227 protein-coding genes, 1 tRNA gene and 2 pseudogenes (2 of these 230 cut by a window edge) are annotated in these 230,686 nt (G+C 62.3%); 109 read left to right on the top strand and 121 right to left on the bottom strand.

Annotated features, from left to right (window positions below):
- Window positions 1-42: the 5' portion of a hypothetical protein gene (locus V4529_02985; GenBank protein MES2357287.1), read on the bottom strand. The gene continues 183 nt to the left of window position 1, outside the view; 42 of the gene's 225 nt are visible here — the first part of the coding sequence; its start codon is at window positions 40-42; its stop codon lies off the left edge, out of view.
- A 159-nt stretch (window positions 43-201) separates the two neighbouring features.
- Here V4529_02985 and V4529_02980 point away from each other — a divergent pair, with 159 nt between their 5' ends.
- The 25 genes and pseudogenes from V4529_02980 to V4529_02860 all read left to right on the top strand — a co-directional run bounded on the left by V4529_02980 (window position 202) and on the right by V4529_02860 (window position 20,895).
- Complete coding sequence (locus V4529_02980; protein ID MES2357286.1) at window positions 202-612, top strand: phosphoribosyltransferase family protein; 411 nt, start codon at window positions 202-204, stop codon at window positions 610-612.
- A gap of 13 nt (window positions 613-625) precedes the next feature.
- A complete protein-coding gene (gene gap / locus V4529_02975; protein MES2357285.1) occupies window positions 626-1,639 on the top strand; it encodes a type I glyceraldehyde-3-phosphate dehydrogenase in 1,014 nt (337 codons plus the stop codon).
- Between the two features lie 10 nt (window positions 1,640-1,649).
- Window positions 1,650-2,846, top strand: coding sequence for a phosphoglycerate kinase (locus tag V4529_02970; protein MES2357284.1), 1,197 nt, complete (start codon window positions 1,650-1,652; stop codon window positions 2,844-2,846).
- On the top strand, window positions 2,843-3,589 hold the full coding sequence (gene tpiA, locus V4529_02965) for a triose-phosphate isomerase (protein ID MES2357283.1): 747 nt from the start codon (window positions 2,843-2,845) through the stop codon (window positions 3,587-3,589). Before V4529_02970 ends, tpiA begins: the two co-directional genes overlap by 4 nt.
- An 18-nt stretch (window positions 3,590-3,607) precedes the next feature.
- Window positions 3,608-4,006 carry a preprotein translocase subunit SecG gene (gene secG, locus V4529_02960; GenBank protein ID MES2357282.1) on the top strand — a complete coding sequence of 133 codons (399 nt, stop codon included), beginning with the start codon at window positions 3,608-3,610 and terminating at the stop codon, window positions 4,004-4,006.
- Window positions 4,007-4,013: 7 nt separating this feature from the next.
- Window positions 4,014-5,135, top strand: coding sequence for a glutamine-hydrolyzing carbamoyl-phosphate synthase small subunit (gene carA / locus V4529_02955; GenBank protein MES2357281.1), 1,122 nt, complete (start codon window positions 4,014-4,016; stop codon window positions 5,133-5,135).
- A 217-nt stretch (window positions 5,136-5,352) separates the two neighbouring features.
- On the top strand, window positions 5,353-5,673 hold the full coding sequence (locus tag V4529_02950; protein ID MES2357280.1) for an HU family DNA-binding protein: 321 nt from the start codon (window positions 5,353-5,355) through the stop codon (window positions 5,671-5,673).
- 27 nt (window positions 5,674-5,700) lie between these two features.
- The gene (locus tag V4529_02945; GenBank protein MES2357279.1) at window positions 5,701-5,937 is read left to right on the top strand and encodes a MoaD/ThiS family protein; all 237 of its coding nucleotides are present in this window, start codon (window positions 5,701-5,703) and stop codon (window positions 5,935-5,937) included.
- Window positions 5,934-6,398 (top strand): molybdenum cofactor biosynthesis protein MoaE, encoded by a 465-nt coding sequence (locus V4529_02940; GenBank protein ID MES2357278.1) that lies wholly within the window; start codon window positions 5,934-5,936, stop codon window positions 6,396-6,398. Before V4529_02945 ends, V4529_02940 begins: the two co-directional genes overlap by 4 nt.
- Window positions 6,395-7,369: a GTP 3',8-cyclase MoaA gene (gene moaA, locus V4529_02935; protein MES2357277.1), complete on the top strand. Its 975-nt coding sequence runs from the start codon at window positions 6,395-6,397 to the stop codon at window positions 7,367-7,369. Before V4529_02940 ends, moaA begins: the two co-directional genes overlap by 4 nt.
- Window positions 7,370-7,437: 68 nt before the next feature.
- Entirely contained in the window at window positions 7,438-8,367 is a 930-nt protein-coding gene (mdh, locus tag V4529_02930) for a malate dehydrogenase (GenBank protein MES2357276.1), read from the top strand.
- Between the two features lie 6 nt (window positions 8,368-8,373).
- A complete protein-coding gene (locus tag V4529_02925; GenBank protein ID MES2357275.1) occupies window positions 8,374-9,039 on the top strand; it encodes a succinate dehydrogenase cytochrome b subunit in 666 nt (221 codons plus the stop codon).
- A 3-nt stretch (window positions 9,040-9,042) separates the two neighbouring features.
- On the top strand, window positions 9,043-10,956 hold the full coding sequence (locus V4529_02920) for a fumarate reductase/succinate dehydrogenase flavoprotein subunit (GenBank protein MES2357274.1): 1,914 nt from the start codon (window positions 9,043-9,045) through the stop codon (window positions 10,954-10,956).
- Entirely contained in the window at window positions 10,956-11,711 is a 756-nt protein-coding gene (locus V4529_02915) for a succinate dehydrogenase/fumarate reductase iron-sulfur subunit (protein ID MES2357273.1), read from the top strand. The genes V4529_02920 and V4529_02915 overlap by 1 nt, the downstream gene beginning before the upstream one ends.
- Before the next feature lie 14 nt (window positions 11,712-11,725).
- The gene (locus V4529_02910; protein MES2357272.1) at window positions 11,726-11,974 is read left to right on the top strand and encodes a hypothetical protein; all 249 of its coding nucleotides are present in this window, start codon (window positions 11,726-11,728) and stop codon (window positions 11,972-11,974) included.
- 122 nt (window positions 11,975-12,096) lie between these two features.
- A complete protein-coding gene (locus tag V4529_02905) occupies window positions 12,097-13,953 on the top strand; it encodes a methanol/ethanol family PQQ-dependent dehydrogenase (GenBank protein ID MES2357271.1) in 1,857 nt (618 codons plus the stop codon).
- Window positions 13,954-14,055: 102 nt separating this feature from the next.
- Complete coding sequence (locus tag V4529_02900; GenBank protein ID MES2357270.1) at window positions 14,056-14,601, top strand: c-type cytochrome; 546 nt, start codon at window positions 14,056-14,058, stop codon at window positions 14,599-14,601.
- Window positions 14,601-15,578, top strand: a complete 978-nt coding sequence (gene coxB, locus V4529_02895; GenBank protein ID MES2357269.1) for a cytochrome c oxidase subunit II — start codon at window positions 14,601-14,603, stop codon at window positions 15,576-15,578. Before V4529_02900 ends, coxB begins: the two co-directional genes overlap by 1 nt.
- Window positions 15,579-15,637: 59 nt before the next feature.
- Window positions 15,638-17,509, top strand: a complete 1,872-nt coding sequence (gene ctaD, locus V4529_02890) for a cytochrome c oxidase subunit I (protein MES2357268.1) — start codon at window positions 15,638-15,640, stop codon at window positions 17,507-17,509.
- On the top strand, window positions 17,506-18,114 hold the full coding sequence (locus V4529_02885) for a cytochrome C oxidase subunit III (GenBank protein MES2357267.1): 609 nt from the start codon (window positions 17,506-17,508) through the stop codon (window positions 18,112-18,114). Before ctaD ends, V4529_02885 begins: the two co-directional genes overlap by 4 nt.
- Window positions 18,114-18,515, top strand: coding sequence for a hypothetical protein (locus V4529_02880; GenBank protein ID MES2357266.1), 402 nt, complete (start codon window positions 18,114-18,116; stop codon window positions 18,513-18,515). Before V4529_02885 ends, V4529_02880 begins: the two co-directional genes overlap by 1 nt.
- A gap of 67 nt (window positions 18,516-18,582) precedes the next feature.
- Window positions 18,583-18,979, top strand: a pseudogene (locus V4529_02875) (4Fe-4S dicluster domain-containing protein).
- A gap of 37 nt (window positions 18,980-19,016) precedes the next feature.
- Complete coding sequence (locus tag V4529_02870; protein MES2357265.1) at window positions 19,017-19,385, top strand: hypothetical protein; 369 nt, start codon at window positions 19,017-19,019, stop codon at window positions 19,383-19,385.
- A 128-nt stretch (window positions 19,386-19,513) separates the two neighbouring features.
- Window positions 19,514-20,392, top strand: coding sequence for a S8 family serine peptidase (locus tag V4529_02865; GenBank protein MES2357264.1), 879 nt, complete (start codon window positions 19,514-19,516; stop codon window positions 20,390-20,392).
- A gap of 44 nt (window positions 20,393-20,436) precedes the next feature.
- A complete protein-coding gene (locus tag V4529_02860) occupies window positions 20,437-20,895 on the top strand; it encodes a hypothetical protein (GenBank protein ID MES2357263.1) in 459 nt (152 codons plus the stop codon).
- A gap of 133 nt (window positions 20,896-21,028) precedes the next feature.
- Here the strand turns inward: V4529_02860 and dcd are convergent, their stop codons facing one another.
- On the bottom strand, window positions 21,029-21,580 hold the full coding sequence (dcd, locus tag V4529_02855) for a dCTP deaminase (protein ID MES2357262.1): 552 nt from the start codon (window positions 21,578-21,580) through the stop codon (window positions 21,029-21,031).
- A 124-nt stretch (window positions 21,581-21,704) separates the two neighbouring features.
- Between dcd and V4529_02850 the strand changes: the two genes are divergently transcribed.
- From V4529_02850 to dapF, 52 genes are all read left to right on the top strand, one after another.
- Window positions 21,705-22,109, top strand: a complete 405-nt coding sequence (locus V4529_02850; protein ID MES2357261.1) for an NADH-quinone oxidoreductase subunit A — start codon at window positions 21,705-21,707, stop codon at window positions 22,107-22,109.
- Window positions 22,100-22,732, top strand: a complete 633-nt coding sequence (gene nuoB / locus V4529_02845; protein ID MES2357260.1) for an NADH-quinone oxidoreductase subunit NuoB — start codon at window positions 22,100-22,102, stop codon at window positions 22,730-22,732. The genes V4529_02850 and nuoB overlap by 10 nt, the downstream gene beginning before the upstream one ends.
- Window positions 22,729-23,448, top strand: a complete 720-nt coding sequence (locus tag V4529_02840) for an NADH-quinone oxidoreductase subunit C (GenBank protein ID MES2357259.1) — start codon at window positions 22,729-22,731, stop codon at window positions 23,446-23,448. The genes nuoB and V4529_02840 overlap by 4 nt, the downstream gene beginning before the upstream one ends.
- Before the next feature lie 164 nt (window positions 23,449-23,612).
- A complete protein-coding gene (gene nuoD, locus V4529_02835; GenBank protein ID MES2357258.1) occupies window positions 23,613-24,767 on the top strand; it encodes an NADH dehydrogenase (quinone) subunit D in 1,155 nt (384 codons plus the stop codon).
- Window positions 24,764-25,273: an NADH-quinone oxidoreductase subunit NuoE gene (nuoE, locus tag V4529_02830; GenBank protein MES2357257.1), complete on the top strand. Its 510-nt coding sequence runs from the start codon at window positions 24,764-24,766 to the stop codon at window positions 25,271-25,273. Before nuoD ends, nuoE begins: the two co-directional genes overlap by 4 nt.
- Window positions 25,273-26,586, top strand: a complete 1,314-nt coding sequence (gene nuoF, locus V4529_02825) for an NADH-quinone oxidoreductase subunit NuoF (GenBank protein MES2357256.1) — start codon at window positions 25,273-25,275, stop codon at window positions 26,584-26,586. Before nuoE ends, nuoF begins: the two co-directional genes overlap by 1 nt.
- Window positions 26,587-28,170, top strand: a complete 1,584-nt coding sequence (locus V4529_02820) for a 2Fe-2S iron-sulfur cluster-binding protein (GenBank protein ID MES2357255.1) — start codon at window positions 26,587-26,589, stop codon at window positions 28,168-28,170.
- Window positions 28,167-29,450, top strand: a complete 1,284-nt coding sequence (gene nuoH, locus V4529_02815) for an NADH-quinone oxidoreductase subunit NuoH (protein MES2357254.1) — start codon at window positions 28,167-28,169, stop codon at window positions 29,448-29,450. Before V4529_02820 ends, nuoH begins: the two co-directional genes overlap by 4 nt.
- Window positions 29,450-29,944 carry an NADH-quinone oxidoreductase subunit I gene (locus tag V4529_02810; GenBank protein ID MES2357253.1) on the top strand — a complete coding sequence of 165 codons (495 nt, stop codon included), beginning with the start codon at window positions 29,450-29,452 and terminating at the stop codon, window positions 29,942-29,944. The genes nuoH and V4529_02810 overlap by 1 nt, the downstream gene beginning before the upstream one ends.
- Window positions 29,941-30,498: an NADH-quinone oxidoreductase subunit J gene (locus V4529_02805; GenBank protein MES2357252.1), complete on the top strand. Its 558-nt coding sequence runs from the start codon at window positions 29,941-29,943 to the stop codon at window positions 30,496-30,498. Before V4529_02810 ends, V4529_02805 begins: the two co-directional genes overlap by 4 nt.
- Entirely contained in the window at window positions 30,488-30,781 is a 294-nt protein-coding gene (gene nuoK / locus V4529_02800; GenBank protein ID MES2357251.1) for an NADH-quinone oxidoreductase subunit NuoK, read from the top strand. Before V4529_02805 ends, nuoK begins: the two co-directional genes overlap by 11 nt.
- 14 nt (window positions 30,782-30,795) lie before the next feature.
- Complete coding sequence (gene nuoL / locus V4529_02795; GenBank protein MES2357250.1) at window positions 30,796-32,973, top strand: NADH-quinone oxidoreductase subunit L; 2,178 nt, start codon at window positions 30,796-30,798, stop codon at window positions 32,971-32,973.
- Between the two features lie 9 nt (window positions 32,974-32,982).
- Complete coding sequence (locus tag V4529_02790; protein MES2357249.1) at window positions 32,983-34,572, top strand: NADH-quinone oxidoreductase subunit M; 1,590 nt, start codon at window positions 32,983-32,985, stop codon at window positions 34,570-34,572.
- Between the two features lie 3 nt (window positions 34,573-34,575).
- A complete protein-coding gene (locus tag V4529_02785) occupies window positions 34,576-36,099 on the top strand; it encodes an NADH-quinone oxidoreductase subunit N (GenBank protein ID MES2357248.1) in 1,524 nt (507 codons plus the stop codon).
- Window positions 36,096-37,460: a phosphomannomutase/phosphoglucomutase gene (locus V4529_02780; GenBank protein MES2357247.1), complete on the top strand. Its 1,365-nt coding sequence runs from the start codon at window positions 36,096-36,098 to the stop codon at window positions 37,458-37,460. The genes V4529_02785 and V4529_02780 overlap by 4 nt, the downstream gene beginning before the upstream one ends.
- Before the next feature lies 1 nt (window position 37,461).
- On the top strand, window positions 37,462-39,180 hold the full coding sequence (locus tag V4529_02775) for a UPF0182 family protein (protein MES2357246.1): 1,719 nt from the start codon (window positions 37,462-37,464) through the stop codon (window positions 39,178-39,180).
- On the top strand, window positions 39,180-40,130 hold the full coding sequence (locus V4529_02770; GenBank protein ID MES2357245.1) for a carbamate kinase: 951 nt from the start codon (window positions 39,180-39,182) through the stop codon (window positions 40,128-40,130). The genes V4529_02775 and V4529_02770 overlap by 1 nt, the downstream gene beginning before the upstream one ends.
- 22 nt (window positions 40,131-40,152) lie before the next feature.
- Complete coding sequence (gene sucC, locus V4529_02765) at window positions 40,153-41,295, top strand: ADP-forming succinate--CoA ligase subunit beta (protein ID MES2357244.1); 1,143 nt, start codon at window positions 40,153-40,155, stop codon at window positions 41,293-41,295.
- The gene (gene sucD, locus V4529_02760; protein ID MES2357243.1) at window positions 41,292-42,164 is read left to right on the top strand and encodes a succinate--CoA ligase subunit alpha; all 873 of its coding nucleotides are present in this window, start codon (window positions 41,292-41,294) and stop codon (window positions 42,162-42,164) included. The genes sucC and sucD overlap by 4 nt, the downstream gene beginning before the upstream one ends.
- Window positions 42,165-42,593 carry a nucleoside-diphosphate kinase gene (gene ndk / locus V4529_02755; GenBank protein MES2357242.1) on the top strand — a complete coding sequence of 143 codons (429 nt, stop codon included), beginning with the start codon at window positions 42,165-42,167 and terminating at the stop codon, window positions 42,591-42,593. It abuts the gene before it with no gap.
- 98 nt (window positions 42,594-42,691) lie between these two features.
- A complete protein-coding gene (locus tag V4529_02750) occupies window positions 42,692-43,675 on the top strand; it encodes a hypothetical protein (protein MES2357241.1) in 984 nt (327 codons plus the stop codon).
- Between the two features lie 143 nt (window positions 43,676-43,818).
- Window positions 43,819-44,094, top strand: a complete 276-nt coding sequence (locus V4529_02745; GenBank protein MES2357240.1) for a BrnT family toxin — start codon at window positions 43,819-43,821, stop codon at window positions 44,092-44,094.
- Window positions 44,051-44,416 (top strand): BrnA antitoxin family protein, encoded by a 366-nt coding sequence (locus V4529_02740; GenBank protein ID MES2357239.1) that lies wholly within the window; start codon window positions 44,051-44,053, stop codon window positions 44,414-44,416. The genes V4529_02745 and V4529_02740 overlap by 44 nt, the downstream gene beginning before the upstream one ends.
- Before the next feature lie 87 nt (window positions 44,417-44,503).
- Window positions 44,504-45,031, top strand: a complete 528-nt coding sequence (locus tag V4529_02735; GenBank protein MES2357238.1) for a DUF177 domain-containing protein — start codon at window positions 44,504-44,506, stop codon at window positions 45,029-45,031.
- 23 nt (window positions 45,032-45,054) lie between these two features.
- Window positions 45,055-45,237, top strand: coding sequence for a 50S ribosomal protein L32 (gene rpmF, locus V4529_02730; protein MES2357237.1), 183 nt, complete (start codon window positions 45,055-45,057; stop codon window positions 45,235-45,237).
- Complete coding sequence (plsX, locus tag V4529_02725) at window positions 45,238-46,275, top strand: phosphate acyltransferase PlsX (protein MES2357236.1); 1,038 nt, start codon at window positions 45,238-45,240, stop codon at window positions 46,273-46,275.
- Window positions 46,272-47,267 carry a beta-ketoacyl-ACP synthase III gene (locus V4529_02720; GenBank protein ID MES2357235.1) on the top strand — a complete coding sequence of 332 codons (996 nt, stop codon included), beginning with the start codon at window positions 46,272-46,274 and terminating at the stop codon, window positions 47,265-47,267. Before plsX ends, V4529_02720 begins: the two co-directional genes overlap by 4 nt.
- A gap of 24 nt (window positions 47,268-47,291) precedes the next feature.
- A complete protein-coding gene (gene fabD / locus V4529_02715) occupies window positions 47,292-48,230 on the top strand; it encodes an ACP S-malonyltransferase (GenBank protein MES2357234.1) in 939 nt (312 codons plus the stop codon).
- Entirely contained in the window at window positions 48,227-48,967 is a 741-nt protein-coding gene (gene fabG, locus V4529_02710; GenBank protein MES2357233.1) for a 3-oxoacyl-[acyl-carrier-protein] reductase, read from the top strand. Before fabD ends, fabG begins: the two co-directional genes overlap by 4 nt.
- 80 nt (window positions 48,968-49,047) lie before the next feature.
- Complete coding sequence (locus V4529_02705; protein ID MES2357232.1) at window positions 49,048-49,287, top strand: acyl carrier protein; 240 nt, start codon at window positions 49,048-49,050, stop codon at window positions 49,285-49,287.
- A complete protein-coding gene (fabF, locus tag V4529_02700; protein ID MES2357231.1) occupies window positions 49,287-50,537 on the top strand; it encodes a beta-ketoacyl-ACP synthase II in 1,251 nt (416 codons plus the stop codon). The genes V4529_02705 and fabF overlap by 1 nt, the downstream gene beginning before the upstream one ends.
- Window positions 50,538-50,545: 8 nt before the next feature.
- A complete protein-coding gene (mqnE, locus tag V4529_02695) occupies window positions 50,546-51,706 on the top strand; it encodes an aminofutalosine synthase MqnE (GenBank protein MES2357230.1) in 1,161 nt (386 codons plus the stop codon).
- 15 nt (window positions 51,707-51,721) lie between these two features.
- Window positions 51,722-52,537: a menaquinone biosynthesis protein gene (locus V4529_02690; protein MES2357229.1), complete on the top strand. Its 816-nt coding sequence runs from the start codon at window positions 51,722-51,724 to the stop codon at window positions 52,535-52,537.
- A gap of 3 nt (window positions 52,538-52,540) precedes the next feature.
- Window positions 52,541-53,563 carry a cyclic dehypoxanthinyl futalosine synthase gene (gene mqnC, locus V4529_02685; protein ID MES2357228.1) on the top strand — a complete coding sequence of 341 codons (1,023 nt, stop codon included), beginning with the start codon at window positions 52,541-52,543 and terminating at the stop codon, window positions 53,561-53,563.
- Window positions 53,564-53,565: 2 nt separating this feature from the next.
- Window positions 53,566-54,054 (top strand): 2-C-methyl-D-erythritol 2,4-cyclodiphosphate synthase, encoded by a 489-nt coding sequence (gene ispF, locus V4529_02680; protein MES2357227.1) that lies wholly within the window; start codon window positions 53,566-53,568, stop codon window positions 54,052-54,054.
- Entirely contained in the window at window positions 54,044-54,988 is a 945-nt protein-coding gene (gene xerD, locus V4529_02675; GenBank protein ID MES2357226.1) for a site-specific tyrosine recombinase XerD, read from the top strand. The genes ispF and xerD overlap by 11 nt, the downstream gene beginning before the upstream one ends.
- Window positions 54,985-55,560, top strand: a complete 576-nt coding sequence (locus tag V4529_02670; protein ID MES2357225.1) for an aminodeoxychorismate/anthranilate synthase component II — start codon at window positions 54,985-54,987, stop codon at window positions 55,558-55,560. Before xerD ends, V4529_02670 begins: the two co-directional genes overlap by 4 nt.
- A complete protein-coding gene (locus tag V4529_02665) occupies window positions 55,557-56,687 on the top strand; it encodes a hypothetical protein (GenBank protein ID MES2357224.1) in 1,131 nt (376 codons plus the stop codon). Before V4529_02670 ends, V4529_02665 begins: the two co-directional genes overlap by 4 nt.
- Before the next feature lie 131 nt (window positions 56,688-56,818).
- Entirely contained in the window at window positions 56,819-57,580 is a 762-nt protein-coding gene (kdsB, locus tag V4529_02660; protein ID MES2357223.1) for a 3-deoxy-manno-octulosonate cytidylyltransferase, read from the top strand.
- Window positions 57,581-57,585: 5 nt separating this feature from the next.
- Window positions 57,586-59,259: a CTP synthase gene (locus tag V4529_02655; GenBank protein MES2357222.1), complete on the top strand. Its 1,674-nt coding sequence runs from the start codon at window positions 57,586-57,588 to the stop codon at window positions 59,257-59,259.
- Window positions 59,256-60,059 (top strand): 3-deoxy-8-phosphooctulonate synthase, encoded by an 804-nt coding sequence (gene kdsA, locus V4529_02650; GenBank protein MES2357221.1) that lies wholly within the window; start codon window positions 59,256-59,258, stop codon window positions 60,057-60,059. Before V4529_02655 ends, kdsA begins: the two co-directional genes overlap by 4 nt.
- Complete coding sequence (locus V4529_02645) at window positions 60,038-61,018, top strand: KpsF/GutQ family sugar-phosphate isomerase (protein MES2357220.1); 981 nt, start codon at window positions 60,038-60,040, stop codon at window positions 61,016-61,018. The genes kdsA and V4529_02645 overlap by 22 nt, the downstream gene beginning before the upstream one ends.
- 20 nt (window positions 61,019-61,038) lie before the next feature.
- Window positions 61,039-61,581 (top strand): LPS export ABC transporter periplasmic protein LptC, encoded by a 543-nt coding sequence (gene lptC, locus V4529_02640; protein ID MES2357219.1) that lies wholly within the window; start codon window positions 61,039-61,041, stop codon window positions 61,579-61,581.
- Window positions 61,581-62,966, top strand: a complete 1,386-nt coding sequence (locus V4529_02635; protein MES2357218.1) for a hypothetical protein — start codon at window positions 61,581-61,583, stop codon at window positions 62,964-62,966. Before lptC ends, V4529_02635 begins: the two co-directional genes overlap by 1 nt.
- Before the next feature lie 422 nt (window positions 62,967-63,388).
- Window positions 63,389-64,183, top strand: a complete 795-nt coding sequence (gene lptB, locus V4529_02630) for an LPS export ABC transporter ATP-binding protein (GenBank protein ID MES2357217.1) — start codon at window positions 63,389-63,391, stop codon at window positions 64,181-64,183.
- A complete protein-coding gene (gene rpoN, locus V4529_02625; protein MES2357216.1) occupies window positions 64,180-65,643 on the top strand; it encodes an RNA polymerase factor sigma-54 in 1,464 nt (487 codons plus the stop codon). Before lptB ends, rpoN begins: the two co-directional genes overlap by 4 nt.
- Complete coding sequence (locus V4529_02620) at window positions 65,640-66,605, top strand: glycosyltransferase (protein MES2357215.1); 966 nt, start codon at window positions 65,640-65,642, stop codon at window positions 66,603-66,605. The genes rpoN and V4529_02620 overlap by 4 nt, the downstream gene beginning before the upstream one ends.
- 3 nt (window positions 66,606-66,608) lie before the next feature.
- Window positions 66,609-67,772, top strand: coding sequence for a glycosyltransferase (locus tag V4529_02615; GenBank protein ID MES2357214.1), 1,164 nt, complete (start codon window positions 66,609-66,611; stop codon window positions 67,770-67,772).
- A gap of 4 nt (window positions 67,773-67,776) precedes the next feature.
- Window positions 67,777-68,691 (top strand): lysylphosphatidylglycerol synthase domain-containing protein, encoded by a 915-nt coding sequence (locus tag V4529_02610; protein ID MES2357213.1) that lies wholly within the window; start codon window positions 67,777-67,779, stop codon window positions 68,689-68,691.
- Complete coding sequence (locus tag V4529_02605; protein ID MES2357212.1) at window positions 68,688-71,132, top strand: YfhO family protein; 2,445 nt, start codon at window positions 68,688-68,690, stop codon at window positions 71,130-71,132. Before V4529_02610 ends, V4529_02605 begins: the two co-directional genes overlap by 4 nt.
- Window positions 71,125-71,865 (top strand): polyprenol monophosphomannose synthase, encoded by a 741-nt coding sequence (locus V4529_02600; protein MES2357211.1) that lies wholly within the window; start codon window positions 71,125-71,127, stop codon window positions 71,863-71,865. The genes V4529_02605 and V4529_02600 overlap by 8 nt, the downstream gene beginning before the upstream one ends.
- Window positions 71,838-72,692 (top strand): diaminopimelate epimerase, encoded by an 855-nt coding sequence (gene dapF / locus V4529_02595; GenBank protein ID MES2357210.1) that lies wholly within the window; start codon window positions 71,838-71,840, stop codon window positions 72,690-72,692. The genes V4529_02600 and dapF overlap by 28 nt, the downstream gene beginning before the upstream one ends.
- A gap of 459 nt (window positions 72,693-73,151) precedes the next feature.
- Here the strand turns inward: dapF and V4529_02590 are convergent, their stop codons facing one another.
- A complete protein-coding gene (locus V4529_02590; protein MES2357209.1) occupies window positions 73,152-73,811 on the bottom strand; it encodes a hypothetical protein in 660 nt (219 codons plus the stop codon).
- A gap of 201 nt (window positions 73,812-74,012) precedes the next feature.
- Here V4529_02590 and V4529_02585 point away from each other — a divergent pair, with 201 nt between their 5' ends.
- Window positions 74,013-74,234, top strand: a complete 222-nt coding sequence (locus V4529_02585; GenBank protein MES2357208.1) for a DUF2945 domain-containing protein — start codon at window positions 74,013-74,015, stop codon at window positions 74,232-74,234.
- Here the strand turns inward: V4529_02585 and V4529_02580 are convergent.
- A complete protein-coding gene (locus tag V4529_02580) occupies window positions 74,215-74,658 on the bottom strand; it encodes a DUF488 family protein (GenBank protein MES2357207.1) in 444 nt (147 codons plus the stop codon). The genes V4529_02585 and V4529_02580 overlap by 20 nt on opposite strands.
- Before the next feature lie 55 nt (window positions 74,659-74,713).
- On the opposite strand from V4529_02580, the gene V4529_02575 reads away from it, so the two are divergent.
- From V4529_02575 to V4529_02565, 3 genes are read left to right on the top strand one after another with little or no spacing between them, the layout of a single operon-like run.
- Complete coding sequence (locus V4529_02575; protein MES2357206.1) at window positions 74,714-75,235, top strand: ferritin-like domain-containing protein; 522 nt, start codon at window positions 74,714-74,716, stop codon at window positions 75,233-75,235.
- Window positions 75,235-76,104 carry a formate/nitrite transporter family protein gene (locus V4529_02570; protein ID MES2357205.1) on the top strand — a complete coding sequence of 290 codons (870 nt, stop codon included), beginning with the start codon at window positions 75,235-75,237 and terminating at the stop codon, window positions 76,102-76,104. The genes V4529_02575 and V4529_02570 overlap by 1 nt, the downstream gene beginning before the upstream one ends.
- A gap of 19 nt (window positions 76,105-76,123) precedes the next feature.
- The gene (locus V4529_02565; GenBank protein ID MES2357204.1) at window positions 76,124-77,194 is read left to right on the top strand and encodes an alkene reductase; all 1,071 of its coding nucleotides are present in this window, start codon (window positions 76,124-76,126) and stop codon (window positions 77,192-77,194) included.
- A 51-nt stretch (window positions 77,195-77,245) separates the two neighbouring features.
- Here V4529_02565 and V4529_02560 read toward each other — a convergent pair whose 3' ends face one another.
- From V4529_02560 to V4529_02550, 3 genes are all read right to left on the bottom strand, one after another.
- Complete coding sequence (locus V4529_02560) at window positions 77,246-77,887, bottom strand: DUF4142 domain-containing protein (protein ID MES2357203.1); 642 nt, start codon at window positions 77,885-77,887, stop codon at window positions 77,246-77,248.
- 108 nt (window positions 77,888-77,995) lie between these two features.
- A complete protein-coding gene (locus tag V4529_02555) occupies window positions 77,996-79,189 on the bottom strand; it encodes an FAD-dependent oxidoreductase (protein MES2357202.1) in 1,194 nt (397 codons plus the stop codon).
- A gap of 6 nt (window positions 79,190-79,195) precedes the next feature.
- The gene (locus V4529_02550) at window positions 79,196-81,073 is read right to left on the bottom strand and encodes a transketolase (protein ID MES2357201.1); all 1,878 of its coding nucleotides are present in this window, start codon (window positions 81,071-81,073) and stop codon (window positions 79,196-79,198) included.
- A gap of 224 nt (window positions 81,074-81,297) precedes the next feature.
- On the opposite strand from V4529_02550, the gene V4529_02545 reads away from it, so the two are divergent.
- The 6 genes from V4529_02545 (at window position 81,298) to V4529_02520 (ending at window position 87,405) form a co-directional block, all read left to right on the top strand.
- Window positions 81,298-82,779, top strand: coding sequence for a molybdopterin-dependent oxidoreductase (locus V4529_02545; GenBank protein ID MES2357200.1), 1,482 nt, complete (start codon window positions 81,298-81,300; stop codon window positions 82,777-82,779).
- Window positions 82,780-82,824: 45 nt separating this feature from the next.
- Window positions 82,825-84,168: a glucoamylase family protein gene (locus V4529_02540; GenBank protein MES2357199.1), complete on the top strand. Its 1,344-nt coding sequence runs from the start codon at window positions 82,825-82,827 to the stop codon at window positions 84,166-84,168.
- Window positions 84,090-85,673, top strand: a complete 1,584-nt coding sequence (locus V4529_02535; GenBank protein MES2357198.1) for a mercuric reductase — start codon at window positions 84,090-84,092, stop codon at window positions 85,671-85,673. The genes V4529_02540 and V4529_02535 overlap by 79 nt, the downstream gene beginning before the upstream one ends.
- A 291-nt stretch (window positions 85,674-85,964) precedes the next feature.
- On the top strand, window positions 85,965-86,315 hold the full coding sequence (locus V4529_02530) for a hypothetical protein (protein ID MES2357197.1): 351 nt from the start codon (window positions 85,965-85,967) through the stop codon (window positions 86,313-86,315).
- 89 nt (window positions 86,316-86,404) lie between these two features.
- A complete protein-coding gene (locus V4529_02525; GenBank protein ID MES2357196.1) occupies window positions 86,405-87,046 on the top strand; it encodes a hypothetical protein in 642 nt (213 codons plus the stop codon).
- Between the two features lie 146 nt (window positions 87,047-87,192).
- Entirely contained in the window at window positions 87,193-87,405 is a 213-nt protein-coding gene (locus V4529_02520; GenBank protein MES2357195.1) for a hypothetical protein, read from the top strand.
- Between the two features lie 217 nt (window positions 87,406-87,622).
- On the opposite strand, the gene V4529_02515 is transcribed toward V4529_02520, so the two are convergent.
- The 10 genes from V4529_02515 to V4529_02470 form a co-directional block, all read right to left on the bottom strand.
- A tRNA-Arg gene (locus tag V4529_02515) sits at window positions 87,623-87,696 on the bottom strand.
- Window positions 87,697-88,164: 468 nt separating this feature from the next.
- Window positions 88,165-88,959, bottom strand: coding sequence for a hypothetical protein (locus tag V4529_02510; protein MES2357194.1), 795 nt, complete (start codon window positions 88,957-88,959; stop codon window positions 88,165-88,167).
- A 10-nt stretch (window positions 88,960-88,969) separates the two neighbouring features.
- Window positions 88,970-89,629 carry a protein-L-isoaspartate(D-aspartate) O-methyltransferase gene (locus V4529_02505; GenBank protein ID MES2357193.1) on the bottom strand — a complete coding sequence of 220 codons (660 nt, stop codon included), beginning with the start codon at window positions 89,627-89,629 and terminating at the stop codon, window positions 88,970-88,972.
- Complete coding sequence (surE, locus tag V4529_02500; protein ID MES2357192.1) at window positions 89,614-90,369, bottom strand: 5'/3'-nucleotidase SurE; 756 nt, start codon at window positions 90,367-90,369, stop codon at window positions 89,614-89,616. Before surE ends, V4529_02505 begins: the two co-directional genes overlap by 16 nt.
- A 24-nt stretch (window positions 90,370-90,393) precedes the next feature.
- Window positions 90,394-91,101 (bottom strand): glycosyltransferase family 2 protein, encoded by a 708-nt coding sequence (locus V4529_02495; protein ID MES2357191.1) that lies wholly within the window; start codon window positions 91,099-91,101, stop codon window positions 90,394-90,396.
- Complete coding sequence (locus V4529_02490; GenBank protein MES2357190.1) at window positions 91,098-91,493, bottom strand: MerR family transcriptional regulator; 396 nt, start codon at window positions 91,491-91,493, stop codon at window positions 91,098-91,100. Before V4529_02490 ends, V4529_02495 begins: the two co-directional genes overlap by 4 nt.
- Before the next feature lie 11 nt (window positions 91,494-91,504).
- Entirely contained in the window at window positions 91,505-92,497 is a 993-nt protein-coding gene (locus tag V4529_02485) for an NAD(P)H-dependent glycerol-3-phosphate dehydrogenase (GenBank protein MES2357189.1), read from the bottom strand.
- 41 nt (window positions 92,498-92,538) lie between these two features.
- Window positions 92,539-93,195 carry a glycerol-3-phosphate 1-O-acyltransferase PlsY gene (plsY, locus tag V4529_02480; protein ID MES2357188.1) on the bottom strand — a complete coding sequence of 219 codons (657 nt, stop codon included), beginning with the start codon at window positions 93,193-93,195 and terminating at the stop codon, window positions 92,539-92,541.
- Window positions 93,196-94,506 (bottom strand): ribosome biogenesis GTPase Der, encoded by a 1,311-nt coding sequence (gene der, locus V4529_02475; GenBank protein ID MES2357187.1) that lies wholly within the window; start codon window positions 94,504-94,506, stop codon window positions 93,196-93,198.
- Complete coding sequence (locus tag V4529_02470; GenBank protein ID MES2357186.1) at window positions 94,503-95,789, bottom strand: DUF512 domain-containing protein; 1,287 nt, start codon at window positions 95,787-95,789, stop codon at window positions 94,503-94,505. Before V4529_02470 ends, der begins: the two co-directional genes overlap by 4 nt.
- A 235-nt stretch (window positions 95,790-96,024) precedes the next feature.
- Here V4529_02470 and V4529_02465 point away from each other — a divergent pair, with 235 nt between their 5' ends.
- Window positions 96,025-98,466, top strand: a complete 2,442-nt coding sequence (locus V4529_02465; GenBank protein ID MES2357185.1) for a thiamine pyrophosphate-dependent enzyme — start codon at window positions 96,025-96,027, stop codon at window positions 98,464-98,466.
- 329 nt (window positions 98,467-98,795) lie between these two features.
- Window positions 98,796-99,299 (top strand): transposase, encoded by a 504-nt coding sequence (locus V4529_02460; GenBank protein MES2357184.1) that lies wholly within the window; start codon window positions 98,796-98,798, stop codon window positions 99,297-99,299.
- 113 nt (window positions 99,300-99,412) lie between these two features.
- Here the strand turns inward: V4529_02460 and rodA are convergent, their stop codons facing one another.
- From rodA to rplM, 19 genes and pseudogenes are all read right to left on the bottom strand, one after another.
- Complete coding sequence (gene rodA / locus V4529_02455) at window positions 99,413-100,660, bottom strand: rod shape-determining protein RodA (protein MES2357183.1); 1,248 nt, start codon at window positions 100,658-100,660, stop codon at window positions 99,413-99,415.
- On the bottom strand, window positions 100,660-102,438 hold the full coding sequence (gene mrdA, locus V4529_02450; GenBank protein MES2357182.1) for a penicillin-binding protein 2: 1,779 nt from the start codon (window positions 102,436-102,438) through the stop codon (window positions 100,660-100,662). The genes rodA and mrdA overlap by 1 nt, the downstream gene beginning before the upstream one ends.
- Complete coding sequence (gene mreD, locus V4529_02445; GenBank protein MES2357181.1) at window positions 102,435-102,923, bottom strand: rod shape-determining protein MreD; 489 nt, start codon at window positions 102,921-102,923, stop codon at window positions 102,435-102,437. Before mreD ends, mrdA begins: the two co-directional genes overlap by 4 nt.
- 34 nt (window positions 102,924-102,957) lie before the next feature.
- Window positions 102,958-104,082 carry a rod shape-determining protein MreC gene (gene mreC / locus V4529_02440; protein ID MES2357180.1) on the bottom strand — a complete coding sequence of 375 codons (1,125 nt, stop codon included), beginning with the start codon at window positions 104,080-104,082 and terminating at the stop codon, window positions 102,958-102,960.
- Between the two features lie 8 nt (window positions 104,083-104,090).
- A complete protein-coding gene (locus V4529_02435; GenBank protein ID MES2357179.1) occupies window positions 104,091-105,128 on the bottom strand; it encodes a rod shape-determining protein in 1,038 nt (345 codons plus the stop codon).
- A gap of 36 nt (window positions 105,129-105,164) precedes the next feature.
- The gene (gene ald, locus V4529_02430; GenBank protein ID MES2357178.1) at window positions 105,165-106,280 is read right to left on the bottom strand and encodes an alanine dehydrogenase; all 1,116 of its coding nucleotides are present in this window, start codon (window positions 106,278-106,280) and stop codon (window positions 105,165-105,167) included.
- Between the two features lie 7 nt (window positions 106,281-106,287).
- A complete protein-coding gene (locus V4529_02425) occupies window positions 106,288-107,493 on the bottom strand; it encodes a pitrilysin family protein (protein ID MES2357177.1) in 1,206 nt (401 codons plus the stop codon).
- A 49-nt stretch (window positions 107,494-107,542) separates the two neighbouring features.
- Window positions 107,543-109,759, bottom strand: coding sequence for a polyribonucleotide nucleotidyltransferase (locus tag V4529_02420; protein MES2357176.1), 2,217 nt, complete (start codon window positions 109,757-109,759; stop codon window positions 107,543-107,545).
- Between the two features lie 125 nt (window positions 109,760-109,884).
- Window positions 109,885-110,145 (bottom strand): 30S ribosomal protein S15, encoded by a 261-nt coding sequence (gene rpsO, locus V4529_02415; GenBank protein ID MES2357175.1) that lies wholly within the window; start codon window positions 110,143-110,145, stop codon window positions 109,885-109,887.
- A gap of 105 nt (window positions 110,146-110,250) precedes the next feature.
- Complete coding sequence (gene rseP, locus V4529_02410) at window positions 110,251-111,405, bottom strand: RIP metalloprotease RseP (protein MES2357174.1); 1,155 nt, start codon at window positions 111,403-111,405, stop codon at window positions 110,251-110,253.
- Between the two features lie 146 nt (window positions 111,406-111,551).
- The gene (locus V4529_02405; protein ID MES2357173.1) at window positions 111,552-112,757 is read right to left on the bottom strand and encodes a sensor histidine kinase; all 1,206 of its coding nucleotides are present in this window, start codon (window positions 112,755-112,757) and stop codon (window positions 111,552-111,554) included.
- 95 nt (window positions 112,758-112,852) lie between these two features.
- On the bottom strand, window positions 112,853-113,989 hold the full coding sequence (dxr, locus tag V4529_02400; protein ID MES2357172.1) for a 1-deoxy-D-xylulose-5-phosphate reductoisomerase: 1,137 nt from the start codon (window positions 113,987-113,989) through the stop codon (window positions 112,853-112,855).
- Window positions 113,986-114,840, bottom strand: coding sequence for a phosphatidate cytidylyltransferase (locus V4529_02395; GenBank protein MES2357171.1), 855 nt, complete (start codon window positions 114,838-114,840; stop codon window positions 113,986-113,988). Before V4529_02395 ends, dxr begins: the two co-directional genes overlap by 4 nt.
- Before the next feature lie 8 nt (window positions 114,841-114,848).
- Window positions 114,849-115,403, bottom strand: a complete 555-nt coding sequence (gene frr, locus V4529_02390) for a ribosome recycling factor (GenBank protein MES2357170.1) — start codon at window positions 115,401-115,403, stop codon at window positions 114,849-114,851.
- Window positions 115,400-116,113 carry a UMP kinase gene (pyrH, locus tag V4529_02385; protein ID MES2357169.1) on the bottom strand — a complete coding sequence of 238 codons (714 nt, stop codon included), beginning with the start codon at window positions 116,111-116,113 and terminating at the stop codon, window positions 115,400-115,402. Before pyrH ends, frr begins: the two co-directional genes overlap by 4 nt.
- 6 nt (window positions 116,114-116,119) lie before the next feature.
- Window positions 116,120-116,713 (bottom strand): translation elongation factor Ts, encoded by a 594-nt coding sequence (tsf, locus tag V4529_02380; protein MES2357168.1) that lies wholly within the window; start codon window positions 116,711-116,713, stop codon window positions 116,120-116,122.
- Between the two features lie 290 nt (window positions 116,714-117,003).
- Window positions 117,004-117,741 (bottom strand): annotated as a pseudogene (gene rpsB, locus V4529_02375) (30S ribosomal protein S2).
- A gap of 236 nt (window positions 117,742-117,977) precedes the next feature.
- Complete coding sequence (gene rpsI / locus V4529_02370; protein ID MES2357167.1) at window positions 117,978-118,373, bottom strand: 30S ribosomal protein S9; 396 nt, start codon at window positions 118,371-118,373, stop codon at window positions 117,978-117,980.
- Window positions 118,374-118,375: 2 nt separating this feature from the next.
- Complete coding sequence (gene rplM, locus V4529_02365) at window positions 118,376-118,816, bottom strand: 50S ribosomal protein L13 (protein MES2357166.1); 441 nt, start codon at window positions 118,814-118,816, stop codon at window positions 118,376-118,378.
- 282 nt (window positions 118,817-119,098) lie between these two features.
- On the opposite strand from rplM, the gene V4529_02360 reads away from it, so the two are divergent.
- Genes V4529_02360 through V4529_02350 form a run of 3 tightly spaced genes read left to right on the top strand, consistent with a single transcriptional unit; the run spans window position 119,099 to window position 122,564 of the window.
- Window positions 119,099-120,454 (top strand): outer membrane protein transport protein, encoded by a 1,356-nt coding sequence (locus tag V4529_02360; protein MES2357165.1) that lies wholly within the window; start codon window positions 119,099-119,101, stop codon window positions 120,452-120,454.
- Window positions 120,455-120,468: 14 nt separating this feature from the next.
- Window positions 120,469-121,710, top strand: coding sequence for an SGNH/GDSL hydrolase family protein (locus V4529_02355; protein ID MES2357164.1), 1,242 nt, complete (start codon window positions 120,469-120,471; stop codon window positions 121,708-121,710).
- A gap of 26 nt (window positions 121,711-121,736) precedes the next feature.
- Complete coding sequence (locus tag V4529_02350; protein ID MES2357163.1) at window positions 121,737-122,564, top strand: carboxypeptidase-like regulatory domain-containing protein; 828 nt, start codon at window positions 121,737-121,739, stop codon at window positions 122,562-122,564.
- Window positions 122,565-122,572: 8 nt separating this feature from the next.
- On the opposite strand, the gene V4529_02345 is transcribed toward V4529_02350, so the two are convergent.
- Genes V4529_02345 through murA form a run of 7 tightly spaced genes read right to left on the bottom strand, consistent with a single transcriptional unit; the run spans window position 122,573 to window position 131,261 of the window.
- Entirely contained in the window at window positions 122,573-123,073 is a 501-nt protein-coding gene (locus V4529_02345; GenBank protein ID MES2357162.1) for a biotin/lipoyl-containing protein, read from the bottom strand.
- Complete coding sequence (locus tag V4529_02340) at window positions 123,070-124,317, bottom strand: TRAM domain-containing protein (GenBank protein MES2357161.1); 1,248 nt, start codon at window positions 124,315-124,317, stop codon at window positions 123,070-123,072. The genes V4529_02345 and V4529_02340 overlap by 4 nt, the downstream gene beginning before the upstream one ends.
- Window positions 124,317-125,819, bottom strand: a complete 1,503-nt coding sequence (locus V4529_02335) for an acetyl-CoA carboxylase biotin carboxylase subunit (protein ID MES2357160.1) — start codon at window positions 125,817-125,819, stop codon at window positions 124,317-124,319. The genes V4529_02340 and V4529_02335 overlap by 1 nt, the downstream gene beginning before the upstream one ends.
- A complete protein-coding gene (locus tag V4529_02330; protein ID MES2357159.1) occupies window positions 125,819-127,363 on the bottom strand; it encodes an acyl-CoA carboxylase subunit beta in 1,545 nt (514 codons plus the stop codon). The genes V4529_02335 and V4529_02330 overlap by 1 nt, the downstream gene beginning before the upstream one ends.
- Window positions 127,364-127,372: 9 nt before the next feature.
- Entirely contained in the window at window positions 127,373-129,196 is a 1,824-nt protein-coding gene (locus tag V4529_02325) for a 30S ribosomal protein S1 (GenBank protein ID MES2357158.1), read from the bottom strand.
- Window positions 129,197-129,255: 59 nt separating this feature from the next.
- Window positions 129,256-129,951, bottom strand: coding sequence for a polyphenol oxidase family protein (locus tag V4529_02320; protein MES2357157.1), 696 nt, complete (start codon window positions 129,949-129,951; stop codon window positions 129,256-129,258).
- Window positions 129,952-129,959: 8 nt separating this feature from the next.
- Window positions 129,960-131,261 carry a UDP-N-acetylglucosamine 1-carboxyvinyltransferase gene (gene murA, locus V4529_02315; protein ID MES2357156.1) on the bottom strand — a complete coding sequence of 434 codons (1,302 nt, stop codon included), beginning with the start codon at window positions 131,259-131,261 and terminating at the stop codon, window positions 129,960-129,962.
- A gap of 110 nt (window positions 131,262-131,371) precedes the next feature.
- Between murA and V4529_02310 the strand changes: the two genes are divergently transcribed.
- The 3 genes from V4529_02310 to V4529_02300 are packed head-to-tail and all read left to right on the top strand — an operon-like array spanning window position 131,372 to window position 133,260.
- The gene (locus V4529_02310) at window positions 131,372-131,983 is read left to right on the top strand and encodes a DUF948 domain-containing protein (GenBank protein ID MES2357155.1); all 612 of its coding nucleotides are present in this window, start codon (window positions 131,372-131,374) and stop codon (window positions 131,981-131,983) included.
- A complete protein-coding gene (locus V4529_02305; protein ID MES2357154.1) occupies window positions 131,886-132,356 on the top strand; it encodes a hypothetical protein in 471 nt (156 codons plus the stop codon). The genes V4529_02310 and V4529_02305 overlap by 98 nt, the downstream gene beginning before the upstream one ends.
- Window positions 132,357-132,381: 25 nt before the next feature.
- On the top strand, window positions 132,382-133,260 hold the full coding sequence (locus V4529_02300) for a zinc dependent phospholipase C family protein (protein ID MES2357153.1): 879 nt from the start codon (window positions 132,382-132,384) through the stop codon (window positions 133,258-133,260).
- Between the two features lie 19 nt (window positions 133,261-133,279).
- Here V4529_02300 and gatB read toward each other — a convergent pair whose 3' ends face one another.
- Genes gatB through V4529_02265 form a run of 7 tightly spaced genes read right to left on the bottom strand, consistent with a single transcriptional unit; the run spans window position 133,280 to window position 141,736 of the window.
- Window positions 133,280-134,728: an Asp-tRNA(Asn)/Glu-tRNA(Gln) amidotransferase subunit GatB gene (gatB, locus tag V4529_02295; protein ID MES2357152.1), complete on the bottom strand. Its 1,449-nt coding sequence runs from the start codon at window positions 134,726-134,728 to the stop codon at window positions 133,280-133,282.
- Window positions 134,725-136,137 carry an Asp-tRNA(Asn)/Glu-tRNA(Gln) amidotransferase subunit GatA gene (gene gatA / locus V4529_02290; GenBank protein ID MES2357151.1) on the bottom strand — a complete coding sequence of 471 codons (1,413 nt, stop codon included), beginning with the start codon at window positions 136,135-136,137 and terminating at the stop codon, window positions 134,725-134,727. The genes gatB and gatA overlap by 4 nt, the downstream gene beginning before the upstream one ends.
- On the bottom strand, window positions 136,137-136,472 hold the full coding sequence (gene gatC, locus V4529_02285; protein MES2357150.1) for an Asp-tRNA(Asn)/Glu-tRNA(Gln) amidotransferase subunit GatC: 336 nt from the start codon (window positions 136,470-136,472) through the stop codon (window positions 136,137-136,139). The genes gatA and gatC overlap by 1 nt, the downstream gene beginning before the upstream one ends.
- Before the next feature lie 4 nt (window positions 136,473-136,476).
- On the bottom strand, window positions 136,477-138,717 hold the full coding sequence (locus tag V4529_02280; GenBank protein MES2357149.1) for a UvrD-helicase domain-containing protein: 2,241 nt from the start codon (window positions 138,715-138,717) through the stop codon (window positions 136,477-136,479).
- A complete protein-coding gene (locus tag V4529_02275) occupies window positions 138,701-139,858 on the bottom strand; it encodes a HAMP domain-containing sensor histidine kinase (protein ID MES2357148.1) in 1,158 nt (385 codons plus the stop codon). The genes V4529_02280 and V4529_02275 overlap by 17 nt, the downstream gene beginning before the upstream one ends.
- Window positions 139,859-139,861: 3 nt before the next feature.
- The gene (serS, locus tag V4529_02270) at window positions 139,862-141,136 is read right to left on the bottom strand and encodes a serine--tRNA ligase (protein ID MES2357147.1); all 1,275 of its coding nucleotides are present in this window, start codon (window positions 141,134-141,136) and stop codon (window positions 139,862-139,864) included.
- A 6-nt stretch (window positions 141,137-141,142) separates the two neighbouring features.
- The gene (locus V4529_02265; protein MES2357146.1) at window positions 141,143-141,736 is read right to left on the bottom strand and encodes a hypothetical protein; all 594 of its coding nucleotides are present in this window, start codon (window positions 141,734-141,736) and stop codon (window positions 141,143-141,145) included.
- 102 nt (window positions 141,737-141,838) lie between these two features.
- On the opposite strand from V4529_02265, the gene V4529_02260 reads away from it, so the two are divergent.
- From V4529_02260 to V4529_02225, 8 genes are all read left to right on the top strand, one after another.
- Window positions 141,839-142,192, top strand: a complete 354-nt coding sequence (locus V4529_02260; GenBank protein MES2357145.1) for a roadblock/LC7 domain-containing protein — start codon at window positions 141,839-141,841, stop codon at window positions 142,190-142,192.
- 10 nt (window positions 142,193-142,202) lie between these two features.
- On the top strand, window positions 142,203-142,613 hold the full coding sequence (locus tag V4529_02255) for a response regulator transcription factor (protein MES2357144.1): 411 nt from the start codon (window positions 142,203-142,205) through the stop codon (window positions 142,611-142,613).
- Window positions 142,610-143,662: a sugar phosphate nucleotidyltransferase gene (locus V4529_02250; GenBank protein MES2357143.1), complete on the top strand. Its 1,053-nt coding sequence runs from the start codon at window positions 142,610-142,612 to the stop codon at window positions 143,660-143,662. Before V4529_02255 ends, V4529_02250 begins: the two co-directional genes overlap by 4 nt.
- On the top strand, window positions 143,659-144,861 hold the full coding sequence (locus tag V4529_02245; GenBank protein MES2357142.1) for a putative sugar nucleotidyl transferase: 1,203 nt from the start codon (window positions 143,659-143,661) through the stop codon (window positions 144,859-144,861). Before V4529_02250 ends, V4529_02245 begins: the two co-directional genes overlap by 4 nt.
- A 60-nt stretch (window positions 144,862-144,921) precedes the next feature.
- A complete protein-coding gene (locus V4529_02240) occupies window positions 144,922-145,734 on the top strand; it encodes an MBL fold metallo-hydrolase (GenBank protein MES2357141.1) in 813 nt (270 codons plus the stop codon).
- Window positions 145,735-145,857: 123 nt separating this feature from the next.
- Complete coding sequence (locus tag V4529_02235; protein MES2357140.1) at window positions 145,858-146,202, top strand: PadR family transcriptional regulator; 345 nt, start codon at window positions 145,858-145,860, stop codon at window positions 146,200-146,202.
- 9 nt (window positions 146,203-146,211) lie between these two features.
- Window positions 146,212-148,905, top strand: a complete 2,694-nt coding sequence (locus V4529_02230; protein ID MES2357139.1) for an ABC transporter permease — start codon at window positions 146,212-146,214, stop codon at window positions 148,903-148,905.
- An 87-nt stretch (window positions 148,906-148,992) separates the two neighbouring features.
- On the top strand, window positions 148,993-149,547 hold the full coding sequence (locus V4529_02225) for a Uma2 family endonuclease (protein ID MES2357138.1): 555 nt from the start codon (window positions 148,993-148,995) through the stop codon (window positions 149,545-149,547).
- Between the two features lie 90 nt (window positions 149,548-149,637).
- Here the strand turns inward: V4529_02225 and groL are convergent, their stop codons facing one another.
- The 18 genes from groL to V4529_02135 all read right to left on the bottom strand — a co-directional run bounded on the left by groL (window position 149,638) and on the right by V4529_02135 (window position 166,743).
- A complete protein-coding gene (gene groL, locus V4529_02220; GenBank protein MES2357137.1) occupies window positions 149,638-151,272 on the bottom strand; it encodes a chaperonin GroEL in 1,635 nt (544 codons plus the stop codon).
- 16 nt (window positions 151,273-151,288) lie between these two features.
- Entirely contained in the window at window positions 151,289-151,591 is a 303-nt protein-coding gene (locus V4529_02215; GenBank protein MES2357136.1) for a co-chaperone GroES, read from the bottom strand.
- A 120-nt stretch (window positions 151,592-151,711) separates the two neighbouring features.
- On the bottom strand, window positions 151,712-152,488 hold the full coding sequence (locus tag V4529_02210) for a type III pantothenate kinase (protein ID MES2357135.1): 777 nt from the start codon (window positions 152,486-152,488) through the stop codon (window positions 151,712-151,714).
- Window positions 152,489-152,508: 20 nt separating this feature from the next.
- Entirely contained in the window at window positions 152,509-153,270 is a 762-nt protein-coding gene (locus V4529_02205; protein MES2357134.1) for a biotin--[acetyl-CoA-carboxylase] ligase, read from the bottom strand.
- Window positions 153,263-154,072, bottom strand: a complete 810-nt coding sequence (gene uppP, locus V4529_02200) for an undecaprenyl-diphosphatase UppP (GenBank protein ID MES2357133.1) — start codon at window positions 154,070-154,072, stop codon at window positions 153,263-153,265. Before uppP ends, V4529_02205 begins: the two co-directional genes overlap by 8 nt.
- Before the next feature lie 10 nt (window positions 154,073-154,082).
- On the bottom strand, window positions 154,083-155,228 hold the full coding sequence (gene bshA, locus V4529_02195; protein MES2357132.1) for an N-acetyl-alpha-D-glucosaminyl L-malate synthase BshA: 1,146 nt from the start codon (window positions 155,226-155,228) through the stop codon (window positions 154,083-154,085).
- Window positions 155,225-155,854 carry a tRNA (adenosine(37)-N6)-dimethylallyltransferase MiaA gene (locus V4529_02190; GenBank protein MES2357131.1) on the bottom strand — a complete coding sequence of 210 codons (630 nt, stop codon included), beginning with the start codon at window positions 155,852-155,854 and terminating at the stop codon, window positions 155,225-155,227. The genes bshA and V4529_02190 overlap by 4 nt, the downstream gene beginning before the upstream one ends.
- A gap of 7 nt (window positions 155,855-155,861) precedes the next feature.
- Window positions 155,862-157,628 carry a DNA mismatch repair endonuclease MutL gene (mutL, locus tag V4529_02185; GenBank protein MES2357130.1) on the bottom strand — a complete coding sequence of 589 codons (1,767 nt, stop codon included), beginning with the start codon at window positions 157,626-157,628 and terminating at the stop codon, window positions 155,862-155,864.
- Between the two features lie 58 nt (window positions 157,629-157,686).
- Complete coding sequence (locus V4529_02180) at window positions 157,687-158,670, bottom strand: BatD family protein (protein MES2357129.1); 984 nt, start codon at window positions 158,668-158,670, stop codon at window positions 157,687-157,689.
- Window positions 158,667-160,226 (bottom strand): VWA domain-containing protein, encoded by a 1,560-nt coding sequence (locus V4529_02175; protein MES2357128.1) that lies wholly within the window; start codon window positions 160,224-160,226, stop codon window positions 158,667-158,669. Before V4529_02175 ends, V4529_02180 begins: the two co-directional genes overlap by 4 nt.
- The gene (locus V4529_02170; GenBank protein ID MES2357127.1) at window positions 160,223-161,212 is read right to left on the bottom strand and encodes a VWA domain-containing protein; all 990 of its coding nucleotides are present in this window, start codon (window positions 161,210-161,212) and stop codon (window positions 160,223-160,225) included. The genes V4529_02175 and V4529_02170 overlap by 4 nt, the downstream gene beginning before the upstream one ends.
- Window positions 161,212-162,135, bottom strand: a complete 924-nt coding sequence (locus tag V4529_02165; GenBank protein MES2357126.1) for a hypothetical protein — start codon at window positions 162,133-162,135, stop codon at window positions 161,212-161,214. Before V4529_02165 ends, V4529_02170 begins: the two co-directional genes overlap by 1 nt.
- Window positions 162,132-163,079 (bottom strand): DUF58 domain-containing protein, encoded by a 948-nt coding sequence (locus V4529_02160; protein MES2357125.1) that lies wholly within the window; start codon window positions 163,077-163,079, stop codon window positions 162,132-162,134. Before V4529_02160 ends, V4529_02165 begins: the two co-directional genes overlap by 4 nt.
- 4 nt (window positions 163,080-163,083) lie before the next feature.
- Window positions 163,084-164,037 (bottom strand): MoxR family ATPase, encoded by a 954-nt coding sequence (locus V4529_02155; protein ID MES2357124.1) that lies wholly within the window; start codon window positions 164,035-164,037, stop codon window positions 163,084-163,086.
- Window positions 164,000-164,764, bottom strand: a complete 765-nt coding sequence (locus tag V4529_02150; protein MES2357123.1) for a pseudouridine synthase — start codon at window positions 164,762-164,764, stop codon at window positions 164,000-164,002. The genes V4529_02155 and V4529_02150 overlap by 38 nt, the downstream gene beginning before the upstream one ends.
- On the bottom strand, window positions 164,764-165,309 hold the full coding sequence (gene scpB / locus V4529_02145; GenBank protein MES2357122.1) for an SMC-Scp complex subunit ScpB: 546 nt from the start codon (window positions 165,307-165,309) through the stop codon (window positions 164,764-164,766). Before scpB ends, V4529_02150 begins: the two co-directional genes overlap by 1 nt.
- Window positions 165,293-166,060: a segregation/condensation protein A gene (locus V4529_02140; GenBank protein MES2357121.1), complete on the bottom strand. Its 768-nt coding sequence runs from the start codon at window positions 166,058-166,060 to the stop codon at window positions 165,293-165,295. Before V4529_02140 ends, scpB begins: the two co-directional genes overlap by 17 nt.
- A complete protein-coding gene (locus V4529_02135) occupies window positions 166,060-166,743 on the bottom strand; it encodes a site-2 protease family protein (protein ID MES2357120.1) in 684 nt (227 codons plus the stop codon). The genes V4529_02140 and V4529_02135 overlap by 1 nt, the downstream gene beginning before the upstream one ends.
- Window positions 166,744-166,830: 87 nt before the next feature.
- Here V4529_02135 and rpsT point away from each other — a divergent pair, with 87 nt between their 5' ends.
- Window positions 166,831-167,079, top strand: coding sequence for a 30S ribosomal protein S20 (gene rpsT / locus V4529_02130; protein ID MES2357119.1), 249 nt, complete (start codon window positions 166,831-166,833; stop codon window positions 167,077-167,079).
- A gap of 95 nt (window positions 167,080-167,174) precedes the next feature.
- On the top strand, window positions 167,175-167,957 hold the full coding sequence (locus V4529_02125) for a class I SAM-dependent methyltransferase (GenBank protein MES2357118.1): 783 nt from the start codon (window positions 167,175-167,177) through the stop codon (window positions 167,955-167,957).
- A gap of 75 nt (window positions 167,958-168,032) precedes the next feature.
- Here V4529_02125 and V4529_02120 read toward each other — a convergent pair whose 3' ends face one another.
- From V4529_02120 to V4529_02075, 10 genes are all read right to left on the bottom strand, one after another.
- On the bottom strand, window positions 168,033-168,977 hold the full coding sequence (locus V4529_02120) for a hypothetical protein (GenBank protein ID MES2357117.1): 945 nt from the start codon (window positions 168,975-168,977) through the stop codon (window positions 168,033-168,035).
- A 14-nt stretch (window positions 168,978-168,991) separates the two neighbouring features.
- A complete protein-coding gene (locus tag V4529_02115; protein ID MES2357116.1) occupies window positions 168,992-170,278 on the bottom strand; it encodes a dihydroorotase in 1,287 nt (428 codons plus the stop codon).
- The gene (locus V4529_02110; protein MES2357115.1) at window positions 170,275-171,246 is read right to left on the bottom strand and encodes an aspartate carbamoyltransferase catalytic subunit; all 972 of its coding nucleotides are present in this window, start codon (window positions 171,244-171,246) and stop codon (window positions 170,275-170,277) included. Before V4529_02110 ends, V4529_02115 begins: the two co-directional genes overlap by 4 nt.
- Window positions 171,243-171,791, bottom strand: a complete 549-nt coding sequence (gene pyrR / locus V4529_02105; protein ID MES2357114.1) for a bifunctional pyr operon transcriptional regulator/uracil phosphoribosyltransferase PyrR — start codon at window positions 171,789-171,791, stop codon at window positions 171,243-171,245. The genes V4529_02110 and pyrR overlap by 4 nt, the downstream gene beginning before the upstream one ends.
- A gap of 25 nt (window positions 171,792-171,816) precedes the next feature.
- Window positions 171,817-172,740: an NAD(P)-dependent oxidoreductase gene (locus tag V4529_02100; protein ID MES2357113.1), complete on the bottom strand. Its 924-nt coding sequence runs from the start codon at window positions 172,738-172,740 to the stop codon at window positions 171,817-171,819.
- Window positions 172,737-173,546, bottom strand: a complete 810-nt coding sequence (locus V4529_02095; GenBank protein MES2357112.1) for a PPK2 family polyphosphate kinase — start codon at window positions 173,544-173,546, stop codon at window positions 172,737-172,739. Before V4529_02095 ends, V4529_02100 begins: the two co-directional genes overlap by 4 nt.
- 224 nt (window positions 173,547-173,770) lie before the next feature.
- On the bottom strand, window positions 173,771-174,550 hold the full coding sequence (locus V4529_02090) for a matrixin family metalloprotease (GenBank protein ID MES2357111.1): 780 nt from the start codon (window positions 174,548-174,550) through the stop codon (window positions 173,771-173,773).
- 121 nt (window positions 174,551-174,671) lie between these two features.
- Window positions 174,672-176,255, bottom strand: coding sequence for a M28 family peptidase (locus tag V4529_02085; GenBank protein MES2357110.1), 1,584 nt, complete (start codon window positions 176,253-176,255; stop codon window positions 174,672-174,674).
- Window positions 176,256-176,400: 145 nt separating this feature from the next.
- Window positions 176,401-177,690, bottom strand: coding sequence for a GTPase HflX (hflX, locus tag V4529_02080; protein MES2357109.1), 1,290 nt, complete (start codon window positions 177,688-177,690; stop codon window positions 176,401-176,403).
- 3 nt (window positions 177,691-177,693) lie between these two features.
- Window positions 177,694-178,158, bottom strand: a complete 465-nt coding sequence (locus V4529_02075; protein MES2357108.1) for an LEA type 2 family protein — start codon at window positions 178,156-178,158, stop codon at window positions 177,694-177,696.
- 90 nt (window positions 178,159-178,248) lie between these two features.
- On the opposite strand from V4529_02075, the gene wecB reads away from it, so the two are divergent.
- Window positions 178,249-179,373, top strand: a complete 1,125-nt coding sequence (wecB, locus tag V4529_02070; protein ID MES2357107.1) for a UDP-N-acetylglucosamine 2-epimerase (non-hydrolyzing) — start codon at window positions 178,249-178,251, stop codon at window positions 179,371-179,373.
- On the opposite strand, the gene V4529_02065 is transcribed toward wecB, so the two are convergent.
- The 10 genes from V4529_02065 to V4529_02020 form a co-directional block, all read right to left on the bottom strand.
- Window positions 179,358-180,701, bottom strand: a complete 1,344-nt coding sequence (locus V4529_02065) for a replication-associated recombination protein A (GenBank protein MES2357106.1) — start codon at window positions 180,699-180,701, stop codon at window positions 179,358-179,360. The genes wecB and V4529_02065 overlap by 16 nt on opposite strands.
- Before the next feature lie 11 nt (window positions 180,702-180,712).
- Window positions 180,713-181,432: a ZIP family metal transporter gene (locus V4529_02060; GenBank protein ID MES2357105.1), complete on the bottom strand. Its 720-nt coding sequence runs from the start codon at window positions 181,430-181,432 to the stop codon at window positions 180,713-180,715.
- Window positions 181,429-181,962, bottom strand: a complete 534-nt coding sequence (locus V4529_02055) for a hypothetical protein (GenBank protein MES2357104.1) — start codon at window positions 181,960-181,962, stop codon at window positions 181,429-181,431. Before V4529_02055 ends, V4529_02060 begins: the two co-directional genes overlap by 4 nt.
- Entirely contained in the window at window positions 181,959-183,242 is a 1,284-nt protein-coding gene (locus tag V4529_02050) for a CCA tRNA nucleotidyltransferase (GenBank protein MES2357103.1), read from the bottom strand. The genes V4529_02055 and V4529_02050 overlap by 4 nt, the downstream gene beginning before the upstream one ends.
- 6 nt (window positions 183,243-183,248) lie before the next feature.
- Window positions 183,249-184,217, bottom strand: coding sequence for an asparaginase (locus tag V4529_02045; protein MES2357102.1), 969 nt, complete (start codon window positions 184,215-184,217; stop codon window positions 183,249-183,251).
- Window positions 184,214-184,561, bottom strand: coding sequence for a hypothetical protein (locus tag V4529_02040; protein MES2357101.1), 348 nt, complete (start codon window positions 184,559-184,561; stop codon window positions 184,214-184,216). Before V4529_02040 ends, V4529_02045 begins: the two co-directional genes overlap by 4 nt.
- The gene (gene alaS, locus V4529_02035) at window positions 184,558-187,275 is read right to left on the bottom strand and encodes an alanine--tRNA ligase (GenBank protein ID MES2357100.1); all 2,718 of its coding nucleotides are present in this window, start codon (window positions 187,273-187,275) and stop codon (window positions 184,558-184,560) included. The genes V4529_02040 and alaS overlap by 4 nt, the downstream gene beginning before the upstream one ends.
- 41 nt (window positions 187,276-187,316) lie before the next feature.
- The gene (locus tag V4529_02030; GenBank protein ID MES2357099.1) at window positions 187,317-187,781 is read right to left on the bottom strand and encodes a regulatory protein RecX; all 465 of its coding nucleotides are present in this window, start codon (window positions 187,779-187,781) and stop codon (window positions 187,317-187,319) included.
- 122 nt (window positions 187,782-187,903) lie between these two features.
- Entirely contained in the window at window positions 187,904-188,956 is a 1,053-nt protein-coding gene (recA, locus tag V4529_02025; GenBank protein MES2357098.1) for a recombinase RecA, read from the bottom strand.
- Window positions 188,957-189,098: 142 nt separating this feature from the next.
- Entirely contained in the window at window positions 189,099-189,491 is a 393-nt protein-coding gene (locus V4529_02020) for a YraN family protein (GenBank protein ID MES2357097.1), read from the bottom strand.
- A 138-nt stretch (window positions 189,492-189,629) separates the two neighbouring features.
- On the opposite strand from V4529_02020, the gene V4529_02015 reads away from it, so the two are divergent.
- The gene (locus tag V4529_02015) at window positions 189,630-189,839 is read left to right on the top strand and encodes a hypothetical protein (protein ID MES2357096.1); all 210 of its coding nucleotides are present in this window, start codon (window positions 189,630-189,632) and stop codon (window positions 189,837-189,839) included.
- A gap of 48 nt (window positions 189,840-189,887) precedes the next feature.
- On the opposite strand, the gene V4529_02010 is transcribed toward V4529_02015, so the two are convergent.
- From V4529_02010 to V4529_01975, 8 genes are read right to left on the bottom strand one after another with little or no spacing between them, the layout of a single operon-like run.
- Window positions 189,888-192,197, bottom strand: coding sequence for a DNA translocase FtsK (locus V4529_02010; protein MES2357095.1), 2,310 nt, complete (start codon window positions 192,195-192,197; stop codon window positions 189,888-189,890).
- A gap of 1 nt (window position 192,198) precedes the next feature.
- Window positions 192,199-192,945 carry a 2-phosphosulfolactate phosphatase gene (locus V4529_02005; GenBank protein ID MES2357094.1) on the bottom strand — a complete coding sequence of 249 codons (747 nt, stop codon included), beginning with the start codon at window positions 192,943-192,945 and terminating at the stop codon, window positions 192,199-192,201.
- Between the two features lie 11 nt (window positions 192,946-192,956).
- Entirely contained in the window at window positions 192,957-194,315 is a 1,359-nt protein-coding gene (gene accC, locus V4529_02000; protein ID MES2357093.1) for an acetyl-CoA carboxylase biotin carboxylase subunit, read from the bottom strand.
- A gap of 2 nt (window positions 194,316-194,317) precedes the next feature.
- On the bottom strand, window positions 194,318-195,475 hold the full coding sequence (locus V4529_01995) for a PilT/PilU family type 4a pilus ATPase (protein ID MES2357092.1): 1,158 nt from the start codon (window positions 195,473-195,475) through the stop codon (window positions 194,318-194,320).
- A gap of 8 nt (window positions 195,476-195,483) precedes the next feature.
- Complete coding sequence (gene accB, locus V4529_01990; GenBank protein ID MES2357091.1) at window positions 195,484-195,978, bottom strand: acetyl-CoA carboxylase biotin carboxyl carrier protein; 495 nt, start codon at window positions 195,976-195,978, stop codon at window positions 195,484-195,486.
- Window positions 195,975-197,072 carry an aminopeptidase P family protein gene (locus V4529_01985; GenBank protein MES2357090.1) on the bottom strand — a complete coding sequence of 366 codons (1,098 nt, stop codon included), beginning with the start codon at window positions 197,070-197,072 and terminating at the stop codon, window positions 195,975-195,977. The genes accB and V4529_01985 overlap by 4 nt, the downstream gene beginning before the upstream one ends.
- Window positions 197,072-197,512 carry a type II 3-dehydroquinate dehydratase gene (aroQ, locus tag V4529_01980; GenBank protein ID MES2357089.1) on the bottom strand — a complete coding sequence of 147 codons (441 nt, stop codon included), beginning with the start codon at window positions 197,510-197,512 and terminating at the stop codon, window positions 197,072-197,074. The genes V4529_01985 and aroQ overlap by 1 nt, the downstream gene beginning before the upstream one ends.
- Before the next feature lie 16 nt (window positions 197,513-197,528).
- Window positions 197,529-198,929 (bottom strand): tetratricopeptide repeat protein, encoded by a 1,401-nt coding sequence (locus V4529_01975; protein MES2357088.1) that lies wholly within the window; start codon window positions 198,927-198,929, stop codon window positions 197,529-197,531.
- A 121-nt stretch (window positions 198,930-199,050) separates the two neighbouring features.
- Between V4529_01975 and V4529_01970 the strand changes: the two genes are divergently transcribed.
- On the top strand, window positions 199,051-200,871 hold the full coding sequence (locus V4529_01970; protein MES2357087.1) for a peptidyl-prolyl cis-trans isomerase: 1,821 nt from the start codon (window positions 199,051-199,053) through the stop codon (window positions 200,869-200,871).
- A gap of 120 nt (window positions 200,872-200,991) precedes the next feature.
- Here V4529_01970 and V4529_01965 read toward each other — a convergent pair whose 3' ends face one another.
- From V4529_01965 to V4529_01875, 19 genes are all read right to left on the bottom strand, one after another.
- The gene (locus V4529_01965; protein MES2357086.1) at window positions 200,992-201,255 is read right to left on the bottom strand and encodes a twin-arginine translocase TatA/TatE family subunit; all 264 of its coding nucleotides are present in this window, start codon (window positions 201,253-201,255) and stop codon (window positions 200,992-200,994) included.
- Between the two features lie 59 nt (window positions 201,256-201,314).
- A complete protein-coding gene (locus V4529_01960; protein ID MES2357085.1) occupies window positions 201,315-201,596 on the bottom strand; it encodes a DUF4321 domain-containing protein in 282 nt (93 codons plus the stop codon).
- Window positions 201,596-202,615 carry a polyprenyl synthetase family protein gene (locus tag V4529_01955; GenBank protein MES2357084.1) on the bottom strand — a complete coding sequence of 340 codons (1,020 nt, stop codon included), beginning with the start codon at window positions 202,613-202,615 and terminating at the stop codon, window positions 201,596-201,598. The genes V4529_01960 and V4529_01955 overlap by 1 nt, the downstream gene beginning before the upstream one ends.
- Window positions 202,612-204,387, bottom strand: a complete 1,776-nt coding sequence (locus tag V4529_01950) for a tetratricopeptide repeat protein (GenBank protein ID MES2357083.1) — start codon at window positions 204,385-204,387, stop codon at window positions 202,612-202,614. Before V4529_01950 ends, V4529_01955 begins: the two co-directional genes overlap by 4 nt.
- Before the next feature lie 52 nt (window positions 204,388-204,439).
- Window positions 204,440-205,435 (bottom strand): radical SAM protein, encoded by a 996-nt coding sequence (locus tag V4529_01945; GenBank protein ID MES2357082.1) that lies wholly within the window; start codon window positions 205,433-205,435, stop codon window positions 204,440-204,442.
- 3 nt (window positions 205,436-205,438) lie between these two features.
- Window positions 205,439-208,453, bottom strand: a complete 3,015-nt coding sequence (locus tag V4529_01940) for a putative LPS assembly protein LptD (GenBank protein ID MES2357081.1) — start codon at window positions 208,451-208,453, stop codon at window positions 205,439-205,441.
- Window positions 208,450-209,298 carry a twin-arginine translocase subunit TatC gene (tatC, locus tag V4529_01935; protein MES2357080.1) on the bottom strand — a complete coding sequence of 283 codons (849 nt, stop codon included), beginning with the start codon at window positions 209,296-209,298 and terminating at the stop codon, window positions 208,450-208,452. Before tatC ends, V4529_01940 begins: the two co-directional genes overlap by 4 nt.
- 15 nt (window positions 209,299-209,313) lie before the next feature.
- A complete protein-coding gene (locus V4529_01930) occupies window positions 209,314-210,060 on the bottom strand; it encodes a tetratricopeptide repeat protein (GenBank protein MES2357079.1) in 747 nt (248 codons plus the stop codon).
- A 5-nt stretch (window positions 210,061-210,065) separates the two neighbouring features.
- Window positions 210,066-210,668: an OmpA family protein gene (locus tag V4529_01925; protein MES2357078.1), complete on the bottom strand. Its 603-nt coding sequence runs from the start codon at window positions 210,666-210,668 to the stop codon at window positions 210,066-210,068.
- A gap of 12 nt (window positions 210,669-210,680) precedes the next feature.
- Window positions 210,681-211,997, bottom strand: coding sequence for a hypothetical protein (locus V4529_01920; protein MES2357077.1), 1,317 nt, complete (start codon window positions 211,995-211,997; stop codon window positions 210,681-210,683).
- The gene (locus V4529_01915) at window positions 211,997-212,698 is read right to left on the bottom strand and encodes a TonB C-terminal domain-containing protein (protein ID MES2357076.1); all 702 of its coding nucleotides are present in this window, start codon (window positions 212,696-212,698) and stop codon (window positions 211,997-211,999) included. The genes V4529_01920 and V4529_01915 overlap by 1 nt, the downstream gene beginning before the upstream one ends.
- Window positions 212,695-213,117: a biopolymer transporter ExbD gene (locus V4529_01910; GenBank protein MES2357075.1), complete on the bottom strand. Its 423-nt coding sequence runs from the start codon at window positions 213,115-213,117 to the stop codon at window positions 212,695-212,697. The genes V4529_01915 and V4529_01910 overlap by 4 nt, the downstream gene beginning before the upstream one ends.
- On the bottom strand, window positions 213,118-213,837 hold the full coding sequence (locus V4529_01905; protein MES2357074.1) for a MotA/TolQ/ExbB proton channel family protein: 720 nt from the start codon (window positions 213,835-213,837) through the stop codon (window positions 213,118-213,120).
- Between the two features lie 72 nt (window positions 213,838-213,909).
- Window positions 213,910-215,037 (bottom strand): LysM peptidoglycan-binding domain-containing protein, encoded by a 1,128-nt coding sequence (locus tag V4529_01900; protein ID MES2357073.1) that lies wholly within the window; start codon window positions 215,035-215,037, stop codon window positions 213,910-213,912.
- A gap of 115 nt (window positions 215,038-215,152) precedes the next feature.
- Complete coding sequence (locus V4529_01895; GenBank protein MES2357072.1) at window positions 215,153-215,497, bottom strand: hypothetical protein; 345 nt, start codon at window positions 215,495-215,497, stop codon at window positions 215,153-215,155.
- 64 nt (window positions 215,498-215,561) lie between these two features.
- On the bottom strand, window positions 215,562-218,303 hold the full coding sequence (locus tag V4529_01890) for a DUF5916 domain-containing protein (GenBank protein MES2357071.1): 2,742 nt from the start codon (window positions 218,301-218,303) through the stop codon (window positions 215,562-215,564).
- A 90-nt stretch (window positions 218,304-218,393) separates the two neighbouring features.
- Entirely contained in the window at window positions 218,394-219,761 is a 1,368-nt protein-coding gene (locus V4529_01885) for a HEAT repeat domain-containing protein (GenBank protein ID MES2357070.1), read from the bottom strand.
- 124 nt (window positions 219,762-219,885) lie between these two features.
- Window positions 219,886-222,060 carry a M56 family metallopeptidase gene (locus V4529_01880; protein ID MES2357069.1) on the bottom strand — a complete coding sequence of 725 codons (2,175 nt, stop codon included), beginning with the start codon at window positions 222,058-222,060 and terminating at the stop codon, window positions 219,886-219,888.
- A gap of 2 nt (window positions 222,061-222,062) precedes the next feature.
- The gene (locus tag V4529_01875) at window positions 222,063-222,470 is read right to left on the bottom strand and encodes a BlaI/MecI/CopY family transcriptional regulator (protein MES2357068.1); all 408 of its coding nucleotides are present in this window, start codon (window positions 222,468-222,470) and stop codon (window positions 222,063-222,065) included.
- A gap of 254 nt (window positions 222,471-222,724) precedes the next feature.
- On the opposite strand from V4529_01875, the gene V4529_01870 reads away from it, so the two are divergent.
- The gene (locus tag V4529_01870; GenBank protein ID MES2357067.1) at window positions 222,725-224,875 is read left to right on the top strand and encodes a prolyl oligopeptidase family serine peptidase; all 2,151 of its coding nucleotides are present in this window, start codon (window positions 222,725-222,727) and stop codon (window positions 224,873-224,875) included.
- A gap of 106 nt (window positions 224,876-224,981) precedes the next feature.
- On the opposite strand, the gene ssb is transcribed toward V4529_01870, so the two are convergent.
- The 6 genes from ssb to V4529_01840 form a co-directional block, all read right to left on the bottom strand.
- Window positions 224,982-225,488, bottom strand: a complete 507-nt coding sequence (ssb, locus tag V4529_01865; protein MES2357066.1) for a single-stranded DNA-binding protein — start codon at window positions 225,486-225,488, stop codon at window positions 224,982-224,984.
- Window positions 225,485-226,039, bottom strand: a complete 555-nt coding sequence (gene rimI, locus V4529_01860) for a ribosomal protein S18-alanine N-acetyltransferase (protein ID MES2357065.1) — start codon at window positions 226,037-226,039, stop codon at window positions 225,485-225,487. The genes ssb and rimI overlap by 4 nt, the downstream gene beginning before the upstream one ends.
- Window positions 226,036-226,701, bottom strand: a complete 666-nt coding sequence (tsaB, locus tag V4529_01855; protein ID MES2357064.1) for a tRNA (adenosine(37)-N6)-threonylcarbamoyltransferase complex dimerization subunit type 1 TsaB — start codon at window positions 226,699-226,701, stop codon at window positions 226,036-226,038. Before tsaB ends, rimI begins: the two co-directional genes overlap by 4 nt.
- Window positions 226,701-227,156, bottom strand: a complete 456-nt coding sequence (gene tsaE / locus V4529_01850) for a tRNA (adenosine(37)-N6)-threonylcarbamoyltransferase complex ATPase subunit type 1 TsaE (protein MES2357063.1) — start codon at window positions 227,154-227,156, stop codon at window positions 226,701-226,703. Before tsaE ends, tsaB begins: the two co-directional genes overlap by 1 nt.
- Window positions 227,156-229,213 carry an excinuclease ABC subunit UvrB gene (gene uvrB / locus V4529_01845; GenBank protein MES2357062.1) on the bottom strand — a complete coding sequence of 686 codons (2,058 nt, stop codon included), beginning with the start codon at window positions 229,211-229,213 and terminating at the stop codon, window positions 227,156-227,158. The genes tsaE and uvrB overlap by 1 nt, the downstream gene beginning before the upstream one ends.
- A gap of 93 nt (window positions 229,214-229,306) precedes the next feature.
- Window positions 229,307-230,686, bottom strand: the 3' portion of a protein-coding gene (locus V4529_01840; protein ID MES2357061.1) for a glycoside hydrolase family 15 protein. 528 nt of this gene lie beyond the right edge of the window; only the last 1,380 of its 1,908 coding nucleotides appear in the window; the start codon falls outside the window, past its right edge; its stop codon occupies window positions 229,307-229,309.

Raw genomic sequence — 230,686 nt, 5'->3', positions numbered from 1 at the left:
CTGGCCCGGCTGCCCGCGCCGCAATGCCCACGCTGCGGACACCCGCGTTCGCCCGGCTCCTGCCGCTGGTGTGAGGCCCTCCCGGCATTCGTCAGGGCCGTAAGATCCGTCTGCTGGGTCCCGGGCGGCCCGGCGGGCGAAATAGTCCACAAGCTCAAGTATTCCGGCTGGACGGCGCTCGCCGAGCCAATGGCAGAACAGATGGCGCGGCTTAATTTTCCTCTGGACGTCACCGAGGAGCGCGACCTGCTCGTTCCCGTGCCGCTGGCCCCAGCGCGGGCTCGCGAGCGCGGCTACAACCAGAGCGAGCTCCTGGCGCGCCTTCTGGGCGAGCGATGGGGCGTCTCCGTGCAGGAAGCACTCGTAAGGCGCCGAGCCACCGAGACCCAGACGCGCCTGACTCCCGGCGATCGTCTGCGCAATGTGGCCGGCGCATTCGCTACTGTTCTTGATAGCAGGGAATTAGCCGGACGACACGTGGTCCTGGTGGACGACGTCGTAACCACCGCGGCCACACTGAACGCTTGCGCGACGGCGCTTCACACCGGCGGCGCACGCATCATCTCTTACGTCACATTCGGGCGAGCCCGCGCAGCGGGCGACATGCCTTAGCGAGGATAGAAACATGGCAATTCGTGTTGGCATCAACGGCTTTGGACGAATCGGACGGCAGGTAATTCGCGCCGCCTTCGAACAGGGAGTGGCAGACGTCGACTTCGTCGCTGTCAATGACCTCACTGACACGAAGACGCTGGCGCACCTCTTCAAGTACGATTCCATCCACGGCACGTTCGATGGCGACGTCTCCCACGGCGAGGGAACACTCGACATCGACGGACACGATGTGAAGGTTCTCTCCGAGCGCGACCCCTCAGCGCTGCCATGGCGCCAGCTTGGTGTCGATATCGTGCTCGAATCGACCGGCCGCTTCACCAACGCGGCCGACGCACACAAGCACATCGACGGCGGCGCCCGCAAGGTCATCATCTCGGCGCCAGGAAAGGGCGAGGACATCACGCTCGTCATGGGCGTCAACTCCGACAAGTACGATAACAACAAGCATCACGTGATTTCGAACGCGTCGTGCACGACCAACTGCCTCGTGCCGATGGTCAAGGTCGTACGCGATGCATTCGGTTTCAGGCACGCGTCGATGGTGACGATCCACAGCTACACCAACGATCAGCACCTGCTGGATTCACCGCACAAGGACCTGCGCCGCGCGCGCTCTGCGGCGATGTCGATGATCCCCACGACCACAGGAGCCGCGAAGGCGACCAGCCTCGTGATCCCCGAAGTGAAGGGCAAGATCGACGGAATCTCGATCCGCGTTCCAACTCCGGATGTGTCGCTCACCGAGCTGACTGTCGAAGTCGAGAAGCCAACCAGCATCGAAGCAGTGAACACTGCCTTCCGTGAAGCCGCCGATGGCCCGCTCAACGGAATCCTCCGCTACACCGACGAGCCGCTTGTTTCCTGCGACTTCATCGGTGATCCGGCTTCCTGCATACTGGATTCTCTGAGCACCAACGTCATCGATGGCACGCTGGTGAAGGTCTCCGGCTGGTACGACAACGAGTGGGGCTACGCCTCGCGCTGCGTCGATCTCATCAGGTTCGTCGGCGCGCGCCTCGGTTGAGGAGTCGCCCGTGAAAAAGAAGACGCTGCAGGATCTTCCGGATTCGCTGCTCTGCTCGCGCCGCATACTCGTGCGGCTCGATCTCAACGTTCCACTGGATGACAAGTGTAACGTGACAGATGACACGCGGATCCGTGCGTCGCTGCCTACGCTGGATTACATCCTCAAGCGCGGTGGCCGTCCCGTTGTGCTCTCGCACCTCGGACGGCCCAAGGGCAAGCCCGACGAGCGCTATTCGCTGCAGCCGGTCGCCGACGTGCTCGAGCGGCTGAGCGGTCATCACGTTGTGTTCTGCGAGATGACCGATACCGACGAGGCCATCAAGGCCACGCACGAAATGGTCGACGGCGAGATTCTCCTGCTGGAGAACACGCGCTTCCTCGCCGGCGAGGAGACGGACGACGACGGTCTCGCGCGCACGCTCGCAGAGCTCGGCGACGTGTTCGTGAACGATGCGTTCGGCGCGGCGCATCGCGCCCATGCATCCACTGCCGGTGTCGCGAAGTATCTGCATCCCGCCGTTGCCGGATTGCTCATGCAGAAGGAGCTGGACTACCTCGGCGGCGCACTTGCCGATCCCAAGCGCCCGTTCGTCGCCATACTCGGCGGTTCCAAGATCTCAGGCAAGATCGACGTCATACGCGAGCTGCTTCCGAAAGTCGACGCGCTGCTGATCGGTGGCGCGATGGCGTGCACGTTCTACAAGGCCATGGGCTATGAAGTCGGCAAGTCGCTCGTCGAGCCGGATAAGGTCGATCTCGCGCACGAGCTGATCGAGACGTCAGGCACACGATTGATTCTGCCGCACGACGCGATGGTTGCGCCCAGCTTGGATGACACGGGCAAGGCGCACGCGGTAAAGCGTGACGCGATCCCGGCCGGCGAAGCCATGTATGATATCGGGCCAGCGTCTGCGGAGTCGTATGCACGTGCGGTCGCGTCGGCAAAGACCGTTTTGTGGAACGGGCCGATGGGCGTTTTCGAGAAACCGCCGTTCGACGCTGGTACTATCGCAATCGCGCGCGCGATGGCCGACGCGACCGCAAAAGGCGCGACAACGATAGTCGGCGGTGGCGACTCCGCCGCTGCGGTTGCCGAAGCCGGACTTCAATCGAAGATGAGTCACGTCTCCACCGGCGGAGGCGCGTCGCTCGAGTTTCTGGAAGGCAAGCAATTGCCCGGCGTAACGTCGCTCGACGACGCATGAGACAGCAGATATTCGCAGCGAACTGGAAGATGAACCACGGCCCGACAGCGGCCGCTGGAATCGTCTCGGAATTACGGCATCGCTGGCGTCGTTTCGACGTCGAGATGATCATCTTCCCACCAGCGCTCTCGTTTGCATCCGCTCGCGCTGCGGCTGGCGATCCGTCGCCGTTCAAGTTCGGTGTTCAGAACGTGTACTACGCCGAACGTGGTGCGTTCACCGGCGAAAACTCCGCGCCGATGGCGAAGGACGCCGGCGCCGATTACGTGCTGGTCGGACATTCGGAGCGCAGGCACGTTTTCGGCGAGAGCGATGAGGACACGGCGAAGAAGTGTGCAATGGTCGAGCGCTCGGGAATGACACCGCTGCTTTGTGTGGGTGAGACACTGCATGAACGCAATCGCGGCGAGACGGCCGCCGTCGTGACGCGCCAGCTCCGCGCTGGCCTTGCGCAGCTGGACCAGGTCGAGCTCACGACGTCCGTAATCGCGTATGAGCCCGTCTGGGCCATCGGCACCGGCAAGAACGCGACTCCCGAGGACGCGGCCGAGACGCACGGCGTCCTCCGGAACGTCCTGCGCGATCTGGTCGGCGACCGCGCCGCAGAAGTCCGGATCCTTTACGGAGGCAGCGTCACGCCCGCCAATGTCGAGCAGATTCTGGCTGCGGACGACGTGGACGGCGTTCTCGTGGGCGGAGCCAGCCTGGAGCCGGATAGCTGGTTGTCGATATGCTCCGCATAGTCTAGATTTAAGGGCTACATGTACACATTTCTCCTATTCCTCCTGATCCTGGTCAGCATCATCCTGATCGTGGCGATTCTGCTGCAAAGCGGGACCGGTCAGGGTCTATCCGCCAGCTTCGGCGGTGCCAGCTCTTCGCCTGACTCCTTCATCGGAGTACGACAGGCCGGCAATCTGCTCACCAAGATCTCCTGGTGGGGCGGCGGTCTCTTCCTCGCGCTCGCCTTCATCCTTCAGCTGATGTCGACGCAGCAGCGCGCACCCAAGTCGGTCCTCGAGGGCAAGCTGGGCGCACCGGCTCCGTTGACAGTACCATCGCCAAGCTCTGCTGCTCCGGCGATACCGCTCACGCCGGCGAATCCGGCACAGGCGAATCCTGCCAGTCCGGCGCCTGCCACAACGCCGCCCAAGAAGTAGGAACTCAGTGACAGCTGTCTCAGTTGGTCCAGGGTTCCTTCTTCTCGAAGACGGAACCCTTTTTCACGGTCGCCTGCATGGCGAGCCGCCTCTCGAGGGGGCCGAGGTCGTGTTCACAACGAACATGACCGGCTATCAGGAAGTCTTTTCCGATCCGTCGTATCGCGGCCAGATCGTGGTGATGACCGCGCCGCAGATCGGCAACTACGGTGTCAATCTGGAAGACCCGGAATCCGCGCGCGCACAGGTCGCGGGCGTGGTCGTGCGCGAGCTGTCCGCGACGTATTCCAACTGGCGGGCGGACGGCGATCTGCTTTCGTGGCTGACCGCAGCTGGCGTTCCGATTCTGGAAGACATCGACACGCGCCGCCTTACAAAGCACTTGAGGTCGGCCGGCGTCATGCGAGGCATACTCGGGCGCGGAGAGACTCCGTCACCTGAAGTTGTCGCGCAGCTGGAGTCCTGTCCCTCGATGGAAGGTCTCGATCTCGCGACCGTAGTGAGCACGGGCGAGAGCTACGAATGGGGCGACGCGAACGCGCCGCATCACATCGTGGCGTACGATTTCGGTATCAAGCGCAATATCCTTCGGCTCTTCGAGAAGACCAATTGCCGAGTGACGATCGTGCCTGCGGAGACGCCCGCGAAGGACGTGCTCGCGATGCATCCGGACGGGGTCTTTCTATCCAACGGCCCCGGCGATCCCGACGCGGTTACTTACGCACCGGAGACGGTACGCGAGCTCGCCAATTCGGGTATTCCGATGTTCGGCATCTGCCTTGGCCATCAGCTGATCGGTCTCGCATTTGGCGGCGCGACGACCAAGATGCCGTACGGCCATCGCGGCGGAAACCATCCAGTGCTCGATGTCGCGACGGGGCGAGTTCTGATCACGTCGCAGAATCATGGCTTCTCGGTGAAGGGAGATGACACCGGAATTCCGGGCGCCCCCGAGCTCGAGGTGACGCACGTGAACCTGAATGACAAATCGGTAGAGGGCCTACGCCATCGCACGCTGCCGGTGTTCGCCGTTCAATATCATCCCGAGGCTGCGCCAGGACCGCACGACGCCCAACCGCTGTTCAGGCAATTCCTGGAAAGCGTCGAAGCCGGCGTAAAGGGACGGTAGCGCGCGCGCGTAGGGCGCGGATGCATCCGCGCCTGGCCCCTTTACGCGCGATGGGATTCGGATGACCACGCCGATCGTCAAACCGCCGTCACACAGCCCAAGCCGGAGTTGGCCGAGCGGCGTCATCCCAAACGCCGGGCTGTTGATTCAGTGCTTGCGCGCTTCGTAGTAAACCCATACATTCCAACGACTTAGCCAATTCCATTGGGGTGTTGGGATGACAAAGGCGGACCTCGTCGAGCTGGTAACCGCGCAGATTGCGCAGACCGCCGGCCCCACGATCTCGAAGAAAGACTGCGCTCGCGTCGTCGACACCTTCCTCGACGCGATAAAGGACGCGCTGCGCGAGCAGCAGAACATCGAGGTGCGCGGCTTCGGCACCTTCAAGATCCGGCAGCGCAAGACTCGCATGGCCCGGAACCCTCGCACGGGGTCCCCGGTCGAGGTTGCGGCGCGCCCGGTTCCGGTGTTCAAGCCGTCCAAGGAGCTGCGGGCGCTCATCGCGGACATCGATATTACCGAGCTCTCGGAAGCCTGATGGGCGCAGCGTACCGATGAACGTCACGTGAACGTCACGGTACGCGTCTTCGCGTCATACGCCGACGCTCTGGGCGCCGACCGGGCCACGGTCACGGTGCCTGATCCGGCTACCGTCGGCGCTGTGCGCTCGGCGATCGCGGCCCTGTCGCCCAGGCTGCCGCCACGACCGATCATCGCCGTCAACGAGGAGTATGCGACCGACGACGTCGCAATCTCTGCCGGTGATGAAGTCGCCGTGATCCCACCGGTGGCCGGCGGATGAGCAGGTCGGGAATAGTCGGCGCCGCCATCGACGTGGCGGCCATCACCGACGAGGTCCGGGATCCCCATACCGGCGCGGTCGCGACGTTCCTCGGCACGGTTCGCGACAGCTCCGACTCGCGCACCGTCACGGGGCTCGAATATTCCGCGTACACGGGGATGGCGGAGCGGGAGATGCAGGCGATCGTGCGCGAGGCGATCGCGATCGCACCGGGCGTCCGAATCGTAGCGGTCCATCGCGTCGGCAATCTCGCCGTCGGCGAGGTCTGCGTCATGATCGCAGCTGCGCATGCGCATCGCGGTCCCGCGTTCGACGCGTGCAGATACGCCATAGAGGAGATCAAGAAGCGCGTGCCGATCTGGAAGCGCGAGCACTACTCCGACGGATCATCCGAATGGGTGAACGCGTGCGCACCGGACGCCCACGCGCGCTCGCCGTACCCGGAGGACACCCACGCATGATCGATCAGTTCGGGCGCAGCATCGAGTATCTCCGCATCTCCGTCACCGACCGGTGCAACTTCCGCTGCGTCTACTGCATGCCGGAGCGCGGACTGGACTGGATTCCGCGCGACGACATCCTCTCTGCGTCGGAGATCCACGAAGTCGTATCGCAGCTCGCCCCGCTCGGCCTGCGTCGCATCCGGATCACCGGCGGCGAGCCGACGCTGCGCAGAGACGTCTGCGACATAGTGTCGCGCATCGCGAGTGTCGATGGTGTCACTGACATCGCACTCTCGACCAACGGCGTGCGTCTCGAGGCGATGGGCGCGGAGCTCCGCGCAGCGGGCATCACGCGTGTCAATATCAGCGTCGATTCGCTCCGCCCTGACCGCATCGCTGCGATCGCTCGGCGAGATCTCAAGTTCGACCCCGTTCGTGTGCTGCGTGCAGCGATCGATGCTCGCTTCGATCCCATAAAGGTCAACACGGTCGTCGTGCGGGGTGTGAACGACGACGAGATAGCGTCCCTCGCGCGACTCACACTCGCTCTTCCGGTTCACGTGCGCTTCATCGAGCTGATGCCGGTGGGCGACATGAGTGACACGGGATTGGAGCGCGTCGTCCCCTCGGACGAGGTGCTCGCGACGGCTGACGCTGCGCTTGGCGGCATTCTGCCCGACATCGGGCCGGCACTGGGCAACGGGCCGGCGCGGTACTATCGCGCGCCAGGCGGGCTGGGAACGATAGGTGTTATAACACCTATTTCGCATACGTATTGTGCCTCGTGCAACAGGGTGCGCCTTACCGCGGACGGCCGGCTCCGGACCTGTCTTTTCGGCGACCACGAGGTCGATCTCCGGACTCCGCTCCGTGCCGGGATTCCGCTCGCCGCGTTCGTGGCGCGCGCGCTGGAAGAGAAGCCGCGCGAGCATGCGCTCCTACAACTGCGCACGGGCGGCCTTCGCGCCCTCTCGCAAACGGGGGGCTAGCCGCCTAAGTTAGAAGTATGGCATGTAGTAGTTGGCAAATCGGACTCACTCAAGACTCGAACACTTAAATGGTCAATAAAATCACGGTCGTCGGGGCTGGTAACGTTGGTGCTACCACCGCTCAACGCCTCGCCGAGAAGGAGCTTGCACGCCACGTAGTGATGGTGGACGTCGCTGAGGGGATTCCGCAGGGCAAGGGGTTGGATCAGTGGGAATCCGCTCCCATCGAAGGGTTCGATTCGCGAATCATCGGAACGAACAGCTACGATGAGACTGAAGGCTCCGACATCGTCGTCATAACTGCGGGAATCGCGCGCAAGCCCGGAATGTCGCGCGACGATCTGCTCAACACCAATGCCGGTATCGTCAAGCAGGTTTCCGAGCAGGTGAAGAAAACGTCGCCCAAGGCGATCCTGATCATCGTCTCCAATCCGCTGGATGTGATGTCCTACGTCGCGATGAAGACCACGGGCTTCCCGCGCGAGCGCGTGCTCGGCATGGCTGGCGTGCTCGACACTGCACGGTATCGCAGCTTCCTCGCCGAAGCAGCCGACGTTTCGGTTCGCGACATCCAGGCGATGGTGCTCGGCGGACACGGCGACACGATGGTGCCGTTGATCTCCTACACCAGCGTGAGCGGCATCCCGATCACGCAGCTCATCTCGAAGGAAAAGCTGGACGCAATAGTCGCGCGCACGCGTACTGGCGGCGGCGAGATCGTCAAGCATCTCAAGACCGGATCGGCGTACTACGCGCCGTCGGCTGCCGCAGTGCAGATGTGCGAGGCGATCGCGAAGGATCAAAAGCGCATCCTTCCTTGCGCCGCGTGGCTGCAGGGCGAGTACGGGCTGCGCGATCTCTTCCTCGGTGTGCCGTGCAAGCTCGGTCGCACGGGACTGGAGAAGATCTACGAGGTCGAGCTTACGGCTGACGAACGCAAGGCGCTCGAGGCGAGCGCGGAAGCGGTTCGCGAGCCGATGCGCGCTGTCAAGCTTTAGTCAGGGATGAACCAGGTCACCAGATTCTGGCGGTCGACGATCGGCAGGAAGGTCGTCATGGCCGTCACCGGCATCATCGGCATCGGCTTTCTGCTGGCGCACATCACTGGCAACCTGCTCGCGTTCAAGGGGCCGGACGCGATCAACTCATACAGCCACTTTCTGCACGGGCCCGGGGCGGAGCTGCTCTGGGCCGCACGTGTCGTATTGATAGTGGCGTTGATCCTTCACGTCGCCGCCGCCTACTCGCTCACCCAGCAGAGTCACGCTGCGCGGCCTGATGGATATACCAAGCGTGTGCCGCAGGCATCGACGCTCGCGTCGCGCTTCATGCGATGGGGCGGGGTGCTGCTGCTCGTCTTCATCGTGTATCACATTCTCCACTTCACCACCGGCACGTTCCATCCCGGCGGTGAGTACGTGGAAGGCGACGTGTATCACAATGTCGTACAGGCATTCCACGTCTGGTGGGTTGCGGCATTCTACATGGTGTCGATGGTCTTTCTGGGCCTTCATCTGTATCACGGAGCATGGAGCTCCGCACGTACACTCTCGATCACCGGTGATTCACCACATCCGCTCAAGCACCAGCTATCCGTCGCGATCGCGGTGGTGGTGTGGCTCGGATTCACTCTCGTGCCACTCGGCGTCCTGCTAGGCTGGATTGGATAGGTAATGGAACTGAACTCGAAGATTCCGCCGGGACCTCTCGCGGAAAAATGGGACCAGCACAAGTTCGACATCAAGCTTGTGAACCCGGCGAACAAGCGAAAGTACAGCGTCATCGTCGTCGGCTCGGGACTGGCGGGTGCGTCCGCGGCTGCGACATTGAGCGAGCTCGGCTACGCGGTAAAGTGCTTCTGTTTCCAGGATTCGCCACGCCGCGCGCACAGCATCGCTGCTCAGGGCGGAATCAACGCGGCGAAGAACTACCAGAACGACGGGGACAGCGTCTTCAGGTTGTTCTACGATACCCTCAAGGGAGGCGACTTCCGGTCGCGTGAGGCGAACAGCTATCGTCTCGCGCAGCTTTCCGTGAACATCATAGATCAGTGCGTCGCGCAGGGGGTGCCGTTCGCGCGCGAGTACGGTGGCCATCTCGCCAACCGCTCGTTTGGCGGAGCGCAGGTGTCGCGCACCTTCTACGCGCGCGGCCAGACCGGCCAGCAACTCCTGCTCGGTGCATACCAGGCGCTGGAAAAGCAGATCGCCAAGGGCCTCGTGACGATGTACCCGCGCACCGAGATGCTCGACCTCGTCATGGTCGACGGTAGAGCGCGCGGTATCGTGGTACGCAACCTCATCACCGGCAAGATCGAATCGCACGCCGCGGACGCCGTGGTGCTCGCTACCGGCGGCTACAGCAACGTCTTTTATCTGTCGACCAACGCACGCGGCTGCAACGCAACTGCAATCTGGCGCGCGTACAAGCGCGGGGCGGCATTCGCGAATCCGTGCTATACGCAGATCCATCCGACGTGCATTCCTGTGAGTGGCGACTATCAGTCCAAGCTCACGTTGATGAGCGAGTCGCTGCGCAACGACGGCCGCGTGTGGGTGCCCAAGGCGAAGGGCGACAAACGACCGCCCAACGAGATTCCGCCCGCCGAGCGCGATTACTACCTCGAGCGCAAGTATCCGGCGTTCGGCAACCTGGGCCCCCGCGATATCACCTCGCGCGCCGCGAAGGAAGTGTGCGACGAGGGCCGCGGCGTTGGCGAGACGGGCCGCGGCGTGTATCTCGACTTCGCGGACGCCATCAAGAGGCTCGGTGCGCAGACAATTACCGAGCGGTACGGCAACCTGTTCGAGATGTACGAGCGCATCACCGACGAGAACCCGTACAAGGTTCCGATGCGCATCTACCCCGCGCCGCATTACACGATGGGCGGCTTGTGGGTTGACTACAATCTGATGACGACCGTTCCCGGGCTGTACGCGCTGGGCGAGGCGAACTTCTCCGATCACGGCGCCAACAGACTCGGCGCCAGCGCGCTCATGCAGGGCCTGGCTGACGGCTATTTCGTGATCCCGTACACGATCGGCGATTATCTGGCGCGTGGCGGCATAAATGCCGTCAACACCGACATGCCGGAGTTCAGGAATACGGAGCGCGAGATCGCCGAGCGAACGTCGAAGCTGCTCTCCATCGACGGCAAGCGCACTGTCGACTCGATCCACCGCGAGCTTGGCCACATCATGTGGGATTATTGCGGCATGTCGCGCAACGACGCGGGGCTGCGCAAGGCGCTGGAGCTGATCCCGCAACTGCGCGAGGAGTTCTGGAAGGATGTCAACGTTCCAGGTTCTGATGCGGAATTGAATCAGGCGCTGGAGAAGGCAGGACGCGTTTCAGACTTCCTGGAGCTCGGCGAGCTGATGGTTCGTGATGCACTCAACCGTACCGAGTCATGCGGCGCGCACTTCCGCGAGGAAAGTCAGACTCCTGATGGCGAAGCGTTGCGTGACGATGAGCATTTCGCATACGTGGCCGCCTGGGAATACGCGGGCGCGAACGCTGCACCGATCCTCAACAAGGAACCGCTCGAGTTCGAGAGCATCCATCTCTCTCAGCGGAATTACAAATAATGAACCTCAAGCTTCACGTCTGGCGCCAACCATCGGCAAAGGACACGGGCAGGATCGAGACATACGAAGCGCGAGACGTTTCGCCGGACATGTCGTTCCTGGAGATGCTGGACGTCGTGAACGAGGAACTGATCGTCGCCGGCAAGCGACCCATCGCATTCGATCATGATTGCAGGGAAGGGATCTGCGGATCGTGCGGCATGATGATCAACGGCGTCGCGCATGGTCCGCAGCGGGCCACTGCCGCGTGTCAGCTGCACATGCGCACGTTCAAGGATGGTGACGAGATCATAATCGAGCCGTGGCGGGCGCGTGCGTTCCCGATCATCAAGGATCTGGTGGTGGATCGCAGCGCTTTCGACCGCATCATCCAGCGCGGTGGTTACGTGAGCGTGAACACTGGTGGCGCGCCGGACGGCAACGACATTCTGGTTGGCAAGTCGAGCGCCGACCATGCGATGGATGCTGCAGCCTGCATCGGCTGCGGTGCGTGCGTGGCTGCGTGTCCCAATGCATCGTCGTCGCTGTTCACGGGAGCCAAGATCACGCATCTCGGCAAGCTGCCCCAGGGTCAGCCGGAGCGCGACCGTCGCGTGATCGGCATGGTCGAGCAGATGGATATCGAAGGGTTCGGAAATTGCTCGTGGTTCGGTGAGTGTCAGGAAGCGTGCCCCAAGGAGATCAGCCTCGACGTGATCAAGCAGATGAACCGCGATTACGTCGCCGCGTCGGCACGCGCCTCCAGCAACGAGTAAACCGGAGCGGCCCAATGGCGAGAGAGTCCACGAACGATCATCCCGATCCGAAATTCCTGGACTCGGAGACGGCGTTGGGCGGCGCCGATGCGGTCGAGAAGACGACGTACGTCGTCGGTGACGGGACCAGCCCGGAAGCGCTCACACCGCGCGACAGGCCGCCGAGCGTTGGGCGCTCGGGGCCGAGTGTCATTGCCTGGGTCGCGATAGCTGCGGCGCTGCTGATCGCAATCGCCTACGTATTCGGCGTAGTGCGCGCGTAGTGCGCGCGTAGCCGCGCCCGAGAGTACTCTCGCGTACTGACAACGCACGAGCACGCTCCCCGGACCGCATGGGAACGGTTTGTGCAAACATGCGAACCACACTACGAGAGTGAGCGTGGAGCGTGCGACGAGCGTCCTGGGTTCGCGTTATAACGGGTTCTGGAACTGTGATCGTTGTGGCGCTTGCCGCACTCGCGTGCAGCGCGCCGGAACGGGGTGAGCGGCAGCCGGCTCGCGCAGCCGGCGTTGTAACCCCGCCAACCACGGACACACGGGCCAACCCTCTGCCCGAGACCGGCGACTGGACGCAACCCGCAAAGGATTACGCCAACACGCGGTACAGCGGACTCGACAGCATCAACGCGTCGAACGTCTCCCGGTTGGCTCTCGTGTCGACGTTCTCGACTTCTGTCTTGCGCGGACACGAGGCTGCGCCTCTGGTCGTGAACAACACGCTGTACGTCGTAACACCATTCCCGGACATCCTGTACGCCATCGACCTCACCAAGGCTGGCTGGCCGGTGAAGTGGACCTACAAACCAAACCCCGCATCCGCCGCTCAGGGGGTGGCGTGCTGCGACGTTGTAAATCGCGGCGCGACATACTATGACGGCGCGCTCTACTACAACACGCTCGACGACCACGTCGTCGCCGTCGACGCCAACACAGGCGCCGAGCGGTGGAACGTCAAGGTCGGTGATATCAACACCGGGGAAACGCTGACGATGGCGCCCCTCGTTGCGAAGGGAAAGGTCATCGTCGGCAACAGCGGCGGCGAGCTTGGAGTGCGCGGCTGGATTCAGGCGCTCGATGCAAAAACGGGTCGCACGATCTGGAAGGCGTACGCTACCGGCCCCGACAAGGACGTGCTCATCGGTCCTCGTTTCAAGCCGTTCTACGCTAGCGATCGCGGGACCGACCTCGGCGTCAACACGTGGAAGGGCGATCAGTGGAAGACTGGCGGCGGTGGCGCGTGGGGCTGGGTGTCGTTCGATCCGTCGCTCAATCTCATCTATTACGGTACCGCCAACCCTGGTCCGTGGAATTCGAATCAGCGTCCCGGCGACAACAAGTGGACGTCGACGATCTTTGCGCGGGATATCGACACAGGTGAGGCGGTATGGGCCTACCAGGTGAGCCCGCACGACCTGCACGACTACGACGCCGTAAACGAGAACGTGTTGTTGAATCTTCCGATCGACGGCACGACGCGAAAGGTGCTCGTGCATCCGGATCGCGACGGCTACATGTACGTGATCGATCGAACCAACGGAGAGGTTCTATCGACCGCGGCCTTTGCACCGGTGAACGCGGTGGACAGCATCAACATGAAGACCGGCCGGCCGGCCAACAATCCGCAGAAGCACCCGGATCTCAACGTAACCGTGCGCGACATCTGTCCTGCGCCACCCGGCGGGAAGGACTGGCAGCCTTCCGCGTATTCACCGCGTACCGGTCTGCTGTACGTGCCGCACAACAATCTATGCTACGACGCGGAGGCGGTTCCTGCGAGCTACATCGAGGGAACTCCGTACGTCGGGATGAACGAGAAGATCTACGCTGGTGCGGGTGGGAACGGCGGTGTGTTCTCCGCCTGGGATCCCGTTCATGCGCGCGAGGTCTGGTCGCTTCCTGAACGTTTCCCCGTTTGGAGCGGAGCGCTCGTTACAGCAGGGGATGTCGTCTTCTACGGCACGATGGATGGCTGGTTCAAGGCGGTGGATGCACGGAACGGCAGACTTCTCTGGAAGGCCAAGACCGCATCCGGCATCGTCGGGCAACCGACGACGTTCGTGGGGCCCGATCACAAGCAATACGTCGCAATTCTGATCGGCGTCGGTGGCTGGGCGGGGGCGATTGTGGCGGGCGACCTCGATCCAAAGGATTCAACCGCCGGCGGCGGCCTCGCCAACGCGATGAAGGATCTCCCGAAATACACGACCAAGGGCGGCGCGCTCTATGTCTTCGGGATCAAGTAGCATCAGGCCGCCGCTCGGCTGCGCGATCGTCGCGCTGACACTCGCGCCATGCGCACGTTGCGCAGACGCTCCAACTGTCCAGTAGCAATGGAGGTCACGGCGATGTGGCGAATCGCAACCGTTGGTCTTTTCACACTGGTCGGTATGATCGCGTGCGAGCGAGAGCATCGCACATTTCACGGAACGCCGGCGTCCAACGCGACACCGGCGGTTCGCGTGACTTCACTCGAGCCCGGACCGGTGGTGGTGACCGACAGTGCACCGGGGCCCTACGGTGGAAACGCGTACGGAATGTCGCAGGGCAAACAGCTCTTCACGCAGATGAATTGCGTGGGATGTCACGCGCACGGTGGCGGGGCGATGGGGCCGGCGCTCATGGACATGACCTGGATCTACGGCAGCAATCCGGACCAGGTATTCGCGACGATTCAGGAAGGACGCCCCAACGGCATGCCATCATTCCGCGGCAAGCTCACCAACGATCAGATCTGGCAGCTTGTCGCGTACGTGCGGTCGATGAGTGGCATCGGCAGGCGCGACGTTCGAAGCGGACGCGCGGATGAGATGTACGGGCGGTCGTCGGAGCAAAACACCAAAACAGGAAAACCGAAAACGACGGGCCCGGCGTCCGCGTCCGAGATGCCGTGATGCAGCTGCAGATTCCGCCGGCATGGGCAGGCCACGAGTCGGTCTTTCGGCCGTCGAGCGAGCCGGCACATGCGGTGTTCGGTCTCTTTACCTTCATGATGACCGTCTCGGTCATCGTCTACGTCGTCGTAATCGTTGCGACGTTCACTGCGGTCCGGCGCTCGCGTGGCTCCGGAGCCGCCCCCGCGACGCAGGATCGCGAGCGGTCGTTGCATCGCGCTGTCACCGCCGCGACCGCGGCAACCGTACTGATACTCTTCGCGTATCTCCTCTACGACTTCGGTGTCGGCCGCGCGGTCGCCGCACCGCGCGATGCAGCGAATGCGCTGCAGATCGACGTCGTGGGCCACCAGTGGTGGTGGGAAGTCCAGTATCAGGACACTGCGCCGCAGCGACTTCTTGCGACGGCAAACGAGATTCACGTCCCGATTCACCGTCCAGTGCTGATCGACCTTTCGTCGAACGACGTGATCCACAGCTTCTGGATTCCGAACCTCAACGGCAAGAAGGACCTCATTCCCGGCCATCACAACGATGCATGGTTCGAGGCCGACACTGCAGGGGTGTATCGCGGTCAGTGCGCCGAGTTCTGCGGGTTGGAGCATGCGAAGATGGCGATCGTCATCGTGGCTGAAACTCCGGAACAGTACAGCGCGTGGTACAACGCCCAACTCCAGCCACCACAGCTGCCCACCGATTCGCTTCGATTGGCGGGTCAGAAAGTCTTTCTGTCAGCGCCGTGCGTCATGTGCCACGCCATTGGCGGGACGCCTGCGGGAGCGACTATGGGCCCGAACCTCACACATGTGGGAAGCCGAATGACGCTGGCGGCGGGGGTCCTTCCCAACACTCCCTCCAACCTGGAGTCGTGGATCGCGGACCCGCAGCGCGTCAAGCCCGGCGCGAACATGCCGGCGACCCATCTCTCTCGCGCTGATCTTCGCGCAGTGACAGCCTACCTGGAGGGCCTCAAGTGAGCGCCGCGCCGCTACCGGTTTCAGCTCCGCTCACGCCATTGAGCGCGGACCCCGACGCGATGGCTGAACTCGAACGAACCTGGCGCAGCAGTCACACAGGCCTGTGGGGCTGGCTGACCACGACCGACAACAAGAGTATCGCGAAGCGCTACATCATCACCGCGTTCATGATGTTCCTGCTCGGCGGGATCGACGCCGCAATGATGCGGCTTCAGCTCTCGCGGCCGGAAAACCACATACTCGGCCCCGATCTGTACAATCAGTTCTTTTCCACGCACGGAACGACGATGATGTTTCTCTTCGCCGTTCCGATGATGACCGCTATGGGACTTTATTTCGTCCCATTGATGGTAGGATCTCGCGAGGTCGCGTTTCCGCGGTTGAACGCGTTCGGATATTACACATATCTGATCGGTTGCGTGTTTCTGTACGTCGAGTTCCTGATGAACACCGGAATCGACGTCGGCTGGTTCGCATATGTACCGCTTGCCGGTCCGCAATTCTCCGCGGGCAAACGCGCCGACGTGTGGGCGCAGACCGTGACGTTCACTGAGATCGCCGGCATCATCGCCGCCATCCAGATCATCGTGACCGCGTTCAAGCAGCGCGCACCTGGAATGTCGCTCAATCGTATTCCGCTGTTCGTCTGGTCGATGGTCGTCGTGTCATTCATGATCGTGTTCGCGATGCCCTGGGTCGCTGTCGCGAGCCAGTTTCTCGCGATGGACCGCGCGATCGACACGCACCTCTTCAATCCCGCGGAAGGCGGCGACGCGATACTGTGGCAGCACCTTTTCTGGTTCTTCGGGCATCCGGAGGTGTACATCATCTTCATCCCCGGACTCGGGATGATCTCCAGCATCATCACGACCTTCACGCGACGACAGATATTCGGATATCCCGCGATGGTGCTGTCGCTCGTGGCGACCGCGGTGCTCGCGTTCGGACTCTGGGTGCATCACATGTTCGCAACCCCGCTACCGCAACTCGGCGAGAGTTTCTTCACGGCGGCAAGCGTCACTATCGCCATTCCGACCGGTGTGCAGATATTCTGCTGGATCGCGACGCTGTGGTCCGGCCGCGTGCGACTTGCTACGCCGATGCTATTCGTGCTCGGTTTCTTCATCGTATTCATTATCGGCGGCCTCACGGGAGTGATGGTCGCGTCGGTGCCGTTCGATCTGCAGGTACACGACACGTATTTCGTCGTCGCCCACTTCCACTACGTACTGCTCGGCGGAGCGGTGTTCCCTCTCTTCGGCGCATTCTACTACTGGTTTCCCAAAGTCACCGGGCGAATGCTCAGCGAGACGCTCGGCAAATGGCAATTCTGGCTCTTCCTGATCGGAGTGAACGTGACGTTCTTTCCGATGCATATCCTGGGACTCGAAGGGATGACGCGACGCGTTTACACGTATCTCGCGGCGACTGGATGGGGTACTCTCAACCTGCTCGCGAGCATCGGCGCGGTCATAATCGCGAGCAGCGTGATAGTGTTTCTCGTCAACGTCGTCAGGTCGCTGCGTGCAGGCGCGATCGCTGGCAACAATCCGTGGGATTCCGACACACTCGAGTGGGCGACGACGTCACCGCCAGGCCCGTGCAGCTTTCCGGACATTCCCGTTGTCACGAGCCGCGACGGTCTGTGGGAACAACGCGATGACGTACCTGTGATGACCGGGCTTCGGACCGACCGTCGCGAAGTGCTCGTAACGACGATTCACAACGCGGAGCCGGAGAGCAGGCACGAAATGCCCGGCGATACCATCTGGCCGTTGCTGCTCGCACTTGCGGTAGGTGGTGCGTTCATCGGCGCCGTGTACGCCCCGATCGGTCTTGTCATCGGCACGATCGTCGCGCTTCCCATTGCGCTCGGCTGGGCCTGGCCCGACCCGCCGAAAGGGCCCGCAATGGTGGACGACGTACGATGAAGCCGATACGTGTCGTCGCCGACGTCTCTCAGCTGCCCGACGTGACGTTCGGGCCGCGCAGCACTACGTGGTGGGGTACGGTCGGCTTCATGGTCACCGAAGGACTCACACTCGTCATCTGCGCGTTTGCGTATCTCTATCTGCGCAAGAACTTCTACCACTATCCGCCGGAGGGAACGCGGCTGCCGAGTCTCGGCATTCCGGTCATTCAACTGATCGTGATGCTGCTCAGCATCATTCCGATGTTCTTCGCGGCGCGGTACGCCCGGCGGCTCGACGTGAACGGTACGCGCATCGCGCTTCTGATCGCTCTGGTGATCAAGCTGGCGATTCTCGTGCTTCGCTGGTACGAATTTCCTGCTCTCAACACGCAATGGAACAGTGACGCGTACGGGTCGGCCGCGTGGATCGTGATGGGATTTCACACGACTCTGCTGATTCTCGACGTCGCCGAGGATGCAGGGTTCGCGCTGATATTGTGGACGGGGCGCGCACGAGCGCGGACGATGTCCGACGTCGTCGATGACGTGCTGTACTGGTACTTCACCGTTGCGGCGTGGGTGCCGCTGTTCGTGCTGTTGTTCCTGTATCCGCGGTGGACGTGATGGAGATCATCCGCGCATCGTCGCGTTCGTTGCAGGACCATCCCGTACGTGCGGGCGCACTCTGGTTCGGCTTTCTCTGCGGTCCGCTCGCGGCGCTGACCAACGAGGCCGTCGAGTACGTGCTCGTTTCGTGGTCGTGCGGCCGGTTCGACAGTGTATCGCGAATCCTGTTGCACGCCGTACCCGCGGCGCTGATCGTTCTCTGCATCGTCGCGGCGCTGGTGGGCTGGCGTGCAGCGAGGCTAGGGAGCCTCGCGGGGGACGGTCACCGGATGGACGCCGCCCGCAGCAATCGCGCATTCATCGGACTCGTCGCCGTCGGACTCAGCGCGCTGGGCGCGCTGGTCATCCTGTCCCAGTGGATTCCAGTGCTGTACGTGAATTCGTGCGTGATGACGTGATGGGGGACGGGATAGGGACGGAGTAGGGACGGACTCCTTATCGGTCCAATGCGTGCGGCTCCAACGCGACCGCATCATCCAGCGCGGTGGTTACGTGAGCCTGAGCACCGGTGGTGCGCCGGATGGCAACGACATCCCGATCGGCAAGTCCAGCGCCGACCATGCAATGGATGCCGCGGCCTGCGTAGGTTGTGGGGCATGCGTCGCGGCCTGCTCCAACGCGTCATCGTCGTTGTCCACGGGAGCCAAAATCACCCATCTTGGCAAGCTGCCGCAGGGTCAGCCCGAGAGCGACCGTCGCGTGATCGACATGGTCGAGCAGATGGATGTCGAAGGGTTCGGAAATTGCTCGTGGTTCGGTGAGTGTCAGGAAGCGTGCCCCCAAGGAGATCAGCCTCGACGTGATCAAGCAGATCGACCGCGATTACGTCGCCGCGTCGGCACGCACTTCGGGTATCGACTGAGCATGAGAACACCCTAGCCTCCACACGGGGCGGCAAGATGGCAACAGGGTCCACGAACGATCATCCCGATCCGAAATTCGTGGACTCGGAGACGGCGTTGGGCGGCGCCGATGCGGTCGAGAAGACGACGTACGTCGTGGGAGAGGGCACAGATCCCAACGCGCTCTCGCCCTCGCGCCACCAGGATGATGTACATAAGCGTCTGTCGAGTCCGGCGGCCTGGCTCATAGCCGGGATAATCGTGTTACTCGTTGTTGTGTACGCGCTTGGCGGCAAGCTAGGCCGATTCGACGATTTCTGGCACACCGCCAAGGAAAGGGAATTTCGTTCGATACTGGCGGAGATACTTTTTTTTCACGCACGCAGCTCTGGAATAATTGACTCCTCTCGCCAAACGGCACGCTGACCGTATGTTTACCACTTCTGCAACGACCCGAGGTCGTAAATCCAGCAGGCAACGAAGTTTCGTTTTTCGGCGGCGTCATCGTTCTGGCTACAGCGTGTACGGACCCGTCATCGCCTTTAGCTCCGCCAGTGCCTTCTGCGTCGATCCAGGCCGCTCGCGGCGATACGATCCCGGGGAGCTACATCATTGTGTTCCGGTCAGACTCGGCGCCCAGCGCCGCGGCGACGACGCGACACGTGAGTCATTTACTGGCGATAGGCGGCGGTCGATTACACTTCGTCTATGACGCACTGCACGGCTACGCCGTGGACGGTCTAACGGCGGCAGGGGTAGGTAAGGTTAGAGCGGATCCCGCCGTGGCGTACGTCGAACCGGATATGATTGTGCGTCCTGATAACGCGCAGTACAATCCAGGAGTCGGCCTCGATCGGATCGACCAACAGTATTTGCCGCTCGATTCGACCTTTACATTTGCGGGTTCGTTTGACGGTTACGGTGTTAACGTTTACATCATCGACTCTGGAGTGCGGCCAGCAGTAGCGAACATGAGCTTCGGAGGTATACCGAGCGCATTCGCAGTTCGCGACGCAATCAATAACGTAACCGGAGCTGGCATCCCATTCGTCAAGTCGGCGGGCAACGATTCAGCCAATGCCTATTTGGATCGCGGTAACCGTGCCAACCTCGAGTTGGTTGTCGGCGCGACCGATCCAACCAACGACACGTATGCGTCGTTTTCCGACTCTGGATCAACGATCAACATCTGGGCACCGGGCGTGCGGGTATCGGTGGCCGATCAGCTCAATCCCGGTTACGGGAAACAAGCTAATGGTACATCATTCAGCGCGCCCTATGTATCCGGATTTATAGCGGCGTTGCTCTCGAAATACCCTACGATGTCATCGTCTGCGGTGTATAGCCAAACGTTGAACGGCAGCACTCAGAACGTCATCATCGGTTTGCCGAGTGGTAATAACAATCGGCTCCTATACGCCGTTGTTCCCTAAGGAAGGTCTTTAGTACGAAGTCGTTTCCTTGCATGGGGGTCTCAATGAACAAAGCGTATCATACGACGACTGCGCTGCCGGTCTGTTGCCGTGCCGCGCTTGTGGTGGCGGGTCTTGTTGCATGCTCGGGAATAACAGATCCACATTCGCCAACGATTTCATTTACGCCGCAACCATCATCATCAAGTTTCACGCCCAGTGCTCCTGTTGTCCAATTGACTCGATCAACGGTGACCGTATCGAGCACACTGATGACACCAACGCCGTGCTATGAAATTGGGGCAACCGATGCAGTCGCCGCCGATACGTTAACGATTAGCCTGGTCGCTCAGTCTGCGGTTCCTAAAGGCGCTTCCTGTGAGCAGGCTTTGGCAACCTTTGCCTTCACAGTCAAATCTCTTGGCGTGCCTCCGACGGTGTCGTACCTTCGCGTGGTGCAGGCTGGTGCCGTTGCTGGATTCCCGCATGTCATCGCCGATCAGGCGATCACACTGCCGCGCTAACGCGACACACGGGCTTGAATTCCAGGAGTGGTTGGCAATCTGAAGCTAGGCACACGCTCAGCGCGAAATCTTGAATTGCGGCAGACGGGGTGTGGCTTGGCAGAAGAAACGCTCCCAAGCCGCACCTCACCGCCTACAGCCTCGGCAGCGTCACCCCCGACTGCCCCTGGTACTTGCCCTTCTTGTCCTTGTAGGACGTGATGGGCGGCTCGTCGCCCTTGAAGAACATCACCTGCGCAATCCCCTCGTTGGCGTAGATCCGGGCCGGAAGCGGGGTAGTGTTGGAGATCTCGAGCGTGACGAAGCCTTCCCATTCGGGCTCAAACGGTGTCACATTTGTGATAATTCCGCAGCGCGCGTAGGTCGATTTGCCGACGCAGAGCGTTACCACGTCGCGCGGGATGCGGAAGTACTCGACCGAGCACGCCAGCGCGAAGGAGTTGGCCGGGACGATGCAGACATCACCCTCGAACTCCACGAACGACTTGGGATCGAACTGCTTGGGATCCACGATCGAGTTGAGAACGTTGGTGAAGATCTTGAACTGGTTCGACACGCGCATGTCGTAACCGTAGGAGCTCACGCCGTAGGAGATGACCCCTGAGCGAACCTGGCTGTTCTCGAATGGTTCGATCATCCCCTTCGCGGCTTGCTCGATGATCCAGCGATCAGACTGAATGGACATTCAATTCCGAGTAAATCGTTTCCGTTGAAAAGAGACTTAACATACGCTAAAATCTCCCAAGACGCATTAGTGAAATTTTTCACATGCGGGTTGGCCTAGAACGGCCGCCTGCTCTCAATTCGGCATGGCGCGAGAATACTTTCCAGTCCTGCTGTTGCTCGGCTTCGTAGTCATGAACGCCGTCCTCATTATCGGAGTTTCAGCCCTTACGATTCGCAAGCGGCCGACCCCGGTAAAGCGTGCCGTATACGAATCCGGAATCCCGGCAATCGGAGACGCGCGAGAGCGCTTCTCGGTCGCGTTCTACATGATCGCGATGCTGTTCATCATATTCGACATCGAAACCGTCTTCATGATTCCCTGGGCGGCCGCATTCCGCCAGCTGTCATGCAGCGCGGAGCTCGTGGGCGGCATGTGCCCCGCGGGCTCGACGTCGTTCTTTGGCCTCGGCGAGATGCTCATATTCATGGCAATCCTCGTCGTCGGCTTCGTGTACGTGTGGAAGAAAGGAGCACTCAGATGGGATTGACCGCTCGCCCGGATTCGGCGCTCAAGCGCGTCGAGTACGATCCCCAGTCGCAGGACGGCTGGGTCACAACGCGGCTCGATTTCCTCGTCAATTGGGGCCGGGCAAACTCTCTCTGGCCCATGCCGTTCGGGACCGCATGCTGCGCTATCGAGTTCATGGCGACAGCAGCCGCCGACTTCGACCTTGCACGATTCGGCATGGAGCGAATGTCGTTCTCGCCGCGCCAGTCCGACGTGCTGATCTGCGCCGGACGAGTGCCGTTCAAGCTGGCGCCGATCATCCGCCGCATCTGGCAGCAGATGGCCCAGCCCAAGTGGGCGATCGCGATGGGCGCGTGCGCATCCACCGGCAACATGTTCGACAATTACGCAGTGGTGCAGGGAATCGACACGATCATTCCAGTCGATGTCTACGTACCCGGTTGCCCGCCGCGTCCCGAAGGTTTGCTGTACGGGATCCAGATGCTCCAGAAGAAAGTCATGAGCGAGCGCATGTCCGACCGCGTGCTGCGGGACGAGATGGAACCCGATCCCACCACCCAGCTGTACATCCCACCGCCGGCGATCGACGAGATTTCGGAGCCGTTCGGCAACTCGATCAATCAGACGCGTTCAACGCCGTGACCGGACTAACCGAACCAACTGAATCGTTTGACGTCGTATCCGTTGGCAGCGCGCTCACGAATGCCAAGCCGGCAACAACGCCAAGGAATTTGCCGCACCGCGGCGGAGACGAGAATCCGTCAGCCCAGGCGTTGAAGCAACAGTTCGGAGACGCAATCCTGCGCGTGTCGGTCGGCTGGGGCGAGACGACAGTCTTCGTCGCACATGACCGGGCCGGTGAGATCATTCGCTGGTTGCACGACGATCCGTCACAGCAGTACGACTACCTCGCGGACGTCACGGCTGTCGAATACAGAGAGACCGAAGTTCCGATGGAAGTGGTCTGGCATCTCCGCTCGCTTCCGTATCGCCGCTTTCTCCGCATCAAGACAGAGCTGCCGAAGGACGCACCGCTCGAAGTCGACAGCGTCTGGAGTATCTACCGCTGCGCCGACTGGCTCGAGCGCGAATGTTACGACATGTTCGGCATAAAGTTCATCGGGCACCCGGATCTGCGTCGGCTGCTGATGTGGGAGCAGTACAAGGAAGGCTATCCGCTGCGCAAGGATTTCCCGCTCCGTGGTCGCTTCAGCCGGTCCGAGCAGCTGCGTCAGGCCCTGGCAGCGAACCCCGAATCACGTTATTCGATGGAAGAGCTGACTGTCGCCGAGGCATTCAGCGAGATCCCGGACGACATGCGGCGCCGGCTCGCGTCGGGTGAAAGGACGGGAGAGTAAGAATCATGGCGACCAAGACAAGAACAATAGAAGTAGAACTCTCGACCAGCGGCCTCGATCGATCGGGTAAGCCACAGCGCGTTCCGCTCGTGACCAACGACGGCGGCGTATCGATTGGAATCCCCGAGCCTCTCGCGCTCGAGCCGGCTCTCGACGGTGAGCACATGCTCATCAACCTGGGTCCACAGCATCCGGCGACCCACGGTGTGCTCCGGTTGGTGCTCGAGCTGGACGGCGAGACTGTCGTGCGCTGCATTCCACACATCGGCTACCTGCACTGCGGCTTCGAGAAGACGGGCGAATATCGTCAGTACAATCAGATAATCCCGTGGACCGATCGCGAGGACTACCTCAATGCGCCGGGCAACAACGTTGCAATGGCGCTCGGTGCGGAGCGGCTGTTCGGCATCACGATAACTGAGCGCTGCAAGGTGCTTCGCGTGATCGCATGCGAGCTGTCGCGCATCATGTCGCATCTCGTGTGGCTCGGCACAACGTCGATCGATATCGGCGCGTACACACCGTTCCTCTGGTCATTCCATCAGCGCGAGCTGATCTATCAGCTGCTCGAAGCGTGGACCGGTGCGCGTCTCACGACGTCGCTCACACGCGTCGGCGGCTTGATGGCGGACATTCCGGACGGCTGGACCGACAATGCCAGAAGCTTTCTTGCCGGCTTCGACAAGGTGCTGGATGACGTTGAGAAGCTTCTCACGAACAACGGCATCTGGGTCGGACGCACGGTCGGGCTCGGTGTGATGAGCCCGGAAGAGGCGATCAACTGGGGACTGTCCGGGTCGATGGTGCGTGCATCCGGCGTCTCGTACGACGTGCGCAAGGACTTTCCGTATCTCGACTACGAGACCTACGATTTCGAAGTGCCCGTCGGTGTCAACGGTGACGTGTACGATCGCTATCTCGTCCGCGTCGAGGAGATGCGCCAGTCCGCGCGCATCGTGCGCCAGGCGCTCGACCGTCTTCCGGACGGACCGATCAACGTCGACGATCCGCGCGTGATTCTCCCGTCCAAGACCAAGTCGACGAGTGGAATGGAATCCATGATCCACCACTTCAAGCAGGTGATGGAAGGCCCGCGGCCGCCGGTTGGCGAGGCTTACGTCGCGGTGGAAAGTCCGCGCGGCGAGAAGGGCTACTACATGGTTTCCGACGGCACTGCCAAACCGGTGCGGTGGCGCATTCGTCCGCCGTCATTCCTCAATCTTTCGGCGATCCCGAAGATGGTCGAAGGCCATCTTCTTTCAGATGTCATCGCCATCAACGCAAGCATCGACGTAGTGCTGGGAGAGATCGACCGATGACGGCCGTGACGCACGACCACGACGCTCCATATCAGCCGGTGTTCGTCGGCGAGCGACGCAAGGAGCTGGACGCGCTGTTCCCGCTCTATCCAACCAAGATGGCCTGCATACTTCCGGCGTTGTGGATGGTGCAGGAAGATCGCGGCTGGATAAGCGACGAGGGAATGGCCGAGGTCGCCGAAGTGCTGGAACTCACCCCCGCATACGTGAAGGGTGTGGTGACGTTCTACACGATGTACAACACGCATCCGGTCGGCAAATACCTGATTCAGGTCTGCACCACGACGCCATGCAACATCTGCGGCGCAGAGGACGTGGTCGGCGCATTCCTCGAGCACACCGGTTGTGGCGAGCTCGGAATCACGTCAGCGGATGGGAAATTCACGGTGATCGAGGTCGAATGCCTCGGTGCGTGCGGCTTTGCGACGCCGGTGATGATCAACGAGGGATTCGTCGAATCGGTTACGGCCGCTCGCGTTCCCGAGATTCTGGCAGGGCTCGAGTAATGGGATATCCGCATCCGTCCCACGCTGGCGAGACTCCCGTGCTGTCGCAGTACTTCGGCGATCAGGACGGGATCGGGCTCGACGGCTGGCGCAAGCGCGGTGGTTACAACGGACTTCAGAAGGCGCTTTCGATGTCGCCGGCGGAAATCGTCGACGTGGTCAAGGCATCGGGGCTGCGCGGACGTGGCGGCGCGGGCTTCCCGACGGGAATCAAGTGGTCCTTCATGAAGCCCGGCGACGGCAAGCCGCACTATCTGTGCTGCAACGCCGACGAGTCGGAGCCCGGCACGTTCAAGGATCGCGAGATCATGCGCTGGACTCCGCACGCGCTCGTCGAAGGTTGCGCGATCGGTGCCTACGCGATCGGCGCCGAGACTGCGTACATCTACATTCGCGGTGAGTTCACGGAGCCGCTGATTCGCATGCGCCAGGCAGTTCGCGAGGCGTACGACGCGGGCATCATCGGCAAGAACGCGATGGGAAGCGGAAAGCGCATCGACATCGTGATTCACAAGGGTGCTGGCGCGTACATCTGCGGTGAAGAGACCGCGATGATGAACTCCATCGAAGGCAGGCGCGGCAATCCGCGCATCAAGCCTCCGTTCCCAGCGGTGTCCGGCGTCTTTGGGCAGCCGACGACGATCAACAACGTCGAGACGCTCGCAGCCGTTCCGCACATCATCGTACGCGGCGCCGAATGGTACAAGGGCCTGTCGCTCTCCAGTCCCAAGAGTACCGGATCCAAGCTCTTCTCCGTATGCGGCAACATCGCGAAGCCCGGCAACTACGAAGTGACGCTTGGCTTCCCGTTCAAGGATTTCCTCTACGACCTGTGCGGCGGTCCGCTTCCGGGTCGCACGTTCAAGGCTGTCGTTCCGGGCGGAATCTCGGTTCCGATCCAGACGATGGAAGAAGCCGAAGCCACCAAAATGGATTACGAGGGCTTCATCGAGCAGGGCTCGATGCTGGGCTCCGGCGGTGTAATCGTCTTCGACGATCAGCAGAACATGGTGAAGCAGATCGCGCGCGCAGCAAGATTCTTCGCGCACGAGAGCTGCGCCCAGTGCACGCAGTGTCGTGAAGGCACCGCGTGGACCACGAAGATCATGGAGCGGATTCGGGATGGCGAGGGCACCCACGAAGATCTCGATACGCTATTCAGCATCGCCGACAACATGACTGGCAAGACGATCTGCGTGCTCAGCGATTCCTGTGCTGTTCCAGTTGTATCCGGCATCAACAAGTTCCGTTCGGAGTTCGAAGCCTTGATCAAGAAGCCGAAGTTCCACCCCGTTACCGCGGCGGTGGCGTAGATGGCTACAACCGCGGAGCCGACCACGGCGGTAACGCAGCCGAAGATGGTGAATCTCACCATCGAGGGGCGTCCGGTTTCGGTTCCCGAAGGGACATCGATTCTCGAGGCTGGCAAGCGCGCGGGTGTTCTCATCCCGCACTATTGCTATCACCCGGCTCTTTCGATCGCCGGCAACTGCCGCATGTGCCTGGTGGACGTCGAGAAGGCACCCAAGCTAGCGCCTGCCTGTGCGACCGCTGCAGCCGAAGGTCAGGTGGTGCACATCTATACGGAGAAGGCGCTCGAAGCGCGCAAGGGCGTGCTCGAGATGCTGCTCATAAATCATCCGCTCGACTGCCCGATCTGTGACAAGTCCGGCGAGTGCGAGCTGCAGGACTTCACGTACCAGGAAGGACCCGCGGAGTCGCGCCTGCGCGACCCCAAGCGGTTCAATCCTGTCGAGGATTTCGGCGGTGACGTTCTCTACACCACCAGTCGTTGCATCCTCTGCACGCGCTGCGTCCGCTTCATGGACGAGATGGCACAGGACACTGTGCTCAATGTCACCGAGCGCGGCGATCGCGCGCTGATCGGAAAGTTCGAGGGCAAGGACCTGACGCATGAATGGGCCGGAAATGTCATCGACCTGTGCCCGGTCGGCGCGCTCCTCTCCAAGGATTCGCTCAACAAGGCGCGCTCGTGGGAGCTCGATCACGCACCGTCCATCTGCACCGGTTGCAGCCAGGGTTGCAACATCTCGATCGACACGCGCGACAACATGGTAATTCGGTTCCGTCCGCGCCCCAACGAGCACGTCAACAAGTACTTCATGTGCGACACCGGACGGCTCGACTATCGCTGGATCAACCGGCAGGATCGCGTCGAGGTTCCGCTCGTGCGGCGTGGCGAGTCGCTCGCTGCAGCTGACTGGGACGTCGCCATTCCTGCAACAGCGGCTTTGCTGGATGGACATCGCGTCTTCGTCGCCGCATCGCCCAATCTCTCCAACGAAACGCTGTATCTGCTGTCGCAGCTCATTCGCGCCAATGGCGGCACGGGTGCGTTCACGGTTCCAACGGGACCCGAAGCACCGCTTCCGGGAGTTCCCGATCTCTCGCTCCGTGCGGATCGCGCGGCAAACGGTGATGGCGCCACGCTGCTCGGCTTCAAACGCACCGCTTCGTTGCTCGACGGTCTCGCCGCTGGTGACGTGCTGATCGTTGCCGACGCTGATGCTGCGAATATCACTCCGGCGCAGCTCGCGCTTGCGGCTGCGGTGATCGTCATCGGCACGACGCTTCCCGAAAATCTGCGCACCGCAGCCATCGTTCTTCCCATTGCGAATCATGCGGAAGAGGACGGCACCTTCACCAACCTGCGCGGACGTGTACAGCGGTTCTTCCAGGCCAAGGCAGCGCCCGGAATGGCGCGCCCCAGCTGGTGGGTCGTCGGCGACGTGCTCGCCGCCTTGGGCAAGGGCAACGCCTACTATCTCGCCAGCGAAGTGTTCGCGGCGATGGCGTCCGACGTATCGGCGTTCGCCGGCATGACGTACGACGCACTTGGCATGCGCGGTCTGGTTGTTTCCGGAGGCGCAAAGTGATTCCAGTGCACGCGCTGCTCCAGGTGGTAGATCGGCAGGCGCCGATCACGGGCTACACCACGTACATCGTGTTCTCGATCATCAAGCTGATCATCGTCTTCACGATCTACATGCTGTCGGCGGCACTGCTCACGCTCGCGGAACGAAAGATCTCCGCCTGGATTCAGGGCCGCCATGGCCCGAATCGCGTCGGCGGACGGGGCGGCTGGCTCCAGCCCGCTGCGGACGGCGTAAAGAATTTCATGAAGGAGGAGACTGAGCCGGGGAATGCGTCGCATCCCCTGTTCAGCATTGCGCCGGCCCTTTCGTTTGTCCCCGCAATGCTGGTCTGGTGCGTCATCCCGTTTGGATCGCCGCTCCCGACGCCGTGGGGACGGGTCGATCTGGTAGTTGCGGATCTCCCCGTCGGTTTCCTGTTCATTCTCGCAATCGCGTCGCTTGGTGTGTACGGCATCGTGCTCGCCGGCTGGGCTTCGAATAACAAGTATTCTTTCCTCGGCGGGCTCCGATCGAGCGCGCAGATGGTCTCGTACGAAGTCGCGCTCGGAATGTCCACGATTCCGATCATTCTGCTCGCCGGCAACGTCACGATGAGTGAGATCATCCGACAGCAGGCGCACAGCATGTGGAACGTGCTGAATCTCACGACCGCGTTCGTCGTATTCTTCGTCGCTGCGCTTGCCGAGAACAATCGCGTGCCGTTCGACCTGCCCGAAGCTGAATCGGAGTTGATCGCCGGTTACCACACCGAGTACAGCGCGATGAAGTTCTCGTTGTTCTTCATCGCAGAGTACGCGAACATGGTGACCGCGGGCGCTCTGATGGCGACGCTGTTCCTCGGCGGCTGGGATATACCGTTCACCGGCTGGGACAACGCTGCGCCGTTTACAGTTCTCAAGACGATTCTCACGCTCGGCTGCTTCCTCACCAAGACGGGCTTCTTCGTATTCGTCTTCATCTGGATCCGCTGGACTCTGCCCCGGTTCCGTTACGACCAGCTCATGTCACTTGGGTGGCGCGTGATGCTGCCGGTGGCGCTGGGATACATCGCGCTGCTCGCGACGACACTGCTCGTTCTGCAGGCAATCGGCATCAATCCCGGACCCGTGCACAGCTTCATTCTATTGATGGAGAACATCTGCATCCTGCTGGTGCTCTTCGTCATGGTGGACGAAGGCCGTATCGTGAGTCCTGCATATGGGCGCGCGCAGCAGGCCCGCATAGTCCGGCTACGTGCACGCAGCGCACGCCGGGCAGTTACCGAAGGAGCAGGGAAATAATGGCGATAACCGTCAAGCGGGTCAGCCGGCACGTCGAACAGACGAGCTACGTCAAGGCAACGCTTCAGGGCATGGCGTTGACGCTGAAGCAGATGTTCGAGCCGAAGGTGACCATTCAGTATCCCGAGCAAAGGTGGGAGTTGTCGCCCCGCTGGCGGGGGACGCACAGAATGCTCACCAAGGAGGATGGCAAGGCGCGCTGCGTCGCATGCGGCCTGTGTCCGAGCGTCTGCCCGTCCAATTGCATCAAGCTGGTGCCAGGCGAGGACGAGAACGGAAACCGTTATCCGCTCGTGTTCGAGATCGACGAATTTCGTTGCATATTCTGCGGATACTGTCAGGAAGTGTGCCCCGAAGACGCGATCCACGTGGGGCAGCACTACGAAAATTCGGAGTACAGCAGAGAGGGGCACGTCTACGATCTGGAAAGATTGATGGCGCAGACGCATCCCGTCTCCACGCTCTGGGACGCCACCGATCCCAAGGGCGAATGAGCATGGATAACTTCGGTCTCTTCTACCAGTTCCACTTCTACCTTTTCGGAATAATCGCGATCGTGTCAGCGGTGACATTCGTGACGCGGCGGAGTCCCGTTGCCGCGGCGATGTGGCTGATCGTCACGATGTTCTGTCTTGCAGCGGAATACGTGATGCTCGACGCGCAGTTCATCGCCGCGATGCAGGTGTTGCTGTATGCCGGCGCGATAATGGTGATCTTCCTCTTCGTGATAATGCTGCTCAATCTCGGCGAGGCTTCCGACATCACCGACGTTCGCGGCATCGGGGGCAAGCTTCTCGCCGGCTTCGTCGGACTGATCCTGATCGCCGAAGTCGGCGTCCTCTCGCGAACGGGTATCCCGTCGGGGAAGTATGTAGTAGCGCGTGACTTCCTGAGCCAGCAGCTTGCTACGTACGGCGCCGTGGGCGCCGTGGCGCGGCCGTTGTATCGCGACTATTCGCTCGCATTCGAGTTGACCAGCGTTCTGCTGCTCGTCGCGATCGCGGGTGCCGTCATACTCGGACGCAAGGAGTCGTCGAGTGCTCGCTGAGTCGCTGGGTCTTTCCGCGATACTGTTCGTGATCGGTGTGGTGGGTGTTCTCACCCGCCGGAACGCGATCATCATCTTCATGTGCGTCGAGCTGATGCTCAATGCAGTGAACCTCACCTTCGTCGCCCTTTCCCGTTATTACGGGATGGGCGGCCAGGTATTCGTGCTCTTCGTGATGACCGTCGCCGCCGCGGAAGCTGCGGTGGGACTCGCCATCATCATATCGATCTTCCGTCACCGACAGACGGTCGACCTTCGTAACATCAACGTGATGAAAGGGTGATACAAGCGCAAAGTATGGCTCTATCGAGCAGTCACCCGTTGGCCGGAACCATCGCCGCGTGGATGTGGCTGCTGCCGGTTCTTCCGCTGCTTGGCTTCTTCATCAACGGCGCCCTCAGCATTCTGGGGAGTTCGCACGTCGGCCCGTCCGATCCGGATATGGGTCACGACGACCACGACGCGTCCCCGGTAGCCTCGGATCAGGCATCCCACGCGCATGGCGGCGATTCACACGCCCAGGCAGTGCCCAGGTTCCGCGCGCTCACGGCGATCATCGGTCCGGGTGTTCTCATACTCTCGTTCCTGCTGGCTGCCTCGATCTTCCTTGCAATGCGCGGTGTCGACATGTCGGCGCCATTCATTCAGCGTTACTGGAGCTGGATGCCGGTCGGCGATCTCAAGATCGACATGGCGTTCCAGCTGGATCAGCTGTCGATGGTGATGGTCCTCATCATTACCGGCATCGGTGCTCTGATCCACATATTCAGCGTCGGCTACATGAGCGAGGATCCGGGGTTCGCGCGATTCTTCGCGTATCTGAATCTGTTCGTCTTCTTCATGCTGATGCTGGTGCTCGGCGCCAACTACCCGATTCTCTTCGTCGGCTGGGAAGGTGTCGGACTCTGCTCCTATCTGCTGATCGGATTCTGGTTCACCGACGAGGCGAACGCATCCGCGGGCCTCAAGGCATTCATCGTCAACCGAATCGGTGACGTCGGCGTGCTCATCGCGATGTTCCTCATCTTCGCGAATCTCGGAACGCTCGACTTCACCGGCGTTGCGGCCGGTGCCGCCGGACTGCCATTTGGCGGTGCGCTGGTCACCACCATCTGTCTCTTCCTGTTCCTCGGCTGCACGGGCAAGAGCGCGCAGCTGCCGTTGTATGTCTGGCTGCCGGATGCCATGGCCGGCCCGACGCCGGTATCTGCGCTCATCCACGCGGCGACGATGGTTACCGCCGGCGTCTATCTCATAGTTCGCAGCTCGTTCCTGTTCGCCATGTCACCGATCGCATCGATCACGGTTGCCGTGGTTGGCGCTGTCACCGCACTCTTCGCCGCGACGATCGCGATGAAGCAGTGGGACATAAAGAAGGTTCTGGCGTACTCTACGATCTCACAGCTGGGTTACATGTTCGTCGGCGTGGGCGTCGGCGCATATACGGCCGGTATCTTTCACCTGGCGACGCACGCCTTCTTCAAGGCGCTGCTGTTCCTGGGCGCCGGCTCGGTGATCCACGTCATGCACGCTGCATATCATCACAGCGGCAGTCACGACGATGCGCAGGACATGCGCAACATGGGCGGCATGCGCAAGGCGATGCCGATTACCTGGATCGTCATGTGGATCGCAACGCTTGCGATTTCCGGAATTCCGCCTTTCGCCGGATTCTTCTCCAAGGATTCGATTCTCGGATCCGTGTACGAGCACGCCGGCGATTCCGTGCTGACGAACGCCACGTGGCTCGGGATGTCCGGCCACACAGTTCTACTCGCCGTCTACGTGATCGGTCTGGCGGGCGCCTTCCTCACGGCGATATACATGACGCGCCTCATGCTCTACACATTCCACGGGCCGAGCAGGGCGACGGCGGATGAGCAGCGGCACATGCACGAAGCGCCGTGGTTGATGACCGGGCCCCTCGTGGTGCTCGGCGCACTCAGCCTGGCCGGCGGCTGGTTGAATCTTCCCTCGATCATGTCGTTCCTCGGGCCTGTCGGCGGACTGGATCACTGGCTCGAGCCCGTCGTCGGCACTGCGACACGCACCGTGACCAACGGGGTCGCGCTCGAAGCATCGCACAGTACTGAGGCTCTGCTCATCGGAGCCGCAATCGTGATCGCAGTGCTTGGAATCGCCGTCGCGGTACTCGCGCTCAAGCCGGCGTCGCTGGTACCGAAGGCGCAGTCGCCAGCGGAGCACGGATTCGAAAAGGTCCTCGCCAACAAGTACTATGTCGACGAGGCCTACGACGACGCGATCGTGCGCCCCGTGTACGGGCTTTCCAAGAACGTGTTCTGGCGCGGTCTCGACGCGGGCATCATCGACAATCTCTTCGTAAACGGATCCGCGGCACTTGCGCGCGGGCTCGGCTGGATCGGCGCCCGCATACAGACCGGAAGCACCGGCGTGTACGCTTGGGCCATCGTCGTCGGAGCCATCGTTGTACTCAGTGCCTTCTCCTTCAGGTAAGACGAGCGAATGACAGACTTCCTCAACGGCATCCACTACAACTCGTGGATCCTTCCGGCTCTGCTGATCATTCCGCTCGTCGGCGCGCTGCTGGTGTGGGCACAGGGCGGCGCCCACCGCGACGATGCCGACGCGAATGCGGAGCCCGCGCGACAGATAGCGGTCTGGACCCTCATCATCGAGTTCGTCGTTTCGTGCGGGCTCTGGTGGTCGTTCGTCCCCGGAGTCGCCGGCTGGCAGGCCGGTGTGGACTACGCGTGGATCCCTGCGTGGGGGGCGCGCTTCTCACTGGGCGTCGACGGCATATCGCTCATGCTCGTGCTGCTCACCACGCTCACGATGCCGCTCGCGGTGCTCGGCGGATGGACCGCGATCAAGACCAGAGTTCACGCCTACCTGGCCTTCCTCCTCATACTCACCTCCGGAATGCTCGGCGTGTTTCTCGCGCGCGATCTGTTCCTGTTCTACGTGATGTGGGAAGTGATGCTGATTCCGATGTACTTCGTCATCGGCATCTGGGGCGGTCAGCGAAGAGTGTACGCCAGCCTCAAGTTCTTCATCTACACGATGGTAGGATCGCTGCTCATGCTCGTGGCGATCATCTACCTCGGTATTCACAATCGCGACGCACTGACGGGGATCCCGAATTTCAGCTATGACGCGATGCTGGCATCGGGCGCGCTCACGCCTGTGACTGCGCTCTGGCTGTTCGGCGCGTTCTTCCTCGCGTTTGCGATCAAGGTGCCGGTCTTTCCATTCCATACGTGGTTGCCCGACGCGCATACCGAAGCACCGACCGCAGGCTCCGTGATTCTTGCCGGCATCATGCTCAAGATGGGAACCTTCGGCTTTCTGCGTTTCGCGCTGCCTCTTTTCCCCGGCTCGGCGATGAACCCAACAGTGCGAGCGATCATACTGACGCTCGCGGTGATAGGAATCATCTACGGCGCACTGGTCGCGATGGTTCAGCCTGACTTCAAGAAGCTCGTTGCTTATTCGTCGGTCAGTCACCTTGGATTCGTGATGCTCGGCATCTTCGCACTGACGGTGCAGAGCGTGCAGGGTGCGATGCTCGTAATGATCAATCACGGAATCTCGACCGGCGCGCTCTTCCTGCTGATCGGCATGATGTACGAGCGGCGCCACACGCGCATGCTCGCGGATTACGGCGGGATTGCGAGAGTGGTGCCGATGTTTGCGGCCGCGCTTACGCTGGTTTCGTTCAGCAGCATCGGGTTGCCTGGTCTCAACGGCTTCGTGGGCGAGTTCCTCGTGCTGCTCGGAGCCTTCCGGACGTATCCCATCTTCGCCGCGATAGCGACGACCGGTGTGATTTTCGCCGCCTGCTATCTGCTCTGGGCCATACAGCGTATTCTGTTCGGCAAGCTGGACAAGCCGCAGAACGAGCACATGCCGGATCTGAACTGGCGTGAGATCGGGCTGCTCGTTCCGTTGTTCGCCTGCATCATCTGGCTTGGTGTCTATCCCGCGCCAGTGCTCCGGCGCATGGAAGCATCGGCTGAGAAGGTCGTTCGTACCGTACAGACAAATGCGGCGCTCTCGGAGTCGCAGACAGCAGCCCTTCCGGGCGGAGAATAGCAAGTGGCGTTCGATCTTTCGCAATCGATGCAGCTGATCGCAGCGCTCACCCCCGACATCATCATGATGGTCGGCGGCATGGTTCTGATGCTTGTCTCTGCATGGGGAACTGAATCGGTGGAGCGGCAGCGCCGGGTTGGCACGGCCGCGATCGGCGTGTGCATCGTGTCCGCCGTCTTCGTCGTGTATTTCATGTCGGTGCACGCCACAGCAGGCGCGGGCGTGATCGCGGTCGACAACTTCCGCTGGATCGTCGATCTCGTTCTGCTTGCGGCTACTGCCGGCACGATCGCACTCGGACTCGATTACAACACGCGGGAAGGAATTCTTCCTGCCGAGTCGCACGTCCTCGTCATCTTCGCGACGTCGGGTATGATGATACTCGCCGCCGCGCGCGATCTCACGATTGTCTTCCTCGGCATCGAGCTGATGTCGATTGCGGTTTACATCCTCACAGGCATGAATCGCCGCAGCGAGAAGTCCGCCGAGGGCGCGATCAAGTACTTCCTGCTCGGCGCATTCTCGACCGGCTTCCTGCTTTATGGAATAGCGCTGGTATACGGCGCCACAGGAACGACCAGTCTCACGTTGATCGGCGAGCGCGTCGCGGCGCACCAGATCATGTCGGCGCCGATGCTGCTGACGGGCATCGGCCTCATGCTGATCGGTTTTGGCTTCAAGGTCGCACTCGCGCCGTTCCACATGTGGGCCCCGGACGTCTATGAGGGTGCACCGACACCGATCACCGCGTACATGGCTGCTGCAGTCAAGGCCGCCGCATTTGCCGCCTTCCTGCGCGTATTCCTCGAAGCCTTTGGGGGCGAGATCCCGAGCTGGCACGTCGCAGTCTGGTGGCTTGCTGCGATCACGATGGTCGTCGGTAATCTGATTGCGCTTGCGTCCAAGGACATCAAGCGGCTGCTGGCCTACTCCAGCATCGCACATGCGGGATACATCCTCGTCGTGCTTGCATCCGGACAGGCGCTTGGAAGCTCGGCATTCCTCTTCTACATAGTCGCATATACGCTTGCCACATTCGGCGCCTTTGGCGTCGTGGTCGCGCTCGGCCAGAGCGGCGAGCCGTATCTCAACGTGGATGATTACGCGGGATTGTGGATCGTGCGTCCGTGGCTCAGCGTCTCGATGGCGGTCTGCATGCTGTCGCTGCTCGGCTTTCCGATCTTTGGCGGGGCCGGCTTCTTCGCCAAGTGGTACGTGATTCAGTCCGCGCTGTATGCGCCTGAACCGCAGACGCGTCTCGCGGTGTTGCTGGTGCTCACCAGTGTCATATCGGCGGGCTACTACATGTACGTGGTTCTCGTCATGTTCATGAAGCCGCGGCGCGAGGTGAATACAGTCAGCGATCCACGCAGCGTGGGAGCAGCCACGCGTTGGGTCATCGGGCTCTCCACCGTGATTCTTCTTGTCCTCGGCGTCTATCCCAACGCGCTCGTGAGTCTGACGCAGGGCAAGGGATCGTACCTGCGTGCGCCGACGCCACAAGTGAGCCAGGTCGTGCCCCGGTGAATCTCGTTCGCGACATCTTTCGCGAGTACGACATTCGTGGAATTACAGGGACAGAGCTGACACCGGACGTCGCGCGCGTGGTTGGACGCGCGTTCGCGGCATTACTGCAGGAGCGCGGGGTCAACGGATCCGTCGCGGTCGGGCGCGACAACCGACCCAGCGGCGCTGGTCTCCACGACGCACTGATTGCAGGCCTGATCGAGAGCGGTATTGCCGTCGTGGACATCGGCGTCGTTCCGACCCCGGTGGCCTACTGGACGCAGCACAATCTCGACGTCGTTGCGGGTATCCAGATCACCGGATCGCACAACCCGCCCGAGTACAACGGATTCAAGCTCGGCATCGGCAGAGCCTCGATTTACGGCAACGACATTCAACGCATTTACCAGCTCGCCGCCGCTGCCGTTTTTCCAGAAGGGAAGGGCAGCAGGCGCGATGAAACGGTCATCGATCGGTACATCGACGATGTAGTCGGTCGAATCGGCAAGATCTCGCGTCCACTCCGGATTGCGGTCGATGCCGGTAACGGCGTCGGTGGCCTCGTCGCACCAAAGCTGTTCGCGAAGCTCGGTGTCGACGTCACGTGCATGTTCTGCGAGAGTGACGGCACGTTCCCCAACCACCATGCGGACCCTACCGTTCCGGAGAATCTCGAGGATCTCATCAACGAGATGTACAAGGGCGGCTACGATTTCGGCGTTGCATTCGACGGCGACGCGGATCGGATCGGCGTCGTTCAGCGGAACGGTGACGTGATATGGGGAGATTATCTGCTGCTTCTCTATGCGCGCGATGTCCTCACTCGCGTGAAGAACGCACCGATAATCTTCGATGTGAAGTGCTCGCAGGCGCTGCCCGATGCGATTCAGAAGGCTGGCGGCGTACCGGTGATGTGGAAGACGGGGCACTCGCTCATCGAAGAGAAGATGCACGAGATGCACGCACCGCTCGCGGGCGAGATGTCCGGGCACATGTACTTCGATGAAGGTTGGTACGGTTTCGACGACGCTCTGTACGGCGCAGCTCGACTCCTCCGGATCGTTGCGGACTCCGGAAAGTCGATTCACGAGCTGCTCGCGGACGTCCCGCGTTTCGTATCCACTCCGGAGATTCGAGTCACGTGCTCCGACGACACCAAGTTCGGTATCGTGAGCGACGCCGTGAAGTACTTCAGCGCCAGATACACCACGATCGACGTCGATGGAGTGCGAATCCAGTATCCTGATGGATGGGGGCTCATTCGCGCATCGAACACCCAGCCGGTGATCGTGCTCCGGTTCGAGGCGCGGACCCGTGATCAGCTGGATGCGATTCGCGCAGAGATAGAGGGATGGCTCACGCAGCACGGCGTTCAGATCTAACGTGACGCGCGGCCAGCGGCTCAGCGCCGCCCTCGCCCTGGCCGCGGCGATACTTCTCGCCGGCCGCGCCGCGGCGATCGTCTACTCCGATCAGGAGTGGTTCGCCAATCTTGGCGCGCTGTCGGTGTGGGGCGCGCACGTGTCCAACGTCCTGTGGCTGTATGGCTGCGCGCTCGTCGTCGGGATCGCGTTCACATGGATCAACATATCCGCAGTGCGCAGATCGGTAGCCGCGTTGATAGTTCCCAAACGGCTCGGCAACGTCGAGTTCGGCGAGGAAGTGCCGTCAACGAGGTTACGCGCGCTGACTGCCGCGGTGAGCCTCGGCATCACTGCAGTGAGCCTCGTTGCGTTGCCGTCCTGGACGACACTCGCGCTGTGGCGTGCCAACGTCAGCTTCGCCGAGACGGATCCTTACTTCACGCTCGATCTCAGCCACTTCGTTACGTGGCTCCCGCTCGAAACGGAGGCATACCAGTGGTGCCTCGCGCTGTTCGCGATGACCGCGATCGTCGTGGTTGCGCTGTACGCGCTCACACCGAGCCTGAGCTGGGATTCTCGCGGCATTCACGTCACGCCGTACGCGCGTCGGCACATCACGGTGCTCGGCGCGATCCTTCTGCTGTTCGCGGCATGGGGCTTCCGACTAGACGCGTTTCGTGACCTGATTCAGGGCAGCGGCCCGGACGGGCTACTTACGCGGATCGATCACGTCTGGTTGATCCCGAGCGATCTTGCGCTCTCGCTCGTCACGCTCGGCGCCGCTGTCGTGCTGCTCGTTGCAGGATGGATGGGCCAGACCGCGACTGCATTTGCCAGCGTCACCGTAATCATAGTCGGCACGATTGCAGCCCAGATCGTGGGGCCATGGGTCTCTGCGCGAATAGCAGCCTCGCCCGCGAATGCAGCGATGGAGCGACCGTACAGCGAAACACGATCCGACTTCGATGCGCGCGCGTTTCCGCACGAACCCATCCCGCCATCGATGAGGTACATCGCCGACTCGACACTGCTCGCGAACGCGGGACAAGTGCAGATCCGAGGCGCGCTGACCGACGTCGTCTTTCCCGGTGCCCGCGGCGCCGCCGTCGTGCCTGACGTTCCACGCATGATCACTGCGCCAAGACTCGGCGACGGCTTCGCACGTTTGATGCATGCGTGGTCGGAGCAGAATCCGCGGCTGATGTCCGGCGCAATTCCGTCGAATGCAGCATTCATTCGCGAGCGCGACATCAAGAGCAGAGTTGCCGCGCTTGCTCCCGTATTTGCACTGTCGGGTAGCATCGGTGCGATTCCCACCTCGCGGGGAGTGCTGTGGGTGGTCGACCTCTATACCGTCAGCCAGACGTACCCGCTCAGTGCACCGCACTCCGTGTACGGGACGCGCCTCACGTACAGGCATCACGCGGCAACGGCGTACGTAAGTGGTGGCACTGCAGCCACGATTATCGTTCCCGACTCCGCACTGGATCCTGTAGCGCGCGCATGGTTCAACGCGCATCCTGGCAGTTACATCATGCCCGGCGTGCCGCGCGACATGGTCACGCCGCCTCCGGTCGCGCCCGTGGCACCTACCGGCTCATCCGCAGAAGATCAGCTCTTCCGCGAAAACGTGGGACGGATTTACGAGCGCATGCGCGCGACTCTGGACTCCGGTGATCTGCGCGCTTTCGGAGCAGCATTCGACTCGCTCGGTGTCATCATTCGGGGGCGGCGCTGATGCCGACATCGAGCAGGACCGCTGTTATCGCGCTCGGCGGTAATGCGTTGTCACCGGCCGGCGAGCGATCTACCATCTTCGATCAGTTCAGGCATACGCGAGAGAGCCTTGGCCCGATCGTCGCACTGGCCAAGGACGGCTGGAACGTGTGCATCGTTCACGGGAATGGACCGCAGGTGGGAGACGAGCTCGTTCGCAACGAGGAAGCGCGCGCTACGGTCGAGCCGCTTCCACTTGGCGTGCTCGTAGCTGCAACGGCGGGATGGATCGGCTACATGATCCAGCAATCGCTGGAGAATGCGCTGCGCGCAGCTGGAAGCGACAGGCGCGTCGTCACCGTGCTCACCCAGGTAGTGGTCGACGAGCACGATCCGGCTCTGGAGCATCCGTCCAAATTCGTGGGCCATGAGCTACCGGCCGCCCGTGCGCGGGAGTTGGCAGAGCAGGGTATCGCAACCGCGACAGACGGCAATGGGAGACTGCGCCGCGTCGTCGGGAGTCCCACCCCGGTCGAAATTCACGAAGAGTCCGTGATCAAGTCGCTTCTCGGCGCCGGTGTACTCGTTGTCGCCTGTGGCGGCGGAGGCATTCCCGTGTTTCGCGACGCGTCAGGCGCACTCGAAGGCGTCGATTGCGTCGTCGACAAGGATCTCGCCGCCGCGGTGCTTGCCGCCGGAATCGGCGCCGATCTGTTCATGATTCTCACAGACGTGGACGCCGTTTATGCCGATTGGGGCACGCCTGCACAGCGAGCGCTGTCTCGCCTTACGATTCAGGAAGTGGCCGACCTCGACGGCAACAAGGCGTTCGGAGAGGGCAGTATGGCGCCAAAAGTCCGTGCGGCCGCAAAGTACGTGCGCCAGACCGGCGGCCGTGCCATTATTACAGAGCTTTCGCGGGGCAGCAATGCCGTCGCGGGAAAGGCGGGGACGGAGATCGTTCCCGCATAGTGCATTAATTACCGGAGCCAACTTGAATATTCACGAATATCAGGCGAAAGAGATCTTTCGCGCACACGGGGTCCCGATCCCGCCGGGCGACGTGGCCACTACGGCCGATGAAGCCGAGCAGATCGCACGCCGTTTTGGGACGACTGTGGTCGTCAAGGCACAGGTGCATGCGGGTGGCCGCGGCAAGGCGGGCGGCGTCAAGCTGGCCAAGACGCCAGCGGAAGCGAAGGAAGTCGCGTCGCGCATACTCGGCATGCAGATCAAGGGCATCACGGTGGAGAAGGTGCTGGTCACGCCAGCTGCCGACATCGCCACCGAGGCGTACGCCGGTATCATCCTCGACCGCGTTTCCAAGAAGCCCGTCTTCATGGTGAGCCCCGCGGGCGGGATCGACATCGAGGAAGTCGCGGCCACGACGCCCGAGAAGATCATGCGTCTGCCGATCGACTCGAGATACGGCTTGCGCGGCTTCCAGGCGATGGAACTCGGCTTCTTCCTCTACAAGGATGTGAAGCAGGTTCGCGCTGCAGCGAAGATCATGCAGGATCTGTATCACGCATTCATGGATAGCGGGGCCTCGCTCGCCGAGATCAACCCGCTCGTGACGACACCCGAAGGCGAAGTGCTCGCGCTCGACGCCAAGATGGTGATCGACGACAACGAGCTCGATCGTCGTCCGAGCATCGCCGCATTGCGCGACGAGTCGTCCGAAGCGCCGAGCGAAGTCAAGGCGCGCGAGGCGAACCTCACGTTCATCAAGCTGGACGGAAACGTCGGCTGTGTCGTGAACGGTGCTGGTCTCGCGATGGCAACGATGGATCTCGTCAAGTATTACGGAGGCGATCCCGCCAACTTCCTCGACATCGGCGGCTCGAGCAACCCGGAGAAAGTGGTCAACGCGCTCAAGATCATCACGAGCGATCCCAACGTGAAGGCGATCCTGTTCAACATCTTCGGCGGCATCACGCGCACCGACGACGTTGCAAATGGAATCGTCACGGCAACCAAAGCAAATCCGCTCAAGGTGCCGATAGTCATTCGTCTCACCGGCACCAATGAAGAGATTGCGGTGAAGATTCTTACCGAGAACGGATTCAGCGCGATGACCGACATGGACGAAGCGGTGAAGAAAGCAGTCGCGCTCGCGACGGGGAAGGCAGCATGAGCATCTTCATCGACAACAACACCAAGCTCGTCGTGCAGGGAATCACAGGACGCGACGGATCGTTCCACACCAAGCAGATGATGGAGTACGGCACGCACGTCGTCGCCGGCGTGACTCCGGGCAAGGGTGGCCAGAAGTTCGAGAACACGGTGCCGGTGTTCAACACCGTTTATGACGCAGTGCGTGAGACGGGCGCCAATACGAGCGTCATCTACGTTCCGCCAATGGGTGCCGCGGATGCAATGATGGAAGCCGCGGACGCGGGGATCGAATTCGTCGTCTGCATCACCGAAGGCGTTCCCGTGCTCGACATGACCTTCGTCTATCCCTTCATGAAGGAGAAGGGAGTTCGGCTGCTCGGTCCCAACTGCCCCGGACTCATCTCGCCCGGGAAGTCCAAGGTTGGAATCATTCCCGGCCGTATCTGCACACCGGGACCGATCGGTCTGGTCAGTCGCTCCGGAACGCTCACCTACGAGCTCGTCTATCAGATGACGCGCGCAGGAATGGGCCAGACGACGTGCGTCGGCATCGGCGGCGATCCGATCAACGGAACCAACTTCATCGACTGCCTCGCAGCATTCGAGCGCGATCCTGATACTACGGCGGTCGTAATGATCGGCGAGATCGGCGGAACCGATGAGCAGGAAGCAGCCAAGTTCGTGAAGGAGAAGATGACCAAGCCCGTAGTTGGATTCATCGCCGGTCAGACAGCACCGCCGGGCCGTCGCATGGGCCACGCTGGTGCGATCATCTCCGGCTCCGCCGGAACCGCAGCAGAAAAGATGCAGGCATTCGAGGAAAACGGCCTTGGCGTCGCCAAGCGGCCGATCGACGTTGTTGGACTTCTAAAGGAGCGCATGAAGTAAATGGCTGGCGATTACACACTCACGATCATCAAGCCCGACGCATTCAACTCGGGAAAGGCGGGCAAGGTAATCGCCCACCTCGAGCAGCAGGGCTTCAAGGTTCGCGCAGCGCGAGTCATGCATCTCAGCGACGCCGAGGCGAAGGAGTTCTACGCAGTACACTGCGAGCGGCCATTTTATGGGTCGCTCTGCAGCTTCATGACATCGGGACCGTGCATGCCGATGGTTCTTGAGAAGGCAGATGCGGTTGCAGCGCTGCGTGTCGCGATCGGCGCAACCGATCCAGCTGAAGCCGATGCCGGCACGGTTCGCAAGTTGTTCGCCGAGTCCAAGGAGCGGAATGCGATCCATGCATCCGATTCCGATGATAACGCGGCGCGCGAAGCACGGTTCTTCTTTTCGGAGAGCGAGATAATTCGCGCGCGGTAGCGTGTAATCCCAGCACGAGTAATCGTTATGAGTCTGGCACGTAAGCCGTTTAGAAACGGAGCGTGCCAGACGTCTATGCAACCACCGGAGATCTGACGATGGACCCTGACTACCTCATCAACAACGCGATTTCCAGCCTCGCAGTGGTGCTCAGCCTGGGGATCGCTGGTTGGACCATAATCGGGACAGCACGCGTCTGGCGCGCCAAGGCGGTCGCCCCCCTCATACGCAGCCTCGGATCGACCGCTACGATCGCCGTTCTTGCAATTGCGTGGGCAGGGTGCAGTCGCAACGAGCGAGCGAAGCTACCGATGGGTGCACCGCACGGCTCCGCTGTGGCGGCCGCCACGCGCGACTATCTCGTTACTGCGACGGACTACGCGTACACCGGTCTCCCGAAGCACGCCCCGTCCGGCTGGGTTACCCTCCGTCTCGCGAATCGCGGCAGTGAGCAGCACATGCTGGGCGTCCTGGCAGTCCCGGTCGGATATACGCCTGCAGCGTTTGTGGATTCACTCGTCCATCAGCACATACCGCCGGACGTGAAAGGCTGGGCCGGTGTCGACGTTGTGAGTCCCGGCGACACCGCGATTATCTCCGCGTATTTTCCGCCCGGACAATACGCCGTTGGCTGCTTTGTGAAATCACCGGATGGAGCGCTTCACGTGGCGAAGGGAATGGCCGGCTCCTTCGACGTGGTTGCGGCGGCCGATACTGGATTGGCTCCCGTGAGCGATGCGGTCGCGACCATGAGCCGCAACAACATTGACCTGACCGGCACTCCCCTCAAGAGCGGCGTGCGCACCCTTCGCGTGCTGAGCGATGGTCCGCATTTCCGGGATTTTCAGCTTTTGAAGCTGCTGCCCGGACGCTCATCTCAGGATGCGCTCACGTGGTACGCCAACCGCGCTACAGTTGCGCCCGCCGCGACTGCCATCGGCGGCGTGAGCGGCATGTATGCCGGCCAGAAGGCTTCCATGACGGCCAACTTCACGCCCGGCTCATACGTGATGCTGTTCGATATCCAAGATGCGCGTGGACATCCGGGGTTCGTACATCGCACTTTTGCCATTCGTCCATAGGACTATCCTCATGACCATGCACAATCGGCCGCTCTCCGGAAAGCTGGCTCGCCATGCAGTACAACCGGGATTTGTGGGAGGCTAGGCAGGGAGAGATAAATGCTCGGACTTGATAGTAGTAGTATACAAACGTATATTACTTGATGCGTTTCGAATGGACGGAAACCAAACGCCGCTCCAATATCGAAAAGCATGGAATCGATTTTGTGGACGCAATCCGTCTCTTCGACAGCACGCACTCCGTATTTCGATCAGACCGTGAGGGTGAGAAGCGGTTTGGCGCTGTCGGCCTTGTCCACGGTCGGGTCGTAACGGTGATATACCACGATCGAGACGATGTGAGACGGATTATCTCTGCGAGGAGGGCTCGTACCGATGAAGAAAAAAGCCACTACCAAAGCATCGAGCACGAAGCGTAACAAGGTGCGCCGCTCAGAGCGAGTCACCTCTGTGACGAGCGAGGAAGCGCGTCGAATGAGTGGCCGCACCGACTGGGCGCGGGTCGATGCGCTGACGGATGAAGAGATCGATGCCGCCATAGCGTCCGATCCAGACTCCGCGCCGCCCTTCGATCGTGGATTTTTTGCCCGCGCGGCCATTCTCATGCCTCCGGTCGGTGCAAAGAAGCCCATAGCATTTCGTGTCGATCCTGACGTACTGGAGTTTTTTAAGCGCCACGGGCCAGGATACCAGGGAAGAATGAACGCCGTTTTGCGGGCGTTCATGCAATCGCAGTCGTGATCGACGGGGCTAGGGCTTAGCCACTCCTTCACGCTCGCTACCCCGTCCCGTTGCACCCCGCCCCCCATCTGGCTATCTTACGTGGCTATGCTGTCCTTCGACATCCGCGCGCTGGAGTCGACTGCCGCACAGGTCGTTGGAGACCTTCCGGCTGACGATCCCATCTGGAGTGCGGCCGATACGCGTCCAAATGACGCCGTTCACGTCGAGGGACGGCTTTCAAGTGCCGGTGCGGGCCGTTTCTACTTCAGCGGCAAGCTGTCCGGACAGGTGACCCTGGAGTGCCGGAAGTGCCTGGTCGAGGTTACGCGGGAAGTGAGTGAGGATGCACATTTCATCTTCGCTCCCGCCGGCGATCCGACGACCGAAGACGATCCGGACGTATTCACGTACGATCCCGGCGCTCACCAGCTCGACGTTAGACCAGCTGTACGCGAAGGATGGCTCCTCTCGGTGCCAGCCTTCGTCGATTGCAGGGAGGACTGCAAGGGGCTCTGCCTCAAGTGCGGCGCCAACCTGAACGAAGGGGCTTGCGACTGCGAGCCCGTCACCGCCGATGCCCGATGGGATTCGCTGCGCCAGACTAACGTCGCGCGCGACGACTTCCAAGCCTGAAAACCTGACCTAGAAGCCGTCCCATGGCCGTCCCCAAACGCCGTATATCCAAGCAGCGCAAGCGCCTCCGCAACACCGCGAAGGGAGCTCCTGCAATTGCGCTCCAGAAGTGTCCGCAGTGCCAAGCCATCAAACGCCCGCACCACGTGTGCGAGGAATGTGGCTACTACGGCGGCAAACAGAGAGTAGCCGCTAAGGGCGCCTAGTTGGCCCGCATCGCGTTAGACGCGATGGGGGGCGACTTTGCCCCCGCCGCTCCAGTCGCGGGCGCGCTCCTCGCGCTGGCCGAGCTGGACCAGTCACACAGTATCCAACTCGTCGGGCGCGCTGACCTCATCCAGAGCACGCTCGACTCGTTGCTCGCCGGTGAGCACGCCTCGCTTGCGCCGCAACGCAGCCGCATATCCATCGTCGATGCCCCAGACATCATCGACATGTCCGATAAGCCGGTGGCCGCGCTGCGCGCTAAGCCCAATAACTCCATGACGATAGGCCTCACACTTCAAGTAAAAGGTGAGTCCGATGCTTTCGTCTCGGCTGGCAGTACCGGGGCCCAGATGGCGGCCTCCGCGCTGATCCTCAAGCTCCTGCCCGGCCTTCACCGTCCTGCCATCGCGACACTCTTTCCGACCGCTCAGCGACCGGTAGTAGTGCTCGATTCCGGCGCCAATGTCGATTGCTCCGCCCGCGAGCTGCTCCAGTTCGCCTGGCTGGGCGGCGTTTACGCCGAATGCATCCTGGGCCGCGAAAACCCGGCGATCGGATTGCTGAGCATCGGCGAGGAGCCGGAGAAGGGCAACGCGGTCGTCAAGGAAGCCAATGCGCTGTTCGCCGCCGCGGATTTCAATTTCGTGGGCAATGTCGAAGGACGCGACCTGCCCGCCGGCAGGACCGACGCAGGACTGCTCGACGTTGTGGTGTGCGACGGATTCGTGGGCAACGTCGTACTCAAGTTCTACGAGGCCGTCACCCCGATGATCGTCGGCCTCATCAGGAAGTCAGCCGGCATCGAGCCCGAAACACTCGCGCGCTCGCTCAGCCAGCTGGATTATTCGGAACACGGCGGCGCCCCGCTACTCGGCGTGCGCGGTGTCAGCATCATCTCACATGGCAAGTCATCACCGCGCGCCATCAAGAACGCAGTGAAGGTCGGCGTGCGGGCAGTGGAGAGCAAGATGAACGATCTCATGGGCCAGCGTCTCACCGCATCCGACCAGAAACATTCAGCCGCGATCGCATCATGATCCCAACGGTCGCACGTATTACCGGGACGGGGCGCGGTCTTCCCTCCAGAATCTTCACCAACGACGACTTCGCCTCGATCGGCATCGAGACGTCCGATGAATGGATCATGGAGCGCACCGGAATCCATGAGCGTCGCATCGCTTCCGACACCGAGACGACATGCTGGATGGCCGCCACGGCGTCCCGACAGGCGATGGCTCGCGCAGGAGTCACAGCCGGTGAGATCGATGCAATAATTCTGAGCACCGCGACGCCCGATCGCCTGCTGCCAGCAACTGCTGTCGATCTTCAGGCCGAGCTCGGCGCAACGCGCGCGGCCGCATTCGATATCTCGGCGGCGTGCTCGGGTTGGTTGTACGGACTCACCGTCGCAGAAGGCATGATTGCCTCCGGTGCGATCGATACGGCGCTCGTGGTAGGCGCCGAGAAGATGAGCGCGATCATCGACTGGAAGGACCGCTCCACGTGCGTCCTGTTCGGCGATGGGTCCGGCGCAGTCGTGCTGCAGCGCAACAAGTCGGGCGAGCGCGCCGGTATTCTGTCGACATTCATGCGCAGCGATGGTTGCCTCGCGAACCTGCTGTACCGTCCCGACGGCGGCGCCGCGCATCCGATGACGCCCGAGATTCTCGAGAACCGCAGCCATCTCGTCAAGATGGCCGGCCGCGAAGTGTTCAAGCATGCAGTGCGCGAGATGAGTGAAGCCGCCGACCGCGCGCTCGACTCCGCTAAGCTTCGCGCCGCCGACATCGACCTTCTCATTCCGCACCAGGCCAACACGCGCATCATCGAAGCGACAGCGAAGCACGCAAACATCTCGATGGACAAGGTGTACGTGAACGTGGATCGCTTCGGCAATACTTCGTCCGCGTCGATTCCAATCGCGCTCGACGAGGTGATCGAGAAGAAGATCGTGGGACCCGGCTCGACCGTGATGATGGTTGCATTCGGTGCGGGCTTCACGTGGGCTTCCGCGATCGTTCGCCTGTAGTCCCGCAAGAACCGCAAGCGACCAATGAACGTCATCCTGCTTTTTCCCGGACAGGGATCACAGAAGCAAGGAATGGGAAAGGATCTCGCAGCCGCGTTCCCCGCAGCGCGCGAGACGTTTCAGCGCATCGACGATGCGCTCGGTTTCGCACTCAGCTCGCTCTGCTTCGAGGGACCGCAGGAAGAGCTGACACTCACCAAGAACGCGCAGCCTGCGCTGTACGCGCATGGCGCTGCTGCGTGGGCCGCCGTGCGCGACATGCTCGCCAACCGGGTGGTTGCGGCTGCGGGCCATTCGCTCGGCGAGTTCACAGCCTACCATGCTGCCGGATCGCTCGAGCTGGAACCCGGAGCGACGCTCGTCCGGAAACGTGGCGAGATCATGTTCGACATCGGATCGGAGCGTCCAGGCACGATGGCAGCCATACTCGGCCACCTGAACACGCCGATCGACGAACTCTGCAAGCAGGCGTCGCGCGATGCCGGCCTCGTCGTGCCAGCCAATTACAACAACGACGAGCAGGTGGTCGTTTCCGGCGAGCCAGCCGGCGTCGAGCGCGTAATGGAGCTGGCGAAGGAAGCGGGCGCCAAGCGATCGCTGCGACTAGCGGTGAGTGGCGCATTTCACTCGCCGTTGATGGAGCCTACGGAGATCGCATTCAGCGGCGCGCTTCGCACTACCGAACTCACCGATCCGGAATTCCCCGTCTACACCAACGTGACAGCCGACGCGTGCACGAGCGGCCACGAAGCCCGCGCGCTGCTGCTTCGGCAGTTGACCTCTCCCGTGCGCTGGTCGACCGAGGTTCGCGCCATGGCCGCTGCGCATCCTGATTCGCTGTATGTCGAACTGGGGCCGGGCAGGGTTCTCGGCGGGCTCGTATCGCATCTCGTGCCGGGCGCACGCACCATCGCGGTCGGCGCGCCCGCAGACGTCGACAAGCTTGCGGAGGCTCTGGGATGACCATTCAGATCGATCTTACCGGGCGAAATGCGCTGGTCACTGGCAGCACGCGCGGCATCGGCCGTGCGATCGCGAATACGCTCGCCGAGTGCGGAGCGCGTGTCGCGGTGGTGGGCCGTGACCTGGAGCGAAGTCAGTCGGTTGCCGCGGAGATCGGTGGCGGCGCGCTGGGCTTCGCCGCGGACGTCGGCGACATTGCAGCCGTCACAAGGCTCGTGGCGGATGTGGAGGCGGCGTTCGGCGGGATCGACATTCTCGTCAACAACGCCGGACTCACGCGCGACAACCTGCTGATGCGCATCAAGGACGACGACTGGAACACGGTCATCGACGCAAATCTGCGCGGCGCTTTCGTCGCGATCCGCGCGGCGACGCGCGGCATGATGAAGCGTCGCTGGGGGCGGGTGATCAACATCACCAGCATCGTCGGAATCAACGGCAACAAGGGGCAGGCGAACTACGCTGCCAGCAAGGCCGGTCTGATCGGCCTCACCAAATCGGTCGCCAGGGAGCTTGGCTCACGCAACATCCTGGCGAACGCTGTAGCACCCGGCTTCATCGACACGGAGATGACCGCCGCGATGACGCCGGAAGCGCGGTCGGCGATGGCCGGCCAGATCCCGCTGGAACGCCTAGGGGCTCCCATGGATGTCGCCGGAGCGGTCGCTTTTCTCGCGTCCGACCTGGCATCGTACATCACAGGACAGGTCCTGGTCGTGGACGGCGGGATGATCTGACCCCTGTGTCACACTCTCTACCTGGCCCACCGGGCCAGGGTTAAATTGTAACGTTACCCCCAAACTGTACGAGGATCCGCATGGCCGACAATTCGGAGAAGGTAAAGGACATTATCGCCAACGAGCTTGGCGTGGAGCGCGAGAAGCTGACCGATGGCGCGTCATTCATCGACGATCTCGGTGCTGACAGCCTCGACATCGTCGAGCTGGTGATGGAATTCGAGAAGGAATTCAACATCGAAATTCCCGACGAAGACGCAGAGAAACTGCGCACCGTTGGTGATGCGCTCGCGTATCTGAACGGAAAGGTCGCTGCGTAATGGCGCGTAGGGTCGTCGTCACCGGCATGGGCGTTGTCACGCCCGTCGGCAACTCCGTGGCGGCGACTTGGGAAGCTCTCAAGGCTGGCACGTCCGGCGTCGCGCCGATCACCAAATTCGACGCGAGCAAGTTTCCCGTGCGGTTTGCAGCCGAGGTCAAGGATTTCAACCCTGGCGAGTACATGGAGCGCAAGGAAGTCAAACGCTCCGATGTGTACACTCAGTATGCCGTCGCCGCCGCTAAAATGGCGATGGCGGATGCCGGGCTCAGCGACCCTGCGGCGGCCGGAATCGATCCGGACCGGATCGGCGTCATCATAGGATCCGGAATCGGCGGCCTGAAGAGCTTCGAAGAGCAGCACGACGTGTATCGGGAGTTGGGCCCGAGCAAGATCAGCCCTTTCTTCATCCCGATGTTCATCGCGGACATCGCCGCCGGGATAGTCTCGATGCAGTTCAATGCAAAGGGACCGAACTACGCGACCGTTTCCGCATGCGCGACGTCCGCGCACGCGATCGGCGACGCGTACAGAACGATCCAGTACGGTGACGCCGACGTGATGATCACCGGCGGCGCCGAAGCCACGGTTACGCCGATGGCGATTGGCGGCTTTGCCAACATGAAGGCGCTTTCGGAGCGCAACGATTCCCCGTCCACCGCGTCCCGTCCGTTCGACGCGACACGCGACGGCTTCGTCATGGGTGAAGGCGCCGGCATCGTCATACTCGAAGAACTCGAGCACGCGCGTGAGCGCGGTGCGACCATCTACGCCGAGATCGTCGGCTATGGTGCGACCGGTGATGCGTATCACCTCACCGCACCGGCACCGGACGGCGAAGGTGCTCAGCGCGCAATGAAGCGTGCGATGCGCGATGCCGGGCTCGAGCCACGCGATATCCAGTACATCAACGCACACGGCACCTCCACGCCGGCCAACGATCTCAACGAAACGCGCGCCATCAAGGCCGTGTTCGGCGAGTATGCGAAGGGTCTCAACGTCAGTTCCACCAAGTCTGCGACCGGCCACATGCTGGGCGCCGCTGGTGCCGTTGAATTCGTCGTCTCCGCACTGGTTGTCCGCGAAGGCGTGATTCCACCGACCATCAACTACGAGCATCCGGATCCGGAGCTCGATCTCAACTTCACGCCTAATGTCGCGGTCACGCGGGCTGTAACCGCTGCGCTGAGCAACAGCTTCGGCTTCGGCGGTCACAACGTCAGCCTGGCTGTCCGTCGCTTCGAGGGGTAATACACTGCATGCTCGCGGGAATGACGCTGGACCTGTCGCTCGTCACCGATCCCGCACTGCGCGCTGCAGGCGACAAGCTGTCCTCAGGCACGAGACTCGACTCAGCTGACGGCCTCGCGCTGTTCGAGAGTCCCGACATTATCGGACTCGGTTCACTCGCAGACCAGGTGAATCGCGCCAAGAACGGCGATCGTGTGACATTCGCCTCCAACCAACACATAAATCCGACCAACGTCTGCTACCTGCGGACAACCTGCGTCTTCTGCTCCTTCGCCAGACTGCCCAAGGAAGACGGAGCCTACCACTACAGTCTCGAACAAGTGTTCGAAGAGTCGGATTCGACTGGTGGCCTGACCCGGGAATTCCACATCGTGGGCGGACTCGACATGAAGGCCGGCCTGCAGTATTACGCCGACATGTTCCGCGGCCTCAAGCAGCGCCATCCCAACATTCACATCAAGGCGCTGACCGCGGTCGAGATCGCCCACATCGCACGCATCGACAAGATGTCAATCGAAGACGTGCTCGTGACGCTACGCGATGCGGGGCTCGATACGCTGCCTGGCGGTGGCGCGGAAATATTCAGCAAGGCGGTTCGGGCCAGCATCGCGGAAAAGAAACTGGTTGCCGAGGACTGGATCGAGGTGCACCGCACTGCGCACCGGCTCGGCATCCGCAGCAACTGCACGATGCTCTACGGTCACGTGGAGTCGATGCAGGATCGCGTCGATCATCTCATGCTGTTGCGCGATCTGCAGGACGAGACGGGGGGCTTTCTCGCGTACGTTCCGCTGGCCTATCACCCGGACAACAACGAGCTCGGGATCGAGCTCGGACGCGAGGGAACAGCCACGTCAGGCTTCGACGATCTCCGCAACCTCGCGGTTGGCCGGCTCTTTCTCGACAATTTCGATCACATCAAGAGTCACTGGATAATGGTGACGCCAGGCCTGTCGCAGGCTTCGCTCTCGTTCGGTGTGAACGATCTCGAAGGCACCGTGGTGAAGGAGAAGATCTACCACGAAGCGGGTGCGCACACCGCGCAGGGAATGTCGCTGGATGACCTGATCAGGCTGATACGCGGTGCGCGTCGCGTACCGGTCGAGCGCGACTCGCTGTACAACGTCGTCCGCACGTTCGGCGACGATTCATCGCAGCGCGCGGCGTAGCCGCATGAAGAGCGCATGAAGATCGGACGCATCCCGTACATCAACTGCTATCCGGTCTACGGTGCGATCGACCGCGGCATCGTCCCGCTCGATGGCGAGCTGGTCGACGGTATCCCGACTGCGCTGAACGGCATGATGGCGAACGGCGCGCTCGACATCAGCGTCGTCTCCGCCGTGGAGTACGCGCGCGACTCCGAGCGGTATCTGCTGTTGCCGGATCTTGCGATCTCCTGTGACGGACCGGTTCGCAGCGTGATGCTGTTCTCGCGGCTGCCCGCCGAGCGGCTGGGCTCGCGTAGTGTCGTCGTCTCCCGCAGCTCGATGACGAGCGTCGCGCTCCTTCAACTCCTGTTCGAGAATGTGTGGCACACGCTGCCCGATTTCGTCCCGGGCGATGCTGAGATCTGCGACATTCAGGCGGATGACTCGCACGACGCACGTCTCGTCATCGGCGACGCCGCACTCGTCCTCGGCGACAGCGGCCGTTATCCGTACGTGTACGATCTCGGCGAGGTGTGGAAGAGCTGGACCGACCTGCCGTTCGTCTTCGCCGTCTGGGTTGCGCGGCGCGGTGTGGAGGTGTCCCGCGCTCTTGCGGTTCACGCACGACTGATCGAGTCGCGCGACTGGGGCGTGGCGCATCGCGCGATCCTCGCCCGTCAGGCCCACGACGCTACGGGAGTCGCGACCGAAGTCTGCGATGAATACCTCTCGGGTCTCGACTACAGACTTTCCTACCCGCACCTTGCCGGCCTGACTGAATTCTTCCGCCGGCTCGTCAAGCAGGGACGCGTCCCCAACGGCACTCTCTCATTCCTGACCGCAGCCTGATCAATGCGCGACATAATCGATTTCTACCGCAACGCTTCGCTGCTCGAGCTCGGCGCGGAAGCAGATAAAGTCCGGCGACAGCTGCACCCGGGCAACGTAGTGACATACATCGTCGACCGAAACATCAACTACACCAACGTCTGCGTCGCCGATTGCGGATTCTGTGCGTTCTACCGCCGGCCCAAGGACAATGAGGGCTACACGCTTTCGTTCGAGCAGATCGGTGCCAAGATCGAGGAGGCAAAGGCGCTCGGCGCCGTTCAGATCCTGCTTCAGGGCGGCCACAACCCGTACATCCCGTTCGAGTGGTATCTGGAGCTGATGCGCTACATCAAGCGCAACCATCCGATCCACATTCACGGATTCAGTCCGAGCGAAGTCGACTTCTTCTCGACGGTGTTTCGCATGGATGCACGCGATGTGATCCGCGAGCTGCAGTCGGCGGGGCTCGATTCCATTCCCGGTGGCGGCGGCGAAATTCTCGTGCAGCGCGTGCGCGATATCGTGGCAAAAAAGAAGGCGGGCGCGGATCGCTGGCTCGAGATCATGGAGATCGCACACGGGGAAGGAATGAAAACCTCCGTCACGATGATGTACGGCATCGGCGAGACACTGGAAGAGCGCATCGAGCATCTCGAGCGCGTACGCGAAGTGCAGGCGCGGACTGGCGGTTTCACCGCGTTCATCTGCTGGCCCCTCCAACCGGAGAACACGCCGCGCATGTCCAATCAGCCCAAGACCGATTCTACCGAGTATCTGCGCACTGTCGCGATCTCGCGCATCGTGCTCGACAATGTTCCGAATCTCCAGGCCAGCTGGGTCACGATGGGGATGAAGATCGGTCAGCTGGCGCTACGCTTCGGCTGCAACGACTTCGGCTCTCTCATGATCGAGGAGAACGTCGTCTCCGCCGCCAACACGACGCATCGCACGAGCACGGCCGAGATGGAGCGGCTCATCCGCGACGCCGGCTTCGTTCCGTCTCGCAGGCGGCAGGACTACTCGCTTCTGACAACCGCGGCGTGACTATGGGTGCGAGCACGCGTATCGGCATCGGCTACGACTCGCATCGCTTCGCACCCGGTGGTCCGCTGATACTCGGCGGCGTGAGCATTCCGGCCGATGTCTCGCTGATCGGCCACTCCGACGCGGATGCGATCTCGCATGCCGTTACCGACGCGGTTCTTGGTGCAGCCGCAGCCGGCGACATCGGCTCGCTCTTTCCGGACAGTGACGACGCGAACAGTGGTCGTGATTCGATCGAGATGCTGCGCAGCGCCGTCGCGTCCGTGCACGCACTCGGATTCGTCGTCACGAACATCGACGTTACGGTCATCGCTGAATTTCCACGCATCGGGCCGCACGCTCCGGCCATTCGCGCGCGGCTTGCGGATGCACTGGACGTGGCGGCGCCAGCGGTGAGTGTGAAGGGAAAGACGAACGAAGGAATGGGATGGATTGGGCGGGGAGAGGGAATCGCGTGCATCGCCGTCGCCACGCTCACAAGTGAGCGTTGAACCGGCGCGAGAGACCCTCGCGCGTGCCTTCTGGCTGGCTCCGTTCGCGGACTTCCTGACTCTCGAAGACGGTGCGTCGCCGCGTACCGTCGAGGCCTACGGCCGCGATCTGGCGCGATTTGCTGACTACTCGCTCACGAAAGGCGCGCACGCGCCCGAAGAGGTCGGCTCGACGACGCTCCGCTCGTACATCTATCATCTGAAGGACCTCGGGCTCGCACCATCGTCGATACGGCGTAACATCTCGGCGCTACGCACTTACTACAAGTTCCTTCTCAACGAAGGCCACGTTGTGCGCGATCCGAGCGAACGGCTCGAGACACCCAAGCGCTGGCGCGAACTGCCGGACGTATTGAGTGCCGAAGAGGTCGCGAAGCTGATAGAGACTCCGACACTGGACGAGCCCATGGCGTTCCGCGATCGCGCGATGCTCGAGCTCGCATACGGCGCCGGTCTCCGCGTGGGTGAATGGATCACGCTGGGCGTGCGCGACCTCATGCTCGACGAGTCGCTCGTACGCGTCTTCGGCAAGGGGGCGAAGGAGCGACTGGTGCCGATCGGACGGAAGGCAGTGGGTGCTGTCGCCATCTACCTGCGCGAGCTGCGGCCAAAGCTGGAGAAGGGATCGGGCGAGGGAATCCTGTTTCTCAACGCGCGTGGCGAGCCGATGACGCGGATGGGTGCGTGGAAGATCCTTCGCAAGCACGTCGAGGCGAGTGGTATCACGAAGCACGTGACACCGCATACCTTACGTCATTCGTTCGCGACGCATCTTCTCGAAGGCGGCGCGGATCTGCGCGCGGTACAGGAAATGCTTGGCCACGCCGACATCTCGACGACGCAGATCTACACGCACGTCGATCGTGAGTATCTGCGCTCCGTTCACAAGCAGTTCCATCCGCGCGAGCGGCTTTCAGATGTGACACAGAAATGATCCTCGTAATCGACAATTACGATTCCTTTACCTACAATCTCGTTCAGTACCTCGGCGAGCTCGGAGCCGAGGTCATGGTGCGGCGCAACGACGAGATTCCGGCCTCCGAGGTTGGGGTGCTCGCACCGAGTGCGATAGTATTGTCGCCCGGTCCCAGGACACCCGCCGAGGCCGGAATCACGCTTGACGTGATTCGCGCTTACGGATCGTCGATTCCGATACTCGGTGTATGTCTTGGCCAGCAGGCAATCGGCGCCGCGTATGGCGGCCGCGTGGTTCGCGCGACCAGATTGATGCACGGCAAGACATCGGATGTCAGGCACAACGGAGCGGGGCTTTTTGCAGGCCTTCCCGATCCGTTGCGTGTGATGCGATATCATTCGCTGACGGTGGATCGGGAGTCGCTTCCGTCCGATCTGGAGATTACCGCATGGAGCGACGACGACCGCACCGAGGTTCACGCGATGCAGCATCGTAAGCATCCTGTCTACGGAGTGCAGTTTCATCCCGAGTCCGTCCTCACGGACGGAGGCAAGCAGCTGCTGCGCAACTTCCTGGACCTTACCCGATGACCCGATCGTTGCTGACGCGAGTACTGACTGCACTCGGAGCGGTCTTTATTGCTGCGCCTGCTGCACACGCGCAGGTTGCCGTCGAGTTCCCGCTGACGCTCGACAACCTGCCTACCTACAATCGTGTGAACGGGTTGTCCGTACCGCTCACTCCGACCCTCACGGTCGGTGACGACAGGTTGGTCGTGAGTCCTGCGATTACGTACCGCTCGCACCTCGGCAAGATCGATCCTTCACTCTCGATAGTGGGACAGTTCACCGCCGATTCGAGCGTAGGCTTCACGCTCACGGGGTCGCGCGGCACGTTTACCAACGACAGCTGGATTCGCGCGAACATCATCAACTCGCTGACCTCGCTTGGCCTTGGCAGCGATTCACGAAACTATTTCCGCGGCGATCGCGGCGAAGCCCGTCTCACATCGTCGTTGCATCTGCCGGGTGACGTCGAGGCAGCGACAATTTTCGTCGGAGCGCGCGCCGAGCGCGACTGGTCCACAGGGTGGCGAAGCGGGACCGGCAACGGTCCGTTCAGCTTTTTGAATCGCAGCGATACGGCCAACGGGATTCAGCGCCCGAACCCTGAGATCGACGCAGGCCACATCACGTCAATCATCGGCGGCGGGCATCTGGAGTACGCAGGGCTGCCTGCTTCCCTCATGGCGAATGTGCTGATCGAGGCTGCAGGCAAAACGCCGCTCGGCGGCAATTTCCAGCAGGTCACGCTCGACGAGGGCGCGAGCGTCAGGACGGTGGCGGGGCAACACCTCGATGTTCGGGGTCATCTCGTCGCTACCGCAACGAGCTCCTTCACGCCGCGCCAGCGATACGCCTATGTGGGCGGGTCGGGGTCACTCGCGACAGTCGACCTGCTGAACATGGGTGGCGACCACCTGTACTTTCTCGATGCGCTGTATGTCGTTCCGATCAACAACGTCGATGTCCCGATCCTGGGCAGCCCCTACATCGCTCCGCACTTTGCGATGGGCGCCGCAGCGGTCGGTGGATTCGGGCGTCCGGTCCAGAACGTCGGAGCACGGCTTGGCCTTTCGATCTTTACGCTCGACTACGTCGTGAATCCCAGGACGCACAAATCCGATTTCGGCGCTGGAATCTCGCTGGGGCCGTGAGGCGGGCCCATAGCTATCGAACGCTCGTTCGGAACACCATTCGCGCTTAATTCCCCTTTGCGCCGCCACTCAGCAAATGGTAACTTTGGTGGCGTGAAAGTTGCGTCCAGCACCCCAATTTTTCGACCGCGATGAAGACCGTGGTCGTGATCCCGGCCCGCCTCGGGGCCACCAGGCTCCCCCGGAAGCCGCTTCGCGACCTCGCAGGAGAGCCGCTCGTCCTACGTGTCTGGCGACGAGTCGAGAGAATGGGCGTCGCCGACCGGGTGGTCGTCGCGACCGACCACGACGAGGTCGCCAGAGTCGTGCGAGCGGCCGGTGCAGACGTCGTGATGACGAGCAGTGATTGCGCCTCGGGCACCGCGCGCGTCGCGGAAGTATCCCGCAACCCCGAGTTCGCCTCGTACGACGCGTTCGTCAACGTCCAGGGCGACGAGCCCTTCATCTCGGCCGGCTTCATCGGCGCAGCCGCTGACGTGGTCAGGAGCGGGAAGTTCACCCTCGGAACCGTCGCGGCGGCCGCTTCGGCTGAGATATTCGACCGTCCCTCGATAGTGAAGGTGGTGGTTGGGACCGATGGCCGAGCGTTGTACTTCTCTCGCGCGCCGATCCCCTTTCTACGCGAAGGCGCTGACGCGCCGCTCAGGCACCCGCTTACCTTGCAACACATCGGCGTCTACTCCTACACGCGGGACGCGCTCGCGCAGTGGATGGCGCTTCCGCCGCATCCACTCGAAGACATCGAGCGACTGGAGCAGTTGCGGCCGCTTGCACATGGGATGAACATCGGCGTTGCTGTAATCAACGAGCCCGCCGAATGCGGAATAGATACTGAAGAGGACCTACGGGCTGCGAATGAGCGATGGCGCTCGTTCGCGGCGGGAGAGCAATGATGGCAATGAGAACTGAGTCCTCGCAGCAGACGCGCTACATCTTCGTCACCGGTGGTGTCGTATCGTCACTGGGGAAGGGGATCGCGGCGGCGTCGATCGGACGACTGCTGGTCGAGCGCGGCATGCGCGTCACGATCATGAAATTCGATCCGTATCTGAACGTCGACCCCGGAACCATGTCGCCGTTCCAGCACGGCGAGGTGTTCGTTACCGACGACGGCGCGGAGACGGATCTCGATCTCGGGCACTACGAACGTTTCATAGACCGCTCGCTGTCACAGATGAACAACGTGACGACGGGGCGCATCTATCTCAACGTCATTACAAAGGAACGGCGGGGCGAGTACCTCGGTTCCACCGTGCAGGTGATTCCGCATATCACGGATGAGATCAAGTCCGCGATGAAGCGCCTCGCTCCGGACAACGACGTTGTTATAGTCGAGATCGGAGGAACGGTCGGCGACATCGAATCGCAGCCGTTTCTCGAAGCCGTGCGCCAGTTCCGGCAGGAGATCGGGCGCGAGAATGGAATATTCATCCATCTCACACTGGTTCCGTTCATCGCGGCTGCCGGCGAAGTGAAGACGAAACCGACGCAACATTCCGTGCGCGAGCTCATGCAGCTCGGAATACAGCCCGACATTCTCATCTGCCGAACCGAGCGCGCCCTTTCCGAAGACGTCAAGCGGAAGATCGCGCTCTTCTGTAACGTCGAGTTCGGCGCAGTGGTCGAGAGTCGCGATGTTCCGACGATCTACCAGATCCCACTCGTCTTCCACGAACAGGGAGCAGACGAGCGCGTGATGCACCGCCTCGGCCTGCTCGGCAAACGCGCGCCGGATCTCACGCAATGGCGCCGACTGGTGCAGCGCATCATCGCTCCATCGCGGAGAGTGAAGATTGCGGTGGTCGGGAAGTACACCGAGTTCATCGACAGCTACAAGAGTGTGCAGGAAGCGCTGATCCACGGTGGCATCGCGAACAACGTCGGTGTGGACATGTCATGGATCTCGAGCGACACGTTCACGTCGCGCGAGCGCACACGCGAGATACTAGCGGAGTACGACGGGTTGCTCGTGCCGGGTGGATTCGGCGTGCGCGGTGTGGAGGGAATGGTCGAGGCGATCCGGTATGCGCGCGAAGCCGGGCTGCCGTTCTTCGGTATCTGCCTCGGCATGCAGGTGGCAATTGTCGAGTTCGCGCGCAACGTCATGGGACTCGATGACAGCAACTCCAGCGAGTTCGCGCCGGATTGCGGGAACGCCGTCATCTCTCTCATGGAGTCGCAGCAGCACGTAACCGACATGGGTGGCACGATGCGACTGGGCCAGTATCCGTGCAGGCTCGGCGAGGGCACGCGTGCGGCAGCCATGTACGGCACGCAGCAGGTAAGCGAACGGCACCGGCATCGCTACGAGGTATCGAATGCGTTCCGCGATGGCTTCATCGAACATGGCCTCACGCTATCCGGTCTGTCGCCGGATGGCTCGCTGGTCGAGATCGTCGAGCTGCAGACGCATCCCTGGTATCTCGGCTGCCAGTTCCATCCGGAGCTCAAGTCGCGCCCCACTCGCCCGCATCCATTGTTCGCCGGGTTCATCGCAGCCGCGGCAGAGCATGCGAGCGTGGCGGCGTCGCAGAGCGCCGAATCACGTGTCGGAACCGAATCTCTGTCGTGAGCTCGCTCTTTCCGCGCGACAGGTTCTTTCTAATCGCGGGGCCGTGCGTACTCCAGGACGACGCGTTGAATCTGGAAGTCGCCGAGGCGCTACTCCGGATCGAGGAGCGCGTTCCCGGCGGAGTCATATACAAGGCTAGCTTCGACAAGGCTAACCGCTCCAACGCTGGAGCCGCGCGTGGACCGGGTCTGGACGAGGGCATTGCCGCGCTAGGTCGCGTGCGAGCATCGACGGGGCTTCCGGTGCTCACCGACGTTCATCTGCCGGAGCAGTGCGCGGCAGTCGCGCGTCAGGTGGACGTGTTGCAGATTCCTGCCTTTCTCTGTCGCCAAACGGACCTGCTGCATGCGGCCGGCGCGACGGGTCGCCCTGTGAATGTGAAGAAGGGCCAGTGGATGCACCCGGAAGGAATGCGCGGTGCACTGGACAAGGTGCGCGAGGCTGGCGGTGACGAGGTCGCGGTTACGGAGCGCGGAACGTTCTTCGGTTACGGCGATCTGGTAGTCGACATGCGCGCATTTCCGCGCCTCAAATCAGCGTGTGACGCGCCGGTGATCTTCGACGCCACGCATAGCGTGCAGCGTCCGGGTCAGGGCATTGGTGGTTCCAGCGGCGGAGCACGTGAATTCATCCCGACGCTCGCACTCGCCGCAGTCGCAGCTGGCGCGGACGGCGTCTTCATAGAAACCCACCCGACGCCCGATAGCGCGCCGAGTGACGGGCCGAACATGCTGCCGCTCACGGATCTGCCCGACCTCGTCGATCGCATGGTGGATCTATGGGCACGAGTACGTCGTTGAACGCCGGTGTCGCGGCGCGCGGCCGTCGCGTTCTCCGCCTCGAAGCCGAGGCGATCTCCGAGGCCGAGTCGCGCCTGGGCGACGAGTTCGTGCGCGCCGTCGAGATGATAGCCACTGCGCGCGGTCGCGTGATCGTGTGTGGCGTCGGCAAGTCGGGATTGATCGGAAGAAAGATCGCGGCGACCCTCACATCTACAGGAACCCCTGCGGTTTTTCTGCACGCTGCGGACAGCATCCACGGCGATCTCGGAATCGTGGGAGAGGCGGACGTCGCGATTCTCATCTCCAAGAGCGGCGAATCGGATGAACTGCTGCCGTTGCTGGATCATCTCAAGCGACTCGGAGTGCGGACGATCGCGATCACGGGCGATCGGGAATCGACGTTGGCTTCCCACGCCGACGAGACGCTCGACGCGTGGGTACGCGAGGAGGCCTGCCTGCATGGACTCGTCCCGACCACGAGCACCACTGTTGCGCTCGCGCTCGGCGACGCGCTCGCGGTTGCGTTGCTCGAGGAGAAGGGATTCGGTGCAGACGACTTCGCGCGCTTTCATCCTGGCGGCGCGCTGGGTCGCAAGCTTCTCACACGCGTTCGCGACGTGATGCTGACCGACTCGCTGCCGACGCTACCTCCGACGGCGACAGTGCGCCAGGCGATCGTTGAGCTGGCCGAGAGGCGTGGAATCGTGATGATCATCGACGAGGTGCGGCACGTGAGCGGCATAATGACGGCCGGCGATCTGACGCGTCTGATGGAGCGCGAGATGGATGTTCTGCGCGTTGGCGTGTCCGACGTGATGAACCGGTCTCCAAGGGTTGCCGATCCCGAGGAGCTCGGGAGTGCCGCGGTGCATCGAATGGAAGAGCACGGCATCATGGCGATGCCGGTTGTAGCGCAGGATGGTTCGCTCGTCGGTGTGGTGCACCTGCACGATCTCATGCGCGCGGGGGTGGCTTGAACGTTGGCTCTGGAAAGACGGTGACGACCACCATTCTGGTGGCGACACTTGTCGCGTCCGGCTGCAAGAGCGACAAGACCACCCCACCGGTTTCCGCACGCTCGGCGCTTGCGGATTCCGCGGGTCAGGTGATGTATGGAGCGAAGTTCAATCTCACGGATCAGGGCGTGATGCACGCCCAGCTCGTTGCAGATACCGCGTATTTCTTTGACGACAACACGCGCGTCGAGCTGATGCATGTCAACTCCACTTTCTACACGACCGCTGGCGTCAAGAGCGCAGTGCTGACCTCTCGGCGTGGGACGTATCACACCAACACGGGCCAGATGGTGGCGCGTGGGAATGTAGTGGTGAATTCCGAAGACGGCCGTCACCTCACGTCGGAGGAATTGAAATACGATCAGAGCAGAAACGAGATTTCGAGCGATAGCGCGTTCGTGATTACCGAGCCCGACAGGCGCCTGGCAGGAATCGGGTTCCGGTCAGATCCGAATCTTCAGAACGTTCACGTGCTCAAGGTGCTGTCCGGAACGGGCGGCGCCGTGATCATCCCGACTCACTGATGAACCGACGCCTGGAATCGACTGTCGCGCTGCTCTTCGCGCTCGGTATGGTGTGCATCGCACCGGCCGCGCTCGCGCAGCGCGTCGGCCCGGCACCGGGCAGCAAGTGTGTCATCGAGATCGAGGGCTCGACTGCGGGTACGACACGATTCAACAGCATCAAGCTGCCAAGCGGCGAGCGCAACACGTATGTCGGGGGCGGTTCGATCGCTCGCTGTCAGGGGCAGGATGTCACGCTCATTTCCGACAGCACCGAGTACTACGGTGATCAGCGGCTCATGTATCTCATCGGCAACGTTCACTACAGCGACCCGCGCGCGAAGGTCGACGCCGATCACATGACGTACTGGATGGAAGAGGAACACATTCGAGCCGAAGGAAATGTGTTCGCCGTGATGGCTAGTGGGAGCACGATGCGCGGTCCCGTCGCGGATTACTACCGCGCAGTGGCGCCTATCCGCACGGAGGCGATTCTCGTTTCGACTGGCCGGCCCAGGCTGAAGGTAGTTCAAATCGATACGCTGACGCACAAGCCGAGCGATACGGTGGACGTCGTTGCGGATCGCATCACGAGCGTCGCCGACAGTCTGGTCTACGCCGGCGGTGACGTCCGCATCACGCGTCCACAGCTGTTCGCGACCGGAGATTCCGCATTCATGGATCAGGGATCTGGAACGGCGCGGCTCATGAAGAAGCCGACCGTGGAAGCCCGTCGCACTCGGCCGTTCACGCTTACGGGCGGCGTTATCGACGTCTTCTCCAAGAATCGCCTGGTGAATCGCGTGGTTGCAACACCGAATGGTCATGCAACGAGTCAGGACCTTCAACTGTACGCCGACTCGGTCGACCTCCGGGTGCGCAACAACGAGCTGGAGCGAGCGATGGCGTGGGGCAAGACGCGCGCACACGCGACATCGCCGGATCGCGACATCGTCGCTGATTCAATCGACGCCCTGCTTCCGAACCAGCGGATCCACGAGATCATCTCGGTTGGCAATGCTTACGCGACGAGCATTCCGGATACGGCGACGATGAAGACCGACGAGCGCGACTGGATGCGAGGAGATACGCTGATCGCGACGTTCGACACCGTCGCGCGGGCTGACAGCGGGCGCACGCCGCCGGTCAAGACGATTGTGTCGCGCACCAATGCGCGCGCGTACTATCACGTCAAGAACGACAAGTTCAAGGACAGGCCCGGGGTCAATTACGTCACGGGCAGGGACATCGACATCAACTTCCGCAACGGCGGCATCGACACGGTCAAGGTTCGCGACAAGGCGAGCGGCGTCTACGTGGAGGCGGTCGATACGACGCTGGTGAAGAAGCCCGCCGCGCCCAGGACTATCAGGCCGCCGGCACCGCGCCGGGGAATAATACATTGACGGCCCCGATCTATTCCGATGTCATCGCGTCGCTGCTCGCGCACGCGGCGGGCGACGAGCGCTCGTCCGTGCTTGCGCTCGAAGCGCTGGTCCGGTGCGCCGACGACACCGGTTCGGCGACGCTCAACGACATCGCGATAGGATACCGCGACGAGTATCTCAGGACGTTGCGCGACGAAGGCAAGGATGCACAGCATGAAGCGGGGCGTCTCAGTCTGGACGAAGTGCGATCGTACCTCACGACGTGGGTACTCCCGCGGCTCGCCACGGAGAAAGTGCTCATAATTCCGCCGGGCGACGTCGGCGATTACACCAAGATCAGACTTTCGGATAGCCTCTGGAGCGACATAGCGCCGCTACGTGCGCAGGTCGCAGACATGTTGCGACAGACGGGAGAGTTTCCGCGGCCGGCCACGGGACAGATCGCGCCCGAGGATCGCAGCCCCGGGAGGAGTACGCTCGAGGCAGAAGGGCTCGTGAAGGTCTACCGGCGGCGCAAGGTGGTTAACGACGTCGCGATACATCTACGGCAGGGTGAGATCGTTGGCCTCCTGGGGCCGAATGGCGCCGGCAAGACCACGACTTTCTACATGATCGTTGGACTGATCCAGCCTCTCGAGGGTACTATCAAGCTGGACGGTCAGGATATTACCGAGATGCCGATGTACAAGCGTGCCCGCAAGGGCATCGGATATCTCTCTCAGGAACCGTCGATCTTCCGCAAGCTGTCGGTCGAGGACAACATCCTCGCCATTCTCGAAACGCTGCCACTGTCGCAGTCTCAGCGGGAAGAACGCCTGGAGCGGCTGCTCGACGAGCTCAGTATCAAGCGCCTGCGCAAGAGCAAGGCGTACGCACTTTCGGGAGGCGAACGGCGGCGGCTCGAGATCACTCGTGCTCTCGTCACGGACCCCAAGTTCATGATGCTCGATGAGCCGTTCGCTGGCGTGGACCCGATCGCTGTCCACGACATCCAGACGATCGTGTCGGGCCTCCGGCAGCGTAACATTGGAGTTCTGATAAGCGATCACAACGTAGAGCAGACACTCGATATCGTGGACCGGGCCTACATAATGTTCGACGGACAGGTGAAGGTTTCCGGCACGGTTCGTGACTTGGTCTTCGACGACACAGTCGCGAAGATTTACTTGGGCCCCACGCTAACCGCTCGCCTACGCGAACGATTTGCAGGCGGCGGCACCGGAGCACACGTATGAGATCAAGCCTCAGCCAGTCTACCCAGATGCGGCAGGACCTGAAGATCAATCCGCGCTTGTATCAGGCGATGGATCTTCTGTACATGCCGCTCCTGGACCTCCAGCAGCATCTCAAGCAGGAGCTGCTCAACAACCCGTTCCTCGATCTCGTCGAAGACGACGAGGAAGAGGAAGACGAGACCGAAGACGCTGCGGAAACCGCCGTCGAGGAGCCGCAGACTCCCGAGAAGGACGAGATCGACTGGGAAGAGATCCTACTCGACGGCTTCGACACCGGTGGTCATCGTGAGGAGCGTGAGGAGCGCGAGCACTTCGAGCCGATCACCGTAGGCACGCGCGACCTCGGCGACCATCTGCGCGATCAGGTCGCCCTGCTCGAGCTCACGCCACGCCAGGCGCTCATCGCAGACGAGTTCATCGGCAACGTGAACGATGACGGCTATCTGGCCGCGTCGGTCTCGGAGATTGTGGTGGCGTTGAACGACATGGCTAGGAGCGCCGCGGAGGCGGCCGGCCGTGAGATCGGTGAAGGCATGTTGTACACGCAGGCCGAAGGCGAAGAGATGCTCGCAATCGTGCAGACGCTGGATCCACCGGGAATTGCCGCGCGCGATCTCAAGGAATGCCTGCTGCTCCAGCTTCGAGAGGCGGGCCTCCAACAGTCTGTACCGTACCGCCTCGTGCGCGACTGCTTCGACGAACTGATCAATCACCGCTGGAGCGAGATCTCCAAGCGCTTCGGGATCAGTGCGACGGACGTGCAGGCCGCAGCCGATGAGATCGCCAAGCTGGATCCGAAACCTGGTCTGCGCTACAGCGCGCGCTCGGACAACTACATAATTCCGGATCTGGTCGTCGACAAGATCGATGAGCAGTATCACGTATTTCTGAACGACGCCAACCTTCCGCGCCTCAAGCTGAGCAAGGCGTATCAGGACATCGCACGCGACAAGAAGAAGTTCGACGGCGAGAACAAGGAGTTCATCTCCAGCAAGCTCAACTCGGCCAACTGGATGATCCAGGCGATCGAGCAACGCCGTCAGACCATGCTCAAGGTGATGAACTACATCGTCGAACGTCAGCGCGAGTTCTTCGAGAAGGGCGTGCAGTTCCTCAAGCCGCTCACGCTTCGCGAGGTCGCGGAAGTGATCAACATGCACGAATCGACGGTGAGTCGCGTGACTAACGAGAAGTACGTGCAGACGCCGCGCGGCGTGCTGCCGTTGAAGTTCTTCTTCTCGTCAGGCCTCGCAACCGCCGACGGCGAGGACGTTTCAGCCCGCGGCATCAAGGCGCAGCTCCAGAAGCTCGTCGAGGATGAGGATCCGAAGCACCCGTTGACCGATCAGGCGATAGTCAACATCCTGCGAGAGAGCGGCGTTCAGATCGCTCGTCGCACTGTTGCCAAGTATCGCGATCAGCTCGGGGTGCTGCCGGCGCGCATGCGCAAGCGCGTATGACCTCTCTGCCGGCGGCGAAACTTCCGCAGGTGAGTGTGCTCGTCCCCGCAAAGGACGAAGCCGAGAATTTACCGGAGTTCATGCGTCAGGCCGCGGAAGTGTTTGCCGCCGATCCTGGCAAGTACGAAGTCGTCGTTATCGACGACGGTTCGACGGATGCAACGGCGACGGTTCTCGCGGAACTGGAAGCACAATACCCGTTCCTGCGTTCCGTGAGACATCGCACCCGTCGCGGGATCGCGGATGCGTTGCGCACGGGATACGTCCACTCGCGCGGAGACGTGCTCGTATTCTATCCCGCGGATCTGCAATTCAAGCCTGAGGATATCCCCAAGCTCGTCGAGCCCATCCTGGCTGGTGAGTTCGACATGATGACGGGCAGAAAGGAAGGCAACTACGATAAGGCGTTCGTGTCGGGCATATACAACGGACTGAGCCGGAAGTTGTTCGACGTGCCTGTTCGTGATCTCAATTCGGTCAAGGCGTATCGGCGCGAAGTGATGGCGGCGCTTCCGGTCCGTCCGGACTGGCATCGTTACATGATCGTCGTGGCGGCACACCGCGGCTTCACGGTTGGCGAGACACCGATCCCGCTGTATCCACGAATGGCGGGCAAATCCAAGTTCGGACTCAGCCGGATTCCCGTGGGCGTGCTGGACATGCTGGCGGTCTGGTTCGAGCTGCGTTTCGCGCGCAAGCCGTTGCTGTTCTTCGGCATACTTGGCGCGGCGCTGTTCTTCATCGGCGTGCTGACCGGCATCGTCGCAGTGCTGTACCGCATCATCGCGGGCGTTGGATTCCGCCCTCTGCTCACGCTCGTGGAAGTCTGTCTGCTGCTTGGAAGTGTATTTTTCGCGACCGGTCTGCTGGCGGAGCTCATGGCTGCACAGCGCGCCGAGATCGCCGAATTGAGGAGACGGGTCGAAGAGCTGGTCGGTCGCGACACGGACTCACTGCGCTGAGGCGTGAAAGCACTTTTCGTAGCGCATTCATTTCCACGGTTCGAAGGAGACGCCGCTGGATCGTTCATCCTCGGCCTCGCGACAGCGCTCGTACAATACGGCGTCGATGTGCGCGTCATCGCACCGTCGGCGGCCGGACTCGACGGAACGAGCGTGATTCGTGGAATCAAAGTGAGGCGCTTCCGTTACGCGCCACGCGCTCGTGAGACACTCGCATACCGCGGCACAATGGCCGAGGACGTCGCGCAGTCGGTGATCGCGAAGCTGGCGCTCGGCTCGTTTATCATATCGGAAACGCGAGCGATCCTGTCCGAGACGTCCAGGTGGAAGCCCGACGTGCTTCACGCGCACTGGTGGTTTCCCAACGGAGTCGCCGCATCGACTGCGAGCCGGCTGTCGCGCGTGCCACTGGTGACTACGTCGCACGGATCGGACCTCCGATTACTACGACAAAAACCCGCGGCGCGGCCGCTTGCGCGCTATGTATTTCAGCGCTCCGCGCGCGTCACATGCGTTTCAAGCTGGCTGGCCGCGCAGGCGGCCCCGCTGTGTCGCACGGCACCCGTAGTCGCTCCGATGCCAGTCGCGACATCGCTGTTCGGACCGACCAGCGACCGCGACGCGAACCGGATCGTGTTCGTCGGACGTCTCTCGGCGCAGAAGGGAATAGAAACCGCGATCCGCGCGCTCGCATCGATGAAGCGCAGCATAGTACTCGACGTGATCGGCGACGGGCCGGACCGGGCTGCGTCGATGGAGCTTGCTGCCCAGCTCGGAGTCGCGGACAGGATTCTGTGGCGCGGTCACGTGAAGCACGGTGAGCTACCGCAGCTGCTCTCGCGTGCGTCCGCGCTCATCGCGCCGTTCATCGACGAGGGCCTCGGACTGGTCGCCGCTGAAGCGCAGTTGTGCGAGACACCGCCAGTCGGGTTCGCCTCAGGCGGACTGCTCGACGTCATCGAGAACGACGTCACCGGTGCACTCGTCGCTCCGGGTAATGTGGCTGCGCTGGCCCTGGCCGTCGAACGAATTGTGGAGGATTCAGCGCTTCGCGAACGACTCGGCAAGGCCGGCAGGGTTGCCGCACTGGCCCGTTTTTCACCGGAGAGTGTTGCCGAGCGCTACGCAGGGATTTACCGTGATGCAGTGAGCGACGATGCGAAGTAGGTGGATGCGTATTGCCCAGGTGGTGTTCGCTGTTCTCGTGGTGATCTTCGCGAGCATCGCGATCTCCAGGCGCTGGGACATGATTCGCGACCGCGTCGCCACGATCAACATCGAGTGGCTGGCGCTGATAGAGGCTTCGCTGCTCGTCTTTCTCGCTTACGCAGTCCTTGTCGAGACATGGCGCCGAGTCCTTGCGGCGTGGGACACGCAGCTTCCATGGTGGACCGCGGCGCGCATCTGGTTCGCGGCGAGTCTCGGCAAGTACATCCCCGGTAACCTCTGGTCACTTGCCGCACTGGGGGTGATGGCGAAGGAAACCGGAGCGTCGTCGGTTGCGGCCGCCGGCTCGTCGATCATCGTGAACGTCTTCAACCTCGTCTCCGGTCTCGCGCTCGTACTCATCTTCGCTTCGCGGCTGGTGCCGCATGCCGCAGTGTTTGCGATAGTCGCCGCCGTGTCGGTTGGTGGAGTTCTCGCCGCGCCCATGTGGCTTCCGGCCGCCGTCCGCCTTGCCTGCAAGCTGACGAAGCGGGATATTCGACTTCCCGTGATTCCGTCGAGCACCGTCTGGTGGTCGCTCGCAGGAACAGCGTTCGCGTGGTGCGCCTACGGGGAAGCCTTCCGCCTGTTCGCCATCGCGATCCTCGGGCGCAGCGCTGTGCACGGCGGAGTCGTACTCTACATTGCCGCATACACTGCGGCGTATATTGTTGGATTCATCACCCTGATCGCCCCTGCGGGCATAGGAGTACGCGAGGCGGGGATCTGGGAAGGACTGCCACTGCTGGGGCTCACCACGTACGGCGACGCAGTAATCGTCGCTATCATGAGCCGATTGTGGCTTACCATACTGGAAGTAATACCCGGTCTCATCGCGCTCGCGGCGGGCCACTTACGACCTCCAACCCGTTCCGAATGACGGCAGCCGCTGGCGCGAAGAGAGTGCTTACCTCAGATCCGGTGATCGGCTCCTACGAGCCTCGATTTGCCGGCCTGTGGGCGACTGTCACGTACGCAATCGCCACGCTGGCACTCGGTCTGCCCGCACTCGCCGGACAGTTTCTCGTCGGCCCGCACAGCGACCAGTATATCGCCGGTTACGCCTTCAGGGAATTCGCGGCCAGCACGCTCAAGGCGACCGGGTCATTCCCGCTGTGGAACCCGTACCAGTTTGGCGGCATGCCGTTCGTCGCCGCGATGCACGGCGACATCTTCTACCCGACATTTCTGCTCAGAATGGTTCTCCCCACGGACGTCGCCATGACGTGGGGGTTCATGGTTCATATTTTCCTGGCCGGCGCGTTTACCTACATGTTCATGCGACGCGCAAACTTCGGTTTCGCCGGCGCGTTCGTGGGTGGTCTCGCGTACATGCTGAGTGGCCACATCGCGACCTACGTGAACCCGGGTCACGACGGCAAGCTCTTTGTCGCCGCGCTGTTTCCGCTGCTGCTGTGGACCATCGTCGCGTGGGTCCGTGACGGACGTCTCTGGGCACTCGGTGCGATCGCCGCGACGGTTGGCCTGGACATCCTCGCGCCGCATCCTCAGCTGCTCGAGTATTCGCTGCTCGCTGCCGGCGCGTATGCGGTCGTCCTCGCCGTGGGCCTGGTGCGGGACGGAACGGGTGACGGTAAGCTCGCGGTCAAGCGGCTCGCAGCCGCGCTGATCGCCGTCGGGGTCGGACTCGCCATCGGCGCAGTGCAGTATCTCCCCGTGCGCGAATACGTAGCCTGGTCCCCACGCGCGTCCGGCATCGGGACCTACGAGCGAGCGACGTCGTACGCCAAGAACCCGCAGGAGATTCTCAATGCGTATCTGCCCGAGTTCACGGGCATCCTGGATCACTACTGGGGCCCCAACGGCATCCACTTCCAGGGCGATTACGTCGGAGTCGTGGTGCTCATGCTCGGCGGACTCGGCCTGAGCGGGATCAGGCGCGACAGGCGGTCGCGCGAGCTGTGGTTCTGGGCGGTGACGGTCGTGATAGCGCTGCTCTGGGCGTTGGGCGGCAACACGCCATTCTACAACATTCCGTTCTACCTCGTGCCCGGTACCAGATATTTCCGTGCCCCCGACTCGGTGTTCTTCGTCGGAACGATGGGTATCGCGATATTCGCCGCGCGTGGAGTGGAGAAGGCGCTCTTGTCCGAGACGACGCGCAAGTACGTGCTGGGCTGGGGGATCGCCGCGGCTGCCGTTGTTCTGCTCGCTGCGACGGGGGTGCTGACCGCATTCGCTCGAAGCGTGGCTCCCGAGAGCCGGCTCGAAGCGGTGGACGCCAACAATACGGCGCTCGTGATCGGTGCGATTCGCTCGCTCATCTTCGTGATACTTGCAGGCCTTGCAATGCTGAGGGCGCCGGAGATCCGGAAGGCGGCGGGCCGATTCGGACCCGTCGTGGCGATTGCGCTCCTGGTCGCGCTGGACCTCTTTGTCGTGAACAAGCAGTACTGGGTGTTTTCGCCGCCGGCAAGCCAGCTCTACGCCTCCGACGCTGCAACGAAATACCTCGGCAGCCTGCCGCAGCCGGGCCGCGTGCTGCCGATCGAGATGCAGAATGGTGGCGACGACGCATTGTATTCGGGCGCGGAGCTCATGACGCATCGCGCGCTCGACGCAATCGGCTATCACGGCAACGAGCTCGCGCGGTACAACACGCTTGTAGCGATCGAGCAGGGCGGCGGTCCAGGTCCTGAAACTACGCGTCAGATAATTACCAACACGAACATCCGCCAGCTCACTGCCACGCAATACGTACTGGCCAACAGCCACCAGCTCGCTACCGTGCTGCCGGGCGTCGTCCAGGTAGCCGGCCCGTCGACGGAAGACGCGAGCGGGCAGAGCAATTACGTGTACCGGCTGCCGGGCTCCGCGCCGTTCGCGTGGGTTGCCCCGGTGATCGTGAAGGCTGAGGACGACGCGGTGCTTGCCACCATCATGAACCCCCGCTTCGACGTCGAGACAGCGGCGCTCTTCGATCCTGCAGCGCCTGTGACCGCAGGACCGCCGGTGACGACACTGCCGGCGCCGACCGGGATCGTAGCTCACGTCGATTCGTATGCGCCCGGCAGGATGTCTCTGACACTCGACCGTGGCGCGCCGTCGGGCTCGGCGCTGGTAGTTTCCGAGAATTATTATCCAGGCTGGCATGCGACGGTCGACGGCAAGCCGGGGCACATCGGCCGAGCGCAGTACAGCATGATCGGGGTGGAGCTGCCGCCCGGAGCACGGAAGATCGAACTCGCCTTTACCAGTGCGCCGTACGAAACGGGGAAGACCGTTACCTGGATCGCCATCGTCATCGCGCTGATCGCCCTGGCCGGTGGTGTCATTATGGAGCGACGACGCGTTGCCTGAGCACCGGCCGCCAATCCGGCACGTCCTCGTCATCGTGCCGACGTACAACGAACGCGACAACGTCACACGCATCGTCCCGCTGATCCTGGATCAGGATCCGCGCATCGACGTGCTCATCGTCGACGACGGCTCGCCGGACGGTACCGGGCAGGTGGTCGCCGACATGGCGGCCGCCGATCCTCGCATCCACCTCGTCGAGCGCGCCTCCAAGATGGGGCTCGGCACCGCCTACCTCGCCGGCTTCAGGTGGGCGATCGAGCGCCATTACGATGTGGCCTTCGAGATGGACGCCGACTTTTCGCACGACCCCAAGCACATTCCCCAGTTTCTCAGGGCGATCGATGACGCCGATATCGTACTGGGGTCGCGGTACCAGGACGGCAGGGTAACGGTGGTCAACTGGCCGATCGGCCGGTTGGTGATGAGCTACCTGGCCAACATCTACGCTCGTGCCGTGACCCGTCTTCCAGTCTTCGACGCTACTGGCGGCTTCAAGGCATTCAGGCGGAAAGTACTTGAAGAGATCGATCTAAATGCTGTCCACTCAAATGGTTACGCGTTTCAGATCGAGATGAGCTACAGGGCCTGGAAGCGCGGGTTCAAGATCAAGGAGATACCGATCGTCTTCCACGACCGGACGCTTGGCGAGAGCAAGATGTCCAAGCAGATAGTCCGCGAGGCCATATGGATGGTCTGGCGACTCAGATGGCAGGCGATAACCAGGAAGATCTAGCGATGGTCGAGGGGCGGCGTTTCTGGAAGATGACGGGGTCGGGCAACGACTTCGTCTTCATCGACGGCCGGAACGAGGCGGCAGGCGAATTCGAGGGTGCGGCCGTGATCCAGCGCATCTGCGCCCGCGGGACGGGTGTCGGAGCTGATGGTCTCGTGATCCTCACCAAGCCCCGGAACGCCGCTGCGGATATCGAGCTGACGTATTTCAACGCGGACGGCACGCTTGCGGACCTTTGCGGCAACGCGACGCTGTGCACCGCGAGCCTGGCGGCGAAGCTGGGGGCAGTGGACCGTTCGGGCTTCGCCATCGAGACCGGCACGGGGGTTCTGCGGGCCCGAATCCAGGCGGGCCTGCCGGAGTTCGACCTGCCGGCGATACGTGAGACAGAGGCCGACGTGGCTGCCATCGAGCGCGGTCGCGGCGAGGAGCGGCTCGGGTTCGCCGTGGCTGGAATCCCGCACGTGGTGATCCGTGTGCCGGATGTCGCGCTGTGCGATGTGCTGGGGCGTGGGCGATACGTCAGAAATCATGGATCGCTCGAAGCGGGTGCGAACGTGAATTTCGTGAGCCAGGATGAGCGCGGGTGGCACATCCGGACATTCGAGCGCGGCGTGGAGGGTGAGACGCTGGCGTGCGGCACCGGGAGCGTTGCGACGGCGATTCTGCTCAGGCTGTGGGGCGAAGCTGGCGACGACGTGGAGCTCGAGACTGCATCGGGCGGTCGGCTGGGGATTCGGTCTATACGCGGCGCTGACGGCTCCTGGACGGCCTCGTTGAGGGGCGAAGGGCGGCTGGTGTTCGAGGGGGTGCTGGTGGATTTGTAGGGTTTTCCCACATTTCCCACATTATCTAGTTTACATAATCCATATTATACGCATATCTTCTACAGATGCCGGCGCTTTACTGGCTAGTTGCTGATGGATCTCGAACGCCTGATCGAGGTGCCTTCTCCGGCAAGTGGCCCATATCTCGGTCGCGCCGCTGGTGCCAACACGAGCCGATGGAAAGCCCCCGATGTCGTGTGTAGTGATGCGGCGATGGCTGGACCCACACATGACCCGCCACGTTCTCCGTGCGGGTCGCTGGACGCCTTCGCCCGCGAGCCACGCCAGCCGCCGGTCCACCATGCGCCCCGGTCTTCGGCTGCATGGCGACGTGCGAGGCGGCCGGTGTCGTCTCCTTCACAACGATGGTTTTCCCGCAGACGTGCCGGCCTCAGCCGCCACCTACGAAAAAGGCCGCCCCGATTCGGGCGGCCTCCTCATCCACTTTGTGAAGTCAGGTCAGGTTTTGATAGGTGCTGCTTCGAGTTCGCCCAGGCGGATCTTCGCTTCGGTCGCGAAGGTGCTCTTGGGATCGGCAAGCAAATCGGTCCAGATCTTCGTCGCGGCCGCCTTGTTCCCGGCTGCCTGATAGGCGCGTGCCGCCATCGCTCGGGCACTGGCCTTGTCGGCGTCGAACCGTGCGACCTCGGCGGCTGCCTCGTACTCCTTGGCAGCCTCGGGCCACTTGTTCAGACCCTCATATCCCGACGCGGTCAGGAGGCGAGCCTCGTACTGCAGGTCTCCCTTTTTCGATGCCGGATCGGTGAGCGCCGAAATACCGTCCTGATACTTCCCCTGCTGGTAGTAGATCTTGGCCAGCGCCATGGAGCTCTCGGTGCCGCCGTTGGTGCCGGCATACCGAACCGCCGCCTTCTTGAGATCGGACTGCGCCAGTGGCAGGTTGCCCGATGACACGCTCTGGACCGCGGCCTCGTAAGCCGCCTCCGCGCGCTGCGACTTGATCGATTCCGACCTTAGATAGAACCAGACGCCCACACCCGCCAGGATTATCACCACGCCCACCCACGCGAGGTGTTGCTTGTAGCGGTCGAAGAGCTCCGAAAAGCGCTCCTCGGCTACGTCTCCGTCGAATGGCGCCAGCGTTCCAGTTTTTGTCATGATTTTATAGGTTTACATATTATGCACTGCATCTCGCCCCTACTGCAAGCACATCTGCAGCCGCGTCGGACGGCCTGGCGGCCATTCCGGCATGCAACGGGTCGAAGCACGTCAAATATAGCCCTTGACCGGCTGCGCCCGATAGCGGACGGCACCGGGATTGCGAGCCTTGGCCTATCGGGCAACTGACCAACCACATCCATGACTTCCCACACGCAATTCAAGCGCGGCGACCACGTCAGCTGGAACTCTGAGGCCGGCAGAGTTCGGGGCCATATCACACGCGTCGTGACCTCCAACATCCAGTTCAAGGGCTACACCGTCCACGCAACGAAGGACGAGCCGCAGTACGAGATCAAGAGCGACACAACCGATCACATCGCAATGCACAAGGGATCCGCGCTCAGGAAGCTCTCCGACTGATGATTTTCGCAAGCACCGCGGCGTTGCTGATTTCGCCCGCGTGCGACGCGTAAACGAGGGTGACAGGTCCGCGCTGGGCACGATGCACCAGATCCTCCAGAACTGCCGAAGCAGTTGCCGTCTTCAGCTCCTTGCGATAGCGCTTCTGAAATTCCGGCCATTTCGCCGGTTCGTGTCCGTACCACTCCCGTAGCTCCTTCGATGGAGCGATCTCCTTTTCCCACGCGTCGATCCGCGCCGCGCTCTTTGACACTCCGCGCGGCCAGAGGCGGTCGACCAGGACGCGATAACCGTCCGCCTCGACCGCGGGTTCGTACGCCCGCTTGGTGGCTACCATCACACTGCTCCAGTGCACAAGTATGGCGCGGCCTGCCTTCCCTGTCCGCTCCGGGCTCGCTGCCGGCAGGATTCCTGCTTCATCCACTGATCAGTAATCCAGCTCACCCAACTCATCCAACTCACTCCAACGTAATTCCAAAATGGCGACAAAAAGAGCAAGCGCAACTGCGTCCAGCGCGCAGCCGACGCAGGTAACCAGAGAGCAGCTGATCCAGGGGCTGCAGGACGACATCGCCCGCGAGTACAAGGCGATCATCCAGTACGTGATCTTCAGTCAGAAACTCGACTCGGCGCGGTTCATGAACATCGCGGATCAGCTCACTGAGCACGCACATCAGGAGCTCGATCACGCGCTGGCGATCGCACGGCAGCTGGATTATTTCGGCGCGTACCCGGTACACGAGCCCAAACCGATCGAAGTGTCAGAAGACAACGAGGGAATGCTGCGCCTGGATCTTCAGGCTGAAGATGACACAATTCGCAATTACCGCGAACGAATCAGGCAGGCGGATGCCCTCGGCGAATATGCGCTGGGCGAGATATTGCGTGAGATCGTGAAGCAGGAACAGGATCACCAGATCGATCTCGCCACCGCGCTCGGCGTCGTGCCGAACGAGCAGGAGAGAAAGGGTACCTCCGCAGCAAAACGCGGCAGTAAGTAGTGAGCGCCACGCCGGAGCCAAAATCCGAGCCGTCGGAGGATGACGAAGCGGCGCAGACTCACGCGCCGCAGCAGCCCCTCGACACCACGACTCCGGCGACCGGCACTCGCCTCTCCGCGGCGGAAATCCACGAGAACGTTCGCGTTGTCGCGGAGGAGGAAATGCGGCGACCTGCGCGCGACCTGGGATGGTCGGCACTGGCGGCCGGCCTTACAATCGGCTTCAGCTTTCTCGCAGCAGCATACCTCACGCTCTGGGTTCCGGCGGCGTATGCACCCGCTGCGATCGCTGTGGGATATCCGCTCGGGTTCATCTTCGTCGTGCAGGCACGCAATCAGCTATTCACCGAGAACACGCTCGAGCCGGTCATACCCTTTCTGCAACGACGCGACAGAAGGACGTTTGGGCGCTTGCTGCGGTTGTGGGTGATCGTACTGGTTGGCAATCTCATTGGCGCAGCGATATTCGCCACGCTCGCCGCCAGAACACCACTGTTGGACGACCCGATGCAGCGCGCACTGCTCGATGTGGCGAAGTACGGTACCAACGGCGGCTTCGCTCTGGTCATATACCGCGCGATATTCGGCGGCTGGCTCATCGCGCTCATGGCGTGGCTGGTATCGTCGACGCGTGCGACCGGAACGCAGGTGCTTTACATCTGGATAACGACCGCTCCGATTGCGGCGTTCGGGTTTCGTCACTCGATTGCAGGTGCGGTCGAGGCATTCTACCTTGCATTGATCGGTGCGGCCAGCTGGAGCGCGATGCTCGGCGGCTTTCTCGTTCCGGCAATAATCGGGAACGTCATTGGCGGCGTCGTGCTCGTTGCGATGTTGAATCACGGACAGGTAACGTCCGACGCACAGTAACAATCACAGGAAATCACCGATGCTTCTTCTCGAACCATATCATCTCGGGCCCATCACGATGTCGAACCGCATGGTGATGTGTCCACTCACGCGTAATCGCGCGCCGGGTGGGATCCCCAACGCGCTGATGGCGCAGTACTATACGCAACGCGCGACCGCGGGCCTGATCATCACCGAAGGGACGCAGGTCAGTGCGCTCGGACAGGGTTATCAGGACACGCCGGGCATCTACACCGACGCGCAGCGGGATGGGTGGCGAATCGTGACGGACGCAGTGCATCACGCTGGCGGCAGGATCTTCGCGCAGCTCTGGCACGTCGGGCGCGTGTCGCATGCGTATTACCACGGACAGCAACCAGTCGCCCCCTCCGCGATTCCACCCGCCGGCAAGGCATACACACCCGACGGAATGAGGGACTTCGAAACGCCGCGCGCGCTGGCATCGGAGGACGTGCCCGGCGTTGTGGCCGAATTTCGGCGCGGCGCCGAGGTTGCGCGCGAGGCAGGCTTCGATGGCGTCGAGCTGCACGGCGCCAACGGATATCTGATCGATCAGTTCTTTCAGACCGGAACCAATCAACGTACGGATAAGTACGGTGGCAGTCCGGCCAATCGTACCCGCTTTCTACTCGAGATACTCGACGCGGTGTCTTCGGTCTGGCCGAGCGAGCGTGTGGGAGTGCGCGTGTCACCCGCGGGCGGATCGAACGGAATTCATGACGCGGATCCGGTGGAGACGTTTTCACATGTCGCAGCCGTGCTTAACGATCGCGGACTTGCGTATGTGCACGTCGTCGAAGCACCGGTTGGTACGACTGGTCCGGACGAGAGACAGGTCTGTTCGACAGCCCTCGTGCGCGAATCGTACGGCGGGACGCTGATCACTGCGAGCGGCTACACACCGGAAACCGCGGAGCGTGCGCTGGAGAACCACTGCGCCGATCTCGTGGCGTTCGGGCGGCTGTTCCTTGCGAATCCGGATCTCGTCGAGCGCGTGAAGCGAGGCGCTCCACTTAACGAGCCGGATCGCGCAACGTTCTACACGGGCGGACCGCACGGATACATCGACTACCCGACGATGGCGGGATAACGCAGCGGGAGTGTGCCGGCGGCGCGCGCCGGCACACTGGAAACGTGCGGACTAAGTTTTGGCGCCGCTCATCTTTTTCTGAAGCGCGAGCCCCTTATCCAGATGATTCTGATACACCGAGCCGGCTGACTTCAGGTACTTCTGATAGGCGGCGTCCTGGGGAGTATTCTTCCCCGCCCAGTCAAGTACGGCCTGATGGATTCCGATTTCCTGCGCGATGTAGGTCGAGTCGTACGCCGTGCCCTTCGACAGCGGGCCGAGCGCCGTCTGCTCGGCGTCGACGGCCGGCTTGAAGGGGTCCACCGTCGGTAGCGCTGGCGTGATGTTCTGGGCCTTCTCGACCTGCATGCCCCGAAGGTGGAGCGCATGGTGCTCGCCCATCATCAACTTGGCAAAGTCCTTAGCCCCTGTGCTGGTGAGCTTGGGGAGCGCCGAAGCCGCGAGCGTGCTGTCTCCCATGTTCACTTCATCGACCAGTGCGGCAATGTTGGCATCCGACAACGCAGCACCAGCGGCTCCCGCCGTCGTGTCCGCAGCCTTCGCCGCTCCACCCATGGCAGACGTGTCGCCTGTCGTCGCGCTCATTGCCGACGTCGTGTCTGCGGCGGGATTCTCCTTCGCCTTGCATCCGCCGAGCACCGCGCACGCAGCGAGCGTCGCAAGACCGACGTATCGCGATGGATCAACGTGCATACACCCTCCGTAAAGTGATGGGACACAGAAGGCAGTCCCACAGACCAATATCGGCGAGCAAAAAGCACGCCGGGTGCACCTGGTGCATGCGGAACGGTCGCGCAACCACTACGTCGGAAGCCGTCCTTCCCGGACAGACGGATGGATCGATGTCGCCGTGCCAATGAGCCGTTTGGCTCCGTCCACCAATCCGAAAACGTTCCAGATCAACACCCCACGCACGCGCCCTTCGCGTAGGTAGTAGATCACGCCCTCCTTGCACGGAGTTTTCCAGTCAGTGATCATGTCGAGCCGGCTGTCCACCTCGCCGACGGCCTCGTAGCCCATCTCGAAGATGTCGGAATAGAAGAACGGCCGGTGCTCGTATGACACAGTGCGTCCAGCCATAGCGACGCCCGCGTGCGCGCCCATGGTATTTGCGCAGTCCTCATGTTCGACGCGGCGCCATTCCTCGAGCATGGGGTCGAAGATGCTCGCGACATCTCCCGCGGCGTAGATATCGGGATTGTCAGTGCGCAGAGATGCATCGACGCGGATGCCGTTGTCGACGCTGAGGCCGGCAGCCTGAGCCAGTTCCACATTCGGTTGAACGCCTATGCCTGCGACAACGCCGTCCACGACGATCTTCCGATCGGCCCCGCTCTGGCTGTCGTGAACCGTCAACGTCGACTCCCCAGCGCGCGATTCGCAGCCGGTCACTTTCGCCCGCGCAATGATTTCAACGCCTCGCTCGCGGTAAAGTTCGCTCAGCGACTTCGCGAGCTCGGGCGGATACATGCGACTCCCCACGAACTCATCAGGGAAGATCCACGTAACCTTCTTTCCGTTCATTGCCAGCGCGGCCGCGATCTCCGAGCCGATGAACCCGCCGCCGATTACGGCGAAGCGATCGCGGTGGCCGGCTGCGCTGCGTAGCCGCTCGTAATCATCGACGGTTCGGAAGTAGATGATCTCATCCTGGCCAAATGGAAAAGTTCGCGTTCTGCATCCCGTGGCGAGCAGCAGCTTCTCGAATTCGTGCACGGTGCCACGATCGTCCGTGACTCGCTTGCCCTGCGCGTCGAGATTGCGTGCGGTGCGCCCCTGGTGGAACGTCAGGTTGTCGTCGGCTGCAGCCCGCCAGATGCTGTCCAGAGCCGCGCCCTTCCAGAGTCCCTTGGACAGAGGTGGCCGGTTGTACGGTGGATGCGGCTCGGACGCGATGACTCCAATGGAGCCAGCGAGATCCAGCTCGCGGATTCCACCGATGGCAGCAGCGGCCGTCATTCCGCCGCCCACGATCAGGTATTTATAACTCGGCATTATGTCTCAGAGTGCCATCCTTACCGCCTGCGCGATGTGCTCCGCATCGATCCCAGCGGCGCTCAGCAGCTCCGCCGGTTTCCCCGATGTCGGCATCGCGCGCACTGCCAGCTTGATCACCCTGTAGGGAATTTCCGGCGCGTCCGCCAGCGCACCCAGTACAGCGTCGCCGAGGCCGCCCTCGCTCCAGTGATCTTCCACCACGACAGTGCAACCTCCCGGCACGCGCGCGGCTTCGTGCAGTGCCTCCACGTCGATCGGTTTGACAGAATACGCATCGATAACTCGCACCTGGATGCCTTCTGACGCGAGCTGCTCGTACGCGCGCAGACTCTCGTGCACGGTGACGCCCGCCGCCACGATTGTCGCCTGATCTGCTTCCGAACGTCGAAGCACCTTGCTGCCGCCGATCGGGAACCTTTCGCTCGATGGATAGATCACCGGCAACTTGCCGCGGGTTGCGCGCAGGTACGAAATGCCGGACAGATCCGCCATGGCTGTCACGAGATGCGCGGTCTGGTTGGCATCGCACGGATACAGCACCGTGCTGCCGTGGACTGCTCGCATCATAGCCATGTCTTCCAGAGCCATCTGCGAGGGGCCGTCCTCGCCGATGCTGACACCGGGGTGCGTCCCGCAGAGGCGAATGCTCACGCCCGACACCGCGGCCATGCGAATCTGATCGAACGCGCGGCTGAAGAAGGCGGCGAAGGTTGCAGCGAATGCCGTCTTCCCCAGAGCAGCGAAGCCGACGGCGGCAGCGACGAGTTGTTGCTCTGCGATGTACATCTCGAAGAATCGATCCGGGTACGCGGCGTTGAATTCCTCCGTGAATGTTGAATTCGACACCTCGCCGTCGAGCACCACAACGTCCGGGCGGTTGGCGCCAATAGCGACGAGCGCGTCTCCAAACGCCTGTCGCGCGGATTCTTCGGTACCGACTTCATAAACAGGCAGTTTCAACGGCTTGGCTGGTGGTCGCGCCGCTGGCGGCACTGACTCGGGCTTCGCAACACTCACCGTGATGTGCCGCTCACCGCCAAGCTCCTCGATGGCGTGTTTCGCCTGGTCTGGATCGAGCGGCTTGCCATGCCAGCCGTTCTTGTTCGCGACCAGCGAGACACCTGACCCCTTTACCGTCTTCGCGACGATGCACGTCGGCTGCCCTGTTTGTGCGAGGGCTTCCGTGTATGCACGATCGACCGCTTCGATGTCGTGGCCGTCAATCTCGATTGCGTGCCATCCGAAGGCGCGCGCGCGTTCCGCATAAGCGGGTGCGTCCCAGCCGAGATCGGTCGGTCCACGCTGACCCAGGCGATTCATGTCCAGGATCGCTATCACGTTATCCAGCTTGTAGTGGCCAGCCTTGTCGAATGCTTCCCAGATAGAGCCTTCGGCCATTTCGCTGTCGCCCAGCAACACCCACACGTTGAACGGCAGTTTGTCGACGCATTTTCCGTTGAGCGCCATGCCGATGCCCACTGGCAGGCCCTGTCCGAGCGAACCGGTGGCGGTATCGACCCATGGCAGCCCTTGTGGCGCGCCGTGGGATTCCGCGCTCTGCAATGGTTTTGGATGTCCTTCGAGACGGCTGCCGAACTTGCGCAACGACAACAGCTCTTCGTCCGTGATGACGGCGGCCGCCTTGTACATGGAGTAGAGCAGCGGGCTGGCGTGACCCTTGGAGAAGATGAGGCGGTCGTTGCCAGGGCTGTGCGGATGAACCCAGTCGTACTTCAAGTATTTGATCAGAAGTACGGCCATGAGATCCGCGGCCGACATCGACGACGTTGGATGGCCCGAGTCAGCGGCCGTCGTGCATCTGATGCTATCGACTCTGAGCTGGGCTCCCAGCTCTGATGCGCGTGAGAGCAAATCGTCCATTACGACAATCCATCCAGAAGGATCGCTCGCAGTGACGACAGCGGGAGGCCGGCGTCAGGCGAACGCATCAAGTGGTTCACGTTCCATGCCAGCATCGGCGCGATCCATGCACTCACACGGAACGACGAAAGGAAGGAGTCAACTCACAGCAATGCAATCAACAACCGTCGGCCTGGTGCCGCCGCTAGCACGTCCCTGCTCATATCCGACATCCTGAAGTGACAATGCTCGACTTTCCGCTCTGGCTGCGCGCGACGCACTTCCTCAACCTGCTGTTCGTATCGCTCCTGGTACGCAGCGGGCTGGAAATACTGAGCGCGCATCCCAAGCTCTACTGGAATGACGACTGCACACCGGGAAGCGAATGGCTCCGGCTCACGCGCAAACGCATGCCGGCAAACGAGCTCTGGACGTCGCGCGACGAGGAGGAGTCGTTCTCGTCGTGGATTGCGCTGCCGGGCCGCAGGAATCTCGGACTCGGGCGGCACTGGCACTTCCTCGCAGACGCCGGTTGGCTGCTCACCGGTCTGCTGTACGTTCTGATGCTCTTCGTCACACCGGAGTGGCGGCGGCTGGTTCCGACGTCCTGGTCCATAATTCCGGGCGCCTTTCACGCGCTTCAGTCGTACGTGAGCTTGCATCTGGTGGTCACGCCAGGCCGCTACAATCCTCTGGAACAGCTTGCGTATTTCTCGGTGGTCTTCCTGCTGTCGCCGCTCGCAATCGCCACGGGATTGGCCATGTCGCCGTCGATCGCAGCGCGCTTTCCGTGGTACATCCGCATCTTTCGTGGCCGGCAGGCAGCTCGCAGCATACACTTCCTGTGCCTGTGCGCGTTTCTGGCGTTCTCTGCTGCACACCTCGCGATGGTGATCCTGCATGGCGAGGTCAGCCAGATGGCGTTGATAGTGCTCGGCGACGTCCGGCACGTGCACGGTGCGCTCGGCCTGATCGTGGGACTCGCTGGGCTTGGCGGAGTCATTCTGATTCACATCCTCGCGACATGGTATTCGCTGCGCTACCCGCGAATGGTGCAGCGCCGCACACAGGCCGTCACGGACCGCTTGCGTCATGCGCTGTTCGGCCACGGTCGCTCGGCGCAACAATATTCGCCATCGGAGACATCACCCTATTTTCGAGTGAATGGACGGCCGCCCGCGGAAGCAGAGTACGCAGCGATGGCTCGGGAAGGGTTCGTCAACTTTGTGCTTGAGGTGGACGGCCTGGTGGAGCATCCGCTGCGCTTGTCACTCGAGGAGCTCCGGCGCTGGCCCAAGCAGACGCAGATCACCAAGCACGATTGCATTCAGGGCTGGTCGGCGGTCGCGAGTTGGGGTGGCGTGTCGCTGGCGAGCATAATGGAACGCTGCCGGCCGCTCGAGGCGGCGCGCTATCTGGTGTTCCATGCGCTGGATGATAAAGCGACTTCGGAGCCGGACGCTGCTGGCCCCGGTCAATTCTACGGAACGATCGCCATCGAGGTCGCGTCCGATCCACAAACCATCCTCGCATATGAGATGAACGGCGACACGTTACCGGTGCCGCATGGTGCCCCGCTTCGCGTGCGTGTGGAGACGCAACTCGGCTTCGCAATGGTGAAGTACGTTCGTCGCATAGAATTCGTGCATGACTACAAGCACATCGGTGCCGGCCAGGGGGGCTGGCGCGAGGACCATCAATACTACAGTCAGGAAGCGGGCATCTGACGATCGCGCGTAAGGCGCGTGTAAAGCGAGCGGAGCACGGTGCGCATGGAGAATACTGACTCGGCACGGATGATGGATGAGCAGACACTAGACCAGCTGCAGCACGACGCATTCAGCTATTTCGTGCAGGCCGTGAATCCAGTCACTGGGCTCGTCGCTGATACCACGCGCGAGAACTCTCCGTGCAGCATCGCAGTGGTGGGATTCGGTCTGTCGGTATATCCGGTCGCGGTGGCGCGCGGTTGGACGCCGCGGGCCGACGCGGTGGAGCACTGTCTCAAGGTGCTGCGCTTTTTTCGCGATAGCGATCAGAGCGGCGCCCCGGATGCGACCGGGTACAAGGGCTTCTACTACCACTTCCTGAGCATGGCCACGGGCGCTCGTGTCTGGCGATCCGAACTCTCGATGGTAGACACTGCCCTGTTGATTGCCGGAGCACTGACGGCTGCCCGTTACTTCACCGCGAGTACGGCGGCTGAAATCGAATTGCGCGAACTCGTGGAACTGCTGTACCGGCGTATCGACTGGCGCTGGGCGCAGGACGAGCACGGCGTCATACGCCAGGGCTGGAAGCCGGAATGTGGTTTTCTGCATTACGTGTGGCAGGGTTACAACGAGGCCATCGTGTTGTACGTGCTTGCGCTGGGATCGCCAACGCATCCAGCGGATGGCAGTGGCTACGAGGCGTGGACCGTGACGTACCAGTGGGAGAATATGTACGATTACGATGTGCTGTACGCTGGCCCGTTGTTCATACATCAGTTCTCACACGCGTGGGTTGACTTGCGCGGCATCCAGGATCGCTTCATGCGCGAAAAGCACAGCGACTACTTCGAGAACAGCCGGCGCGCGATCATGGTTCAGCGTGCGTATGCGCAGCGCAATCCCAACGAGTTCGCCGGCTACGACGACTGCTGCTGGGGCCTGACGGCCTGCGATGGTCCCAACCGCGGCATGCCGGAGCTGGCCCAGAGGCTCGATCCACGCCACCACCTGTTTGGCTATGCCGCGCGCGGTGTTCCGTTCGGGCCCGATGACGGAACGTTGAGCGGATGGGCGGTGCTGGCATCGCTCCCCTTCGCGCCGGAGATCGTCTTGCGCAGCGCAGACACAATGTTGGAGCGCTATCCGGGCATGCTCTCCGGCGGCCGTTACACCAGCAGTTTCAATCCGACGCTTGCACCGAATGACCCCGACGCCGATTACGACAGCAGTAGCCGCAGTAGCTGCGCTTGGTATTCCACGGGCCACTTCGGACTCGACCAGGGGATCCTGGTCATGATGATCGAGAACCATCGCACCGGATTGATATGGCAATTGATGCGCGGCTGCCCGTACATCGTCGCTGGTTTGCGACGTGCGGGCTTCCGTGGCGGCTGGCTGAGTTGAATACGAGTAGCGCTCCGCAGGACGCGTTCGAGCGCGAGCGATTGGACAACGTGCGTCCGCCGGACTGGCGCAATCCACGGCCGGCGGATCGTTACGGCCTCGTGGTCATCGGCAGCGGTACTGCAGGTCAGGTCGCCGCGTACGAAGCTGCGGCGCTGGGCGCGCGAGTCGCATTGATCGAGCACGGCTTGTTTGGCGGCAACTGCCTCAACGTCGGCTGCGTGCCGTCCAAGTCCATCATTCGCACGTCGCGTCTATACGCGGAGATGCGCAATGGAGAGCAGTACGGCGCACAGGTGCCGCTCGACATTCGCGTCGATTTCGCTGCGGTGATGCGACGAATGCGCGGAATACGAGCACGCATCAGTCGTGAAGAATCGGTGCGCCGACTGGTCGCTGCGAACGTGGATGTGTTCTTCGGCGATGCACGCTTTACTGGTTCTGACACGCTGGCAGTGGATGGAACTCGACTTCGCTTCAAAAAGGCCCTCGTCGCGACCGGAGCGCGGCCCGACACACCGTCGATTCCGGGTCTCGCCGAAGCCGGCTACCTCACCAACGAGACCGTCTTCAATCTCACTGAGGCGCCGCGCCGACTACTGGTCATCGGTGGCGGGCCGCTCGGCTGCGAAATGGCGCAGGCGTTCTGCCGCCTTGGCGTGGAGACCATCATCGCGCAGGAGCGTCCGTTGTTTCTTCCGCGGGAGGAACGTGACGCGGCGCAGATTCTGGCGGATTCGTTCGCGCGTGATGGCATGGAGGTGCGGCTCAACGCCAGGGCCGTCGGTGTCAGGGTGGAACATGGGCAGAAGGTCGTCGATCTGGTAACCGACGGCGAGACGAGCACAGTAACAGTCGATGCGATCCTGACCGGCACCGGACGTGTACCCAATGTCGATGAGCTGAACCTGGAGGCCGCCGGCGTGAGCTATGACAATACGATCGGCGTACACGTGGACGATTTCCTGCGGACTGGCAACCGGCGGATCTACGCTGCCGGGGATGCCTGCCTCGCGGACAAGTTCAACCACACCGCCGATGCGTCGGCGCGCCTTGCAGTTCGGAACGCACTATTGTCCGGCCGCCAACGGGTCAGCGCATTCGTGATTCCATGGTGCACGTACACCGATCCGGAAATCGCGCACGTCGGCCTTTACGTGCGCCAGGCCTTAGAGCGAAAGATTCCAGTCAGGACATTCACCATACCGATGCACGATGTGGATCGCGCTATCACGGATGATGACGAGATGGGATTCGTGAAGATTCACGTGAAGGAGCGAACCGATCGGATACTTGGCGCGACCATTGTCGCCCGCCATGCGGGCGAGATGATCAACGAGATTACCCTGGCGATGGTCGCCGGGATCGGGCTTGAAACGATCGCCCGTACCATGCACTCGTACGGCACCCAGGCTGAGGGAATCAAACTCGCAGCGGACGCGTTCAGCCGCACGCGTGTGAGGCGAGGGATCCCATCCCTGCTTCGACGCTGGCTCCAGAGATGAGGATGCAAAACGTGACTGAGCACCGTGCCCGTCCCGCACGCTGGTCTCGCTCGACGCAAGTCCGGACGAGAGCAACGGACGGCGTAATGCAGTCCACTGCCGTCATGGAAAAGCCTTCACTTTGTCGAATCTCGCCTTTCCGCCGATAGCTGCCAGACTACACATGTGTAGGCGCGCGTACGCGCAGCCAACAGAGATTGACTTGTCGGGAAGTATGCACACATTTACGGCGACGGCGCCGTCGACCCCTTCCAATCCGGAGCCAGAGCTCGAAGCAGACTGGGATTTACCATGGAGCCATACCGACCCGCCCACTCCGAAAGTGTCGTTGAGGCCGCACGTAGAATTCACGCGGCGCGGGCCGCCGAAGTCGCGCCGTACACTGCCCTTTACCCGCTGTTGTTGGGCGAGGTGGGCGAGATCATGGCGGACTGGGACCTCAGTACGCAGGAACTACCCTGGTTTGCACTGGAAAAAGCCGAGCGGCAGAACAACCTCGCGAGCGTAATCACTCGAGTGATCGACTGCGCGATGAGCGATGCGACGCGCGCGACCGTGCTAGGCTACCATCGCGCCGAGATGGAGGCGAACGGGCTCTGGTCAACCCACCTCGAAGAGTTGGCCAAGACGGTCCGCTCCTGATCGGGCCGGGACCCACCTGGATCGCGTCGATCGGCGACGTCGTCGACGGGCAGCAGTCGGCGACCCTTCTTCCCGCTACCGTTCCAGCGATGGCCCGTTATATTCTGCCGACCGACGCGCGAGCGCGTGACGTCGGATGGACTGCGTTCGCTCATGCTGCATTCTCATCAGGGAGATACATGCACACGAACCTCTGCACGCGTCTCGCCCTCGCCACCGCGCTCGTAGTCATTGCTTCGTCGACTCTTGGCGCGCAGGCAACATCGGGCAACGCTATCGCTCCCGATACCGCGCGAGGCAATCTGGCGGTGATCAATCCGTTCGGCGCCGTCTTCAGCTTCTTCAGCGGTGAATACGAGCACGCGCTATCGCGAAGCGCGAGCGTTGGATTTGCCGGGACATATTACGCTCCGAGCGACTTCAAGTATGTCACCAGTGAAGTCAAGCTGCGGTACTATCCGTCGGAGCACGCACCAGATGGGTTTTCCGTAGCGCTGTCCGCCGGCGTGACGCACGTGAGCGGCGACATTCTCTGTTTCGACGTGTGCGACAACAGCGCGACGAACCGTCCCACCGCTGGTTTCGAGCTGGACTACAACTGGCTGCTCGGGCCATCACGCCGGTTCGTCGTTGGAACGGGACTCGGTGCAAAACGCCTTTTCGGTAGCAAGACTTCCGGTTCTGCCGATGGGCTGCCTACGGCGCGCGTGGTGCTTGGCCTGGCGTTCTAGCGCAATATCGAGTGCCCCCGTGGCCACTCCGCGAAGAGCGCACCGCCGGGGAAAGCGATCCGCCGGGTGCTTGACGTTCGAGCCCGTGCATGCGATGGCAGGTGGCTGGGAAAATGCAAGTACGGCAGTCTCGAGGGAGTGATGATATGACTACGGAAACAAAGACGTTCGAGACAATCCCCGTTGGCACCAAGGTATCATGGCATTACCGCAGCGCGATCGGCCATGGCACAGTCACCGGTGTGCACAAATTGGGGACCAACGCAGATAATACGATGTACAGCGTGCGCGAGACTGACCACCATCCGGGCGAACCAGCCATCGTGCACCACTCAGGCAAGGCACTCAGCCGCGTTTGAGTGCGCACCGGCGCTCGCGGCCCCGGGATCGCGATGACGTGTTGCTGCCTAGCCGTCGCTGTGCTCAGGAGGCGCGTGCTCGGTGAGCGTCCAAAGCTCAGCCTCCATAGTTCGAAAGAGGCGGGAACGATGCCGTTGATCAGCACCAAACGCTCGCCCACTGTGCGTCGTCCCTGACAGCTTCGTACAGCGACAGTTGGCGCAAGTGGTAAGGCAATGCCCCCGGCGTGACTCGAACACGCGGCCAACAGTTTAGGAAACTGCTGCTCTATCCACCTGAGCTACGGGGGCGAAACTTGTAAGTCGTGTTATCGCAAGTTGTTGCAGCGCAACGTTGATGCATCTTCTCGCAGCGCTGCAGCCGCTGATATGCGGGGTCAATATAACCACACATCGACAGCGGTAGCCAATCATCCCGATAGGAGCCTTCCTTCGACGGGACGGGGTCACACGAGGGGTCACGATACGCCGCCCACCACCGCTACTCCCAGAGCGCTGCCTCGAACAGCTTCGGCAGGTCGACGAGCAGCGGCGCCATGGCATCGTCCGGCTTCCACTCGAGCCTGTCACTGATCATCTCCGGCCGCTCGTCTTCCGGACGCCATCTCTCCACGAGCCGCGCATCGCCGTCAACTATCCAGTATTCCGGAACTCCTTCACGCCCGGCAAGGTGCGCTGAGCCGATGAAAAGCGATGTGGCGCGGTGCGCCGCGCTACATCAAAATCGCGCGGCGTGGGAGCCGCGAGACGCGGCCTGAGCTACTTCCTGCCCTGCTCCGACAGCAGCGCAGCAAGCGCGGCGACGAGGGCGGCTTCGGGCCCCATCTGCTTGCTGCCACGCACCTCGAGCTCGCCGGAGCGCACGCGACGCGAGACCTGCGCCAGCTGCGCCGCAATGTGGTCCTGCATGGATCCGCTCGATCTGTCCCACTCGGTGGACGACCACTCCTCCGCGGCGCGTTGCTCCTCTGCCGGCGGTACCGTGAGACTGGCGACTGCATGCCAGTCGAAGGCGTCCCGTTCCTCGGATACCCAGACCTCGGGCGCTACCGGAGACGGGTGCGCCGGCTGCGCACCCGATCCGGCGTTCTGAGAGGCGCCTGGTGCCTTGCTGGCAGTCGGCTCGGACCCGCTGCCGGCAGTTGCGGCCCACGCATCGGCCGGCTCTGCGATCTCGTTTACAATCGCTTCCTGCGATCCGGACGCCGGCGCGTGATGGTCGTCGATCGGGAGGAGGTCCGGCTCCAGCGCGGTGGCCGGTGTGGCTGGCAACGGGGTCTCGTGATCGACCTCATGCTCGGCCTCGTAGGTCCCCCATGGACTGCGCGAAGTACGCTGCATGAATTCATCATCGGCATGCTGGGCCGATTCTGGCTCGTGCAGGACAAATTCGTCGATCGATGGTAGTGTCGCCGTCGCCACGGCGCCCGACCCGGTTGACAGGTTGAACGAACTTTCGAACGAATGTTCGACACGATCGACCACGAATTCCGTGATCAGAGGAAGCGTCTCGCTCGAGACACGCGCCGCAGGCGGCACGAATGGTGGAAGCATTCCGGCCAAGTTAACTCTCCCAACTCTCTTTGCCCAGCAGGGGCACGAACCGCACAGGGCCCGCCTCCACCTGCTCCAGCGCGTCACCGCGCCGAGTTATCACGTTGAGGACCTGCTCCTCACGCTCGCCGAGCGGGATCAGAAGACGACCGCCCTCGGCAAGCTGCTCCACATATGCGGGTGGAACCGTCGGAGCGGCGGCACTTACCAGAATCGCGTCGTAAGGACCGTATTGCCGCCAACCCAGCGTTCCGTCTCCCAACAGGAAGGATACGTTGCGGACGCCGATCTCGCCCAGAACGTCACGAGCCCGGTCCAGGAGCGCGCCAATCCGCTCCACGGAAAACACCTGTGCAACCATTCGTGCGAGAAGCGCGGTCTGGTAGCCGGAGCCCGTCCCGATCTCCAGTACACGCTCCTCGCCGGTGAGGTGCAACAGCTCCAGATAGCGCGCGTGAATGCTCGGCTGCGAGATGGTCTGGCCGCTGCCGATGGGGAGCGACGAGTCCTCGTAGGCGCGGTGCCGAACGCCGGTCGGAACGAATCTGTGGCGCGGGACCTCATCGATCGCGTGCAGAACCGCCAGGTCGCGAATGCCCTGCTCCTGCAGCAGCTGCACGAGATGTCGTCGAGCGCCGAGGTATTCGGTTTCGGCTACCGGCGCCACCAACTCTCCGCGGATTCAATCATCGGGTTATTGGTCAGGTCGAGGTGAAGTGGAGTCACTGATATGTAGCCTTCCTCGACGGCGCGGTAGTCCGAATCCTCGCCGCCAGTCCACGACATGGCGCCGGCTCCGATCCAGTACAGCGGCCGTCCCCACGGATCGCTCATCGGGCGAATCGAATTGGTGTACTGACGCCGCCCGAGTCGCGTGAGCTTGACGCCCTTCACATCCGCCCCGAACACGGGCGGCAGATTGACGTTGAACAGAGTAGTGCTCGGCACGTCGAGAGAGATGAGCTCGCGCAGCAGATCGACGACCGCCGGCATGTGCATCTCGAGCTTCTCCGCCTCGGATCGCATCTCGCCACCTGCAAACGATAAGGCGATCGACGGAACGCCCAGCACGAGACCTTCCATCGCCGCTGCAACGGTTCCGGAATACAGCACGTCCTCGCCCATGTTCATGCCGTGATTGATGCCACTCAACACCCAGTCGGGTCGCTCGGACATCAGTCCTTCGATGGCGAGCATCACGCAATCGGTGGGCGTACCGTCAACCTGATAGCGCCCGTCAGGGAGATGGACGGGACGCAACGGACGATGCAGTGTGAGCGAGTGGCTTGTTGCACTCTGCTCGCGATCCGGCGCGACTACGGTCACGTCGCCAAGCTGCGACGCTGCGCGAACGAGTACATCGAGTCCGGCGGCGAATACGCCGTCGTCGTTGCTGCAAAGGATCTTCACAGAGTCTTCACGTGATTGATGACATCAGGAGCGAAAAGCAGAAGCACGATGGCTCCACAGCACGCGCGCAACGCGCCAGCTGTCGACCAGCTCGCGGAAGTGACTCGGCGGCCCGTATATAGTCGGAACGGACACCTCTGCGATGCGATAACCACGGTGCGACGCGCGCACGATGAAATCGGTCTCATACTCGTACCGGTCGCCCTGCGCTTCGATCGCGGCAACCACCTCGGGGCGGAATGCACGAAAGCCCGACTGGCTGTCGGTGAGACGCAATCGCGTAACGGCGCGCGTCGCAGCAGTCGATACGAAGTTGGCGATGCGGCGATGCGGAGGAACCGACGGCAAACCGATCTCGCGCGTCCCGATCACGATGTCGGCGAGGTCGAGCGCCTGGAGCAGGCGCGGAGCGAACGCCGGGTCGTGTTGACCATCGGCGTCGAGCGTGACAACCTGACTGCGGGGAAAGTGCTCGGCTGCATGTGCGAACGCGGCGCGCAACGCAGCACCCTTGCCCCGATTGGAGTCGAAGCAGATGACATGGTCGCACGCACGCTTGAGCACCGAGCGCGTCGCGTCGAGCGAGCCGTCATCCACGCCGAGCACGAACACGGCGCCCATGTGCCGGCGCACCGACGCGACGACGGATGCAACCGTTGCATCCGCATCGAACGCGGGAAGGATGCACACCGCCACGCCAGTCACTTCCGGCGTATCGGTTCGGTCGATCACTCTGCGACCTCTTCTTCCTGCTCGCCCGCGGTCTCTTCGACGTCGACGCCGTCGAGCGCGCTGACTATCCACATGAGATCGCGCTCCAGTGCATCGACGCTGCTGGATGCAAGTGCATCGCGCGTTGCGGCCTTGAGCGCGCCGTTCTTCCTGTATTCATCGACACGCGCACGCGCGCCTTCGATGGTGTACTTGTCGACGTACAGCAGTTCCTTCACCAGCATGATCAGCTCGACCTCGCGGCGCTGGTACACACGGTTGCCGGACCGATTCTTTGCGGGATGGAGAAAGCGGAACTGACTTTCCCAGTAGCGAAGAACGTGCGGTTTGAGATCGGTAAGATCGCACACGTCACCGATCGAGAAGAACTCACGGACTGGTATCGTAGCCACGGTTTCTCCCTTCACTCGTCGCGCTCGGCGCGCGGATCCCGGTTCATCAAATCGACGATCGCGTCACGCGGCGCCTGGCCGTCGAACAGGACGGAGAAGACCGCTTCCACGATCGGCATGTCCACTCCGGCGCGTTCGGCGAGCTCCCTGGCCGACCGCGTCGTGATAACGCCCTCCGCCACCGTGTCGCGGCCAGCAAGTGCCTCATCCAGAGTCTTGCCGCTACCGATTTCGACGCCCAGCGAGCGGTTACGACTCAATTGCCCGGTGCACGTGAGCACCAGGTCACCCATGCCGGCGAGTCCGGCAAATGTAGCAGGATCGGCGCCAAGTGCGAAACCAAGCCGCGTCATCTCGGCGAGTCCTCTCGTGATGAGAGCAGCGCGCGCGTTGAATCCAAGCCCCAGGCCCTCGGCGATCCCCGTCGCGACGGCCATCACATTCTTTACAGCACCGCCCAGCTCGACGCCGACGACGTCGTGCTGGGTATAGACCCGGAATGCCGGTCCGTGAAATAGTTGCTGAACCTGCTCCGCAGGCGATCGCCTGTTACAAGCCGCCACAATCGCAGTCGGTTGGTTCCGGGCGACCTCGGCGGCAAAGGTGGGACCGGACAGCGCTACGACGCCGGATCGATCGAATACATCTGCGGCGATTTCCGTCATGCGCGCGAGCGAATGTTGCTCGATGCCCTTGGACGCAACGACGATGACCGCCTCGCGTGACAGATGCGGCTGGGCTGCTTCCGCGACCGCTCGCGTTACGTGCGAAGGGGCGACGAGCACGACGAATTGCGCGCCGCCCACAACGTCCTTCATGTCAGTCGACGCGACGATCGAGGGAGACAGCTCTACACCAGCTAGAAAGCGATTGCGATGCGTGTCGTTCACGGACTGCGCGACGTCAGGCTCATATGCCCACAGCCGCACCTCGTGGGCATTCCGCGCCAGCCGGTCGGCAAGCGCGGCACCCCATGCACCGGCACCCAACACCGCGCACTTCATCGTGACGCCCCTGTCACGTTGTGCTCATCACGTTGTGCTCATCACGTTGTACGGGGCGGTTGCTGGCCGACACCGTCGCTACCCGCGCTCTTGAAACGATGCTCCTCGCCACGTCGCAGTCGCCCGATGTTCGCGCGATGCGTGAAGAACACGAACAGTGCGACGATGATCGAGGCGATGAAGAACGGATCCGAGATCGCGACACCGCTGAAGAAAAAGGCGAACGGCAGCGCGAGGGCTGCGCTGAGTGATGCGACGCTCACGTAGCGAGACGTCGCGAACACCACAATCCACACAGCGAATGCGACGATTGCCGGCAGCCACGCGACGCCCAGAAACACACCGCCAGCGGTCGCAACACCCTTCCCGCCCTTCTGGCCGAGGAGAAACACGGGACGCACGTGACCAATGATCGCTGCGCCGCCCACTGCAAGGCTGATCAGCTCCGGCTGCGTCGCGCCCGTGAGCGCCGGCAGAAAGAACACCGGAAGGAATCCCTTCAACGTATCGACAATGAACACGACCGCGCCGATGCGAATGCCGAGCACGCGCACGACGTTGGTCGCGCCAAGATTCCCGGAGCCGTGCTGCCGCAGATCGATACCGCGCCACTTCCCCGCCAGGTACGCGGACGGAATAGAGCCGGCGACGTACGCGATCACTATCGCGACGACTACCGGAAGATGGATGGAACCCATCTACGCCGATTTACGCCGCAGAACGATGTTGAGCGGGTTGCCTGTGAATCCGTAGGCCGCTCTGAATCCATTGTGCAGAAAGCGTATGTAATGCTCCTGTACGAGCTCCGGGTGATTGCCGAACACCGCGATCGTCGGCGGTGATGTTTCGACCTGCGTGGCGTAATTCAGTTTGATCTCGCGACCCGCTGCCTGTGGCGGCTGTCGACGCGCGAGCAGGCTCTGCAACGTGTCGTTGATGTCGGAAGTCGAGATTCTCTTCTCGCGCTCGGCCTCGACCTGAAGAACGAGGTCGAACAGCTTCGTGACCCGCTGTCCCGTGAGCGCGGAGGTGAATACGAAGGGGACGAAGCCGAGATACGGAACTTTCTCGACGATCTCCTTCTCGAACTTCGCGGCAGTGTTGTTCTCCTTCTCCTTCAGGTCCCACTTGTTCACGACCACGATCAATCCGCGGCCGGAATCCCACGCCATCGTGGCGATCTTGAGGTCCTGATTGTGCAAACCTTCCACCGCATCGATTACGAGTATGCACACATCGGCGCGCTCGATTGCGCGACGCGTCCGGAGCGACGAATAGAACTCGATGCCGTCGTCGATCTTTGCCTGACGCCGCAGACCGGCGGTGTCGATGAAGACGAAATCGCGGCCGTGATACCTGAACGGCGTGTCGATGGCGTCCCTGGTCGTACCAGCGACCTCCGAAACAACGAGACGCTGTTCGCCAAGCATGCGGTTCACGAGCGAAGACTTCCCGACGTTCGGACGACCTACGACCGCAACGCGGATTGCATCGGTCTCTTCTTCGGTCGTTTCCGGAAGCAATTCCGTGATTGCGTCGAGGAGATCTCCCGATCCCTTGCCGTTCGTCGCAGAAACCGGGATCGGCTCGCCTGCCCCGAGTCTGTAGAACTCGTAGAAGTCGGCGCTGGCGGGATCGTCGACCTTGTTCGCGATGACCACCCAGGGCTTGCCGGATTCACGCAGCAGGTCGAGCACTTTCGCGTCGTTGGGATGCACGCCAACCTGTGCATCCACCACGAATGCCAGCAGGTCCGCTTCTGCGATTGCCTCGAGAACCTGCTTGCGAATCTCGCCGTCGATCGCCTCGCGCGTATTCTCCGGCAGGCCGCCTGTGTCGACGAGCCAGAACGATCTGCCATTCCACTCGGCGCGTCCGAAGTGGCGATCGCGCGTAGTGCCGGCCTCGTCACTCACGATCGCGGTGTTTCCACCGACGATTCGGTTGAAGAGTGCAGATTTGCCGACATTGGGGCGTCCGATGATCGCGACGACGGGAGTACCGCTCACGCTGCAACCCCGCTCGGCTCGGACGCAAGAACGTCTATGAAGTCGTACGAGGGAAATACAGGCATGGGTAGCGATTCGCGAACAGCGATGAATGAGGCGTCGTCCAGAAAAATTCCGTCTTCGTTGATTGTTTCAGCGGGGATTAGCGCCAGGTCGAGGTCGTGCCGCTCAGCGAGCGAGCGCCGAATGTCCGCGCCGACGAGCAAGCCCGACGCCGTGGTGGTTGGTCCGAACAGCGAATTGTCCGCGACGATCAGCTCGAAGTGCGCGCCCGTGGCTTGCGCAAGCTGTTCGAGCAGCGGCGGCATCAGTGCTCCCATCGATACGCCCGTCACGACGCCGATACGCCGACCCGGCATGGACGGTAGTTGTGACAGCCCGTCGCGCACGCGAACGCGAAGCAGCGCAACGGATCCGATTCCATTTTCGATCTGCGCAAAATCTCCGTAGTGTTCCTCGCCGGGAAGCTCGCGCTCTGCCAGGAGGTACAGCTCGTCCGAGCCGACAACCCACGACATCCCACGCTCGCGCATTCCGCGCTCGCTCCACCGCTCGACGTGCTCGAGCAGACCGCGCGCAGTGTCGCGGTCCATCGACTTGCCGGTGTACAGATGCGAGAACTGCGTGAGTCCCACGGGGATCACGGCGGCAGAGATTACGGAGTCGCCCATGTTCCAGAGGTCCTGAAGCGACTCTTCGAGCACCGCGCCGTCGTTCAGTCCCGGAACCACGACCATCTGACAGTGGAACTGAATCCCACCTTCGCCGAGGCGCGTGAGCTGCTCGATGATGTTCGGGACCTTGGGGTTGTTGAGAACTACCTTGCGCGTTTCCCAGTTGGTTGCGTGGACCGATACGTAGAGCGGCGAGAGACGGTATTCGAGGATGCGCTTGATGTCGCGCTCCTTGACGTTCGAGAGCGTCGCGAAGTTGCCGTACGCGAAGGACAGGCGATAGTCGTCATCGCGCAGATACAGCGGCTTGCGGAGTCCGGTCGGGAGTCCTTCGATGAAACAGAACTCGCAGCGGTTGGCGCACTGACGCACGCGAGGCGGCTCGAGCATGATGCCCCACGGCTCGAGCTCCGGCCGCTCGACTTCGAAGATGACCGTCTCTCCGTCGGGCTGCCTGACCTCGATCGCGACTTCATCCTCGGCGGATAGAAATTCCCAATCGAGGAAGTCGGCAATGGCACGCCCATCGACGCTCAGAATCTCCGTCCCCGGAACAATTCCAAGCTCCGCGGCGACGCTATCTGGCTGGACCCGGGCGACTCGTACCATAACCTGATAAATTTAGAGGCTGGAGACCCGAAATCCAAGCATTACAACGAGTTACGGCCCTCCAGATGTGACATTCGTGACGGGCGCCACCCCCGGATGCAAAAAAATGCAACGCGGCTGGCTAAATTGCTCGCTGCCGGGTGTGTCGCTCAATCTTGCGATATTCCCAGGCGGGGGCGCTTTAGGGCTCCCGGAACTCCTGTGACGGGCGTAAGCAGACAAAATCGGAGCACTGTTGAGCAAAGGCAAAGATGGCGGCGCGGCGATCGCGACCAGGGCTGTGAAAGCCGATAAGGCAGATCGCGCCGGCGTACTGAGGGATTACGAAATCGCGTACACGAGCCGCCAGGTAAGCACGCTGGCTCGCGGCGAAGTGATGCTTGGCAGGGCGATGTTCGGAATCTTCGGCGATGGAAAGGAAGTCGCGCAGGTCGCGCTGGCCAAGTCCTTCGAGCCGGGTGACATCCGGTCGGGTTACTATCGCGATCAGACGCTGATGTTCGCACTGGGCCTGCTGACGGTTCAACAGTTCTTCGCGCAGCTCTACGCGCACGCCGACATCTCCGCCGATCCGGCATCGGGTGGCCGCGGCATGAATGCGCACTTCGGCACACGCATGCTCGACGACCAGGGGCGGTGGAAGAACCTAACTGAGCAGTACCAGTCATCCGCTGACAGCTCACCCACCGGCTCGCAGATGCCTCGCCTCCTCGGACTCGCGTACGCGTCCAAGCTGTATCGCAACCTGAAGGAGCTGCACCAGTTCACCCAGTTCTCGCACAACGGCAATGAGATCGCATTCGGCACCATCGGCAATGCGTCGTGCGCGGAGGGTGTATTCTGGGAAGCCGTGAACGCCGCGGGTGTGTTGCAGGTCCCCATGCTTCTGTCCGTATGGGACGACTGGTACGGCATCTCGGTTCCCAACGACATGCAGGTTACCAAGGGGAGCATTTCCGAGTTGCTGCAGGGGTTCAAGCGAACATCCGAGAAGAACGGGTTCGAGCTCGAGGTCGTTCGCGGCTGGGATTATCCGGCGCTCGTCGAGACCTTTCAGCGCACGGCCAACATCGTCCGCCGCGGCCACGTCCCCGCTGTCGTTCACGTCATCGAGATGACACAGCCGCATGGCCACTCGACCTCGGGCAGCCATGAGCGCTACAAGTCACCGGAGCGGCTCAAGTGGGAGAAGGATCACGACGGCATCGCGCGCTTTCGCGAGTGGATCATCAAGGAGAAGATCGCGACCGCGGCTGAGATGGATGCGCTGCAGGAGCGTGCGATGGATCAGGCGCGCGCGGGACGTGATGAGGCGTGGCGGGCGTATCAGGCGCCGATCAACGCGGAGAAGGAAGAGCTGCAAGCTCTGGTAACGGCAGCCGCAGCGAACGCAGCCGACGCGACTGCCACGACACTCGCCACGATTGCGAAGGATCTTGCCGCTCGCTCCACACCGTTGCGACGCGAGATCGCGGCCGCAGCACACGAAGCGATCGTCGCCTTGCGCGATACGCCGTCGCTTGCAGAGCCACTGATCCAGTGGAAGCGCGCGCAGGAAGCTCTCATGAACGACCGCTATCACGCCGAGCTGTATTCGGAATCGACCGAATCAGCGATGGCCGTGAAAGTGGAAGCGCCGAACTATCCGGACGATGCACCCGACGTCGATGGCTACATGGTGCTCAACGCCTGCTTCGACGCAGCGCTCAAACGCGACCCTCGTGTCATCGCGTTCGGCGAGGACGTCGGCAAGCTTGGCGACGTGAATCAGGGCTTTGTCGATCTGCAGGCTCGCTACGGCGAGCTGCGTGTGGGAGACACGGGGATTCGCGAGTGCACGATCATCGGTCAGGCGATAGGCATGGCCATGCGCGGCCTGCGGCCGATCGCAGAGATCCAGTACCTCGACTATCTGCTGTACGCACTTCAGGTGATGTCGGACGATCTGGCGACGCTGCGTTACCGTACGCGCGGCGGTCAGAAGGCACCGGTGATAGTGCGCACGCGCGGTCACCGGCTCGTGGGTGTGTGGCACTCCGGTTCTCCGATGGGGATGATGCTTGGAGCACTCCGCGGCATGCACATCCTCGTTCCACGTGACATGACGCGCGCGGCGGGTTTCTACAACACTCTGCTGCAGAGCGATGATCCCGCGATCGTGGTCGAAGTTCTCAACGCCTATCGGGTCAAGGAGAAGCTTCCCTCCAACATCGGAACCTTCACCATGCCTCTGGGCGTTCCCGAGATCCTGCGCGAGGGTTCTGACGTAACCGTCGTGACGTACGGCGCGTGCTGCAAGATCGCGCTGGATGCTGCGCGTCTGCTTCAGGACAACGCTGGCGTGAACGTCGAAGTGATCGACGTGCAATCGCTGTTGCCGTTCGACGTCAATGGTGTGATCGTCGAATCACTCAAGAAGACGAACAAGGTGCTGTTCCTTGACGAGGACGTTCCGGGCGGCGCGACTGCGTACATGATGCAGGAAGTGCTGGAGCGGCAGGGCGGATTCTACTGGCTCGACGCGGCTCCGCGTACGCTCGCGGCTGCAGCGCATCGCGCCGCATACGGGCGCGACGGCGATTACTGGTCCAAGCCCAACGTCGAGACCGTATTCGACGCCGTGTACGAGATCGTGCGCGAGACGAACGTCGCGAGGTTTCCAGCGCTGGGCGTGTGATGATTGAAGCTGTTCCCGGCGTGGATTAGTTCGAGCGACGGGGCGGTGGGTACGTCTGAATCAACGAAATCGAATTGGATTCTGGTCGGGATTAGAGACGCACCGTGTCGGGATTAAGGAACCGAATCCTGCTTCGATGACGCGTAAAGAGGCTAGGCGCGTCGTGCGACTGGGTTGTCGTTGCGTTCATCCGAATCCGATTGCGGTTAATGGGGCCAGGCGCGGAAGGATCCGCGCCCTACGCGTGCGTACCAACCGGCGCGTCGTTGTGGACATGGCGGTGGACGATCGCTTCGGCCACGATTCGTTATCCACGGCATGATTGGTTCATGCAGAAATTCTACTCGCGCACGCATCCGCGCTGGCGATCGTACGACTATATGCAGCCCGGCGTGTACTTCGTGACCACCATCACACACGGACGAAGTCAGATACTAGGCACGCCGACGCGGCACGGAATTGTACTCACGCAGACTGGGAACACCGTTCATCGCTGCTGGCTGATGGTGCCAGCACGATTTGACGGCGTGCTGATCGATCGGTTCGTGGTGATGCCCGACCATGTCCACGCGATAGTTGTGCTCCTTCGCACGCCCAGGCGCACAGCGAGCCTGAGCCACGTGGTCGGCTGGACGAAACGACGAACATCGCTCGCAATTCATGCAGACGCGGCGAAGCCGCGCGCGCCGATCTGGCAGCGCAGCTTTCACGATCGCATTATCCGCAATACCGATGCGTTGGACAGAGTCCGCAAATACATCGCGGCAAACCCGTCGCGCGCGTGGCGCGCCATTAACGCCGGGCCATCGCGCACATTTGGTACGCACGCGTAGGGCGCGGATCCTTCCGCGCCTGGCCCATAAGACCGCAATCGAACCTGGTTTCGGTTCCGGCAGTTCCGAGGAGCCCCGGCCACCGACGACAACGAATTTCGGCGGTTCCCTGTCTACGACAGCAGCGCCCCGGCGCGCCCCCTGCCCTCGCCGGAAATACGCAGCAACACCCCGACACCCAGCCAGCTCGCCAGCATGAACGAGCCGCCGTAGCTGAAGAACGGCAACGGGATTCCGGTAATCGGCATGAGGTTGAGCGTCATCCCGATGTTGACGACGACGTGCACGAGCCAGCACGACATGAGCCCGAACGCGGCGAGGCTGCCGAAGGAATCGTTGGCGCGCGATGCGATCCGCGTCGCGCGAAGCAGGAGAGCCAGGAACAGCGCCAGCGCCAGCGCGACTCCGATGAACCCCAGCTCCTCACCCACCACCGCGAAAATGAAGTCGGTGTGCTGCTCGGGAAGGAAGCCGCTTCGTTTCTGGGTGCCGAGCGTGAACCCGTTACCGAGCAGGCCGCCCGATCCGATCGCGATCTTCGATTGCAGAACGTGATAGCCTGAAGCGCGCGGATCGGCCGACGGATCCAGAAACACCTTGAGCCGGTTCTGCTGATAAGGCGCGAGTTTTTCCCATAGTATGGGCGCGATGACGCCAGTCACGACATTCGCGACGACGAGCACTATCCCTTCGAGCAGATACGGTTTGTACCACAGCACGAGCGCGATCAGCACGAGGAACCACGCGCCCCACAATCCCGTACTGAACGACAGCACGAGGCTCACTACGGGACTCGCCAGCAGTACCAGCAAGGGCCACGGTACACCGGACCAGAACAACATTCCGAAAAAGATTCCGACGAATACGATCGCCGAGCCGAGGTCGGGTTGCAGCATGATCATGGCGAACGGCACGCCGACAACGAGTCCCGGCTTCCATAACTCCAGCAGTGACTTGGGCGCCTCTCTTCGCTCTGCAAGCACCTTCGCAAGCATCAGCACGACGATGATCTTCGCAAGCTCGGCTGGTTGACCCAGCCGATGACCACCGATCGCCAGCCAGCTACGCATGTGACCATTGGCGCCCGTTCCCGTGCCGAGCACGAGCAGTGACGCGAGCGTGAACAGGGTGAGCAGATATGCCGGCCACGTGACCCACTCGATCAGTCTTACCGACGAGTTGCCGATGCCCCATGCGCACAGTACGCCCAGGCACAGCCACATCAGTTGCGATTTCCAGAGCGGAGCGACGTAAGTCGGTATGTCCGTCTGTCCAGCGGAATACACGATCGCAACACCGAAGAGCGAAAGTGCAATCGCCGTCGCAGCCAGCGGATAGTCGGTGAGTGTATTTCTGAACATCAACCCTCAGACTGTACGGCTGTCACAGGTGCGACCTTGAGATAGTGCGCTATGATGGAGGAAGCGACGTGAGCTGCGCGGCCACCGTGTCCGCCATATTCGAGCATAACCGCGACGACGATCGTGGGCTTGTCGGCTGGTGCGAAACCCACGAACCACGCGTGGTTGAGCTCGACGCCGTTGACTCGCTTGCCGGTCTGAGCGGTTCCCGTCTTGCCCGCGAGCATTATTCCCTGAATGCGCGCCGACTGCGCTGTTCCCTGGCCGATGACGCCGGCGAGCGCCGTGCGAAGCCCGTCCATCTGTTGTTGATCGAGTTTGAATATCTGCGTTCTGACCGGAGCGCGCTTCACGATCTCGGGCGTCGGCGCCTTGCCGTCTGTCGCGAGCGCGGCGTAGAACTTCGCCATGTTCACGACAGTCTGCGAATTCTCGCCCTGGCCAATTGAAAGGTTGAGCGTCACGGCATTGCTCCAGCCACGCGCGCCGTACGTCTTGTTGTAGTAGTCCACCGCGTACGGCCACAGCGCTCGCTTCTCATCCGGGAGATCGATACCGCTCTTGTCGCGCAGTCCGAGCGATATGCCGCCCGCGATCATGCGCGACAGCCCGATCTTCAGCCCGAGCTGGTAGAAGTACACGTCGCACGACACCTCGATCGCGCGAGCCAGCGATATGCTGCCGTGGCCTTTCTTGTCCCAGCACTTGAAGTACCTGTTGCCGTACTGAAAACCACCGGTGCACGGTACCGGCATGTGCTCATCCAGCGTCACGAGTCCGTCTTCCAGACCGGTGACGGCAGTGGCGAGCTTGAATGTCGAGCCTGGAGGATAACGGCCCTGAGTCACCTTGTTCACGAGCGGGCGGCGATCGTCAGCCAGCAATCCCTTCCAGTAGTCGGCCGGTATGCCGCCGGTGAACTTGTTGACGTCATAGCTTGGCGCGCTGTACAACGCAAGCACGCCGCCATCGCGCGGATCCAGCGCGATCGCACCGCCTACCAACGAATCGCCGAACACCGCCGCGACGTACCGCTGGAGATCGAGGTCGATGTTGGTATGGAGTGCCGGGCCGGGTTCCGGATTGAGATCGAGTCGCGGCGTTGCCTGACGCACCTGGCGTCCGCGCGCATCGACTTCGTCATAACGGACACCCTCGCGCCCGCGCAGAACCTTTTCGTATTCCTTCTCGATGCCGCCCTTGCCGACGAGCTGGCCCGGCTTGTACCCCTCGTACGCCGGCGAATTGAGATCCGCATCCGTGACTTCGCCGGTGTAGCCGACGAACGACGCAACGGCGGGTCCGTCGGGATAGAACCGCTTGGGTACCGACTGAATGATGAGGCGCGGGAAGTTGATGCGATGCTCCTCGAGCACGGACACCACGCTCATCGATGCGTCCGACATTATCAGCGTCGGACGATTGGGATCACGTCGGTAGCGCCGCAATGCAGCGTCGATCTGGTCCGGAGAGAGCGATATGACGCTCGAAAGATGTTGCAGCGATGACTTGAGCGAGTCGGTGTTCACCGGTGCAATCGACACGGCGTAGCCCGGCAGGTTCTCGGCGATGATGTTGCCGAACCTGTCGTAGATGATGCCTCGCGGCGCAGCCAATGGCAGCGCGCGGAGACGATTCTCCTGCGACTGCAGCTTGTAGCGGTCGTGCTGGAGCACCTGTGCGTTGAAGAACGCGCCCATCAACGAAAGGATGACCACAGCGAGCCCGGCCTTCGCTACGCGTGAGCGGCGGGCAATGTCGTTCGGATGAACGCTCACCCTGGCGCTGGCTCCAGAAATGGACGCGTCACTATCAGGAATAGGACGCCCGCGAGCGCCGTCGCAGCAGCCGACAACGGCGACCAGAGAACAAGTTGCTGCACGAGATCGATTCCGGAAAGCCGATGCTCCGCGATAAAGTAAACGATATCGAAGAGCCACTTGCCTGCAAAGAAGAACATGGCGTTGAGCGGCAGGCTGTCCGCAAAAAACACAGCCTTGAGCCACGACGCAAGATACGCGACGAATATCATGGCCAGCGCGCCGGCTCCGAGCGTGTCCGGCGATAGCGAGTCCGCGACCAGTCCGACCGTGAATCCGATGAGCACCGCACCCGCGGGGCGAACCCGCACTGCCGCGGTAAGAACGGCCAGCAGCAGAAAGTCGATCGGCGCGCGCCAGCCCAGCAACGGACGGAGCGTGAAGTGCAACAGTACCAGCACAGCAAACGTGATGACTGCCCGGAAGACTCCAGTTATAGTCATGCTGTAGCCGTCATGTTAGCCGTCATGTTAGCCGTCATGGATTGTGCGGAACCGGCACTGAGTCGCGTCGTGCAGGTGCGCGACGCGACGTATCCCGGCGCGTCGTGTCGACCCGGACGCTGTCGCGGCGCAGAATTGGACGCCGCACTCTTGCAAGACTATCCGGTGGAACGATGCTCTGCTCCGGGACTCCCGCGCGTCTCAGGCTGTCGCGAGTGATGGAATCCTGCACCGCCTGACGCGCCGTTGCCTCGGCGAGCGCGGCCGTGCGTGCGAGCGAGTCACCCGCGGCCACCACCTTCCGGACGGACGAGTCCGCGATCGTGCCGACAGCCCAGACGTTATCCACGCCAGCGGTGGCGCGGTCGGGGCGAAGTATCATCACTGCATAAACGTCCGCCGGAAAGACAGCTGGGCGGATGAGATACGTGCGAGCCCACGTTTCGGCGGTCTTCGTCTCACCGATCACACGTCCGATCGGAATGCCGCGCGGGTAGACGCCGCCGAGTCCGGAGCTCACGACCATCGTTCCCGGCTTGATGGAGGTGCGGAACGGAACTCCGCGCATTTCCATGAGATAGCGCCCCGCACCTGACTCGAGATGTGCCTGCACGATTCCGAACGCGGAGGCATCCTCGGACATCGCGCTTACGCGAAAGTCCGGATGAGTCCACACCATCGCGTGGCTGATCATCGGATCCACGTTATCGACGACGCCGACGAGACCTTCGGGCGCGACGACGGGGCTCAGCTTAAGCACACCAGCGCGTGAGCCCGCGCTCAGCGTCACGCCAAATTCATCGCGTACCCCGCGGCCGTGCAGTGCCTCGGCCGGGACAAACCCCCATTTGAGGCGGCTGCCGAGTCCCAGAATCTCGCGTAACCGCGCATTCTCGGTTTCCAGGGCTCCCACACCCATTTCGCGGAGCGCGATCGAGTCGCGCCGCGATACCACGGAGTCGTGCATTGTGAAGGCGCGGCGGGTCTCCTCTGCGCTCTGCTGTAATCTGAGCAACGGAGCCAGTACGCTGCGCCGGAGGCCGCTCGCGATTGGTTCGCGCACCTGCGTCGGAAGGACGAGCGCGATGAGCGAGAGAACCGCGCAGACGACCAGTACGGTGCTATCGATCCGATTGTTCGAGCGTCCGAGGCGCGCCACCCTCTACCTCAGGGCGAGAGAACCGACCAGTACTTTTCTTCGTCGTCGAGGATCCGGCCGGTGCCGCGCACGACGCACGTCAGCGGATCTTCGTCAACATGAATTGAAAGGCCGGTTTCCTGAGCAAGTAGAACATCGAGGCCGCGAATCAGAGCGCCGCCGCCAGTCATCACGATTCCGCGATCGACGATGTCGGCCGCGAGTTCCGGTGGCGTGATCTCGAGAGCGCGGCGCACAGCATCCACGATCTGCTGAATTGGCTCCTGCACCGCCTCGCGAATCTCGGACGAGTGGACGCGTACGGTCTTGGGAATTCCCGACACGAGATCGCGTCCCTTCACGTCCATCTCGCGTTCGTCGCCGACCGGATGGGCGGAGCCGATCTGAATCTTCACCTGCTCCGCAGTCGCTTCGCCGATCAGCAGGCTGTGATTCTTGCGCATGAACTGGAGAATCGCCTGATCCAGCTCGTCGCCGCCGGTACGGATCGACGTGTCGCTGACGATGCCCGAAAGCGCAATTACTGCAATTTCAGTAGTTCCGCCACCGATATCGATCACCATGTTGCCCGTCGGCGTGTCGACGGGGAGCCCCACGCCGATCGCCGCCGCCATCGGCTCGGCGACCATCATCACTTCCTTGGCGCCTGCGCCGAGCGCGGAATCACGGACCGCGCGCTTCTCGACCTCAGTGATCCCCGAAGGGACGCAGACGATCACGCGCGGCTTGACACGGAAAACGTGGTTTTCGATGATGAGCGCCAGGAAATAGCGCAGCATCTTCTCGGTGACGTCGAAGTCGGCGATGACGCCGTCCTTCATGGGACGCACTGCCAGCACGTTTTCCGGCGTACGTCCGAGCATGCGCTTGGCCTCCAGGCCAACGCCCTTCACCTTCTTGGTTTCGCGATCGAGCGCGACGACGGAGGGCTCGTTCAGAACGATCCCTTCACCCTTTACATAAACAAGAGTGTTCGCGGTCCCGAGGTCCACGGCGATCCCGGTCGCCGGGAAGAAGGACCCACCTTTGAAGAACGGCCAGCGCATGCGTGCTTTCCTACAAGTTACGAGGGTGGTACCGGACTACTTGATGAACGTGTCCGGATCGGATAACGGCATTCCGAAAGCGTCGGCCACACCAGGATAGGTGACCTTGCCCTCGACGATATTGAGCCCCTTTCGCAACGCGGCATTATCGCGAAGCGCCTGCTTCCAACCCTTATTCGCGAGAAGCAGCGCGTAGGGGAAGGTAGCATTGGTGAGCGCCAGCGTGGAGGTGCGAGGCACGCCACCAGGCATGTTGGCCACTGCATAGTGGATCACGCCGTCCACCACGTAGGTTGGATTTTCGTGCGTTGTCGGATGGCTCGTCTCGAAACAGCCGCCCTGATCGATCGCAACGTCAGCGATCACCGAGCCCTGCTGCATGGTCTTGAGGTCCTCGCGGCGGACCAGCTTGGGCGCCTTGGCTCCGGGAATCAGAACGCCTCCGACGACCAGGTCGGCGGTACGGATCTGCTCCAGGAGATTGTGCCTGTTGGAATAGATGAAAGTCACGTTGGCCGGCATGACGTCGGAGAGGTAGCGCAGGCGCTCCAGCGACACGTCGAGCACCGCTACCTTGGCGCCGAGTCCGGCGGCCATCTTGGCGGCATTGACGCCGACCACGCCACCACCGATGACCACGACCTTGGCCGGTGCCACGCCCGGAACGCCGCCCAGCAGCACACCGCGGCCGCCGTACAGCTTCTCGAGGTACTTGGCGCCTTCCTGAACCGCCATGCGGCCGGCGACTTCCGACATCGGAGTGAGAAGCGGCAGTTCACGGTTCGTGAGCTCCACAGTCTCGTATGCGATGCAGATTGCCCCGCTGTCCATGTGCGCCCTGGTGAGCTTCTCGTCGGCCGCGAAATGGAAGTACGTGAAGATCACCTGGCCCTTCTTCATGCGCGGCCATTCCACCGCGATGGGCTCCTTGACCTTCATGATCATGTCCGCTTCGCGCCAGACGGCATCCGCATCGGCACCGATGGTCGCGCCGACCGACGTGTACATCTCGTCGGAGAATCCGCTTCCCTCGCCGCCGCCCTTCTCTATCATCACCGAGTGACCTGCCGATACGAGAGCTTCAGCGCCAGCAGGCACGAGCGCGACGCGGTTCTCGTTAGTCTTTATTTCCTTCGGGACTCCGATCTTCATGGCCGTATTACAGAATTGTTAGAGGTGCAGGTCCGAGGCTGACTACTGTCTGTCCGGACGGCTGAAAACACGCAGAGCAAACTTCCGATACCGTCTGCTCATCGATCGCATCTACCAGCGACAACATCTCGTCGAGTGAGCGGAACGGCTCTTCATACAGCTCGAGGCCGGCCGCGCGGTACATGCGCGCACTCGGTGTCTCGAGCGAGAGTGTAATCTGACCCTTCAACTGCTGCTTGGCGGCGACGAGCTCATCCGCCGGAACACCATCGATCGCGATACGCGCAAGCTCCGCGATTACCGCGCCAGCGGCCTCGTCAGCCGATTCTGGTGACGTACCAACATACACCCCGTGCATCCCCGCGCGCGAATAGAACGACGAGAAAGTATGCACGGCGTACGCCAGTCCCAATTCCTCGCGCACGTGCTGGAACAGTCGCGAGCTCATTCCGCCACCCAGCAACATGCTGATGAGACAGAACGCATATCTTCGCTCGTCGCCGTGCGCTGGCGCCTCGCTGCCAAAAACGAGCTGCGTCTGTGCGCCGGCCCGCTCGACGTGCGTATACGAGGGGGCTTGAAATACCGGAGGTGGCGCGGCGAAATCGATACTCCCCGCCGGGACATCCAGCCAGCCTGTCTCACCCAGGATGTTCAGCAGCTGGTCGTGGTCGATCGATCCCGCTGCCGCGACCACAATGTTTCCCGGTCTGTAGGCAGCTGCGTGCAGCTCGTCCAGATCACTGATCGTGAACGAGCCGACGGTCTCCCGCGTTCCGAGAATGCGGTAACCGTAGCCGTTGTCACCGAACAGTTTTTCGTTGTGCACCTCGAACACGAGGTCGTCCGGCGTGTCGTCCACCATGGCGATCTCCTCGATCACTACCTTGCGCTCGAGCTTGAGGTCGGCGGCACGAAACACGGGGTTGAAGACGAGGTCACCTATCACGTCCGCCGCGTCGCGTATGTGCTCGTCCAGCACCCGAGCTTGATACGATGTGTGCTCGCGCGCCGTATACGCGTCCAGCGAGCCGCCCAGCGTCTCCAGCGCAAGACTGATGTCCTTCGCACTACGCCGCTTCGTGCCCTTGAATACCATGTGCTCGAGCATGTGCGAGATTCCCATCTTCTCCGCACGCTCGTGCAACGTTGCGGCGCGTACCCACGCCCCAAAGGCAACCGACCGCACTCCCGGAACATTGTCCGAGAGCACGGTCAGGCCGTTCGGGAGAACCGTCCGATGGACGTCCGCCCCGGTACTGCTAATCCCTGCGCCCACGCCCACTGCTGCGCGGCCGCCGCGGGCGCTCACTGCGCTCGCTGCTCTCCTGATTCTCTTCGCCTTCAGCTGGTGCAGACGATTCGCTGCGCGGAGCACGCTCGCTTGACGAACCACCTTCCGGCGCGGCGTCGAGTGCCTTCATCGAAAGACGAAGACGACCACGCTCATCGCGATCGAGAACCTTCACGCGAACACGATCGCCCTTCTTGACGACGTCCTCGGTCTTCTCGGTGCGGCCGTGCTTGAGCTCGGAGATGTGAACGAGACCTTCCGTGCCCGGCATGATCTCGACGAACGCACCGAACGCGGTAGTGCTCTTGACCGTGCCTTCGTACGTGGCGCCGATCTCGGGCTCGGCGGTGATCGCCTGAACCATCTGTCGGGCGCGTTCCATCGCCTCGCCACCAACGGCGGCGATAGTCACCATTCCGCTGTCATCGACGCTGATCTCGGCACCAGTCTCTTCCTGAATGCCCCGGATCGTCTTGCCCTTGGGCCCGATCAGCTCACCGATCTTCTCGGGGTTGATGTTGACCGTGACGATCCGTGGTGCGTACTCCGACAGCTCCGGGCGAACCGCCGGCAGCGCCTTGTTCATCTCGCCGAGGATGTGCAGACGGCCGATCCGTGCCTGCGCCATTGCCTCATGCATGATCTTGAGATCCAGTCCCTGGATCTTGATGTCCATCTGGATCGACGTGATTCCCTTCTCGGTGCCGGCGACCTTGAAGTCCATGTCGCCCAGGTGATCTTCGGTCCCGAGGATGTCGGTGAGAATCGCGTAGCGCTTGCCCTCCTTGATGAGGCCCATCGCGACGCCGGCAACTGGCGAGCGAATCGGAACGCCAGCGTCGAACAACGACAGCGAGCCGCCGCAGACCGTCGCCATCGACGACGATCCGTTTGACTCGAGCACGTCGGAGACGATACGAATGGTGTATGGGAATTCGTCGAACGGCGGCAGCACCGCGTGCAGCGCGCGCTCGGCCAGATTGCCGTGACCGATCTCGCGCCGGCTGGTGCCACGAATCGGGCGAACTTCGCCGGTCGAGAACGGCGGAAAATTGTAGTGCAGCATGAACGACTTGGTGGTCTCACCCGATTCGTCGATCGAATCGAGACGCTGCACGTCGTTCGCTGTACCCAGTGTTACCGAGACAAGCGCCTGCGTCTGCCCGCGCGTGAACAGCGCGGAGCCATGTGCGCGCGGTAGCACGTGCGTGTCGATCGTGATCTTGCGCACTTCGGTGGTGGTACGGCCGTCGACGCGATGCTTGGTGTCGAGCACCTGGGAGCGGAGCGCGTTGTACTCGAGGTCGCCCACGAGATTCGAGATGTCCTTCGAGTTGTCCGGGAAGTCTGCGAGCAACTGCTCGACCGCGGCTTTCTTGACCGCTTCGACCGCTTCGATGCGCGTGTGCTTGTCGGCCTGGTTGATCGCCTCGGCGATCTTTCCCTGCGCAATCTTGTTGACTGCGGCAGTCAACTCGGCTGGCGGCTCGGCTTTGGTCCAAGTCATCTTGGGCTGACGAGTGTCGGCGAGCAGCTCTTCCTGCATTGCGACCAGCTCGTTGATCCCCTTGTGAGCGATGGTCAGGGCGCCGAGGATGTCATCTTCACCGACTTCGATCGCGCCGCCCTCGACCATGACGATCGAGTCCTTCGAGCCTGCGACAACGATGTCCATGTCGCTGTGCTGCAGCTGCAGGAATGTCGGGTTGAGAACCCACTTGTCCTGTACGCGTCCCACCCGAACGGCTGCGATCGGGCCAGCGAACGGAATCTTGGAAGCGTTGAGCGCAAACGATGTCGCGACCAGTGCCAGCACGTCGGCGTCGTTTTCCTGATCGGCCGAGATGACGGAGACGAAGACCTGGGTCTCGTTCTTGAAGCCTTCGGGGAACAGCGGCCGGATGGACCGGTCGATGATACGCGCCGAAAGGATCTCGGTGTCCTGTGGACGCCCCTCGCGCTTGATGAAGCCGCCGGGAATCTTGCCCGCGGCGTAAGCCTTGTCGCGGTATTCGACCGTGAGGGGGAAGAATGGGAGCGTGCTTTCCTTGTCGCTCACCGTGACGGCGACGAGGACCATCGTGTCGCCAAACTGCACAAGCGCGGAGCCCGCTGCCTGTTTTGCCATGCGTCCCGTTTCGATACTCAGGGTACGGCCGGCAAACTGCCTTTCAATTCGTTTCATCATCTCTCAGATTTTCTCTCAGTTTTCATTCCACACCTGCACAGGTGTCGGAACACGAAACGCGCGCATGATGGATGACTACGATGTCATCCTCACGACGCGCGTTTTCCCGTTCAACTTTCGTGTTAGTAACGGAGCCCGAGCTCGGCGATGAGCTGGCGATACCCCTCGACTTCTGTCCGCTTCATGTAATCGAGAAGCCGGCGACGCCGGCCAACCATCTTCAGTAGCCCACGCCGGCTGTGGTGATCCTTCTTGTGGGTCTTGAAGTGCTCGTTCAGGTAGTTGATCCGGTCGGTCAGGACGGCCACCTGGACGCGTGAGGAACCGGTATCGGTCTCGCTCGCGCGGTACTTCTCGATTGTCGGAGTCTTGTCGAAAGCCATGTAACAGGGTGTGCGTGTCGCGCAATCTGCGCGTCGGGTCTTCTAATTTCGCGGTAAGCCTTTAAAACTAAGCTGTTTGGGAGTGGGACGGTAGGCCCGGAGTCCTTACCCGGCGTGCCCCGCGACGACCCCGACGACCAGCCGCTTGATGTCGTTGAAGGTCACCATCACGAACAGCGCCAGAATGAGCGCCAGCCCCACACGAGCCACGTTCTCGCGCGCCCTGTCGCTCAACGGCTGCCCGCGGGCCGCCTCGACCACCTGAACCACGATCTGACCGCCATCCAGAATCGGGACTGGCAGCAGGTTGAATACCGCCAGGTTTACGCTCAGCAGCGCTATCAGGTAGAACAGCACGGAGCCTCCCTGCTTTGCCGCCTGAACCGACGACTGCGCGATGAGGATCGGGCCGCCCAGCTCCGACACAGAGGTCTGACGCGTCGCGATTCTGCGCAGCGACGTGAAGACCAGAGTGCCCATGTCGAGCGTCGCCTGGCTGCCATCCACCACTGCCCGTCCAATCCCGACGGTCTCGTCGCTCTGGCCCGCTGCAACGCCGATGCGTCCTTCCCGGCTCACAGTTCCGGTACTCGGATCCGTGACCGTATCGGAGACAGGCGTTACGCTCAGGGACAGCGGCGTCGTGCCGCGCAGCACCTTCACCGCTACAGGCGTTCCGCTGGAGCGCTTGATGACCGCTACGAAATCATCCCACCCGCCGATCGGCGCACCGTTCACCGCGACGATGCTGTCGCCCTTCTGAAAACCGGCTATGGACGCCGGCTTATCTGCCACGACGAGGCTCAAGCGACTTGTCGCCGCGTGCTCGTAAGTCTTGACGAGTGCGACGTTTATCGCCCAACCCAGAAGCACGTTCATCGTCACGCCGGCGAGCATTATGATCAGCCTCGCCGGGAGCGACTTGGACTCGAACCAGCGATCCTCGGGCACCGGCTTGGAGCCGAACGGGATCATCTCTTCGGGATCCAGGTTGTCGGCGGCGGCGACCAGCTCCCCGCCGCCTTCCAGCACGGCGCTCGTCTCATCCAGCCGCGAGGCCATCCGAACGTAGCCACCGATAGGCAGAATCCCGATCCGGTACTCGGTCTCGCCAAAACGTTTCTTCGCGATGGCGGGGCCGAACCCGATCGAGAACCGCGGGGCATAGACGCCGAACGCCTTCGCGGCGAGAAAATGGCCGAACTCGTGGACAAAAACCACGATTCCCAGGACAAATACAGGTGCGAGCCAGACTAGCATGACTGGGGATGAAATGGATTCGGTCAGCCGGGCGGGCCTTCCGCATTTACGGGATTCTTCTGGCTGTAATTTAGCGCCACCGCGGGGTCAGCCGGGGCGCCAGGACGACATCTATCAAGCGTGCGGCATGCAGCCCTGGCGCTCGGTCATTCGGCCGTGACGGCTCTCGTCTCGTAATCGCGCCGGCACGGGAGGGAGAAGGCGAACACGGATCCTTTTTCCGGGAAACGGGCCCAGACGCGTCCGCCAAGCGATTTCACCGTCTCTCGCACAATGCTGAGCCCGAGACCGGTGCCTTCAATCTCGCGCTCACCGTGACTGGCCCGATAGAATCGCTCGAAAAGCCGCTCCCGCTCCGATTCAGGCACTCCCAACCCGTTGTCCGCAACCTCGACCACGACTTCCACGTCGCCGTCTCGCAGTGTTTCCAGAGCGCCGCGCACCTCGATCCAGGGGTCATGCTCCGCCGGATCGCTGTACTTGATGGCATTCGAGACGAGGTTCGTGAGGCACAACTCGATCGCGGCCGCGGCGACTTCAACGTCCGGCAGATTGTCACCGAATCGCAGTGTTACACCCTGCGCCGCCGCCATCTCGCGCAGCTCGCGGCCGACTTCCGCTGCCGCACCGGGCAGCCGCACATGCCTGTGCTGTCGTGCGTCAGCGCCGACCATGGTGAGCTCGAGCAGATTGTCGAGGATTCCCTGCATTCCGCGGACGTTACGGACGATTACCGCTGCGAGCTCGCCACGCTTCTCGTCCTCCAGATTCGGGATCTGGAGAATCTGCCCGGCACCAAGACATGCACCGATGCGATTTCGAAATTCGTGTGTGAGCGCGCGATTGAACGCTCGGAGACGCTCTTCGCGCTCTGCAACTCGATCCGTCACCAACTGCAGGAATTGCGTCGAAGTAGCTTGCTGGATCAGAGACACGGCGTGGAAGACGCGCTGCGCGCACGCCATGAGCTCTTCGCGCGTGCACTCGACGTCTGTGTCGCCCGCGACGTTGCCAACGAACGTGAGCAGAATCCCGCCAAGGATCTCGAATTCCTTGAGAATCTGATACTGATCGAACCCCTGAGTGTGGCGGAGAACGCCGAGCTCGCGCGCCTTGTCGACGACGGTCATATCCGCGGACACGATTGACGCTGGGTTGGCGACGTAGGCGGCGATCCCGTCAATCAGAACGGGTACGTGATTCAGCAAATCCGCGGTGGGGAATATCCGGTTCGGATCGACCGACACACGCGCGGCGATGCGATCCAGCCAGCGGGCCGTCAATTCGTCGCGCGAATCAACAAGACGCGTCGCGAGGATCTCCGCGAGCGGGCAGTCTTCAGTCAGGGCCAAGTGTCAACGCTCAAAGTGTTCGCAGACCGCGGAAGCTGACCGCACCAGCGGTCGTCCGACAACAAACATACATCCCGATCACGGCTCCGGGGCCGTCAACCCTCGCGAAACAGCTCAGTTACGTGCAGCCTTGCCGCCGCGTCGGCGGCAACGACGTCGTCGATCGACTCGGCAGGGAGGCCCGACAGGGCGGAAAGCGCGGATTCAATCGCTCGCGGAACGTCCGGAAAGCCGATGGCACCAGCCAGAAAGAGGCAAACGGCCTGCTCGTTGGCGCCGTTGAATACCGCGGGCGCCACGCCCCCACTGCGTCCGGCCTGGATGCCCAGTGCGAGCGAGGGAAACCGTCCGACATCGACGGGCTCGAATGTGAGCGGCGATGCAGCCGCCGGATCGAACCGGCGTGCCGGCGCGTCGGCAACACGGCCTGGATGCGTCAGCGCGTACAGAATCGGCAGTTCCATCGTCGGGAATCCGAGCTGCGCGAGCACACTCCCATCCACAAATTCGACGAACGAATGGATGATGCTCTGTGGATGAACGACAACGTCTATACGGTCGTACGGGACGTCGAACAGATAATGGGCTTCGATCACTTCCAGCGCCTTGTTCGCGAGTGTCGAGCTGTCCACCGTGATCTTCCGCCCCATGGTCCAGGTCGGATGATTCAGCGCATCCTGCACAGTCGCCTTCGCGATGCGCTCGGCGTCCCATTCACGGAACGGCCCCCCGGACGCCGTGAGAATGATGCGACTGATCTCACTCTCCGGCCGCGCACCGATGCACTGCATGATCGCGCTGTGCTCGCTGTCCACCGGAACGATCTCGCCGCCCCCCTCCCGGCACGCGCGAAGCACGAACTCGCCGCCGATCACGAGCGATTCCTTGTTGGCAAGCGCTACACGCTTGCCCGCGCGCAGGGCAGCTAGCGTCGCCTGCAATCCCGCGGCGCCGACGACTGCATTCACCACCACGTCCACATCCGGACGCGTCCCTGCTTCGACCAGGCATTCGGCACCGGTAGCCCACGCGCGATCCGCCTCGCCGCCCGGCGTGACGATCCCGACATACCGCGGATCGGTCGACGCCGTCTGTTCGCGAAGCAGCATGGCGTTGCCGAACGCAGTCAGCGCAACTACGCGAAACTGATCCGCATGCCGCGCGATTACCCGGAGCGTGGCGGTACCTATCGAGCCAGTCGAGCCGAGTATCGCGATCCCGCGCGGTCTCACACCGGCGCCGGAATGAGCATTGCGCGCAACAGAAGCACCGCAACGGGAAGAACGAACAGCAGGCTGTCGAAACGATCGAGCACTCCGCCGTGTCCCGGAATCAGCGCCGAGCTGTCCTTGATGCCCGCCTCGCGCTTTATCAGCGACTCTGCAAGGTCGCCGACCTGCGCGACAGCACTTATACATACCGCAAACACGACGATCGCGAGCGGCCGCAGTGAAAGTTGTGCCATGGGATGCAGCACATAGCTCACGTACAACAACGCAATCAGGACAGCGAGAACCAATCCGCCGAACGCTCCCTCGATCGTCTTGCCGGGACTGACCGACGGCATCAGCTTGTGCGAGCCGAGCAATCGGCCGAACGCGTAAGCACCGATGTCCGTCGCCCATGTCAGCAGAATCGGAAACATGGCGAGCGCGGTTCCGCCGCGCGCGTCGATTACGTAATCATCGTATCGCAGATCGAACACGTACGCGACGAGTCCGAGATACGCGACGCAGAACACCGTCGTGGCAGCGGCGAGCAGCGGTCGTCCGCCGATTCCGCGCCTGAAGATCGTCGCGGCGAACACAGCAAGCCCCGCAACCACGGCGTGCGTCCATGTCGGCGCGAGAAGGCGGAGCTGAATTCCGTAAACCAGCAACGGGATCGCTGCCGCGCCGACGATCGCGGCGGCGTCGAATGGCTGCGCACCCGACGCACGCGCGATGCGACAGAATTCCCAGGCGCCGAGCGCTGCTATTACCGACAGCAGCGTGGCGAGGAATGGTCCGCCGAGATAGACGAGGGCTATCCCGGCAGGCGCGGCGATTACCGCGAAGAGAATGCGTCTGGAAAGTTCTGACACGACCTGCGTCAGACTTCCATGATTTCCGCTTCTTTCGCCTTGAGCAGCGACTCCAGCTGTGCCATGTGGTCGTCGTGCGCCTTCTGGAGATCTTTCTCCGCCGCCTTCACTTCGTCCTCGGATACCTTGTCGAGCTTCTTGAGCTTTTCGCGGCCATCGGTGCGCGCGTGACGGATGCCGATGCGGCCGTCTTCGGCGAGCTTGTGCACCACCTTGACGAGCTCCTTGCGACGCTGCTCGTTCATCGATGGAAGCGGAACCCGGATGAGCCCGCCCTGCGTGCTCGGATCGAGGCCCAGATCCGATTCCCGGATCGCCTTCTCAATGGCCTTGAGCTGACCTTTGTCGTATGGAGTGACGAGAAGCGAGCGCGGATCGGGTGATGCGACACTCGCGACCTGATTGAGCTGCATCTGCTGTCCGTACACGTCGACGCGGATGCTGTCGAGCATGTTGGGCGACGCCTTGCCGGACCGGATCGAGCTGAACTCGCGCTTCGAGTTCTCGATCGCCTTGTCCATCGCGGCGCGTGAATCCTTTGCAATCTGCGGAATCGTCGTCATGATACGCGCGTCCCCACTGGTTCTCCGCAAACGGCCTTCATGACCGCCCCGGGATGGTTGATGTTCAGAACGATGAGCGGCAGGCTGTTTTCCTTGCACAATGTAACGGCCGTCTGGTCCATGACTCCCAGCTCGCGCTGCATCACGTCGTTGTACGAAATCGTATCGTACAGGACCGCATTCGGATCGCGCTTGGGATCGGCCGAATAGACGCCGTCCACACTCGTCGCTTTGATGATGACGTCGGCACGCATCTGAATCGCCCTGAGCGCGGCCGCCGTATCGGTCGAAAAATAAGGATTGCCCGTGCCAGCGGCGAAAATCACCGCGCGCCCCTTCTCGAAGTGGCGCAGCGCACGACGGCGAATGTACGGCTCGGCGATCTCTTCCATGCGGATCGCCGTCATCACCCGCGTGTCCACCCCGATGCGCTCCAGCACGTCCTGCATCGCGAGTGAATTGACCACTGTGCCCAGCATTCCCATGTAGTCGGCGGCGACCCGGTCCATGCCCATGCGCGAGATCTGCGCACCGCGAACGATGTTTCCGCCGCCGATGACGAGACCGACGCCGACCCCAGCGTCGACCACATTCTTGATCTCGTTGGCATAGCCGGAGATCACATCAAAATCAAAACCAAAGCCCTTGTCGCCGGCGAGCGCTTCACCGGAGAGCTTGAGTAGAATGCGGCGTAGCTTGGGATCGGACAATCGTCTTTACTCCTCGCCCAGTTGGAATCGTGTGAAACGACGAACCTGAATGTTTTCGCCGAGCTTGGCCGACGCTTCCTTGATCAGATCGCCGATCGTCTTCTTTGGCTCGCGTACGTACGGTTGCGACACAAGCGCAACTTCCTTGTAGTACGACTCGACCTTGCCCTCCACCATCTTCTGAATGATCGCGTCCGGCTTGCCGCTCGCCTTGGCCTGCTCCTCGAAGATAGCGCGTTCACGGTCGACCAGCTCCTGCGACACGCCGCTCTTGTCGACTGCCACCGGCGCAGCACTGGCGATGTGCAGGGCAATCTCGCGCCCGAGCTCCTTGAAGTCATCCGTGCGGGCGACGAAGTCGGTCTCGCAATTGATCTCCACCATAACGCCCACCTTGCCATTGTGGTGAATGTAGCTGGAGATGAGCCCCTCGCTCGTCTGCTTGCCGGTACGCTTCTCGGCCTTGGCGATTCCCTTCTTGCGAAGATGGTCGACCGCCTTCTCCATATCTCCGCCCGTCTCTTCGAGCGCCCTCTTGCACTCCATCATGCCCGCGCCGGTGCGCTGCCGCAGGGTCTGCACGTCTTTAGCTGTATACATCGTTTGCCTTCGGTTGGTTATTGTCTGTGTCAGTCAAACGAACGCCGCCGCGGTGATCCGCGGCGGCGTTCAAGATTGGTCGGTCGCAGTCACTCCGCGGCCGGCTCCGCGCCACTGTCGCCCGCATCGCCGGCGTCGCCGCTATCGCCACCGCCGTCCGACGGAGCGGCCTCGCCTTCTGCTCCCGGCACACCCTTGAGGCGTGCAGCGATCGCTTCCTGATTGGCGCGACGACGGCGCGGCCGGCGACGGCGACGACGCTCATCGCCTGCCTCGGGCTCGGCGCCGCGATCTGAGCTGTACGTGTACGACTCGGACTCCTCGACTTCGGTACGGACCGGCGCTTCACGACGAGCGTCGATGATAGCGTCGGCAATTGCCGACGTCATGAGCTCGACCGCGCGAATCGCGTCGTCGTTGCTCGCGACCGGAACCGTGATGAGATCCGGATCCGCATTCGTATCGACAAGCGCGACGATCGGGATGCCGAGCTTGTTGGCTTCGGCTACCGCGATGCGCTCCTTCTTGGAATCGATGACGTACATGAGCCCCGGAAGACGCGTCATCGACTTGATGCCGGACAGATTCTTCGCGAGCTTGTCGCGCTGGCGCGTCATCATGAGCTGCTCTTTCTTCGTGTAGTTCGCGAAGTCGCCGCCACCCTCGATTCCAGCGTCGAGGTCCTTGAGCTTGCGGAGCTGCTTCTTGGCGGTCTGGAAGTTGGTGAGCAGACCACCGAGCCAGCGCTCGGTCACGAACATGGCACCGCAACGCTCTGCTTCCGACTTTACGATCGGAACGAGCTGGCGCTTGGTGCAGACAAAGAGGACCTGATCGCCGCGCGCGACGACTTCACGCACGAGCTTCTGCGCGAGCTCGAGCTGGCGCAAGGTCTTCTGGAGATCGATGATATGGATGCCGTTGCGCTCGGCGAAGATGAATCTGCGCATCTTCGGGTTCCAACGGCGCGTCTGGTGGCCGAAGTGAACGCCGGCTTCGAGCAGCTGCTCGAGGTTTGGCTGGGACATTCTGCTGATTCCTTAGGTTGGTTGATGTCGTCTCCCCCCGTCAGCGCCGCGACGACCGGCCGAGGCCGGCACCCGTCGAAGCTCGGGGAGGATGAGGGATGCGACGAGGCGTGTAAGGGTCGGCCCCTGTGCCGACCCGCCCACGTCATGCCGATGCTACGAAAAACGAAAACCGAAAAACAACGAACTCAATACCTGCATCGCCGGGGTCGGCACGGGGCCGACCCCTACGAGTTTTATCGCTTGGAGAACTGGAACCGCTTGCGTGCCTTCGGACGGCCTGGCTTCTTGCGCTCGACGACGCGTGCGTCGCGAGTCAGGAAGCCGAGACTGCGCAGCTTTGGCTTGAGCGTCTCGTCTTCCTTCACCAGAGCGCGAGCGATCGCGAGGCGCAGCGCCCCTGCCTGACCCGACAGTCCGCCGCCGTCGATGTTGGCGGTCACGTCATAGCGGCCGAGCATGTCGGTCGCCGTGAACGGCTGCTGGATGGTCGAGACGTGCGCGGGACGCGGGAAGTAATCGCCGAGCGTGCGGCCGTTCACGAGCCACTTGCCCGAGCCAGCCTTGATGTAGACGCGGCAGACCGCTTCCTTGCGGCGACCGATCGTGTGCGTTGTTCCGTCGACAGGCATGCTTACTTGGTGGTGATGGTGAGCGGCTTGGGCTGCTGAGCCTTGTGCGGGTGATTGGCACCCGGGTAAACGCGCAGCTTTGTGCGCATGTGCGTGCGTGCGAGCGCCGTCTTGGGAAGCATGCCATTGACCGCGTGCTCGATGACGCGCTCCGGATGCTTGCCAAGCATGTCCTCGAACGTCGTGAAACGCTCGTGGCCCATGTAGCCGGTGTGGCGGAAGTAACGCTTCTGCTCCGCCTTGCGACCCGTGACCTTCACCTTCGAGGCGTTGATCACGATTACGTGGTCGCCCCCATCCATGTGTGGGGTAAACGTAGGCTTGTGCTTGCCGCGGATGACGCGCGCCACTTCCGTGGCCAGCCGTCCGAGCACCATGCCTTCCGCATCCACGATGTACCAATCGTGGACTATATCAGTCGGGGTGGAGGAGAAAGTCTTCATTTGGGGAGGTAATCGATTACGAAATGCGACAGCCTTCTAAGTTACCAACCCCACAAGCGTTAGTCAATCGGCCCGCACCGCCGCGCCGGGATCCGGCACTCGTCGGCGCATCCTCCGCAAGAATTTGCTGGCGCACCGCGCCGAGCGGTTGTAACGTGCTGTCGCCCCGGGAACACGTGTCCCCGACCAATCGGTCTGGGTGCCCGGATGACGTTCTAATCGGTGCAACGGATGAGAACCTCCCCATCGTTGGCTCGGCTAGCAGTCTGCCTGCTAGCCGCCGTGACATTGCATCCATCGTCGGCGCGGGCCCAGGGCTTCGGCCTCAACGAAGTCGGAACCTGCGCCGTCTCCCGCGCGTTCGCCGCGACCGGCACCCCATGCCCCGACGCCTCGACGATCTTCTGGAACCCGGCGGCCGCCGCCGAACTCCCCGGCAAATCGCTCAGCGTCGGCGCAAGTGCAATCATAGTGAAAGGCTCCTTTCGCCAGGACAGCACCGGCCGGAGCTACCCCAGCGATATCAGTCCCGCTCTTCCGCCGGCCCTGTTCGCGGCAATGCGATTCGGGAAGGGCTCCGTCGGGCTCGGGGTGTACGTGCCCTACGGACTGACCTCCCAGTGGAACGACAATTTTCCAGGCCGGTTCTCCGCCCTTCGCGCAGCACTCCAGACGGTATACATCCAACCCAACTTTGCCTACCAGGTAACCCAGAACTGGACGGTCGGCGGCGGCCCGGTATTCGGACATTCCTCCGTCGATCTCACTCAGGCGATCGATCTCTCTCAGCAACCGGCCGCAGCAGGCATCACCTTCAACCAACTCGGCATCGCCTACGAGACCGAGTTCGCGCGCGCACAGGTTCATGGAACCGCCACCGCTCTTGGCTACAACCTTGGCGTGCACGGCAAGTACGGCCCATGGTCGGTCGGCGCGCGCTATCTCTCGGAGCTCACGTTCAACTACGACCACGCGTCGGCGAAGTTCTCGCAGACGGCAACGGGACTCGTCCTGCCGCAGGGGAACCCCGTGAGTCCCACTGGCACGCCGGTTCCGCTCGACGCGCTACTCGGCGCGCAATTCTCGCCTGGCGGCCCGCTCGTCGCCCAGAGCGCTTCATCGACCATCAAGCATCCATGGCAGTTGCAGGGTGGCGTCGGCTACACCGGATTCGCGCGGACGACGCTCTCCGTCGATGTGGCCCGGCTCGGCTGGTCGGCTTTCAATACTCTGCCGCTTACGTTCGAGGGACCGGCCAGCGGTAGCAGTCGAACACTATACGAAGGGTACAAGGATTCCTGGAGTTACCGCTTCGGCGCCGAGCACGTGATCGGGACCTGGACCGGGCGCCTCGGCTACAGCTATTCAGACACGCCCGCACCGGATGTGACCGTTACGCCGCTCCTGCCCGATATGAATCGGCGCAACTTCTCCGCGGGCGTCGCGATACCAGTTACGAGCGTGTACAAGCTCGACATCGGATACCTGCACGTGAACACACCCGGACGACGCGGCAGGATAGTGGAAAATCCGGCGGCGCCTCCCGGCACCACGGTACCGCTCACTTTCGCCCCGAATACCGGCGCGTACGCACTGAAGGCGGACGTGATATCTGCCGCTCTCAACATCACCTTCTAACCGCGCAGAATCCAATGATTCGCTCAAGGAATACAATCGGCGCGGTTGCGAGCGCCGTCATACTCGCGCTCACGTCAGCATGCGGGGACAACGGGCCAACGGCAGTAGTCCCGCCCAACGTTGCTGCGAACTCGCTGTTCACCAGTTACGTCGCGCTCGGCAACAGCCTCACGGCAGGTTACCAATCCGGCGGCATCGACGACAGCACGCAGAGGCTGAGCTACCCGTCGCTGCTCGCGCAGGCCATGAAGACGCGATACGTCTACGCGTCGCTTGCGGGCGCTGGATGTCCGCCGCCAATCGTCAACTTTCAGACGCAAGCGAGACTGGCCAACGGCACGGCAACTACATGCTCTCTGCGCACCCCCAACACCGCGGTCGCGCTCAACAACGTTGCAGTTCCCGGTGCGACGTCGCTCGACCCGTTCAGCGCCAGCACGGCGGCGTCCAACACGCTGACCACGCTGTTCCTCGGCGGAAAGACGCAGGTGGCGAAGGCCGCTGACGCCAGTCCAACCTTCGTCTCCGCATGGATCGGGAACAACGATGTGCTCGGCGCGGCGCTCTCCGGCATCCTCGTGCCGACGGCAGGAGTATCGGCGGGGGTCACCTCACAGGCCGCGTTCAAGACCAACTACACGGCGATGGTGAACGGCCTCATCGCGATTCCCACGCTGAAAGGCGCGATTCTGCTCGGCGTGGTCAACGTGACGGCAGTTCCCGCACTCTTTCCCGTCGCCGCGCTGCAGAATCCTGCGTTCAAGGCCGGTTTCGATCAGTTCGCCGGTGCACCGACGACGATTCTTCCCAACTGTCTCAGCGCACCCGGAAATCAGGCGCTCATCTCGATCGAGATCCTGGCGCAAATACGTTCCGGAGCCCATCCACCGGTAATTGGTTGCGCGAAGAATTCCATTCCGGGAACGCTGGTTGGCGACATCTTCATCCTCGATAGCACCGAGCAGGCGAGCCTCACGGCGACTGTCGCCGGTTACAACGCAACGATCCAGGCAGCTGCCGCGGCGAACGGATGGGCCTACTACGACCCCAATCCGTTGCTCGCAACGCTCAAAACGCCCGGCACCGGTTGCATCAACATCGTTCCCGATCTGGCGAATGCCACCGCGCCGTTCGGTGCGTGTATCTCGCTGGATGGAATCCATCCGACCGTCGTTGCGAACCGTCAGATTACGGCGGCGCTCGTGGCGGCGATCAATACCAAGTACGGCACCTCGATAGCAGCTGGTGGTCCGTGACCCAATCGCGTGCAGGGGCGCCGCGCATGCCTGTTGTGGTCGCCGCCATCCTGCTCGGGACCGGGACATTCCTGCTTCCGCGCGCAAATGCAGCGGCACAGGCGAATGCAACACACGTCGCCAGTGTTCCTGCAGCGTACGGGGCGATCGACGGGAGCGTGCGCGACACGAGCGGAGCATGGCTGCTCGGAGTGGAGGTCGTCGCGATAGACAACTCGCTGATTCGGACGCGCAGCGGAGCCGGCGGTGCCTTCCGCATCGACAGCCTCCCCGCTGGCCCGCATTTGATCCGCTTTCGCCGGATCGGCATCATGCCGACCACCGTATCCGTAGTAGTCGAGCCAAATGCAACCATCTCGGTCGACGCTGTCGTCGAACCGTTTCCGATGACGCTGTCGCGAGTAACAGTCCAGGCCGTGAGCGGCGAGCTGGTGCATCTACCGCCGGGTGTTGCCGACCGAATGCGCACGGGCATCGGAACATATTTGACCGCGGCACAGATCGAGAGTTTTCATCCCCGCACCACTTCGGACATTTTCCGCCACGTTACCGGCGTTGCCGTAGTGGATTATGCTCATACGCTAGTGGTCCGCAGTGCCCGTGGTGTGCAGACCATCAATGGGAACGCCTGCATAACTGGGATGACTGTCGTGGTGGACGGCGCTGTAATGAGCAGTATGCCGAGTAGCGCTAGCTCCGGCAGCGATCCGTCAAATATCGCTGGCGCAGCGGGAGGGTTCGATGCGGTTTCACCAAGGGACATCGCCGCGATCGAGATATACAAGGACGGCGCAGAAACCCCTGCAAGTCTGAGCGATTCGGAATGCGGTGTGATCTACATCTGGACGAGATAGCAGCAACCTCACTCCAGCTCGATCAACACCGTTCCCTTTTCTACCGCGGTCCCCTGCGTCACGCGAATTGATTTCACGGTCGCGGCCGCGGACGCACGCAGCTCGTTTTCCATCTTCATCGCTTCCATCACGAGCACTCCCTGCCCCGCCGTCACGCTGTCGCCGACGGCAACGTTGACTCGCACGACAAGCCCCGGCATTGGCGCGACCACAGGCGCCGGTCCTGCCGGTGGCGCCGAGCGCGCGGCAAGCTCCTGAATCGCGCGTGCCCGCTCGCCCAACGCCTCGACGTGATAACGATGGCCGTTCACGTCGAGGACATAGCGTCCCTTGCCTTCGCGCGCATGCACGATGACTCGAACGACGCGATCACCGATGCGCAACGTTCTGGCCGGAGTGCCGTTCCCGACGTCGAGTGTCGCAGCGTTCGCCGCGCCTTCGATTGTTGCAGTGTTCTTGTCGGTGAGTACGGAATGGCGCGCGCCATTTACATCTACGAGAAACTTCATCGTGCGGGAAGGTTGGTCGAATGTGCCGGCGTCAACACGCAGACCGTCTCCACGTGGGACGTCTGTGGGAACATATCGAATGCTCTAATTGATTGAATCGAATAGCCGGACAGGCGCGCAACGTCTCGTGCGAGCGTGGCCGGGTCGCAGCTGATGTAGATCACGGCGCGGACCCCCGGCATCTCGGCGACTGCTTCGGTGACATCGGCATGGAGACCGCTTCGCGGAGGATTTACCACGACGACGTCGGCCGGTGCCAGACGCGGTAGAACTTCCTCGACGCGACCAACGATTGAGCGCGATGGCGGCGCGAGCCGCTGCTCGGCCCACAGCGCTGCATCACGATCGAGCTCGATCGCAACTACTGAAATTCCAGTAGTTGCAAGATTCACGGCGAGATCACCTGATCCCGAGTACGCGTCGATCACGCTCGCCGGGTTGAAAGACCTCACGACGCCGAGTACGTATTCGCGCAACACTGCAGCAACGACGGGGTTTACCTGCGCGAACGATGCCGCCGGTGTCGCGCGAACGCGGCGGTTCCCGAGCAGCTTTCGCGGAGCGTCGTCCGGCTCCCAGTACAAGGCCGCGAGTGTCGGCACTGCCGCGAAGAAGCGTGCATGATCGCTCCATCGCGTGGCGCCAATCAGCACGAACGTCGGACCATCGTCGGTCCAGCGCACGCTCCCGCGCAACGATGTTGCGTCCGGGAAGAACTCCGAGGCCTCCAGCAACTCACGCCACGCAGCGACGACGCGGCGGTCTGTTATCGGACAATCCGACAACGCGAACACACGACCGGGATCGTCATACGGGTGCAGTCCGGCGATCCATCCACCGGAACGACGACGCAGGGCAAGCGTCAGCTTGGCCCGATAGCGCCACTTCTCGGTGCTCCGCACAACCTCCGGCGGCGTGATGTCGCGCTTGCCGATCCGGCGCATTGCATCGGCAATGATGCGCTGCTTGGCGTCGAGTTGCGCAGAGTACTGGATGTGCTGAATCTGGCAGCCGCCGCAGCGATCACGGGTGTAATGCGGACACGGCGGCTCAATCCGCACCGCTGAGGGCCGCAGGATCGTGCGCAGCGACCCGCGCGCGAAGTGACCCTTTCCGGACACGCTTGCGGTTACCACATCACCTGGAGCGGTGCGCGGGACGAACACGACAAGCCCCTCGTTACGGGCTACACCATCACCGCCGGCGGCGATCGTATCGATCGTGAGGCTTACGGTGCGTGACACTAACCGATCGATTCCTGACGCGCGGCGCGTTGCCACCCGGACACGGCGCTCTCCCGCTGCGACGGCACGGCTGCGCGCACACCCGACTCGGATTCCGCGAGCAGCGCAGCAGCCAACGCAGCTAGCATTGCACCATCTTCGGTGCCTGCGTCGGTGGTGAGCGAGGCTAGCCGACGCTCGAGCCACTGGATCTCGATCGCACCAGCACGAAACTCCGAATCTTCCATCACACGCAGATGGAATTCACGCGATGTTTCCACGCCGCCGATTACAAGCTCGGACAGAGCGCGGTGCATTCGCTCGACCGCAAGCTCGCGGGTCGGCGCGTGAACTATCAACTTCGCGAGCATCGGGTCGTAATGCAGGGACACATCGCTGCCAATCTCGATGCCGCCATCCCAGCGCACACCGGGTCCCGAGGGAAGATGCAGATACGAGACGCGCCCCGTCGATGGCAGGAAGTCGTTGGCGGGATCCTCGCTCGTTATCCGGCATTCCATCGCCCAGCCCTTTGGCGAGATGTCGTCCTGCGCGAAGCCGAGCGGCTCACCTGATGCGACTCGCAACTGCCAGTGAACGAGATCGATTCCCGTCACCAACTCCGTGACGGGATGCTCGACCTGGAGCCGGGTGTTCATCTCCAGGAAGTAGTAGCTCCCGTCGCGTGCGAGCAGAAACTCGCAGGTGCCTGCATTCACGTAACCCGCCGCGCGCGCAGCACGCACCGCTGTCGCGCCCATCTCGGCGCGGAGCTCCGGACTCACCGCAACGCTCGGCGCCTCCTCGATCATCTTCTGATGGCGGCGCTGCACCGAGCACTCGCGCTCGCCCAGGTGAACCATGTTCCCGTGCATGTCGCCGATGATCTGGATCTCGACGTGGCGTGGACCTTCGATGTATTTCTCGAGATAGATCGCGTCATCGCCGAATGCGTTCTTCGCCTCGCGCCGTGCAGCGTCGAAGGACGCCGCAATTTCAGACGGCTCGCGAACCACACGCATTCCCTTGCCGCCCCCGCCCGCGGCGGCCTTCAGCAGCACTGGATAGCCGAACTTCGATGCTATTTCAGCAGCGTGCTCAGCATCGGCAATCGATTCGGTGGTGCCTGGCACCACGGGAACGCCGTGCGCGACGGCAAGCGTACGCGCCGCGGTCTTGCTGCCCATCGCAGCGATTGCCTCGGCCGGCGGTCCAATGAAAACGAGGCCCGCATCGCGCACTGCACGCGCGAACCACTCGCGCTCGGACAGAAACCCGTAGCCGGGATGGATCGCCTCCGCGCCGTCGCTGAGCGCAGCCTCGATGATGCGATCGCCGAGCAGATAGCTCTGTGATGACGGCGCGGGGCCGATGTTGACGGCGGCATCGGCCGCACGCACGTGCGGTGCACCCGCATCGGCGTCGCTGTACACTGCGATCGAGCGCACGCCAAGCTCACGACAGCCGCGGATCACGCGCAGCGCGATCTCGCCGCGATTTGCTATGAGAACGGACTTGAACATCAGAGCGGTATGTTTCCGTGCTTCTTTGGCGGATTCTTGTCCCGCTTGCCGCGCAGACTTTCAAGCGCGTCGATGAGTGCGGGCCTCGTATCTCGCGGGTCGATGATGTCGTCGATGTAGCCGCGGCCGGCCGCAACGTACGGATGCGCGAACTTTTCCACGTACTCGGCGATCTTCTTGTCCGTCGCGGCGACGGGATCGGAACTTCCGACGATGTCCTTCCTGAACAGAATCTCCACAGCGCCCTTCGGCCCCATGACGGCAATCTCCGCCGTGGGCCACGCAACATTGAAGTCGCCGCGGATGTGCTTGGAGCTCATCACGTCGTACGCGCCGCCATAGGCCTTGCGCGTGATGACGGTCAGCTTGGGCACCGTCGCCTCGCAATACGCGAACAGCAACTTCGCACCGTGCTTGATGATCCCGCCGTGCTCCTGCCCCACGCCCGGTAGAAAACCCGGCACGTCGACGAATGTCACGACAGGGATGTTGAACGCATCGCAGAATCGAATAAACCGTGCAGCCTTTACCGACGCGTTGATGTCGAGCACACCGGCCAGCATCGCCGGCTGATTCGCAACGATCCCGACGCTGAATCCACCAAGGTGGGCGAATCCGCAGATGATGTTCTCCGCGAATTCGCTCTGCACCTCGTAGAATTCGCCGTCATCGATGACGCGGTTCAGCACTTCGTGCATGTCGTACGGCTTGTTGGCGTTGTCCGGCACGATGTCGAGCAACGCTTCGTCACGCCGGTCGCGCGGATCGGTGCCCGCACCACGCGGCGGCTCGTCGATGTTGTTCGATGGAATGAACCGCATGAGGTCGCGAATGGCGGCGATGCACTCCGGCTCGCTGTCGTACGTGAAGTGCGACACGCCCGACTTCATCATGTGCGTGTCCGCACCGCCAAGCTCGTCCATAGTGACGTCTTCGTGCGTCACGGTCTTCACCACGTTGGGGCCGGTTACGAACATGTACGAGGTGTGCCGAACCATGTACGTGAAGTCGGTTATCGCGGGCGAGTAAACCGCGCCACCGGCACACGGCCCGAGAATCGCCGAGATCTGCGGAATCACGCCGGACGCCAGCGTATTGCGCAGAAATATTTCCGCGTAGCCGCCGAGCGAAACCACGCCTTCCTGAATGCGCGCGCCGCCCGAATCGTTGAGCCCGATCACCGGTGCGCCGTTCCGCATCGCGAGATCCATCACCTTGACGATCTTCTCGGCGAACGATTCCGATAGCGATCCGCCAAATACCGTGAAGTCCTGCGAGAACACGTACACCTGCCGGCCGTCGATGCGGCCCCATCCGGTGATGACTCCGTCGCCGTAGTACTTCTGCTCTTCCAGGCCGAAGTCGGTGCTGCGATGAACGACGAACCGGTCGAGCTCAGTGAACGACCCCTCGTCGAGCAGCAGATCGATCCGTTCGCGTGCGGAGAGTTTTCCCTTCTTGTGCTGGGCCTCTATACGAGCAACGCCGCCACCGAGTTCAGACTCGGCGCGGCGTTGCTCCAGAAGCGCGAGCTTATCGCGCATCGTCATTAATTACTCTTCGTCGTACGTTGCCGGAAGAACTGCCGGAATCTCGGCAGCGTAATCCGATACGCTGTACTCCTCGGTCTCCATCGGAATCACCTTGCTCGGCTCGGCCGGACGCGGTGGCTGCTCCTCTGGAATTGCAGTGACCGCGAGAACTATGCGCCGGTGGATTGGATCCACTTCCAACACACGCAGGTCCAGATTCATCGCTTCGTACACGATGTCAGCCGGACTGTTGACCGGATTGCCGAAGTTGAGCTGGCTGTTGGGAACGAATCCTTCGATGTCGTTGCCGATGTCCACGACCACGCCCTTGTCCATCAGGCGAACGACGTGTCCACGCAGCTCGGTGCCGACGGGGTACGTCTCACCGATGCGGAGCCACGGATCCTCGACTGCCTGCTTGAGGCCGAGCGAGATGCGCTTGTTCTCCGGATCGATGTTGAGCACCACCACGTCCACCGTATCACCCTTCTTGATCACTTCCGACGGATGCTGCACGCGACGGGTCCAGCTCATGTCTGAGACGTGAATGAGACCGTCGATGCCCGGCTCGATCTCGACGAATGCACCGAAGCTCGTGAGGTTGCGAACCTTGCCCGTGAGACGCATGCCGATCGGATAACGCTGCGGCAGCGTCATCCATGGATCTTCTTCCGTCTGCTTCATGCCGAGCGAGATCTTCTCTTCCGACGGATCGACCTTGAGCACTACTGCCTCGATGGTCTCGCCGATCGAAACGATCTTGCTTGGATGACGAACATTGCGCGTCCAGCTCATCTCGCTGATGTGAACGAGGCCTTCGATGCCCGGCTCCAGCTCGATGAACGCGCCGTAGTTGGTGATCGATACGACCTTGCCCGACACGCGCGTGCCGACCGGGTACTTGTCGGCGACGTCCTGCCACGGATAGCTCTGGAGCTGCTTGAGGCCGAGCGAGATGCGCTCGCGCTCCCAATCGATGTCGAGAACCTTGACCTCGAGCTCCTGCCCGATGTGCACCATCTCGGACGGATGCGTGACGCGCCCGTACGACATGTCGGTGATGTGAAGCAGTCCGTCCACACCGCCGAGGTCGATGAATGCACCGAAGTCGGTGATGTTCTTGACGATGCCCTTCCGGATCTGATCCTTCTGAAGCTCCTTCATCAAGCGCTCGCGCTTGCCTGCGCGCTCCTGCTCGAGAATCACGCGGCGCGAAACGACGATGTTGCGGCGGCGCTTGTTGAGCTTGATGATCTTGAAGTCGAAAGTCTGCCCGAGCAGCTCGTCCACGTTCGGAACGCGGCGAAGCGCGATCTGCGAGCCTGGCAGGAAGGCGTCCACACCCATGAGATCGACGACGACACCGCCCTTGATCTTCTTGGTGAGAATTCCCGCCACCGGCTGATCGCTCTCGTACGCGACGCGGATGCGCTCCCAGACGCGCATGAAGTCGGCCTTCTTCTTGGAAAGGACGACCGAACCTTCCATGTCCTCGAGGTGCTCGAGGAGGACTTCAACGGAATCGCCCGCCTTGAGCTCGGGCATGTCCTTGAACTCTTCGAGAGGGATCGTTCCCTCCGACTTGAAGCCGATGTCCAGGATCACCATGTTGTCCCGGATATCGAGGACCTTGGCGTTTACGATCTCGCCTTCCTCGATGGACGCCATGGTTCCGTTGTACATCGCCATCATCGCCTCGAGCTCGTCGCTCGAGTAGTCGTCTTCGTCGTACAGTTCTGGACGGAGGTTGGCAAGCGGCCGCAGCTGTGCACGTTGCATGTCGCGCTTTTCCCGCGCTGTAAGAGCGTGCTCGGTCGTGCCGGTTAGGGTTTCTGTTTCGGGCATTTGCTAGGTAAAAGGGTGGTCCTGCGGTTCTACGGGAACCTGGAAATATATTTCAGAAACTACTGTTTTGCAACTATAACCGCGATCTGGCGACCGGCGTCGCCTGCCCGGTGCGAGAAGAACGATTCGTTGTCGCATCTGGTGCAGGACGGCGACACCGAAACGCGCCCAATCCCGGCCTCGGTCGCCTGCTCCGCTATCAGCGATCTGATGTCCACGTTGCCGGGCCGGTTGGAGGCCTCACCGGTCAGCCGAGCCCTGACATCCGCGGATACCTCGTAGCAACGACCGCAAATTGCCGGCCCGATGTGGACACGCAGCTCGTCCGGCGCAAGTCCAGCGCGGCCCAGTACCCGGATCGCCTGATGGATGATCCGCGCCTCAGTGCCGCGCCATCCGGAATGGACTATCGCGACCGCGCCAGAGGGGTGGGCGAGGAAGACCGGCGCACAGTCGGCGATCGTAACCGCCAGTGCGAGGCCACGCTCCTGGGTCGCGTGGCCATCGGCGGGACGCGTCCTCAGAAATCCATCCCACGGATTGGCGTGTGCCAGAACCGTGTCGCCGTGGACCTGGGGGGCCACGCAGATTCCGCGTGCTCCGATCTCCACCAGCAACCCCGTCCAGCGACCCATTACCTCTCCGACGGGATCCGTTCCCGACAACCCGAAAGTGCCAGCTGCGCGGGTCGTCGTGAATGCGAGGATGCCGAACTCCGCAAACTCAGCTACTTCCTCGATCGTTCCAGTTTGCACAGCCTGGTCTACTGCCGTCGGTCGCCGACGCGCGTGACGCGTGCGCCGAGTGCGTTGAGGCGCTCATCGATCCGCTCGTAACCGCGCTCTATCTGCGTGACGTTGTTGATGGTGCTCTTTCCTCGGGCACACAAAGCGGCCAGGAGCATTGCCATGCCGGCTCGGATATCCGGCGACTCCATGGTCGATCCACGCAGAGCGCTCGGTCCGCTCACTATGCAACGATGCGGATCGCACAGCACGATATTGGCGCCCATCCCGATCAGTCTGTCCACGAAGAAGAGACGTGACTCGAACATCTTCTCGTGGATCAGTATCACACCGTCGCATTGCGTCGCTGCGACGATCGCGATCGACATCGTGTCTGCCGGAAACGCGGGCCACGGCTGATCTTCGAGCTTGGGGATGTGTCCGCCGAAGTCCTTGTGTATCACAAGCTCCTGATCCGCTGGAACGATCAGGTCGCGGCCTTCGATGCGGCAGCGAATCCCGAGCCGCTCGAATCCCATGAGCGTAGAGCGCAGATGCGCGACACCGGCATCGACGACCCGAATCTCGGAATGCGTGACGGCTGCAAGTCCGATGAACGAGCCTACCTCGATATGATCCGGACCGATCTCATGCGTAATCGCGGTCTCGCCGAGCGTTCGGTCGCCGTACACGGTGATCGTGTTCGTGCCGATTCCATCGATACGCGAGCCGAGTGCGACGAGGAAGTGTGCGAGATCCTGAACGTGCGGCTCGCTGGCGGCGTTCCGGAGGACAGTGATTCCTTCCGCGGCGGCTGCGAGAATCAGCGCGTTCTCCGTGCCCGTCACACTCGGCTCATCCAGAAAGACGTCCGCACCGGTGATGCGGTCGACAGTCATGTGATAGCCGTCATCGTCCCTCACCGTGACGCCGAGCTGTGACATGGCGAGGAAGTGTGTGTCGAGACGGCGGCGGCCGATCACATCACCGCCCGGTGCCGGCAGCGTCGCCGTGCCGCAGCGCGCCAGCAGCGGTGCCGCGAGCAGGATCGAGGCACGTATGCGGACGCATAGCGCAGGGTCGAGCCCTTCCGGGCGCAGATCCGGTGCCGAGATATCGAGCGTGTTTCGCTCGGTCCACTCAGCCGACGCGCCGACCGATCGCAGCAGCTCGACCAGCGTTTCGAGATCCCGGATTCGGGGTACGTTCGTGAGGCGGACCGGCTTGCTCGAGAGGAGCGCGGCGGCCACGATCGGAAGTGCGGCGTTCTTGTTGCCGGAGGGGCGGATGCTACCGGAAAGCCGGTGCCCGCCCTCTACGATGTATTGGACAGCGGTCATGGTATTGGCGACAATATAGGGCCGGGACGTCCAGATTGGCCGTCCGCGTGGCAATTTACAGGGTAACCAGAACTGGCCCTTCCCTTGCACCATCGGTGCCTATGTACGACATGACGCACGTAACCGCGCTGCTGATTCAGGTCGCGCACGTTCTTCCTGACACGCTCGTGACCAAGCAGGTGCCGGCAGTGACCAGCACCTTCGAGAAGATCACCTCGGTCGCGAGCGGTCTCACCACGATCGCCTTGCTGGTGCTCGCGGTGGGGCTGGTTCCGGCAGCGTGGAACTTCAGGAAGACGTACAAGAAGGTGAACGATCTGCTGGATCGCGTTTACGGTGATGTGGCGCCCCTCGTGAGGAGCGCGAGTATCGTGACCGAGGATGCGCGGGAGATCGTCGCGATCGTGAAGGGAGACGTGCGTCAGGTCCAGCAGACGGTAGCCGCCGCGAATGCGCGGCTGCTCAAGGCGGTGAAGGAAGCCGAGGCGAGGCTCGACGAGTTCAACGCGCTGATCGAAGTCGTACAGGACGAGGCCGAATCCGCATTCGTGACTACCGCATCGACGGTACACGGTGTCCGGACCGGACTGGCGCAGGTTTTCGACAACACGGAGGAATTCGAGGATGGCGATGACAGACACGGAAGCTCGGCCGGCGACACCGGCACGGACGCCCCGCCCCGGCCGCGGACCACGTCGCGGAGGCGCGGAGGTCTCGCATGAGGAAGATCTCGATCTCCTTACTGCTGCACTGATCGGACTCACAGTCGGGGTCGGTGTTACCCTGTTGTTCCGCGCGGGCAGGCCGGGCCGAGGCTCGATTCGACGAGGGATGGGTCTGGCCGGGCGCGGAGCAGAGCTCGCCTCGCTTGCCGGAGTCGCGGGTGCTGGCATGGCGCGCAAGGCCGCGCGCGGCGCACGACGCGGTTACGACCGCGGGATGGAAATGGCTGAGGACATATCGCTGGACGGTGTCGGCGAACAATTGCGTGATTATTTCGACGCGGCAAAGGCTGCAGTCGAGGACACTGTCTCGGGGGAATTGCAGGATCTCCGCAAATCGATTCGCCGCCGGCGCCGGCGGCTGGGCATTTAGTATTTCGGGAGCAGCGGCACTGGCCGTGCTGCTGCTCCTTCTCACACCCAGAACCGCGCACGCCTGGACTCCAGGCACGCACGTGTTTCTGGGTGACGCCGTGCTGCGCTCGCTCTCCATGCTGCCGGGCACGATAGCGGAGTTGCTCGAGGCATTTCCGTACGACTTCCTGTATGGATCGATCGCCGCGGACACCAGCATCGCCAAGAAGTACGCCGAAGCAGGTCGGCACTGTCACTCTTGGAAGGTCGGTTATGAAATCCACGATCTCGCCAGCGACGGCCGAATGCGCGCGTTTGCACTGGGATACCTTGCGCATCTCGCGGCCGACTCGGTGGCGCACAATTACTTCGTGCCGAAGCAGCTCACGGTAACGTCAACGACTTCTTCCATCGGCCACAGTTACTGGGAAAGCCGATTCGAGACCCACCTCGGCGGTGATTCACCGCATCGCGCGCGTGAGCTCATCCTGCTGGATCACTCGCGCGCAGATTTCCATCTCGACCGGATTCTCAGTCCAACGATATTCAGCACGCATACCAACCGCAGAATCTTCCGCGGGATGGTATACGTCACGGATACGGATTCGTGGCAACGAGCATTTCAGTTGATATCCGAGAAGAGCCGATGGGATCTCGCGAACGATGAAGTCGGCGCGTACATGACGCGCTCGTACGACTTCATTCTCGATCTGTTCAACAGAATGAGCGAGTCCGCTCCGTACGCACTCGATCCGTCAGGCGACGTCGCCCTCAGAGAGGCGAAGCAGGTGCGCCGCGCCGCGCTACGGCGTGGCGGCGGCGAGCTCATGATCCGTGATGAAGCTGACCGCAAGTTTGGACTGCCGGAGAGCGATCTGGCCTATCACGAGAAACTCGGCGCACCCATCTATCCGACCGAGTGACCGAGGGTCGAGGGCGCGCCTACCCCGTGACCTTGCTCAACAACGCGTTGACTTTCTTTGGATCTGCGCGTCCCTTCGACTTCTTCATGACGGCGCCGACCAGCACACCGGTCAATTTCTTCTCTCCGGCGCGGAATCGCGACGTCTCGGCAGGCAATTCGGCGAACACCTCCTCGATCCACTGCTCGATCTGGGAATCGTCACCAACCTGAGTCACGGCCATCTCCGCGGCGACAACAGGGGCTGACTTTCCGCTGCTGCGCATGGTCGCGAATACGCCCTTCGCGGCCGTGTGGCTCAGCTTGCCATCGCGTACCATGTCCAGCAATTCAGCGAGCTGCGGCGCGCGCACGGGAAAATCACGGATGCCGCTTCCTGTTTCATTGAGTGCCGCGGCAAGCTCGCCCATCATCCATTTTGCAGCGGCCTTCGCGTCGCCGTGTGCGCGTGCCACACCCTCGAAGTAGGCAGCAAGAGAAGACTCCGCGGTCACTGCGTCCAGCTCCGCTTCGTTGAGACCAAACTCGGTGCTGAACCGCTGCCGCAGCTGTTGCGCCATCTCCGGAAGCGTGTGACGAAGCCGTGCGACGTAGTCGGGGTCCAGAATCAACGGCGGCAGATCGGGATCGGGAAAGTAGCGGTAGTCGTGACTCTCTTCCTTCGATCTTGCCGGACGAACCGTGCCGCGCGATGCATCCCAGATCATGGTCTCCTGACGCACGACCTCGCCGCGGTCCAGCATCGCGCACTGGCGTTCGAATTCGCTCTGAAGCGATCGCTCGACAGCGGAAAACGAATTCACATTCTTGACCTCGGTCTTCGTCCCGAGCTCGGTCGCGCCATGCAGACGCGCGCTCACGTTCGCATCGACGCGAAGACTCCCCTCTTCCATGCTCACGTCGCTCACGCCGGCGTATTCGAGGATCTGCTTGAGCGTGCGCAGGTAGGCGCCCGCTTCCGCTGCTGAGCGGATGTCGGGCTCACTCACGATCTCGATCAGCGGAACTCCAGCCCGGTTCAGGTCTATCGCAGTCTTGCGCGGATAGCGATCGTGCACGGACTTGCCGGCATCCTCTTCCATGTGGAGGCGCGTGATCGCGATGTCGTGCGTTGCCGTTTCCCCCGGGGTTTTGACACGCAGCGTTCCGCGCACCGCAATCGGCTCATCGTATTGGGATATCTGATAGCCTTTCGGCAGATCGGGATAGAAATAGTTCTTACGTGCGAAGACAGACTTCAGGTTGATCGTGAAGTCGAGCGCGATTGCAGCGCGCAAGGCGAGCCGTACCGCCTCGGCATTGATCACGGGCAGCGCTCCCGGCAGCGCAAGACAGACCGGACAGGTGTTGACGTTCGGCGGCGCTCCGAAATCCGCGGAACAGCCGCAGAACATCTTGGATCGCGTCTTGAGCTGCACGTGGACCTCGAGTCCGACGACCATCTCGTACTTTTCGCTCCAATCCGTCATGCGTGCGCCTCCCCGCCGAGTGCTGCTTCGAGGGCCGCCGCGACGTGGAACATGCGGGGCTCGTCGAAGTGACGAGTCATGATCTGACCGCCGATGGGAAGTCCGCCAACCCTGCCGATCGGCAGCGAGATGGCGGGTATCCCGGCGAGATTTGCTGTGACGGTGAAGATGTCACTCATGTACATCTCGTACGGGTCGGTCACGGCTCCGATCTTGAATGCGGGCGTCGGCGTCGTCGGCGTGAAGAGCGCGTCGACACCCGACCCGAATACCGCGTCGAAATCACGCGTGATCAGTGCGCGAACGCTCTGCGCTTTCTTGTAGTACGCATCGTAGTATCCGTGCGACAGCACGTAGGTGCCGATGAGAATGCGACGCTTGACTTCAGTGCCGAATCCACGGCTGCGGGTCGACTGATACATCTCACGCAGATCCGTGACATCGGCTGCACGCGGGCCGTAACGCACACCATCGAAACGCGCGAGGTTGGACGATGCCTCCGCCGGCGCGATTATGTAGTAAACAGGAATCGCGAGCTCCGTATGCGGTAGCGACACGTCGACGATCTTCGCGCCGAGCCCACGGAGTACCTCGATCGCGACATCGCAACGCGCACGAACATCGGCGTCTAGCGACGGCGGGAAATATTCCGTCGGGATTCCGATGGTGACGCCGTCGAGCGTGCGTCCACGATAGGCCTCTACGGGTTCCGGCATCGTCGGGACTGGTACGTCGGCGCTCGTCGAGTCATTGAGATCGGCGCCGGACATGGCATAGGTCGCTATCGCGGCGTTGCGCACCGATCGAGCGAATACACCAATCTGGTCGAGCGACGAACCGAACGCCACGAGACCGAAACGACTGATACGACCATACGTCGGCTTCACACCGACGACGCCGCAGAACGCAGCTGGTTGTCTCACGCTGCCGCCGGTCTCGGAGCCAAGTGCGATCTCGGTGATTCCCGCGGCGACAGCTGCTGCCGAACCGCCGGATGAGCCACCCGGACTCCGAGCGGGATCGACTGGGTTGTGCGTTGGTCCGTAGGCGCTGGTTTCCGTCGAAGACCCCATGGCGAATTCGTCCATGTTGGTCTTCGCCACGACGACGGCGCCCTGCGCGCGAAGCCTGGTGATTGCAGTTGCCTCATATGGACTCACGTATCCAGACAGGATCCGCGATCCGCAGGTGGTCGGCATGTCGAGCGTAGCGATGTTGTCCTTGACAGCTATCGCCATCCCCGGCAACGACATCGCATCCCCGCGCCCGTACGCGAGCGCGACACGTTCCGCATTCGCGAGTGACGACTCCTGGTTGGTCGCCACCACGATGTTGAGTCCATCCCGACCGAATCGCGGGTCTGCTGCGCGCACCGCCGCGTCGTTGGTCATGTCGATGATGTTTCGCACTACATGTCCTCGTGCGTCGAAAGACGTGGAACGAGAATGAAACCATCCTCCGAATCGGGCGCCAGCATCGGCGCGGTGGCGTTCATCGGGAACGGCGCCACCGCATCGCCCCGTAGAGGAGCACCGGCACTCTTCACGTCGCGGGCCAGCGCGATAGCGGATGTGATTGCGTCCGCTCCGGCCTCCGTGAGGCTTGTCGTGTCTACTCGCGTGAGCACATCCATGTGCGCGAGAATGCTGTTGAGCTGCGCTGTCATGGCCGGAACTTCCTCATCGGCCAGCGACAGTCGCGCGAGGTCGGCGATCTTGCGGATGTCGGTTTCGGTTACCGCCATTGTCTTACTCTCTCTCGAGCTTGGTGTACGCCAGCTTGATGGTCTTCAGTCCAACGCCCTCATCGTCAAACGTGATCGTCGCCTTTACGTCGCGGCCATTGCCGCCAATCTCGGCGATCGTTCCGGTGCCGAAGATCGCGTGACGAACGCGCTCGCCCCGCATGTACGCAGGCTCGTCCTGCGACTCGGCTTCCCAATCGCGTTTCGCCTGGCGCCACTGCGGTACCTCGTGGGTCTTGCGCCGCACGGAATCCGCCCAGGAGTGCCGACCGCTGGTCTTCGCGCGTATCGTGCCGCGCTCCTCCAGCATTCCATTCGGAATATCGCGGAGAAAGCGGGACGGAATCGCGCCGACGATCTCGCCGTTGCGGCGCCGGCTCTCGGAGTGCGTGAGATACAGCTTCTCTTCCGCGCGCGTTATGCCGACGTAGAAGAGGCGTCGCTCCTCTTCCATTTTCGCCGGATCATCGAAGGCCTGCGAGGTTGGAAACAGGCCGTCTTCCATTCCGGTGATGAACACGACAGGATATTCCAGACCCTTGGCGTTGTGCATCGTCATCAACGTCACCGCCTCGGCGGATGGATCCAACTGGTCCGTGCCAGCGACGAGCATCGCCCGCTGGAGGAAATGATCGAGTGGCGTGAGTCCGACTTCGCCGCCTTCGTCGATCACCGTCTCTGCCGCGCCATCGATGAGTGCAGTCACGTTCTCGATACGGTCGCGCGCCTGTTCCGGGCTGTCCGCACGCAGGTAATCGCCAAAGCGCAGAGCCTCGACGAGGTCGCGCAGCAGCTCATCCACACTCGTCTCGCGCGCCATCTCACGAAAGCGGCCGATCAGCTCCGCGAAAGCAGCAAGCCCTGAACGCGCAGCGGGGCGTAATGCCGTCAACAGGTCAGGATCAGACGCAGCCTGGAGCATCGATACACCCACTCCCTGCGCGATGCCGGCCAGCGTTTCTATTGTGGTGTCACCAAGGCCGCGCTTTGGAACTGTGACCGCGCGCCGGAATGCTTCGTTATCGGACGGGTTGGCAATGAGCTTGAGATACGCCATCAGGTCGCGAATCTCGCGCCGATCGTAGAACCGGACCGCACCTACGAGTCGGTACGGCAGCGCATGGTTACGCAGCGCATCTTCCAGAGTACGGCTCTGCGCATTGGTACGGTACAGAATGGCGAAATCGCGTGCTGTGCGATTCTCGGACGACATGCGCGAGATGACTTCTTCTACTACCCAGTCTGCTTCGTCGCGATCGTCGAGTGTAGCCGTGACGGTCGCGCGCTCCCCCGCCGGCCGCGTCGCCCGCAAGGTCTTGCCCTTCCGCCCAACGTTGGCGCTGATGGCGGCGTTGGCGACTTCGAGAATATTGGGCGTCGAGCGATAATTCTCCTCCAGGCGCACTACACGCGCGTCGGGAAACTCGCGCTCGAAGTCGAGGATGTTTCTGATGTCCGCACCGCGCCATCCGTAAATCGACTGATCGTCGTCGCCGACCACGACGACATTGGAGTGCTCTCCACCCAGCAGCTTGATGAACTGATACTGGGCACGGTTGGTGTCCTGATACTCATCGACCAGAATGAACTGGAACCGTTCGCTGAGACGACGCCGGAGCGATTCGTCGCGTGACAGCAGTTCCACGGGCAGTGTCAGCAGATCATCGAATGTCACCGCATTTGCGTTCCGAAGTGCCGTTTCGAGATTGCGGTACACGACCGACGCATTGCGCGACACGGGATCCATTGCCAGCGACGCGTACTCCTCCGGAGTGACAAGCGCGTTCTTTGCATCCGAAATCAGCGACGCTATGACTTTCGCCGACCACGCCTTTGTCGAGATTCCGGCGCCTTCCATCACGCGCTTGATGACGGCGATATTGTCATCCTCGTCGTAGATCGTGAAGTTCGGCGCTCGTCCGACTGCCGCCGCGTGGGATCTCAGGAGACGCGCGCCGATGGCGTGGAACGTTCCGCACCACATGCCCTTTGGCTCGTAACCGAGCAGGCGGGCAATTCGGTCGCGCATCTCGCCGGCGGCCTTGTTCGTGAACGTCACGGCGAGGATCCGTGACGGATCAACGCCATGATGCTCGACCAGCCGCGCGATGCGCGTGGTGAGCACGCGCGTCTTTCCGGAGCCAGCTCCGGCGAGGACGAGCATCGGTCCTTCAAAATGCAGCACCGCCTCTCGCTGGGCCGCGTTCAGTCCGGCGAGCGGCTCTGTATCAACTTGTCGATTCATGATCCAGAATTATGTCAAACGTCGCGCCACGCGTGCCGGATTGCAGCAGCAGCCGCCCGTCATGTCCTTCGGTGACTATGCGCCTGGCGAGGGATAGCCCGATTCCCCATCCCTTCTCCTTGGTGGAAAATCCAGCATCGAAGATTCGCTTCCTCAACTCACGCGGAACGCCAGGTCCGTTGTCCTTCACTCTGACGCGGACCCGTCCTTCCGGCAGTTCCTGTACAGATAGTGTAACACGTCCGCCACGTCCGGCGAGTGCGTCGATCGCGTTCTTGGCCAGCGACTCGATCGCCCATTCGAGCAGGACCGGATCTCCATCCACTACAAGCGACCCGCCGCGGCGCACCGAGCGTATCGTAACAGCCTTTGCAAGCGTTGGCACGCGGGCACGAAAGTACGTCGCTACACGCTCCACGACGTCGCCCACGTCCACCTTTTCACGTCGCGGCGGACGACCGATCCGCTCGAAGCGGAACGCGACGCGTCGCAATCGCTCCAGGTCGCCATCCATGTGAGCGAGCGCGTGCGCCATCACCGGATCGCCCGAGTCATGATCGCGCAACAGCTCGATCCATCCGCTCATGCTCGAAAGCGGTGTGCCGAGCTGGTGCGCTGATTCTCGCGCCATTCCCGCCCAGATCTGCTCCCGATCGGCTCGACCACGCGTTCGCAATGCGTATATCCCCGCGGTCAGGAACATTGCTATCAGCAGCGCCTGCAACGCCGGAATGATACGAAGCCCTTCCACAAGTCGCGTGTTGCCGAAATACACTGTCCCAACCCCGGGCTCGACAACCGGCTTGTTTTCACGCGCAAGCTCGCGCGCGTACTGCGCGATCCGCGCGTTGCTGCCCAGAATGTCCTTCGGCAAGTTCGCGGATGCGGTGACGGAGCCACGAGCGTCCGTAACTATGATCGGCACGCCGGATTCCCGCATCAGAGCCGACAGGTCCTGCAGCGCGGTGGTAGCGTCAGTGTTGGGATCACTCAGCGCGTCGTACACGCGCGCGTACATCTTGCCCACGCGCGACGCCTCGGCGCGCAGGTCGGTCACCACACTTCGCATGTAGAACACGTACCACGTGAGCAGCGCAACCACGCCGAATACAACTGCCCACAGCGGCGTGGAGCGGCGCACGCTCTACTTTATCACCGACGCGCCGAAATACGGTTCGAGCGCCGCCGGCACACGAACCGTTCCGTCCGCGTTCTGATGCTGCTCGAGAATGGCCGCGATGATGCGCGGAAACGCCAGCCCGGATGCGTTGAGCGTGTGAACGAAACGCGGCTTCCCGCCAGCGGTCGGGCGAAAGCGGATGTTGGCGCGCCGCCCCTGAAAATCCATGAAGTTGCTGGACGACGACACCTCGAGCCACTTCCCGACGCCCGGCGAAAACGCCTCGAGATCGTACGTCTTGGCACTCGCGAAACCCGTGTCTCCTGCTGCGAGCAGCAACACCCGGTACGGCAATTCGAGCAATTGAAGAATCCGCTCTGCGTGCGCGGTGATCAGCTCGTGCTCTTCCAGCGACCGGTCCGGATGCGCGTACCGCACCAGCTCGACCTTGTCGAACTGATGCACGCGAAGCAGACCACGCGTGTCCTTGCCATGCGCTCCAGCCTCGCGCCGGAAGCAGGGCGAATAAGCGGTGAATATCCGCGGCAGATCCGACTCGGGAATTATCTCGTCACGATAGAGATTGGTGAGCGGAACTTCCGCGGTAGGAATGAGAAACAGCTCCTCGTCGCTCAAACCGTACTGCTCATCCTCGAACTTTGGGAACTGCGCCGTGCCCGTCATCGACTCGCGATTGACAACTGCTGGAACCCAGGTCTCCTGATATCCGTGCTCGCGCGTGTGCGTGTCGAGCATGAGGTTCATGAGTGAGCGTACCAGTCGAGCGCCCTCGCCGCGATACACGATGAAACCGGAACCGCTTATCTTGGCGCCGCGCTCCAGATCGATGAGCCCGAGCTTCGCACCGATCTCCCAGTGTGGGAGCACGCCATCAGGCGCGCGCGGAGTTCCCCACGTTCTGACCACCGCGTTGTTCTCTTCTCCGCCCGCTGGCACGTCCGCAAGCGGCACATTCGGAATCTGCAGCACGACGGCCGACAACTCTTCTTCCGTCGAAGTCAGATGCATCTGCAACGCGTCTATCTCGTCGCCGAGCGCTCTGCCTTCGGCGATCAACGACTCGACATCCTCACCCGCGCGCTTCAGTTTGGCGACTTGCTGCGTCACCGCATTGCGATTCGCCTTGAGCTCCTCGACACGCTGGATGATCGATCGACGCTCGGAGTCGAGCGCGAGCGCATGATCCACGAGCGCGCCGCTCGACTCCAGCATGTTCCGGCGCCTCAGCGCGTCGCGGACAGTCTCGGGTTTCTCACGAAGCAGATGTAAGTCGTGCACGGGCGGTCAGTTCGATGGAAGGCCGGGCACCAGCGATCTGTAGCCGCAGTTCGGATCGGTCGTCACCCGCATGTAGATCGCGCGCGTGGTGGTCGGCTTGGTGCTGTCGATCACGACCTTCGCGTAGAGGGTGGGCGCGGGATCGTAGATACAGATCGAGCTCGCCGTCGTCCGGCCGTTGACGAGCAGCACGAACGGCTGGCCCGGCGACACGACAATGGCCGTATCCGGACGGTAGTAGCCGCCCGGCGCGGTCTTGATGCTGTCGTACGGAGTCGTGAACATCGTCTGGATTCCGACCTGCGGAGCACCGGAAAGCTGATTCACCAGCACCCGCACCGGACTCACCACCACCCGGCCCGTGCTGTCGAAGTCGAATCCAACATCGAAAGAACCCGTGCCATCCACTCGAACAGTCGATCGAATGGTCACCGACAGCGCGCTCGGCAGGCTGGCTGACGTACCGCTCAACGCATACGCAACGAGCGTATCCGTAACCACAGGCAGATCCGCCTGAAGTATGTTCGTGTCCTTACAGCCTGTGGCGAGCGCAAGGCCGACAATGGCCGCGGCCGCCGCGGCGGGATAGCGTAGGTGCATGCGCTGAAGCGGAGCGGTTAGAAATGGGAGTACCCGCCAGAGAGCAGAATTCCCCGTGGCGTAGCCTCGTAGAATAGCCGTCGGGACGGTACTTTTCAACGCATGGCGACACTACGCGAGTTGACGGAAGCGATCCAGAACCGTCCAGGGGTTGAAGCGGTCGTGATTCTGGGCGCCGATGGCCTCCTGATCGAGACACACGATACGGCTCAGAATCGCGCCGAGGCGCTGGCCGCCCGCGTTCCGGCGGTGGCCACTGCGGCCAGCCAGTTGGGCGACGCTGCCGGATCCGGAACGGCCGCCCTGGCGGTGCTCGAATTCGAGCGCGGCTACGGCGTCGTGTTGCGGCTATCCGATCAGGCGCTGCTGTTCGTCTCCGCGACCGCTGACGTAGCGCTCGCCGATCTGCTGTACGACCTCAGACAACACCGGTCGTCAATGGCCGCGTTGGTCTAGGAACAGTTCGTTGGCAACAGAAGGCGCACAGCAGCGCAAGCAGGTACTCGTCGCGGACGACGAGCCGCACATTGGTCGCATCATCAAGATGAAGCTCGAGGCGGGACCGTTCGACGTCACGCTCGCATTCGATGGCCGAGAGGCGATCGACTCACTTCACGCAGGTGACACACGGTTCGACCTGGTCGTGCTCGATCTCATGATGCCGGAGCGAACCGGGCTCGACGTACTGCAGGACCTGCGTGGTACACTGCACAGTGATATACCCGCAATCATTCTCACAGCGGCGGGCCAGGATGAACAGGAGCGCGCAGCATTGGCGAGTGGAGCCAACGCATTCGTCACCAAGCCATTCAGTCCGAAGAAATTGTACGCGCTCGTTGCGCGCCTGACCGGCATCAAGGATCCCGAGGACCAATGACTGAGCAGGCCTGGAGTGTCGTCCTCGCCGGAGGCATAGGCTCGCGGTTCTGGCCGCTCAGCACACCGGAGCGTCCAAAGCAACTGCTTCCGCTCGTTGACGAGCGCCCGTTGCTGGTCGCGACGCTGCAGCGCATGCACGACCTCGTTCCGAATGAGCGCACTCTGGTACTTACAAACGCGTCGCTCGTCGATCCGATCTGCGCGGCGGTCCCGGAGCTGTCACGCGCCAATATCGTCCTGGAGCCTCGGCCGGCAGGCACGGCTGCGGCGCTTGCATTCGCAGCAGCCGAGATCGCACGACGCGCTGGCCCCGAAACCGTGATGATCTGCGTGCACGCGGACTGGGCGATCGCAGACGAGCCGGAATTTCGCGCGACACTCGAGCGCGCCGTGGACGTTGCGCGCGAACAGCACGGCTTGGTGACCGTCGGCATAGTTCCCACTCGTCCCGATCCGGGCTTCGGGTACATCGAGCCAGGAGACGCCGTAGCCGGCTCGCCAGCGCGCCGCGTGCGACGCTTCATCGAAAAACCCACACGTGAGCGCGCTGTCGAGTTATGCGCCAGCTCGTGCCTGTGGAACTCCGGCATTTTCGTCTGGCGCGTCGGCGACTTTCTCGACGAAGTGCGAAAGCACACTCCCGAGGTTGCGCAGGCTCTCGACGAGATCGATGGAAAGCCCGACTCGCTTGCCCGATTCTTCGCGTCGGTCAAGTCCGTATCGGTCGATGTTGGCGTACTCGAGCGCAGCGACTGCGTATACGTGGTTCCCGGTGATTTCGGCTGGGACGATGTCGGTACGTGGGCATCATTGCATCGCGTACGCGTGCAGGACGGACATGGAAATGTCGTGAGCGGAACTGCGGTCGTGTCCGACGCGACCAACAACGTGGTTCACGCCGAAGGCAACGCCGTGGTGCTGTTTGGCGTGTCCGATCTCGTCGTCGTCACTCGTGACGGGCTCACGCTCGTCACGACCCGCGATCGCTCTGTCGATCTCAAGGGCCTCATCGAGTCTCTGCCACCCGGGATTCAGGCTCGCACATGACTTCGCTCTACGTCTACGACGACGCACTGGCGCGAAGCTTCGAGCCGTTCGCGCTCACGCGTCCTGTTTCCGAGCTGCGTGCTGGCGCGGAGCTGATACGGCGACGCTGGGCGTCGGTGCTGGTGGGCAACGTCGCTGGCTTTGCGAGCGCCGCTTCCCTCGCCGATTTCGAGGAGAGCGATGCGCCGCCCGCGCTCGCCGCCGACGCAGTCATGCCCGCGGGCGCAATCATCGGGAATTCCCGCTTCGTCGTCGCGCTCGACGAAACGCTGAGAGGAACCGATTCGGCCTGGAGCTGCGACGGTCGTATCTGCGCGGTTCGGCTGACACGGCCGCTCCCGGCCTCCGCCCTCGCCGACGGCTCGCAAGCCCTCGAAACGTGGGCGACCAATTCACGCGTCACCAGCCTCCGCGGACGCTGGATCTCTGCGATCTGGGATCTCATCGCGCAATTATCTCAGCAGCTGATGGAAGACATCCCCATCATCGCTGCGAGCATCGATACGGTACCAGAGCCAGCCGGAATTCTGGGACCGCATCAAGTGGCCATCGAGCGCGGCGCGGCGATCGAATCGTACGTGATATTCGACGCGACAGCGGGTCCTATCCTCATCCGCAAGGGAGCGACGATTTCGGCGTTCACACGGGTGGTTGGCCCATGTTGCATCGGCGCGGACACAACCATAGTCGGTGATCGCATCGCCAACTGCTCGATCGGTGACAAATGCAAGATTCGCGGGGAGATGAGCTCCACGATCGTGCTCGGCCATTCCAACAAGGGACACACGGGCTTCGTCGGCCATTCGTACCTGGGCCGATGGGTGAACCTCGGTGCCGGCACGACTACCAGCAATCTGAAGAACACGTACGGCACCGTGCATCTGTGGACGCCCGCAGGAATCGTCGACACCGGGCAGCAATTCCTCGGCACCATGTTCGGCGACCATGTGAAGACCGGCATCGGGACGATGCTCACCACGGGCACCGTGCTTGGCGCCGGTGCAAACGTCTTCGGCGCAGCCACGCATCCCAAGTTCGTCGCGCCATTCTCGTGGGGTGAGCGGGAACCGTACGCAACGTTCCATGCATCGAAGTTCATCGACGTCGCCGAACGCATGATGCAGCGCAGGGGCGTTCAGCTCGGCGACGCGCTGCGTCGGCACCTCGCGCGCGCGCATGCGCGGGCGACCAATTCCTGATACGCTGGCGGCACCGTTCCGCTCCGGGCGCTTTTTCGCCGCTCGGGTGTAACGGTGACGATGAGAATGTGGCTGCTCGGCTCCGGAAGCCGGGGAAATGCGGTGCTATTGGAATCGGGTGACTCCCGTCTGTTGATAGATGCGGGCTTCGCGCCGAGCATTCTGGTCGAGCGCATGCGGTCCGTGGACATAGAGCCGGAATCGATTCAGGCAGTTCTCGTGACGCACGAGCACACGGACCACGTGCGAGGAGTGCGCGTATTGTGCGAGCGGTACGGCTGGACCGCGCACGCGACTGTCGGGACGATCACCGCCTGTCGCGATCTGGCAGGTTGCGGAGCAGTTCCGTTCCGCGCCGGCGATGGTTTGTCGATCGGTGACATGGACATCCTTTCAGTCAAGTCCTCGCACGATGCGGCGGAGCCCGTCGTGCTGGTCGCGACATCGCGTTCGACCGGCGCGCGTACGGGCATTGCATACGATCTTGGTGTTGCCGGTCAGAGCGTGATCGATGCGATGCGGGATCTGGACATGTTGATTCTCGAAGCGAACCACGACGAGTTGATGCTGCATGGGGGACCATACCCGGCATCCGTTCGCGCGCGCATCGCAGGGCGGCACGGACATCTCAGCAACGGACGCGCCGGACAACTTGCGCGCGAAGTCGCGCATCGCAACCTGCGGCAGATAGTGCTTGCGCACCTGAGCGAGAAGTGCAACACGCCGCGAACTGCTCTCGCTGACGTGCACAGCGCGATATCGCGAACCAGGTTCACGGGACGATTGAGCGCGGCCAGCCAGGATCGCGTGGCGGGACCGTTCGAGCCCGGCGCTAGGCGGGCGACCGCTGTCCAACTGGCGCTCGCTCTGTAACCAGTACCCCCTCGCTCGACCCCCAGGCCGGATAGCGGTCAAACAACTCCCTGCCCGCACCGACTCCCCTTGACGTTCTATGTGACGAGTGATACCGTCCCATAGGCATTCTATGGGGACTGTATGACCAAGCCAAGTGTTGATCTGTTTCAGGGCACACTGGACGTTTTGATTCTCAAGGCCGTGAGCTGGGCACCGGTCCACGGCTATTCCATCGCCAGGTGGTTGCAACAAACCACCGACGACGTGCTGCGCATCGAGGAAGGTTCGCTCTATCCCGCCCTGCACCGGCTCGAAGCGCGCGGACTGATCGAGGCTGCGTGGGGCCTGTCGGAGAACAATCGACGTGCGAAGTTCTATCATCTGACCGCGAAAGGTCGGAAGCAGCTGCGCGTCGAGGCGTCGACATGGGCGCGGTTCGCGGATGCGGTAAGCTGTGTGCTCGGCGCCACCACTCAACCGGTCTAGAGCGCCATCGTGAAGACCGAAGCGTGGCGCCGGTATCTGCGCTTCTGGCGCGCGGACGTGGAGGACGATGTGGATGAAGAGCTGCGCTTCCATGTCGAGATGCGCGAGGGCGAATACCTGGCGGCCGGCCTCGCGGCGGAAGACGCGCACGCAGAGGCGCTGCGGCGCTTCGGAAGCTTCGCGAACGTGCGCGACGTTTGCTACCGCATCGGCCATCAGCACGAGCGCGACGTGCGATTCGCCGAGTTCGCATTCGGCGTGAGGAATGATGTTGTATTCGCGATCCGGCAGCTGGCGCGTAACCGCGGCTTCACGATCGCGGCGGTGCTTACGTTGGCGCTTGGTATCGGCGCGAACGGGTTGGTATTCGGCCTTGTCAACGCGCTCGTATTGCGCCCGCTGCCCGGTGTGGCAACACCTGATCGTGTCATAGCGGTCGATAATCTGTCAGTTTCGTATCCCTCGTACCGTGACTTCGCCAGCTCCAATCCCGCGCTGGCCGGCCTGGCTGCATTCAGCGATCGCAGCACCGCGGTTTCAGACGGGGAGCGTACCGAGATCGCGTCGGCGGCAGTTGTCAGCGGGAACTACTTCCCTCTGCTCGGCGTCGGTCCGTCGCGCGGGCGCGTGCTTGCAGCGCGGGACGATGAGCCAGGCGCGCCACCTGTCGCAGTACTCAGTTCGACGTTTGCGCGCCACCTTTTCCCGGATGGCACCGACGTGATCGGCCGTGTACTCGATCTCAATGGAATGCCGGTGACGATTGTCGGAGTCGCCGCGAACGATTTCCACGGCGTTCAGCTCGATTCGCCCGAGGACTTGTGGGTGCCAACTCACACGTGGATGGGATTGGCGCCGACTTCGTTCAGCGGATTGAATCTGAACGGACGCAACTGGTCGTGGCTGAGCATGATCGGACGCCTCGCCCCCGGAGCGACGATCCAGCAGGCCGCAGCTGCATTGCATACTTCCGCCGTGCATCAGGACGCGTCCTATCCGGATAGCTATCAGACCCTCGCGAAGAGGATCACAGCCGAGAACGTGGTATGGGCGGGAGATGCTGCCATCTCCAGCATTGCGCACGGAACGATGGTGCGCGCCACCGCTATCGTGTCCGCCGTCGTAGGCATAGTGCTTCTCATTGCATGCGCCAACGTTGCAAACCTGCTGCTGGTCCGCGCTATGAGTCGACGCCGCGAAATCGGGATTCGTATGGCAGTAGGAGCGGGGCGAGGACGTGTGGTCAGACAGCTGCTCACCGAAGCGGGCGTGCTCGCACTCATTGCCTCTATCATCGGTCTGCTCGCAACACGTATAGGAATGCGTGCGATGTCACACGTAACGTTGCCCGGGGGATTATCACTTGGGATTGTGGGCGTTCATGTCGACGAACGTGTGACGGCGTACACGATCCTCCTCGCCTTGGCAGCCAGCCTCGTATTTGGCGTAGCGCCGGCGCTGCAGAGCACGCGGCACGACATGCCCGGCGCGCTGAAAGATGGCGCACCCGGCTCGGGGCAGCAGCGTTCAATGTTGCGTCGCACACTGCTGATAGCGCAGGTAGCTCTCAGCCTCGTTCTCCTGATCGGTGCCGGGCTCTTCGCGCGAAGCCTGCAGCGCGCACTTGCCACCGATCCGGGGTTCGACGGTGCTCATGTTGCGGTCGCGTCGGTCAATGTTGCCCTTATCCGCGGCGACAGCGCGCGTACGGGGCAGATATACGACGGCGCCGTACGGCGACTGCGCGCCATGCCTGACGTACGGTTCGCCGCCTGGGGGACGACGCTGCCGCTCGATCTCGGCTCCGACAGTGAAGGATTTCAGCTCGACGGGTATACTCCGCCGCCGGGCGAACACGCTGGTGTTGAAACGATCGACATTACGCCCCAGTACCTGCAGGCGTTTTCGATTCCACTCCTCCGTGGACGCCTTTTCACTGATCATGACGGTCCGTCCTCGCAGCACGTGGCAATCATCAACGAAACCGCAGCGCATACATATCTGCCAGGAAAGGACCCGCTTGGCCGGCGTATCCTGTTCGGCTCTGCCGATACCGCTTTCATTGTTGGTGTAGTGCGAGACATCAAGTACCACGAGCTTCGCGAACAGGCGCAGCCAGTGGTCTACAGAGCACTCAGCCAGCATCTCTCGACTTCGGGCCGCAATCCTCTCGACCTGGTGGTCACGAGCACCGGTGCTCCGTCAGCAACGCTTGCCAGGATTCGACAGGCATTGCACGAAGTGGCGCCTGAAGTCCCGGTGTACGATGTATCGACGTTCGAGGATCGCACCGGCCACACGGTATTCGCGCAACGACTCGGAGTCTCGGTGCTTGGGTTGTTCAGCCTGCTGGCTCTGGCTATAACCGCCGTGGGTATTTACGGAGTGGTTGGGTACGGTGTCACGCAGCGCACGCAGGAGATTGGAATTCGCGTGGCGCTCGGTGCCCGCGTTGGTGCAGTACTGAGTCTCATACTCATGGAGAACATCGCGTCGATCGTTCTGGGGCTGCTCATCGGCATTGGATTGAGCGTGGCGCTCACTCGTTTGCTGAGCAACTTTCTGTTTGGCATAAGCGCAGTCGACACTGTCGCGTTCGGCGCCGCGTCAGTCATTCTACTGTTGGTTGGTACTGCAGCCGCACTCATTCCAGCGTTGCGTGCAACGCGCGTAGATCCCGTGATCGCACTCCGGAGCGAATAGAGACCAATCGTCTACCGTCCTCGACAACGGAATCGACGATATCTTTATCTACAACATCGCGATTCCGCTACCGCCGGGAGGCATTGGATGAGCCACACCGCCGAAAGACTCCATACCGTCGAGGAGCTGCCGGATATCCCGGATTGCTACGAACTCGTTGATGGAGAGTTGGTCATGATGATGTCGCCCGCTGGATGGTTGCACGGCCATCTGGTGATGAAGATCGGCGCGGTGCTGGGCGCGTACGTCGAGGAAAACAATCTTGGCATGATTTTCGGCGAGCAGACGGGATTCATTCTGACACGAAACCCAGACACCGTGCGCGCTCCCGATGCAGCGTTCGTCCGCGAGGAACGAATTCCCCACGAACGCGGTCTTGACGAATACTTCCCCGGTGCCCCCGATCTCGCTGTTGAAGTATTATTGCCGTCCAATCGCGCGTCAGCGATGACGCACAAGCTCTCCCAGTACTTCGCCGCTGGCACACGACTGGTCTGGGTCGTCGATCCCAAGACGCGCTTGATCACGGTCCATGCACCCGGACGTGAGCCCGCAATGCTGCACGAGACCGACACACTCGATGGTGAAGATGTCCTGCCCGGCTTTCGCTATAAGATCGCGCGACTGTTCGAGCGGATGTGAGACATCGGAGCTGAGCGCATGACGCGGTTCCACGCAAGAACGGCCCGGAGCTTTCGCCCCGGGCCGTTTTTACAACATTGGGACGAGCGGTTAGTACATTCCGCCCATGCCGCCGCCTGGCGGGCCACCTGCTGGTGGATTCGCTTCCTTCTTCTCGACGATCAACGCTTCGGTCGTCAGTAGCAGGCCGGCGATGCTGGCTGCGTTCTGAAGAGCCGTGCGCGTGACCTTCGTTGGATCGATCACACCGGCCTGCACGAGATCCTCGTACGTGTCGGTGAGTGCGTTGTAACCGAAGGTGTTGTCCTTCGCGCTACGCACCTTCTCGACGACCATCGAACCTTCGCCGCCAGCATTCTGAACGATCATGCGGATGGGCTCCTCGATGGCGCGACGGATGATGTCGACGCCGACCTGCTCGTCGTGATCCGTGAACTTGAGGTCCTTGAGGGCCTTCTGAGCGCGGATGAGTGCAACACCGCCGCCTGGGACGATTCCCTCTTCGACAGCTGCGCGCGTTGCGTGCAGAGCGTCCTCGACGCGAGCCTTCTTCTCCTTCATCTCGCTCTCGGTCGCTGCGCCGACGTTGATCACCGCGACACCGCCGGCGATCTTCGCGAGGCGCTCCTGCAGCTTCTCACGATCGTAATCGGACGTGGTCTTCTCGACCGCGGCCTTGATCTCCTTCACGCGACCCTGAATGGCGTCATCCGTACCGGCGCCGTCGATGATCGTGGTGTTGTCCTTGTCCACGACGATGCGCTTGGCACGGCCGAGGTCTGTAACGACTGCGTTCTCGAGCTTGAATCCGACTTCCTCGGAGATCACCTGACCACCGGTGAGAACCGCGATGTCCTGCAGCATCGCCTTGCGACGATCGCCGAAGCCCGGCGCCTTGACTGCGCAGACCTTGAGCGTGCCGCGCAGCTTGTTCACGACGAGAGTCGCGAGAGCCTCGCCCTCGATGTCCTCGGCGATGATGAGCAACGGCTTGCTGAGCTGAGCCACCTTCTCGAGAATCGGGAGCAGATCCTTCATCGACGAGATCTTCTTGTCGTGAATGAGAATCATTCCGTCTTCGAGAACGGCTTCCATCTTGTCGGGATCGGTTACGAAGTACGGCGACACGTAACCGCGATCGAACTGCATGCCCTCGACGGTGTCGAGGTTGGTCTCGAGGCCCTTTGCCTCTTCAACCGTGATCACGCCGTCCTTGCCGACCTTCTCCATCGCTTCGGCAATGAGATCACCGATCTCCTTGTCGTTGTTCGCGGAGATCGTGCCGACCTGGGCGATTTCCTTCTTTCCAGTGGTTGGCACCGAGATCGCCTTGAGCTCGTCGACGACAGCCTGAACTGCCTTGTCGATTCCGCGCTTGAGTGCCATCGGGTTCGCGCCGGCCGTCACGTTCTTGAGGCCTTCGCGGAAGATTGCCTGTGCGAGAACGGTCGCCGTGGTGGTGCCGTCGCCGGCCAAGTCGGACGTCTTCGTCGCGACCTCCTTCACCATCTGCGCACCCATGTTCTCGATCGGATCCGAGAGCTCGACTTCCTTCGCGACAGTCACACCGTCCTTCGTGATCGTCGGCGAGCCGAACTTCTTGTCGATTACGACGTTGCGTCCCTTGGGGCCGAGGGTGACCTTCACCGCTTCGGCAAGCTGATCGACACCGCGCTTGAGAGCCGCGCGTGCCTCAGTGTTGAAATAGAGTTCTTTCGCTGCCATTGTGGTCTAGTCTCCGTTAGCCGATCACCGCGAGCACATCCGTCTCGCGGAGGATGAGAACCTGGTCGCCGCTGAGCGTCACTTCGGTGCCGCTGTACTTGCCGTAGAGGACCTTGTCGCCAACCTTGAGCGACATCGGAACGAGCTTGCCATCTTCGTAGCGGCCTGGGCCGACCGCGATGATCTCACCCTGCTGCGGCTTTTCCTTGGCCGTGTCGGGGATGAAGAGCCCACCGCGCATCTGCTCGGTCTCTTCGAGTGCCTTGATAACCACGCGATCCGCGAGCGGCTTCACGGTGGTGGCGGTCTTGTCTGCCATAGAGCGCCTCTATTGTGATGTAGAGTGTTGATGAGAATCGTTAGCACTCATCAACCGAGAGTGCTAACAGCCGGAAATTAACCTGTTCGCGGCCGCCTTCAAGGGACGCCTATCGTTCGATCAGTCGTTCGAAACGATGGCGAATGCCAGTCGGAGTCCCTGAAGCGTGAGGTAGGGGTCGACTTCGTTGAAGCCGGTGCAGAATGACCGGAAGGTGTCCGCCAGGCCGCCAGTAGCCACGACGTAAGGCGTATCCGGATGGGGCCACTCCGCCTTGATGCGCCCTATCAGCCCATCTATCGAGTCCGCGGCTCCGAACACCACGCCGGCGCGGATGCAGTCGGCCGTATTCGTCCCGATCGCGTGGGCCGGCGTGGCAAGCGCCGTGCTTGGCAACATCGCGGTCCTGGAGAAGAGCATCAACGCGGAAGTCTGAACGCCGGGCTGAATGATGCCGCCGAAGAACGACCCGCTCGCACTTACGCAGTCGTACGTGGTCGCCGTCCCCATGTCCACGATGATGCAATCCCGTTTGTAGATCTGGCTCGCCGCCAGCGTATTCACCACGCGGTCGGCACCCACCGTGGAAGGTTCGTCGACGTCGAGCGTGATGGGAAGCCGCGAGCGTGAGTCGATCACCACGGGAGTAACACCAAACGCGAGATCGCATGCGTTGACGACGGTTTGCGTTATCGTGGGAACGACGGAGCACAACGCGACACCCGTGACGCTTGCAGCGGAGATACCTTCCGCAGCCACGAGCTGCGACATTAGCACTCGCACCTCGTCGGCGGTGCGCGCCACGGTTGTCGTGAGCCGCCAGTGCGCGCGCAGCACGTCTCGGTCGAACAGGCCGGCTGTTGTCTCGGTGTTACCGATATCTATCGTTAGAAGCATGGTTGGCTCGCGTTGCTCGATTAATCCGATTCGTTCGATGACTGGAGCACAAGTGATCCGGTTCGTACGCGCGCGACGGAATCCGCAAGCTCCACCAGCAGCTCGCCGGTCGGCGCAATTCCAACTACGCGACCGCGCACGGGTTCCGTGCACACACGTCCGCGCGCAAGATCGCGGGCAGCGTACTCGTCCATCTCGTCCTGCGTGAGAGGTCCCGACATCGCCGCCGATCCGCGCAACTCCGGGAGCAGCGCGCAGATCACGTCGGCGCGTGAAGTTCCGGGTTCGAGGACGGCGGCCGCCTGATCGGGTGGCTGATCCATGTTGACGCCGAGTCCGATGGCCACCCAGTCGAGCCGATCGCCGCGCCACCGCGCCTCTACCAGAACTCCCGCAAGCTTGGCGCTCTCGACGTAAAGGTCGTTGGGCCACTTCACGCGAACAGGCTCCGCGGCAAACGTATCGAGGGCGCGCGCCGCAGCAAGTCCGATGCGTAGTGACAGAACATCGAGCGCGGATGGATCGGGCGGACGCTCGATGAGCGTCATCCACACGCCTCGGGGTGGTGATGACCAGCGCTTGCCGTTTCTTCCCCGCCCGGATGACTGCGAATCCGCCAGTATGACCGTGCCAGCCTGCGCTCCGTCGGATGCGAGTGCATGGGCTTCGTCCATCGTGGAACCCACCACATCGAACAATTCGACGCGAGGCACTTTCGCACGCTCCGCAAGGTCGGCCGCTGAGAGACCGTCATACCGGAGCGCCCGGCGAGCGTCAGCCACCACGCGCGAAGTAGATCGCGAGCACTGCGGCGCCGAGCAGCACGCGGTACAGCGCGAACGCTCCGTAGGAATGCCGGCTCACGTACCTGAGCAATACCGAGATCGCGAGCCAGCCACTGATCGCCGATGCGGCGACGCCAACGAGAAGCGGCAGGCTCATTCCCCCTTCTCGAATCACGTGCGGCACCTTGAGTACCACGGCGGCAGCGATGATTGGCATGCTAAGCAGAAAGCTGAACGCCGCGGCGCCGTTTCTATCCAGACCCAGAGCACGACCCGCGGTGATCGTCGAACCAGAGCGCGACACGCCCGGAATGAGTGCGAAGACCTGCGCGCAACCAATAAGGATCGCGTCCTTCCAGGTCATGTGCGTTATCGGTCTATCGGAACGAGCGAACCGATCGGCGAGCCACAGCAGGATTCCAAGTACTATCAGCGCGGTGGCGATGAGCGCCGGATTTCGGAACGCGGTTTCCGCTTTCTTCTCCAGAAGCAAACCGAATATTCCGCCCGGAATCGTCGCGGCAACCAGAAACGCAGCACGTTTCTGCTCGACGGTCACGATCTTCCGCGTGTGAATGATCTGGCCGGCGGCGCGCAATAGTGACATCCACTCCCCAGCGAAGTACCAGATTACGGCAATCAGCGTTCCGAAGTGAAGTGAGACGTCGAAGGACAGCCCGGGGTCGGGCCAGTTGAAGAGCCACGGTGCGAGTGCCAAGTGTGCCGAGCTGCTGATCGGGAGAAACTCGGCCAATCCCTGAAGAAGGCCGAGAACGAGCGCTTGGAAGATTGTGGGCATCCAGTAGGGATTAGTGAGCGTCGGAAGGTAGTTTGAGCGCGCTGCGATACAGGTCTTCGTACTGCGAAACTACGGTGTCGAGCGCGAACCGCTTGCGCGCATCGTCGGCACCGGCCGCGCCCATGTCCGCCTGACGGCGTGGATTCGTGACGATCGACAGCACGCCCGCCGCCATCGAATCTACGTCCCCAACGGGATACAGCAGGCCGGTAACGCCGTTCGTTACGACCTCCGGCAGTCCGCCGGAATCGCTGCCGACCACCGGAACGCCCGATGCCATCGCCTCGAGCGCACTCAAGCCGAATGACTCGCTCGAGGTGGGCAACAGAAAAACGTCGGCGCTGGCGAGCAATGGCGCGACCGTCTCGATCTTGCCCAGGAAGAATACGGAATCACCGACACCGAGCGTTCGCACTTCCTCTTCAGCGGCAGGACGCTCGGGACCATCACCCACCATTACGAGCACGCTCGGCGTCTTCGCAGCAACCTTCGCGAAGATGCGCACGATGTCGCGTACTCGCTTTACAGCGCGGAAGTTGGAGATGTGCATCAACACCTTGCGGTCGCCAGCGAAAGGGAGCAGCTCCGATCTGCTGTACAGGGACCGATCGTAAACGGCAGGGTCGACGAAATTGGGAATTACGGCGACGCGACAGCCGGTGCAGTCGAACGCGTTGAACGTCTCGTCGCGCAGATAGTCGGACACCGCCGTTATGCGATCCGATTTCTCGATCGAGAATTTCGTTATCGCGTGGAATGACGGGTCCTGGCCCACCAGCGTAATGTCTGTCCCGTGCAACGTCGTGACGACCGCAACGTCCGAGTGCTCGGCTCGCAACATCTCACGCGCGATCCAGGCACTCGTCGCATGCGGGATCGCGTAATGACAGTGCAGTACCTCGACGCCGTGCATCTTCACGACTTCGTGCATCTGTACCGCCAACGCGAGATCGTACGGCGGGTACTCGAAGAGCGGGTACGCACCCACCTGGACTTCGTGAAAGAATACGCGCGGAAGAAATGACGGAAGCCGGAATGGCTGGCGGTAGCTGATGAAGTGAACTTCATGACCGCGCGCCGCGAGCGCGATCCCGAGCTCGGTCGCGACCGCGCCGGATCCACCGTAGGTGGGATAACACGTGATGCCGATCTTCATGGTAGTTGGTGCCTGAACCAGGTTCGCTGCCGTTTCGCGTACTGACGTGTCTCGATGATCGCGCGCTCGCGTGCTTCCGCAAGCGAATACTCGCCTTCGAGATGCCGCCGCATCACGCGGTAACCCGATGCCTTCCACGCTATCGCGTCGGCCGGCACGCTCTGCATGAGCGATGCGACTTCGTCCAGCCAGCCATTCTCCAGCATTTGATCCACGCGTGTCTCGATGTGATTCCTGAGATCGGGGCCGGGATCTACTACTTCGTATTCGGGAACGAGGTCGAGATCCTCTACTGGCGGCTCGTCGTACGGTGGATCGAACAGGGACTTCACGTAGAACCCCGTTCCTCCAACGATGATGGGCACCTTTCCCATGCGCTCCGCCTCGCCGATCCAGCGCGCGGCGTCGCGCGCCCACTGGTACGCGCTATAATGCTCGGTCGGCTCGACGACGTTCACACCGAAATGTACGACGCTGGAGAGCTCTTCAGGAGTCGGTTTGGCGGTACCGATATCAAACTTTCGGTAAATCTGCCGGCTATCCGCCGAGATTATGGCGATATCCCCGCGTGCCGCGGCTTCCATGGCGCGCATGGACTTCCCCGCAGCCGTTGGGCCGACGATCACCCGAATCCTACGATCGGCCAAAACGCCTGTCTACTTCGCTCCACGCCAGCTGAACGATCGTGGAGCGGCCGTGAACGTCATGCGCGGGGAGGTTCGTATCGCGAAGCGCGATGAACAGGGCGCGCATCTCTGCCCCCGAGAGCAGATCACCGCCCTTCACTGCCGCCTTGCACGCGATGGTCGCAACCAGTCTCTCATGGCGGCCGTGCGCCGACGGCGTGCGGTCGCCAGTCAGGGACGCAAGAGTATCACGAAGGCAGCGCTCGGCGTCGAAGCGCGGATGCGGCAGAGGCACCGCATGTACGATCAGCGCGTTCCCGCCGAACGGCTCGATCTCGAAGCCGAGCTTGTCGAAGTATTCACGATTGAGATCGAACGCTTCGAGCTCCGCGGCGGATAACGTCAGGGTAAAGGGCAGGAGCAGTCGCTGCGAATCCGCAGAGCCCGTCTCGATCGCACGCATGAACTCTTCGTACAGGACGCGTTCATGAGCGGAATGCTGGTCGATGAGCACGACGCCGTCCTCGTGCTCGAACATGATGTACGTACGACGCAGCTGTGTGAGCGGTGGAATGTTGTCATCTTCGCGTGTGCCGGCATTGCCGGCGATGTCGCGCGCTACCGTTTCGTAATCCTTGACATCAGCCGCATCGATCGATGAACTGGCGGCATGGAAAAGCGGCGTGTCATCCGCCTGTGGCGCGAGAATCTGGCTTTCGATTACTTGAACGTGCGCATTCGGCGGCGCAATTCCGCCGAAGAAAGATCGTCCCATTGCCGCGGAGCTATCGAACGTACCAAGCGCGCGTCGCACCGCACGCTCGACAGCGCGCTCGACCGTCCAGCGATCCTGAAATCGAATCTCGGCCTTGGCGGGATGGACGTTTACGTCGACTGAGTCGGCGGGCACGGCGACTTCCAGGTACAGTGCCGGTCTGGTTCCAGCTGGGATCGTCGACCTGTACGCAGCCTCGGCGCCGCGCACAATTCCAGCGTCCCGGATGGAGCGGCCGTTGACCGATAGGAATACACGTCGCGTAGCCGTTCCGACATTTGCCGGACGCTCGACAAGGCCGGACACGTGAATCGGACCCGCTACATCATCCACGTCCAGCAAGCCGTCTGCGTACTGAACACCCCAGAGTGCGCCGAGCCGCACGCGTAATGAAGAAGCCGGAGGCGCAGTGAGAGAGCGCCGTCCGTCGTGCACCAGGTCGAAACGAATGTCGCGACGCGTGAGAGCGAGCGTCATGACGATTTCCGATATCGCGCGCCACTCGGAGCGACTTCCCCGCAGGAATTTTGCGCGTGCCGGAGAGTTGTAGAACAGATCGGTAACGGTGACAGTCGTGCCGCGCCGCCGTTGCGTGGGAGTCACGGTCGGGGGTGCACCACCCGCTGCTTCGAGGCGCGTGCCGCTTCCGTCGTGCAGCGCAGTCTCGATTTCCATACGCGAGACAGAGCAGATCGCCGGCAGTGCTTCGCCGCGAAATCCAAACGTGCGCACGCCGGTGAGATCCGCCGATGTGCGAATCTTGGACGTCCCATGCCGAGCGAGCGAGAGGACCGCGTCGTCAGCATCCATTCCCGCCCCGTCGTCGCTTATGCGAATCAGGGCGCGGCCGCCTTCCTGCACGGTGATCTCCACCGACTTTGCCCCCGCATCGAGCGAATTCTCGACCAGTTCCTTGACGACCGACGCCGGGCGCTCGACGACTTCTCCGGCCGCAATCTGGTCCGCTACCGCGCTGGGAAGAACGCTGATTACTGGCACGTGTTGGATCGTAGCAGTGGCACGACGTAACTACAAGCGGATGCGCTGCGGCGCTCCGTCACTCTTCGTCGTCCTGATCGCCGCGGCGTCGCCGGCTCAGGAGCAGGATGCCAAAGAGAATCACGGCAATGGCGGTTGCGGCGATCGCGATCACGAGCGCGTTTGATCGCGCGAGTCTTGCGAGGGCTGGAAATGGCGTGTCACCGATCGTGTCCCGCGGAACTGTAGTCGTGTCGGCCACGGGACCTGTTGCGGCGGCGACCATGACGCGCAGCGACGGCGTCGTTGCGAATTCGTAGCGGCGCGACGTGGGATTGAAGAAATCATACCGCACCTCCGGCAACACCATCTCGCCGGGGATCTTCGGCGTTACGATCCAGTCGAACTCCTTCGCGCCGCGCACCACTGTGCCGGCGGAATCCCAGTAAACACGCTCCTCACCGGGAACCGTGGTTGCCCAGTCGATTTCGAGCGCGGGACGGGCAAGCAATCGCAGATTTCCGACGCCCGATAACCGCATCGTCACGGTAAAGGGATCACCGACCCGCAAGCTGGACCCGTCCGTGCGGAGCGTGTCCCGAAATTCTCCTACCGCCCCTATGAAGCCAACAGGCTTGCCTGACGTCGGCAATGCGACGGCCGTGAACGACTGCGGAGCCGACATCGTCGAATATGTGCGCGGCGGACTGAAGTAGTCGTCTCCATCCGGAAGCCGGTATTGCAGCGTCGCGGCCGGCACCGTGTACGTACCGGGCAGGAGCGGGAACAGCGCGCGGTGATATGCGTAACGCCGGTACGGCGCGCCGTCCACCGTAACCGTCGATATGGAGCTCGTGTCGAACGGGAAGTCATATATCGTCACACCGGCGACGTCGGCTGGCGTGAAGACGGGGTTGGCGCGCAGCCGCCGGCGCGCGACGTCGTCCACTAGCGTGACTGCGTCGTAGTTCACCTGCTGTCCCGCGTACACCGTATCCGGCGAGACCTGCGTCTGGAACTGAACGACGCCGACCTGTGCGAAGAGCAGCAGTGCGACGATCACCAGTCCTTCCCGTGCGGCGGCGGTTGCGGCACGTTCTTCTGCTGTTTGCGTCCCTGCACGTCCTGCTCCTCGCGTGCGGCATTGTTCAAAACGGCGTCGGCCTGCTGCGATCCCAGAGCACCACCTCCGGCTGGCTTCGGTTGCGGCGCTTGCGCACCTCCGCCTCCGCCCCCTCCTCCTCCGCCGCCCCCACCGCCGGACGCCTTGTGAACGCGGAGCGCGAGCTCGTAGTTCCATTTGGCATCGCGATCGTCGGGCGTCAGAGTCAGCGCCCGTCGGTAATGCGCAAGAGCGCTGTCCAGTGGCTGAGCGGCCGTGTCGCCGTGCAGCTTCCTTCCCGTAACAAGATACGCCCAGCCAGCGTTGAACGTCGCGTTGAAGGCCATCGGGCCATGTCGCGCCTCGACAGAATCGAGAATTGGCACGGCGGCAGCAAGCGAATCGTGCGAAAGCAGCGTGGTACCGCGATTGTATGCCAGGAGCTCGGTCCTGGAATTGGGTGAACACGCCGCAAGCGTTCCCGCAGCGATGATCGCCGCGCTGGCAAGACGCCGTCTCGATCGGAGCCCCAGCAATGCGTCCAGCAACAGGAGCAGCAACGCTGGTGCGACGAACCACTGGAAACGTGGTGTGAGATCGCGTCCCGTCTGAACTGCATGCGCCTCGGTCTTGAGCCGCTGGATCGCCGACCTCACCGCCTCGGCCTTGTTCGCGGCCTCGGCTGGCACGAACACTCCATCGGCTGAATCAGCAGCGGTACGCAGAAATTCGGGATGATATTGTGTCACCACTACCTGCCCGTTCTCATCGCGCTTCACCGTTGTGGCGCCGTTCTCGACAATGGGTATGGTCGAACCCTGCGGCGTGCCAAATCCAACGGTCACGACCTCGATACCGGCATCCTTCGCGCGCTTCGCAGCCGCCGCAACATCCGACAGCGGCTCGAACGCCTCGCCATCGCTCATCAACACTATGGCCTTGTTACCGTTCCCCTTGCCCAGACTGAGCAGAACGGTAGCCTGGCGCAGCGCACTCGACATCGAGCTGCCCGCTTCGCCCACAACCGTGGGATCGAGGTTGTCCAGGTACAGCGCAAGTGCACCGTCGTCGGTCGTCAGAGGCGTGAGGATGTACGATTTGCCGGCAAATGCAAGCATCGCGAATCGATCGTCCGGCGACAACGCGCGAAGCTGACGCACGACTTGCTTCATCTTCGCGAGGCGCGACGGACGCTCGTCAGTCGCGGTCATCGACAGCGACGCGTCGAGCGCGAGAACGACGTCTGCACCGCTGCGGCTGACGACCGAGCTCTCCTGTCCCCAACGCGGCCCCGACACTGCGGCGCCGAGCAGGACGAGCGAAGTGACGATGCGCACGTTATGCCACGGGCCGCGACGCGTGCCAAGTGGCGCAAGTCGCGCAAGCATCGTTCGGGTGCCCAACAGCGCGAGACGACGGATGCGAGAGCGGCGTCCAATGATCAATGCGATCACGCCCGCGACTGGCAACAGCACCGCGAATGCAACGGCCCAGGGCCACTCCAGAAAACGAATCATGGCAGCGGCGCCTTCACGGCCGCCACGCCCAGCTCGATGAGCAACGCAATCACGGCGAGGCCGAGCGGCCAGCGAAACAGCTCGCTGTAGCGCACGTAAGTGGTGGATTGAACCGGCGTGCGCTCCAGCGTGTCGATCTGCGAATAGATGTTCTGCAGCGCAGTCGCATCGACGGCGCGGAAGTAGCGTCCGCCCGTCATGCTGGAGATGCGCGTCAGCAACGCCTCATCGATCTCGACCGGTTGATTCTCATAGCGCAGACCGTACAGTCCGCGACCGACTGGCACCGGCGCCATCCCTTCGGTGCCGACCCCGATGCTGTAGATCTTGACGCCGTATGCGGCAGCTGCGCGAGCAGCCGTCAGCGGATCGATGTCGCCACGGTTGTTCACACCGTCGGTCAGGAGAATCATTACGCGGGATTTTCCCGGCGCGTTCCGCAATCTGTTCGCAGCGGTCGCGATCGCCGTCCCGATCGCAGTCCCATCTTCGAGCTGTCCCGCCTGCAGATTATCCACGGCCTGCATCACCACTGGATAATCGGTTGTGAGCGGGACCTGAGTGAGCGCCTCCGCTGCGAAGGCAACGAGCCCGATACGATCGGAGGTGCGACCCGCGATGAATCGCTTGACCGTCGCCTTCGCGACAGCAATCCGGTTCGACGGCTGGAAATCCTCGGCGAGCATCGAGCTGGAAAGATCGATGACCAGCACAATGTTGATTCCCTGGCTCGTCACATTCTCGGAATGACCCACCCCGCGCGGGCGAGCAAGCGCGAGTACGAGCGCCGCAAGGACGATGTTACGGAGGATGAACAGCGTGCGCTCGACTGCAGACCCCACATGCGGGCCGCGAGCGAGCGTGGAAGTACGCGAGAACGTGATCGCGGGAGGACGCTTGCGCGCGCGAACGATCCACCAGACAGGGAGCGCAAGAAGCAGCAGCAGCGCGAGCGGCGTGACCAGCTGAACTGGTGGTATCTGCATCACGCTGCCTTCGCCTTTGCGGTCGCGGCGCTTGCCGCGTTGGCCGCCTCGATCGCGTTATTCACATCGGCGACGATGCTCCGCGCCGCTACGCCGATTTCCCGTGCACGCTCGGCGGTCGAGCTCTCCCGCGCGAACTTGATGAGGTCGGTCGTGTCGAGAACGTCGAGCAGTAGCGGTATCGGCACGACGGGTGAGCGCTGCAGTGAATCCGCGAGCTCGTGAGTCGTTGCGGATTGCGCCGCCGACGGAACAGTCGCCGCCAGATACGTCCTCATCACGCGAGTCATCTCGACAGCGTACCGCTCCGACTCGCCCGACTCGACAAGTCGCTGCGAATCAATGCGTGCGAAGTCACGCTCCGCAACCTGGAGCGGTGACAGTCCGCGAGCGACGCGACGACGCCAGCGACGCCAGAACCAGATCAGGAGAGCGACCAGAGCAATCGCTGCAGCCGCCAACGCCCATGGAATCCAGTTGAAGGGCTCGATGGCGATTACCGCGCGGTAGGGCTTTGGTTTCCGGAGCGACGTATCCGCCGGCAGGACCGAACGAACGCGTACGGCGAAGTTCTTCAATGCGGCCGTGCGCTGGCCGCCCGGACCGATCACGACGATGCTGTCGAGTCCAAGCGACTGGCCGCCGGTGTCCCAGGCGGCGAGCACGTAGTTGACCGTGGTTTCGGTGAATCCGCCCGTCGTCGATTCCGTACGAGTCGTCGCGCCGGCCGAATCCACGTGCGCCCCGCTGTCCGGTCGCGTTGGGAAGATCACCTGCGTGCCGTTTGGAACGCGCACCCGTATCGTCGCGACGAAGTGCTGTCCCACAGTCGTCGTTTCCGGCCGCACCGCCGTGCCGACCTGCAGCTGACTGGCCGGCGTCGTCGCCTGAAGCAACCACAGGAACAATGCTACCATCGTCATCGATGCGACCGCGCTCGCGTCTCACGCGTGCGAAAGAACTTGAGCAGTGGCTCGATCACAGATCCGTCCGTGGTCAGCTCGATCTCGTCCACTCCCGACCTGCGCAGCACTCGACGCCGCCCCGCCAGCTCGGCGGCAATGTGCTCTGCATACGCAGCGCGGACGCGCCGGTCGCTCGTGTCAACCTCAAGGAATTCTCCCGTCTCTGGATCGCGCATGCGCGCCAGCCCGACACTCGGAAGTGTCTGCTCGGCAGGATCATTCAGGGTAACGGCGACTATGTCATGCCGGCGACCCAGCACCTTGAGCGCGTGCTCGTAGCCTTCGTCCTGAAAGTCGGAGACCAGAAAGATCACAGTGTGCTGCCGCAGCGTGCGCTGCATGTACTCCAGCGCGGGCCGGAGATCGGTAGCCTTGCCCTTCGGCACAAACGCGAGCAGATCGCGCACGATTCGCAGCACGTGACGCTTGCCCTTGCGCGGCGGTACGACGTGTTCCACACGATCCGTGAAGAAGATCAGCCCCACACGATCGTTGTTGCGTACCGCTGCCATTGCTATGACGGCCGCGAACTCCGTCATTACGTCGCTCTTGAAGCGCGATACGGTGCCGAAGCTCTCCGATCCGGAGATGTCGAGCGCCAGCACCACGGTCAGCTCGCGCTCCTCGATGTAGCGCTTGACAAAAGGCCTGTTCATGCGCGCGGTGACGTTCCAGTCGATCGTGCGCACCTCGTCGCCGGGTATGTACTCGCGCACTTCCGAGAACTCCATGCCCTGCCCCTTGAACACGGAGCGATACTCGCCCGAGAACAGTGCGTCGACAAGTCCGCGCGTCTTGAGCTCGACGCGCTTCACCTGCTTCAGGATCTCAGGCGAGATGCGCACCGGCCGCTGGGCCGGCGCTTCCTTCGGCGCTGCGCGACGCTTCAGGAAGTTGAGCACGCTGCTACGGGGTTGGTATCGTGTCGAGAATGCGCGACACGACGTTGTCGCTCGTCACATCCTCAGCCTCCGCCTCGTACGTGATGAGCACGCGGTGCCTGAGGACGTCCGGTGCGATCGCCTTGACGTCGTCGGGTGTGACGTACGCGCGATCGCGCAGGAAGGCAATTGCGCGCGACCCCTGCGCGAGTGCGAGCGTTGCGCGCGGACTTGCACCAAACTCGATCAGCGGAGCGAGGTCCGGCAGATTCGCACCCTTCGGATTGCGCGTCGCTTCCACGATGTCGACGATGTAATCGACGATCCTGTCGTCCATGTACAGCTCGCCGATGCGCTTGCGTGCAGCGAGCACCGCCTCGGGGGTCGCGACCTGCCTCACAGGTATCTCGTCCTTGCCGGCCATGCGGCGCAGCACTTCCTTCTCCTCGTCGCGCGTCGGATAGCCGACGTAGAGCTTGAGCATGAAGCGATCGATCTGGGCCTCGGGCAGCGGATAGGTTCCTTCCTGCTCGATCGGATTCTGGGTGGCCAGCACGAGAAACGGCTCCTGCAGCATGTACGTCGTGCCGCCGATCGTCACCTGCTTCTCCTGCATCGCTTCGAGCAACGCGGCCTGCACCTTCGCTGGCGCACGATTGATTTCGTCCGCCAGGACGATATTGGCGAAGATCGGTCCCTGCTTCACGGAGAAGCGACCCGTCGACTGATCGTACACCTGCGTGCCGATGACATCTGCGGGCAGCAGATCGGGAGTGAACTGAATTCGCTGAAACGACGTGCTGATTGTTTCGGCCAGCGTGCGCACGGTGAGCGTCTTGGCCAGGCCAGGCACACCCTCGAGAAGCACGTGGCCGCCCGTGAGCAATCCTACGAGCAGGCGCTCCACCATGTAATTCTGGCCTACAACACGCTTCCCTACTTCACTGATTACCGCGTTGACGAGTGCCGTGTCTTCCATGTGGTGGCTGTTTGACGAGTGAGCTGATTAAATCGGATTCACGCTTGTTCAGCGGCCGGCTCGCACCGCTTGGTAGTGCGCCGAGCCGAACTGGTCCGAACTTCGTACGCACCAGTCGTTCCACTTCCAATCCAAGGGCAGCACACAGTCGCCGCACCTCGTGATGCTTTCCCTCCGCTAGCACGATCTCGAACTCGTAGTGGCGGCGGCCCGGAACGGGGTTTGCCGTAGCCGAGATCGGATACGCGACACCATCCTCGAGCTCCACACCGCGCATCGCCGCGCGTGCTGCCGATACCGCGTCTCCGCGTACCGTTGCCACGTAAGTTCGTTCCACTCCGCGGCTGGGATGCGTCAGCGCGTGAGCGGCCGCGCCATCCGTCGTCATCAGAAGGGCGCCTTCGGTCAGATAGTCCAACCTGCCGACGTACGTCAGTCCCGGCTGATCAGCCACCAATTCGAAGACAGTTTTCCTTCCCGCGGGGTCACTGGCCGTAGTTACCACGCCGGCCGGCTTGTTGAGCAGGAGCCATACAGTTGCCGGCGGAGCACCGACACGGCGCCCATCGACGAGAATCTTGTCTCCGGCCGGATCCACAACCTGGCCAAGCGTCGCGACGGCCCCGTTGACCGTTACGCGGCCCGCCGCGATCAGCTCTTCAGCTTTTCGTCGTGATGCAATACCCGCTCGTGCGAGCGCGCGCTGAAGGCGCATCGCCTCCGCCATCAGGACGCCTGAGAAAGAGCGGGACGGAGCGCTACCGTCAACTCATCGGCACGAGGAAGCTCGCCCAGATGCCGCAACGCGAAATGCTCGAGAAACAACGGAGTCGTGCCATACAGCAACGGACGGCCCATCCCCTCGCCGCGACCCACCACGTCGACGAGACCTCGCTCCTGCAGTGACTTGAGAATTGCTCCGGCACCCACACCGCGAATGTCCTCGATCTCCATTCTGCCGATCGGCTGACGGTACGCGACTATCGCGAGCGTCTCGAGCGCCGCACCGGACAACCGTTGAGGACGTGCGGCCAGCTGTGCCCGCTCGATTGCCTCGGTGTATTCCGGACGCGTGAGTATCTGCCAGCCATCGCTCACCGCGACGAGCTCGACGCCGTGACCCTCGTTGTCGTAGCGCTCGCGAATTTCATCCAGCGCCGAGGAGACCGCGGCAGGCGTGGATTCCGGATCAAGCTGGTTGAGCGAATCGGATGGAATCGGACGCGCGCTTGCAAACAGCGCGGCCTCCAGCAGTCTAGCTAACGGTGTCACCACTCAACTCCATCGATGCAAACGGTTTCGGCTGCACGATGCGCAGCTCGCCACTCTTCGCCAGTTCCAGCAGCGCGAGCAGCACGGATAGTATCTGCCACGGTTCCGCGTCGCGCGACACGATGTCGCCCCACTTGGCGCGCGCGCGCAGCGCCATCACGGCCCTGATGGACTTGATCGCGCCATCCACGTCGAGCGCGCGCGGAATCACGTCGTGCACCAGCGGCCGCTTTGCCTGACGCAACACGCGATCCACCGCTGCAAACAGATCCGCGAGAGTGGCCGCGAACGGCCGGTCATCACGATCTATCTGTTCGACCTGCGGCTGAACGTAGGAGCGAGCGAATCGGTTGCGACGATCGTCCCCGAGCCGCTCGAGCACGTCCACCACTTCGCGCACCTGCTGGTATTCGAGCAGGCGCCGCACCAGCTCGGCGCGCGGATCTTCCCACGCTTCCAGGCCTTCGGGGCGCGGCAGCAGCATCTGCGCCTTGATGCGAAGCAGACGCGCGGCCATCTCGAGGTAGTCCGCCGCATCATCGATGCTCATCCCGTGAATGCGCGCGAGAAACTGCTCTGCTATCCGCGCGATCGGAATGTCGTAGATGTCCACCTGCTCGTCGCGAATCAGCGACAGCAACAGATCCAGCGGCCCCGAAAACTCCGGAAGCTCCACGATGAAGCCGCGCTGTTCCTCGTCCTCCGGCTGACCGGCCGAATGCTCGCCGTCGCGAACGTCGACAGCCGTCATCACAGCACGCCCTGCCACGGCAGTATGAACCCGCCGACGGTCCCGACGAGGAAGTTGGTGATCGCCTCGGCGGGAAAGAGCCACCACGTGAGGAGCGGTCCGCCCAGGAACAGCAACGCGTAGATGATCAGCAAACCAAACCGGCTGATGCGCTCATAGGACAACGCCCACGCCGGCGGCAGCACGTATTTGAACACGTGCGAACCGTCCAGCGGCGGGATGGGAAGCAGGTTGAACGCAGCAAGAATGAGATTGATCTCGATTCCGTAGATGAACATGCGCTGCAGGATCGCGAACCCGTTCTCGGCGTTCGGAAAGGCCCGACCCGGGAAATACAGCAGCGGAACCACAGCAGTGAAAACGAAGGCAAGGATCACATTTGTGGTGACACCTGCCAGCGACACCATGATGTCGCCCTGCTTGAAGTTACGGTAATTTCGCGGATTGACCGGGATCGGTTTTGCCCCGCCAAGGATGGGGGCGTGCGAAATGGCCAGGAAGACCGGCAGCAGGATCGTCATGAACGGATCGATGTGCTTGATCGGGTTCCATGTGAGCCTGCCTAGCTGGTACGCGGTGGGGTCGCCGTTCTTCATGGCTACCCACCCATGAGCGTACTCATGGGCGACCATGGAGAAGAGCAGGACTGGACCTATTAGTAGAAGCTGAGTGACGCTATCCAACTTGACTCGGTTATGGGGATGACCTAATTTACGAGGCTAGTCGCGAATCGGAAACGCTTTCGCTTCATCGAGTTAACCAGCCCCGTCATGCCGAATATCGCGTCCGCGAAGAAGAATATGCGGAAGTCCCGTGCCGCGCAGGTCCGTAACCGCGCGCAGCGCTCGACGCTCCGTACCGCCCTCAAGAAGGCGAGAGCCGAAAACGCTTCATCCGAAGCCATGGCCGAAGCCGTTACGCTGCTCGATCGTGCAGCGCGCAAGGGCCTCGTCCACAAGAACGCCGCTGCGCGCCGCAAGAGCCGCATGGCCAAGGCCGCGAAGAAAGCAGCCGCGTAACACGGCGCGGACATGTCCGCGCCTGGCGTCGTGACGTCGCATCGGAATGGGGTCGACCCCGTTCGTTGAACGGTTCCATCCCGCCGGAGTTGGCGATGCACGATACCCCATCAGATTCCACGCGTCGTTTCTCTGATCGCGTGGACGATTATGTCCGTTACCGCCCCGGCTACCCCGCCGAGGTAATCGACGTCCTGGCTCACGAAACGGGCCTTTCCGCGCATGCCGACATTGCCGACGTGGGATCGGGCACCGGCATCTCATCGGAGCTATTCCTTCGCAATGGCAACACCGTGTTCGGCGTCGAGCCCAACACCGGGATGCGCGAGGCTGCCGAGCGATTACTGGCCGCGTATCCGCGCTTTCACAGCGTGGCCGCCCGCGCCGAAGCCACGACGCTTCCCGCCGCGTCTGTCGATTATGTAACCGCCGGCCAGGCGTTCCACTGGTTCGATCCACAGCTGGCGAGAACGGAATTCACGCGCATTCTTCGTCCCGACGGGTGGGTGGTCCTGCTGTGGAATGCGCGACAGCTCGACAGCACTCCCCTTCTTCGGGATTACGATGCGATGCTCGAGCGCTACGGTACCGACTACCAGCAGGTTCGGCACCAGCACCTCGACGCTGCGCGATTGCGCGTACTGTTTGGCGGAGAGCGTGGCAGCGCATTTCAGCATCGCAAGCTTTACAACGAGCAACGCTTCGACTTCGAAGGCTTGCGCGGCCGGTTGCTCTCCTCCTCCTACACGCCTACGGCGAGCCATCCAGGCTATCTGCCGATGCTGCGCGAGCTGAGAAGAATCTTCGATGAATACGCGGAAGACGGCTCAGTCGCGATCCAGTACGACACGGACATCTACTTCGGTCACATCGTGTAACGCCGCGCGTTGACCACCGTCACGCGTACTGTCGCGGTTACGCAGCTCGTCGCGCAGCAGCGTCCTCCTGCGCCCCTAGAACGTCGACAGCTCGCCGCCGCAGCGCTCGCAGTACCACTCGGTTGCGTAGTTCATCGCGCCGCATTCAGGACACTTCAGAGTCTTGTCGGTATCCCTGTCAGCGGACTGCGCGGGGATCGGCGGCGGCGTGCGTGCTTGCGAGGGCCCGGATGCTGCCGCCGCCGCTACACCGGTCACACCGTTGGCGATTCCGTAATCCGCGCCGGCTGCGCCAACCGGATTCCCTCCCATCGGCGCTGCCGGGATGACAAGATCTTCCAGATCTTTCGTGTCGGGGATGTTATCGTGCTGCTCGCGCGACGAATTTCCCTGGTGTTGCGGATGCGCCTGCGACGGACGCCACTCCGCCACGAACTCGTCGATCGACGGCGCCGCCTGTGGAGTTCCTTGCGCGGACGGGTGCGAAGACGCGTCACGCTGCGCTGCTTGCTGCGCGCCGTCGCCAGACCGCGATTCGCGCGGCCGCTCCACCGCCGGCTCGGATGTCGTTGCTGCGGGTTGGACCGATGCCGTAAGCGCGACTATCCGCTGCAATTCCTGCAGCTCGTCTTCGACCGATCTCCGCTCCGCGGCGATGCGCTCGATCTCGCTGTCGACTTCGACCCTGCGGCGCTCCCATTCGTCCGGCGTAAACTCGCCAACGGCCGCGCGAAGCTCCGCCTCGTTCCGCTCGTCGGTGCGATCGGACTCGTGATCGCGGAGAGCTGCAAGATCCGACTTCATCGCCTCGATGGTGCCCGTCAACTGTCCCGCGCGCTCGGCGAGCGTCTGCATTACGCGGTCGAGACGCCCGGCGTAATCGCGCTGCACGCGCTCGTACACGTGCGGCGGAGTCGAGCCGCGACGGCCTTCGAGTGTGGCGAGCCAGCCCTGGTAGCGCTGCCGCTCGTCCAACAACTCGTGCAGAGCCGACATCGCTTCGGTATCGGTCGCTGTCATTCCCCTTTCCTCTGCTAGTTCAGAGTGTAGACGACCTGACCCGCGACGACGGTGCAAATCGTTCGGCCGGTCAGCGTCATTCCAGCATACGGTGTGTTGCGCCCCTTGGACAGAAACAGATCTGGATCCACAGTCCAGCGACGAGCCGGATCGAAAACGGTGACGTCGGCCGGCGATCCAACCCTTAAAGTACCTCCGGGGAGCCCGAACAGTCGAGCCGGACTGCAGGACATGCGGTCCACCAGCGTTCCGAAATCGATGTGGCCCGGCACGACGAGGCTGTCGACCACGACGGAAAGCGCCGTCTCCAGTCCGACAATTCCGTTCGGAGCATTCTGGAACTCGCGCTCCTTCTCGTCATAATGGTGCGGCGCGTGATCCGTGGCGACCAGATCGATCGTTCCATCGCGCACCGCCTGGCGCAGCGTCTCGACGTCCTCCGCGGTGCGGAGCGGCGGATTCATCTTGGCGTTCGTATCGTAGCCCTCGACCGCCTCCTCCGTGAGCGAGAGATGATGCGGGCAGACCTCGGCCGTAACGTTGATGCCGCGATCCTTGCCCCAGCGAATCAGCTCGACCGAGCCCTTTGTGCTCATGTGCGCAAGATGCACGTGGCCCCGAGTGAGGCGCGCCAGCAGTATGTCGCGGATCGCCATGATCTCCTCGGCCTCGTCCGGGATTCCCTTGAGGCCGAGCCGGGCGGAGACGATGCCCTCGTTCATTGCGCCGCCGGCGGCAAGCGTCGGTTCCTCACAGTGATCGATCACCGGAATCTGGAACGTGCGCGCGTATTCGAGCGCCGTGCGCATGAGCTGCGCGGACACCACCGGCTTGCCATCGTCGCTCACGCCGATTGCGCCGGCGTCCACCATCTCGCCGAACTCCGCGAGCGCCTCACCGCGCTGGCCTACGGAGATGGCACCGATGGGATACACCCGGGCAGCACCCGCGCGCAGACCCTGTCGCACGACGAAGCCGACCGCCGCCGGGTTGTCGATGACTGGATCCGTATTGGGCATCGCGCAGACGGCGGTGAAGCCTCCTGCGGCCGCCGCACGTGCGCCGCTCGCGATCGTTTCAACGTCGGCGCGTCCAGGCTCGCGCAGATGACAGTGCACGTCGATGAATCCCGGCGACACGATCAATCCTGCGCAATCGACTGTTTGCGCGTCGTCCGGTCGCCCGATGTCACGACCGATTGCTGCAACGGCGCCATCGACGAGCAGCACGTCAGCGACGCCATCCATCTGCTGCGATGGATCGAGAACGCGCCCACCCGTGAGAAGTACCGGGCGCGTCATGGTGCTCCCTTCCCGGCCTTGGCGGACTCTGCCAGCTCGGGGCGTCCGCCCGACAGGAGATACAACACCGCCATCCGCACCGCGACACCGTTCGTCACCTGTGGGAGTATCACACTATGGGGCCCGTCGGCCACGTCGGAATCGATCTCTACACCGCGATTCATCGGTCCCGGATGAAGGATTAGCACATCGCGTGGCGCGCGCTCGAGCCGCTCGCGCGTCACGCCGAAAACACGATTGTATTCGCGCAACGAAGGTATGTAGCCCGCGGTCATGCGCTCGAGCTGCAGCCGGAGGATGTTGAGCGCGTCGGCCCACTCGATCGCCTCTTCGATGCGCGAGAACACCGTCACACCCATCTCGTCGATTGCGTTGGGCATGAGCGAGCGCGGACCGCATACCGCGACCTCCGCACCCAGCTTGCGCAACCCCCAGATGTTGGAGCGCGCGACGCGCGAGTGCAGCACGTCTCCGCAGATGCAGACGCGCAGTCCCTCGATTCGCTTGAAGTGATCGCGAAGCGTGAGCAGGTCGAGCAGTCCTTGCGTCGGATGCTCGTGCATGCCATCGCCCGCGTTGATGACGTTGGATTCGATGCGGCCGGCGAGAAACTTCGCCGCGCCGGATGAGCCGTGGCGGATCACCACCATGTCGATCCGCATCGCTTCGAGATTACGTGCCGTATCCACGAGCGTCTCGCCCTTCGATACGCTGGACCCGCTGGACGAAACGTTCACGGTATCCGCGGACAACCGCTTCTCGGCGAACTCGAACGAGATCCGCGTCCGTGTGGAGTTCTCGAAGAAGAGATTCACCACCGTCGAGCCGCGTAGCGTCGGAACTTTCTTGATTGCGCGCTCGCTGATTTCCTTGAACGGCTCTGCTGTGTCGAGAATGAGACTGATCTGTTCCCCGCTTAGGGGCTCCAGCCCCAACAAATCCTTTCCGAGCGGCGCCGCTGCTGTCATTCGAATCGCTTGGACACGAGGACCACGGCCGACTGACCATCGATCTCGTGCACCTGGACGTCCACCCGATCGCCGGCTCGCACGGCCACCTTTTTGCCGACGATGTCCGGCTGGATCGGTAGCTCGCGGCCACCGCGATCGATCAGCACGGCCAGTTCGATGCGGGCAGGACGACCAAAATCCGCCAGCTCGTCCAGCGCAGCCCGGATCGTTCGCCCCGTGAACAGGACGTCGTCGACGATGACGACGTTGCAACCGTCGATCGAGCCCGGAAGCTCGGTCGCCCCCACCACCGGTCTCGGACCTATTGTCTGCAGATCGTCACGATACAGGGTGATGTCGAGGGCCCCGCGCGGGACTGCGACACCGTCGCTCGCGTTGATGAGTGCAACTATGCGATCGGCAAGCTGAACTCCCCGTCGCTGGATCCCGACGATTACGAGGTTGTCAGTTCCGCCATTCGCTTCGACTATCTCACCAGCCATACGGCGGAGCGTTCGCTCCACCGCGCTTGCATCCAGAATGGTTTCAGTGTGCTCTGTCATCCGGCTCAAATATAGCCCATGCAGGCTACTGGATTCGGCCGCCGATCGTGGTTCCGGCCCGCCGCTCCACCACCTTCACCGCCTCGATGTGATCGGCGTCCTCGCCCAGTTCCTGATGTGCCTCGGCGAACAATCGCGACGTCTCATCCAGGAGCGGCGCCGGCGTCCCTGTATCTCGGGCGATGCCAGCAGCGATCCGGACATCCTTGTCGAGTAGTGCCAGCCTGAACGTGCGCGGGAAGCTCCGGTTGAGCACGCGCTCCGGGAAGAGATTGATCGAAGTATTCGAGCGCCCACTGGATGAATTGATCACGTCGAGCGCCACGGCCGGATCCACGCCGAGCTTGGAGAGAGCGGAAAGTCCCTCGGCGGTCGACCAGACATGCACCGCCAGCAGCGCATTGTTCACCGCCTTCACGGCGTCACCAGCGCCAATGGCGCCGCAGTGGACGATCTTGGCGGCGAATGTCTCGAGAATCGGCCGAGCGCGCTCCAGCGCGCCCGCATCGCCGCCGACCATCACTGTCAGCTGGCCGGCCATCGCACCGGAAACGCCACCGCTCACGGGGGCATCGATGAACCCGACGCCGCTGCGTGCGAGACGAGCGGCGATCTTCCGCGACGTGGCAGGATCGCCGGAAGTGCAATCGATCACCATCGCGCCCGAGTTGAGACTCGGCGCCGCTCCATTGACCCCGAACAGCACTTCCTCGACCTGCGCAGATGTGGGTAGGCACGTGAGCAGGAAATCCACGCCTGCCGCAGCGCTGCCCGGCGATTCGGCGTCGCTGGCGCCAGTCTCGGAAGCAAACTCCGCAGCGACTGAGCGGGTACGGTTCCAGACTGCCAATGTGGTGCTTTGAGCGACGTGATGGGCGATCGGGGCGCCGATTGCGCCCAGGCCGATGAAGGCCGCCCTGGGACGCTGGGGGGATCTTGTTGCTGTCATACCGTCAGAATCTGCTCCGCTCTGAGAAGAACATTCGGATCTGCATTGGGATAACGGAGCTTCAGCTTCCTGAGCGCGCGCACCATGATTCCCGTTATAAAGTAATTGCGAACCTTGTTGTCGTCGGAGGGAACCAGGTACCACGGCGCTTCCTTCGTCGACGTGCGACGCAACATGTCGTGATAGGCGTCAGTGTAGGAATCCCAGAGCCGCCGGTCGTCCAGATCGCCTTCGCGAAACTTCCAGTTCTTGTCTTCCTGCTCGACACGTTTCAGCAGTCGGCGCCGCTGCTCTGCCCGTGATACGTGCAGGAAGAACTTGAGGACGATCACGTTGTTCTGGATCAGCATGCGCTCGAAGTCGTTGATCTGGTCGTAGCGCGACATCCAGATCGGCTTTCCGACGATGCCGTGGACTCGTGCGGCAAGCACGTCCTCGTAGTGCGACCGGTTGAAGATCCCGACCATCCCACGGGGCGGGACGACGTTGTGCACGCGCCAGAGGAAGTCGTGCCTACGCTCGAGCGGCGTGGGCTCCTTGAAGCTCGTAACGTCGCAGCCCTGCGGATTGCACGCACCGAACACTGTCCGAATCGTCCCGTCCTTGCCCGACGCGTCCCGTCCCTGGAGCACGACGAGCACGGCGTACCTCCCGTCGCCATACAACTTTGCCTGAAGTGCGGTCAGCTTTGCGAGGCGTTTCGCAGTCTTCTTCTTGATCTTGCGAGCGTTCGGTACGTCATCGGAGACGGCATCTTCATCCCGAATGCTGATGGGAAGCTCAGGATCGACTGGCTCGAGTTGCATCCCGTAAGTTACGACACGAAGACCGAAAAAACTGAGTATAAAAAGCGCGCGATTATTTCGGCGAATATCGGCGCCGTCCGACGCCGAGCCATGCCTCGCACGTACCTCCCATATCACATGAACTCATCGGCCGTAACATCCGTTCTCACAATATGTTACAGGATTGAGCCGACACGCAGACGCGAGCCGTCCGGTGGCGCTGGACAGGTTTCGAGACTGGTGCGCTATGGCTTGGGTTCCGGACACCGGTCGGGCGAAGCGCCGCCCTGCGCCATGTTCTGCCCAACCGACGACCCGTCGGGCGTTGTGTACAGCGACTGAAGCGCCTCGATGTCCACAGCTCCGATGGTCTTCACGCGGACCGTCGGAGACATTATCGAGCCTGGGCTGCTGCTGTGGCTGAGTCCAAGGACGTGCCCGACCTCGTGCATTGCAACCTGAGCGCGCTCGTCGGGCGTCAGCAGCTGTCCTTGCGGACTGTGAAGGGCCAGGGTTACGTCGCCACTGATGAGCCGGCCCCGGTCATCCCACGAGACCGTGGTCCAGCCCTCGTAGTGCGCGTCGAACCTGTCGATCCAGTGAATGCGCACGTTGGCGTCGGCATTCCCATCGACGAGCGCGAACCTGACCGGCGAGCCTGCGATCGCCCAGGCCTGAAGTGCTGCGGCAACTTCGGTTCGAAAGGCGGGATTCCATCCTGCCAGCGACGTCGGCGCATCGATTCTGACGGTTACCGCCTGGCCCGGGTCTTCACGCCAGCGCGGAGCGAATTGCCGTCGCTCATTTCTCGCGACCGCATGCAGGACAGCGCGCAGTGCGGCGCTATCGGAAGCTGCCGCGCCCGAGCCGCAAGCCACGGAGTCGGTACGCAGCGCGACGCGCCCGCCCGACTGGCTCGAGACGGCGACGACCACTGCATCGCGCGGTGAGATTGCACTTCCAGCACAGCTGATCAGCGCTGTCTGGAATCCCGCAATCAAGGCAAGAGCTCGTGCTACACCCATCGATACTCGACGAGCAGAGTCATATCGTGGTAACGGTTCCTGTGTGGCTGTTGTCGGTAACGATGTGGTCGGCTGCGATTTGAAATGGAACGCGTACTTATCGTTCCGGCGTCCCCGCGGCCTACGGTCCTGCCCGTGGAATCGAGGCGAACACGCTCTGCTTGTACCACTCGGGCCGCGTCTCGCGATCCGCTACCGCGCGCACGATGTCGAAGTAAAGCGAGTCGAACGAAACGGCAGTTTTAAAATCGACTGGTTGCGCGAGATCGTCGGACGGCTTGTGATAGCGATTGGCCACCCAATCCGTCACGACTTTCATCTCGGGCGAGCCCGTGGTGTAGCCCACCTTGAATGCCAGCGATGGAATTCCGCGCTGGATGAAGCTGTACTGGTCGCTTCTAATGAATCGAACCTGTTCCGGCTCGGGATCTTCCAGGTTGGCAATGCCGTGTGCCTTCAATACCGGCATGATGTCATTGCCGAGGTCGGATTCATCCCAGCCGTACGAGAAGAGTCCGGTGAACGGAATGATCGGGAAGTACATGTCCGTATTCAGATCTGCAACGAGTTGGTCCTGAGGCACTGTCGGATGCAGAGCGAAATACGCGGAGCCGAGCTCGCCTTCTTCCTCGCCGGTTACAGCGAGGAAGATGACCGAGCGGCGCCCGCGCATCTTCCCGTCGTGAAATCCTCGCGCGGTCTCGAGCAGAGTCGCAATGCCTGACGCGTTGTCTATCGCGCCGTTGTAGATGCTGTCGCCATTCACAGGCCGGCCGATTCCCAGGTGATCCAGGTGCGCGCTGACCACCAGATACTGGTCGCGCAGCTTGGGATCGCTCCCTCGCAGGATTCCGACGACGTTGGGCGCGTCGACGGGAGTCCGCTCGATCTGCAGTCTGGCGTGGAAGCTCGGTCGAAGCTGAATCGTCGGAAGCGGCCTGTTCGCGTCGGCGAGCGCGACCATCTCGGCATACGTGTGACCTGACCCGGCGAATATTCGCTCGGCGTCATCCGCCGCTACGTTCACCAGAATACCATGTTCCGCCGGATCTTCGGCGAGCCCGGTCACCGGGCGGCCAGCGGGACGCGCCGGGCGAGCGCGGCCGGCTGGCGGCGCATCCGCGATTGCGACTCCAGCGACTGCGCCGAGGCGCTGCAGCTCTCTCCATCGCGAGGCGCGGCCGTGCGCGAACATCGTTGCGCCCAGGCCCGGAGGCATCCTGTTGAGATATACGGCGACCTTGCCGTGCAGATCGACGCCGGCGAGATCGTCGTGTGCGCCGGGCAGATTGAGTCCATAACCCACGAAGACCATCGGTCCGGCAGCTTCCGACACTGTCGATGGCTTGAGCTGAACGTTCAGAGGGAGCGTGTCGGTGCTGCTCGCGGTTTGCAGCACGATGCTCGAACCTTCCGACACGATGCGGGCTTCCGAGAGATGTACCGTCTGAAAGAATCCGTCCGTGCCGCCGGGCTCCAGACCCATCGACGCAAACTGATCCGCGACGTAGTGCGCGGCCTTCACATAGTCGGCGGTTCCGGTCCGACGCCCATGCATGCTGTCGGCGGCGATCACGGTTATGTGGTGCCACCATGCCGCTTCTGCCGGCGTGGCTGGACTCTGCTGTGCGTCGAGCTGTCGAGTACCGAACGACAGCGCCGCCGCGGCTGCGATCAGCGAGAGAGAATAACGTCCCCGTGTCATGCCTGTGCTGGAAAGAGAAACCGTACAAATGTTGGACGATATTATACGGCTTTACCGGCGACGCCGTTCTCAGCTGCGCGAATACGGGGGCACTCAGTCCAGCGGCTATGCCGCCGGATGGACGCGCGCGGAGGCTACCGCGCCGTCACACTGCGACGGCGCGATCGCCCAGTCGCCCCAGGGCTTCCGGTGTGAGCCGGACGGAGACGATCATCTCATCACCGTCGGTCCGCTGCGCCAGCACGTCGCCATTGCGGTGCAGCTCGGCGAGCAGGCGGCCATCGGATAACGGCACTCGCAGCTCGACGACTCGCCGCTCGGCGCGGAGGCGTCGCAGCAGAGCACGCTTGAGCGCATCCAGACCGCCCTCGGTTGCTGCACTCGCGAATACCGCGTCCGGAATGAGGTTGGCAATGCGCTCGCGCAGGGCCTCGAGAACGAGTGGTGGAAGCAGGTCGGACTTGTTGAAGACGTTGATCAGCGGCTTGTGATTCGCGCCAAGCTCGGACAACACCTCGACGACCACGGCGCGGTGCTCTTCCCACAACGGATCGGAAATGTCGATCACGTGCAGCAGCACGTCCGCCTCGAGTACCTCTTCGAGCGTCGCACGAAAGCTCGCGACCAGTTGGTGCGGCAGCTTGCGCACGAATCCGACCGTGTCGGTAAGCAATATCTCCTCGCCGTCAGCAAGCTCGACCTCACGAGTCAGCGGATCGAGCGTCGCGAACAACCGGTTCTCGACAAAGATGCTGTTGTCGCTCGCGAGCGCGCGCAGGATCGACGACTTGCCGGCGTTGGTATAGCCAACGAGACTCGCCTGGAATTCGCCTCGGCGCGAGCCACGCTGCACCTCGCGCGACTTCTGAACTTCCGTCAACCGTTGGGTAAGGACCTTGATGCGATGGTTGATGAGCCGACGGTCTGTCTCCAGCTGCGTTTCACCAGGACCGCGGACACCGATGCCGCCCCGGAATTTCTCGAGGTGGGCCCACATGCGTGTGAGCCGCGGCAACATGTACTGTAGCTGCGCCAGCTCCACCTGCATCTTTGCCTCGGCGCTGCGCGCGCGCGTCGCGAAAATGTCCAGGATCAGCTCGGCGCGGTCCATCACGCGTTTGCCCGTGATATCCTCGATGTTCTTTCCCTGCGACGGACTCAGCTCGTCGTCGAACAGGAGCAGCGTCGCGTCCTTGTCCGCGATCGTCTGCGTCAACTCCTCGACCTTTCCCTTGCCCAGGTATGTCGCGGGATTCGGGCGATCGATCTGCTGCACGACTTCGCCAACGACTTCGGCGCCTGCGGTATCCGCGAGACGCGCCAGTTCCTCGAGGTGCTCGGCAGTCCGGTGTTTGGCGCTGCGCCCCTTGCGCGGCGCTCCTATCAGGAGCGCACGCTCGACCGGGGCGATCAGATCAATCAGTTCTTTTGGCAATCTCTAGTGCTTTATCCCCGACAAGGTTGAGAACCGGCCCGTCCGGTCGTAGGGCTTCGTGAAGTTACCGACTGGCGTTGCGACAGTCACGTCGCCCATCACTCGATAGTTGACAGATCCGTTCTCCTGCAACTGCTTCGCTGCGGCAGCCAGGCCGGCGTAGCTGAGATGGACGGGGAGCCGAACGATCGCGGAATCGCCGCTCTGAACCGTGAACTTGGTGTTGTAAACCCCGTCGCCCACGGCACTCGTATCGACAAGCAGCTTGTAGGTGAGCTGAGTGGCGTCCAGCCGGTACCCGTTGGGGTTGTAGACGCTGAGCACCACGTCAACCGTTCCTCCCTTGGTGCCGACACCTTCTACCTGTAGGTCGTTGAAGTTGACGATGGGTTGCTTGAACCCGCCAACTCCCAGCGTGGCGCATCCGGCAAGCGCCGCTATAGCCGATATCACAAATGTTTTCTTCATGGTCCGATTATCTCCTGCACGGAAAGTGCCGCCGGTTGGACAATGCCTCATGGATGTCTAGCTTTACCCCTCATAATGCCAACTGATCACATGAAAGTTCTCGTAGTTGCGGGCGCCCGCCCCAACTTCATGAAGGTTGCCCCAATTCTGCGCGCACTCGAAGCGGCTGGCCACGAGTCGATCCTGGTCCACACGGGCCAGCACTACGACGCCGCGATGTCCGACACCTTCTTCACGGAGCTTGGGATAAAGGCGCCCGACTTCCATCTCGGCGTCGGCACGGCAAGTCACGCGGTGCAGACCGCCAGGATCATGGAGGCGTTCGAGCCGGTTCTGATGAAGGTACACCCGCAGTGGGTCGTCGTGGTGGGTGACGTGAACTCCACGATGGCGGCGACACTCGTCGCATCCAAGGTGCGCACCGAGACCCACGCGCACATCGCGCACGTCGAGGCCGGGTTGCGCAGCCACGACTGGCGCATGCCGGAAGAAATCAATCGCGTGGTGACGGACCGGCTTGCTGACTTGCTGCTCACGCCATCGGAAGATGCCGCGGCGAATCTCATCGCCGAAGGGATTCCTGAGACCCACATCCGCTTCGTCGGCAACGTGATGATCGACACGCTGATGTTGCAGCTTCCTGTCGCGCGTGCGACGAATACACTGGAGCGGCTCGGTCTTCGCCGCCGGCATTATGTCGCCGCGACGCTGCATCGTCCGTCCAACGTAGATGAGCCAACGGCGCTCGCGGCTGTGCTCGAGGGTCTTGCGCTCGTGGCGGAATCGCTGCCCGTGGTCCTGCCGCTGCATCCGCGCACGGTCAAGAACATCGAACGCTTCCATCTCGGTGCCAAGCTGACGCCGCTCACAGTGCTGGAGCCGCTTGGATACACTCAGATGCTCGCCCTGACCGATGGAGCTCAGTGCGTGCTCACCGATTCAGGAGGCATCCAGGAAGAAACGACCGCGCTCGGAGTTCCGTGCGTGACGTTGCGCGAACAGACCGAGCGGCCCGTCACGATCACGCACGGTACCAACCACATGGCACCGTGGCCGCTAACCCCACGCGGGATACTGGGTGCATACGCCGACTCACTTGCGGCAGTTGCACAGGCGACACCACCGCGCCCCGCGGGTTGGGACGGCCACGCAGCTGAGCGGATCGTCAAGGCGTTGGAAGAAAAACGCCCGACCAAGCACTACTCGCCGTCCTGAGCCTTCTTCTTCAACTCGTCCCACCAGGCGAGACGTTTCGCTATGTCGCGCTCGAATCCGAACGGGCCGGGTTGATAGAAGACTGATCCACGCAATTTCTCCGGAAGGTATTCCTGCGGGATGTACGCATCGTCACTGTCGTGCGCGTACTTGTAGCCTGCGTGATAACCTAGCTCCTTCATGAGCTTTGTCGGCGCGTTGCGGATGTTCATCGGCGGACCTTCACCGGGCGTTTCGCGAGCGGCTTCCAGCGCTGCGCTGAGCGCGCGGTAGGCCGAATTCGATTTGGGGGCGGTTGCGAGATAGACCAGCATCTCGGCCAACGGAAGGTAGCCCTCCGGGGGCCCCAAAACATGGTACGCGTTGCGTGCGGCCACCGCGAGTTGCAGAGCCTGCGGATCCGCGACGCCGATGTCTTCCGCAGCCATCGCGATCGAGCGGCGGAAGATCGTCATCGGGTCCTCGCCGCCTTCGATCATTCGTGCGGCCCAGTACAGCGCTGCGTTGGGATCGCTTCCGCGAAGACTCTTGTGCAGCGCGGACAACAGATTGAAGTGCGCCTCGCCGCTCTTGTCGTGCAGCGCGAACCGTTTCTGCAGCGCGTCGCGCACGGTGTCGACCGTGATTACGCCTCCGTCCCCCACGTCAGTGGCGGACGCCTCCAGTGCGGTGAGCGCGCGACGTGCATCGCCGTCGCTCTCACGCGCGAGCACCGAGCGCGCGTCGTCCGCAATCGAAATGTTTCGCGTACCGAGTCCGCGCTCCGCGTCGTGAAGCGCGCGATCGATGACCGCGACGAGGTCGCCTTCAGTGAGCGACTCCAGAACGAAGACGCGCATTCGTGACAGCAAAGCGCCGTTCACCTCGAACGACGGATTCTCGGTCGTCGCGCCTATCAACGTGATGGTACCCTGCTCCACATGCGGCAGGAACGCATCCTGCTGCGCGCGATTGAAACGATGAATCTCGTCCACGAACAGAATGGTCGCGCGTCCCCGCTCCAGGCGCTCCTCGGCCTCTGCAACGATTTCACGCACTCGCGGCACACCTTCGGTCACCGCGGAGAACGGGACGAACTCGGAATCCGTGTACTGGGCGATGAGACGGCCGAGCGTCGTCTTGCCGGTTCCGGGCGGGCCCCAGAAGATCATCGAGCCGATGGTGCCACGCTCGATCGCCGTACGCAGCGCCTTGCCGGCAGCGAGCAGATGCTCCTGTCCGACGAATTCGTCGAGACTCCGCGGCCGCATGCGCGCCGCGAGCGGTTGCGCGGACGACGGAGGCGCGAACAGCGACGGCTCGGATTTCCGGCGATGAGGCTTGGGCATCTTCTCCATGGTCAGACCATCGCCAGCAGAGCATGTCCCGCGCCGAACGCCACGCACCCACCAAAGAATGCGACCGGGAAGCGCCAGCCATGCTTGTGCTGGAACTCGGGGACCAGATTCGACGCGGCCACGTACACCGTTACACCACCGGACAGCGCGAGGCCATATTCCGACAGGGGCGCGAAGCTCACCGTCAGCAGTGCACCGACCACGGTTGCGAGCCCGAGCAGCGCGGCGGCACCAAGCGCATTGCGCCGATTGAAACCGGCCGCCAGCAGCAGGCTCGACACCGTCGATCCCTCGGGCAGCTTGTGCAGGATGATCGCAGCAACTACGAGCGATCCGACAGTCGATCCAGCTGCGAACCCACTCGCGATCGCGACCCCGTCCATCAACATGTGCAGCATGAGGCCGATGAGCGCCGAGATGCCGACCGCCCGCGTGACGTGGTGAGTTTCCTCGCCAAAGTGGAAGTGCGGTATGAGTGTGTGTTGCGTCAGATGAACGGCGAGATATCCGATTAGTACCATCCAGCCCGCGGCCACACCGTGCGTCGTAATCGCGTCCGGGATCATGTCCACGACCGCAACGGATATCATGAACCCGCCGGAAAACGCGATCATCATGTCGAGATCGCGCGGGCTCCATACGCGTCGACCAGTTACAAGTGCAGCGCCCAACACGTTCGCGAGTGCGGCAGCGATCGCCGCAATCAGCGCGGGTACGCTCACGGTGAGCGGGTGAGCGATAGCCGCTCGGCCGCGGTAACGAGAGCCGTGGTGAGCACAGCGGCCGGTGAGCGATCCCATGGCTGACCACGCCAGCCTCTTTCCGCCACCGCACCATACTGTTCAAGTCCAAGCGCCTGCAGCAGATACAACCAGCGGTCACTGCGGCCGAATGCATACAGATCCAGCTCCGCGGTCAACGACAGTTGATCTTCCGGCGTGAAGATCGTGATGTCCACTCCCGCATACGTCGCAAGTGGCACCTTGAGGCGCGCGATCGCATCCCGGACGTCGGGTAGCGCGATGTCGACGCCGTTCCACGTGGTCTTGCTGCGATGATCGGTGAGTGCGACGTCGACAGCCGGCGGAAGATGCTCTGCAAGCAGATGCGTCAGATCGACCGCGCGTTCCGCATTCGCGGCAACGTGCGCTTCGAAGTAACCTTCCCGGGACTCCTCGAAGGTGAACCCGTCGTGACCGGAGCGGAACCTCCGCCAGACGGTTGCCTGCTGCGGTCTGCTGCGAAAGATCATGCGTCTCCCCGTGCACGGCTCAACAACATGTCGGGCGTATTCCGACTCGGATCTTCAAGAACGTACTGCAACAACGCGCGCAGTGTCTGCCCCAGCTGCTTTCCCGTGATGCCAATCGCGTGAAGGTCGTCGCCGTTGACAGCAAGGTCCGAGATTTCAACCGGATCGCGATATGCAATCCGAATCGCGCGGCGATAGACGGACTCCACACGCTCGCGCGATGGCGCCGGCCTACCCCGTTCTCGCTCGGCCCACCAGTGAGCGTCAGCGATGCGCAGCAATGAAGCGAGCCGCGTGCGACCAGCATGGCCCGCCCATGAGCGCAAGACTGAATCAGCCGGCGCCTCGGAGTGCATCAGCTCGTTCTTCATTCCGCGTCCCATCTCGTGCCAGCGCTCAACGAGGCCTCCGACCCATGCGGCATCCGCATTCGAGAAGCGCAACGCTTTGAGCATGGCGTGTACCGTGCCAGGACGAGCTGCCGAAAAGAGTCCCGCGAGACGAAGCTGCAAGCGCTGCGGGCGTCTGGCAAGTTGCGGCAGGCGCAAGTGATCGAGCGCCAGTAGCTCGACGTCTGTAATGCCCGCGAGCCCCGGAACGAGTTCCGCAAACGCACCGCTGTCACGCCACATCCGGAATGCGGTGCTCGGCAACGCAACCTGATTCATCGTCTTGACGATCTCCTGCTGCACGCGCTCTGGCGAAAGTCTGCCAAGGTGCGGTGCACTCACGAGAATCGCCTGCCACGTTGCAGGGTCCACGGTGAAGCCGAAACGCGACGCGAACCGGATCGCGCGCAGAGCGCGCAATCTGTCTTCACGCATGCGTTCCTTGGCAACGCCGACAGCGCGGAGAACGCGCTCCGCGATGTCGCGTTGCCCGCCGAACGGATCGCGCAGCTCATCGCGCGATGGCGAATACGCGATCGCATTGATGGTGAAGTCGCGGCGCGCGAGGTCATCCTCGAGAGATTCGCCGAACTTCACGACTGCGTGCCGTCCGTCGGTTTCGACGTCCGATCGGAACGTGGTGACTTCGTGCATCACATTCTTCTCATCCAGCACGCCGATCGTCCCGAACTCGATTCCGACGGGTACGGTGCGTTTGAACAACTTGCGAACCTGCAACGGCCTTGCACTGGTGGTGAGATCCCAGTCGAGGTTGGGGATGCCGAGCAGTGCGTCGCGCACGCCACCGCCAACGCACCAGGCCTCGTAACCTGCGGCTTCGAGTACTCGCGTGATCTCGACCACGGTTTCTGGCGGTTGCATCAACGGCATGCGATCTCAGCTCGAGAACAGTGCGCGCAATTCCCCGTCACTCACACCGGCGCCCAGCGCCAGCATGAGATCGATGCGCGCCTGCTGCGAGCGACGGGAGCCGGCCAGAATTGCTCCCATGTCTTCCAGTGTGCGCCCGCCCCCCGGATAAGCGTAGGTGTGACCTACGCGTCCACCGCCCGTACGCGACGTTATCACGACGGGCTTCCCGTCGGCGATGTAGCGGCCGATCCCCGGCACCATTTCGGGCGGCACGTTACCACGGCCCATCGCCGCGATCACCGCTCCGCGCGACTCGTCGCGCACTGCATCGAGCAACCGGGAGTCGCAGCCGGCGGACGCGAAGAAAATGTCGACGGGGGTCGCCGGCGCGACTGGTATGATTGGCGGGATCAGCGCTGGCAGCTCGCGCCGGAAGATAACCTCGCCTTCGTCAAGATATCCAATCGGACCCAACCCCGGACTCTCGAACGCATCGAGCAGCTGTGTATTCGACTTGGTAACATCGAGTGCCGTGAAAATCTGCCCGCTCAGAACCACCATTACGCCCTGCCCCACCGACGCGGGGCTCGCAGCTACGTGCACCGCTTCGAACAGGTTCGCCGGTCCGTCCCAGCCGAGGTCGCTCTGCGTGCGCATCGCACCAGTGAACACGACTGGCTTGGGCGACGACAGTGCGCGCGCAACGAAGTACGCCGACTCTTCGAGCGTGTCGGTACCGTGAGTGACGACGACACCCGCGACTTCGTCGCGTGCGAGATGCTCCGCTATGCGATTCCGGAGTGCCCAGATGCGCGCGACGTTCATGTGCGGTCCGGGGAAATGGCCCCAATCCTCGGTCTCCACCGCACTGGTATTGTCGATGCCACGGGTCGCCTTCACGATCTCCGCACCGGTCAACGCAGGCGTGTTGCCGCGCGCCGTCGGATCGTTCCGCATTGCGATCGTGCCACCGGTGAACAGGATGACGATCACGTGGCTGACTCCTCCGGTGGCAGCGTCGCCCCCACTGCGTTCAGAATTGCCACGGAGCCGGCGTCCATGTCGCCCCCCGACAGCGCGACGAGCTCGCACGCATACGTGACAAGCGCATCCACGACGAGCAATCCGGGCGCCGCCCAACGCTCCTCGCACCCGCGCTCGAGCAAACCGCGAAGCTCACACGAGGCGGCGTTGGTCAGAAACGACGGCGCATCTGCGATGGACGCAGCGCGCCAGTCGGGCGGGAGCACCGCACGGATGCGCACGGCCAGCTCCTGCGGCACGGATTCGAGCTTGCCATCCAGCCACGCTCCCAGCGACTCATGCGTCGCCGTCACGCGATCTGCTCGGCGACTATCGCCTCGGCACGCGCGATCAGCGCCGGAAACACGTCGGCGTTTGGCACACCACCCTGAGCCAGTGCGGGTTTACCGCCGCCGCGTCCACCGAATTCCTGGGTGAGCGTCTTGACGATCACATCCGCGCGCGCGCCACGCTCGCGCGCAACATCACCGACAGCGGCGATCACTGCGTTCTTGCCGCCATCCATCGCGCTAACAAGAATCAGAATCACGTCGGAAGCGCTCTCGCGAGCTGCCTCGGCCAGTTCCTGTAGCGACTTGGCATCCGCACTCGCCACTTCGCGCGCAACGAGTCGCAACGCATTGACGGAAACAGCGCCATCCAGCAGCTGCTGAACCGGTCCGCTCGTCCCGCCTCCACCGCCCCGCATCAGCTCGGACACGCGCTTCTCCAGCACACGTCGTTCCTCGACCACCGTTTGTACGCGTCGTAGCACAGTCGCCGGTGTCGCCTTCACAGCCTCGGCGATGCTGCCGAGCAGCCGCTCGCGATCGCGCGCCGCCTCGTACGCACGGGTACCAGTGATCGCTTCGATGCGGCGAACTCCTGCCGCTATCCCCGATTCGCTGACGATGCTGAACAGCCCGATCCCGGCGGTATTTCCAACGTGAGTCCCGCCGCACAGCTCTCGCGACAGCGACGGAATATCGACCACGCGTACGACGTCGCCATACTTCTCACCGAACAGCGCCATGGCGCCCGAGGACACGGCGTCCTCATACGGACGCTCCGTGGTCGTAACCGGCACTGCCGCGAGAACGCCACGATTGACGATCTCCTCCACACGCTCAACCTGCTCGCGCGTGAGCGGCCCCGTATGCGTGAAGTCGAACCGAAGACGATCTGGTGCGACGAGCGAGCCGGCCTGGTGCACATGATCGCCGAGCGTCTCGCGCAGCGCCGCATGGAGCAGATGCGTTGCAGTATGATTCCGTTGAGTGTCCAATCTCACATCGCGCGGGACCGTTGCGCGAGCGATACCACGGGTGACGTTACCCGTCGGTTTGCCAATCGCGATCGGCTTGCCGTCCAGCTTGCGCACATCTTCGACCGCGACGCGCCATCCCTCTCCGACAATCTCGCCGCCATCCGACACCTGTCCGCCTGACTCGGCGTAGAACGGGGATTCGCGCAGCAATACGGCGACGCGTCCATCACTCAATGGTCGCACGGCGATCGCGTCAGTCTCCGAGTCCATTCGCTCGTACCCTACGAACCGTGCGGTCGAAAGCGCATCCGCAAGAGAACCGCTGACATCCGACCAGGCGTTCGCATCACCCAGATCATCGGCCGCGACGCCGAGCTTGCGCGAGCGACGCTCTTCCTGTGATTGCGTGCGTTGTGCCGCGAGCGCGCGCTCGAACCCGGGGATGTCGACCGTGTAGTCCCGCTCGCGCGCCATGAGCTCGGTGAGATCGATCGGGAAGCCGTAAGTGTCGTAAAGCTTGAACGCGTCCTCGCCGGCGATCGTACGCTCCTGCGTAGTCTTTGCCGGGGCAAGCTCGTCGAAGCGCTGCATTCCGCCGTTGATCGTCGCGAGAAAACGCTCTTCTTCCGCACGTGTCGTGTCGAGAATGTGCTGTCTGCGCTGATGCAGCTCTGGATACACGTCGCGCATCATGTCGATGACGCGCTCCACCACGGGCGTCAGTGTCGGCTCGCGTCGACCGAGCAGCCACGCGTAGCGCACACCGCGTCGCAGAATGCGACGCAGCACGTAGCCACGTCCGTCGTTCGACGGATACACGCCGTCTGCCAGCAGAAATGCGATCGAGCGAGCATGGTCCGCTATGACGCGCGTCGCGGCGACTCGGTCGTCGACGTCGGAAGTCGCGACGGGGCCCAGCTGCGCTTGGACGGATGCGATGAGCGGCGTGAACAGATCGGTGTCGAAGTTGTTCGCAACTCCCTGCATCACCGCGGCGATGCGCTCCAACCCTGCACCGGTGTCCACCGACGGCCTTGGCAGCGGAGCCAGAGTTCCGTCAGGCTGACGATCGAATTGCATGAAGACGAGATTCCAGATCTCGACGAACCGTCCCGCTTCAGCAGCCTCGACGAACGTCTCGGTGTCGAAGTCCACGAGGTCGGGATTGGTCCAGCTCCCACTCGAGCCCGCTGGCGCCTTCCAGTCGCGCGCGACCTTCGCGAGATCGACGTAGATCTCCGTGCACGGACCGCACGGACCCGTATCGGCCATCTGCCAGAAGTTGTCCTTCTCGCCGAGTCCGAATACGCGAGTATCAGGAAGCCCCGCTAACTCCATCCACAGAGCGCGAGCCTCATCATCCTCGCGGAACACGGTGACACGAAGATTCTCCGGTGCCAGGCCGAGTTCGCCGGTGACAAACGCCCAGGCGAATCCGATCGCTTCGCGCTTGAAGTAATCACCAAATGAGAAGTTGCCCAGCATCTCGAAGAACGTGTGATGCCGCGCGGTGTGCCCGACCTGCTCGAGGTCGTTGTGCTTGCCGCCGGCGCGCACGCACTTCTGCGACGTGGTCGCGCGTCGCGTAGGCGTCGGCGGCTCCTCGTTGCCAAGGAAAACGCGCTTGAACTGGACCATCCCGGCATTGGTGAACAGCAGCGTGGGATCGTCAGTGGGAACGAGCGAGGAGCTGGGAAGAATCCTGTGGCCCTGGCGCTCGAAAAATTCAAGGAAACGGGTGCGGATCTCGGACGATTGCATATAGCCTTGAAATATAGACAGGCTGAGTCCACGCTCTCGCCCTACGTCTTCCCCACGGCAGCGACGACTTCGCGAATCTCGTCCATCTCATATCCGCGGCGAGCCAGAAACGCGAACAATCGGCGCCGCAATACAACCGGCTCCAGATCGCCCATCGACGCGAGCTTCTTGCGCGCTACTCGCTCGACGACGGCTCGCGTATCGATCTCCTCATCGATCACAACCTGCGCGATGGCCTGCTTGCTCAGCTCGGCGCTCACACCCTTCCGCGCGAGTTCCTGCGATATCCGCCGCGCCGACGAGCCCTGTCCCACGAGCTTGGATCGCGCATAGCCAAGCGCATACCGCTCATCGTCCAGCAGACCGGCACCGAGCAAGCGCTGGATGACAGCCTCCACCTCATCGGCCGGAACGTCCTTCTGGGCGAGCTTGCGACGCAACTGGCGCACCGTGTAGGGTCGTGCGGAGAGCAGGTCCAGCGCGCGGTTATATGGCGTCTGTGCCACAGCTGTCAGCCGGAAACGACAGTCGCCGAGCCGATACGATTCGCATTAGGCGGGGAGTCCGGGCCCCATCTCCTACAAACCGCACCAACTCGGCGACACATCCGTTTATGGACCGAGAGAGGTTAAACCTCTTCGACCGCCTCGGGCTCGGCTGCAACCGCTGTCGTAGCGGTAATTCCGAGCAGAGCCTTCACCTTTATCTCTACTTCCGACATCAAGGCAGCGTTGTCCTTGAGGTAGAGCTTGGCGTTCTCACGACCCTGCCCGATCCTCTGACTGCCATAACTGTACCACGCGCCCGACTTGTCAATTATGCCGTTCTCGGCGGCAATATCCAGCACCAGCGAGGAGTGGCTGATCCCTTCCGCGTACATGATGTCGAACTCGGCCTGCTTGAACGGCGGGGCGACCTTGTTCTTGACGACCTTCACGCGGACGTGCGATCCCACCACGTCCTCCTTGTCCTTTACCGGCCCGATGCGGCGAATGTCGAGGCGAACAGACGCGTAGAACTTGAGTGCCTTTCCACCCGTCGTCGTCTCGGGATTGCCGAACATCACTCCGATCTTCTCGCGCAGCTGGTTGATGAAGATCACCGAAGTGTTGGATCGCGCGATCGCACCAGTCAGCTTGCGAAGCGCCTGACTCATAAGTCGTGCCTGCAATCCGACGTGCGAGTCGCCCATGTCACCTTCGATCTCGGCCTTCGGAACAAGCGCCGCAACCGAGTCGATCACCACAACGTCAACCGCACCGGAGCGCACGAGTATCTCGCAGATCTCCAGCGCCTGCTCGCCTGTATCAGGCTGCGATACCAGGAGATTCTCCACATCCACGCCGAGCTTGCCTGCGTATTCCGTGTCGAGCGCGTGCTCCGCATCGATGTAGGCAGCGACGCCGCCGTTCTTCTGAGCATTCGCAACGACGTGCAAACACAACGTCGTCTTGCCGCTCGATTCCGGACCGTAGATCTCGGTCACTCGGCCTCTTGGAATACCACCAATTCCAATCGCTGCATCAAGATTGATGGCGCCTGTCGAGATCGAGTCAACGCGCACACCAGCGGTGCTCGTCCCCATCCGCATGATTGAACCTTTGCCGCAGTTCTTCTCGATCTGCGCCACCGCGAGGTTCAACGCCTTCTTCTTGTCGTCCTGCATGGTGGAAGCACCCATTGGTCCCTTTTCCTTTCGCTGATGTAAGATAACTCCGGACTGCCCGATCCGGATTCGTGTTTCCGGGCAAAACCGCCGGGATTCCCCAGGTTCTTTCGCACCGCAGAGGCCCCGAACAAAATACGAACTATCAGACCGAAAATCAACCGAAGGAGCGCAACCAGAAGGCGTCCGGCACATACTGAATCTGAACCCGAGCCGTACCCACTATCACCCCCACGACGTCAAACCGATACTGGTCTCCCGAACATCTGTTCGAAGCCACCCAGACACGCGCCGACCTAGCCAACTCACGCTGCTTCTTCCACCCGACCGTCTCGGCAGGCGTCCCAAAATCCGTCGAATATCGAGTCCTGACCTCAACGAAAGCGACAATCCGGCCCGCGCTGCCCTCCTCGGCCCTGCAAACCACCAGGTCGATATCACGATGGCCGCTCCGGAACCGCCGGTCCAGAATCTCCCACCCTCGGAGCACCAGCCACCTGGCAGCGATCGATTCGCCCCTGATTCCCAGCCGCTGTCGTCCGGTGAGCATGAGACGAGTCTAGCATCACGGCGTCGAGAGCGGCGTAGCCCGCATCCTCGCGCGGGATCCAATCGCTGCGCGGATGTATTTCGCAATCGCCCGGCACTCGCAGGCGCGCATAGCCGACACCGTCGCTAGCTTTTTCGGATGGCAAGTATCGTAGTTGGGGACCACGTCCGCATCGTGAGCGTCCCCGGAAAGCCTCTCGGCAGAATCACGAAGAGCTTCGAGAAGATGGCCGACGAAAAAGGCGGTGGCAGCGGCGATCCCTACGTGTACAACGTCTGGGTGGAGGCGCAACAGAAGGAATACCACGGCCTGCGCGCAAGCGATCTGCTCAAGCCGCGCGGCGACTGAGAGGCTGACTCATCGTCATCCCGCCCGAGGGGTGGGTGACGAGGTGCACTACCGCGGCGCGATCCGCTCGAGATCTTCGAGTCCCACCAGCACGTCTCTCCCGCGGGGACCGTCGGACGGACCAAGTACGCCCGCGAGCTGAAGCTGGTCCATGATGCGCGCGGCGCGGCCGTATCCGATCTTCAGACGGCGCTGAAGCAGCGAGGTCGATCCGCTCTGGTTCTGGATCACGATCTCGGCGGCCTCGCGGAACAGCTTGTCGCGATCGCCGTCCTCGCCGCTGTCACCGTCCTCACCGCCGCCAGCGCGCTCGGCATCCAGCTTCCGCACCGCTTCGAGAATGTCGCTCTCGCCCGGCGCTTCATCGACCGCCGCAAAGCCGGAGGCGCGAGCCTTCTTCCTCGCCTCGAACCAGCCCATAAGGTGCTCGGTGTCCTCGCTCGAGATGTACGCACCCTGCAGACGCGCGGGCTCCGACTTGCCTGGCGGAATGAACAGCATGTCGCCGTTGCCGAGCAATGATTCCGCACCCATTCCGTCCAGGATCGTCCGGCTGTCGATCTGACTCGCGACGCGAAACGCGATGCGACTCGGGAAGTTCGCCTTGATTAGACCGGTAATGACGTTCACGCTCGGACGCTGCGTCGCGAGGATGAGATGGATTCCAATCGCGCGCGCCTTCTGCGCCAGCATCGCGAGCGGAGTCTCGACCTCGCCCTGCACCGTCATCATCAGGTCGGCGAGCTCGTCGATGATGACGACGATATACGGCAGGACGTCGTCCTTGTACTCGAGGTCCTCGAACGCGACGTTCGGCGTCTTTGGCTTCTTGAGCGGTGCCTTTTCCGTGACCTTCCGATTGAAATCTTGAATGTTGCGGGCGTTGTTCGCCGCCAGCAATTCGTAACGCGACTGCATCTCGTACACGGCCCACTTGAGTACCGCCGCCGCGTCGCGGTTGTCGGTGACAACCTTGTGCCGCAGATGCGGGATCATGTTGTACACCGAAAGCTCCACCATCTTCGGATCAACCATCAGGAAGCGAAGCGTGCGTGGCGTGTGCCGGTACAACAGGCTGGTGATGAGCGTGTTGACGCAAACCGATTTACCGGACCCCGTTGCGCCGGCAATCAAGAGGTGCGGCATCTTCGCAAGATCCGCGATCACGGGTTTGCCCGCGAGATCCTTTCCCAGGGCGATCGGAAGTGCGGCGCGCGCTGACTGAAAATCCTGCGACTCCAGCAGCTCGCGGAACGCTACCATCTCGGGAACCGGATTTGGAACCTCGACGCCGACTGCTCCGCGCCCCGGAATCGGCGCCACGACACGAATGCTCTGCGCGCGCATCGCAAGCGCGAGATCGTTCGCGAGATTCGCGATCTGGCGGACCTTGACCCCCGGTGCAGGCTCGATCTCGAACTGGGTCACGGCCGGCCCGGTCGTGCGGCCAACCAGCTCGCCGTCGACGCGGAACGTGCGCAGCGCGTCCATCAATCGCTGGCCCGCGGCGTCGAGATCGCGACGGTTGGCGTCCATGTTGCGCGGCGCAGGCGCTGTCAGCAGGTCCGGCGTCGGGAGATCTTCATCGTCGAACCGTTCATGCGTTACGTCGCTCGCCTCGATCTCCGCGGCGACACGATCTTCAGCGGATGCCGCGTCGCGATCCTTGCCACGACGGCGACGACTCCGGTCCTTGCGCAGCTCGAACGGCGCGGACAGTGCCTCGTCGATCACGGGCATCTCTTCCGGCTCGGGCTCGAGTTGTTGCGCGAGGAGCTTCTGCTTGCGGACGCGCGGCGGGTTGTACGTGTCGTCGAGCGCTGCAGCCTGTTCCGTAGAGGCAATGACCGGCTTTATCTCCCGCCCGACCAGCATGCGGATCGGATTCCACGAGAGCGTCGCCGCGGCGAGCACACTCAGTGCGAGCATGAAGAGCAGCCACGCCCCAACCGGCCCCGTAAGCTGCGTGGTGTAGAACGCGAGTATCCCGCCGATGACTCCGGAGAGGACGTTGTCGTCGCGCGTTGCACCCATCGCGAGCGCCACGCCGAACGGCAGCACGATCACCATGCCGAGCAGAAAGATGAGCCACGAACGGTCCCGACCTCCGCTCATCCGGCCGAATACACGCAGAGCGTGCACCGCGAGAGCGACCGGAAGAAGCGATGACCCGACCCAGCCAAACACGACGATGAGCGACCGTGCGGCGAGCGCGCCGACGGATCCGAAGCTTCCTGCCGCGGCTGGTACGCCGCGCATCTCGCTCCAGCCATGCAGCATCAGCGCGCCTGCGAGAAAGACCGCAAGCAGCAGCAGCGCAATCGCCTGCACCTCGCGCTTCAGCGCCGCGTCGGCCACCTTATCGCTCCCGATCGCTGCCGAGTCTGGTTATCTGGCGCTCCGCAAATACTGGCACGATCGGATATGCATCGACGGCCGCGCAGAGCGCAAGGTCATCATGGAATCCCGCCTGCGACAGAGCGCGTCCGTGCGCCGAATCGAGGAAGATCGAGCCGATCTCATCACCATAGCTGCGCGCGAGCAGCGCGCACGAATGCGCTGCGTCGTTCATCGCTACGCCTGAGAGGCGCCTGGTCACCGTACGAACGAATCGGCCGGCGCATGCCGCGTCTTCGAGCGCGTAATGTCCGTCCTGTCCGCAGCACGCCAGCACGACGTCGCTGCCGCCACGCAGCGCGGTGCGCAGCATGGCTGTGGCGGCGGAGAGATTGACGTACGAGGCGACCACCACGTCCGTTGCGCCCTGCGCAGCGATCAGCGCGCGCGTGCCATTGGTGGTGGTGAGCAGCACCGTGCGTCGATCGATTGCAGCCGACGTGAACTGTGCCGGCGAATTGCCCATGTCGAAGCCATCGATGGGCAGCATCTTCCGCTCTCCGGCAAGACGAACGTCACCGCGCTCGAACTGCCGGGCGCGGGTCATCAGCTCATCTGCATCCTCGAACGGGACCACTGCACGAGCGCCATTGGCGAGTGCAGTGACGATACTGGTCGAGGCTCGCAGAACGTCGATAACGGCAATGACGCGGCCTGCGCGATCGGTCTCCGCGAGCTCGTCGGCCGTAAGATATACATCCAACCGCAATGTCTTGTGTCCTAGTTGAGCTCCGCGATGAGCGCGGCACCCTCGCGCTCGAGGAACTTCGTGTCGACCTTGCCCGCCTGAAAATCGGCGTTGTGCATCACGCGCGCAAGGAATGGGATCGTAGTGGTGACGCCTTCCACGATGAAGCTCTCGAGCGCGATCTGCATGCGCCGGATCGCTTCGTCGCGATCGCGCCCCTGGCAAATCAGCTTGGCCAGCAGCGAGTCATAGTACGGCGGCACGCTGTAGCCAGTATACACGTGCGTGTCGAGACGGACGCCCGGGCCGCCGGGTGGATGGAATACGTCGATCCGTCCCGGCGACGGTTGAAAGTTGCGGGCTGGATCCTCGGCGTTCACACGGCATTCGATCACGTGGCCGCGCAGCGGCGGCAGCTGCGTAACGCTGAGCCGCTCGCCCGATGCAACCCGTATCTGTTCCTTCACGAGATCGATGCCCGTGAGCATCTCCGTGACAGGATGCTCGACCTGAATGCGGGTGTTCATCTCCATGAAGTAGAACGACTTGTCCTCGTTCAACAGCATCTCGATGGTGCCGGCGCCGACGTAGTTGATCGCCTTGGCGCCGCGCACCGCAGCGTCGCCCATCGCCTGGCGCAGTTCCGGCGTCATCGCCGGACTCGGCGCCTCCTCGATCAGCTTCTGGTGCCTTCGCTGTACCGAGCAGTCGCGTTCCCCCAGGTGAATCACGTTCCCGTGCGAGTCACCCATGATCTGAAATTCGATGTGCCGTGGCCGCGCGAGATATTTCTCGACGTACACGTCGCCGTTTCCGAACGCCGAAAGCGCTTCCGATCGCGCCAGCTGGAAGGCGCGCGCAAAATCGTCCGGATCCGCCGCGACACGCATTCCCTTTCCGCCGCCTCCGGCCGAGGCCTTGATGATGACCGGGAATCCGATCTCGACCGCAAACCTGAGCGCCTCGTCCACATCATCGACAGGCCCAGGTGACCCTGGAACTATGGGTACTCCGACGGCCTGCATCGCGCGACGGGCCGAGGCCTTGTCGCCCATGACGCGGATCTGCTCCGCCGTCGGACCGATGAACGCGATATTGGACGCTACGCAGGTCTCGGCGAATTCCGCGTTCTCGGCAAGGAATCCGTAGCCCGGATGAATCGCGTCCGCACCGGTTATCTCCGCGGCGGCGATCAGTCTCGGGATGTTCAGATACGATTCGCGCGCAGGCGGCGGACCGATGCAGACGTCGTCATCGGCGAAGCGCACATGCAACGATTCGCGATCAGCTTCGGAATAGACCGCAACGGTCTGTACGCCCAGCTCCTTGCACGCACGAATTACACGCAGCGCGATCTCGCCGCGGTTCGCAATGAGAATCTTGTTGAACACCGCTACTGAACACCGGCTTCGGTGAAGGCGTCCCAGTGCGTGTCGCTTGCTCCTGCGACTCCCTGCACTCTCAGCGCAAATTCACTCGGGCTCGTTGCTGCAGCGAGTGCAGCCTCGTACGTAATGACGCCCTTGGTGTACCAGTACATGAGACTCTGGTCGAAACTCTGCATTCCGTAATGAACCGTCCCTTCGCGGATTAGATCCGGGATGTTTAGCGATTTCTCGACGTCGCGGATGTTGTCGCGGACCGCCTGTGTATTGATCAGAACTTCAGCCGCAGGCACGCGGCCCGCGCCGTCCTTTCTCGGTACCAGTCTCAGTGACACGATCGCCTGGAGCGCGCTCGACAGCATGAAGCGCACCTCGGCAGCCTGGTTGGGCGGGTAGAACGACAGGATGCGATTGATGGTCTGCGTTGCGTCCGTCGTGTGCAGCGTCGAGAAGACGAGGTGCCCCGTGTCAGCCGCCTGAAGCGCGGTGTCGAGCGTCTCGAGATCTCGAATCTCGCCCACCAGGATCACGTCCGGGTCCTGACGAAGCACGCGACGAAGTGCCTGCGCGAACGTCGTCGTGTCGTTGCCGACTTCGCGCTGGTTGATATGCGAATTGATGTCACGATGGAGGAACTCGATCGGATCCTCGATCGTGATGACATTCGCAAAACGATTGAGATTGATGTGCTGCAGCATCGCCGCGAGCGCAGTGGATTTTCCGGAGCCCGTGATTCCCGTCACGAGAACCAGTCCACGTGGCGCCATCGCGATCTTCTCGGCCACGGCAGGAAGATTCAACTCTCCGATCGTGCGCGCCTGGAAGGGCACCACGCGAAACGCATACGCAATGGTCCCGCGCTGCTGATATGCGTTGACGCGGAAGCGCCCAACACCTGGAACGCCGAGTGCGTAGTCGCATTCCTTGAGCTCGGCGAACTCCTTCATGTGACGCGCGGTCATCGACTGCTCGGCGATGTGCCGCACATCCTCCAGCCTGATGGCCGGCAGCTCCATCGGAACCAGATTGCCATTGATGCGCAGCGTCGGTGGGCGGCCGACCTTGATGTGAAGATCGGACGCGTTGCGCTGCACCATCTGCTGCAGTATTGCCTTGTAGTCGAACGACGATGCGCCCGCTGGCGCCCCCGCTTCTGCGCTACCCATTGTGCCGCCTACGCGTTGGGGTCGATGCGGAAGAGTACCTGGCCATATTCAACCGGCTGTGCGTTGTCCACCAGAATCTCGCGAACCACACCGTCGAACTCCGACTCGATCTCGTTCATGATCTTCATCGCCTCGATGATGCAGAGCGTCTGGCCCTTGGTGATGCGCTCGCCGACGGTCACGTACTGCTTCGCTCCTGGCTCCGGTGACGAATAGTAGGTGCCGACCATCGGTGACTTGACTTCGAGGTAGTTCGCCCGCGCTTCATCCGCGCGCGCTGCCGCCACGCTCTCTGCGCTCGGCGCAACCGGAGCGGACACCACGGGCTGCGGTACCGCCGCCACGGGCATTGCCATCGGCTGGGCGACGGATACACCGCCGCGCTGCTGCGGTGTCTTGGAGATTCGTATCTTCATCCCCTTTTCTGTCGAGATCTCGATCGAGTCAACAGTGGACTCGTCCAGCATCTCAACCAGCTTCTTGACATAGCGCAGATCTATCACGCGGACAGCTCCAGCAGTTCGTGGGTAAAATCGGTGAGCAGGCGCGGTCCATCCGCGCTGAGATACACGTCATCCTCGATCCGAACGCCGCCCCACTCCGGACGGTAGATGCCCGGTTCAATGGTGACGACCGTATCGGCCGGGAGTTTCGCGGCAGCAGTACGTGCCAGCCGCGGAGCCTCGTGCACTTCCAGACCGATCCCATGGCCGAGCGAGTGCCCGAAGTCGCCGCCGAAGCCGGCGGCAGATATATAATCGCGTGCAACCGCATCGGCATCCGATCCGGTCATTCCCGCGTGGACTGCTCTGGCCGCACGCTCGTTTGCCACCCGGACGATGTCGTACAGCCCGCGCACCTCGTCGCTGGCGCGCCCGACGACGACGGTTCTTGTCACGTCGGAGCAGTACCCGCCGTATTCGGCGCCAAAATCGAGCAATAGCAGATCGCCGCTCTCGATCACGCGCCGGCTCGCGCGCGCATGCGGCAGCGCCGAGCGAGGCCCCGAGGCCACGATGGTCTCGAATGGATGCGCTTCGCTTCCTTCATCACGGAGCGCCTTTTCGAGGATTCCGGCGATCTCCAGCTCGGTGATTCCGGCGCGGACCTGCTGCAACGCATGCGCGAGAGCGCGCGTCGCCATCCCGGCGGCCTGTTCGATGAGCGCAACTTCGCCCTCGTCCTTTGACTCGCGCATGCCCTCGACGATGTCGCCCTGAGGCCGCCACTGCCAGCGCGCACCGGCGGCATCATCCAGAAAACGCTGGAACTCTCGATGCGTGACGTGCGCAGATCCGAAGCCGATCACCGCGCGCCCGGGAAACTGGCCGAGCTCGGCCCACAACCCGTCCCAGAGACTCGTCGCCTCCACTCGCACGCGCACGAGATCGCCGACTTCAGCGCCAACCTGGGTCTGATACCGGAAGTCCGTTATGAGAACGCTGTCACGCGCCGTTACGAGGAGCAGCGCGCTCGATCCCGAAAATCCCGTGATGTAGCGGATGTTGGCGCGGCCGGTGACGAGCAGCGCGTCGAGATGATGTTCCGTCAACGCGTCGACCAGCCGCGCGGCGCGAGCACTACGACGATCCGGCATTACTTGAGCGCTCGCAAGTTGCGAACGAGTCCGCGGAGTGCCGCCTCGTAGCCGTAACTGCCCAGTCCGCACACCACACCGATCGCGGCGCCGGCCAGTACGAGACGATGACGCTCGGGCTCGCGCGCATGAACGTTGGAGAGATGAACTTCGACGAACGGCACCGAGACTGCGGCAAACGCATCGCGCAGAGCCAGGCTCGAATGCGAGTACGCTCCTGCATTGACGAGCGCGCCGTCAGCCGCGCCGCGAAGCTTCTGCACCTGGGTTACGAGGTCGCCCTCGCTGTTGGATTGAAAGAAGTCGACCGTTGCGTCCAGCTCCGCAGCGACACTCTTCAGGTTGGCCTCGATCTGCGCCAGTGTCTCGCTTCCGTAAATCGCGGGCTCGCGAACACCGAGCATGTTGAGATTCGGGCCGTTGATGACCGCGACGCGCAGAGTACCCACGGTCGCGTCAGGAGTGCGAAGCGCCGGACTGCGGATTGCCGAACGCACCCGAGAGCCGCTGCGCAGCGCTAACGTCGTTTGCGTCCTGCAGGGCAGATCCGAAAAGTGCCGCTAGCGATGACCCGTGCTGAGCAGCGATCTCGACCTTTTCGTTGGGCCGGCGCGCGCCGATCCGTGCGAAGAAGGCGCGCACCGTTTCACGGGGAGCCTGTTGTGTAGAAGCAGCCTCCAGCTCGGTGATCTTCCGGCGCAGCGCCGGATCGTCGCGTCGGATGGCGAGCTGACGATAGATCGCAAGCGCTTCGCCGTGCAACCCCTGGCTGAGATAAAGCGCCGCCATCGTCTCAGTGACGAATGGAGATGACTCACGATCAGCCGCTGCCGGTGCTTGCTGAGCAACGGGCGGCTCAGGCGCCTGAGCGGCCGCGGGCGCCGATTCCTCACCTTGGCCAGCCTCTGCCGGTTCGGCCGCGGCAGACGCCATTTCCGGGGCAGCGTGGGCTACGGGCGCGGGTTCCGCGGCAACGTCAGGTGCCGCCGTGGGCTCCGTTTGCCCCAGCTCTTCCGGAGTCGGTGCGAAAGCGGCCTCCTCTTCGGGCATGAACTCGGCGAATCGAAGCGGTGTGCGCTCCTCTTCGCTTTCGTCCGACCAGTGCATCGCCTCTGCCGCGGACTCTGCGGTCGGCTCTTCGGGGCTAGTGTGCCACGGACCTTCGATGACCGGTGTGGACACCGATTCGGGATTGGCTGAGGCGTCCGTCGCGGCTGGCCATTCAGTCACCTCGAACGACTCGCTGGAAACGTCTTCGAACACTTGTTCGGATTCCAGTTCGACTGGCTGCGGCTCGGCCCGCTCTTCAGTGGAGAACGGAGTCTGCGCCATGTCGGGCTCGGAGAATATGTCTTCCAGCCGCACTGCCGACGCATCCGGAGCCGGTTCGGGGCGAATAGTAGGCGGGGCCTGACGTTCGGGCGTTGTGGCGGCTGGAGGCCCGAAGGCCCTGGTGCCGGGCGCGGAAAGCGAGGTGAGGAACGCCGAGATTTCCTCGTTTCGCGGGTCGAGCTCGAGAACCTTGCCGTACCAGCGCATGGCGCCGACGTTGTCGCCGGCGTTTCGGGAGATGTCGCCGAGGTTCCTGAGGGCGATGATGTTCTCCGGATCGAGACTGAGCGCCTGCTTGAAGACAGCGGCGGATTCCTCGGTCTGACCGGCATCGTGCAGCGCCTGGCCGTACACGATATAGCCGCTCATGTGATTCGGCTGCTGCGGGAGGTAGGTCCTGCAGAGTTCGATCGCGAGCTCGGCGTCTCCGGCCTTACGATACTCGTTGGCCAGCGGTGCGAAGTAGCGCTTTGGGTTCTCGTCGAACTTGTGTTTTAGCTCGTCCAGCCGGCCCGTATCGGCCATCAACGTCCTCTCGTTGGGGAAACGTTTGTTTCGCCGACTGCGGCGCGAAGTGGGGAAGATACTTCCCCAACCTTGATTTTGTCCACTCTGGGGAACAGCTTACCGGGCTATGCTACAATCGATGCGGAGTTCCGCAAAATACATCTGGATTTTCGTCACCGTCGCTTTCATCGGCGGATTCCTTCTATACGAATCGTCCGGCCTCTTCGGTAGTGCCCCGATAACATCGACCACAGCTGTGGCGACTGTCAACGGGCAGGACATCCTCGTAACCACCTGGCAGGCTCTGTCATCGCAGCTGGAACAGCAGCGGACCGCGTCGAGCGGCGAGTCGATCTCGCTGGACGAGCGCGATGCGATTCAGAATCAGGCCTTCGACCAGCTCGTGAGCGACGCACTGCTGAGCCAGGAGATGCGGCGGCGCGGAATCACCGTTTCGGTGGACGAACTCACCAACGCGGCAAAGTACAGTCCGCCGCCGCAGCTCATGCAGGATCCCGAGCTGCAGACCAACGGACAGTTCGATCTCGAGAAGTATCAACGCTTCCTCGCCAGCCCCACGGCGAAGCAGAGCGGACTGTTGTTGCAGCTCGAGAGCTATTATCGCGACGCTATTCCAAAGCAGAAACTGTATCAGCAGATAACGTCCGGACTCTGGATCTCGGATGCGACGCTGTGGATGAACTACCGCGATGCGCACGACAGTGCGGCAATCAGCTATGCGGCGTTCCTGCCGAGCGATGCGGACGTCGCTGCCGAGCCTGTGAGCGATGCGGAGATTCGCGCGTACTACGACGCGCACAAGAAGGACATGGCGCGCACCGGACGTGCGCGCGTGACGTTCACCGAGATTCCGCGAACTATCACCGCGGCCGACTCAGCGGCAGTGAGAAATCACGCGGCAGCGTTGCGCGACAGCATAGTCAGTGGCGCCGTGAAGTTCGAGGACGCAGCAAAAGCTGAATCTGTCGATTCTGCATCCGCGGTTCGCGGCGGCGATCTGGGCAAGGGTGTGAAGGGGCGGTTCGTTCCTGCGTTCGAGACAGCCGCCGCAGCACTCAAGCCTGGCGAGATATCGCCACCGGTGCTCACGCAGTTCGGATATCATCTCATCCGCCTGGATGCGCGCAACGGCGATACGCTCGCGATGCACCACATCCTGCTGCACATCGCTCAGAGCGATTCGGATGCCGATCGCACGGACCGCAAGGCTGATACTCTCGCCAAGATGGGCGCCTCCAGTGAAACGCCGGACAAGTTCGATGCGGCGGTAAAGGCGCTCGGGCTCAAGACATACACGGCCGACGTGATTGAAGGCCAGACGCTCGTTTACAACGGGCAGCAGATTCCGAGCGTGTCGGCGTGGGCGTTCGGTGGAGCGAAGGTGGGCGAGAGCAGCGATCTGTACGACGACGACGCTGGTTATTATCTGGCCCGGCTTGATGCGCTGACGCCCGGTGGAACACCGTCGCTCGATGCTGCGAAGCGCGATATCAAGCTGTTGCTCGCACGCAAGAAGGCGGTTCAGAAGCAGGTCGATCCGGCTCGCAAGTTCGCGATCGCGGCGTCGGCGAGCTCACTGGCGCAGGCTGGTCAGTTGCTGAACACCCGGGTAGTCAGGACCGACGCATTCACGCGCGTCTCCGGAATCCCCGATGCACCGAATGCATCGAGGATCGTGGGTGCGGCGTTTGCGCTTCCCGTCGGCACGGTGAGCGAGCCGATCGTCACGGACGAGGCGGTATACGTGATAGAGGTGAATCGACGCGTCGATGCCGATCGGAAGACGTTCGACGCTGCCAAGGATCAGCTGCGTGGCCAGTACCTGAGCTCCATGCAGCAAGGTCGGATTCAGGAATTCGTCGCGAACCTCAAGTCGGCCGCGAAGATCACCGACCGCCGCAAGGAAGTCGAAGCGGCGATGCGGCGTACGTCCTCCTGATTGGACCCCGTCGTCATCCCCGCCTTCCGCGGGGATGACCGGTCCTGCGAACGAAAAAGGGGGACGAGCGAATTGCCGCTCGTCCCCCTTTTCAAAATCTTTCCGATTTCTTAACGCGGGCTAGATCAATCTGCGCGGCTCGCGCGTCGATTCAGCGTCGGTAGTCTGAGATGTCGATGGGCGCTGCAGATCTTCCGAGGTAAGGCGCGGCGGAGGGCCGGCATCGCGGTTCGTCACGTTCCGCTCGATGTCGTTCATCTCCTTCTTGAACTCCTTGATTCCCTTGCCTACGGAGCCAGCAATCTCAGGGATGCGTTTGGCGCCGAATAGAAGCAGGATCACCACCATGATGATGACCAGTTCCATGAAACTGAAATGCGGCATTTCCATAACTCCCTGACGGGGAAAAAAGTTCGCTGCCTACGTCCAGCAATATATCCGCTCTAAAATAACGAACGCGCAATCAGATACGCCAGAAGTACCCCCAGGAGACTCAAAAGTGACACGTCGACCGCCACCGGGCCGATGGCGAACTTGAGGATCACCAGATCCACGGTCAGCGGCCCGAAAGCAGGCGTCACTCCGGTAGTGAAGAACTCCTTGACCGCGCTGGGCGGGAGAAAGCGCCGGGAGACCTGCGTCAGCAGGCCACCCGCGATGAATCCTGTTGCCAGGACCATCCCGTAAAAGAATGCGCCCTTTCGGGCGGCTCCGCGTGGTGGCATCAGGCGTGTCGCTCCATTACGTAGAAGATGGCCGCGCCGAGGGCGTCTCGGGCGGAAGTTGCAGGAAGGCCAAGCAGCGCCGTTCGCGCCTTTTCGGCATACTCGGAGGCCCGTTGGCGCGCGTACTCCAGCCCGCCCAGCTCCACCACGATGCGCGCCACGTCGGCGACATCGTCGTCTGCAGGATCGGTTACCTGGAACAGCGCATTGATGCGACTGCGCTCCGTCGCCGACATGGATCGAAGAGCGGCGATCAACGGCAACGTGACCTTGTGCTCCCGCAGATCCAGTCCACTGGGCTTGCCCGTCGTTTCGGACGCTTCGGTGTAGTCGATCAGATCGTCGGTGATCTGAAAGACCATTCCGAGCGCATCGCCGTACTCGGCAAGTGCGTCCACGTGGGCGGGAGCGCCGCACATCGCGCCGACGCGACATGCCGCCGATATCAACGACGCCGTCTTGGAGCGGATCAGAAATTCGTAATCCTGTTCGGAAAAGCTGAGTGGCTCGATCGTCGAGAGCTGCGACAGCTCGCCGAGCGACATCTGCGTCGATGCATCCACGAGAGCGCGTATCGCGGCCATGTTATCGAGCGCGACGAGCTGTGTGAGCGCGGTCGAGTACAGGAAGTCGCCCATGATCACCGAGATCTGGTCGCTGAACAACGAGTTGATCGTCGGCATGCCGCGCCGCAGCATGGAATGATCGACGGCGTCGTCGTGCACCAGGGTGGCGAGATGCACCATCTCGACCACCGATGCGACGACGACTGCATCGCGTGTCGGCGTGCCGGCAGTGTGACTGGAGAGCAGCACGAGCGTCGGGCGAAACATCTTCCCTTTCATTGCAAGGAGATGTCGCGCGGCGATAGCGAGCAGGGGTATGTCGCGCGTAATGGCCTGCTCCATCTCCTCGCGAACCTGCTCCAGATCGTCGCGCACCGGCGCCTGCACCTCTTCCAGCGTCACGACGTGCAGATCGTCACTCGCATCCGGCGCGTCGACTGACCACGCCGTCACGCCATCTGCTCGGCGCGTTTCAATCGCTCACCAATGTCACGGAAGTGAATGTCCACCGCGAAAACACGGCGGTAGTAACCTTCAGCGTTCTGCCACAGTTCCAGTTTCTCGCTTGCGTAGCCGAGCAGGTACAGCACGCCGACAAGCTTGGTGTCATTCAGTCCGGATTCCTTGAGTGCACCGCCGAGCGAGCTGATCGCGACCTGGTACTCATTCTTCTCGATGAAGCTCTGCCCGAGCGACTCATATGCGCGAACGCGTCGCTCGGGAGACGCGTCGCCGCGCATCGCTTTCTGGAACTGCGCGATCGCTTCGTCGAACAATCCCATCTCCATGTACGCGACGCCAAGATCGTAATGGCTGTCGGAATCGCTCTCGTCGACATTGGCTGCGACGCCGGCCTTGAACGTCTCGAGCATCTCCGAGAAATCCGTCTGTACGTCGCCCGGCGTCTTCGCTTCTTCCTCCGCGGTCATGCGCGGATTCTTGGGGGGCTCGCCCTCCAGAAGCCATTCGTTGAGGTCGACAAAATCATCATCCGTGCGTGCGGCTTTCTGCGACGCCGCCTGCTCCTCACGTACTGCATCGACGGGTAGAACGCCGAGATCATCGGGCAATCCGCCCTGCATCTCACCGACATCGCTCGACAGCGCCGCGACATATCCAGTGAGCGCGTCGGCCATGGATTGATCGGTGTGGTCGGCGACCTGCGGCGGCTCCTCGGTGCCGGCGGCCGACTGATCGGCCGTAGCGCCCAGTGCCGACTCGTCCGCAGCCGGCGGGGGTGAGAGCGTGTCGTATGACGTGTGCTCGATCGCGAGCGGTTCGATCTCGCGATCGGGCCCATTCGTAGCGAACGATGTCGCCTCGAACTCGTCCATCGTCGGCCCCGGGCCGCGTGCCTGCTCCGAGATCATCGACGTCAGAGGGTCTTCGAGAGGAGTCAGTCCGGCGAGCGGCGACTCGTCGAGAGTTCGCTCCGAACGCGCATCTGCCGACGGTGGAAGCTCGACGTCGTCGAAGCCCTGGGCGGAGAGCGGACGGGACACCGTCTCCTCGGCCGGACCGGACGGCTTGGCGCCATGTTTACCGTAGTCGACATCGATGAAGACCAGCCCTTCCCGCTTGGCTTCCTGACGCGACATTCCGATCTGCGGCGCAAAGTCGGGGTCGAGGGTGCGAATACGTTCCAGAGTTGCGGCAGCCTCAGCGCCGCGGTCCTCCGACAGCATCGCCTCGTAGACGATCTGGAGCTGCTCGAGCGCCTCCTGTGTACGACCGGCGCGTCCCAGCTGCTCCGCCAGCATCAGACGGACGTCGTCCTGCCCCGGGCAGAGATCGGCGAATTCCTTGAGGGCGCGGAAGGCCTCGCTTATGTCGCCTGCCTTCTCCATCCTGGCGGCATATTCCAGAAAATTCTGCTTGGCGTCGGAATTGAAGCCCTTCTTGGCGCTGATCTTTCCGAGCTTGTAGTAGATGACGGACCTGTCAGGCGCGTGGCGGAGCACCTTGTTGCAGAGAGCGATGGCGTTGTTGAAGAAGCCACCCTCGGAGTACAGGTCCACAGCTGTCTCGTAGTAGGCGACGGCCTTGTCCAGCTCGCCTAGGCGCAGGTGGAGATCGCCGACCCGGTTGTAGAGCGGAATATCGAGCTCGTCGGGGATTCCGGCCGCAGCCTCTATGGCCTGCGCGTATGACGTGAGGGCACGATCGTACTGTCGTTTCTGCTCGAATTCGGCAGCTTTCCTCTTGAGCTGGGCGGACTTGGACATTTCAAGGGGAAGTTAACGAGAACGCGTGAGGTCGGCCAGAATGACCGGTCCCTTAAGTGGCCTGATGATCGAGCGGAGATGCCATGACATCGCGGATCCGGGAGAGGCGCAATGGCGCCTGAGCCTCGCCGCGGCACGCGTAGTAGCATGCATTGCAGTTGACTGGTTCATACTTCCGGAAGTCACGCCAGTGGAAGTCGACCGGGAAGTCCGGACAGCGCTTCACGTAGCCGGCGGGGTCGATATGGATGGTTCGGATGCCAGACCGGCATGGCTCGGACGTTTCCCCACGGACATACCGGGGGATCTGCTCGAGGTAGTAATCCGAATTGGTGATGATGCCGCGGCGCTCGCGCTTGAACGCGAGGAGCTCCGCTATGACCTCCTCGAGATGCCGGACTTCTGATTCCGGAATCAGCCCCTCGGCGTTGCCGTTCTTGCTGTCGGTGTAGCAGCTGAAGTTGACTCCCACGCCGAGTTCGGCTGCGCGGTGCACGATCGAGACGAGCTCACCGACGTTGGACCGCTTGATGACGGTGTTGAAGCGGATCGCGTCGATTCCACGCTCGCGCATCGCGGGAACGTTGCGCATGATCCTCTCGACGAGCCCCGGGATGCCACGAGCATCGTCGTGCCGCTCATCCAAAAAATCGAGGGAGATGTTGAACTGATTTATTCCTGCGTCCCAGAGGGATTGCGCGCGCTCGGGCGTGAGCATCCCTCCATGAGTGATGAGCGTCATGTACTTCACGCGAATCGCGCGGTCCACCGCCGATACGAGATCTTCGAGATCGCGTCGCAGCGTCGGCTCGCCTCCCGTCCACGTGATCATCATCGGATTGAAGAACCGTGCAGCGTCGGCGAAGCTCTTGAGCTCGTTGTCGCGCTCGGATGAGTCCGTCTTCCAGTAATCGCAGAAACCGCAGTGGGCGTTGCAGCGAAGAGTCACCTCGAAGTGGACGAGGATCGGTTTCCGGACCAGTGTGAGGTATGCGTATTTGGCCAGGAAAATCGGGACGTCCCACGGCGCGAAGCGAGCTGATAACAACGGTTAGCGAATGTCCTGCTGCCGGTAGGTGGGCTTGTCGTAGTTGAACTTGAGGTCCGGCTGGGCCTTGTTGCCAATCATGAAGCTGAAGTATGAGTTGCCATTGGGACTCTGGCTGAACGAGAATATCGCACGCCAGTCGTGCAGATCGCGTTGCAGTGTCACCTGATTGCTCGCGAATGCGTGATTTACAACGTCATACAGCGTCCCCCAGCTTGCAGACCACTTCTGCGTGATGTGGAAGGTAGTGTTCGCGTTCAACGTTTCGCGTGGCGGAACCCGGACAAAGACGCCGCCGCCGATCGGGTCGTTGGTGTTGTTGACCGTCGTCTGCGGATTGAGGAGTGTCGTCTGCCGGCACTGCTCGAACAGGATCGGATTGGACGAGTACGGCGCGCAAACCAGCGTCGGATCGAAGTTGATGACGTGGCCGCCGACGGGTGGGCGCTGGCGGGTCGAAGCGAATGTGATCTGGCTCGACCATCCCTGTGTATCGTCGATCGCATACTGCATGTCGCGCCGGTAGCTGCCCGCCACTGGCATAGACGAGAGTCGCGCCGCGAGCTGGTCCTGTTCGCTCTGCTCCACAGTCGGCGTGGGCGTCGCCGCCGCCGGCCCGTGGCCGAACAGTCTGCTGATGGCAGCGACGATCCCCGTCTGTCCGTTGAGCGTAAACGACGCGTTGATTCCCTCGCGGAAAGGCTTGAACCGTGCCGTATCGCTCTGAGTGTCGCCCTGGAAGAGCGAATAGGTACTGTTGAAGCTGAATCCGGGGAGCAGATCCGACGTTGCGCTGTACGTGAAGGAGTTCGTCGTGAGCCCGGTACGATGCGTTTCCCGGGCGCGCTCGAAATCCCACGTCGCTGCGGAGAAGTCCAATCCCAGCAGCTTTATCTTGCGCCCTTCGTCCGACGATCCGGTGTCGGAGCGCATCTTCGCCTCGAACACCTGCGTCAGGCCGAACGTGATCTGCTCCTGCGGCATACTCCCGAGGAAACCGCTGGCGGAGTGGTTGATCGCGGCGAGGTAAGCAGCGGGAACTTCGCCCGCAGGTGAGTATCCAAAGCTGATACGCGGCGTGATGGAATGCCTGATGCGCGTGATCGGTCCAATACCCGGGAACAGCGCGAACAACGTCGGAGAGATCCCGAGCGAGAACGTCGGGCGCTTGCTCTGATGTACCCACTGGCCATTGGAAAACTCGGACTGAACCCAATACGATCCGCCGTATACGTTCTGGAATGAAACGGACGGGTTGAGATTGAGCGTGCCGGGGAAAAAGCCCGGCAGACTGAATGCAAAATTGAAGTCGGCCTGGTTCGTCGCGGATCGCGCGAACGTCCGGTTGTAACGTTGGCTGGTGTCGGTCTGACTGACGAATGTGCGCGTTACAGGATGGTTGAGATCGAGACTCTGCACATTCCCCGAGAGATCGAGCCGGAATCCGTGGATGCTTATCGGCGTCGAGAACGACGTCGACTGAGTGGTCTCCGAAGCCTTGACGCGCGAGCTGTCCGACACTCCGGCAGCGTTCGTGAAATAGTGATAGAACAGCGCCTGCGACTCGTCCATGTTCACCTTGGCCTGACGCTGGAAGCTCAGGCTTGGGGTCCAGTCCAGCCAGCTGGCGAGCGCGATCGTCGGGCTGGTCACACTCAACGTTGGATAGTTCTCCTGAATCTGGGTGCGGCCGGAGTACTGATCGCGGTGTCCGCCCAGATCCATGGAGAAGGGCCCAACCTTCTTGCTGTAGCGGACGTCGGAGCTGATCGCCGAGAGCTGCTGCTGCGGATTGAACGTCGTTCGCTGCAGCACCGTGGTGTTGGTGGTGAAGTTGACGTTCGCGCTGAAACGGCTTGTCGACGAAAATTCCTGCGAGTGATACCAGGTGACCGCGGTGTTGCTGGCTCCGCCCGGCTGCGCAAGGTGGTTCGCTGCGATTCCGCCAGTGATGAAGCGGTCCAGCCAGCGATACCTGAACTGGCCGTTGACGCGCGAGAAGCCCGGATCCGATAGCGTTCCGCGAGCACTGCTTCGCCAGTCGTACCACGCCTCGGCGTCCATGTAGTCGCCGAGGTTGGCGTAGTAGCCGATGTTCTCGACATGGCGCCGGTACGCGGAGCTGTTGCGAACGAATTCACTGAGCCCGAAACGTGGCGTGAGGATGCCGCTGCGCCGGCCGTTTCGCACGTCCTGGAAAAGAAACGGAAGCCAGAAGACCGGGACGCCGCCAACATACAGAGTCGCGGGACGTGCAACGAGCAGGTTCTTCGAGACGAACTTGATCTCGCTGGACTTGAAGTAATAGTCCGGAACGCTGTCGTCACAGCTCGTGATGATACCATTGCGTACGTAGTAGGCACTGCGCTTCGCGGGTGTGGTATCGCGCACGAACGCTGTCTCCTTGCCGGACAGATAATAGCGTTGGCCGCTCTCGACAGACGTGCTGATGTTCGTCGCGGTGCCGCGGCCCTGCGCGGTGTTGTACGTGACCTTGCCCCTCGCGATCACGTCGGCGGTCTGCTGCGACGGATCGTGCAGAATCACCGTGTCGCCCATGGCCGTGACGAACTTGGTCGAATCATTGTAGAGCACCGTGTCACCGATCACGATCGTCTGGTCGCGTCCGACCGCTGCCGGCTTGCCGCGGATCCTGAGCGCCTTGGCCTGCGCGTCGAACACGACGTTATCACCCTGATAGCGTGTGGCGCGGAACCCGGGTCTCTTCATGAGTGCCGTCGCAACCGAGTCGGAATCCGACGACCAGGTGACGAGTGGCGCTGCCTGCGGAACAGTGTCGCGACGCGTGCTGTCGCGGGCGGTCGTATCACGCCTGGCGGTCGTGTCGCGTCTTGGCGTCGTATCGCGCTTTGGCGTCGTATCGCGCGCAACCGCTTTTGGGATAGTATCGCGCACCGGCTTTCGTGCAGCGTTATCGACGCCCTGCGCGCCAACGACTGAAGCCGCGCTCATTCCGAGCGCGGCCACAATGATCGCGTAGAGCGATGTCCGAATCACGCCGGCGCTCCCAGCCGGCGCGGTGCATCCCGGACCGGCGGTGGCGGAGGCGGCGGCTCATCGGCGGATCCGCTATCGTCCCCCGTCTCACTTCGCTGGCGCCACTTGTAAACCATGCGTGACAGTACGATGCTGAGCTCGAACAGTCCATACATCGGGATCGCGATGGCGAACATCGCGGTCGGGTCCGGCGTGATGAAGCAGCCGACGATCAGCCCGCCGACTGCCGCGTATCGTCGGTACTTGGCGAGGAAGTTCGGGTTGGTCAGACCGAGTGCGGTGAGTCCCATTATCACGATCGGAAGCTCGAACGCCGCGCCGAACGCGAGACACATGTAAATCGCGAAGCCGAAATATTCCGACGCCGCGATCATGGGTTGAAGTGCGGATGACTCGACGCCGACTAGGAACTTGATCGTCATCGGCAGGATCAGCGTGAACGCCATCGCCACACCGGCGATGAAGAGCACGACTATGCCGCCGAGTACCGGGAGGACGAGCTTCTTTTCGTGCGAATACATGGCGGGGGAGACGAATCCCCACAGCTGGTACAGAATGACCGGTGACGCGATGACGAATGCCAGCGCAAAGCCGGCGTCGAGCACGATCTGAAACGCATCGCCGGGATGCAGGTAGATCAGCTTGGCGCCGTGCAGGTAGGGTGTGATCGGTCGTGAGAGGAACTCGATCACGTCGAAGTGCGGCACCTGCGTGAACAGAAGGAACGCGATGATCGCGCCGAACGCGAACGCCGCAGCACACCTGAACAGTCGCTGGCGCAGCTCCTCGAGGTGATCGAGGAACGCCATCTCGGCCATCCCGCCAGCCGTGCGACGCCTAGCCACGATCGCCTCCGCCTGCTACTTGATAGTCTTTATGCGGTCGCGAGCCAGCGCAGCCTCGTCGGAGCGCGGGTATTTCTTGATGAGCTGGTTGAACAGGTCACGCGCCTTGTCGCCGTTGCCAGCCGCCTGCGCCGCAACACCGCGCTTGTAGATCGCCGTCGCCGCTCGCGGCGAACCGGCATACTGCGATGCGACCCGTGCGTATACGGAATCCGCAGCCGCGGTATTGTTTTCCGCAGCGTACGTCTCCGCGATGTAGAACGCCGCGTCGGGTGCCACATCCGACTTGGGATACTTGGTAATGAGATCCTGGAAGGCCTGACGCGCAGCGGCGTTGCTTCCCTGCATCATCTGCTCACGCGCGACCTGGAACAACGCATTGGGTCCGGGTGTTGCCGGCGCACCAGTCGAATCCGGCGCCGCGGTCGCGCTCTGACGCTCCTCGAGCGACGCGCGCACTTCCTGAATGCGGCGCTGACTCTGGCCGGTCAGCTCCTGCACTTGCAGGAGTTGCTGCTGAACGGACGACATGCTCGACGTCATGTCGGAACGAAAGCGCGTGAGACGCGTGCTCAGCGCGTCGAGCGAGTCGTTTGCCGTGCGCATGCTCGCCAACGCGCGATCCAACTGAATCTTCCGAGCGGAGTCGGCGGCAAGTTGTTCTCCGCGCATCGTGCGGATGTCGCTCTGCAGCACCTGCACGTCCGATTGTGTTGCGAAGCAGCCGGCGAACAACATCGCCAGCGGCGTCGCGAGAATCATCTTTCTCACTGACTGGCTCCTCCAGATGTCGGCGCGAACTCGGACCGACGGTTACGCGACCATGCTTCCTCGTTCTCACCCTGAACCGCTGGCTGCTCCGCGCCCATGCTCGTGATCTCGAGCCGGCTCGCATCGATGCCGTTGTTCACCAGGAACGCCTTTGCTTCAGCGGCGCGCCTGAGACCGAGCGCAAGATTGTATTCGGAGGACCCACGATCGTCCGTGTGCCCCGTAATGCGCAAATGGATCGTTGGCTGTGCCTGCAACACCGGAACCTTGGCAAGGAGCAGCGACCGCGCCGCTTCGGTCAGATCGGCCTTGTCGAAGTCGTAGTAGATGGTCGCGGCAAGCACCTTCATCGCGTCCGCGTTCTGAGCGGCCTCGCGCTGCTCGCGCTCACGCACTGCGCGCAGACTGTCCTGCTCCGCCTGCGCTCTCGCGATCTCGGCCTGCCGCGCTGCATTCGCGCGCGCGATGGAATCGGCGCGTGCGCGATCCAGCGAATCGTTCCCCGCAACAGGAGACGGGGAGAGCGGAGCCGGAACCTTGTGGCACGCGGCGACAAGTGTCACCGCAACGACTGCGATTATGGTTTTGCTCGGATGCATTGACGCGAGGGGTTAGGGTTTGAGGATCGGCGACCACGCGGCGAGCCGCGCACCGGCGGCGTGAGTCAGCTGACGCATGCGTCCTGACTCGGCATCGAGCACCCACAGCTGGCGTGGTCCCGTACGCGTCGATGAGAATACCATGTGGCGCGAGTCGGGCGCCCACGCAGGATCTTCGTTCTGGCCATCGCTCGTGTATTGCTTGGTAGAGCGGTCCCGCATGTCGATCGTCATGATCTGAAAGTTGCCGTCGATGCGCGATTCGTACGCAATCCGCCGGCCGTCCGGCGCCCAGTCCGGCGACGCACGATAGGCCTGCTCGCCGTACGTGAATTCGGTGAGCAACGAAGGATTGGTGCCGTCAGCGTCCATCGTATAGACCTCCGGATGGCCGGCGCGACCGGACATGAAAGCGATCTGTCGCCCGTCCGGACTGAATGCAGGTGACGTATTGTCGCTCCCCCTTCCGACGGTGATCCGGCGTGACGGCGATGCGTCGCCCTCCTGCATGACCATTATGTCGGTGCCGCCTTCGCTTCCGCTCGCGTACGCGATGGTTCGTCCGTCTGGTGAATAGGTCGGCGTGATGTTGAGACCGCGCGCCGTTCCGCTCAACCAGTGCAGATCGCCCGTAATGAAGCTGTACACGGCGATTTGCGAGCCGCTCGGCGTGAAACCGCAGAAGACGAACTTGGTGGCGTCCGGGCTCCATGCAGCCGACATCGCGAGCGTCACCGACGTCAGCTTTCGTGCGTTCTCGCCATCGCTGTCGATCACCCATATCTGCTTGTCGCCGCCGCTGAACAGGATTCGCGTCGTCGCTGCGCCCGGAGTACCGAAGATCCAGCGCTCCACTTCATCGCTCGCGCGATGCACGGCCATACGCCACGCGGGCGAGTTGACCTGATCCGTGAGCGGAAAGCCGCCGATCTGAATTCGCTTTTTGGCCGCGACGTCGTACATCGTGATGGTGATTCCCGTCAGCGACCGCTGCGGACGCAGGATGGCGACGACGCCGAGCTTGGCGAAGATCGGGTAGTTGAAGTCGTCACCCGTTTTGGGCATCATGGCGCGCGCCGATTGGTCATCCAGCGTTATGACCGTCGCTCGATCGTCATAATCGATGTCGCGCTGAAGTATCGCACGTACGGAATCGCCGCCTGTGGAATCCATGGGCAGCACGAGCACGCCGGGCTTGGTGCCAAGCGTGTAGTTGAGTCCGAGGCGGACGCCTTCAGGCACCGTCGGGTTCTGTGCGCGGGCCGCAGCCGGCGCCAACGCGAGCGCCGAGCTGGCGACCGCGGCAATAAGTATTTGTTTGAGTTGCATCACTGCAGGAAACGAGGATCGAAGCTGAAAACTACGGGGAGGACATCATCCCGGAAACCGTCGGGAAGCGGACCGAACGACGACGATGCGCGCTCGACGGCTCCCTGAGCCTCCAGATCGAAGGAGTAGACTCCGGACCGGTGGACGAATTTCACGTCCGTGACGCTGCCATCGCGGTGAATGAGAAATGACATCGTCGCGCTCAACGGGGAGTTCGGGTTCTGGACGCGAAAGTTCAGCGCTATCTGCCGAACGATGTTGTTGAGATACCCGGGAAATGGAAAGTCGATACCAGCCGTCTGTACGGTAGCGACATCAGTACCACGACCGCCTGTAGGGCCACCTCCGGCCTTTGGGGCCTTGGTAGCTGGCGCGGCCTTCTTTGGGGGAGCTTCCACTGGCGTCGCCCGCGTCGTGGGCGCTGGCGGGGCCTTGCTGGGCGCGGGAGGCACTGAGGACGGTGTCTCGCGCATCTTTGGCGGGGTCGGAGCCGGATTCGTCGGAGCCGGAGCCCGAGTGACCTCGCCAATGGCTCGCGGGCCCGGTGGCGCCGCAACGATATTGACCTTGTAGATCGGAGGAAGGACTACCGGCGGACCCGGCCGGAGTGCCCAGATAGCCAGCCCAAGAATCGTCAGATGCACCACAGCGGACACACCCAGCGACCCGGTGAGTCCACCATCGCGCTCGCTACTATTCAACGCGGCATGTCCTCCGGTTCGGCGACGAGGCCGACGTCGGTGGACCCGCTCGCTCGCATTACAGCCAGTACTCGCACCACCATGCCATACGGTACACCCTGGTCGGCGCGAAGATACACGCCGTTTTTTCCGTGCTGGCTCGCCAGGGCCTTGAAGCTCGCCCGGAATTGCTCGTAGGTAAGCTTGTCCTTGTCGACGAATATCTCACCGGCACGATTCACCGTCACAACCAATCCGCTCTTGGCCTCGAGCGGCCGCGCTTCAGCCTTGGGAAGCGCCACATCGACGCCGCCCTGCATGATGGGCGCCGTGATCATGAAGATGACCATCAGCAGCATCATCACGTCGATCAGACTCACAACATTGATCTCGGCGTTGATCGGTAGACGCTCACCACGCCGACGGCCGCGGTTCGCCACCTAGATCCGTCCCTCGCGCACGAGAAGCGCGATGAGCTCCGTGCCGAAGCCTTCGAGCTCGCTGTCGATCCGATTCAACCGGTTTGCGAACAGATTGTAGCCGAACACCGCGGGGATAGCGACGGCGAGCGCGGCGGCGGTCGCTATCAGTGCCTCTGCCACACCAGGCGCAACAGCACCGATGTTGCCGGAGCCCTGTGACGCGATTCCGATGAACGCCTCGATTACGCCAAGCACAGTGCCGAAGAGACCGATGAGCGGGCTCACCGACCCGATGGTGCCGAGCGATGGGACGTAGCGCGAGAGTCTGTCTCGCGCAGCGTTGGTCTCCGCGTCGAGCACGAGGCGGAGAGCTTCGACCTGTGATCCGCTGAATTTCGCTGCGCGACCCGCAGTGGCAGCGAGCGCGGGCGTCACTTCGCGCAGGAACTCGCTCGCACGCCGCAGTACGCGGCCGTGCGGCAGATCACTCGATTGTCGCGCGGCATCCACTGCCGCCTCGAACGACGACGCACGCTCGAAGTTCAGCATGAACGCACTCGACTTGCGCGTTATTCCACGGAATTGCGCCCATTTCGCGAACATGATCGCCCAGCTCACGAGCGACAACGCGATGAGGACGCCGAGTACGATCTTCGTTGGCGCGGTCGCGCTGACCACCATATCGAGAGGCGTGGTCGGCACCACGCCGACCTGCGCCCAAGCCAATATCTGAATCACTACAACTCCGTCGGCAAAACGCCAAATCTAAGCCGGCGTCGTGCATAGTGGCATCGTTGTTACGACATCCGGTTATGGCATCTTCGCTGTGAGACGGGCCGCCATTCCCGTCTGGATCTCGGGTTGATCCTGATGTACGACGATTCCACTGGCACCGAACGGAGTGACGCGAACGATCGTCACCCGCGCCGTGGCGCTCAGGGGTGCCGGCGTTCCATCACTGAACTGCCCATCGCTGAGCAGCGTGAACTGGTCTCCCGGCCGCACACCCTTCGCCTCGCCAACTGCGAGAATCACGTACGTCTGCACCGACGGAAGCCTGGGCGAGCCCTGCACCCAGACCAGCTTGGCGGAAAGGGGGTAGCTGCCGGCCAGAGGGCGCGTAGAGGTGCTTTCGAACGTTCGTCCGGGTAGGACAATCCTCTGCCCCGGAACGACTGTTCCAAATTGCTTGACGATAGTGCCGATTGCCTGAGACGTACCGGCGAGCGAGTCGATGCGCATGACGGCTGTCGGCTCGATGACACGGCCCACGTCGGCGATGGTTTCGCCGGTTTTCGCGACGACCACCTTGTCGCCGACGTTCACCCCTGCCGGAATCGATACGTAGACCCGGTCGAACAGACGGAAGCCTGCGTCAGATGAAAGACCGAGCGCTGGCCGGTCGACGGGCCCGATCACGCGGCCCGCCTCGAGCCGTCCGTTCTCGGATACCACGTAAGGCGCCGCTTCGTATTCACCGGGACGCACCGTAAGGGCCGGCGGCATCGCCGTTGCGGCCGCAAGTCTTTCGTCGACTGTGCTCTGGTGCTCGGCGAATACGGTCGGCGCCTGCGCGCGCGTCTGGATCTGGGCGACGACAAAGCCTGTGGAATCCACCCGGGCCGCGACTTCCGGCTTCACTGCCGATCCGTCGATGGTGAGAACCTGCCCGGGATAGATCCAGTGCGGGTTCTTGACGATGTCCGTATTCGCGTGAAAGACTTCAGGCCACCTGAACGGGTCCTTGAGGTAGAACTTGGCGATGTCCCATAGTGTGTCGCCCGGCTTGACCGTGTGCTTGACGACCGATGGGGTTGCTCTGGCAGCCTGCGCATTCTTCGCGGGCACCACCTGCGCCTGAAGCGCGGGCGCGGTGACGGCTAGAAGGGACGCGACGATTACGGCCGCGCGTGTGGCTCTCGCGTGTCTGTTTGGCATCGTTGGAGGACGACCGGGCGAGTGAAGCGGCAACTTTGACCTGCGCCCAACCTACGATCAGCGATGCGTTCGCGAGGTACCGGATCTCATCCGCCGGTACCCTGTTCTGGCGGAGCTACAACTGCCAGCGTGGTCCAAGAGCCCAGAAAAAGACAGCCACGCCGAGGATGACCGCGACGACGCTGGCCGAGCCGACGATGGTCCACTGGAAGGCTTTCCAGCGGGCGGTTCGCGGCGTCGAGGTGTGAAACAGAATCCCCCAACCCGCGAAACACCAGACGACGTAGCATGCGGAGAGCAGCATCCACGATGCGCGGTCGATTGCGGCGGCCGCAAGTGCAACGCCTCCGCTGGCGGCCGCGATCACTGACAGATCGCCGTAAGACAGTCTTCGAGCGGCCGACGCGAGAACCGCGAAGATGCTCTCGCGCGGCGAGGCCAAAGGTGCGACGTGTTGCATGTCCCCCTCCCGACTGGCGGTATACCAGTGAATCTAGCGCTCGCCAGATCCACTGGTAGAAGGCCTATCTTCCCAACCAGTAATTCACCTTGATCTGGAAAATGTTCGTCGGTCTGTCGCTCAACAGTGCGGTGCGATCGCGTGTAAAGTCGAAGTTTCCTACGTCATTGGTGCCGGAGCGCGTCTGAGTCCAGACGAAGAACACTGTCGAGCCTGGACGGTACTCCCACCGCAGCACGGCGTTTCCGATCAGGGAGCGATATGCGAAGTTCGGATCGCCGAAGCTGAAGGGCTTCGCAGGTCCCGCGCCGTCGGGATCGACGGTGTACGTCGCTCCGGACGTCGCCGTTGCCGGCGTGCGTACAATGGTGCCAGCATCCTTGCCATAGATGACTTTCGTGAGTGCACGGGGCGCCGCGAATTCACGGAACGACGCGTAGTCGCCGCTCGAGAAGTAGGGCTGCGCGTACAGCTGCAACGTGAGATTCGGCGTGAATGTCCAGTTGATGCGCGTGTCGAGCGACCAGGTCTCAGCCCTGAGATAGGCGAACACGTAGCGATGGCCGTAAAACGCCGTCGCCGTCGGATCGGTCTCCGTGGTCACGTACTGCGCGTTGTCCTCGTTCGAGCTGAACGTCGGCGTAAGGCTGACGAAGATGCTGGACGCCGGCTTGAGCGCGATTCCCGGGGCGATGGATAGCTGATGGCCCTGGCCACCGACGCTCGGACCACCCTGCACGGAGACGTCGAACACGGCGCGCGCGCGCGGATCCGTCGAGACCTGACCCATCAGGACCTTGTAGCCGCTACGCATGACCACCGGTCCACCACGCGTCAGGCGATCGTCCAGCACAGCTGGATGATAGATGTAGAAGCTGCGCAGTCTCCAGTAGTTGAGAAAATTGATCTGCGTGAAGACCTGCCCCTGCTGATCGGTGCGATCACCGTCGTAGTTGAACTGCTGCTGGCCGCCCGCCATGAGCATGGCGCTGCGATACCAGCTTCCCGGGAGACTCCAGTTGCGACCGATGTTGAAGTTCATCCACTTGTAGTCGGCGCGATCGAGATACGATAGATCGTTCACTTCGAACCCGGGGCTGCGCCAGTTCTGGGCCGTTTCCCAGAACCAGTTGCCGCTGGTCTTTGCAACTCGCGTATACAGGCCGTATCCGCGCAGCGACGTCGCATTGCTGTCGTACGCTGCACCGAACAGTCCGTCGCTCCGAACCCGCCGGTCGGGCCGCTGGAAGTAGTGTGCGCTCGACTGTTCGGTCAGTCCGATCGCCTGTGTCGATCCGGCAACGTTCGACGCGGCAATGGATCCCATCCAGTCGTAGTCACGATGGCTCCACCGATGATTCCAATCGAGTCCCACGGCTTCCGCATGACTGCGTAGGCGATCGGACAGAATCGTGTCGTTCATCTGCCGCGCGACGGACGTGAACATTCCGCCGATGGTCGTTGCTCCCTCGCGCAGGTCCTTCTTCGCCCTGCCGACGAAATAGTTGCTGAGCGGCTCGACCGGCTGCGTCACCGTGGGTCCGCCTGGCGCCGCGACGTACTCGGCGCTCTCCCGGTTTGTAAGCGCGTCGAGCATGCCCACGGTGATGCCACCCGCGGTGCGGCCGGTAATCTTGGCAGCGCCAAGTATCGATGTGGTATTGGGCAGATCGCTGAACGCCGAGAGACCGCTGACGAAGCTGTTCAGCTGCGGCGCTCTGCCAATGCGCCTGGAATAGAAGAGGCCAAGGTTGGAAGTATTGCTGCAGAAATTGCAGTTCATTCCGCCGTAATCGAACGCGCTGCTACCCGACACGAAGAACGGGCGCTTCTCGTCGTAGTACGTTTCGTACGCGGACAGGTTGATTGTCGCGGGATCGACTTCCACCTGACCGAAGTCGGGGTTGACCGTTGCATCGAGCGTGAGATTCGATGTCAACAGATACTTGAGGTCCATGCCCGTCGCGAGATTGGTCGACGTCGATTTGTGAAATGGATCTGTCGGCACGGCGTACTTGGAATGCACACCGCTCAGGACGTATGGCAGCAGCTCGAACTGGCGTGGCTGCGCGCCGATCTTGAGACCCGTGAGATGACCGTAGAATGCCGGCCCTCCAGACTCGCTCGTTTTCCAGTACGCCCACATGTCCTGCTCATTGAGCCGGTCCACGTAGCGCCAGACTTCCATTCCCCACGTCTGCACGGAGTCGCGCGAGAATCGCAGCTGCGAAAACGGGATACGCATCTCCGCGGTCCAGCCGAGTGAATCGACGTGCGTCGCGGCCTCCCATATGGGATCCCAGGACGGATCGCCGTCGAACTGATCGCCCTTGACGCCCTGCGGATTCACCTCGAACCAGGCCTCGTCGATGTGATTGTGGTACGGATCGAGGACAACTATGATCTTGTCCGTCGTCAACGAATTGAACGAGCCGTTATTCCCACTGGCATCCAGCAGCTGGTCGCGTCGCGCCAGCGGAGCGCGAACCCCCTTCGCCCCGAGCGAGTCGTTCACGCGAGCCCCGATATACAGGGCCTGATCGTCATATAGAATGCGAATCTCGGTGGCTTGCGTCGCTGGCAGGCCTTCGTGCGGTTGCTGCTGTATGAACTTTGTTATCGGTGTCGCTGCCTTCCATGCAGCGTCGTCAAGCTTTCCGTCGAGTGTGATGGGTCCTTCGCGCCGCGTCGCAACCGCCACCGGCGGTGTGCGCGGATGAATCGACGACGTGGCAGTTTCCTGAGAGTGGACTGCGACTGGTGCGAGGGCGAGCAACGCCAGAACTGCGGACCGATATACGTGCATTGGAAGTTGTGTCAGATAAGTGTCTGGTTTCAGCCATCGCGTGGTTAGATGGTACCAGTAGTCAAAAGGTTGCTTGCCGCGGGCGCGGGTTTACGGCCACGGCCGCGGTCGCGGCGCCGGCCATGGCCACGGGCCGAACGCCCGGCCGCCCGCGAGCGAGCGAATGGCGGCTTCGCGCACCTGTGGATCCTTGGAGTCGATCAGCACGCGCATTCTCGCGGCGGTATTGCCGCCTGATTTGGAGATAGCCCGAATGAGCGCGCGGCGCACGTCGGAGTTCTTTTCGACGCCGAGAGCGGAATCGATCTCCGGAAGCGCCGTGCTGTCTTCGATCTGGCCCAGCGACCACGCCGCGCGGAGCCGAACGTTGTCATCGGACTCCTTGAGCAGATGCGTCAGGCCGGCAACCGCACGACGATCGGCATGGCCGATCTGACCGATTGCCCACGCCGCTGTACCACGCACTTTCACACTTCTGTCGGACTCGGTGGCACTTGCAAGGGCGTCAGTCGAGGATGCGTCCCCGAGTTCGCCGAGCGCCCACGCGGCGGATTCACGCACCTTGTCGTCTGAATCCTTTTGCAGCGCACGCTGAAGCGCGCTCGCACCAGCGTTGTCGTCGAGGTTGCCAAGTGCCCACGCGCTCATCTCGCGCACTTCCGCATTGCTGTCGTTGGTGAGCGTCGTGGAGAGTGCCGGTACGCCATCTTTCGCGTCCAGCGTTCCGAGCGCCCACGCGGCGGCGCGGCGCACGGAGGCGACGTCATCATGTTGCAGCGTGCGTATGAGGGCTGCCGACGTGCTCGTGGAATCCATTCGGCCAACCGCAATGACCGCCGCTTCGCGCGTTACCGGTGACGCATCGTTGAACAGCGAAACCAGCGACGACAGCGCGCGACCGTCCTCGATTCTGCCAAGCGCCCACGCGGAGTTGGCGCGCACGTCGGCCGTTGCGTCGCCGAGCGCGTGAATGAGCTGATCCACCGCTGTCCTGGCATCGACGAGACCAAGTCCGAATGCGGCAATCGCACGCAGCGATGCATTGCTGGATGTGAGTCGTGTGAGCAGCTCCGGCGCAACGCTCGCATTGTTCTGGGTGCCGATGAGACGCACTGAGAGCTCGCGCACGCATGGATCGTCCGACCCGAGCGCACCGATCAGCCTGGTGACATCAACAGCAGGAAGATTGCGGGAGTCCAGCATACCGTGCAGGTCGGCCGACGCGCCAAGCGGTGTCACCGGCGCGTCGCTGGAACGCCCCCAACTACCGTTGCCGACGGCCCTCGCGGCGAGCGCGCATACGTTTGGTGATACTCCGCGCGCGGCGGCGAGCAGTGCGCTCACGTCGAACGACGCGGTGTCGTCGGCTACGCCGGCGAGCGACGAATGGTCGTGCCTGATCGCACTTGCGGTCGACACGAACGCTGCGGCAGCAACCGCTCCAATGATTCTCAACATCGTTCCTCCTCCGTGATTGCCCATGTCTGCGCACCGGGCTGTATGGTGAAAAATCAGCACTTCGGGTCAAAAGCATGCGCCCGTAGCGGCCTCGGGCCGGGTTACGCGCGCACTTGTGCGTTTCCTACGGGAACGGTCGCGGCTGCGGCCATGGCCACGGCCACGGGCCGGTCGCATTACCGCCGGCCAGCGCATCCACCGCCATCGACTTGACCTTGGGATCCGACGACTCGAGCAGACCGCGAATGGCGCTCAGTGACTGTTCACCCATCGCGCCGAGCGCGCGGATGTAATCGACCTGGATGTCCTTGTTGGTCTCGGTGCGGAGCGCGGCCTGCAGTGCGGGAATGGAAGTCGTATCGCGAATCGTGAACAATGCCCATGCAGCGAGGGTCCGCACATCCGGATCGCTATCATGCAGTTTCGCAACGAGTGCGCTCGGCGCTGATCGCGGCCGCACACTCCCAAGCGCCCACACCGCCCTGCTACGCACGTCTGCGTTCCTGTCGGCCAGTGCCGCCGTGAGCGCAGGGATTGCCGCGTCATCGTGAATGCTGCCCAGCGCCCACGCGGCGGTGGCGCGAACGGAGTCGCTGGCGTCAGTACGAATCGCCGACGTTAGCGCACTGACGGCCGACTGCGCGGCGTTGCGATGATCGCGGGCGAGCGCCCAAGCGGCCGTTTCCCGCACCGATGCGTTCGCATCGTGGAGCAGTGCACGAGTCAACGCCGAGGAGGCGACCGGGTTCTCGATGTACTTCGAGAGTCCCCACGCTGCTGTTCTGCGCAATTCCGCGTTCGCGTCGGTCGCAAGAACTTTCGCGAGCAGATCTGCACGCTCGTCGGGAGTTTTTGAATCGAAGGTCGCATCGAACGAAAAGGCGGGCTTGACCGCGATCTCGCTCTTCCGTCCGTCAGAATCCGAAGCGCGCACGCTCACCTTCGGGGCTATAGTCTGCAAGCCAGACTGTGCGTCGGCCAATACGCTGGAAGCGACCTTCATTCCGAATCGAGCCGCAGCGTCAGCAAGCGCGTTGTTCGCTCCGTGGTCTTCCGTCCGATCAGAACCTCCTGATGGGAGCGCAACCCGAGGCGTTGCCACAACCTGTGACGTTGTGGCGACGTGCGAAGCCTCGGCGAGAGGCGCACGCACGATCGGTGATGGTGTTGCTGGAGCCACGCGAGGCATGGGTGCAGCGGCGCCAACGACAATGGAGAGTGTGCCGAGCGAGCCAACGAGCGCAGCGGTCTTCCAACGACCTGGAGCCGAACGCCGAGCCTGCGGATCGAGGATCGCGAGCATGCGACCCTCGAATTCCTTCCTTCGCGCCATGGCGAGCGCGACCATCGGTGTGCGATCGCCGCGCACGGAAGTAACGATGTCGAGGAGATGCTCGGCGTAATCCGCCGCACGCGTGCCGCACATCAGGGCCAGATCATCGCACGCTCGCTCGCTCTCCGAGCGCAGTCGCTTTGCTGCCGTCCAGACCAGCGGATGAAACCAGTACACGGCGCACGTGATGCGGCCGAGTGTATGACCGACCAGATCCCTGCGGCGCACGTGCGCGAGCTCGTGCAGCAGTACCGCGCTGCGTCGCTCCGGCGACCATCCCTCGCTCTCTACCGGAAGGACGACAGTTGGGTGCAGCGTACCGCATGCGAACGGCATCTTCGTTTCCCTGCTCTGCAACAACCGCGGCGCCTTCTCGAGCCCGATGCGATCGGAGATCTCCCACACGGTGTCGAGCCATTCTCTCCCGGTCAGAGGAATGCTGTTACGAACGATGCGTCGCAGGGACAGCGCCGCAAACGCGAGCGAGGCCGTGATCACGAGTACGACTGCGAGCCAGGTGACAAGCAAGATCGTCAACAGATCTGTGTTGCGTATACGGTCGGCAATGCTTGACGTCTCAGTCGCCGGCGAAGTTTCAGGTGCGACTGAGTGTTGCGATGCCGCGATATCAAGCGGCTTCGTTGCGGCTGCCGACCGGTCGCCCGGCAGTGCAGAAGCGCGCCGCGTCGCTGCAACGCCAGCATTCGACACCACGCCGCTCGTCGCCGGCAGAGCTGGGAGAATCCGAAGATGGATCGGCGCCCAGACCGTGAGCGCGGGAATGAGCAACAGCGCACCGAGCGTAACGAGCCAGACGAGGTGACGTGCACCCGCCGCCGCGCGTTGCATGGCGAGTGTAGCGCCCAGCGCGCCAATCAGGATCAGCGTCGCCTTCACGATGAGTATCAGCAGTGACAGGTTTTCCCCGTGGAAAGGGCCGACGCTGGCAAGAGAAAGTGGCGACATGATTATCTCCCCTCCTGGCGCGCGCGCCGAATCGTTTCCCGATGGCGCTGCACGTCGTCTTCGGTCATGTCGGTGTCGGACATGCGAAGCAACGCTGTGACCGCCTGCTCCGGAGATCCCGCGAAGTAAGTTCTGACGACGTGTGCGAGAACGTCCTCGCGCGCTGTTTCGGTAGGTCGCGCCGGCGAGTATACGTAGCGCGGGCCATCTTCCTTGTGGATGATGGCGCCCTTCTCCGCGAGTATGCGCAACACCGAGCGCACTGCAGAATAAGTCGGTGGATCGGGAAGATCGTTCATGATTTCAGCGACTGTCGCCTCGCCTCGCCGGTGCAGAATGTCCATTACCTGGCGTTCGCGGCGGGAGAATGAAGGGGCGGTAGCAGCTGTTGCGGTGCGCCTGGAAGCCATTCGAATGCTCGACTGATGAAGGGCGGTCTGGTACTGCTGAAAAATCAACTGTGTTGAATTTTCACCATTACAGCGTGACTGTCAAGGGGGGAGCATCCCGAACGGCCCAGTCCCCGGATCTTGCGGTTCGCACCGCTAGCGCCACATTCGCCGTGTGCATACATGCCCGAAGCAGGATTCTCCAGTCTGAACAGAGGAAGCAAATGTTGGCTCTCCGTGCAAGAAGTCGTGCTGGGATACGTAACGCCATTGCCATGTCCGTCGCCGGGCTCTTACTGTCGGCAGCAATCACCATCGCCGCCGGGGCACAGGCGAATCGCGTCGCGGTGCCGAGCGCGTCGTTTACACTGGAGCAGGTGCTGAGCTACCCGTTCGCGACCGGACTCACGGCTTCGCCGAAATCTTCGCGAATTGCGTGGGTCATCGACGCATCCGGTGTGCGTAACGTCTGGACCGCTGCGGGGCCCGACTTCGAGGCGCGCACACTCACGGATTACCGTGCGGACGACGGACAGGAGCTCACGAATCTCGCCGTATCGCCGGACGGCACGTGGGTTGTATACGTGCGCGGCGGTGATCACGACGCGAACTGGGCCGCCGAGGGCGGGCTGCCACCGGATCCGGATCATTCGCCGGTCAAGCCCAAGGTCGAGATATGGGCGGTGCACGTGGACGGCGCGTCGAACCAACCGCCGAAACTGCTTGCGGAGGGTGACGAGCCCGTGATCTCCCCACGCGGTGATCGCGTCGCATTCACTAAGGGCCAGGCGATCTGGACCGTACCAATCGACGGATCGGCGGCGGCGAAGCAGCTCTTCTTCGCGCGAGGGAGCAATGGATCTCCTACGTGGTCACCAAACGGCGACCGGCTCGCCTTCGTTTCCAACCGTGGCGACCACAGCTTCATCGGCATCTTCACGTCGGACTCGACGCCGATCCGTTACCTCGCTCCGTCGACGTCGCACGACCGGTCGCCGAAATGGTCGCCGGATGGGACGCGTATCGCGTTCGTGCGCACGCCTGGCACTGGCGGTGCGCCGGAAACAGTACTGGAACTGCATCCGCGCCCCTGGGCAATCTGGACCGCCGATGCTGCAACAGGTCTGGGTCGACTCGTGTGGCAGAGCGCCAACACATTGTTGAGCTCCGTACCGACCACTGACGGAGGCACCAACCTTTCGTGGGCTTCCGGCGGACGCATCGTCTTCCTGAACGATACGGACGGATGGCCACATCTGTATTCCGTCGCCGAAACGGGCGGGGCGCCATTGCTGCTCACTCCCGGATCGTTCATGGCGGAGTTCATCACTCTCTCGCCTGATGGCAAATCGCTTCTATACAGCGCAAACACCGGTAACACTCCGGGCGACGGCGACCGGCGTCACATCTTCCGCGTGCCGGTCGATCGAGCCACGCCTGTTGCGCTCACGTCTGGCACCGGTCTCGAGTGGACACCGTTCGTAACAGGCGACGGAAGCACAGTTGCGTTCGTCGGTGCGGGCGCGCAGAGGCCGCCTCTGCCGATGGTGATTCCAATCAACGGTGGCTCTCCCCGCGCCCTTGCAGAAGAAGTGATTCCTGCGTCGTTCCCGACGGCAGATCTGGTGATCCCGAAGCCGGTCACGTTCAAGGCGGCCGACGGAACCTTGGTGCATGGCCAGCTGTTCGACCGCAATGGCGCGGGATCGGCGAGGAAGCCGGGCATCGTTTTTGTGCACGGCGGTCCGCCACGCCAGATGATGCTCGGTTGGCATTACATGGATTACTACTCCAACTCGTACGCGGTCAACCAGTATCTCGCGAATCACGGCTACGTCGTGCTGTCGGTGAACTACAGACTTGGAATTGGGTACGGACACAACTTTCACCATCCGGCGCACGCTGGATCGGCTGGCGCATCCGAGTATCAGGACGTGACGGCGGGTGGCGAGTATCTGCGCTCGCTCGCGTCGGTCGATTCGCGGCGCATCGGAATCTGGGGCGGATCGTACGGCGGCTTCCTCACCGCGATGGCGCTCGCGCACAACTCCGACATCTTCAAGGCCGGCGTGGACATGCACGGCGTTCACAACTGGCTGGATGAATCGGGCAGCAGGCTCATCAACGCACAGCTGCGTTACGAGAAGAGTGACATCAAGAAGGCGCTGGACGTTGCATGGACTTCATCGCCAGTGTCGGCAATTGCAAGGTGGAAGAGCCCGGTGTTGCTGATTCAGGGTGACGACGATCGCAACGTGCACTTTCACGAAACGGTCGACCTCGCGCGCCGCCTTTCCACCGCCGGAGTGAGCTACGAGGAAATGGTGATTCCGGACGAGATCCATGGCTTTCTGCGACACGCGTCCTGGGCGAGCGCTGACTCGGCGACGGTCAGCTACTTCAACAAGCAGTTCGGCGTGAAGTAACGGCGCCCGGCGCTTCGCGACGTATGACATGGTACGCGCGCCCGGAACTGCGTGAGCGGTTCAGCCGTCGAGTTCGGTACCGAAGTCGACGGCTGAACAAGTCAGTTTAGAACGGCAGATCGTCGTCCTCGTCCTGCAACGCCGCCGGGAAATCCTCGAACTCGCCGCCCTGGCCCGCGCCGCTCTTCGCGGCGGCTGGTCGCGCAGAGCGTGCCGGCGGAGCCTCCCCGTCGAAATCACTGCCGCCGCGCGAGCTCAGCATAACGAGCTCGCGAACGCGGATCTCGGTCGTGTAGCGCGTCTGGTTTTCCTTGTCCTGCCACTGGCGGTACTCGATAGGCCCTTCGACGTACAGCTTGTCGCCCTTCTTGACGTACTTCTCGACCACGTCGGCGAGTCCCATTCCCTTCTCTGCACCCTGGCCGCGTCCGGCGTTCCAGACGACGCAGCGGTGCCATTCCGTCTTTTCCTGACGGTCGCCCGACGGCCCGTTCCAGGTACGAGACGTCGCGAGCGAGAACGTCGCTACGCGGCCACCGTTCGTGGTCGAACGAACTTCCGGGTCCTGCCCGACATTCCCGATCAACATCGCTTTATTGAGGCTTCGGCTCATTTGTTCTCCTGGCGAGGAAAGTGGCTCGCCGATGAAAGTATGGGATCTCGGACTCCAGCGGGAAAGCCGGTGGCCGTTTCTGGTACCGTTTCATTGCGCGCGAGTGAGCGAAGGTCCGATCGAAGCACTATCGCGTCCTCTCGCGGCGCATGATAATATCGCTTGCGAACCCCCATTTCGGCGAATCCGCGACTGCCGTACAGCGTGCGCGCTCCCACGTTCGACGCACGCACTTCCAGCCACATCTCCTTCGCACCGCTTCGGCGGCAAAGCTCCATCGCAGCGTCCAGTAGCAACGCGCCGAGCCCCTGACATCGATGCTCGGGATCGACGGCGATGTTCAGCAGCTCGGATTCCTCCGACACGGCCACCGTGATGGCGTAGCCAACCACGCTCCCGGCCTCTTCGGCGACAAGAAAATTATTGCCGTCCTCTGACGTCAGATGGGTGCCAAACATCCCGCGTGTCCATGGATCGCCGAACGAAACACGTTCAATGGCGATGACCGCCCCAAGATCCGAACGCTCGGCAACACGCACCGTTGCCGTCACGTCGTCAGCGGCCGCCCGTGCGCCGCCTCCCACTTGACCTGCGCCTCCGCGAGCCTCCCATATGTCGGCTCCCACGAATCCAGGTCGACCGCTCCGCGCGCAGCGATGTCACCCAATCTGGGAACAAGGGCACGCGCGAGCGGCCTGGCGTCCATGTCCAATCCCGGCCCGATCAATTGCGCGTGCATCCGCACCGCACGCGCGCGCAACTCGTCGTCGCCCACGAGATAGGTCACGCCGACCAACTCCGTGCGATCGCCGTCGCGATTCGCATCCTGACAGAACCATTCGCCACGTCCGGCCTGCAGCGCAGCAATGAGATATCCGTCGGACGTAGCCGCGCTCCACGCAAGCAATTCCAGAGACGACACAGCATAGAGTGGAATACTCAGCGCGGAACAGATTCCCTTGGCGAACGCAGCAGCTGACCGAAGGCTCGTGAAACCACCCGGACCGGCTCCGCACACTACAGCGGAAACTTCACGCAGCGGCATCGTGGCGCGGCCGAGGCACTGCACGACCGCAGGTGCGAGCGCTTCGGTGCGCGCGCCAGTTGCGTCGCGCGACGCGAACGACAGATCGCTCACGAGCACGCCGTCGCGCGTGATTGCGACGGATCCCGTCTCCGTCGAAGTCTCGAGTACCAGCACGCTTCCGAGCATCAGCCGGCCAGGAGTAGACGACGGTCGGCGCGCTCGGGATCGTAATCGAGCGCGATGGGAAGATGATCGGTCGGAAGGAGCTCGCCCGCATGCTCCGGCCATTCCACGATCACAAGCGCGTTCGAAGCAACAATGTCGCTCCATCCGATCTGCTCCAGCTCCTCGACGCGCTCGATGCGATACAGATCGATGTGAAACACCGGCGAGTGCGGCGCCGCATATTCGTGCACGAGCGCATATGTCGGACTCGTGACGGGTGCCGTCACGCCGTAGCCGCGGCAGATCGCCTGCGCGAGCGTCGTCTTCCCGGCACCCAACTCGCCCGTGAGCGCGATGACGAGGCGTGGATGCGAATCGGCACCCAATCGCTCGCCCCACGCGATCAGCTCCTGCTCGCTCATGACGAGATGGCCGCGCGTCGCGCGCGGCGGCGTCGTGTGATGATGCGCGTCCATTATTCGTTCCGGAGCGCAGCGAGTGACGGTGAGGCGCGTCTGGACTTGTTGTCGCGCTGAGCACGCAGCTCGAACAACTGGTCACGAATGCGCGCAGCACTCTCGAAATCGAGATCCTTCGCGGCCACCTTCATGTCATCCTCCAGTGTCTTTATCAACGCATCGATGTCCGCGATCTTCGAATATTCCGGGGACGATTCCGCGACTCTGCGCGACTGCTCGGCCTGTCTGTCCTGCCGCTCCGACCGTGCATCGGCCACGCGCGTGATGAAACGAACCTGATCGGTGCTCTTGACCACGCTGCGCGGTGTGATTCCGTGCTCGGTGTTGTACGCGAGCTGCGTCGCACGGCGACGTGCGGTCTCGTCCATGCAGCGCTTCATCGATCCCGTGATGCGATCCGCATAGAATATCGCGCGGCCGTTGAGATGCCGCGCGGCGCGGCCGGTCGTCTGGATGAGAGAGCGGTCGCTGCGCAGGAAACCCTCCTGATCCGCATCGAGGATCGCCACCAGCGACACCTCGGGCATGTCCAGGCCTTCACGCAGCAGATTGATTCCTACCAGTACGTCGAACTCGCCGAGGCGCAGACCGCGGACGATTTCCATGCGCTCGATCGCGTCGATGTCCGAGTGCATGTAGCGCACGCGAACGCCCATCTGCTGCAGATAGTCAGTCAGGTCTTCAGACATGCGCTTGGTGAGCGTGGTAACCAGCACACGCTCGCTCTTGCGCTCGCGAAGCCGGATCTCCTTGAGCAGATCGTCAACCTGGCCGCGCACCGGCCGAACTTCGATCTCCGGATCGATCAGTCCCGTGGGCCGGATAATCTGCTCCACCACCACTCCCTCGCACAGTCTCAGCTCGATGTCACCCGGCGTTGCGGACACGTTGATCGCTCGAGGTGTAAGCGACAGAAACTCGTCGAAGGTGAGCGGTCTGTTGTCCAGCGCGCTCGGCAATCTGAACCCGTAATCGACCAGCGTCAGCTTGCGTGCACGATCCCCGTTGAACATTCCGCCGATCTGCGGCAGCGTGACGTGCGACTCGTCGACCACCACCAGGAAATCGTCAGGGAAGTAGTCGAACAGGCAGGCAGGCCGCTCGCCGATCTCGCGTCCCGACAGATGCCGCGAATAGTTCTCGATTCCGGCACACGTGCCGATCTCGAGCATCATCTCGATATCGAAGTTGGTGCGCGATTCGAGCCTCTGCGCTTCCAGCAGCTTGTTGGTGTTGCGCAGCTCCTGCAGGCGCTCAGCCAGCTCTGCCTGAATGCGCCGCACCGCGCGCTCGATGGTCGGCCGACTGGTAACGAAGTGCTTGGCAGGATAGATCGCCGCACGTTCCAGCGCGGCGATGACGTTGCCGGTGAGCGGGTCGATCTTGCTGATGCGCTCGATCTCGTCACCCCAGAGCTCGATGCGAACGCCCTGCTCCTCATAGGCGGGCAGAATCTCGACCGTGTCACCTCGAACGCGGAAGGTGCCGCGCTCGAACGCAACGTCGTTGCGGCCGTACTGGATCTTCACGAGTGAACGCAGAATGTCATCGCGCGCGATCTTCTGACCCTGCACCAGCGTCACCATCTGCTCACGGTACTGCACCGGATCGCCCAGGCCGTAGATCGCCGAAACGGTTGCGACGATTATCACGTCGTCGCGCTCCATCAGGCTCGACGTTGCACGCAGTCGCAACCGGTCGATGTCCTCGTTTATCGACGCGTCCTTCTCGATATAGGTGTCCGTCGTCGGGACGTACGCCTCGGGCTGATAGTAGTCATAGTACGAGATGAAGTACTCGACCGCGTTGTGCGGGAAGAAGGACTTGATCTCGCCATACAGCTGCGCAGCGAGCGTCTTGTTGTGGGACAGAACGAGCGTCGGCTTGCCGTACGCCTGGATCACGTTCGCGATCGACATCGTCTTTCCAGAGCCCGTTACACCCAACAGCGTCTGGAACCGATCGCCACGCTCGAGGCCGCGCGTAAGCTCGGCTATCGCCTTCGGCTGATCTCCGGCCGGCTCAAAGGGTGCCACCAAGTCGAACTTTGCCATGAGTACCGAAATTTAACCGAAGATCGTATTCGAACGAGCGTTCGAGATTGACATACCCTCATCCCCGAAAAAGCACGCTCAGCCTCGTCATTGCTACCCCCGTCCAACCTCCGCCAGTGCCAGCGCGCAGTTTATGAGCGCGATGTGAGTCAGACCCTGGGGGAAATTCCCGGCGAACCCGCCGGTCCCGGGATCCAGCTCCTCGCTGTAGAGGCCGACATGGTTGGCGTGCTTCAGCATGCGACAGAAGATGCGCTCGCCCTGCTCTGCATCGCCCGACAGCACGAGAGCCTGCGCCATCCAGAATGTGCAGATCGAGAAGACGCCCTCGGAACCCGGCAGGCCGTCGTCGTTGCGATAACGGTACACCAGCTCCCTGTCCTCGCTCGTGAGATCGCGCAACGTTGCCGCTATCGTCCCCTTCACTCGCTCGTGATCGGGCGGAAGAAAACCAACCATCGGTATGATGAGATTCGCCGCGTCGAGCGCGTCGGTGCCGTAGAACTGCACGAAGCTCTGGCGCTTCTCGCTCCACCCTCGCTCCATCACCTCGGCCCACACCGCGTCGCGCGCAGCTTCCCACCGCGCGATGTCGCACGGGAGGTCGAACTCGCGACCCATCTTCACACCGCGGTCGAGAGCGACCCAGCACATGACCTTGCTCATCACGTAGTGCTCTTCGGTCGCGCGCACTTCCCATATGCCGCTGTCGGGATCGCGCCAGTGAACGGCGATCCAGTCCACCAGTCGACTGAGCGACCACCACGTACCCTCGCCGACGGTCGCGCTACGACTCCATCGGTGGGCGGTATTCAGAATCTCGCCGTACACGTCCAGCTGCAACTGATTCACCGCGGCGTTGCCGACTCGCACTGGCGCGGAGTTGCGGTATCCAGAAAGGTGTGGCAACGTGCGCTCCGGCAGATCGCGCGATCCGTCCACTCCATACATGATCTGCAGATGGGAATGGGTAGCCTTGCGTGTAATGCGTCGCAGGAACGCCATGAACGCGCTCGCCTCTTCGTGCCGTCCGAGTCCCTGCAGCGCGTCGAGTGTGAACGAGGCGTCGCGAAGCCAGATGAAGCGATAATCCCAGTTGCGCTCGCCGCCGATTTCTTCCGGAAGCGATGTCGTCGGCGCCGCTATGATCGCGCCGCTCGGCTCGTAACACAGCAACTTGAGAGTGAGCGCCGACCGCTCGACCACGGCGCGGTGGGTACCCTCGTACTTGAGTGTCGCGACCCAGCCATCCCAGAACGCCACGGTCTGCTGCAACCGCTCCTGCGATCTGTACGATGCGATCGGAAGTACCTCATCGTCATCGTATCGCAGCACGAACCACGCGGACTCGCCGGCGCGCATCCGCAATTGCGCCGTCGCGCCCATCTCATCCACGCGCCACCACAGGTCGGGTGGCCCGGAGAGTGCTGCGGCTTCGTTGTCGTCGTCGGTAGCGAGCAGTCCGTTCTTTCG

It is taken from the genome of Gemmatimonadota bacterium, from assembly GCA_040388625.1.
Lineage (GTDB): Bacteria > Gemmatimonadota > Gemmatimonadetes > Gemmatimonadales > Gemmatimonadaceae > Fen-1247.
This window is presented reverse-complemented; position numbering and strand designations above follow the sequence as displayed.

Coding starts and splice junctions, on each gene's coding strand:
- V4529_02980 (MES2357286.1), top strand. CDS start 202: ATGGCGCGGCTTAATTTTCCTCTGGACGTCACCGAGGAGCGCGACCTG.
- gap (MES2357285.1), top strand. CDS start 626: ATGGCAATTCGTGTTGGCATCAACGGCTTTGGACGAATCGGACGGCAG.
- tpiA (MES2357283.1), top strand. CDS start 2,843: ATGAGACAGCAGATATTCGCAGCGAACTGGAAGATGAACCACGGCCCG.
- secG (MES2357282.1), top strand. CDS start 3,608: ATGTACACATTTCTCCTATTCCTCCTGATCCTGGTCAGCATCATCCTG.
- V4529_02950 (MES2357280.1), top strand. CDS start 5,353: ATGACAAAGGCGGACCTCGTCGAGCTGGTAACCGCGCAGATTGCGCAG.
- V4529_02940 (MES2357278.1), top strand. CDS start 5,934: ATGAGCAGGTCGGGAATAGTCGGCGCCGCCATCGACGTGGCGGCCATC.
- moaA (MES2357277.1), top strand. CDS start 6,395: ATGATCGATCAGTTCGGGCGCAGCATCGAGTATCTCCGCATCTCCGTC.
- mdh (MES2357276.1), top strand. CDS start 7,438: ATGGTCAATAAAATCACGGTCGTCGGGGCTGGTAACGTTGGTGCTACC.
- V4529_02925 (MES2357275.1), top strand. CDS start 8,374: ATGAACCAGGTCACCAGATTCTGGCGGTCGACGATCGGCAGGAAGGTC.
- V4529_02920 (MES2357274.1), top strand. CDS start 9,043: ATGGAACTGAACTCGAAGATTCCGCCGGGACCTCTCGCGGAAAAATGG.
- V4529_02915 (MES2357273.1), top strand. CDS start 10,956: ATGAACCTCAAGCTTCACGTCTGGCGCCAACCATCGGCAAAGGACACG.
- V4529_02910 (MES2357272.1), top strand. CDS start 11,726: ATGGCGAGAGAGTCCACGAACGATCATCCCGATCCGAAATTCCTGGAC.
- V4529_02900 (MES2357270.1), top strand. CDS start 14,056: ATGTGGCGAATCGCAACCGTTGGTCTTTTCACACTGGTCGGTATGATC.
- coxB (MES2357269.1), top strand. CDS start 14,601: ATGCAGCTGCAGATTCCGCCGGCATGGGCAGGCCACGAGTCGGTCTTT.
- ctaD (MES2357268.1), top strand. CDS start 15,638: ATGGCTGAACTCGAACGAACCTGGCGCAGCAGTCACACAGGCCTGTGG.
- V4529_02885 (MES2357267.1), top strand. CDS start 17,506: ATGAAGCCGATACGTGTCGTCGCCGACGTCTCTCAGCTGCCCGACGTG.
- V4529_02880 (MES2357266.1), top strand. CDS start 18,114: ATGGAGATCATCCGCGCATCGTCGCGTTCGTTGCAGGACCATCCCGTA.
- V4529_02870 (MES2357265.1), top strand. CDS start 19,017: ATGGCAACAGGGTCCACGAACGATCATCCCGATCCGAAATTCGTGGAC.
- V4529_02860 (MES2357263.1), top strand. CDS start 20,437: ATGAACAAAGCGTATCATACGACGACTGCGCTGCCGGTCTGTTGCCGT.
- dcd (MES2357262.1), bottom strand. CDS start 21,580: ATGTCCATTCAGTCTGATCGCTGGATCATCGAGCAAGCCGCGAAGGGG.
- V4529_02850 (MES2357261.1), top strand. CDS start 21,705: ATGGCGCGAGAATACTTTCCAGTCCTGCTGTTGCTCGGCTTCGTAGTC.
- nuoB (MES2357260.1), top strand. CDS start 22,100: ATGGGATTGACCGCTCGCCCGGATTCGGCGCTCAAGCGCGTCGAGTAC.
- nuoD (MES2357258.1), top strand. CDS start 23,613: ATGCTCATCAACCTGGGTCCACAGCATCCGGCGACCCACGGTGTGCTC.
- nuoE (MES2357257.1), top strand. CDS start 24,764: ATGACGGCCGTGACGCACGACCACGACGCTCCATATCAGCCGGTGTTC.
- nuoF (MES2357256.1), top strand. CDS start 25,273: ATGGGATATCCGCATCCGTCCCACGCTGGCGAGACTCCCGTGCTGTCG.
- V4529_02820 (MES2357255.1), top strand. CDS start 26,587: ATGGCTACAACCGCGGAGCCGACCACGGCGGTAACGCAGCCGAAGATG.
- V4529_02810 (MES2357253.1), top strand. CDS start 29,450: ATGGCGATAACCGTCAAGCGGGTCAGCCGGCACGTCGAACAGACGAGC.
- V4529_02805 (MES2357252.1), top strand. CDS start 29,941: ATGAGCATGGATAACTTCGGTCTCTTCTACCAGTTCCACTTCTACCTT.
- nuoL (MES2357250.1), top strand. CDS start 30,796: ATGGCTCTATCGAGCAGTCACCCGTTGGCCGGAACCATCGCCGCGTGG.
- V4529_02790 (MES2357249.1), top strand. CDS start 32,983: ATGACAGACTTCCTCAACGGCATCCACTACAACTCGTGGATCCTTCCG.
- V4529_02770 (MES2357245.1), top strand. CDS start 39,180: ATGCCGACATCGAGCAGGACCGCTGTTATCGCGCTCGGCGGTAATGCG.
- sucD (MES2357243.1), top strand. CDS start 41,292: ATGAGCATCTTCATCGACAACAACACCAAGCTCGTCGTGCAGGGAATC.
- ndk (MES2357242.1), top strand. CDS start 42,165: ATGGCTGGCGATTACACACTCACGATCATCAAGCCCGACGCATTCAAC.
- V4529_02750 (MES2357241.1), top strand. CDS start 42,692: ATGGACCCTGACTACCTCATCAACAACGCGATTTCCAGCCTCGCAGTG.
- V4529_02745 (MES2357240.1), top strand. CDS start 43,819: ATGCGTTTCGAATGGACGGAAACCAAACGCCGCTCCAATATCGAAAAG.
- V4529_02740 (MES2357239.1), top strand. CDS start 44,051: ATGAAGAAAAAAGCCACTACCAAAGCATCGAGCACGAAGCGTAACAAG.
- V4529_02735 (MES2357238.1), top strand. CDS start 44,504: ATGCTGTCCTTCGACATCCGCGCGCTGGAGTCGACTGCCGCACAGGTC.
- rpmF (MES2357237.1), top strand. CDS start 45,055: ATGGCCGTCCCCAAACGCCGTATATCCAAGCAGCGCAAGCGCCTCCGC.
- V4529_02720 (MES2357235.1), top strand. CDS start 46,272: ATGATCCCAACGGTCGCACGTATTACCGGGACGGGGCGCGGTCTTCCC.
- fabD (MES2357234.1), top strand. CDS start 47,292: ATGAACGTCATCCTGCTTTTTCCCGGACAGGGATCACAGAAGCAAGGA.
- fabG (MES2357233.1), top strand. CDS start 48,227: ATGACCATTCAGATCGATCTTACCGGGCGAAATGCGCTGGTCACTGGC.
- V4529_02705 (MES2357232.1), top strand. CDS start 49,048: ATGGCCGACAATTCGGAGAAGGTAAAGGACATTATCGCCAACGAGCTT.
- fabF (MES2357231.1), top strand. CDS start 49,287: ATGGCGCGTAGGGTCGTCGTCACCGGCATGGGCGTTGTCACGCCCGTC.
- mqnE (MES2357230.1), top strand. CDS start 50,546: ATGCTCGCGGGAATGACGCTGGACCTGTCGCTCGTCACCGATCCCGCA.
- V4529_02690 (MES2357229.1), top strand. CDS start 51,722: ATGAAGATCGGACGCATCCCGTACATCAACTGCTATCCGGTCTACGGT.
- mqnC (MES2357228.1), top strand. CDS start 52,541: ATGCGCGACATAATCGATTTCTACCGCAACGCTTCGCTGCTCGAGCTC.
- ispF (MES2357227.1), top strand. CDS start 53,566: ATGGGTGCGAGCACGCGTATCGGCATCGGCTACGACTCGCATCGCTTC.
- V4529_02670 (MES2357225.1), top strand. CDS start 54,985: ATGATCCTCGTAATCGACAATTACGATTCCTTTACCTACAATCTCGTT.
- V4529_02665 (MES2357224.1), top strand. CDS start 55,557: ATGACCCGATCGTTGCTGACGCGAGTACTGACTGCACTCGGAGCGGTC.
- kdsB (MES2357223.1), top strand. CDS start 56,819: ATGAAGACCGTGGTCGTGATCCCGGCCCGCCTCGGGGCCACCAGGCTC.
- V4529_02655 (MES2357222.1), top strand. CDS start 57,586: ATGAGAACTGAGTCCTCGCAGCAGACGCGCTACATCTTCGTCACCGGT.
- V4529_02645 (MES2357220.1), top strand. CDS start 60,038: ATGGGCACGAGTACGTCGTTGAACGCCGGTGTCGCGGCGCGCGGCCGT.
- V4529_02635 (MES2357218.1), top strand. CDS start 61,581: ATGAACCGACGCCTGGAATCGACTGTCGCGCTGCTCTTCGCGCTCGGT.
- rpoN (MES2357216.1), top strand. CDS start 64,180: ATGAGATCAAGCCTCAGCCAGTCTACCCAGATGCGGCAGGACCTGAAG.
- V4529_02620 (MES2357215.1), top strand. CDS start 65,640: ATGACCTCTCTGCCGGCGGCGAAACTTCCGCAGGTGAGTGTGCTCGTC.
- V4529_02610 (MES2357213.1), top strand. CDS start 67,777: ATGCGTATTGCCCAGGTGGTGTTCGCTGTTCTCGTGGTGATCTTCGCG.
- V4529_02605 (MES2357212.1), top strand. CDS start 68,688: ATGACGGCAGCCGCTGGCGCGAAGAGAGTGCTTACCTCAGATCCGGTG.
- dapF (MES2357210.1), top strand. CDS start 71,838: ATGGCAGGCGATAACCAGGAAGATCTAGCGATGGTCGAGGGGCGGCGT.
- V4529_02590 (MES2357209.1), bottom strand. CDS start 73,811: ATGACAAAAACTGGAACGCTGGCGCCATTCGACGGAGACGTAGCCGAG.
- V4529_02585 (MES2357208.1), top strand. CDS start 74,013: ATGACTTCCCACACGCAATTCAAGCGCGGCGACCACGTCAGCTGGAAC.
- V4529_02575 (MES2357206.1), top strand. CDS start 74,714: ATGGCGACAAAAAGAGCAAGCGCAACTGCGTCCAGCGCGCAGCCGACG.
- V4529_02565 (MES2357204.1), top strand. CDS start 76,124: ATGCTTCTTCTCGAACCATATCATCTCGGGCCCATCACGATGTCGAAC.
- V4529_02560 (MES2357203.1), bottom strand. CDS start 77,887: ATGCACGTTGATCCATCGCGATACGTCGGTCTTGCGACGCTCGCTGCG.
- V4529_02555 (MES2357202.1), bottom strand. CDS start 79,189: ATGCCGAGTTATAAATACCTGATCGTGGGCGGCGGAATGACGGCCGCT.
- V4529_02550 (MES2357201.1), bottom strand. CDS start 81,073: ATGGACGATTTGCTCTCACGCGCATCAGAGCTGGGAGCCCAGCTCAGA.
- V4529_02545 (MES2357200.1), top strand. CDS start 81,298: ATGCTCGACTTTCCGCTCTGGCTGCGCGCGACGCACTTCCTCAACCTG.
- V4529_02540 (MES2357199.1), top strand. CDS start 82,825: ATGGAGAATACTGACTCGGCACGGATGATGGATGAGCAGACACTAGAC.
- V4529_02535 (MES2357198.1), top strand. CDS start 84,090: ATGGCAATTGATGCGCGGCTGCCCGTACATCGTCGCTGGTTTGCGACG.
- V4529_02530 (MES2357197.1), top strand. CDS start 85,965: ATGGAGCCATACCGACCCGCCCACTCCGAAAGTGTCGTTGAGGCCGCA.
- V4529_02525 (MES2357196.1), top strand. CDS start 86,405: ATGGCCCGTTATATTCTGCCGACCGACGCGCGAGCGCGTGACGTCGGA.
- V4529_02520 (MES2357195.1), top strand. CDS start 87,193: ATGACTACGGAAACAAAGACGTTCGAGACAATCCCCGTTGGCACCAAG.
- V4529_02510 (MES2357194.1), bottom strand. CDS start 88,959: ATGCTTCCACCATTCGTGCCGCCTGCGGCGCGTGTCTCGAGCGAGACG.
- V4529_02485 (MES2357189.1), bottom strand. CDS start 92,497: ATGAAGTGCGCGGTGTTGGGTGCCGGTGCATGGGGTGCCGCGCTTGCC.
- plsY (MES2357188.1), bottom strand. CDS start 93,195: ATGGGTTCCATCCATCTTCCGGTAGTCGTCGCGATAGTGATCGCGTAC.
- V4529_02470 (MES2357186.1), bottom strand. CDS start 95,789: ATGGTACGAGTCGCCCGGGTCCAGCCAGATAGCGTCGCCGCGGAGCTT.
- V4529_02460 (MES2357184.1), top strand. CDS start 98,796: ATGCAGAAATTCTACTCGCGCACGCATCCGCGCTGGCGATCGTACGAC.
- rodA (MES2357183.1), bottom strand. CDS start 100,660: ATGTTCAGAAATACACTCACCGACTATCCGCTGGCTGCGACGGCGATT.
- mreD (MES2357181.1), bottom strand. CDS start 102,923: ATGACTATAACTGGAGTCTTCCGGGCAGTCATCACGTTTGCTGTGCTG.
- V4529_02435 (MES2357179.1), bottom strand. CDS start 105,128: ATGCGCTGGCCGTTCTTCAAAGGTGGGTCCTTCTTCCCGGCGACCGGG.
- ald (MES2357178.1), bottom strand. CDS start 106,280: ATGAAGATCGGAGTCCCGAAGGAAATAAAGACTAACGAGAACCGCGTC.
- V4529_02420 (MES2357176.1), bottom strand. CDS start 109,759: ATGAAACGAATTGAAAGGCAGTTTGCCGGCCGTACCCTGAGTATCGAA.
- rpsO (MES2357175.1), bottom strand. CDS start 110,145: ATGGCTTTCGACAAGACTCCGACAATCGAGAAGTACCGCGCGAGCGAG.
- rseP (MES2357174.1), bottom strand. CDS start 111,405: ATGCTAGTCTGGCTCGCACCTGTATTTGTCCTGGGAATCGTGGTTTTT.
- frr (MES2357170.1), bottom strand. CDS start 115,403: ATGACGACGATTCCGCAGATTGCAAAGGATTCACGCGCCGCGATGGAC.
- tsf (MES2357168.1), bottom strand. CDS start 116,713: ATGTATACAGCTAAAGACGTGCAGACCCTGCGGCAGCGCACCGGCGCG.
- rpsI (MES2357167.1), bottom strand. CDS start 118,373: ATGCCTGTCGACGGAACAACGCACACGATCGGTCGCCGCAAGGAAGCG.
- rplM (MES2357166.1), bottom strand. CDS start 118,816: ATGAAGACTTTCTCCTCCACCCCGACTGATATAGTCCACGATTGGTAC.
- V4529_02355 (MES2357164.1), top strand. CDS start 120,469: ATGATTCGCTCAAGGAATACAATCGGCGCGGTTGCGAGCGCCGTCATA.
- V4529_02350 (MES2357163.1), top strand. CDS start 121,737: ATGCCTGTTGTGGTCGCCGCCATCCTGCTCGGGACCGGGACATTCCTG.
- V4529_02345 (MES2357162.1), bottom strand. CDS start 123,073: ATGAAGTTTCTCGTAGATGTAAATGGCGCGCGCCATTCCGTACTCACC.
- V4529_02335 (MES2357160.1), bottom strand. CDS start 125,819: ATGTTCAAGTCCGTTCTCATAGCAAATCGCGGCGAGATCGCGCTGCGC.
- V4529_02330 (MES2357159.1), bottom strand. CDS start 127,363: ATGCGCGATAAGCTCGCGCTTCTGGAGCAACGCCGCGCCGAGTCTGAA.
- V4529_02325 (MES2357158.1), bottom strand. CDS start 129,196: ATGCCCGAAACAGAAACCCTAACCGGCACGACCGAGCACGCTCTTACA.
- murA (MES2357156.1), bottom strand. CDS start 131,261: ATGACCGCTGTCCAATACATCGTAGAGGGCGGGCACCGGCTTTCCGGT.
- V4529_02310 (MES2357155.1), top strand. CDS start 131,372: ATGACGCACGTAACCGCGCTGCTGATTCAGGTCGCGCACGTTCTTCCT.
- V4529_02305 (MES2357154.1), top strand. CDS start 131,886: ATGGCGATGACAGACACGGAAGCTCGGCCGGCGACACCGGCACGGACG.
- gatB (MES2357152.1), bottom strand. CDS start 134,728: ATGACGGATTGGAGCGAAAAGTACGAGATGGTCGTCGGACTCGAGGTC.
- gatC (MES2357150.1), bottom strand. CDS start 136,472: ATGGCGGTAACCGAAACCGACATCCGCAAGATCGCCGACCTCGCGCGA.
- V4529_02280 (MES2357149.1), bottom strand. CDS start 138,717: ATGAATCGACAAGTTGATACAGAGCCGCTCGCCGGACTGAACGCGGCC.
- V4529_02265 (MES2357146.1), bottom strand. CDS start 141,736: ATGCACCTACGCTATCCCGCCGCGGCGGCCGCGGCCATTGTCGGCCTT.
- V4529_02260 (MES2357145.1), top strand. CDS start 141,839: ATGGCGACACTACGCGAGTTGACGGAAGCGATCCAGAACCGTCCAGGG.
- V4529_02250 (MES2357143.1), top strand. CDS start 142,610: ATGACTGAGCAGGCCTGGAGTGTCGTCCTCGCCGGAGGCATAGGCTCG.
- V4529_02245 (MES2357142.1), top strand. CDS start 143,659: ATGACTTCGCTCTACGTCTACGACGACGCACTGGCGCGAAGCTTCGAG.
- V4529_02240 (MES2357141.1), top strand. CDS start 144,922: ATGAGAATGTGGCTGCTCGGCTCCGGAAGCCGGGGAAATGCGGTGCTA.
- V4529_02235 (MES2357140.1), top strand. CDS start 145,858: ATGACCAAGCCAAGTGTTGATCTGTTTCAGGGCACACTGGACGTTTTG.
- V4529_02225 (MES2357138.1), top strand. CDS start 148,993: ATGAGCCACACCGCCGAAAGACTCCATACCGTCGAGGAGCTGCCGGAT.
- groL (MES2357137.1), bottom strand. CDS start 151,272: ATGGCAGCGAAAGAACTCTATTTCAACACTGAGGCACGCGCGGCTCTC.
- V4529_02215 (MES2357136.1), bottom strand. CDS start 151,591: ATGGCAGACAAGACCGCCACCACCGTGAAGCCGCTCGCGGATCGCGTG.
- V4529_02210 (MES2357135.1), bottom strand. CDS start 152,488: ATGCTTCTAACGATAGATATCGGTAACACCGAGACAACAGCCGGCCTG.
- uppP (MES2357133.1), bottom strand. CDS start 154,072: ATGCCCACAATCTTCCAAGCGCTCGTTCTCGGCCTTCTTCAGGGATTG.
- bshA (MES2357132.1), bottom strand. CDS start 155,228: ATGAAGATCGGCATCACGTGTTATCCCACCTACGGTGGATCCGGCGCG.
- V4529_02175 (MES2357128.1), bottom strand. CDS start 160,226: ATGATTCGTTTTCTGGAGTGGCCCTGGGCCGTTGCATTCGCGGTGCTG.
- V4529_02170 (MES2357127.1), bottom strand. CDS start 161,212: ATGCAGATACCACCAGTTCAGCTGGTCACGCCGCTCGCGCTGCTGCTG.
- V4529_02165 (MES2357126.1), bottom strand. CDS start 162,135: ATGACGATGGTAGCATTGTTCCTGTGGTTGCTTCAGGCGACGACGCCG.
- V4529_02155 (MES2357124.1), bottom strand. CDS start 164,037: ATGGAAGACACGGCACTCGTCAACGCGGTAATCAGTGAAGTAGGGAAG.
- V4529_02150 (MES2357123.1), bottom strand. CDS start 164,764: ATGGCGGAGGCGATGCGCCTTCAGCGCGCGCTCGCACGAGCGGGTATT.
- V4529_02140 (MES2357121.1), bottom strand. CDS start 166,060: ATGACGGCTGTCGACGTTCGCGACGGCGAGCATTCGGCCGGTCAGCCG.
- rpsT (MES2357119.1), top strand. CDS start 166,831: ATGCCGAATATCGCGTCCGCGAAGAAGAATATGCGGAAGTCCCGTGCC.
- V4529_02125 (MES2357118.1), top strand. CDS start 167,175: ATGCACGATACCCCATCAGATTCCACGCGTCGTTTCTCTGATCGCGTG.
- V4529_02120 (MES2357117.1), bottom strand. CDS start 168,977: ATGACAGCGACCGATACCGAAGCGATGTCGGCTCTGCACGAGTTGTTG.
- V4529_02115 (MES2357116.1), bottom strand. CDS start 170,278: ATGACGCGCCCGGTACTTCTCACGGGTGGGCGCGTTCTCGATCCATCG.
- V4529_02110 (MES2357115.1), bottom strand. CDS start 171,246: ATGACAGCAGCGGCGCCGCTCGGAAAGGATTTGTTGGGGCTGGAGCCC.
- pyrR (MES2357114.1), bottom strand. CDS start 171,791: ATGACAGAGCACACTGAAACCATTCTGGATGCAAGCGCGGTGGAGCGA.
- V4529_02100 (MES2357113.1), bottom strand. CDS start 172,740: ATGACAGCAACAAGATCCCCCCAGCGTCCCAGGGCGGCCTTCATCGGC.
- V4529_02095 (MES2357112.1), bottom strand. CDS start 173,546: ATGCAACTCGAGCCAGTCGATCCTGAGCTTCCCATCAGCATTCGGGAT.
- V4529_02090 (MES2357111.1), bottom strand. CDS start 174,550: ATGGGTGTAGCACGAGCTCTTGCCTTGATTGCGGGATTCCAGACAGCG.
- V4529_02085 (MES2357110.1), bottom strand. CDS start 176,255: ATGACACGGGGACGTTATTCTCTCTCGCTGATCGCAGCCGCGGCGGCG.
- V4529_02075 (MES2357108.1), bottom strand. CDS start 178,158: ATGAAGAAAACATTTGTGATATCGGCTATAGCGGCGCTTGCCGGATGC.
- wecB (MES2357107.1), top strand. CDS start 178,249: ATGAAAGTTCTCGTAGTTGCGGGCGCCCGCCCCAACTTCATGAAGGTT.
- V4529_02065 (MES2357106.1), bottom strand. CDS start 180,701: ATGCCCAAGCCTCATCGCCGGAAATCCGAGCCGTCGCTGTTCGCGCCT.
- V4529_02055 (MES2357104.1), bottom strand. CDS start 181,962: ATGATCTTTCGCAGCAGACCGCAGCAGGCAACCGTCTGGCGGAGGTTC.
- V4529_02050 (MES2357103.1), bottom strand. CDS start 183,242: ATGCCGTTGATGCAACCGCCAGAAACCGTGGTCGAGATCACGCGAGTA.
- alaS (MES2357100.1), bottom strand. CDS start 187,275: ATGCAATCGTCCGAGATCCGCACCCGTTTCCTTGAATTTTTCGAGCGC.
- recA (MES2357098.1), bottom strand. CDS start 188,956: ATGGGTGCTTCCACCATGCAGGACGACAAGAAGAAGGCGTTGAACCTC.
- V4529_02020 (MES2357097.1), bottom strand. CDS start 189,491: ATGCTCACCGGACGACAGCGGCTGGGAATCAGGGGCGAATCGATCGCT.
- V4529_02015 (MES2357096.1), top strand. CDS start 189,630: ATGGCAAGTATCGTAGTTGGGGACCACGTCCGCATCGTGAGCGTCCCC.
- V4529_01995 (MES2357092.1), bottom strand. CDS start 195,475: ATGGGTAGCGCAGAAGCGGGGGCGCCAGCGGGCGCATCGTCGTTCGAC.
- V4529_01985 (MES2357090.1), bottom strand. CDS start 197,072: ATGCCGGATCGTCGTAGTGCTCGCGCCGCGCGGCTGGTCGACGCGTTG.
- V4529_01975 (MES2357088.1), bottom strand. CDS start 198,929: ATGGCCGATACGGGCCGGCTGGACGAGCTAAAACACAAGTTCGACGAG.
- V4529_01970 (MES2357087.1), top strand. CDS start 199,051: ATGCGGAGTTCCGCAAAATACATCTGGATTTTCGTCACCGTCGCTTTC.
- V4529_01965 (MES2357086.1), bottom strand. CDS start 201,255: ATGCCGCATTTCAGTTTCATGGAACTGGTCATCATCATGGTGGTGATC.
- V4529_01960 (MES2357085.1), bottom strand. CDS start 201,596: ATGCCACCACGCGGAGCCGCCCGAAAGGGCGCATTCTTTTACGGGATG.
- V4529_01950 (MES2357083.1), bottom strand. CDS start 204,387: ATGTCCAAGTCCGCCCAGCTCAAGAGGAAAGCTGCCGAATTCGAGCAG.
- V4529_01930 (MES2357079.1), bottom strand. CDS start 210,060: ATGATTCTCGCGACGCCGCTGGCGATGTTGTTCGCCGGCTGCTTCGCA.
- V4529_01925 (MES2357078.1), bottom strand. CDS start 210,668: ATGCATCCGAGCAAAACCATAATCGCAGTCGTTGCGGTGACACTTGTC.
- V4529_01920 (MES2357077.1), bottom strand. CDS start 211,997: ATGCAACTCAAACAAATACTTATTGCCGCGGTCGCCAGCTCGGCGCTC.
- V4529_01900 (MES2357073.1), bottom strand. CDS start 215,037: ATGCCAAACAGACACGCGAGAGCCACACGCGCGGCCGTAATCGTCGCG.
- V4529_01895 (MES2357072.1), bottom strand. CDS start 215,497: ATGCAACACGTCGCACCTTTGGCCTCGCCGCGCGAGAGCATCTTCGCG.
- V4529_01890 (MES2357071.1), bottom strand. CDS start 218,303: ATGCACGTATATCGGTCCGCAGTTCTGGCGTTGCTCGCCCTCGCACCA.
- V4529_01885 (MES2357070.1), bottom strand. CDS start 219,761: ATGTTGAGAATCATTGGAGCGGTTGCTGCCGCAGCGTTCGTGTCGACC.
- V4529_01880 (MES2357069.1), bottom strand. CDS start 222,060: ATGTCGCCACTTTCTCTTGCCAGCGTCGGCCCTTTCCACGGGGAAAAC.
- V4529_01875 (MES2357068.1), bottom strand. CDS start 222,470: ATGGCTTCCAGGCGCACCGCAACAGCTGCTACCGCCCCTTCATTCTCC.
- V4529_01870 (MES2357067.1), top strand. CDS start 222,725: ATGTCCGTCGCCGGGCTCTTACTGTCGGCAGCAATCACCATCGCCGCC.
- ssb (MES2357066.1), bottom strand. CDS start 225,488: ATGAGCCGAAGCCTCAATAAAGCGATGTTGATCGGGAATGTCGGGCAG.
- tsaB (MES2357064.1), bottom strand. CDS start 226,701: ATGCTCGGAAGCGTGCTGGTACTCGAGACTTCGACGGAGACGGGATCC.
- tsaE (MES2357063.1), bottom strand. CDS start 227,156: ATGGACGCGCATCATCACACGACGCCGCCGCGCGCGACGCGCGGCCAT.
- uvrB (MES2357062.1), bottom strand. CDS start 229,213: ATGGCAAAGTTCGACTTGGTGGCACCCTTTGAGCCGGCCGGAGATCAG.